Here is a 230,686-nt window from a genome sequence, read left to right on the forward strand (position 1 = left end):
TTTTAATTCTTCTATTCCACAATCAGTAACTGTTGATGTAGGAATAACTGTTTTATATTTAGACTTTAATCCAGTTACTATATCACTATTTGCAACTTCGGCTTTATTAGCTGCTACTATAAATGGAATATTAAATTTTCTAGCTTCTATAACCCATTTTTCAAATGAATCATAATCTGGACTACTTGAATCAATAACAAAAATTCCTACATCAGTCTTTCTTAAAACTTCCATAGTTTTTTTCATTCTAAGCTCTCCAAGTTCTGATTTATCTTCAAGCCCTGCTGTATCAATAAGAAGAACAGGTCCAACTGGTATAAGCTCCATTGCCTTTTGAACAGGATCAGTTGTTGTTCCTTGAACATCTGATACAAGTGACATTTCTTGCCCTAAAATCTTATTCATAAGAGATGACTTACCGCTATTTGTATTACCAAAAATGGCTATATGCTTCCTATTTGAATTAGGGGTATTATTCATAATAAACTCACTCCTTTTTGTCCTATGTTTTTAAAAAAGGCTCCTTCAAATTCATCCTTTGAAGGAGCCTTTATACATATATTATACTATTTTATTTCTTTTTATTAAACTATAGATATAAATCTCTTTTACCATTTAATAAATTATCTATATTTTCTTCTGTTATTTTTCTTGTATTTTCATTTTTTATCTCACTTGCTATTTTTCTTGCAAAATTTATAGCTTTTTCTTTAAATCTTTCATCACCATAATCTATTGCATATTCTACAAGAGTTGTTATAGCATTTGGTTCACAAACTTTTTGAATTTCACCTGATTTTGCAAGACTCATAAATCTGTCTCCAACTCTTCCTTTTCTATAACAAGCTGTACAGAAACTTGGAATATATCCATCATCTATAAGTTGTTCAATAGCTGACATACTATCTGTTTCAACATCAAAAAGCTTAAATTGCTCATCACTATCTTCATTATTTGCTCTTTTTTTGTATCCACCTATAACAGTTGTTGAACCAACAGATATTTGAGATATACCATATGTCATAATTTCTTTTCTAAGTTCAGGAGTTTCTCTTTCTGTAATCATAAGTCCTGTAAATGGAACAGCGATTCTAATTACAGCAACTACTCTTTTAAATGTTTCATCATCAAGTAAGTATGGAAGTTCTTCCATAGCAACCCCAGCAGCTTCTCTAATTCTTGGAACAGATATTGTATGGAATCCTACTCCATATTTTTCTTCTAAATGATCATTGTGCATCATAAGACCTAAAACTTCGAATCTTGGATCAGCTAGTCCAAATAAAACTCCTGCTCCAACATCTTCAATTCCTGCTTCCATAGCTCTATCAAAAGCTGTTAAATGATATTCATAATCGCTCTTTAATGAATTTGGATGTGCTTTTTCATACATTGGTTTATTATAAGTTTCTTGGAATAATACATAAGTTCCTATTCCTTTTTCATATAATTTTCTATAATTTTCAACAGAAGTAGCAGCAATATTTACATTTGTTCTTCTTATTTCTCCATTTCCATTTTGAGTTTTGTACATTGTATCTATGCATTCAAGAACATATTCTATAGGAGCATTTACAGGATCTTCTCCAAGTTCTAAAACAAGTCTCTTATGCCCCATTGCTTCAAGAAGTCTTACTTCTTCTGCCACTTCTTCTTGAGTTAATTTTTTTCTTTCAAATTTATTGTTACATTGGTATCCACAATAAACACATTTGTTAACACAATAGTCACTTACATAAAGAGGAGCAAATATAACTATTCTTTTTCCATATATTTCTTCTTTGATTTCCCCTGCAATTTTAAAAATTTCTTTTTCTACATCTTTTTCTTTTGTAGCTAAAAGTATAGCTATGTCTCTGTAATCTAATTTTTCTCTTTTTCTAGCCTTTTCTATAACTTGTAAAGATTCTTCTCTTGTAGGATTTTTAGTCTCTTCTAAGATGCTGTTAATATAATCATGATTTATAAACATTCAAATTCCTCCTAAAATTACATTTTTTAGTTATTTTTCTTTAGACCAATTTATGTTATCTCCTCTACCTACCTCTACTTCATATCCAAATCTTCTCATTCTACCTTCTATGCACATTCTGCACTCTGCTGCTTCGTCTCCTGTGCAAATTTTTCCATCATAAAGAGCGTATTTATCTCTAACATCTGTTGGTGAAAGATTAGGCATAACAACATTTCCTCCTGCTTTAATACCTTTCTCTCTACCTAGAGGATCAATGCTTCCAAGTGCTGTTGTTGCTGGAAGAAGTACATCTGGTAAAAGAAGTCTTACTAAAGCTAACATTATTACTGTTTTTTGTAGAGTTCCGCCTTTTTCGTTTCCAAGAGGTGTATCCTTTTGAGGAATAAAAGGACCTATTCCACACATTGCTGGTTTAAAAGTCTTTACAAATCTTAAATCTTTTACAAGATCAGAATTTGTTTGGTTTGGAAGTCCAACCATAAATCCTGCTCCTGCTTGATATCCTATTTCCTTAAGGTTTTTCAAACACTCTCTTCTTTCTTCAAAAGATGCACCAGGATGAAGGCTTTCATAAAGTTCTTTACTCGCAGTCTCATGTCTTAAAAGATATCTATCTGCTCCTGCTTCATACATTTTTTTATAAGATTCATAACTTCTTTCACCAAGAGAAAGTGTTATTGCATTTTTAGGATGACGTCTTTTTATCTCTTTTATTATTTCTATCATCTTTTCATCTGTAAAATAATCATCTTCTCCACCTTGAAGCACATAAGTTTTATATCCTAGTTTATCACCTAAATCTACACACTCTATGATTTGATCAAATGTAAGCCTATATCTATCTGCATTTTTATTGCTTCTTCTTATTCCACAATAAGCACAATCTCTTTTACAGAAATTTGTAAATTCAATAAGACCTCTCATATAAACTTTATTATCATAGTTTTCTCTTCTAATAATATCTGCTTTTTCTGATAAATACTCTTGTTCAGTAAAAGTTATATTATCTAAAAGATATAAAAGTTCCTCATCAGTTGCATCATGTTCTTTAAATAACTTATCAATAATGTTTTTTACGTTCATAAGACTTCCTTTCTAGAGTTAAATTTCTTTTTTGCTAATAGCAGTTTTAACTGTAACCCCATTAATATTTCCAAGTTTCCCTGTAAGACTATTTATTTCATTTAACTCTCCCTTAACTACAATAGAAATAACAGAAACCTCTTCTTCTAAAGGAATCCCCATCCTTCCTTTTATATTTCCTCTAAAAGAAGCTAAGGTACTATTAAATTTTTCTTGACATAAAATTGGATTTTCTAATATTGCACTTATAACAGCCACTTTCATTTTTTCTTACCCCATTTCATAAAAAAGACTAATCTTCTCTTAATAATTTAAAAGAAAATTAGTCTTTAACTCTCAACTATTAAATTTAGTATACTTTACTAAAACTATTAACATAGCTTTTAAGCATCTAAAAAATTACTGTTATTATATTAAAAACTGCTCTTTCAAATTAGATCTCTCTTTTTTGTTAGAAATACTTTTAAATTGCCCAAAATCTTAAAGAGTACTCTCTAAAACATGGATACATTTAAATTATATACCTAATTTGACTAAAATGCTATCTATAAGCTGTTTCTTTTTTTCTTCTAAATAACTTCCATAGTAATTTTTTTCTTCATCTCTGTTTTCTATATTTACTAAAAGGAATTTATCAAATTCCCATTTATATCTCTGTTCAATTTCTTCATTTATTTCTCTTAATAATTCAATTGAATTAATTTTTTTAAATTTTCTTATTTTTCCTTCAAGTTCAGTATTATATTTCTTTATTTTTTCTACAATACTTCTAACTGTTTTTATTTTATTTTTTAAGTAATATTTTTCAAATTCAGTCTTTTTTAAAAATAATTCTTCTATTGAGTAATCTTTTCCTAATATCTCAATAGTTGCACTTCCTTTTTCAAAAAGATTTCTTATTATTTGAGAAACTAAAACTTCTCTATCTTCAATTTGAAATTCTCCACCCACAATTTCAATAGCTTTTCCTAAGTGATTTAATGATTCTTCTATTTTCTTGTCATTCAATTCTATTATCATATTGTAACTCCTCTTATTTACTAAAATACATACTTTTTATTATAAATCTTGCTAAAATTCTTGTCTATCTATTTTAATTTATTTTTATTTTCTACATAATGCGACAATATTATTGTATAATTATATTATGTTTAGTTTTTATGACTACATTATAGCGAGGTACACTTATGAATATTTTACAAGATATAGAGGAACAATTTGCTTCATTTAAATTCTTATTCGATGCTATAAGAATTATAGATCCTAAAGATTGTTCTATAATAAAGACTTCTGATTTTCGATTTAGCAATTTTCATTGTTTAGAAGATGAATCTATTAGATGTAAAAATTGTTTAGCTTTAAAAGCTCATAAAGAACAAAGATCTTTTCAAAAATTAGAGATGACAAATAAAAAAGCTTTTTTAATATTTTTATTTCCTGTTAAAATTCAAGAAAAAAGTTATATAGTAGAATTTTTTAAAGATGTAACAGAAACTTTTGTAATAAGTGAATCTACTGAAAAAAAATCTATTGATTTATTTTTTAAAGATGTAACAGAAAACTTAACAAAAGATCACTTAACAGGTGCTTATAATAGATGTTTTCTTAAAGAAAACCTTCTAAAGAAGCTTAATGAAAAATCAACTAATCCAGTTTCAATAATAATGATAGATTTAGACCATTTTAAAAATATAAATGATAAATATGGTCATTTATTTGGAGATAAAATATTAGTAGAATTCTCAAATGTAGTTTTAAGTTTAGTTTCCGAAACAGATTGGTTTTGTAGATATGGTGGAGAAGAATTTTTAATAATTTTAAATAATAAGCCAATATCTAGTGCTTTACTTCTTTCTAAAAAAATAAGAGAAGCGCTAAATAGAAAATTTTTTAGATTTAAAGATGATATAATTCAAATCTATTGCAGTATGGGTATTTTTTCATCTACTTATGATAAAACTTCCTTTAGTGAACTTTTAAGCAAATCTGATGAAAATTTATATATAGCTAAAAAATCCGGTAGAAATACAATTGTATATTAAAAATACTTCACAGAAAAATCTGTGAAGTATTTTTTTATTTTATATTTCTTTTTTCAAAATGCACTTTTAATCTTTCTAATATAATTATTAATGCTCCACCTATAATAAAAAATAATGGACTAAATGTTGAAAGAGTCATAGCTTCTTTTGGTATTTCTAATGAAGTAGGACCCATAATTACTGCATATATTGAACCTACCATAAGTCCTAAAATACAATACGTAGTTGCAGATCTATAATTAGCTAATAAATATTTAACTCCTTTTATTGTAACTGCAATACCTGTAAGAATTCCTATTCCAAATATAAATACAGCTGGTATATATTCAAAATTCATTTTTAATACACCTTTTATTGCTCCTAATATTGGTGCATAAAGCCCAAATATAAGAAGAATTGTTGATCCTGATATTCCTGGAAGAACCATAGCTGAAATAGCAATCATAGCTGATATAAATATATAAATGCCTAAGCCAATGTTTAAATGACTAGCAGAAACATTTACACCTTCTCCACCTTTTACTGGATTAAAGTATGTAATACAAAATACTACTATTATACCAATTATCATAAAAATAATATTTTTATAATTTCCAACTAAACACTCTTTTTCTTCTTTCCATATTATTGGAATTGCAACTACGATAAATCCAATAAATAAAGAACTTATTGCATATATATGATTATTAAAAACAGAAGTTATAAATAAAACTGAAAGAATAAACCCTACTATCCATCCAATGCCTAGTTTTATTAAGAATTTTATAGCTTCTAATCTTTCTTCTTTATTTCCTGTCACTAAATTATTAAGAGAATTTATAAACTTATCATAAAACCCTAATACAAATGCAATTGTACCTCCTGACACTCCTGGAACACTATCTGCAAGTGCCATACAAAAACCTCTAATAAAATTAATTATATACATTTTCCATCTCCTCTTTTTTTATCCAATAATAAGTAATATTAGATATTATTTTATATCTTTTTTCATAAAAAATCTACACTTTATTATTATTTGTAATATTTATTTTGTTTTTATATCTATATTTAGGTAAAAAAAGATTGAACTATATAAAATTTAAAATAGTTCAATCAAATTTTACTATATTATAAATTTAACTATTGTTATTAATATTCCTGATATAACTGCACTTACTGGAATTGTTAAAACCCAAGCCCAAATTATTCCTCTTGCAACTCCCCATTTAACTGATTTTATATTTTTAGATGCACCAACTCCCATAATTGTTGTAGTCATTACTTGAGTTGTACTTACAGGTGCATCAAAAATAGTTGCGCCAAGAATAGATACAGCTGCTCCTATTTGCGAAGCAAATCCTCCAACAGGATTAAGTTTAGTCATTTTATTTCCCATTGTTTTAATTATTTTCTTTCCACCAATTGAAGTTCCAAGAGCCATAGAAAGAGCACAAGCTGCAATTACCCAAGTTGGAACATCAAATGTGCTTATAACTCCTCCGCTTAAAAGTGCCATTGTTATAATCCCCATTGATTTTTGAGCATCATTTGCTCCATGGTTTAATGCCATAAAAGCTGTACCTAAAATCTCCATTTTAAGAAATATCTTGTTTACTATTCCAATTTTACATTTCCTAAATGTCCAATTTAAAATTAGCATTATTATATATCCAAGTATAAAACCAATAGCTGGACCTAAAATTAACCATACTACTACATGATTAAAAACATTTCCCCATTGTATTTTATCTATACTACCATTAAAAGCTATTCCTGCTCCTATTAATGAACCTATAAGAGTATGAGATGAACTACTTGGAATTGCGAAATACCAAGTTATTATATTCCATATAATACATGAAGCTAAAACTCCAACAAGACACCATTGTGGTAAATATTTATGATTTATGATGTCATCTCCAACTGTTTTTGCAACAGCTGTCCCCATAAAAGCTCCAATAAAATTAAAAAATGCACAAAGTAATATAGCTGTTTTTGGTCTTAAAGCTCTAGTAGATATTGTTGTTGCAACAGCTGTTGCTGTATCATGAAATCCATTTATAAAATCAAAGCTTAAAGCTAATACAACTATTATTCCAGTTATAATAAGAGTACTAGGCATGTTTCATTACAACTCCTTCAACTATTGCTGCTATTTGCTCACAACTATCTAATGTATTTTCTAATATTAAATATATATCTTTCCATTTTATGATTTCAATTGGGTCTGTATTTTTAAATAAATTTGTTATAGTTCTTCTATAAAGCTTATCCCCTTTATGCTCTATTGCATTTATTTCTCTTATTTTCTCTACCATAGAGTTTCTTTTCCCTATTTTCTTAAGTTCTTCCATTAATTTTAAAAGTTCTGATGTTATTTCAATTATCATATCACACATTTCTAAAGATTCTTCTGTAACTTCTTTAATATCATACATTATTAATCTATTAGCTGCTGAATCTATATCATCTAATACATTATCCATCTTTTTTATTATTCTAAATATATCTTCTCTATCAATAGGTGTTATAAAAGCATTATTTAACTCTATTATATTATCGTGAACCATTAAGTCCCCTTTATGTTCTAAATCTCCTAACAATTTAGCAATTTCGTTCTTATTATCTAAATTTTCAAATCCTTTCTTTAATAAAATAGCTGACTCGTGAATATTTTTTGCCTCATCTATAAACATAACAAAAAATTTATCTTCTCTAGGATTAAAGTTAAACATATATTTATTCCAACTCCTTAAATTTTAAAATATGCTATTTATTTTCTTACTTTCTTAGTATAATCTTTAATTTTTTATATTTGAATAGGTTCATAATTTATTTAACCTATTGTTCTTATTATTTACTATTTATTTAAAAAATAAATATAATATTTAAAAAAGAGTAAAAATTGCTGGTAACAATTTTCACTCTTTTGATACATTTAATAATATAAATTTTCTGTTGGATACTCTGGATCACAAGTTATATCTATACCTAATTTTCTAAAAGTCTGCTCATTATTATTACTGATTATTGTTGTTGAATGAGCTTGAGCTCCTTTAAGATTTTTAAGTTTACTTAAAGCAACTTGTGCCATAGGATTAGTTGCTGCACAAATACTAAGTGCCATTAAAATCTCTTCGCAGTTTAAAGCTGCCTTTTTATATGCTAAATTTTCTTTTTTAAGACATCTAATAGGCTCTAATATAAGAGGTGATATTAAATGTATTTCATGATCTATATTTGCATAATGCTTTACAGCATTTAATACAACTGCTGAAGTTTCATCCATAATTTCAGTTGCTTTTCCTGTAAATATGTTTCCATCTTCAGTTTCTAAAGCTATTGCTCTAACTGTTTCATTAGTATCTTTTTGTTCTTTTACTTTTTTTGCTTTTTCTCTTGCTTTAACTACAACTTTTCTATCTTCTTCTTTAAGAGATAATTCATTCATTATTAAAGAAACTCTCTCAAATGTTTCTTTATCTACATCTCCCTTTTTATATTCACAAGCTGTTTTAAAGTAACGTCTTATTATTTCTGCTTTTGAAGCTTCTTTTACTACTTCATCATCTATTATTCCAAAACCTACTCTATTTACTCCCATATCAGTTGGAGATTTATATTCTGATTCTTCTCCACTAATTTTTTCAATTATTCTTTTTAGAACTGGAAAACTTTCAATATCTCTATTGTAATTTATAGCGACTTTATTATAATAATCAAAATGGAATGAATCTATCATGTTTACATCTTTTAAATCAGCTGTAGCTGCTTCATATGCAATATTTAAAGGATGTTTTAATGGTACATTCCATACAGGGAAAGTTTCAAATTTTGAATATCCTGCTACTTTACCATTTTTATATTCATGATAAAGCTGACTTAAACATGTTGCAAGCTTTCCACTTCCTGGCCCTGGGGCTGTTACTACAACTATTGGTTTAGTTGTTTCTATGTAAGGATTTTTTCCATATCCTTCATCACTTACGATAGTATCTACATCTGTTGGATAACCTTTTGTTTTACTATGTTTATAGACTTTTATTCCTCTTCTTTCAAGCTTATTTATAAATATGCTTGCAGCTGGCTGTCCACTATATCTTGTTATAACAACAGAATTAACATCTAGATCATAGCTTCTTAAATCATCTATAAGTCTTAAAACATCTATATCATATGTTATTCCAAAATCGCCTCTTATTTTATTTCTTTCTATATCTCCTGCATAGACACAAATTATTATTTCAGCTTTATCTCTTAATTTATGTAATAATTTTATTTTTGCATTTTCATCAAAACCTGGTAAAACTCTTTTTGCATGTAAATCAAAAAGTAATTTTCCTCCAAATTCTAAATATAATTTATCGTAGTTATTCACTCTCTCTAATATATATTTTGATTGTTCTTCTAAATATTTTACATGATCAAATCCTATTTTCATATTCCACTCCTATTTATATATAATTCATTTAAATTAATAAGCTATATTATTACACAATATCTGACCATTGTAAATTCTATTTATTAAACATTATTAATGTAATTCTATCTATATTCTGTATTTAACTTTATTAAATTCCTATTATAAAAGACTTCTAAATATATCTATATTAATTTTTTTTAAATAAATAACCTCTATAATATTTGCATATTATAGAGGCTTACATCATTTTATTTATTTATAAATTCTTTTTCTTCTATATTATCTGATTCTTTTTCTATATTACTTAATGTTTTCTTATAAAATATTACAAAACATATTGCTGTAGTTAAAGCTGATATAACATCTGAAAATGGTTCTGCACATAATGTACCCATTAATTTATTTTCAAATACATTAGGAAGAATAAATGCTAATGGGATTAATAAAATTATTTTTCTTAATAAAGCCAACATAAGTGAGACTTTTGCTTGTCCAAGTGCTAAGAAAGTCTGTTGGCATGCAACTTGCGCTCCAAACATAAAAATTCCTGCAAAGAATATCTTCATACTCCATGAACCAATTTCAACTAACTCTGGATTATTATTAAATAATCTTACAAACATCTCTGGAACTCCCATAAGTAAAATCCACATTCCTATTGTATAAGTTAAACTACAAATAAGTAAAAGCTTAAAAGTCTTTTTTACTCTTTCTATTTTTTTAGCACCAAAATTATAGCTAACTATAGGTTGTGCCCCCTGAGATAACCCAATTATAGGTAAAGTTATGATTTGCATTACACTAGACATAATTGTCATTGCACCTATCGCAAGGTTTCCTCCATATTTTAAAAGCTGATTATTCATTACTATTAAAACTAAACTTTCAGTTGATTGCATTATAAAAGGTGATACTCCAAGTGCTATAACTCCAAGCATTATATTTTTTTCAGGTTTTAAATATTTTTTTCTTATTTTTAAAATACTATTATTCCCAAATAAAAATTTTAAAACCCACATTGCTGATACTAATTGTCCTATTACTGTTGCAAGAGCTGCTCCTTTAACACCTAAATTTAATCCAAAAATAAATATTGGATCTAGAATTATATTTATTATAGCTCCAATCATAACTGTTGCCATTGATATTTTAGCAAATCCTTGAGTAGTAATAAAAGGATTCATTCCAAGTGCTATTTGTACAAAAATTGTTCCAATAAGATATATAGTTAAATAATTCTCAGCATATACTATTGTTTCATTAGTTGCTCCAAAAGCATTTAATATTGGAATTTTAAAAATTAAAAATCCTATTGTTAAAATTATTCCCATCAAGATAAGTGATGAAAAGCTATTACTCATTATTTTTTCAGCACTATCATTATCTTTTTCACCCATTTTTATTGCTGCAAGTGGTGCAGCTCCCATTCCTATTAAAGCACTACAAGCTGATACTATCATAATTATTGGAAATGCAACTCCAACTCCTGCTATTGCAAGTTCTCCTGAAGACATTCTTCCAATAAAAATTCTATCAATAATATTGTATAGTACATTTACTATTTGAGCTATTATTGCTGGCAAGGCTAAACTAAATAAAAGCTTACTTATTTTACCTGTACCTAAATCAGTATTTTTCTCCATCTCTAATCCCTTCTTTCATCTTTTATTAATATTATACATTATTTGTTAACTTTTTCAAAGGTAATAAATATCTCTTGTTAAAATAAAAAGTCTTATAGTATTTAAACTATAAGACTTTTCTATAAAAATTATTTTTTATATTTTTCTATAAATTTCCTAATTCTTCTTATTCCTTCTATTAAATCTTCTGTTGAAGATGCATAGCAAGCTCTTATATATCCTTCTCCACATTCTCCAAAAGCACTTCCTGGAACTGCTAAAACTTTTTCTTCCATTAAAAGTTTTTCACAAAATTCATCTGATGTCATACCAGTAGATTTAATACATGGAAAAACATATAAAGCTCCTAAGGGTTCAAAGCAACTTAATCCCATTTCTCTAAATCCTTCAACAAGAATTCTTCTTCTTCTATTATATTCATTACTCATTTTTCTAACACTTTCATCACCATTTTTAAGTCCTTCAATTGCAGCATATTGGGCTGTTGTTGGTGAACACATTATTCCATATTGATGAATTTTTTTCATAGCTTGTATTATTGCTTTATCTCCACAAGCATATCCAAGTCTCCAACCTGTCATCGCATAAGCTTTTGAAAAACCATTTATAACTATTGTTTTATCTTTAACTTCTTCAAAAGATGCTATAGAAACATGTGGTTTATCATAAGAAAGCTCCGCGTATATTTCATCTGAAAGTATTATTACATTTTTATCTTTTAAGACATCAACTATTTCTTTTAATTCATCTCTTGTCATTATTGCACCAGTTGGATTATTAGGAAATGGTAATATAACAATTTTAGTTTTTTCTGTTATAGCTTCTTCTAATTGTTCTTTAGTAAGCTTAAAATTATTTTCCTCTTTTAAATTTATTATTACTGGAGTTCCTCCAGCAAAAGCTGTACATCCTTTATATGCAACAAAACTTGGTTCAGGGATTATAACTTCATCTCCCTCTTCTACAAGAGCTCTAATTGCTAAATCTATTCCTTCACTTCCACCTACAGTAACTAATATTTCATTATCTGGATTATAAGATATATCAAATTTTCTATATAAATAGTTACTTATTTCATTTCTTAATTCAATAAATCCTGCATTAGATGAGTAATGGGTATGTCCTTTTTCAAGAGAATAAATTCCAGCTTCTGTTATGTTCCAAGGAGTTACAAAATCTGGCTCTCCTACACCTAAAGAAATAACTCCTTCCATTTCATTTACCATATCAAAATATTTTCTAATACCTGATGGAGGCATTTTTTTTACTTTATCAACTATCATATCTTCTAAAATCATATAAATATGACCTCTCTTTCTTTTGATTGTTTATCTTTAAATATTCTTCCGTGATCTTTATATTTTTTAAGAACAAAGTGAGTTGCTGTTCCTTGAACATATTCTTGAACTGCTAATTTTTCTGAAACAAACATAGCAACCTCTTTCATTGTTTTACCTTCTACTATAACTGTTAAATCAAATCCTCCAGAAGACATTAAATAACATGCTTTTACTTGAGAAAATTTATATATTCTTTCAGCTACTTTATCAAAACCTTGACCTCTTTGTGGTGTTATTCTAACTTCTATTAAAGCAGTAACAGTTTCTTTTCCTGTATTTTCCCAATTTATAAGAGTTGTGTATCCTGCAATTATATTTTTTTCTTCATAATCTCTAATAGCTTCTCTTACCTCTTCAACAGTTTTTCCTGCCATTGTGGCAATCTCTTTATCAGTATACCTGCTATTTTTTTCTAATATCTCTAATATTTCTTCCATACTCTAATTCTCCTTCACTACCTATTTTAAATATAAAAAGTCCCTTTCTAATTAAAGAAAGGGACGAATATTTCGTGGTACCACCCTAATTCAGAAGAAAAAAATTTTTCTTCTCTCATTATCCAATATAACGTTTGGAATTCGTTTTTACCTATTTAAGTATTAAAACTTAGTTCTCAGTAAAAAAATTCATAGACTGCCTTCAAAAGATTATCTACTAAGTCCCACCAAACCTTAGCTCTCTAAAAGATAATTTCCTTTTTACTTTTTCTAATCTCTATTTTTTTCCTTTTTATTTTTCTCTATTATATTCTTATATAAATATAAATTCAATAGTTTTTTTTATTAAATTTTGATACCATATATTTATAAATTATTATTTTTTTAAAGGAAGTGTATATATATGTCTATAAAAACTAATTTTCATACTCATACTACAAGATGTCTTCATGCAAGTGGCTCTGATGAAGAATATGTATTAAAAGCAATAGAGCTTGGATATAAGACTTTAGGCTTTAGTGACCATGCACCTTACCCTGATAATAGACTTGGTCTTAGAATGAAATATAATGAATTAGATGAGTATTATTCATCTATTAACAATCTTAAAAAAAAGTATAAAAATGAAATAGAAATTTTAATAGGATTAGAAATAGAATATGATAAATCTGTACATTCATATTATGAAAAACTTTTAGAAAAATTTGATTATCTCCTTTTAGGTCAGCATGTTACCCCTCATAAAGGAAAGCTTATAAATAATTTCGAATTAAATAACACAGATGATTATGTTCTTTACGCTGAATCTATAAGTGAAGCTTTAGAAACAGGATATTTTCCTATTTTAGCTCATCCAGATTTAGTTTTATTAAATCCATTTGCTTGGGATGAAAATTGTAATAAAGCCTGTGATATAATAGTTAATGCTGCAAAAAAAAATAATATTATATTAGAACTTAATGCAAATGGTATAAATAGAGGGCTTAAAGAATATCCTGATGGAATAAGATATCCATATCCTAATAAAAAATTCTTTGAAAAAGTAAGTAAAGAAAATTTACCAGTTATAATTTCTGCTGATGCTCATAATCCAAATAACTTAGGATCAGAATCTTTAAATATAGCATTAAATTTAGCAAGAGAATGGAATTTAAATATTGTAGATGATTTTAGAAATAAATAAAAAATCCCCTGTTAAATAGATTTTAGTGGGATTTTATTTATCTATTTAACAGGGAATTATTTAATTAGAATAGCACTAGTTTAATATTACCAGTTTTTATCTCTGCATCCATTGCAGTTGTCATTCCATTCATAATGATTTTTGCAATCACAATCATCTTTATGCCAATTACAGTCATCTTTGTGCCAGTTGCAATCATCATTCCATTTACAATCATGATCAAAATCGAAGCAATCACAATCATCATCAGAGTCATCTGTACAAGGGCAAATATTTATTGTATTATTTTCTCTATAACATTCAATAGCTTTTATCATGAATGCATTTGCTCTCTTTAATTCTCTTTCTAATCTTTGGCTTAATTCTTTTGCTTCTCTACATAATTCATTAGCTTTAGCATCTATACAATCAGCTTTCTTTCTTAATTCTTGTGCTTTACATCTTAATTTTTTTGATTCTTCTAACTTCTCAGTTATACATACTTGTAATTTCATAGTTCTTGCAGCTAATTCTATAGCACAACGTTCTAATTTAGCACATTTTTTTATATTACAATTAGGTTTAATATTCATACTCATAATCGGTTTCTCCTTTTCCTTGGTAAAATTTTTTTATATCCTTAGTAAAACTTTATTCTATATAATATATGAGTAAATAACCTTTATGTTTCCTAATTGTATTTATTTTATAATTTTTATCTTATTATCTTCTAAGCCTATTATATCTATATTTTTCTTTATACAATCTTTTATTATATTTAATATCTCATTATTTATTATTTCACCAGGACATAATAAAGGAATTCCTGGTGGATAAGGAACTATATGTTCTTTAGAAATTTTTCCAATTAATTTTTCATCTATAGTCATTTCTATAAATTCTTTATCTAAAATTTCATAAGGCTCATATTTCTTTTCTGGTATTTCTTCAATAAATCTACTATTTATAATAGAATCAGATTTTATTTCTTCTAAATTTAAATTCTTTAAAGCTATATATACTTTTTCAAAGTCTTCATCTGTATTAAATGTAGAAAATATTAATACAACTCCTCTACTAAAGCTCATTTCACATTGAATTTTTTCTTTTCTTAAATATTCTAAAAGTTTTTCACCTGAATATTCTTTTTCTAAAATTATTACATATCTTGTCTTATCTATGCTGTATCCTTTATATAAATCCTCTTCTGAATAAATATGTATACCTTCTATTTTTTCTATACACTCTCTCCATTTTTCACATCTTAATATTAATTCTTCATAATCCTTTTCTCCATAAACCTCCATATAATGTCTTCCATAATCTAGAGATGCCATTAAAATATATGAAGGTGATGTTGTTGTAAGAGCGCTAAAATAAAAATCAACTTTTGGATTATCATCATTTACAATTAGATATCCAGCTTGTGTTAAAGAAGGTATTGTCTTATGAGCACTTAATATTACATAATCTGCTATAGAAGTTAAACTTTTAGGTAATTTATTTGTGCAATTATAATGTGCTCCATGAGCTGAATCTATAATAGTTTTTATATTTTTCTTTTTAAGTTCTAATATAAGTTCTTCTATTTCATAACTAACTCCAAAATAATTTGGATATGTTAAAATAACACCTTTTACATTTTTATTTTTCTCTAATGCTATTTCTATATCTTTTATTGTAGGTGGAAGAAAAATATCTCTTTCTTTATCTACTATTCCTTTTATATATGAAACTTTTAATTTCTTTAAAATTAAAGCATTATAAATTGACCTGTGACAATTTCTTTCCACTAATACTTCATCACCTTCATCAAATGCAGAAAATATAGATATTATATTTGCTCCTGTACTACCATTTAAACTAAAATAAGCTTTTTTACAATCATAATATTTTTTTAAAAGCTCAGTAGCTTCTTTTATTATTCCTTCAGGATGATGTAAGTTATCTAATGGTTCTACTTCTGTAATATCTAAACTTCCCATTTTTTCAAAGAATTCTCTTCCAACATAATCTTTTAAAAAGGCTTTACCACATTTATTACCTGGCATAGATAATATTAAGTTTTCTTCTTTATTATATTTTATTATTTCTTCAAGAATTGGAATTCTTCCCTCCATTAATTCTCATCTCCTAATTTTTACTTTGAATTATTTGAATACTTTTTTTACTAAAAAGTTTTGATACTAGTTCTTTTAAATGTTCTTTAGTTATAAAATCTAATAAAACATCTTCATTTAAATATATTTTATAATCACCATGCATAGTATCATAAGTTGACAATTCTTTTGCTAAAATAATACTTTGTTCTTCTCTAAATAGTCTTTTTAACTTAAATCCTTTTATTAAATCATCTATATTTTCTTCTGAAAGATTATCTATTATATCTCCAATTTCATCTATAGCTTCATTTACTATTTCTATAGCTTTATCTATGTTATTATTTGAAGTTCCTAATATTATTTTATAAAGCTTTATACTCTTTTCATTTGATATCTTAGGAATAACATCATATATAAGCCCTCTTTCAGTTCTAAGTTTATTAAATAATACTGAATTTATTCCATTACTAAAAAGCTCATTAAAAACTTTTAAAACTTTTATTTCATCTTCATTTAAATCTTCTATTGGAAAAATAAATTGGATTTTTGCAGAAGATATTCCATCTCTAAAATCTCTATATACGCCTTCTTTAAAAGTTTTGTATTCTGGCTTTTTTAATTTTACATTTTCTCGTCCTTCCCACTCTCTAAAAATTTTCCAAACTTTATATTTTACTTCGTCAAAGTCCATATTACTTACAACCGAAATAGTGGTATTTCCTGGAAAATAAAGTTTATCATAAAAATCTTTTATATCATCTAATGTTATTTTTTCTAAATCTTCCATTCTTCCTATAATAGGATATTTTATTCTTCTTTCCTCAAATGTATTAAGAAATTGTTTATCTTCTACGAATTGTTCTAATTCTTCATCCCATTCTCTTAACTCTTCTTTTATAACGTCCATTTCCTCTTTAAAACCATTTTCAGGAAATACAGGATTTAATAAAATATCTGAGAATATTTTTATTCCTGTTTCAAAGTCTTCTTCTAATAATGTTCCATAATATATTACATAAGGATAGTTTGTCATAGCATTATTAAATCCAAACACCTTACTTAAATCACGATTTATTTCATTTTCTTTTCTATTTTTAGTTTCTTTAAAAATCATATGTTCTGTTGCATGAGCTAATCCATACAATTCTTCTTCCATATCAGCTCCAGCATTTATTGAAATACAAACTGATGTAAGATTTGTTTCTCTTTTTTTATAAACAAGCTTTAACCCATTCGCAAAAATATGTTCTTGCATATATATTTCACCTTTTATCTAAACAATTTTAAATAATCCTTTCCTTAAAATAAAAATAGGTGAAGCAAAAGCTTCACCTAAATTATATACTATATAAAAATTTTTATTCAACAGCCTTTAATGCAATAGCACATTCAATTCTCTTCTTTTGCATTTTACATCCAATTTCATATGGTATTTTTATGTCACCATTAAATGCGAAGTTATTTGATTGACATCCACCACTACAGTAGAATTTTGCCCAACAATCTTTACATTGTGGTTTATTGTATATATGAGCTTTTTTAAATGTTTTACCCATTTCTGCATCATAAGTATCATCAAATATTGATCCTAGTTTAAATTCTTCTTTACCAACAAATTGGTGACATGGATAAACATCTCCTTGAGGAGTTATAGCAACATATTCAAATCCTGCTCCACACCCTGAAATTCTCTTATAGACACATGGTCCACCTTGAAGATCTATGTTGAAGTGATAGAAGTTAAATTCATCTCCTTCTCTCTTTCTTCTAGCCATTTCATCAAAAAGCTTATCATAGTTTTCAAATATTTCTTCTAAATGCTCTTCTTTTAATGCAAGAGGATGTCCCTTTTCAAGAACTACTGGTTCTATTGAAATTTCTTTGAATCCTTGATCTGCCATATACATAGCATCTTTAAAGAAATCTAAGTTTTCTGCAGTAAATGTTCCTCTTACACAGAAATGTTTGCTCTTATCTCTTTTTTCTACCATTTGTTTAATCTTAGGTAGAATTTGATCATGTGAACCCTTACCATCTATTCTTATTCTAACCTTATCATTAACTTCTGGTCTTCCATCTAATGAAAGGATTATATTACCCATTTCTTTATCTATGAAGTCCATTTTTTCTTCATCAAGAAGAGTAGCATTTGTAGTCATTGTAAATCTAATATTCTTATTCCATTTTTCTTCGTTTTCTCTAGCATAAGCTATTATTTCTTTTACAGTATCCCAGATCATAGTTGGTTCTCCACCAAATAAATCTACTTCTACGTTTCTTCTTGGTCCACTTCTTCTAACTACATATTCTAAAGCTTTTTTAGCAGTTTCTAAGTCCATAACTCCTTTATGTCCGTTATATTCTCCTTCATCTGCAAAACAATATTTACATCTTAAGTTACATGAATGAATGATGTTTAAACAAACAGCTTTTATGTAGTCTCTATCATCCATAGAGCTGTGAGCTATATCTTCATACATATCCATTGAATAAAGAACTCCTTCTTTTACAAGTTCTTTTAATTCATCATATGCTTCAGCGATTTCTGCTTCGTCATATTTTCCACTTAATTTTTTTAAAACTTCTTCTTTAGTTTCTAATTTTTTTTCTTCAACAATATCATAAACTAGCTCGTCTACAACGTGAACTGCTCCTGTATTAACATCTAAAACAAAGAATTCGTCTCCTTGTTTAAATTTATGAATTAATGACATTTTTAAACTCCTCCTAATTTATAAAACATTTCAGTATATATTAAAATTTTTCGTAATAGAGTTGACTAATAAAACTTTTAAACAATAAATTTCTTAAAATAAGCAGTAACTTTTTAAAAGTTACTGCTAAATTAATTAAGCTTCACACTCTAAGTTAGCAACTGTGCATGAAGTTTTACAAGCTGATTGACATGAGTTAGCACACTCTTTACAACCTGGCTTCTTTAAGCTGTTCTTTATGTTTGTTTTGTTTATAGTTTTTATGTGTTTCATATAATTAATCCTCCATATATTAAAGAATAACATATACGATTATAACATAAAAATTTTTCTACTTCTATATTATTTTACTTTGCTATACATTTTTAAGTAAAATTTAATGTTATTATATTAATAACCTTTTACTTCATTTATATTATGTTTTATAATCTATCTCTAGCTTTATATTATAATTTCTTAATATCCTGTTTGTTCATATTATATTCATATATATCTGATAGAATCTATCTAAAAGTTGTTTTATAAATAAATTTATACTAAAGAAAACCTTTAGAAAACATACAGTTTATCTATGCTTTCTAAATTTTTTCTGCTTTTAGTTATAAATTCACTAAAAATTATTGTTACTTTTTTATTAAGAAATTATTTTGAAATAATTTTGACTTAAAAAAGTAATAAAATAGTTAAGATAAAAGTCTTTAACTTTAAGGAGGACGTATGGAATTTTCGAATAAAAAATTACAAAAAGCATTTGAATACTATGAACAGGGTAAATATAAAGAAGCATTAAAAATTTGTAGTAAAGTTTTAAATAAAGAATATAACAATGAGGACGCATTAACTTTAGAAGGTGAAGTATTATTTAAATGTGGAAGAATAGATGATGCTATAATAACTTGGAAAATAAATGCGGAATATAATAATAATGAGTTAGCTAAAAAACATTTAGCTAGAATTGATAGCGGAGTTAAAGAAATGGCTTTAAGCTATACAAGCATTTACTCTGAAGATGAAGAATATAAAAGATTAATAATAGATGCATATAGAGAATCTAAAAAAGAAGAAGAAAAAACAGAAAACAAAGAACAAGAACCTATTGAAAATAAAGAAAAAACAGAAAATGAAAGTAACAAAAAAGAAGAAAAAGAAAAAAATAAAAATGATGAAACAGTTAAAGACGAATCAATAAAAGTTACTTCAAGTAATTCTAAATCAGAATCTGTAGAAACTAAAGATTCTTCTAATTCTTCTAAAGAAGATTTATCTAAAAATGAAGTTTCAGAAAAAGATAAAATTATAGAAAAAGAGCCTGAAGTTGAAAAAACAGTAACTCCTTCAGAAAATGTTACTATTAATGAAGTAACTCCTGTTGAAAAAGAATCTGTTGAAGAAAAAGTTCCATCTTTTACAGAAGATGTTAAAAAAGAAGAAGCATCTCCTGTAAAAGAAGAAAAAATTAATAATGATGTTAAAAAAGAAGAAGTTCCAAGTGATTCTGAACCTAAAGTTGATGTCATTAAAAGAGAATCTTCTAATGAATTAAAAAGAACTAGAGTTGAAAAACACTGCAATGCTAAAAATAGTTTTAATAAAAAAATTGTTGCTGTAATTGTAGCTGCTGTTATCGTTATTGGAGGTGGAGTTGCTATTTATAAAAATAGTCCTTCAAAACCAGCTTCTGAAAAACCAAAAGTTGAGGTTCCTAAAATAGATTGGTCAAACTTTAATTCAGATGTACAAACAGCAATAAATAACCAAAACTATCCAAAGCTTTATGCTTTATTAACTCAAGCTCCTGAAAATAAAATCCCTCAAGCTGAACAAGCTTCATATCAAGCTGGTTTAAAAGCTATGGATGAAAATGGTGTACAATACTTCTATGATCAAGGTATGAATTACTATAACCAAAAACAATATCAACAAGCTATAGATTCATTCCAAAAAGGACTTAAATTTGCACAAAATAATTACTTAGCACCTCATTTAACTTACTTTATTGGTGCTTCATATTCTGGCCTTGGTGATCATCAAAAGGCTGTAGAATATTATAAACTTTACTTAAAGAACTTCCCTAATGATGATATTTATAATTCAGGATGTCTTTATGTATTAGCTAAATATTACTATGCTCAAGGATATGTTAAGGAAGCTCAAAACTATGCAAATCAGCTTCAAAATAAATATCCAAATTCACCTTACAATAATACTGATATATCTAATATATTAAATAATAAATAATATCTAAAATTTATAAAAGGTTACTTTAAATACAAAAGTAACCTTTTATATTTTTTCAAATTTTATAATAAAAAAGTAAAAAAAAATTAACACTATTATAAAGCTTTATTTTATCTTATTAAGGAAATATATAGTATAATTGTAATTATGCTTATTAAAAATTTGTTTATATTTGTATAAAAATATAAATTTTTCGGAGGTGCAGAATGGATAGAAATATTCAACGTGAAGAAATTGAGAAAATATACGGTAAAATTAGTCCGTTTGAATTTAAAAACAAATTAATAAGTCTTGCTACTGAAGAAAAAGGAGCTCGTACTTTATTAGATGCTGGTAGAGGTAATCCTAACTGGACTTGTGCTACTCCTCGTCAAGCATTTTTTACATTTGGACAATTCGCAGTTGAAGAAACTCAAAGAACATGGCAAAACTGGGATTTAGCTGGTATGCCTAGCAAATCTGGAATCTATGAAAGATTTTTAAATTATATTAAGGAAAATCCTAATATGCCTGGAATTGAACTTTTAAAAGATATGATTGAATACGGAATAAATAATAAGGGATTCACTCCTGATGATTGGGTTTTTGAATTAGCTGATGGAATTATTGGAGATAACTATCCTTTCCCAGATAGAATGTTAAATCATATAGAACAAATAGTTCATGACTATCTTATTCAAGAAATGAAATATAGAAATGAAAAAGATGATAAATTTAATATTTATGCAGTTGAAGGTGCTACTGCTGCTATGTGCTATCTTTTTGATTCTTTAAAAGTTAACCATCTTTTAAATGAAGGAGATACTATAGCTATTATGACACCTATTTTTACTCCATACTTAGAAATTCCTATTTTACCAAATTACAATTTAAATGTTGTAAAGATCCAAGCTAGTGAAGAAAGTACATCTGGAGTACATACTTGGCAATACCCAAAAGAAGAATTAGATAAACTTAAAGACCCTAATATAAAAGCTTTATTTATAGTTAATCCAAGTAATCCTCCATCAATTGCACTTAGCGATAGATGTAGAAACCATATAGTTTCTATAGTTCAAGAATATAATCCAAATTTAATAATAATTTCTGATGATGTTTATGGAACATTTGTAGAAGGTTTTCGTTCACTTATGAATGATCTTCCATATAATACAATTGGTGTTTATTCATTCTCTAAATATTTTGGTGTTACAGGTTGGAGACTTGGAACAATAGCTTTACACGAAAAAAATATTTTAGATAAATTAATAAGGGAACTTCCTTCAGAGCATAAAGAAACTCTAAACAGAAGATATGGTGATATGTGCAAAGACCCTTCAACAGTTCCATTTATAGATAGAATAGTTGCTGATAGTAGACAGGTAGCATTAAATCATACTGCTGGACTTTCTACTCCACAACAAGTTCAAATGGCATTTTTCTGTATGTTTGCATTACTTGATAAAGCAAATAGATATAAAAATAAAACAATAGATATATGTCATCATAGACAAAAGCTTCTTTTTGAAGGTCTTGATTTAGAATTACCAAAAAATAAATATGATGCAGCATATTATACTCAATTCGATCTTTTAGAATGGGCAAATAAATACTATGGATCAGAATTTGCAGCTTATCTTCAAAAGTATCATAAACCATCTCATATACTTTACAGATTAGCACAAGAATCTTCAATAGTTCTTTTAAGTGGTAGTGGATTCCAAGGTCCTGAATGGTCTATACGAATATCATTAGCAAACTTAAATGATAATGCTTACTCAAAAATAGGTAATGTATTACATAATATTCTTGAAGAATTTGTTAAAGCTTGGGAAGAAACAAAACAACAATAAAAAAATAGGCACTACTTAGTGCCTATTTTTTTATTGTTCTGAATTTGTTTGTTCTTGATTTGTTTGTTCTGGATTTGATATTACTTTAAATGCATATCCTTGATTTTTATAATACTCTATTAATTTTGGTAATGCTTCAACAGTTGTTTTTTTAGCTGCTGCATCGTGCATTAATAAAACAACATGTTCTTTATTTGCAGATTCTTTAATTGCTGTATTTATAAGTCTATTTGGTGCAATTCCATTTCCTGTTGCATCTCCAGTTTCAGCATCCCAATCAATTGAAACTACTCCTGTTTCCTTTAAAGCTTCTTTTAAAGCATTTAAGTTTTTGTCATGATAATAAACTCTTGACATATATCCTCCAGGCATTCTTAAAACTCTTGTATTAAAGTTATCCCCTAAGATATTTCTCATTATTTTATCAGTTTCTGATATTTCTTTCATAAATACATTTACATTTACGTTATTTGATGGATATAATTTATGGAAATTATGTGAGTATGTATGGTTTGCTATAGCATTTCCACTTTCATATATCTCTTTTAAGTATTCTCTATTTTCACTTGAATTTTCTAAATTACTTCCTAAAGCAAAGAATGTTGCATGTACTCCATATTGTTTAAGTATCTTTAATATTTTAGGAGTATTTTGACTTGGTCCATCATCAAATGTTAAAAATACCTCTTTTTCATTATTTACTCTTGCTTTTGAATTTAACATTGTAAATACTTGATTTGCTGGAACTGCATAACTTTTTGCACTTTCTATTATATTTGATCCTTGTTCTGGATATCCATATTTATTTTCAGTAACAACTTCTTTATTTTGTGATTTTTGATCTTGATTTTGAACATTTTGATTATTTTCTAAAGTTTTAGTATTATCTATAGGCTTGTCCTTAGCTTTTGCTTCTACAAAATGCATAACTCCTCCTATTATAACTACTAACGCGATAACTACCCCTATCACTACTACTTTAAAATTTACATTTTTTCTTTTTTTATATCTAGCCACTATTATTCCCCTCCGTCTAGTCTTCCTTATGACATAATTCTACTATTTATACTTATAAAAAAAGTTAAAATTTTAATACATTTAGTCAATATTTAATTAATTTTTTGTAATTTTTATAATATTTTTATACACTTAATTATTCTCCTACATTTTTTTCATATAAATTAGCAACAAAATTAAACTTATATTTATCTTCTACAGCATTATACTCTTCTTTCCCCATATTATTTTTGTATTTTAATATTAAATATTCTCCATTAGAATTTAAAACTCTATAATCATAAGGATCATCATTAAAACTTACTTGTGCTAAAACTTTAATGGTATCATAACTTCTAGTTTCGCTATTATAAAGTCTAGTCATATAATTTGTAAAAAGTATAAAATTATATGTTTTCTTATCACAATCTGTTACTTTTCCTATTTCACTACAAGCCATACAACTTTTAAATGGACATTCAATCATACATTTTAGACATTTACAACTACTACATTTAACTAATTTATTTAAATTCTTTTTATAACTATCTTTATATAACTCTAGTCCATTTATTAAACTTTGAATTTGCTCAGAACTTAATAAGTCTTTTTCTACAAAAAGTACTTTTTTCTTTTTTGAAATCTCTGTTTCAGCATTTTGTACCATAGTCATATATTTATCTAATAACTTAATATTTTTGAAAAAATATCTATTTTCTATATCTGTTCCTTCTTTAAAATCATTAATATCATCTAAAGCAAAAGTTATATCTGAAAAAACTCTACCATATGTTTTCTTTTCTTTTTGTATGTATTCTTTAGCTACTGTACTATTCATAAAATCACCTCTTAAATATTTTATTCTAATTTATTATATTTTTCTACAAGCCAAATTAAATTTTATTTAATTAAATATAATTTAATTTGTATTTTACTTGAAAAAACTTTATCATTAATTTAGTTTAAAAAAATATGGAGGCAAATACATAATGAAGCGCAAAACTAATTTATTTATTAAACTAGCTATCATATTTGTTTTTTGTATAGGAATTTTCTCTTCATTTAAGTGGACAAACACTTATGCTTTTAGTTTTGGTACTAGCTCAAGTTATAGTTCATCTAACTATAGTAATGAAGATGAAGGTTCATCTAGCACAAGCGTAGGATTTCTTTCTTCAAATAGGTCAAATTCTAATTTTAGCACTTCTAATAAGTATAGTTCATCTTATAACAACGAATCTGAAAATTTTAGTGGAAGATCTAACTCTAACTTTAGTACTTCTAATAAATATAGTAATTCTGGACCTAGTGGAAATTCTAACAATTACAATGAATCTAATTATAGTAACAATAGTAGTAGTAATAGTAATAACAACAATAATTCTAGTAGTGGATTTAATATTTTTGGTAATATTAGAAGGCATCACTCAAGTATGCCAATGTTTAATTTTGGAATGCCTGGCTACAGATCACACAGACATTTTACTTTTTTAGGCGGATCACATTTCTTTAAAATAATTTCTGTATTAGCAGTAATTATAATAATAATCTTATTATTTTATTTCTTCTTTCTTTAGTTATTACTAATATGTAAATTATAAATGTATATATAGATTTTTATAAAATTTGTATTATAATCTTATAAAAAGGAGGAATATTAAATGAGTATATTTAATAGAATTTCAAATATGGTAAAAGCTAAGGCTAATTCAGCTCTTGATGAAATGGAGAATCCAATTGAATTATTAGATCAAAAAATCAGAGATATGGAAGAGTCTTTAAATAAAGCTAAAATTTCTTCTGCCCAAATTTTTGGGAACTTAAAAGCAATTGAAAAAGAAATGAATGAGGCTAAAGAAGCTTCTAATGATTATGATAGTAAAGTTAGATTAGCTATGTCTAAAGGAAATGAAGAACTAGCAAAAAAAGCTCTTAAATTAAAATTAGATTCAGATAAAAAATATGAAAGTTTAAAAACTTCTTATGAATCATTAGAAAAGAAAGCTGATACATTAAAACAAAATCTTTCTTCTTTACAAGAGGAACTAGATAAAACTAGAAGCTATAGAGATGAAGCAGTTGCTAGACTTAATACTGCTAATGCTTCAAAGCAAATAAATGAAATCATGGCTAATGTTAAAAGTAAAGATAATTCAATAAATTTAGATGATATTGAAAGAAAAATAGCTAAAAAAGAAAGCTATGCCGAAGGCCTTGAGTCTTTAAAAACTCCATCTCTTGAAGATGAATTTAAAGCACTTGAAGAATCCAGTTTAGAAGAAGAATTAAACAAATATAGATAGTTTATATAACCTTAATGAATTATATAATTCATTAAGGTTATTTTTAATTTAAACACATAATATTTTATGAACTTTTTTTAAATAAATCTATTTTTTATAACTCTGAAAATCAAGATAATTACAAATTATATATAACTGTCAAAATTAAAAATAATTTTCTATTTATTTTAATATAAGAAATAATATATATATATTATTCATATTTAAAGTTAAAAGCTTTATTTTAGTAATTTTATTCATTAAAAATTATCAATTGAATTTTTATTTTTCTAGCTCTATCTAACCCATTGAAAACTCTAACTTTATATACAGAATAAACTTCATATTATATAGTAAATACTAGAATTTCTATGTATTTTAAAGTATTATGCCAATTTTATTGATAAAAATGGATTTAACGACTATTTTTATCTATTTTTTTGTTTTAATTAATCTTTTATATAACGGTATAATCTTTCTGTGATAAGTCAATAATCTTATTATAGATAAAGATAGATTTAAATTTAAACAAGAGGTGAATAAAATGGCAATGGATAAAGCGATTGTAAAAAAATTCTGTAAGAACTTAAGTGATATGCCTTTCACTTTAAAACTTTGGGATGGAGAAGAAATAAATTATGGTGAAGGAGATCCTAAATTCAAAGTTATTATAAATGAATTCCCTTCAAAAAAAGAACTTTTAGCTGATGCAAGTATAGCTCTTGGAGAAGCTTATATGGATGGTAAAATAGAACTTGAAGGAAATTTACAAGAAATTTTTGAAAGTATGATGAGAAGAAGCGAAAGTTTCTTAAATGAAAGTACTCTTTTAAAATTCGTTGGTAAAATAGCTTCAAACTCAAGATCAAAATCAAAATCTGATATAGCTAGCCACTATGATATAGGTAATGATTTCTATAGCATTTGGTTAGACGAAACTTTAAGTTATTCATGTGGATATTTTAAAAATGAAGATGACTCTCTTTATGATGCCCAGATGAATAAAATCCATTACATCCTAAAAAAATTAAATCTTGAAGAAGGTCAAACTCTTCTTGATGTTGGTTGTGGATGGGGATACCTTTTAATAGAAGCTGCTAAACTTTATAAAGTAAAAGGTTTAGGAATAACTTTAAGTGAAGAACAATACAAAAAAGCAAATGAAAGAATAAAAACTTTAGGTCTTGAAGATTTAGTTGAAGTTAAATTAATGGACTACAGAGATCTTAAGAAAAGTGGACTTGAATTTGATAGAATTGTAAGTGTTGGTATGGCTGAACACGTTGGTCATAATAATTTACCACTTTACTTTGAAAATATTCAAGCAGTTCTTAAAAAAGGTGGATTATTCTTACTTCACAACATAACTAATCCTGTTGAAGTTGTAGGAAATGGATGGATAACTAAGTATATCTTCCCAGGTGGATACTTACCAACATTAAGAGAAGAACTTAATATTGCTGCTGAACTTGACTTTAGAACAATAGATATTGAAAGTTTAAGACGTCATTATATGAAAACTCTTATGCATTGGTTAGAAAACTTTGAAAATAACATTGATAAAGTTGAAAAAATGTTTGATCAAAGATTTATAAGAATGTGGAGAGTATATTTAGCTGCATGTGCTGCTGGATTCCACTACTGGACTATAGATATTCACCAAATCTTATTCTCAAAAGGAACTAATAACGATCTTCCAATGACTAGAAAATATCTTTACGAAGATTAATATATAAATACAACCTCTTTACACCAAATACAAGCTTAAAAGCTAGTGATTAAATTTAATCACTAGCTTTTATAATTTTTATTTTTTCCTATATTAACTAAAAATTCAAGATAAAATAATTTATTTTTATAAATTTATTTTTATATAAAGTTTTGATATAAAAAAACGTATTAAAAGCTTAGTTTTTTATACATTTTTCCTTATTTCTCTTTGCATATTTTACTTTTTGGGGTATACTAAATTAGAGAGAAATATATGTAAAAAGCATCTAATTCTCAAATTAAAAACAATTTATAGTATATGGAGGTTTTGTACATGTTAGTTTCAGCAAAAGAAATGTTACAAAAAGCTAGAGAAGGTAAGTATGCTGTTGGTCAATTCAATATCAACAACTTAGAATGGACTAAAGCTATACTTTTAACTGCTCAAGAAAATAACTCACCTGTTATCTTAGGAGTTTCAGAAGGTGCAGGAAAATATATGACAGGATATAAAACAGTTGCCGCTATGGTTTCTGCTATGATAGAAGAATTAAATATAACAGTTCCTGTTGCTTTACACTTAGATCACGGTAGCTACGAAGGAGCTAAAAAAGCTATTGAAGCTGGATTCTCATCAATCATGTTTGATGGATCACATTATGCAATAGAAGAAAACATTGAAAAAACTACTGAATTAATCAACATTACTAATGCTAAAGGATTATCTTTAGAAGCAGAAGTTGGATCAATCGGTGGAGAAGAAGACGGAGTTATCGGTGCTGGAGAAATAGCAGATGCTAACGAATGTAAACAAATAGCTGATTTAGGAGTTTCAATGTTAGCTGCTGGTATTGGAAACATCCATGGACAATACCCTGCAAACTGGGCTGGATTAGATTTCGAAGCATTAGCTAGAATCAACGAAGCTACTGGAAACATGCCTTTAGTTTTACACGGTGGTACTGGAATCCCAGATGATATGATTAAAAAAGCTATATCATTAGGAGTTGCTAAAATCAACGTTAATACTGAATGTCAATTAGTATTCGCTGCTGCAACAAGAAAATACATTGAAGCTGGCAAAGATTTAGAAGGAAAAGGATTCGATCCAAGAAAACTTCTTGCTCCTGGATTTGAAGCTATCAAAGATATCGTTAAAGAAAAAATGGTATTATTCGGATCAGTTAACAGAGCTTAATTTATCCAATTTAAAAAGCACTCAAATTGAGTGCTTTTTTGTATTTATAAATATAATTTTTATTAAAATTTTCTATAATCTTTATTTTCTAACTTCCTAACATAAATTATAATTTCTTAGATAATATACATCTTCTTAATCCACCATATTTTTCTTTTTCTTTTTCAATTTTATATTCTATTTTTATAAAACTATTTAAACTATGAGGATTATCAGGAGATACTGTAGACATAATTAAATTCATATTTTCTTTCTTAGCTAAGTCTTCTATAATTCCACATATTTTTACTTGCAATTTATTTCCTCTATAAGCTTTATGAACTATAGTTGATTCTACTTGAGCTACTTTTAATAAGTCATCTCCACTTATATTTATATCATAACCGTAATTTTCTTTATCTTTTCCTAATTTACAGTATACTCCCATACCTATAAGTTCATTATTTTCATTAAAACATCCAACAATCTCTCCCATTTCTCCTGTGAATCTCATAATTGATTCCCTTGATGTTGGATAATATAAATCTTTATTGGGAAGCCATTCTATAACTTTATCTTGTAAATCCATAACTTTATCTAATTCATCATTTTTTACAAGTCTTATAACTCCATTTTCTAATGTATTTTTTTCTTTATTTTTAAGCTGTACTTTTATATTCAATTTAATCCCTCCATTATCATTTAATTTTTATATTACTAGTTAGTTTTAATATTGCTTCATTAATTCTTTTAATTTTTGTTTTCTTTTTCTTTGCACCTGTTATCCAAAGAAAATATTTTCTTTTATTACTATAAGATAATGTTTCAAAAAATTCTTTTGCCTTTGTCTCTTTTTCTAAAAGTTCTTTAAATTCTTTTGGCATTTCAATTATTCTTTCTTCTTTATCTTCTTCTATTGTCACATCTATAATATCACCAAAAGTTTTATTTAAACTCTTTCTTATAGCTTTCGTTATACCTAAAATGTGGCAGTCTCCTCCCATTTTAACAATTGACCCCTTATATTCTATACCATCAAAAGTTGCTTTTACTTTTACTCTTTTTGCATTATATTTTTCCTCTACATTAAAAGGTATTTTTATATATGATGCATCTTTACCTTCTACTTTCAAAATTTCTGATTTAAACTTTTCCATATTTTTGTTTAATCTCACTTTCATTTATTATCTCTATAAATTCTTTTACTAATTATATCAAAAATAATTCCATAAAATATTACTTTTAAATTTGTTTTATAAAAAAGAGTATATTATCTAAAGATAATATACTCTAATTTCTTTATTTATTTGCTACTATAAGCATTTCTCTTAATACTTTACATGCAACTGCTGTTGAAGTACCTGATGTATCATATTGTGGGGATAATTCGTTTATATCTATTCCAACTATATTATTTAATTTTCTAAATTCAAGTATTCCATTCATAAGTTCCTTAAATGTTATTCCTCCAGCTTCTGGAGTTCCTGTCCCAGGAAATATTGATGGATCAAGAACATCTAAATCTATTGTAATATAAACTGGCTTATCTTTAATTTTTTCTACCACTTTATCTAAATTATCTAGATTGAATTTATTAGTATACATATGATCTTTTGCCCAATAAAATTCATCTCTTTCTCCTGAACGAATACCAAATTGGAATATTCTATTATCTCCTACTAAATCCCATACTCTACGAATAACTGAAGCATGTGATAATTTTTCTCCTAAGTAATCATCTCTTAAGTCTGTATGAGCATCAAAATGTATTACATGTACATCTGGATATTTATTAAATATAGATTTAAATGCACCTAAAGTTACTAAGTGCTCTCCACCTATCATAAGTGGAGTTTTTCCATCATTTAAAACTTTAGCTGTATATTCCTCTATCATATCTAAAGCTTTAGTTGTATTTCCAAATGGTATATCTAAATCTCCTCCATCATATATGGAAAGATCATAAAGATCTACATCTTGATATGGACTATAGCTTTCAAGACCATAAGATTCGCTTCTCATTACTTTACTTGCAAATCTAGTTCCTGGTCTAAAAGAAGTTGTTCCATCAAAAGGTGCTCCAAACACTACTGTAGTTGCTTCGCTATATTCACATTCGCACCCAATGAAAGTTTCTATATTTCTATTCATGTACGCTTTCTAACATTTCTTTAACATAGTTTGGTAGTGCGAAGCATCCTCTGTGTAAATCTGTATTATAATACTTAGTTTTTAATCCTAAATCATTCCATTTTTCCACATCAGCTTTTAAAGGATCATATTTTTTTGAAGCAAATCCAAATAACCAATGTCCTGATGGATAAGTTGGAATATGAGCTTGATATACTCTACAAACTGGGAAGCATTCTTTAATTCTCTTATGTGCTCTCTTCATTGATTTAGCATATGCTTCATAATATGGACTTTCATGTTGGTTAACAAGTATTCCATCTTCTTTTAATGCTTTAAAACAGTTTCCATAAAATTCTCTTGTAAATAATCCTTCTCCTGGTCCAAATGGGTCAGTTGAATCAACTATTATTAAGTCATATTTATTTTCTACTGATCTTACAAATTTTAATCCATCTTCAAAATATAAAGTAACTCTAGGATCATCTAATTTTTCAGCTGTTTGTGGTATGAATTTTTTACATACATCCACAACTAATTTATCTATTTCAACCATATCAATTTTTTCAATTGAACTATATCTAGTAAGTTCTCTTACTGTTCCACCATCTCCAGCTCCTATAACAAGAACATTTTTGATATTTGGATTAGTTGCCATTGGTACGTGTACTATCATATCATGATATATAAATTCATCTTTTTCAGTAACCATCATTAATCCATCAAGAGTAAAGAAAGTTCCAAATTCTTTTGATTTAAATACATCTATTCTTTGAAATTCACTTTTACCACTATATAATTGTTCATCTACCTTTATTGAAAAACGAGCTTCTGGTGTATGCTCTTCTGTGTACCATAATTCCATAATAATTCACTCCTTAAAATTTTATTTTAAAACTTGTATTTCATTTATATCCATATCCTCTGGCCCTGTAATTAGGCTTCCTTTTTCCTTAGAAGCTAATATACATTCTATAGCTTCTTTAGTTATAAGTTCACCAGGTGCAAGTATAGGTATTCCTGGAGGATAGCACATAACAAATTCACCTGTAATTCTTCCTTCACTTTCTGAAATAAGAATACTTTCCTTTTCTGCATAAAATGCTTCTTTAGGTGATTTTTTAACAATAGGATTTATATATTCATGGTCAAATATACCTTTTTTATCCTTTGTATGAATTCTTTTTATTTCACTTAATGCAGATACAAGTCTCTCTATGTTATATCTTGTATCTCCTACTGATATAATAGATAAAATATTTCCTATATCTCCAAGTTCAATTTGAATTCCATAATCATCTCTTAATATATCATAAGCCTCTATTCCTGCAAGTCCTACATCAAGTGTATTTACAGTCAACTTAGTTATATCAAAATCAAATACATTATCTCCATTTACTATTTCCTTTGAAAAAGCATAGTATCCTCCAATTTTATTTATTTCACTTCTTGCATATTCTGCAATAGATACTACTTCTTCAAATATTTCTTCTCCATGAAGTGCTAAATTTCTTCTTGCAATATCAAGTGAAGATAAAAGAAGATAAGAACCACTAGTAGTTTGAGTTAAATTTATTATTGTTCTTACATAGTGTGGATTTATCTTTTCATTTTTCATAAGAAGCATTGAACTTTGAGTAAGAGATCCTCCTGTTTTATGAATACTTACTGCTGCCATATCTGCTCCTGCTTCCATAGCTGATACAGGAAGTCTTTTATCAAAATAAAAATGAGTTCCATGTGCTTCATCTACTAATACATACATTCCATGACTATGTGCAAGTTTAACAATTTCTCTTAAATCTGAACATATTCCATAATAAGTTGGATTATTTACAAAAACTGCTTTTGCATCTGGATGTTCTTTTATTGCCTCTTCTATATCTTTTAAAGACATTCCAAGAGATATTCCAAGCCTCTTATGAATTCCTGGATTTATATATATAGGATTTGCTCCTATTAATATAAGTGAATTTATAGCTGATCTATGAACATTTCTTGGCATAATTATCTTATCCCCTTCTTTACAAACGCTCATAATCATTGCTTGAACTGCAGATGTAGTTCCATTTACCATAAAGAATGCACTATCTGCTCCAAAAGCTTCTGCTGCAAGTTCTTCTGCTTCTTTTATAACACTAGTTGGATGACAAAGATTGTCTAAAGGTTTCATTGAATTTACATCTACTGAAAGACAATCTTCTCCTAAAAATTCTTTTAATTGTTTATTTCCTCTTCCTTGTTTATGTCCTGGAACATCAAAAGGAACTATTCTCTGATTTTTATACCATTTTAGTGCTTCATAAATTGGTGCTTTATTTTGAGGAGATTTATTTTCCATATTTCATTCCTCCTTAATAGATATTTACTCCACCATAAATTTCTATCATTTCTTTTGATAACCTGTCTCTTATTTCTCTTCTTTCATTTGGTGATAACTCAAATTGATCTGAATTAAATAAATAATTATTTAATTTAATTTCATTTACCATCATTTTTGTATGGAACATATTTGCTTGATAAACATTCATATCTATACAATCATAATTTTTAAGTGTATCTTCATCTATATAATCTTGAATTGATCTTATTTCATGATCTATATAATATTTTCTTCCTGCAATATCTCTTGTAAATCCTCTGACTTTATAATCAATTGTTATAACATCTGAATCAAAACTTGATATTAAATAATTTAATGCATTTAAAGGAGATATTTTCCCACAAGTTGAAACATCAATATCTACTCTAAAGGTTGTTATATCATTATTTGGATGACATTCTGGATATGTATGAACTGTTAAGTGACTTTTATCTAAATGTCCCATAACACTATCTCTTAATGCCATATATGAAAATTCTCCTTTATTACATGAAGGATCTATAACCGCTACTGGTAAAGCCTCTTCAGTAATTAGTACATTTACACTAGCCCCTTGAGGCTCATAATCTTGTTTTGAAATATTTAAAACATGGGCTCCTATAATTTCTGTTACATCACATAAAATTTTAGTTAAACGTTCAGAATTATATTGCTCATCAATATATTTTATATAATCTTCTTTTTCTTTTTCAGTTTTGGCATAACAAACATCATAAATATTAAAACTTAAAGTTTTAGTTAGATTGTTAAAACCGTAAAGTGTAATTTTTTCTTTCAAAACTAACCTCAAATCCTTTCATTTTATAATTTTCATAACTTTTTTCACATGCTTAATTGTATTTTTATTAAAAAATTCTTAATATTACTAAACCTATCTAATTAAGTATATAAGCTAAAGTTACTATATTATCCATTTCTCAAACTAGAAATACTAAATATAAAACTTGATATTACTAAACTTTTTACTAAAAAAATTTTTCCAAATATTAATATACTTTTAACTCTTAATTTATTGTTAAATTTTTCAATGTCGATAGTTATTATATCTTAGTAAATTTTATTCGTCAATCTTTCATATTAAAGTTTGTTTTTTATTAAAAACAATAACTATTTAGATATATTTATAACATTTTAGCTATATTATCTATATTTTTTTCAAATTATTAATTTAAGACTCTTCATATTAACACTTTCTATTTTATAGTATATTTCTATATAATAGAAAAGATGAAAAATATATCATAAATATATTTTTCATCTTTAATACTATTTTACTAAATATTATTTTAAAATACAATATGTAGATAAATAGAATAAAAACCATTATATTCTAAAATCTATATTTAGCTTAAAAATTTAATTCTTGCTTTTTGTGCAATTGGTGCTAAAGGAATAGCTATTATTATTCCAACAACAACTTCTGATAAATCTCCTACAAAATGAGATGCTGCATAAAGTATACTTCCAACAAACCCTACTGAAGCTCCTGTAATTATTCCACCCATTATTGCATTTCCTATGAAATAACCAATTAAATTTACTATTGCACCTACTATAAATGCACCTATATATTTTTTAATACTCTTCTTCTCAACTTTTTCTAATATACTTGCTACAGTTAATGCCATAAGACCTTTTATTATAAAAGTAAAAGGTGCCCATATTACATATCCAGCAGCAACATCTACTAAAGCCATTCCAATAGCAGCTGCTATAAATCCTTTTTTCTTTCCTAATAAAACTGCACCTGCTAAAACCATACAATCTCCTGGTTGTATAAAACCATTTAAAGTTGGTATCTTTACTATACTACCAGCAATAAAAATTAATGCTATCATAAGTGCTGTAAATATAAGACCTACTATCTTTTTATGTTCACTACTGCGTTCCATCTCTCTTGCCTCCTAATTTCTTCTAAAATAACTATATATGTATAAATGCTTTTTTTCAATGTCATCAAATATTGGTCATATTTTTTTTACATTTGTAGTTTGTTAAAATAATCTTTTTATATACTAATTCTTCTTAATTCAAGCTATTTTTAAAATTAATTAATAACATTTGCCTTAACTTTTTATTCATATTTATAGTTAAAATTGTACCGGTTCATTTTTTCAAAATCATGTAAAATAAAAAAGTTTTTATTTATACTTTATAAACAAAATTTATCTTTTAATAATAAAAAAGAAGCCAAATAGCTTCTTTTAAATTATTCTACTTATATATTTTTTTATCTCAAAAAAATTTAATTTTAATAAAACTTTTGCTTCATCATCTTTTATTATTTCTTCTTCTCTTTCTGTTAAATAATAGAATAATACTCCTAATTTTCTTTTTATTATTAATATTTCATTATCTTTAATAACTGAAAAATTTTCTTTTATTTTTTCTATTAAAGATATTATCTCTTCAAAATTAAAGCTTCCTGATTCAAGCATATTCTTAAATATAACTATAAATAAAACTTCATCACTATTATATCTTTCTTTTTTACTATATTTATTTTCAAACATTTCTAAAATATATTCTGGAATAATATTTTCCACAATATATTTTCTTGAAATCTCACATTTTTTTATTTCATTTGAAAACATAGCTGAAAGTTCATCTAAAGATACAGTATCCTTTAATCTCAATATCTCTCTTATTCTCTCTAATATTTTTTCCTCTGGGAAGAAAGTTTCTTGCCCTGTACTAACACTTTTTTTTATAAACCATTCTTCTGGTATTATTTTTTTTCTTTTCCATCTATATAGTTGTCCATAGGAAATATCAGTTATTTGAAGTAATTCTTTTTTTGATATTAATTTCTCTTCCATTATTTATACTTTACCTCACTATTCTTATCTATTGTTAACTTTCCACTACATTCTACTCTTTCTATTTTGCATCCTTTTCCTATAACTATATCTTTTCCTCTTACAATTTTACACTCTACATTAGTAAGATTTATGTTATCTCCTTCTATTATATTGCTGTATAACTTATGTTCTCTTCTCATAATAGAATTTATTAAATTTGGTTTTTTTACAGTAATATTCTCGCCTCCTATTTCATTTATAGTACAAGAATTATATAATTCTATATTTAAAACATCACAATTTAATAATCCTTTTATATTAGCCTCTCCCTTACATTTAAAAATTTCTGCTTCACAATTATTATCTACTTTTAAACTTCCATATATATTAGTAGTTTTGACTTTTAAATCATTGCTTATTTTCATATCACCTTTTATTGATATTTCTCCAACCTCTACACTTTTTTTGAATGAAGAATCACCTGAAACACTTAACTTTTCATTTATTTTTATATCGTCTAAAGATTTAAATTCTCCCATAATAGTTAAATTATCTGTTTCTATAAATTCTCTAGCTTCTGCTTCTCCTAAAATTTTTATTTTTTTAGCTTTAATAGCATCTAAAAATTTACCATTTCCCATAATAGTTATATTATTAAATTCACCTTTGCCAATAGTCCCATCACCCATTATTTTTATATTATTCATTTCTATATCTCCAATCTATTTAATTTAACTCTTTTTTCCCACTAAAATTTCTTTTATTAACTTTACTATTATCATTCACTTCTAATGAAACTTCATAATTAACTTCTTCAATATTGCAATTTTTACCTATTACAACAGTTTTTCCTGAAACTTTTTTTGCACTAGTATTTTCTAAATAAACATAATCTCCATCTATAGTTTCAGCAATAAGCCTGTTAGAGAAAAATTTTCCTACAAGTGGTATATTATTTATTTTTTTATCACTTCTTACATCAATATTTTCTCCCCCTATTTCTTTAACATTTGCAGATTTATATATTGTAATATTTATATTATCAGCACTTAATAATCCATCTATATTTATCATTCCATTACATTTAAAATTTGTTCCTTCACAATTTTTTTTACTGCTTATAGATCCACTTATAAATGCATTATTAAACGTAATTCCTTCACAAGCCTTTACACTTCCTGATATAGTAGCTTCATTAAAATACAAATTTTCTTTAATTTTCATATATCCATTTACATTTAAATTTCCATCAGAATGTACTTCACCTTTATAACGCATATAGCCACTTATATCTATATCTTTGCATTTTAAAATTCCTTCTCCTGAACAAGTTCCTGATATAGAAACAGAATTTGCTATCACATTTCCTTTTAACCTTCCAACTCCTGCAATAGATATTTTATTATATTCTCCTTCATTTATAGTTCCAGTTCCATTTATATTCATATCACTTTTCAATTTAGCCAACCTCCGTAACATTGTTACATTGCATTTCAAAAAAAATTAGAATTTATCTAAAGTTTTTCTCCATTAACGTAACATTGTTTTATTAATTTTAATAACATTATATCATTATCACTAAATTTTGCAATAGTAAAAAAATCTTCTTTAGAATTTAATTTCTAAAGAAGATTTAATAAATCATTTATTTATATAACTTTTATACTATTACATATTTGCTAAATCTGCTGATGGTCCAAACATTTCATAATTAATATTTTCATCTGATATTCCCATGCCTTTAAGTGTATTGTATATATGCTTCATAAATCCTAAAGGTCCACAAAAATAGAATTCTCCATCTCTTGGTAATGTTTCTAACCATTCTTTTGACATAAATCCTTCATATTGATAATCTTCACCTAATACATCACTTTCTAATGGTGTTTGATAGAATATTGCACTTTCTACATTTGAATTAGCTTCCTTTATTTCTTCTAATTCTTTTTTGAAAGTATGTGCTGTTGAATTTAATACAGCTTGAGCAAATATAACTTTTCTATTTGAATCTGCTGCTTTATAAAGCATTGACATCATTGGTGTTACACCAATTCCTCCACTTAATAAAACTAATGGTTTATCATTTCCCTCTTTTAAAACAAATTCACCTAGTGGATTAGTTAAATCTACTACATCACCTACGTTTAAGTTCTCATGTATATATCTAGATACTAACCCTTTTTCTTCTCTTTTAACACTTATTCTATAGAAATTAGCTCCTGGCTTCATTGAAAGACTGTATTGTCTTACTTCACTCTTATGTTCACCTTCTTTAATTGGCATTATTGATATGAATTGTCCTGCTTTATGCTCTTTTAATTCTGTTCCATCTTCTCTTTTAAAATAAAAAGAAGTTATTAAATCATTTTCTGCTTCTCTTTTTACAATTTTGAATTTTTTATATGAATAATCATCTTCATTTGGATTGTTATCCTCTCCAAAATATCTATCTAATAATCCTTTGAATGCTCTTCCATGTCTTGCTTCGTCTTTACACATTTCGTGAACTGTATCATGAATTGCATCTAAATTTAATTGTTTAGCTAATGTAGCTAAATCTTTTTTACCTTGACAAGCTCCGAATTCAGCATCTACTCTTGCTTGTAAGTTTGCTTTTGTATCAGCTACAACTACTTCTCCTAAAAGTTCTGCAAATTTAGCAGCATGTTCTGCTTCCTCAAATGCTATTCTTTTATAAGCTTCTGCCACTTCTGGATGTCCTTCTCTATCTGCTTGCCTTGACATTGCTAAATACATTCCAACTTCTGTACATTCTCCAGTGAAATTAGCTCTTAATCCTTCAATTATTTTTTCATCTACACCTTGTGCTACACCAATTTTATGTTCATCTGCCCAATCCATTTCTCCAAGTTGTTCTTTAAATTTATCAGCTCCAACTCCACACACTTGGCATTTTTCTGGTGCTTTTTCTCCTTCATATATATATCCACAAACTGTACAAATAAATTTTTTCATATTTAATTCCTCCCCAATTTTATATAATATGTATTTTATTTAATTTTCCGTTTTTTTATTCTTTATGATATTATATTATACAAATATTTTATATTAGTCAATAATAATTATTAAATAATAATAAAATATTTTACTAAGAACTTTCATTATTTTTTTAAAATGTCAATTTTCTGCAAATGTCTATACATATTAACAATTATTTATTGTATAATGTGTTTATACTTAAATTAAAGGAGTGTTTTTTATTGTTTGGATATGTTACTCCATTAAAATCAGAACTTAAAATACGAGAATTTAATAAATTCAGAGGTTATTATTGTGGCCTTTGTAATTCTATAAAAAAACAATTTGGTAATATACCAAGAATGTCTCTTAATTACGATATGACTTTTTTAGCTCTTTTTCTTCAAGAATTAACTGATGAAAAAGAAAAAGCAGATATGCTTAGATGTTTTGTTCATCCTACAAAGAAAAAACCAACTATAATTAATAGTCTTGCTATAGATTATGCTGCTAATATGAATGTTTCACTTTTTTATTATAAAATGTTAGATGATTTTAATGATGATAGAACTTTAAAAAGTAAGGCTTCACTTATTTTTTTAAATCCTTATCAAAAAAAATTTTCATCTAAAATAAAAGTTATTAATGAAAAAATAGAGAAATCTTTAAAGGATTTATCTATTTTAGAAAAAGAAAAAAATTTTTCTTCTATAGATGATATATGTCATCCTTTTGCTGAAATAGTAGGTAATATTATGATGATGTATCCTAATAAGCTAAAAAATGATTCTTTCGATTTACGAGAAGATTTATATTCTTTTGGATATTCTTTAGGAAAATGGATTTATCTTATAGATGCCCTTGATGATTTAAAAGAAGATATTGAAAAAGGTAAATTTAATCCTCTTAATTATCTTTATAATAAAGATAATATTTCTTATGATGAATTATTAACTAAAATAAAGGACAGATTAGAATTTAATATTTTAAATTGTGCTTATACTTGTAGAGAAATTTTCTATAAGCTACCATTAAATAATAATAATGATATAATTAAAAATATCATTGAATTAGGAATGATGGATAGATATATTAGAATAATAAATAAAAATAATAATACGTGTAATATGAAAGGTAGTGAATTTAATAATGAATCCATATGAGGTTTTAGGTCTTAAAGAGGGAGCTTCTCAAGAAGAAATTAAAAAAGCTTACAGAGCTCTAGTAAAAAAATATCATCCTGATCAATTTACTGATAATCCTCTTAAAGAACTTGCAAATGAAAAATTAACTGAAATAAATAAAGCATATGATATGCTTACTAAAAATGCTACAAACAATAATAATGGTTATAATAATGGAAATTATAATAATTCTGGGTATTCTAATAGTAATGATGCATATGCATTCCAAGAAATTAGAAGACTTATTCAAACTAGAAATATTCAAATGGCTATGGATAGATTAAGTTCTATGGGTAACCATAATGCTGAATGGAATTATCTTATGGGAGTTTGCCAAATTTCATTAGGTAGATATGATTCAGGGCTTAATTATCTTCAAACAGCTGTAAACATGGATCCAAATAATTTTGAGTATAGACAGACTCTTAATAATCTAATGCAAAGACAACGTAATTATAGCAATCCATATTATAATACAAGTGGTGCAAATGGCATGAATATGTGTAATTGTTGTATGGACCTTTGGTGTTTAGACACTATGTGCGAATGTATGGGTGGCGATTTTATAGGTTGCTGTTAATTAATTTGGGGAGTTGATAATTTATGCAAAGTAAAGCATCGAACATTGCTACCGGCGGAATATTAATTGCCTTAACTGTTGTAATACTTTACTTAACACCACTTATTCCTATTAATACATTGGGACTACTTACAATAACATCTCTTTTTGTTCCTATTGGTCTTATGAGATGTAATATGAAAACTTCAATAGCTATTTATATAGGCTCTTCTATTTTAAGTTTTTTACTTGTTCCTTTAAATATATCATTTTTATATTTAATCTTCTTCGGAATATATGGAATAATAAAACACTTGGCTGAAAAAAGAAATAATAGAATAAAAGAATTTATAATAAAACTACTATTTTTTAATATTGGGCTTATAATTTACTATTTTATATTTACAAGCTTTATTGGAGTTTTAAATCTTAAAATATCTATTTATTTATTATATGTTGTAAGCCAAATTGTATTTTTAATATACGATTTTGCTTTAACACTTTTAATAGCCTTTTATTTAGATAAACTTCATAATAGATAAAATACTTTGGATTCTTCAAAATATTGAAGAATCCATTTTTATTTAAAATAAAATTTTCTATTTTAAAGATTACAATTTCTTAAATTTTAATTACATTTTTTTTATATAATCTTAAGAATAAAATAAAGTTTTCTTAAATTCAGTATGGTATAATTAATAAACTTTAGAAATCAAATTTATTTTATTAAATTTAGAGGTGAATAAATAAATGAAAAGTAAAAAAATAATTGCTACATTAGTTTTAGCAGGAACTATTTTCTCTACTATGGGAATATCAGCTTTTGCTGATCAATTTAATGTTATATCAATAGGAGCTAATTTAACTCCTACTCAAAAACAAGAAATGTTAAATTACTTTAATGCACCTAAAGGTAGTTATCAAGAAGTAACTATTAACAATCAACAAGAACAAGAGGAGCTTAGAGGAATATTACCAGAATCTGAAATAGGAACTAGAACAATTTCTTGTGCATATGTTCAACCAACTCAATCTGGAGGAATAAATGTAAAAACTGCAAATCTTACTTATGTTACAGCTAGTATGATTTCAAATGCCTTAACAACTGCTGGTATTTATAATGCCAATGTTGTTGCTGCTGCTCCTTTCCAAGTAAGTGGTACTGGTGCTTTAACTGGAATAATGACAAGCTTTGAAAAAGCAACTGGAGAACAAATAAGCCCTGAAAAAAAAGAACTTGCTAATAAAGAACTTGAAGTAACTTCAAAAATTGCTCAAGATAGCAATACTGGACAAACTAAAGCTTCTGCTGTAGTAAGTGGTGTTAAAGCTAAAGTTATACAAAATGGTGAACATAGCGAAAGTCAAATTGCTCAAACTATAAATAATGTTACTAATAATTATGGTGTTACTCTTACACCTAATCAAGAGGCTGATTTAAACAAATTAATGCAAAGTATTTCTGATCAAAATTATAATAAATCTGAAATGATGAAAACTTTAGATAAACTTCAAGAGGAAGCAAACAAAATTCTTCAAAACCAAGGACAACTTAAAGGATTCCTTAATAATTTACAAGTTCATTTTGACAATTTCGTAAATTGGGTGAAAGGATTATTTACAAACAAAAAAGATGAGGGAGGAATTGTAAACCAAACAAATAATAATTCAACTATCGGAAAAGATGCTGTAACTACTGGTAATACAGATGCTGTTGAAAATACTGCTCCAACAGTTGATCAAAGCAAAAGTGGTGTAAATAATAATGCTATAAATGTTGTTAATTCAAGTGATACTACAATTAACACTAATAAACCAAATGAAAATACTAAAAACTCAAATACTCAAAATACTAATAATCAAACTAGCAATGAAAACCAAACAAATGAAAATACATCAACTTCTGATACTAAAAACTCAAAAGATAATAATAAACAAGATGCTACTACTCAATCTCAAACTTCACAAAGTAGTCAAGCAACACAAAATAATACAAACACACAAAGTGCTCAATAGTAAATTAAAGACTGTAGATATATCTACAGTCTTTTGTATTTTTTGGACTTTTTTAATTTAATTTGATATAATTAGAAAAAGAGATAATTCATTCTATTTAGGAAAACGTTTTCTGCTTTTTGAATAAATATTAAGAGGTGATCATTATGAGTTGTTTTATTGTCTTATTTATATTACTTATAATTGTTTTTGGAATTCTTTTAAATTCTAAAGATAATTTACCCTCTAAATATAAAGGTATAGTTTCTAACATAGAGGAAAAACCTTTATATAATGATTCCCATGACAGAGTTTTAGGAACTTATGGTTTTGTAAAATTCAATTCTGATTTAGATAATGAAACTTTATTTAACTTTTATATTGATGTTATAAAATCTTCAAAATTAGATTTCTTTTTACTTCTTAATAAAGATAATCTAGAATATGGTATGATTATAGTCCCAAGCACAGGATTAGTTACCTATGGTAAATTTAATAAAAAACTTCAATTAGAAGATAAAATTTTAACTGATGTTCTTAAAAGTACAGTAACTAAAGTAAATCCTGTTACTAAAATAGTACTAATTTAATATAAATAAAAATACTAAGATATTTATAATATCTTAGTATTTTTATACTATATAAGAAATCTTAGCATTTTTTAAATATTTCTTTATCAGCTTTATTATTATTTTTTCTGCTTCATTTCTATATAAATATTTATAAGTATATTTACCTTTACTTTTTTCATAAAATTTATTATCTATAAAAAGGTTAACTGAATTTTTCATATTAATCTTATTTATATTTAAATTTTCCATACTATAAGTCATAAATATAACTTCTATAAATAAATTATTTTTTAACTTTTCATCTAATAATTCATAAAGTTTAATAAACATTTTTTCATATATATATTCAAAATTTTTAACTATTATTATTGGTGCAATATTTAGTCCTACTTTATATCCAGCTCTAAACATTTTATTTGCGGCTTCTATTCTTTCTTCTAAATTACATGTATTAAATTCAACTTTTCTTATTATCTCTTCTGGATTTACAGAAATTCTTATTTTTGTATTTCCATTATGATTTATATTTAATAGGTCATCAACCATATTAAACTTTGTAGCAAAAGTTAGTTTTGCATTCTTTAGTAAACTGAATTCTTCAATAGCCCATTTTAAATTCCCAGTAATAGAATTTTCTAAAATCATATCTGAATTACATCCTATTTCATAAACTGCATCTCTATTTATCTTATTTATATTTTTTATTATTTTATTCATCATGTCATCTCTATTAACAAAAATTCTTAAATTTGAATTTAGCTTGAAGTTATGTACAAGATAGCAATATAAGCATCTAGCAGAACATCCAGATGAAGTAAATGGAACTATGAAGTCTGAACTTTTATTATCTTTTCTTAAAATAATACTTTTTCTAACTCCAATAGTTAAAGTTCTTTTTATATTGTTAAACTCACTAATATCTTTATCTATATTAAGTTTATGATGAGCTTCTATTGATTCTTTTTCAATAAAATTATATTTTTTTAAAAGTTCTCTTCCTAATTCATATTTTTTTATAGACTCTTCATAAAATATTTTAGTTGGAATAAACTCCTTCATAATATCCTCTCCTAATTTAGAATTATACCTGCTTATAATTTAGTATTTGTAATTATTACTTAATTTATATAATAAAAAACAGCCTAAAAAGACTGCTTTTTACTAATTTAAATTTGTATTAAATATTATAAAGTTTATAAACTTTATTCCAAGATCAAATATTTGCTTTTTATTTATATTAGAAAAATCATGTCCTCCATTATCAAGAGTTAATAATTCTACGTTATTTCCATCCTTTTTGCTTTTTTCATATAGCTCTAAGGAATCTTTATATGGAACCATTTTATCATTTGTTCCATGAATTATAAGTGTTGGTGGAAGATCAGGTTTTACATAATTTATAGGACTATATTCTTTCATATAATTTTCTATACTTTGTTTTTCTCTTAAGCTATTTTCTCTATTTTTTACAGCTGTCTCAAGCTTACCTGTTGCAATGCTCATATTTAAGCTATTTAAATTTGTAGGACCAAATAAATCTACAACCCATTTAACTTTTGATGAATAATTATCTAAAGCTTTGTCATCTTTAAACTGATTATTTCCAGAATAAGCTGCCAAAAGCGATAAATGAGCTCCTGCTGAAGCACCAACTAATCCTATTTCATTTGTATTAAAATCATATTTATCTTTATTTTTATATACCCATCTTATTGCATCTTTAACATCAGATACTTGTTTATAAAAATCTATTTCATTTGTGGTAAGTCTATAATTTACACTTATTATTGTATATCCTTCATTTCTGAATACATTTAAAAGAGGTTCCATTAATTCTGGAATTTGACTACTACCATAAATCCAAGATCCACCGTGAACATAAAGTATAACAGGAGAACCACCTTTTAATTTCTTTTTAGCTTCATAAATATCTAAAGTTACAGCTTTTCCATTTACTTTTTTATATTCAATATCTTTATAATCCATATCTTTACTCATATTCAAATCTTTAGTTACTTCTACTGATTCTAAATTATTTTTTAAAGCAGAATATTCTTGTGCTGCATTTATATAAAATTTAATTTGACCTCTAAAGTGATATAAAACTATTCCAATTGCTATTAATACTCCAAGTAAAATTATCCCTATTATTTTTAAAACCTTTTTCATCAAACCTCTCCACTTATTTTTTTTATTAATTATGCTCATTAATTAGTTATTTAATCAATAATATAATAAAATTATATCATATTATCAAATAAACTTTTTTTGTAATTATTACAAATTTATTATTTAATTTCTAATAAAAAACACCCTAAAGAACTTATTATTCTTTAGGATGTTTTTTAATTATTTCTCAATTATGTTGACTGTGATTATATTCTTCTTGTTCTTATATAAAATTATTTGAATCACGTTTTAAATCATAAAATGGTTTTAAATTTTCTATATATAAATTTATTATTTCAATAGTTTCTTCTTTATTTAATTCTTCAAACTGTATTCCAATAAACGTTTTATTTTTTCTTGCTAATTTACATTTTATATATAAATCATTTATTTTTATTTTTATTTTATCATTAGGATTTATATTTATATAATCTATCATTTGAAGACCTAATCCTTTATCTGAAATATCGTGCACTTTAATATTATATTCTTTTTCATTAACATATAATTTAGTTATAAAATTATCTCTTATCTCAATTCTTTCACTACTTCTAAACATAGGCTTTTGATACGCTACTTTTATAGCAACGATAATACCAACTGCATTATATATACTCCAAATTATATTTAATATAACATAGCTCGGAAGAAATTTTCCAGTTTTTATAAAATACCCACAAATAAACCAAGATGCAATTGTTCCTATAAGTAAAATTATATGTGGTAATATAACCCTAAGTTGAAAATATGCTTTTTCATTTGTTATATCTTTTGATGTGACTTTAAATCCAACTGATTTTAAAGAGAAAAGTTCTGAAAGAATTGATGCACTTATACTTGGTGCCATAACGGTTTCATAAAAATGTGACCATTTTAAATTTCTTGTTCCTGGTGATAATACTTTAAATACTATCATTTGTGATACTAAAAACGGAATATAATAAGGTAATAATTCCCATAAACTTGCCTTTATTGATAATATACCAAATAAAAGATACGAAATTGGTGCTATTATATAGATAATCTTTTGTAAACTTGAAAACCAATAAATAAGTCCATCTATATATGCAATTTTTTGACTTAATTTTAACCCCTTCATAAACAATGGATTATTTCTTTTAAATACTTGAAGATTTCCTCTAGCCCATCTCTTTCTTTGTTTTATAGTCTCTTCAAGAGTTGTTGCACTTAATCCTAATACTAATGGTTCATTTACTAATATAGAATTATATCCTTTTGACTGAAGCTTCATTCCAAGAGCCATATCTTCAGTTATAGAGAATGTAGGAAATCCTCCTACGGAATCTAAATGTTTTCTTCTAAATATTGCATTAGTTCCAACATGTAACACTGCATTTAATGAAGCTCTCGCTTCTTGAATATCTCTCATAAATAGATCTTGTTCATTTGGAATATTAGTAATCATATTATATTGATACATATCAGCATTATAATAACTTTGAGGAACTTGTACAAATGCTAAATTATCATCATCTAAAAAGTACTGCATTGTCTCTTTTAAAAAATTATGTTTAGCAATCATATCTGCATCTAATATTGAAACAAATTCACTTTTTATATATTTTAGAGCATTATTAATATTTCCAGCTTTTGCTCCTTCATTTGTATCTCTAGTTAAATAATTTATGGAATACTCTTCACATAATTTTTTTACTTCATCTCGTCTTCCATCATCACAAACATATACATTAAGCTTTTCTTTATTATAGTTAAGCTTTATTGCGCCTATAATTGTTTTTTTTAATAAATCTACCGGTTCATTATAAGTACAAATTAATATATCTATAGATGGAACAAACTTAGATGTTGGGTCTATTAATTCTTTTTTTTCTAATTTATATTTCCTTGTAGAAAAATATTCGAAATCAAAAAATTGTATAATTCCAATAAGTTCTGATCCTATTAAAAGAACCCCCATAACTAGCGATAACCCAAAAGTTGGAATTACAGTAAATCTCCAAACAATATATACTAAAGATGAAATTAATCCTAACAATATAATGATAAATCTTACCGATTTAAATTTTAAATATAATAAATAAGACATTAAAATTATTGCTATTGAACTTATTAAATATATTTCCCCTATAGTAGTCATCAACTAATCTCCTTTTTATTTAATAATCATTAAATAAATTATATCACCATCTAAAGTCTCTATTTTTTTAATATTTAATGTATTTATTCATTTTTTCTTATTAAATCTATAAAAAAAATATTTTTTTTAATATTATTTAAGTTTAATTATTATTATATATATTTTAGTCTTTAAATTTAAAATTTATCTTTATTTTATTAAACTAGTATTACTCTTTAATTAACATTAGACTTTTTTATATAAAAATTAGAACTCAAAATAATTATCATATTTTGAGTTCTTTACTTTAATATAAATTATAACTTATACACATCTATTTTAGTTTTAGGAATTCCCTCACTATCTAAATTAATATTTAAAATAATACAATGTCCATTACTATAAGTAATATAACTTGTTGAAGTATCTGAGATTTCCACATTATCAACTAACCTAACTATCTTATCCTCTTCTAATTTTCCAATCATATATTTTCTTTTTACTTTAAATACTATATATCCATCATAAAAATTACTAAGATTATCTATTCCATATCTATTCATATCTGTTGAACTATCTTTAAAAATAGTTTTTAATTCATTCTTTTCTATATTAAATCCAACTAATTTATAATTATTTCTAATATAAATATAATTATCTTTTACTCCTAATAACTTACCATTCTTTAATCCATTTGAAACTTTATCTATTTTAATATTTTCATTTTCTTTATATAGTTTTATTATTTCTCCTTCATTAGTTATACTAAATATATAATTATCGAATTTAAATATATCGTTAATTAAATAATTTGAATAAGTGTCTTCTACATAAAACTTATTATTTTTTGAATCATATATACCTAACTTATTTTCATTATTATAATTCCCTAAAACTACTAAAAATTCTGTTTTATTAGAATACATAATATTTTTAATCTCTTTTATTATATACTCTGAATTTAAGTTATCTTTTAATTTACTAACTTCTTTTTCAATTTTTTCACTTAAATTTTTGTATTCTTCTTCATTTAATATGTTTTTTTCCTTCATAAAATCTTTATTTTCATAAAATTTAATTATCTCATTATTTGAAAAATTATATTTATCATTTTTAACTTCTTCTAAAGAATTATCTTTATTTAATTTTACATTTATCTCTTTAAAATTTAAGTCATCTTTTCTATCATAATTAATACCATAATATTTATTTCCTATTTTTATTGCACGACCATATGTATCTTCATCATTTAAAATAATTTTATCTTTAATATTCATATTTTTAGTAATATCAAAAACTTTTTGAGTAAAATAAAGTTCATTATCTATATAATTAATTTTTTTAATATCACTAAATTCATTTTCTTTATATGAATACACTAATTTTCCACTTGGATTTTTTGGTGAAAAATTTATATTCACAATACTTTTTAAAATATAATTCCCAATAAAAATAAATACAATAATCCCAACTACCCTATAAATATTCTTTTTCATTAATATTCCCCTCTCTAAATAAATCCCCTTCTTTATTTAATAAATACCCTTATTAATTGGATTATATAATAAACAAAAATCATTTACAAATATTCACAAAATCCTTCTTAATAATTATAAAAAAATAAAACATTATAGAATTTAAACCATAATGTTTTATTTTTAATTTTAAAATTTTTATTTTTTAATTCTGATTTTTTTATTATTTTTATTTTTTTTATTAGAAAAATTTCTAATAGCAATTCCTATTCCTGCTCCAATTACTACTCCCAATAGTAATGTTAATACAACAGGTACAAATTCAATAGCAGCCTCCATAATCTCACCCTTACCCTTTTAAATATTATAAATATTGTTAATTTTATTATAAACTATATATTATTTATTTAAAATAATATATTAAACCTTTTTTATATAAATTTTATTATATTTACTATAAAAATAAGACGATAAATTATACCGTCTTATTTAATAAACTACTTATATATATTTTATTATTTAGAATATGTATTTATTCTATAATCTGTATTTATTCATCTTGAAACTTAAAAAGAAATTTAATATTAAAAATATCAATGTAATTATAACTTGAACCAACATAGAAAATTGCATATCAAAGACTATTCTAGAAATAAAACATCCTATTATAGTTAAGATTCCTAAAATAACATTTATAATACAATATCCCTTATATTGTTCCATTGTCATTGGTTTATATCTCACAATAATTCCTCCTAAAATTTACATATAAAATGTAATAATAGCTTTGAATAACTCTAATAAAATTCTATATATTAATAAATAATAATTTTCTATTTATTATAACATATTTATTCTAAAAATTGACTCTATTTATAAGTATTTTGAAATATTTATAGCACTAATAATTTCTTTTTTTTCTTCTTCAGTATAATTTAAATTTACTAATTTTATTTTTCTTAAAAGTTCAATAGAATTATCAAAAATTAAACCTTTGGAATTATCTATATTTACAATATTTTTTTTAAATATTAAATCATCATTATTAAAAAATACTAATCCAATTACATGACATCTTATATTATTCATTTTTAAATATCTATTAAATATATCAGCATGTTTTTGTACTTTCTTATATGGATTATATATATTTCTATAATAATTTAGGCCTGCTATATTTCTCTCAACAATAAGATTATTATCACTTATACTTCCAATAATATTTCCCTTTACATTTTTAATTTCAATTATAAAAACTCCATTATTTCCTACAATTATAGTTCCTAGTTTAGTTCTCTTCCCCTTTATTTCAATAACTATATTATTAAAAACATGATATCCATCATTCAATTGAGAAAATATATCTTTTTCATAATATTCTTTTTTAAAAGAAAACTTCTCTGTTTTTCTTCTCTGAAAATTAAGACTAATCACTAAAAAAATAAAACTACATATTGATAAAGGAATATATATTTCTAAAAATATTATAGTAACTACAAATAATATAAAATTTTTTAAATATAATCCTTTTAAGTCTTTTTCTAAAGTAACCTCTCTCTTCTCTATTATAGCCATATAGCTTCTCCTTTTATTTCTTAAACACTCTTGTTTTAAAAGTATTCCCATAGAAAAATAAAAGTATTCTAATTAAATATGTATATATTAGTTATAACTATGTTCTTGTGCATCTTTCTCTGTTGGATAAAGAGTTGCACTTTTCTGTGCCGGAGTTTGATTATTTTGATTTATATTCTTAGTTTTTTTAGCAATTATAATTTTAGCAGATATTAATAATATAAGAGCTACTATTATTAACATAAATTTTTTATCAATTTTCATGTCATTCTTTCCTTTGTTTTTTATATTATTTTATCACAAAAAATTAAAACCTTATTAGTAATTTCTAATAAGTCTCTAATTTTATCTTTTTTCTATTAATTTATATAAATTATCTTCTAGTAAAACGCCTTCTTTAGTATCATAATTAAAACTACTGCTATATTTTATAGTTTCATATAAAAAGTCCATTGCAATTTTTACACTTTCATAAATGTTTTTTCCTTTTAAAACTTCTCCAGAAACTATTGCTGTAAATATATCTCCTGTTCCTGGATAAGATTTTTCTACTTTATCTGAATAGACTGTATAAAGTTTTCCTTCCTCAAATATACAAACTCCAACTTTATCTTTTTTAGTAGTAACTGATGTTATTATAATATTCTTTGCTCCAAGCTCTCTTAAATCTATACAAATATCTCTAATTAAATCATCATTCATATTTTCAGCCAAACTTACATCTCTGCCTGTTAAATACAATGCCTCTGTAAGATTTGGAGTTATAAGAAAACAGCCTTTAATTAAATCTCTCATATTCTTTACATGCTCTTCTGAGAACCCTTTATATAATTTATTGTTATCTCCTAAAATAGGGTCTAACACTATTTTTTCTTTTTCAAAATTTTTTCTTATATAATTTTTTATAAACTCTAAATTTTTAATATCTCCTAAATATCCTATAAGAGCTAAATCCATATTTATATCATTATGTTCTATGCTGTTTATACTTTTTTCTATAAATGAACCTGTTTCAACTTTTTCTATTTCTTTAAATCCTCCAGTATGGCTTGAAAGAATAGTTGATGGAATTGGACATCCTTCTACTCCTAAAATACTAAGTACTGGAAGTATATTAGTTAAAGATGCCTTTCCTACTGCACAAAGACTATGTATTATAAGTGCTCTTTTAACTGGTTTTTTCAAAATTTATCACTCCTTTTTACATATATTTGATTATATCATTTTATATAAAAAGGCACTTTAAAATCAAAGTGCCTTTTATTTTAATTATAAGTTGATATTGCTGCTCCAATAACTAAACATGTTATATAAACTAATACATCTAAAAATATATGAGTTTTTATAAATAACCCAATTATACAATAAATAACTAATATTAAACAAAAAAACTTAAATTTATTATAAAATTTTTTAGCTATGCGTTTTCTTTCTTCTTTACTCATATTTTTTACATTCTCATAAGTATACTTATTTATCCAATACAATCTTTCCTTTTTATAAATTATATTAGATATTATTAATAGCGAATTTGTAATTATCAAAAACATTATTTTTATAGCTATATATTCTTCTATTTCTAAATTTCTTATTATAAATATAGCTCCTATAGCCACTATAAAAGTTAAAACTAATATTAGTATAAAACTTTTATATGTTTTTTCTTCATAATACATATTCTCCCCCATAATTTTCATTATTAATTATAATATTTTCAAATTTTAATTTTGTTATCTAGCCCTTTTATGTATTTATTTTACTATAAATTTTTTATAATTACAGTTAAGAAATTTTAATAAAAAAACTCTTTCTTAAAATAAAAAAGACAGATTTTAAAATCTGTCTTTTTAACTTTATTTTATTCCATCATTTTTGAAATTTTATTACTTAGAAGAAGTAATACTCCTCCTAAAACTATACATACTATTGAAATCATTAAGAATATATCTTTTGCTCCAAATGATTCTAAGTTAGATGCTATAAATCCACCTAGTATATTAGCAACTCCTGTACTTGCAAGCCAAATTCCCATTAAAAGTGATGCAAGTTTTGCTGGAGCTATTTTTGTTACCATTGATAATCCAATTGGTGAAAGACAAAGTTCTCCAGTAGTATTAAAGAAATAAGTTATTACAAGCCACCACATACTAGCTTTAGCTACTGGATTTTCTGTATTTCCAACTGAAATTGTAGCAAATACCATTACTAAGAATCCAATACCTAATACTATCATACCTATTGCCATTTTTACTGGAACTTTTAAATCACCTTTTTCTCTATTTGCAAGCTTAAACCAAATTTTCGCAAATATTGGTGAAAGTATAAGTACAAATACTGGGTTAAGTGATTGTAACCATGAAACTGGAATTGTCATTCCTAATACATTTCTATTAGTTAATTTTTCAGCAAACATTGTAAGTGAACTTCCTGCTTGTTCAAATCCAGCCCAGAAGAATATAACAAATGCTGCAAGTATAAATATTGAAATTGTTCTTCTTTTCTCTTGTTTTGTTAAAGGTTTCTTCTCTACTACTTTTTCTTTCTTTTCTACTTTTTTATTTTCTATATGTCCTAAATATTTAGGTGAGAAAATTACAAAGATAATTTGTCCAAGTATCATTCCTATAGCAGCAGCTAAGAATCCATATTTAAATCCATATTGAACTATTGCGCCATTTACTTTCTCTGCAAAAATATTTTCAGCTAATAATCCACAAATAATTGGAGCTATTAAAGAACCTACATTGATACCCATATAGAAGATTGTAAAAGCTGAATCTTTTCTTTTATCTCCTTCAGGATAAAGTTGTCCAACAACTGTTGATATATTTGGTTTAAAGAATCCATTTCCTATTATTAAAAGTGCTAGACCTAAGAATAATCCAATGTGTCCAGGAATTCCAAATAAAACTAAATTTCCAACAACCATTATTGCTCCACCAACTACTATTGCTAGCTTTTGCCCTAAAAATCTATCTGCTAAGAATCCTCCAATTATTGGAGTAAAATATGTGAATCCTGTATATAATCCATATATCATAGCTCCTGTGCTGACAGAAAACCCAAGTCCACCTTGCACAAAGCTAGTTGTCAAATATAAAATCAATAAAGATCTCATTCCATAATAACTAAATCTTTCCCACATTTCTGTAAAAAATAAAAGATATAGCCCCGGCGGATGTTTCATTTTTGTATTATTTCTAATAACATCTGTTTTTTCCATGTATACTCCCCCTAAAATTCTTTCGTCATTTGTTCATTTTATTTAACATTTTTAAATTTTTCTTTGTTTTTGTTTAATACTTTAATAAAATTATAACATAGTTCAAAAATTTATTCAAATTGACCTAAAAAAATTATGTATTTTGAAATTTAACTAACCTTTTATTCACAATTCAATATTATATTTTGTTTTTTATACAATTTTTTTAACAATATCTTTCAATCATTTTAATTTTCAGAATATTCTTTGTTTTTAAATTTAGTTTAATTAATTAAAATACTTTTTGCTCCACTTTATCTAAGGTGTTTTTTATTAAAAATATAAAAATGTAAAAGTAAATAAGAAAAAATAGATAAAAATTTAATATTAATTGTATAACATTCTAAAACTTGTCAATACTCCTTAATGAGAACAGCATTAAGGAGTTGATTTTTTGAATAAAGTTATATTAACAGGTCGTTTAACAAATGATTTAGAATTAAAATACTCTAAAGAAAAAGGTACCCCTTATACAAAAGGTACATTAGCAGTAAATGATAGAATCAAAGATACAACTTACTTTATTCCTTTTGTTATTTTCAACAAAAATGCAGAAGCTATATGTGAATTCACTAAAAAAGGAAGTAACATAGGTATATTTGGAAAACTTGAACGTAACCCATATGTAAATGAACAAAAAAATATTACAGAATATAACACAACTGTTCTCGCAGAAGGCTTTGAATTTATTAATTCTTCAAGAAGAAAAAATAATGATGAAGTCATATTAAAACGTGATGAAGATTTAGAACTTATTTCAAGTGATAATCTACCATTTTAATATTGCTATATTTGACTGAATCCCCCCATAGTTATATCCCCTTATAACATATCCACATTCAGTCAATTATATAAAAAGGAATTGTCTTTATCTTAAAAGACAATTCCTTTCTTTATTATTATTTTTTATTTTTTTCCTTAATTAACTCTTCTAATCTATCAAGTTTTATATTAATTTCTTGAAAATGTAAAATCATTTTATCTTCAATTTTTCTTTGTTTTTCAGGAATAAGATAACATATATTATATAAAATCCATCCTATAAAAGCTACACCTACTAAATATCCTAATGCTTCTCCTAGATACACTATTGACCACTCCCCCTATAAATTTATATTTTATTCAATAACTATATTTTAACATTTATTGTATTATTTAAATAATTATTTCTAAAATATTTTAACAAATAAATTATGCATTTATTACTCTTTTAGACTTTTATCTACTCAAATTAAAAAAGATAGACTTTTGTCTATCTTTAAAGCTTTATGCTAAATTTAATATTCTTATTAAACATATCCACTATATTTAATAACGCTTTATTTTCTTCAATACTTTTTATCATAATATTTTTTGATATATCATATTTATTAAAAATATCTTTAGCATTATTATAATTATTAAATACCTTCCAATATCCACACATTAAACATTTTTTATCTGAACATCCCATAAAGTCTATAACATCTTCTATAGGAATTCCTAAAAATACTCCTAATTCATGTGGACAATGATATTTTTCATATCTATAAACTAAAATATCTAAATTTTCCTCTAAAGTTAACGTTAAATCATATCCTAATTTATTAAGAAATTCTCTATTATCTTTTTTATTTATACAGTTTAATAAATTTTCTTCATTATATATTAGAATTATTTCTGCTTTTGTCCCTTTTCTAAGTACAATCTCTTTTAACTTTAATATTTCTAAAAATTCTTTTTTATAGTTACTCCATATAGAATACTCTTTTTTATCATAAGAAAGAGTTATTGTTGAGGATGGTTTTAACCCACCTATCACTGGTGATAATGTAAACAACAAATATTTTTCTAAGCTCTCTTTTGTATCCATCCCACCTATTTTTTTATAAAAATCTAATATTTTTTTACTCATCAATAACTCCTCCTAACAATTTATTTAACTACACTTTTTCCTATTTCAATTAACTTTTCTCTTTCTTCTCCCTCTGGGAATTCATTTGTTATAACACCATTTTTAACCAAATTAGCTCCATAGCCTTCCATTCTTTCTTCCCAAAGTTCCATCCATTCTCCAGTTCCCCAACCATAAGAGCCAAAAAGAATCATATCTTTTCCACTAACTACTTCTTTTATTTCTTCAACAAAAGGTTCCATTTCCATTTCTTCTATAACCTCTGATCCCATTGCTGGTGAACCAAGCATTACTAAATCACAATTTGTTATATCTTCTTTTGAACTTTCTCCTACAGTTTTTATTGTTAATTCTGCTCCTGCTTCTTTTACTCCTTTAGCTAAAAGATTTGCCATTTCTTCTGTATTACCTGTTCCTGTCCAATAAATTATATTTACTTTCATAATTCCATCTCCTTATTGATATTGATTATCATTTATATTTCTAATATATTATTTTTCTTTTCTGCTGTCAATATTTTTTTATTCTTAATTTTTAAATAAAAAAATAAGAGTTATTTAAGGCTTATCTTCCTTAAATAACTCTTATCTTCATTTTAAACTCTTTGAAAATAAAATTATGTACATAGCTATTGGTAAAATTCTCATTATTTTGCTACATTAAAATTTTTTGAATTTTCCAAGTTAATTTCTTTTGTTACTGCTTCAATAGTTTTTTTGGAGCTTACGCTATTATTGTTTTGATACGCTTTATATTTATCATCATTGATTGTTTTATAAGTAATACTTCCTACAACTATAAATAAAATTAAAATTATTAATACTATTAACTTTTTACTCACAGCCACTGCCCCCAATCAATTACTATTTTATGACTTTAAACCTTTTATTTCAACTTTTATTCTTTTTATTAACTAAATATTAATAAAAAACCTTAGTTTATTTACATAAACTAAGATTTTTTTTAGAATTAACACTTTAATTAATATTTATAATTTTTATGAATTATTTATTAAAAATGTACTATACCATGCTATTCTACATATATAATTGTATATTTCCTCTCTCTTATTTAACACAAATGAAATTTTAGTATTTTTATTCCTCTTTCAATCTTTCAACTACAGATTCTTTATCTTTAATTCCTTTTAATAAGATTCTAGGTAGTACCATAGTTAAAAGAATTATTATAAAAATGACTATTAAAACTGAAATCAAATATGCTAATAAATTAAATCCTCCATAAATAGGAATAAATTTAGGTGCTATTAATGAAGCTATTAATCCTAAAGGAATTATAAGAATAAAACTAAATAATACATAATATGCTCCTTCATATGTTAAAAGTTTCTTTTGATTTTTAAATTGCATTCCAATTGCTTCAAGCATAGCAAATTCTCTTTTTCTAGTTAATAAATCACTTGTTATTATATTTAGTATATTAAGTATAGCTATTACACCAAATATTAAAGCACCTATTGAAACTCCACTTATTATACCTGTTTTTAATGAACTTACTCCATCTTTAAAGCTTTCCTTGCTTTTTATATTTAAATCTTGCCTATTTAATATACTTTTCACTTCTTCTTCAACACTTCTTATTTTAGTTTTATCTGTAAATATATCTATACTTGATATTACGGCCTTATCTTTAAAAATTTCTTTTACTCTTTCTTTTTCTAAAGTTAATATTCCAAAATTAGTTTTTATATAATTTTCATCATAATCTTTTATTATTGTCATTATTTCAAATTCTTCTTTTTTATTATTAATTTCAATAGTTATTTTATCTCCTGCTTTTAATCCATTTGTAACCTCTGACATTCCTCTATTTAATATAAGATATTGTCCACTTTTAAATTTTTCTTTATCAAATTTACCGTCTACTATTTTTACTCTTTTAAGTTGTTTTTCTATTTCTTCTTCATTAAATCCTTTAACTGAAGCTTCTATAGCTTTATTCTTAATATCTTTTCTCATATCATATGATTCTATATAATTTTCAAATTCCTTTATAGCTTCTTCTGATAATTTTAAAGTAGGATAAGTACTAAAAGGCATCCCTGATTTCATTTCAGTTCCTTCATATACACTTTCAACTTGTTTAACTCCGTTTAAATTTTCTATCTCTTTTATTTTTTCTTCATCTATTTTGTTTTCTAATGTAGATAATTCAGCACTTACACTTACATCTCCAATATTATATCTTTTGCTATGCTCATCAACATCTAATCCCAGGCCTGAAACTAAAGCAAAAATAAATAATGTTGAACTTAATGCTATTGAAACAACAGACAATGCTACCTTTTTTTTATTTTTAACTATGTTGGCATATGCCATATTTTTTATTTTTCCGCCTTTAGTTCCTTTTCTAGTTTTCTTTTTATTATTAAAAGATATTATATCTGTTGAATTATATTTTATTGCTTCTATTGGAGATATTTCTGAAGCTAATTTAACTGGTTTTTTAATACTCCTATAAAGAGTTAAATAAGTAAATAAAATTGATATAATAGCTGGAATTAAGTAATTATTTAAATTTATATATTCACCTATTATCGTTTCTTTTAATATCATATTTCCAATTAATCTTCCTAACACAAGTCCTAATATAACTCCTATAGGAATACCAATTAAAGAAATCTTTATAACTATAAAACTTATAATTTTTTCTATTTGCTTTTTTGTACAACCTATAGTTTTTAATTGTCCATAAAATCTAATATCTTTAACTATAGAAATATAAAAAATATTATAAATTATAAGGTATCCACTAAACATTACTATAAAAATTAAAAATGCAAAACTATACATTTCTAATATTGAAAAGCTCCTAGCTTTATCAACTTTTATTAATGCTTTACTTCCTTCATAAAAAACTACTCCTATATAACTTACAATAGAAAGTAATATACTTGTTAATGCTATAGATATTACAGTATATAAATTTCTTTTTTTATCACTATTCATTATTTTTTTAGTTAATACTTTAATTCCATTATTATTATTTAAAAGCATTTTAATTTCCTCCAACTATTTTTCCATCTTCAATTCTTATAACTCTATCTGCCATTTGAGCAATCTTTTCATTATGAGTAATCATTATTATAGTTTGAGAAAATTTCTTACTAGTTAATTTTAAAAGTCCTAAAACTTCATTTTCTGTCTTACTATCTAAATTTCCTGTTGGTTCATCAGCAAGAATTATAGAAGGCTTTGATGCTAAAGCTCTTCCTATAGCAACTCTCTGTCTTTGTCCCCCTGAAAGACTATCTGGTAATCTATCTTTCTTATCTTTAAGCCCTAATGTATCTAAAATCAAGTTTATATAATTTTCATCTATTCTTTCTCCATCTAATTCTAAAGGTAAAACTATATTTTCATATACATTCAATATTTGAATTAGGTTATAACTTTGAAAAATAAATCCAATATTTCTTCTTCTAAAAATAGTTTTTTTGTTATCTTCCATTTTAGAAATATTTTTTCCTTCTATTATAACTTCTCCATCTGTTTCTTTATCTAATCCTCCTATAAGATTTAAAAGAGTACTTTTTCCTGAACCTGAAGTTCCTACTATTGCTAAAAATTCTCCTTTATTAACTTCTAAATTTACATTATCTAAAGCTTTTACTAAACTTTCATCTTTTCCATAATATTTTTTTAACCCATTTACTTTTAATATCATTTTAACAACTCCTCATAAATTCTTTCTATACTTTAATTTTACAGTCCTTTTTTATAAAAGGACTCACAGAACTGTTATATTCATCTCTTTTTTTATCACAGTTTTGTTATATTTAAAGAATTTAAAAGGAAAATTGAAAAAGTAGAACCTTTTCCTTTTACTGATTGGACTTTTATAAATCCATTAACCTTTTCAATAATTTCTCTTGAAAGATACAGTCCAATTCCAACTCCGCTTATGTTATAAACTTCTTCTTCTCTGTAAAATCTTTTAAAAATATTATTTATATTTTTTGATTCTATTCCTCTTCCTTCATCTTTTATAATTATCTCAGTAAATATTTCATTTTTTATAACTTTAATTTCTATACTTTTATTATTTTCACTATATTTTATTCCATTGTCTAATATATTAAAAATCCCCTCCACAAGCCATTTATTATCACCATAAACCTTTATATTTTCACTACATTCTAAATTTATATTTATATTTTTTGACTTTCTAAAGCTATCTACGTCTTTTAAAGCTTTTTCTAATATCTCTTTTAAATTAACCTCCTCTTTTTTTATTTCTATAATTCCATTTTCAAGTCTTGATGACTTTACAAGTGAATCCATAAGCCAATCTAATTTTTCAATATTATCAATAGCTCGTCTTAAAAATTCATCTCTCTTATCTTTTTCTAAATCTCTATAAAGAACTGTTTCTGTATAAAGTTTCATATTAGCTAATGGAGTTTTTATTTGATGAGATATATCCCCTATTAATTTCTGTACATTATCTCTTTCTTTTTTTATTTCATCATTTTTTAAATTTACTGAATCTTGTAATAACTTAATTTTACTTTCTAATTTAGATAGAACAGTTTCTTCATTTAAATTAAAATCAACATATTCTTCTTCTAGTACTTTATCTAAAACAAATCCCATCCTATCAGTAAATAAACATATTTCTTTTCTTATTTTAATATAAAAAATAATATTAAAACCTATTAATATAACTCCTATAATAAAGATAATAAATTCTCTACTCATCTTCTTCACCAACCCATACATATCCAACTTTATATACAGTTTTTATATGCTTAGGATTCTTTTTATCCTTTTCTATTTTCCCTCTTAATCTATTTATATTAACTGTTAATGTATGTTCTTCTACAAATCCTAAATCATCATTCCATAACTCTTTTAAAAGTTCATCTCTTTTTAGATTCTTTTTTTCGGATTCCATAAATTTCTTCATTATCTTAAATTCAATTTGTGAAAGAGGTATTTCAATATCTTCTTTATAAAATGAAAGATTTCTTAAATCTAATGAAAACTTTCCACTCCTTAACATTTCATCCTTTTTATCTTCTACTCTTCTTCTAAAAATTGCTTTTATTCTTTCAACTAAAAGCATTATACTAAAAGGCTTAGTTATATAATCATCTCCACCAATTTTAAAGCCTATAACTTGGTCAACTTCTAAATTATTTGCAGTTAAAAATATTATTGGAACATTACTTTTCTCTCTAATTTTTTTACAAAAATCAAATCCATTTCCATCAGGCAGATTTACATCTAAAATTATTAAATCTATATTTTCTTTATTTAATATTTCTTCTCCAGCTTTTAAATTAAAACTTTGAAAAACCTTAAAATTTTCTAATTCTAAATTAAAACATATCCCATTATTTATTCCTTTATTATCTTCAATTATTAATATTTTTCTCATACTCATTTCTCCATTTATTAAACCTTAATCTCTCTATTCGCCATAATTATAATTTTCCCTTTTTCAACAAATAAAAAAGACTTTTTCTTTTTCTGAAAAAGTCTTTTTATTATTTTAAATTTTATCGTATTTATTTTTTACAATCAGCTTTATTTTCTTTTAAAAGGTCTGCAATTGCAGCTATACTTCCTAATGATGAAACAGTTTCTGTTGGTAAAATAAGCTTATTAGCTGGTCCATTAGCCATTTCTTTTAAAGCTTCAACTTGTTTTAATGCAATTACTCTTTCATCTGTTCCAGATTCTATAATAGCTTGGTTTACTTTTCTTATAGCTTCTGATTCTGCTTCTGCTATTGCTTCAATTGCTTTTGCTTTACCTTCTGCTTCTAAAAGTTGTGATTCTCTTAAACCTTCTGCTCTTCTAATTTGAGCTTCTTTTTGAGCTTCAGCTTCTAAAATTCTAGCTCTCTTTTCCCCTTCTGCTTTTTCAATTTGAGATTGTCTTTGTCCTTCAGCTTGAAGAATCATAGCTCTCTTATCCCTTTCTGCTTTCATTTGTTTTTCCATTGATTGCTGAATTTCTGCTGGTGGAATTATATTTTTTATTTCTACAGAAAGTATTTTTATTCCATATGCATCTGTTATTTCATCTATTATTGTTAAAAGATCTTGGTTTATTTTATCTCTTCCTGAAAGAACTTCATCTAAAGTCATATTACCAATTAAATTTCTTATATTTGTTGTAGCTGAATATACTATACCTGCTTTAAAATCTTCTATATTATATACTGCATCTTTTGCATTTAATAATTTATAGAATATAACATTATCTACTGAAATCTTAACATTATCTTTTGTAATAACTGTTTGAGGTTGTACATCTAAAATTTGTTGTTTTGTAGAAACTTTTTTTCTAACAAAATCTGCAAAAGGTATTGTAAAATGCCATCCTGGTTCTAAAACTCTATGAAATTGTCCAAATCTTTCTACTACATAAAGATAACCTGTATTTACTATTTTTATTGATGATAATACTGCTACCAAAATAATAAGAGCAATAACTATTGGTACTATTAATCCTAACATTAATATTCACTCCCCTAAAATATTATTTTTTCTTAATTTCTAATTTACTTCCTTTTATACCTGTTACTATAAATTCTTCACCTTTGTTTATTTTTCCCCCAGTATTTATTCCTGTCCAATAAGTGCCAGAAATTTTTATACGCCCTTCTGAATTTTTATTTATTTCTTCTTCTGCAAAGTACGTTTTGCCTATATAGTTTTCTTCCATGGTTTTAAAAGGTATTGTACTTTCCTTTATTTTTCTTTTTACAATTGGATAACAGATTATTGCTAATACTGCACTGACTATAAAGAATACTAACACTTGTACTCCTAAGCTCATTCCAAGTAAATTACAAATTAATGCCGCTAAAGCCCCTGCTGCAAACCAACAGAATAAAAATGCGCTTGTAAAGATGTCTATTGCAAGTGCGATTACTCCAATAATTATCCAAATTATCATCTTTTAACTCTCCTTTCTCTTTATATTTTTCTTAATTTCATTATATTCCTTTATTTGTTATTTATCAATTTATTAAAAACCCCCTTAAATAATATTAGATACCATTTAAAATAATTTCTCTTACCCAATCTTCTCTTTTCATTGATTTTCTAATATTTTCATTTTATTATTGTTATATATAATGGGAATACTAAATAAAAAGTATATCTTGATTTAGGAGATGATTTTAAAAATGGATTTTATAAAAGTTAGTTCAGCATGCCCTAAAACTAGAGTTTGCGACATAGATTATAATCTTACTAATATATTAAGCTGTATTAACGATGCTGTTAATAATAATTCTAAATTTATAGTTTTTCCTGAGCTTTGTATTACATCTTATACTTGTGCTGACCTTTTTCTTCAAAGCACACTTATAAATAAAGCTTATTCTGGAATAGAAAATTTATTAGAAAAAACTAAGGATTTAGATATTTTAATTGCAGTTGGAGCACCTCTTTTAGAAGGTAATGCCTTATATAATTGTGCTTACGTTTTATTTAAAGGAAAAGTTTTAGGTATTATGCCAAAGTCATATTTACCTAATTACAGTGAATTCTATGAAAAACGTTGGTTTACTGAAGGATTAAACATTATTGATAAAATAATAGATTTACCTTTCCAAGAAAATGTTCCTTTTGGAACAAATCTTATTTTCTCAGCTGGAAATGCTAAATTTTCTTTTGAAATATGTGAAGATCTTTGGGTGACTATTCCTCCAAGTTCATATCTTTCTCTTATGGGAGCCAATATAATAGGAAATTTATCTGCATCTAATGAATTAGTATCTAAAAGTAATTACAGAAAAAATTTAATTTCTAATCAAAGTGCTAGATGTATGTCCTCTTATATTTATTCTTCTGCTGGAGTACATGAATCTACAACTGATGTTCTTTTTAGTGGGCATTTACTTATTTCAGAAAATGGTTCTATTTTAAAAGAAAATAATAGATTTAATCGTGAAAATGAAGTTATTTATTCTATTATAGATCTTTTTAGATTAAATTCTGAAAGAATGAAAAATCTTAGCTTTAGAGATGCTATAAAATATCTTAAAGTAAAACCTAATATAATTAAATTTAAATTTGATAATACAGAAATTAAAAACTTTGATAGATATATAGATAAACATCCTTTTGTTCCTTCAAATATTCGTGAGAGAAATGAAAGATGTATGGAAATATTTAATATACAAGCATCAAGCTTAGCAAAAAGATTAGAATATACTGGACTTAATAAAGCAGTAGTTGGAATTTCTGGTGGACTTGATTCAACCTTAGCTCTTCTTGTTATATGTAAAACATTTAAACTTTTAGGATATCCTATGAAAAATATAATTACTATAACAATGCCAGGGTTTGGAACAACAGATAGAACTTATACTAATGCACTTACTCTTTGTAAAGAACTTGGTTGTGATTTAAGAGAAATAAATATAGTTGAAGCTGCTCTATTACATTTTAAAGATATTGGTCATGATAAAGATATTCATGATGTTACTTATGAAAATGTTCAAGCAAGAGAAAGAACTCAAATTCTTATGGATTTAGCTAATAAAGAAGGTGGACTTTTAATTGGAACTGGAGACCTTTCAGAACTTGCTCTTGGATGGTGTACATATAATGGAGATCATATGTCTATGTATTCTGTTAACCCATCAATTCCAAAAACTCTTGTTAGATATCTTGTTAGATATGTAGCTGAAAATGAATCTACAGAAAAAGTATCTGAAACTTTACTAGACATTTTAGATACACCAGTAAGTCCAGAGCTATTACCTTCTGATTCTAAAGGTAATATAGTTCAAAAAACAGAAGATATAGTTGGTCCTTATGAACTTCATGATTTCTTCTTATATCACTTTATGAAAAATGGTTCTTCAAAAGAAAGAATACTTTTCTTAGCTAAAGAAGCTTTTAAAGATGATTATGACCAAGAGACTATTTTAAAATGGTTAGATAAGTTTATTTGGAGATTCTTCTCACAACAATTTAAAAGAAGTGCTCTTCCTGATGGACCTAAAGTTGGTTCAATCTCTCTTAGTCCTAGAGGAGATTTAAAAATGCCATCAGATGCATCACCAAATTCTTTTTTATAATTAAATAGAAAATCGTTTTTTAATTAGACAATAAAAAAAGATAGGAAAAAATTTTTCCTATCTTTTTAAATATCAACTCCTGATTGAATAATATATTTTCCATCATTTTTTAGAACTAATAAATTAAGTCCTTCATGCTCATTATTATTCCTCTCTTTAAAGCTAACTCTAAATTTAAAAACATTATCGCCAATAGCTTCTACATTATATATTTTATAGTCTTCTATTAAATTTCCTTCTTCACTTAAGATTTCTTCTAAAAAAGTTCTATGTTCCTCATCACTTTCTACTCTAGAGTCATTAGATAGCTGTAGCATTTTTTGTATATCACTGTTTTTTGCTGCTTCAAAATAATCTATAACACTTTGCTTTGCTTTTGATTCTTCATTTCCCCCTGCATCTACAATTTTAAATGAAATAACTAATCCTAATGCTATTAATACTCCTATTATAATTTTATTTTTCATAAACTCTCCCCTCAACATTATTTTACCATTTATTTTTATTTAAGGAAATATTTATTATATTGTGAAAATTGTCTATTGCCTTATCACTTCATAGTAACAGATTTTACAGTTCATATCTCATAAACTATTGAATTTTCATATATATTAAAAAGCTATTTCTTTATAAATAGAAATAGCTTTTTAATTTATCTTACTTCATTTAATTTTTCTTCTACTAATCTTATAAGTTCTTTTTTATCTTCATCATTATTAACGACATCCATTTTATCCATATCAATTATTAAAACTTCTGATGCATTATAATAATTCATAACCCAATCATCATAATCTTTCCATAAAAACTCATAATATTCTTTTAAATCTTCATTTAATTCAAATTCTCTTCCTCTAAGTTTTATTCTATTTAAAACTGTTTGGAAAGATCCTTTTAAATATATCATTATATCTGGTGCCTTTTTAGGAAGCTCTTTTAATTCTTCCATCATATTATTTAATAGGTCTTCATAAATTTTCATTTCCAATTCAGATATTCTGTTAAGCTCCATATTTTTCTTTGCAAAATACCAATCTTCATATATAGATCTATCTAAAACATTATTATCTTCAACTAAGGCTTCTTTTATACTTTTAAATCTAGTATTTAAAAAATATAATTGTAATAAAAATGGGTATCTATTTTTTTGTATCTCTTCTTCTGTTTCAGAATAAAATAAAGGTAATATAGGATTATCATCTACACTTTCATAGAATACATCTGAATTAAAATGTTCTCCTAAAATCTTCGCTACTGAACTTTTTCCAAGACCAATCATACCGCCAACAACGATCACCATACCTCACCTGTCCTTTTCATACAAAATTGTCTTCTATAAGAATACAAATTTTAATCTTTTTCGTCAACTAATATAATTTATTTTTTATTTGTAATAAAATTTAAATCTTCTTCCTAACTATGTATTTTTAAGGCTTTTAATGTTTTGGAAAATTTTATTTTCATTTGCTTCCTTTACAATCTACACTTATATAAGATATACTTAATAAGTTGAGAAAAAAAAGATTAATAATTTTGATATTAATAATTTTATATAAAATACATATAAACGAAGGGAAATTTACATGGAAAATTTAAAATTTGAAAATTTAGGCCTTAAACAATCATTATTGCAAGCTATTAATGATTTAGGATATGAAGAGCCATCACAAATCCAAGCTAAATCAATACCATTAGCTTCTGAAGGTTTTGATCTTATAGGTCAAGCGCAAACTGGTACTGGTAAAACAGCAGCATTTGGATTATCTATATTAAACAACTTAGAAAAAACTAATGGAATCGCATCTATAATTCTTACACCAACAAGAGAACTTGCTATACAAGTTTTTGAAGAACTAAAAAAACTTTCTAAATATGAAAAAGTTAATGTTCTTCCTGTATATGGTGGAGATTCAATCCAAAAACAAATAAGAGCTCTTAAGAGCCATGTTGATATAGTAGTAGGAACCCCTGGTAGAGTTCTTGATCTTATAAAAAGACGTGTACTTCATCTTGATAAAGTACAATTTTTAGTATTAGATGAAGCTGATGAAATGTTAAATATGGGATTCATTGATGATATTGAAAGTGTTATAAAAGAACTTCCTGAGGAAAGACAAACACTTCTTTTCTCTGCTACAATGCCACCACAAATAAAGAAGCTTGCTAATAAATACATGAAAAAAGATTCAAAGCATGTTGAAATAAAGAAAGTTGCTATGACAGTTTCAAAAATAAAGCAAGTTGCTTTCTTTGTAAATCATAAAAATAAATTTGAAGCACTTTGTAGAGTTTTAGATTTTGATTCACCAGAAATAGCAATCATATTCTGTAAAACTAAAAGAGGTGTCGATGAACTAGTTCAAAACATGCAAGAAAAAAATTATGTTGTTGAAGGTATGCATGGAGATATGTCACAAATGCATAGAACTAAAACATTAAAGAGATTTAAAGAAGGTGCATTAAACTTCTTAGTTGCAACTGATGTTGCTGCTAGAGGAATTGACGTAGATGGTGTTACACACGTTATAAACTATGACCTTACTCAAGATGTTGAATCATATGTTCATAGAATTGGTAGAACAGGTAGAGCTAACAGAGAAGGAACTGCTTACTCATTTGTTACTCCAAGAGAAAATTCAATGCTTAGAGATATAAAAAGAGTTACTAAAGCTGAAATAATAAAAGGTGAATTACCAACTGTTAAAGAAATCCTTAATAAAAAGCTTGATGATAAGTTCTTCCAAATCCAAGAAACATTAAACAAAAAGGATTATAAAAAATACTTACCACTTGCTATAAATATTTTAGATAATTTTGAACCAGTTGAAGCAATTTCTGCTTTATTAAAAATGGAATTTGATAAAGAAATGTCATTTGAATATACTAATGATTCATTAAAATCAGCTTCTGCTGAAGATGGTGATATAAGATTATTCTTCTCAATAGGTAAAAGAGATAACCTTACTAAAAAGCTATTAATAAACTTTATAGCTGATAGAGCTAGAGTTAAAGGATCTAAAGTTAATAAAATAGATATACTTGAAAACTTCTCATTTGTATCTGTTGAAAAAGATATTCATAAAAAAGTTATTGATAAATGTTCTGGTATTAAATTAAATGGTAGAAGAGTTAATATAGAAGTAGCTACAAAAAAAAGAAAATAATTTTAAAAAAGAGTTGTTATTTTTAGCAGCTCTTTTTATTTTCATAAATTAAAAGGAGTATTACTAATTCCAGTAAATACTCCTTTTAATACTTCTCTTCTTTCATTATTATATCCTTTATGCTTCTGGGTTTAATTTATCTAGTAGTGCTTTTAATTGTTGAAAATTTAAATCTGAAAGTTCAGCTCTTTTTTTATTAGATACTTTAACTATCTTATTTATTATTATTTCTCTGTGATCTGTCATTTTTTTCCTCTCCTTTGTACATTGTAGCTTTTATTATACTCTCTATTATACACTTGTCAATAAAAAAAGTGCCAGAAATTTCTGACACATTTTTTAGAAATCTTTTTCAGCTAAATAATTTACTGCACTTAAAGCAGCTATATTTCCTTCACCAGCAGATTTAATATATTGATATGGTTTCCCTACACAATCTCCTGCAGCAAAACATCCTTTTATATTTGTTCTCATTAATCTATCTACTTTTATATGACCATCTTCTATTTCTAATCCTGGTACAAGTTGAGTAGGTGGAACTGCATTTTTTAATAAAAACACTCCATCAGCTTTTAATTCATTTCCTGATTTTAATACTACCTTTTCAACTTTTGTTTCACCACAAATTTCCTTTGGTTTATCTTCTATAAGGTTTATACTATCATTTAATTTAAACTCTCCTCTATACATAGGAATGTAGTTTACGTTATTAGCAAGCTCACTTACATAGTTTGCTTCCTCTTCACCTTCTTTAGAATATGAAACTATAGTAACTTCTTTTCCTCTATAAAGAGGTGCATCACAAGTAGCACAATATCCTACGCCTTTACCTAAGAATTTTTCTTCTCCTTCTAAAGGTTTAGTATATTCTATACCTGTTGCTAGTATAACTGTTCTAGCTTCATACATTTTTTGATTAACCATCAAAGTAAAATAATCTCCCATTGAATAAACATTGTTTATTCTCTCTTCAACTATTTCTATATCCATTTCTTTCATATGATTTTGGAAATTTTTAAGTAAATCTTTTCCTTTTATTGCACTAAAACCTAAGTAATTATTTATATGTGGTGCTAAAGCTAATTTATTGCTTATTTGTTTGCTTCCAAATATAATGAAGGATTTATTTCTTATTTTTGCATTTAAAGCAGCAGATATTCCAGCAGGACCACTTCCTATAATTGCAATATCATATCTTTCCATTTATATCATATCCTTTAATTATCTATTGCTATCTATCATTGAAATAATTTGATCTTTTGGTAAAAATCCTACTAATGTTTGCATATCTTGCCCATCTTTAAATAATTTCATTGTTGGTATGCTTTGAATTCCATATTTAGTTGATACTTCCGGACTTTCATCAACATCAACTTTAACTATTTTAACATCTTTTAATTCTCCATCTAACTCTTCTAAAATTGGAGCTAACATTTTACAAGGACCACACCATGTAGCAAAGAAATCTACTAAAACTATTCCTTTTTCTTCTAAAACTTCTTTATTAAAATTTGTATCATTTATATGCATTGTCATATTAATCTCCTCCTACCATACCCCTTAGGGGTATATCTTTTTTATTAATTTTAATCCTTTTTATATTTTTAGTCAACCTTTTATTATATTTTACCTTTTTTTTATATATTTTATGCTAGTCCCCTGTTATATAATTTATTTCTTTTATACCAATTTTGATAATATTTTATATAAATTTTAAATTCCTAAAATACTATGAAAATTTCTTCTATTTAATTAAATAAATTAAATTTATTAATATTAGCATTAAAAACTATTTATTAATAGCTTGTCCTTAATGCTTTTTTAATTATAAGTTTTTATCTATATATATCAACGACAAGACCTTGAATTTCATCTATAGTAGATGCAATATTTATATTTTCCATTTCATTGTCTAAAAGATTGTTTGTAAGCTCTTCTAATTTATTATCAATAGTTTCTACAGTTATAAAATATTGAGTTTGCCAAAAGCTTATATCTTTCTTGTTTTCATACATATATTGTAAAACTGATTCTAAATATTCTTTTATCATTCTTTTATAAACTCTAACATCTGCATAAGTTTTTGTTATAACTAATCTATTTCCTTTTTTCTTTATATCACTAATCATTTTTTTTAGCTGTTCTCCAGATTTTCTATCTCTTGCTTGATTAAAACTTTGTGAAAAATCTTTTTTATTTGAAATCTTATTTTTTTCTCTACCTATAGTTCCGTTTCTAACTCTACCTATCTCCATAATATTCCTCCATAATTCTCTTTAAAAATAGCTGCTTCAATTATTTATTTTTGAAACAGCTATTTTAAATTATTTTATTTAATTAATTTTGTTCCTTCTGGTCCTTGCTCTATTCTTCCTTCTTTCATAAGTCCACCAAGAGCCATTTTAAAGTAGTTTTTACTTGTTTTAAATTCTCTTTTTATATCCTCTGGATTTGATTTATCATTAAATTCCATAAAGCCATTATTTTTCTTTAAATATGAAAGTATTTTTTCTTTTATTTCTTCTCTTGCATCTAATCTTTTCTTTCTAGTAGAAAGCCCTATAACACCATCTTCATATATTCTTTTAACTCTAGCTTCTACAGTATCTCCTGGATATATAACTTCATCATGTTCATTACCTAAAATTATACCTCTATACTTTCCATCTATAGCAACTTTTAAAGTTTCTCCACCACTTCTAGCATAAGTTATACAACTAACAACATCATCAACTTTAAAGCTTCCTTCTTCAGCTACATCTAAATATCCATCAACTTCAGTTGTTCCTGCTATTCTTCCAGTTTTATCTATATATGCATGAATTAAATATTTCTTTCCATCTAAAAGCTTAAATCTCTGCTCTCTAATAGGAACAAAAAGGTCTTTTTCTAATCCATTGTTACAAAATGCTCCAAAAGAACTTTGTGAAACAACCTCTAAATATCCAACCTCTCCTACTGTTATTATAGGTTTTTTCATAGTTGCTACTCTTCTATCACTTGAATCTAAGTAAACAAATACCTCCACTTCATCATCTAAATTTATAGTGTTTCCATCTAATAATGATTTTGGAAGTAATACTTCTTCTCCTCTTTCATCCTTTAAAAAGAATCCAAAATCTCTTTCTTTGCTTACTACTAATTTATTATACTTTCCTACTTCTATCATTTTTCCTCCTAATGGTTTGTCTATTTATATTTTTTGCTTAATTCTAAATAATGTTTTGAGGATTCATTTATTCTTTCAATCTCATCTTCTCTAAGTTTTCTAACAGCTCTTGCTGGGCTTCCTATAATTAAAACACCCTCTTCAAATTCTTTATTTTCTGTAACTAATGCACCTGCTCCAACTATAGAATTTTTACTTATTTTTGCTCCATTTAATATTATTGATCCCATTCCAATTAAAACATTGTCATCTATATGGCATCCATGAACAATAGCTCCATGACCAATAGTTACATTTTTTCCTATTTTCACATCAAAATCAGTATCTACATGAATTGAAGCATTTTCTTGAACATTTGAATTTTCTAAAATAGTTATTTTATTCATATCGCCTCTTAATCTAGCTCCAAACCATATACTACAGCCTTTATTTATCTTTACATCTCCTATTATGTCTGTACTTTCTGAAATATATGTATCTTCATCTACATTTGGAATTTTATTTTCAAATTTGAGAATCATAAAATCACCTCTCTATTTTTATAATTTTATTTTATCATTTCTAGCTTTTATTGTCATTATTTTAAAGTGCTATGAACTATATATAAATATATAGAAATAAAAATGGAGGTATTATGCCAAGTAAAGTTTCAAATAAAAATTTAACAGATTCCATTATAAGTAATTGTAAATTTTTCTACGGTGGATTCCATGGCCATAGTTCTCTTTCAATTGGTGAAGGTTCTCCAATTGATTGTTATAATTATGCTTATAGAAACAACTTAGACTTTTTAATATTAGCTGACCACAGTAGCTTTTTTCTAAATAAAGAACATAAGTGGAATTTTGGATTAGAGCAATGCCATAAATTCAATAAAAAACGAGAAGGCTTTACTTCTTTTTATGGATTTGAAGGTAAATCAGAGTTTTTAGGAGATTTAAATATTATTAATTCAAAAAATTATTTTATTGGAAATGTATCTAACCCTTTAGTACTTATGATTTGGATGCTTAATAATCCAAATGCTTTTATAATAATAAGTAATCCTCTTAAAACTATTTGCTTAAGGGAATATGATTTTAATTTAAATAAAATAATTTCCTGTGTAGAAGTTACTAGCGGAAACAGTGAAAGATATTTAAGACGAGAAAAATATTTTTTTAAACTTCTTGATAAAGGTTGGAAACTGGGCTGTGTAAATGGAATTAATGAAACAAAACTTAATTTTGGAGACACAGAAAATTTAACATGTATTATAAGCCCAAAAGGCTCAAAAGAAAATCTTATACAAAATATAAGATCACGCCACACCTACTCTACTGAATCAAAAACATTAAAATTATTATTTTTTATAAACAATACATTTATGGGTGGAATATTAGATGATTTTGAAGAATTGCGTTTTACAATAGTTATAGAAGATAAAAACTATGCTATAAATAAAATTGAAATAATTTCAAATGAAGGTGTTGTAGTTCATCAAATTCAAAATATAGGCTTAAAGAAAATAAAATATATCTATAATCATATCCCTAATATTAAAGAAACTTGGTATGTAATAAAGGTTTATGAAGAAACAAATAAAATAGCCTTAAGTTCACCAATCTTTTTAAAATAAATAATAAACCTTTATAAAACATTATTTACTGTTATAAATAAATGTTAAATAAAAAACCAAAGGCTATTACGCCTTTGGATTTCCTTTATCTTTCATATGCTTAACTCTATTTGGCTTAGCTTTTGGTTTCATTTTTATTTGCTTTTCTTTAGCTTTTGGCCCACCTGTTTGTAATATATCTAGGAACCAGAAAACTGATACTAAAATTATTATGGTAAATACTATTCCTATCCAAGTATTTGTAACTTTTCCTGTAAATTGTATAACAAGTAATATAATAGCTACTGCTAATGGAATAAATTTATTTACTCTAACTTTTGGAAATACATACATTTTTCCTAAAAATATTAGTCCTACTGAAACTGCCAAAAGTACAATATAACTTATTACTGTTGTAATTATGCTCACCATATAAAATATGCCCTCCTAAAACCGCTTTATATTATATATAGTAATTTAAATTGGACATTTTTTCAATACATTCTATATTTATTTTACATATATATTCCTTTTGATTTCTTATACTGTAAATTTTTATCAAAATAATAATATTTAATAAATTTTTTGAACATTTTACATTCTTCACTTTATTAAATTAATTTTTTTTGTTAAAATAATATACGATTTATATATTTATCAGATTATTGAGGTGATAATATGGCTAACAATAATAATTTACAATTAGACGAGCTAGATCTTCAAATATTAGATTTACTTATTAAAGATTGTAGAACTCCATACTTAGAAATAGCTAGAATTTGCCACGTTAGTGGTGGAACAATTCATGTACGTATGAAGAAAATGGAAGATATGGGGATAATAAAAGGTACTAGAATAATTCTAAACTTACCTAAACTTGGATATGATGTATGCTGTTTTGTTGGAATTTTCGTAGACAAAACTTCTTCATTTAATTATGTTTTTGATGAAATGCAAAAAATTAAGGAAGTTGTTGAACTTCACATAACAACTGGAGCTTACTCCATTTTTGCAAAAGTTATTTGTAAGAATATAAGTGATCTTCAAGAGCTTCTAATGCATAAAATTAATACTATTGATGGAATTCAAAGAACTGATACATTTATTTCTTTAAATCAACCCATTGATAGAAACATTACTTTATAAATATAATTTTAAAATTAGAATAATACTTTTTAATAATGGTAAAAATGAATTTACTGGACATTATTAAAAAGTATTTATTTTTTTATTTTAAATACATTTATTCTTTATTTTTTATTAAGTTTTATTTAAGGTTCAGAATTTATAATTATAGTATAGAAATATATTAGGAGGAATTTATGGATATTAATACTATAGTTTTAGCATTCTTCATTTATTCTTTTTTAGGATGGTGTACAGAAGTAGTTTATCAATACTTTAAACATAAAGTTTTTATAAATAGAGGATTTTTAAACGGACCTTTTTGTCCTATATATGGATTTTGCGCATTGCTAATAATTACATGTCTTTCAGACGTACATTTAAACTTCATATGGTTATTTATTCTTACTTCAGTACTAACATCTGTAGTTGAATATGCAACAAGCTTTTTCCTTGAAAAATTTTTCGCTTTAAAATGGTGGGATTATACTGAAGATCCTTTTAATCTTCACGGACGTATATGCTTCCACTTCTCATTAGCTTGGGGATTAGCTTCAGTTTTCCTTGTTAAAGTGTTAAATCCTTTTATAATATCATCTATAGGAGATATAACATCTAACGTTTTAGGATTTCTTGCAATTATAGTTGTTACTTATCTTTCTTTAGATTTTTGTGTTACACTTTATACTTTAATAATGGAAAAAATCAATGGAAGAAGAAAAGCTTTTTTAGGAAATACTGACGATTTTGATTATACAAATAAATAGAAAAATAAAGAAAGTGCTTTCTAAAAAGATAGTACTTTTTTATTTTTATAAATTAAATGATATATATATAATAAAAAGGCAAGTATTTAAAATACTCGCCTTTTTAATTTAAAACATAAAATATAAAACTTTATATATTTTTTCTCTGTTCTCTATTTTTTTAGTATAGAATTTTTCTGCATAATCTTTCATATCAATTTTTGAATCTTTTTCTACTCCATTTCTAATTGACCAATTTCCAACTAAATATCTTAAACTTTTTCCATTACTCTTTGATAGATAATATGTTCCTAACTGAATATTTTTATCATTATTAACTATTTCTTCAGGCTTAAAATTTTTATCTCCAATTTCTTTTGCTAATTCTGCTCCTGTTTTAGCAGTTAATTTCATAAGCCCACAAGCTTTTCCTTTATTATATGGTATCTGATTAAAGTCTGTTTCAAAATGTATAATAGAAGCAATAAGTTCTGGTTTAACATTATATTCTTTTGCATATTTTTCTATTATTTTTTTATCTTTAATAGGAAAAATTACTTCTCTTACAAATATTCCACATCCCACTAATAGAATAAGTATAATAATTATTATGTTTATAGTTTTTTTCATCTATTTCCCCCCTATTTTCTAATATTATCAATATTTATTTTCCTGTACATTCTTTTTATTTCTAAATTTAATTCAATCTTTTTATAATAACTCCTTACTTGAACTTAATTTATATTGAGTAATTTCAATAGAATTAAATTGATAACTAAATTATAAGTTAAAGTACTAAATCTTCATATTTAACTTCATTACATTATACTTTCATTTATGTAAGATAAAAAAAGAGACATACTAAAAAGTATGTCTTTTAATAATTATTTACTTAATTTTTCTCCCATCATAACACCCATTGCTGATGCCATCATAAGCCCTCTTGTCCATCCACTTGAATCACCTAAACAGTGAAGACCTTTTATGTTTGTCTCAAAATTATTATCTATTATTACTTTATTACTGTAAAATTTTATTTCTGGTCCATAAAGTAAAGTTTCGTCACTTGCAAAACCTGGAACAACTTTATTCATTGCTTCTATAAAATTAATTATATTAGTCATTGTTCTATAAGGTATAGCTGAAGTTAAATCTCCTGCTACTGCGTCTGGAAGTGTATATCTTACATTTGATCTATCTAATTCTTTTTGCCAAGTTCTTTTTCCGCTTAAAATATCGCCATATCTTTGAACTAAAATACTTCCATTTCCAAGCATATTAACAAGCTCTGCAACTTTCTTACCATATTCAATTGGTTTATTAAAAGGTTCCTCAAAATTATGTGAACTTAATATTGCAAGGTTTGTATTTTGAGATTTTAATTCTTTGTAAGAATGTCCATTAACAATTGCTAAGTTATTATCATAATTTTCTTGAGATACAAATCCACCTGGATTTTGACAGAAAGTTCTAACCTTATCTTTAAAAGGTGCTGGATATCCAATAAGTTTTGATTCATATAAAACATTATTTACACTTTCCATTATCTCATTTCTTACTTCAACTCTAACTCCAATGTCTACAGTTCCAGCTCTATGTTCTATATTATGAGTAACACACATATCTTTAAGCCAGTCAGCACCTTTTCTTCCTGTTGCAACAACTACAGAATTTGAAAATATTTCTCTTTCATTATCTTTCTTAGCTGAATCTACAACTTTAACACCCTTAACTTGTCCACTTTCTATTATTAAATCTTTAACTGTTGTATCAAATTCTATATGAACATTATTTTCTAAAAGATAATTTTGTAATTTTAAATATATCTCTTGAGCTTTTTCTGTTCCTAAATGTCTTATAGGGCAATCAACAAGTTTTAAATTTCCTTCTATTGCTTTTCTTCTTATTTCTTTTACTGCTTCTGGATTATCAATTCCTTCAACTCTTTCATCTGCACCGAATTCTAAATATATTTTATCTGTATAATCTATATAATCTTGTACTAGTTTTCCTCCAATAAGTTCTGGTAAATCTCCTCCTACTTCATAATTTAATGAAAGTTTTCCATCTGAAAAAGCTCCAGCTCCAGAAAAACCAGTAGTTATATGACAGTATGGTTTACAACTTACACATTTATTAGTTTTTATCTTTGGACAACTTCTCTTATCTATACTTCTTCCTTCTTCTATAAGTAAAATCTTTTTATCTTTATTTCTTCTTCTAAGCTCTAAAGCTGTAAAAATTCCTCCTGGCCCTGCTCCAACTATAATTACATCATAATTCATAAAACATATCTCCTTTTTTATAAATTCAATATTAACCTATAGTAGAGCTTTTTAAGGTGCTCCGTAGAAACATTTCTCCATATTAGAAACTTATACAGGTATAATTCGGATTTTTATTTATTACTCTTCCTATATTTACATAATACTTTAATAAAAAAGTTTTTTCAAGAATTTTTACGTATAATTTCTCCATTTTTATTTTTTTTATACGTATTATTAAAGGTTTAATAACCTTATATCGTAAATTACTATCGATTTTTTATAAACCTTATTTATAATTTTTATTATGATTTTTATATAATTCTACTTCTAATAATGATTTTATAGTTGATGGGTATGCAAGAGCTGTATACTCAAGTCTAAGAGAAGTATTGCTACAGCAAGCTATTCCTGCATTTTTCATTCCTAAGGTATCTGCTATAAGCTGTGCTCTATAAAGATGAAAATCATTTGTTACTATAAGAATTTTTTCATTTCCTGCTCCTAATTTATCTAGAATTCTTTTAGAAAATTCTATATTTTGAGCAGTATCTTTAGATTTATTTTCTTGAATTATTCTGTCTTTAGATATTCCATTAGAAATAAGATAATTTTCCATTGCTTCTGACTCTGGAATTAATTCATTTGCTCCTTTTCCGCCAGATACTATAACTTTTGTTTTTGGATGTTCTTCTAAATAATCAATGCCTAAATCTAATCTTTTTTGAAGTAAAGATCCTGGTTTATAACCATTTAATCCTCCACCTAATATAATTTCATAATTATAATTTCCAACGTTATTTAATGTTTTATATGTATCCATCTTATAAATATAAAATCCTTCAAATAAAACATATGATATAAGAAATATAAATGTAATAAATCCTAATATATAACCTAAAATTTTAAATTTCTTTTTATTTTCCCTTTTTCCCTTCTTTACCAAACGAATTGGAATTATTATAAAAAATATTAAGAATACAATGAAAACAAAAAAAGCCAAAAAAATGATATAAGAATTTCTTATCATTTAATTCACCTCTAATTTTAGGTTATCATATTTATAAATTCACTATTTGACAATAAAATTACAATATTATTTCTTAATAAAAATTAAATAGAATTTTTAAATATTATATATTTATTTTTTTAATTTTATTTTCATAATTTAAAATCATTTTATTTAATTATTTTATATTTTTATTATAAATTTTAATAAAAAAACATCTTAAAATTTCTTTTAAGATGTCTTTCTTTTATATATTATAATTTTTTAATTTCTTCAAATAATTCTAATGCAGCTTTTCTTGGTCCTGTTTTTTCTTGTCCTTTTACGCCTAAACAAGTTTTTATTTGACCAACTTTAACTTTTCCTTTAAACATTGCATTAAAGTACTTATCTAATAATATATCTGTTTCTTTCTCTTTTTGTGCTGGTCCAAATGGATTTGCAAAATAACTTTCAACTAATCCTTTTTCACTTGTAGTTCCTTTAGCCATTCTTGCTCCTGCTCTAAATACTTTTATAGCTTCTTGTGGAGTATTAAAATAATCAATTGAAGGCTCCCCTTCTTCTACTTTTGTATAGTTATTTGCATAGTAGAAAAGATCTACTTCATATCCTTTAATAATCTCTTTATACGGTGCAACTGGCATAACAAGTCTTGCATTAACTTTATCTGGATTCATAAATATACTTCTATCTATTTCTTTAAATGCATATCCTTGATCTAGGTCATCAAGCCTTACAAATGCTCCTATTTCAGTTCCGTATCCTTTAATTTTTCCATCTTCTAATTTGAAAGTTCCCATATCATCAAAAAGAATTGTCATATCTGAAATATAGTCTTCACTTAAAGTTCTAAGAGCTTCTAAACTTTCTGATTTACCTGCTCCACTATCTCCCATTATTACAACATTTGCTGTTTTTCCATTCTTTAATGTTATATTAACCATTGCTCCGTGTATTGGTAAATTTCCATTTTTAATCATCTTTAAGTTATGAAGAGTTAATGTCATTTTCTTTAAATATCCAAAATAATCTACATCTTCTGTGTAATTAACATATCCTAGCATAATGTCATTTTTCTCATCATTATAGAATACAGTTTTGGCATCTCCTTCGCTGTCTTTAGCTCCATAAATATAAATTAAATCTGGTTTTTTACCTCTACATTCATCTTTTCTCGCCATTTCAAAAAGGTTTGACATAGTTATTCCATGTGCCATAAAATCTCTATGGAAATAAACATAAGCTAAAAGTTCCCCAACCTTTGCAGGATAGCAATACCAGTGGTCTCTATCTAATTTTGTATATTTTAATGGGTTTTCATCTATTTCTGAAAACATTCCTGTTCTTGTATTTCTTTTAGGATATGTTATAAATGGAGTTTCTAAAAGTATACTATCTATAAATGGTATTCTCTCTAATTTTTCATATCCATTTGGAACTGGCCATAAAACTTCATTTATCATGATACATGAGTTTCCACCTGCTGGTATTTGTCTAAATACTTTTGGCTCTTTTCCTAATATATTTTTTTCTATTTTTCTATAAAACTTTAATATAAGCTTTGATAATCCATCATTTGCTTCAGTAAAACTCATAGCAGCTAAACCTGAAGATTTTTTTCCACCATGTATTAAAGTATATCTTTCAAGTCTTCTCCAGAATAAATATAATTCTTCAATTAATAAAATTGCTTTATCTTTATCTTCTAAAAAATTTCCATATTTATTATTTAACTCTTTAATATCTTTTAAATCAAGAACAGTTAAATACTTAAATATTTTTAATAAATCTCTTCTAAGTTCTACAGCATCATTTGTTTCTAAAGCTGTTGTTAAATATCTATAACTCAAAGTATTTTTCTTTTCTATTTTTTTTATAAAAGCATCTACTACTCTTCTAAATCCTTCACTCTCTAAAAGTGATTCAAAATTAGAGCAGTATTTAGTTGTAAAATTTATTATTACTTTATCATTACTCATTGAAAAATCTCGTTGCATTCGTATGCCCCCTTTTTGAAATTTTAATATATTTAAAATTGCATTTTTCTTTTATTTTCTTCGATTTATTGTAATTATATCACAACTTATGAAAGTTTGTGAATATATTTTTTGCATTTTTCTAACATTAAAGCTTTACACCACAACATTTGACATTTTAACCTAAACTAATTTTTTTTATGTACTCTTTTTTAAATAATATTTTCAAAATTTCATATTTTTATTTTTCTTTACATAAACAAAAAAGCAGATTTGTATATACAAATCTGCTTTAACAATCTATATTATTTTTTTATTTCTATAGTTTCTTTATCTGTTTTACCAGCTTCAGCATTTTCTATAGCTTTTTTGAATAATTGCTTAGCTTGAGCTGTTGAACCAGTTGCTCCAGTTACTCCATCAATTTCATGATTTTGAGCTGATACTACTTGATTTTCAAATTCAACTTCAAAAGTTTCTGGACTAGTTTTAGCTACTTCTTTCATTTGAGCATTATATTCTTTATTTTCCCTCTTATTACCTTCTTTAGTAAATTCGTTATATTTAGCTTCAGTTATTTTCCCATCTTTAACTGTTATTGAAACTTTTGCTCCACCATCTTTATCGTCTTTAGTGTCTACTTCATAAGTTCCATCTTTCATAGTTTGTTTTGTAGCTTCTTGCGGTTTTTCTTCTGGCTTATCTGAACCTCCACAAGCTACTAGTGACATAGCCATCATTGCTGAGCATAATACTAATACTAATTTCTTTTTCATTTTTTCTCCCCCTATGTATACTATACTTACACTAAGGATTATACCTCAATTCTTATCCCTTATATTAATATATATTTTCTATGCTATATAGCTTTTTTCTATTACCACACACTGCTATTTATATTATAAAATTTAATTATATTAATATTATTAGGAGAAAGTCATTGAAAAGCCTTAAATTGTTAAAAAAATTCGATATTATTATTATTATTTGTTTAATTATACTATCTTTTTCTCCTCTGTTTATCTTTAATATTGCATATTCAAAGGAGAATAAAGCTAAATACATAAATATTTCTGTTGATGGAAAAATAATCGAAACATTAGATATAACTAAAAACGGAGAACATATTATAAATACGCCTTCTGGGAATAATACTATATCAATTAAAGATGGTGTTGTTTCTATGATAGAGGCTGACTGTAAGGATGATGTTTGCGTTAAAACTCCAGCAATATCAAAGTCATTCCAAAGTATAATTTGTCTTCCACATAAATTAATAGTAGAAATTAGAGGAAAGGAAGAAAATCATTCAGATGATGATATGATTTTTTCATATTAAATTATGTTTAAAAGAAAAACTTCAAAAATGGTTTATATGTCACTTTTAATTTCACTTGCATTAATACTTTTTACAGTTGAAAGATCAATTCCTACTCCATTTTTAACTCCTGGAGCTAAGCTTGGACTTGCTAATCTTATAATAATGATAAGTATATATACACTAGACAGTTATAAAGAAGCTTTTATAGTTTTAGTTCTTAGGATAATATTATCAACTATGTTTGGTGGAGGATTGTCTACACTTTTATATAGTATTTCCGGTGGAATTTTAAGCTTTACAGTAGCCATAATATTAAAAGAGTTATTTAAAGATAAAGTATCAATAATTGGAGTTAGCGCAGCTGCTGCTTTCTTCCATAATGTTGGACAACTTATAGTTGCTTCATTAATTTTAGAAAATATAGGAGTATTTTTATATCTTCCTGTTTTATCTTTTATTGGAATAATAACAGGAATCTTTATAGGAATATGTTCAAATTATTGTTTAGTACATTTAAAAAAACTTAGACTTGCATAATGCTTGTCTAAGTTTTTTTGTTTTCAATAGAATTATAAAGTAATATTATTTTCTAATTATATTTTTATATAATATTTTTATTAAATCTATAAATTATATTTTTACTTAATTAACTAAAATCATAAATTAATTTGTCTTTTTATTAACTCTATATCTTAAAACTGTCTTTAGTTTTTCTGCTGATACTTTTCTTGCATCTGAAAGATAAATTTCTCTATGCACTAGTGAAGCTATTTCTAAATTATTTTCTTCAATAAATTTTTTCATTTCTTTAAATGTCCTTTCTTCATTATTAAATGTCCTTTCTTCATTATCATAAGAACCTAAATGCAACATTTGTACTGATAATCCATCTTTAATTTCTTCAAAATTTACATTATCTACTGCTAAATTTGGTTTCTTTTTTCTAACCTGTTCTTTTGCAAGCTCTAATACCTCTTCTGTTACGAAATCTGGTTGTCTAATCATAATTTTATATACTAAACAATCCTTATTTAATTCTTTTAATTTTTTCCTTCATCAGTTAAGTCCCATAATCCTTCTAATGGATAAACTGTATATTCAAAATATCCATCTGGTATATATCCCTTTTTAGGCATCATTTTAATTTCATAAGCTAATGAATATAGTACTTCTACCTTCTTTGCAAATTCATCTTCATTTGGATTTCCTTTTCCCGTTATAGTAATATACTTAAAATTTTGTACATCTATAATTTCAGGTTTCTTTTTTGGAACATATATATCTTTTTCATGTTTTCTCCACTCGTGTTTCATTTTCTCTATTACCTCTCACTATAATTTTCTTTTAATATTATAAATAATTATATAATATTTTTTACTAAATAAAATAGAGATAGCCTTTTGGCAATCTCTACTTTACCTTATAATATTTCAGGAGACTTATTATAATAAGCATTTCTATACTTATTTTTTATCTCTCCAGTTTTAATCATCCATTCTTGACAAAGATTATAATCTTCTTCTCTAACTTGTCCTTCTTTTTCGAATTTAAAATTTAAAGCAATTTCTATATGTTCTTCATCATAATTCATATGCTCTTTTAAAAATTTTCTTTTTTCTTCTTCTAGCATATTATTATAAATATTATTTGCTTCTCTTAAAACTTTATGAAATATTTTAACCTCTTCTTTGTTTTTTTCATAGTGTTCCCTTTTAAAGCACCACATAACTAAGTTCTTATCTGAATTTTTTAAACTCCAAACTCTTTTGCCTAAATCTCTATTTTCAATTTCATCTATAAATGGCTCTATTGCTATTAGTCCATCTATCTTTTTTTTCTTTAAAGCTTCTATCCTTTCATAAGTATTATTTATCCATACTATTTCTGGATTTTTAAGCTTATCTTTTAAATCATTTTCCATAAATAATCTAAAAAGTCCTGTTCTATTTACTCCTATTTTTAAATTTTCATCTTTAAATGATTTATCTTTTCTTAAAAGTAAATGAATAGTTCTACTTAAATTTGATGTTATTACTGAATCTATTCCCTTCTCTAAAGCATAAAAGAAAAATGTTAAATCTCCCATCATGCAATCAGATTCACCTGTAGTATAAGGATTTTTTCCTTTAAATAAAAAATCCTCTTCGTAATTTATAGAAACATTTATTTTGTTTTCTTTATAAAGCCCTAAAACTTCTGAAAGAACTACTGGTATTGTTAAAGGATTCTTTTTTATTATAAAAACTTTCATTATATTAATCCTCCTATTAAAAAGATTACAAATCCTAATGACATTAAAAGGTTAAAGCTGTATATAAGAAGTAGTGGTCTTGGTCCCCATTCTTTAGCCATTTCTTTATAGGGTGCTTTTATCTTTTTATAATCTTTATACCATTTTACATATCCAAAATAATACATACAAAAAGTCCCTATAAGAAATAGTGCTATATTTATATATCCTAATACTGTAAGTGATACTAAAGAAAAAAACATTAATATTCCTTCTGGTAATATTATTTTTATTGAATTTTCAAATCCTATAACATGAGGAAGAGTTACTCTATGTACTTTATCTTTGTTATAATCTGATGTATTATTTGCAGCCATTAAAAATATAGTCATAAACACTCCTATTACAGCATATAAAATTACTCCTAAATTTAACTCTCCTAATTGTATATAAGCTGATACAAGGCTACTAACGCCGCCAACAAATATTCCTGATACAAGTTCTCCCACTGGATAAACTATATAAGGCTTAGGTCCTAAAGAATAGCAAATTGCAGCTAAAGCACTTAAAATACCTATTAAAAGTATAAGCAAATCTTTTGTTATAAAAACTATTAAAAGCCCTGAGGCTCCTCCTAATATAAAGAAAATTAAAAGTGCAATTATTGCATCAATAAGCTTTGCATCCCCTCTTGAAAGTCCTTCACTTCCTTTATGTCCTGTCATAGTTTCATCTGTTTCTTCATTTTTTAAATAACCTCTAATTTCATTTGCAACATTTGCAACTATATTAAAACTAAATCCAGATATAAACATTAAAACTAATAAAGGTATATTTAAATCACCTTTTAAATAAGCTCCAAAAAGCCCTGCACTTAAGACTGGAAGTCCTGTTGCAAAACCTGTTCTCATTTCTATAACTGTATATACTCTCTTAAAAAAATCTTTCATTTACCCTTTCACACTTCCTTCCATTATCCCATTGTATATTCTTTTTTGTAAAAATATAAAAAATATAATCATTGGGATAATACTTAAAACAATTCCGGCACATATTACATTCCATTCTATTTTACTTGTTGACATAAATCTAAATACAGTTGTTGAAACAGTATTTAATCCTTCTTTTGGCATATATAAAAATGGAATATAAAAATCATTATAAATACTTATTGTCTTTAAAAGGCATACAGTAAATGTTGCTGGTCTTACTATAGGAAAAATTACTTTTCTATATAGATAAAACATACTTCCACCTTCTAATATGACTGCTTTATCAATATCCTTTGGAACTTTCTCTAACATTTGCATATAAATATAAAGTGTAAGCATATCAGCTCCTATATAAAGTAAAATTGGAGCAATACGCGTGTTATAAAGTCCCATTCCATTTATTATCTTAAAAGTTGCAACTTGTGAAACTTCTATTGGAACTATTGATACTAAAAGAAATATTCCTAAAATCAATTTTTTATATTTAAAGTTAAATCTATTTAATGCAAAAGCTAATATAGAACCTATAAATACGCTTCCGCAAACTCCAAAAACAACAAGTATAAATGTATTAAAAAATCCACTTAAAAGCTTTCCTTCTATTAAAACTCGTTTATAATTATCAAAAGATAAGCTACTTGGAGGAGCTATTCCATTTGTGCTATTAAATTCACTATAAGATTTAAAAGAACCAAACATTACAGTTATTAAAGGAAATAATATAACTAATGTCCATAAAATCAATATTCCATATTTAAATAAATTAGAAATTACTTTTTTACTTTTCATTTTTATCTCCTTTAACAACAGTTTTTCTTATAATCATTATTGAAATTAATATTAAACTTAAAATAACTGCCATAGCTGAAGCCATACCAAACTCTTTATCTTCGAAAGCTACTTTCATTGTTTTAAGTAAAAAAGTGCTTGTACCATTTGAACCATCTGTCATAATCATAGGAATATCAAATACAGAAACTACTCCTATGAAAAGCATTATAAAATTTATTTTTATAGAGGTTTTTATGTTTGGAATTATTACATGAAAAACTTTTTGTATAAGCCCTCCTCCTTCTATTTCTAATACTTTAAATTGTTCTATTGGTATAGATTGCATTGCACAAAAATACAGTATAAAACTCATTCCTGTATATCTCCAAAGCGAAATAAATGAAAGAGTCCAATTCACTATTTTAGGATCTCCTAACCAATATCTTATATTTTCTTCAAGTCCTATTAATGTTAAAACTCCATCTAAAGTTCCATTAGGAGCAAAGAACACTCTAAATATCATTGATATAGCAACTCCGCTTATAAGTACTGGAAATAAAAATATACCTTTAAAAAATCCTTTAAATTTAGTTTTTGAATAAAGAATAAGAGCTAAAATAAATCCAATTATTATCTGTAATAACCCAGATACTAAATAATAAAAACAATTTTTAAAAACTTCTAAATATTTTTCACTTGTTAGAATTTTTATATAATTATCAAAATAAACTATTTCTTTTGTCTGAGATATTCCATTCCATTCTGTAAAGCTATAATAAATTAAGCATATTATAGGTATTAATCCAAATAAAATTACTAATATTAAAGGCAAAGAAAGAAAAGCAATCAATGCTTTTCTTTCTCCATTTAATTTATTTTTCATTATTTTTTACAGCCTTTTCCCACTTAACTTCTGAACTTTTTACAAATTCATCATAGCTTTCATTATCATTTGGATATAATCCTATATTTATAGTTTTTTGAAGTACTCCATTTAATCTTGCTACATCCGCTTCTTTAGCTATTTTTGTATATTTCATATCAACTTCTGGATCAACTTGTGGAGCTGTCAACACTACATTATTATTTTTTAATGCAGTTAATTGCTCTTTATCTAATGAATCAATTTTTGGAGAAAGTCCTGCTAAATTTTCTGCATATCCACTTTCACTTGAAGATATAAATTCTAGAAATGCTTTTGCAGTTTCTTTATTTTCACTATTTTTATTTATTCCTACAACTTCTGGTGCTCCAAAAGCAATAGTTGTTTCCCCATTAAATTTAACTGGGAATGGAGCTATTTTTATGCTTTCTTTATTTTTAGCCATTTCTCTTATTTCAACAAGCTCTTGTGAACCCATCATAAACATTGCAACTTTGCCATCTGCAAGCATTTGTTGAGATTTTCCGTAATCACCTGTAATAGGATCTTCTTCAGTAAGCCCTTTACTAGTTAAAGCGTAGAATAAATCCATTACTTGTCTTATAGGTTGTCCACTTTCAAAAGCTGTTCCTTTATCTAAAGTATCTTTTCTATAATCTTCTCCTCCATATGAAGTTAAAGCACCACCCCATACTCCAAGAGTATTATTATAATTTGTATAGAATGGAATCGCATCTGTATTTTTCTTTATCTTTTCACATACTTCTACCATTTCTTCTAATGAAGTAGGCATTTTCTCTACTCCAGCTTCTTTTAAAACATCTTCATTATAAATAATTCCAAGTGAATTTAAAGCAGTTGGAATTCCATAAGCTATTCCATCATAATCTGCTTCAGTAACATCTATATATTCTTTTTCTAACTCTTCTACTTTTCCAAGAGGTTCAAAGAAATCTGCATATTCTTTTGGATTTGCATTCATACTAAATGGAATAAATAATACATCTCCATAATCCTTAGTATTCATTCTAGTTCTTATATGATTGTCATAATCGCTTGATGATTCAAAAACTACATCTTCTACTTCAGGATATTTTTCTTTAAATTTCTTTTCTACCTCCTCAAAAACTTTTTCTCCATCAACTCTGTTTGTAACTACTGTGATTTTCCCTTTTACTTTAACCTTTTCTTCTTTATCATTTTCTTTAGCACCACATCCAGCTAAAACTCCTGTAAAAACCATAGTTGATAATAATAATCCAGTTATTAACCTTTTTTTCATTCCCCTAATCTCTCCTTAAATTCTCATTAGTATTTTGGTCAAAAATATTTATTTTATCTAAGTTGAAACTTATACCAACAGTTCCACCTAGCTTATAACTTAAATCTTTATTTGTTTTAACTTTCAATATTTTATTTTTTAATTCTATCTCTGTTATATATTCTCCACCTAAATAAACAGAACCTACAACATTTCCTTTTATGTTTGAATCATTTTTTAATTCTATGTCTTCTGATCTAATTCCTAAAATATAATTTCCATCTTTTATATATGAAAATTTATCTGTTTCTATAGTTCCTATTTCTTCTAGAAAAAATTTATTACTTTCTTTTTTTATATCTAAAAAATTCATTTTTGTTTTCCCTATAAATTCTGCTACAAATTTATTTTTTGGTTTATCATAAATTTCTTTACCTGTACCTATTTGCATAATTACCCCCTTATTTAAGATAACTAATCTATCTGATATAAGAATTGCTTCTTCTTGATCATGGGTAACATAAAGAGTAGTTCCCTTTATTTCTCTATTTAGATTTACAATTTCTGAGCAGGTTTCCATCCTAAGTTTATAATCAAGATTTGATAAAGGTTCATCCATTAAAAAAAGCTTTGGATTTCTAACTATTCCTCTACCAATAGCTACTCTTTGTCTTTGTCCTCCAGAAAGTTCTTTAGGCTTTTTATAAAGCACATCTTCTAATTGAAGAATCTTCGCTGCCCAAAGAGTTTTTTCCTTTATATCTTTCTTTTTTTCTTTTCTTATTTTCATTCCAAATGAAATATTTTCATAAACATTTAAATGTGGCATAAGAGCATAATTTTGAAATATCATTGATATGTCCCTATCTTTTGGTTCTTTACCTTCTAAATTTTCACTATCAATAATTATTTCTCCACTATCAGGTTTTTCAAAACCACATATGAGTTCTAAAAGTGTAGATTTTCCACTTCCACTTGGACCTAATACTGAAACTATCTCACCTTTTTTAATTACAAAACTAATATTCTTTAAAGCTTCTGTTTCTTTATATTTTTTACTTATATTTTTAAAAACAATATAATTATTCAAAACTTTTACCTATTATTGTTCTCTACTAAGCATATTCTTAGTTATTTCCATCAATATGTCTCTATATTCATTTTCAGGTAAACTAAGTATATTTTTAAAAGCTTTATTAGAATACTTATTTGCTATTTCCATAGATTTTTCTATTCCACCATTTTCTTTTATTAAATCTATTATTTCTAAAATTTCTTCTTTAGAATACTCTTCTTCTTTAAGAACCTTATCAAAGGCTTCCTTATTATTTCTTAATGCTATAAGAAGTGGAAGAGTATACACTCCCTCCAGTAGGTCATTTCCTACAGCTTTTCCTGTTTTATTTGAATCTCCAGTTAAATCTAAAATATCATCAATTATTTGAAATGCCATTCCTATGTTATGACCAATCTCCCAAAATAGTCTTGAAGTTTTTTTATCACATCCACTTTCAATTGCTCCTATATAAAGACTTAGAGAAAATAACTCCGCTGTTTTTCCTGATATTCTCTTTAAATAATCTTTTATAGTTATGTCCTTTTTATACCTTGAATTTAATTGTTCAACTTCTCCTAAACAAATTCTAGACATAACTTTTGTATCTATTTGAATATCTCTTTTAAGGGAAGATGTACTCCCAAGTGTTTTAAAGCAAAGACAAAATAAATAATCACCTATGTATACTGCATAATTTTTACCATATTTAGACTGTATTGTTCTTTTTCCTCGTCTAAGTTCTGCATCATCTATAACATCATCATGTACAAGTGTAGCCATATGAAACATCTCAACTACTGAACCAAGTGCTATTGCTCTTTCTTCTTCATATTCTCCAAATTTTGAGGCTAAAACTGTAAAGCCTGGTCTTAACATTTTTCCACCAGATTCAACTAGTTCTACTATACTATTTTCAATAACTTTATCCTTACATTTTGCATTTTTTATTATATTTTTTTTTATTTTCTCTACTTCTCTACCTATTTCAGGATAATTATTCCAAAAGCTTTTCATCTCTTCCCCCTCGTTTTATTTTAAGAGCTTTAAGTTTATTAAACCTAAAGCTCTATTTTTATTTTTTTATTTATTATTAGATGTTTCCATAGTTTCTATTTCATATGCTGAAACTTCACTTAATCCATGTCCATGTATATCATAGATTGGCTCTCTTTTCCCCATCCAGAAGTTACCCACGAGTTTATTTATCCAAGGCATTACATAATAATCAAGCCCAAAAGTTCTTCCTGCTCCACACATTAATGCAACGCTTCCAAAAGTAAACCAAAGAATATCAAATCCAGCCATAGCTGAGAATATAAAGTTTACTGTCATAAACGCTGAAGCTGCACTTGCTAAGAAAGTAAATAATCCAGCAATTAAACAAAGACCTATTCCAATTTCAAGTAAAACAACTACTCTTTGAGCCCAAACTGCAATTTCTGCATTTGGCATAAATATTTGCATAATTGATTCATAGAATTTTGGCATAGTTTCAAAAATTGGTTTTGGCATATTTGCTGCAGCATCTGTAGTTGCTGATGCTCCTGAAACTGTATCTTGAAGCCATTCAAATGGCATTTTCACATTCCCCATTTTCATCCAACTATCCCAACCAATAGTTAAATTATCACTTAAAGAATTTGCATAAACACTAACACTATCAATTAATCCATTTGTTGAATTTGCTGCACTTTGAGCTGTATCAAAAGCTTTTGTCCAAGTTTCTTCACCAATTAACTTTTTAAGCCCTTCAAATAACCAAAGGAATCCTATATATACTCTTAAAGGTACAAGCCATAATCTATTTCCTTTTGATGATAAATGCCCTCGCATTATACATCTTCTTTCTTTCATTGAGAAAAATTCATGTTGAAGATAATTATAAACAGCATGTACATTATTTACACTAAATAAATAAACCATATTTATAAGATGTTTCATAACCATTGCAAAGAACCCTGAAAGTTTTATTCCCATTAGGTTTGCAACTCCATATCTTCCACCAATAGATACCATAAATCCATGATAATTTGGCTTGAATTCTACTTTTTCTTTATTTTCTATTGAAGCAATTATATTTTTTGCAGCTGTAACTGCTGTTTGTTCTGCTGCTTCAACTATTTGAGGATTTCCTTTTCCTTCTTTATCTTCAATGTAAGCTAAATCTCCAACTACATAAACACCATCTTTTCCTTCTGCTTCCATGTAGCTATTTGTTTTATATCTTCCAGCTCTAGCTTTTTCCATTTCTAACTCTGATAAATCATTGTTAGCTTGCACACCACAAGTCCATATTAAAGTTTCAGTAGGAAGAATCTTTCCATCCTTAAGCTTTATTGTATTTTTAGTAACTTCTACTATAGGAGAATTTTTTAAGACTTCTACTCCATGCTTAACCATATATTTTTCAGCTTTATCAGCTTGTTTTCTATCAAGCATATTTAGTATAGTTCCCATAGCTTCAACAACTAATAATTTGATTTCTTTTACATCAACTCTATACTTTTTAGCTAAAGTATCTTTCCATTCTAAAAGCTCTCCAGCCATTTCTATTCCAGTAAATCCTGAACCTGCTACTACGAAAGTAAGCATCCTTCTTCTTTTTTCCACATTTCTTTCAAATGAAGCTTCTTTAACTCTATCTTCTATATGACTTTTTATTCTTAAAGCATCATCTAGTGACCATAAAGTAAATCCATTTTCCTTAACTCCAGGAACTCCAAAGAAAGCTGGCTCACTTCCCATTCCTATCATTAAGTAATCATAGTCAAACTCGCCATTTTTAGTTTTAATTTTCTTTTTATCTGTATCTACATTTTCTATTAAATCTACAACTACATTAACTTTAGTTCTATGGAATATTCTAGAAAGTTCAACCTTAACTGATTCTTCTGGAACTCTTCCTCCTGCTACTTCATGTAATTCTGTCATTAATGTATGATATGGATTTTTATCAATTAAAGTAATTTCCACATCATTTTTCTTTTTATACTTTTTGGCTAATTTTTTAGCTGCATGGACACCTGCATATCCAGCTCCTAAAATAACTATTTTAGTTGACATACTCTTTCTTCAATCCCTTCTAAATAAAAGTCTTGTGTTTTCACATGGATTAATTCTATATATATTAAAACCTATTGTCTACTACATAAAATACCTATTTTTTTTATGTATTAATTACTATCCTTTTACGTGAAGCCCCTAATCTATTGACTTTTATCCCCATATATTTTTATTTACCCCCTTTTTCGCTATAAAAATCTTTCATTATATATAACTTTTTTATATGACCCCCTTTCATATTTAAAGTGATATTATTTTAATATTTTAAATAATTTTTCTTTTAATAATCTAATCTTTGCTCTTAATTTATCATCTATATCTTTTCTATAAGAAATATAAAGATTATAGTCTATTTCATATTCATAAAAATTTTGAACTATAAGCTCTCCCTTTAAAACTCTTTCTCTAACATCTGAATAAGGAACTAGTGCATATGTATTATCACTTTCTAAAAAAGCTAATATTGTACTTAAAGAATTACTTTTTAAACCTACCTCTACTTTTTCATCTTTTAATTTTTTTTCAACTTCTTTAGTAAATTTATCATCTAAAAGTCCAATTTTGCTTTCCTTTAATTCTTCTTTAGTCATATTTTTTCTACTAATTAATACTAGCTTGTCTGACCCTATATATTCAGATTTTATATTTTTATCTTCTAATTTTTCATTTCCAATTATTATATCTGATTTTTTATTTATTAATAGTCCCTCTCCATTTATAAATTCCATATTCATATTCACATTGTAATTGTTAAATATACTTCCAAATTGTCCTGCAATAGCTAAAAATATACTATTAGAATAAATACTTGTATTAGTTATTTCTAATTTATTTTTATTTACTCCTTCATTGTTAACCTCTTCATATAAAAGGTCATATAATTCTAGTATCTTTTTAGCATATTCATATACCACTTCTCCTTTTTGTGTTATCTCTACCCCTTTATTACTTCTTTCTAAAAGCTTTCCATTAAATTCCCTTTCTAATTTAAAAAGCTGATGACTAAGTGCTGGTTGAGATATATGAGAATTTTTTGCAACTTTTGATATACTTTTAAACTCTACAACATCATAAAAGTATCTTAAACTTTCTATATTCATAAATTTCCCTCTTATTTTTCTTTAAAATCTTTGTTTATAAGCTCAAATTTATCCTCTATACCATCTGTTAAATAAATGTTCTTGTTAACATCAACAAATATTGCATCTACCCCTTCTAAATTATTTATAAATTTCATCCCCTCATTTATCCCTTTTGTAAATACCAAAGTTGAAAGCGCATCTCCGTCTATAGATTTATCAGAAACTATAGTTACACCTGCTATTTCACTTTCATATGGATATCCTGTCTTAGGATTTAATATATGATGATATTTTTTATCCCCTTTTTCTAAAAATCTCTCATATATTCCTGTTGTAACAATAGATTTATCTTTTACATAAATTGCTCCTACAACATCTCCTCTATCTGAAAATGGATTTTGTACTCCTATTTTCCATGGCTTGTCCTTTTCTTTTTCTCCTAAAACATAAACATTACCACCTAAATCAACTACTGCCTTTTTTACCCCTTCTTCTTTTAAAATCTTTACAATTTCATCTGCAGTATATCCTTTTGCTATACTCCCTAAATCTAATATCATCCCCTTTTTCTTTAAGAAAATTTCTTTTGTTTCCTCATTTATCTCTACATCTTTATAATTTATTTTTGTAAGCTTTTCTTTTATCTCATCTTCACTTGGAACTTTAGCCTCTGGAAGTCCTATACTCCAAAGCTTTACTAAAGGTCCTATACTTATGTCATATCCCCCATTTGAAAGTTTCGAATACTCAATACCCTTTTTTATTATGTAAAAGCTATCATCACTTAGTTTTACACTTTGAATTCCTGCATTTTCATTTAGCTTATCCAACTCTGTTCCAACTTTATTTATACTAACTAAATCTTCAATTTCTTTTACTCTATTAAAAGCTTTATCTAAAACGTATTCATCTCCATCAAATATTTTTATATTTACAACAGTTCCCATAAATAACTCTGTCTTTGACTTAGCTTCTTCTTTTTCTTTACTGCCACACGCGACTAAACCTAAAGAAAAAATTAAAATGCTAACTACTAAAAATAACTTTTTCATATCTCCCCCTATTAATTTTTCTTTAACTTTATTCTACGTTAATATTTTATATCTTTTGTAAACTTTTTGCAACATTTTTATATATTTTATTTAATTTTATAATATTATTTTTCGAAATATCTTTTTAATATAAATTATTTTATAGAAATAAATAAAATTCTATATTATATTGTTCTAAATTAAAAATTATCTCTTTATTAATTTTTAATTTAATAAAAAAGGCTTTTTCATTTTGAAAAAGCCTTTTACATAATATAAATAATAATAATATTTATTTCTAATTTACTTTTATTAAATTTTCTTTTACTCTTTCTTCTAAATATGCTGAAAGATTTTTTTCTTCTTCTTTACTTATCTCATTAGTATAAACAGGTTTTCCAAATACAATAGTAACTTTTCCTTCTCTAAAGCTTCTATTATCTTCAAAACATTTTGATGTTCCATCTATTGAAAATGGAACAACTGGTGCTTTTGCTTTTGTTGCAAGCTTTGCACTTCCTTTTTTAAATTCATGAACTTGTCCATCTTTAGATCTAGTTCCCTCAGGAAATATAACCATATTATATCCATCTTTTATGTATTGTGCTCCTTTTGATATAACCTTTATTGCTTCTCTAGGATTATCTCTATCTAATGGAACACAGTTTGTATTCTTTATCCAAAAACCTAAAATAGGATATTCTAATGCTTCTTTTTTAGCTATAAAACCAATAGTCTTATCATGAAGAGCAGTTTTTAAAACTGGTATGTCTAAGATACTTTGATGATTTCCAACAAAAGCACATGTTTCATTTGGAATATTTTCTTTTCCATGAATTTCTACTTCTATTCCTATTATTTTTAATGTATCTTCACTCCATTTTAAAAATACTTTTTGTGCATATTTAAAAGCTTCTTCTTCTCCAAATTTCTTTTTTATTTTATTAAATTTAAAGCTTTTTGCCCAAAGGCTTATCATACAAAAACCATATCTTATAAATTTTATTACTCTCATATCTTCACCTCATAATTTTTATTTAATTATAATATGTAAATAAAATTAACTCAAATTTAATATTTTGGACATAATTATAATATAATAAAAAATTAGGAGAAATTTATGAAATCAAAACTTAAATTACTATACTTTATTTTTCCATTATTATTTGCACTCTTATTTTTTTCATGTTCAAATAATATTCCTTTAAATAATGATGATTACTTAGTAGTTCATTATTTTGATGTAGGTCAAGGAGATTCTACTTTAATTCAAGTAAATGGGAAAAATATGATTATAGATTCTGGCTCTAGAACAGCTGAAAATAAAATTATTAAATACTTAAATAACTTAAATATAAAGAAAATAGATTATTTAATTTCAACTCATCCCCATGAAGATCATATTGGAAATATGGATGAAATAATTGATTTATTTGAAATTGAAAAATTTTATGCACCTAAAGTAACAACAAATACTACTTCATTTGAAAAAATGATTAAAGCCTTAAAAAGAAAAAATTTAAAAATAAACATTCTTAAAGATGGTACTTCCTCAATAGATTTAGGAAAAAATACTAAAGTATATGTTTTTTCTCCTAAAGAAAATTTAAAAGATGACAATTTAAATAATTACTCTCCTATAATTAAAATACAATTTAAAGATACTTCATTTTTATTTACTGGAGATGCAGAAAAAGAAAATATAAATTATGTATTAAGTAAAAACTATCCAATAGATTCAGATGTATTAAAGCTTGGTCACCATGGCTCCAAAACATCTACAACAAAAGAATTTTTAGAAAAAGTTACTCCTTATATAACCATTGCTTCTTTAGGAGAAAATAATTCTTATGGTCATCCTCATAAAAAAGTACTAGATTTATTAAATTCTTATAATATAAAACTATTCAGAACAGATAAAGATTCTACTATAACTTTAATAAGCAATGGAATTGAAATTAAAAAACTTAAGTAAATTAAAAGAGTGCTAAATATTTTAGCACTCTCTTAATCTAACTATTTTTAACTTTCTAATTCTTTTTAGTCTTCCTCTTTATCTTCTTTTGTTATATATTTTTTCCAATTTAAAAAGATATAATAAAGATTAACAACATCTTGCTCATTGTATAATAGAATTTTTTCTATTTTTTCATAAGGCATTCTTTTTATATAGTCTGAATCTTTTAAGACTTTATAAAAAGTTTTGGCTAAGTTAGAACCACTAATAACTTCACCTTGCCTATGAATATTAAATATTTTCTCCAGATTTTTAAGTCCTATTGATGTTCCCATTTCTCTTTCATAGTACTTCTGTAAATCTATTGAATTAAATTCATCTTCAAAATCAAATTCTATCTTATACTTATTAAATAAATAGTTGATTACTGTAAAATCGTTATTTCCAGAAAAAGTTGATATAGCCCTCTTTCCTTTTTCTTTCATATCCTTGAAATATTTCAAAGCTAATTTTAAGAGATCTTTTATCTCTCTTTTATTTTCAATCATATATTGAGTAGTTAAAAGAGTTCTACTTTCTTTTTCATATACACATGCACCAAAAACACCAATACATTTTGGTTTTTTATATACATAATGCTCTAAATCAAAAAATATAACATCTTCAACTCCTATATTCTCATCACTTTCTAACATAAACTCTTGGCTAACATCATCTATCTCTATCCGATTCTCTTTTATTATCACAGTATCACTCTTTTCTAATTAAATTGAATATCATCTACCTTTAACTTATACGTTACATCTTTTCTCTCAACTATAACATTTATTTTTTCTTTTAACTCTTCATCTTCTAAAACTTTTTTTAATAATTCTTTAGTTGGATTCATGCAAAATGGATTTTCAACCTTTTTAAACATAGTATAATCACCAGCTGTATCTCCATATGCATAACTTTTAGAAAGGTCTATATTATATTTTTCTACTAGTTCATTTATAGCTTTTTCTTTGCTTTCGCTATCCCACATTGGTATAACATCACCAGTATATTTATTTTCTCCATCCACAATATATACAGCACCTTTATAGTCATCAAAACCATATTTATTTGCCATTTCACGAACAAGTTCACTTGGTGAGCCTGAAATAGTTATTAAAATATGATTTTGCTCCTTATGCCATTTTATTCTATCTCTAGTAAAAGTATACACTCTATCACCTTTTTGTTCAATAACTCTATTTGCTATGAATTCTATTTGGTCTTTTGTAAGACCTTTTATAGCTTCTATATATATTTCAATCATTTTTAAAAGATAATTATCATAATCACCTTGTCTCTTATCCCATTTAGTATACTCAGGTTTTACGTCATTAAACCATCTTTCTTGCTCTATAATTTCATATCTTATCATTTTTTTGAATACTTCTGTTATTAAACCTTCTCTATATAAAGTCCCATCTATATCAAAAAATGCTGCTATCCTTTTTTCCATATTTATTTCCTCCTTAGTATATAAATTTTTTATAAGATTTTATTGTTTATATTATCTCATAAACTTAATAAAAAATATTCTTCTTTCTTTAACTATTTATTATTTTCTCATTTTATTTTTTTTATTCATCTTTCAGAAACTTTTTATTGACAATTGTTATCATTTGGCGTATATTGAAATTAAGAAATATGATAGTGATTTTCATTGTGAGGTGCATAATATGAGTTTAAGCGATTTACAAATTGGACAATCTGGAGTAATACAATCTATTAGTGGAAATGAAAAACTAGCTAAAAGACTTTTAGCTCTTGGTTGCTTAGAAGGAACAGAAGTTAAATTAAAAGCTCGTTCTCCTTTTAAAGACCCATTAATAATTACATTTAGAGGATTCGATTTAGCTATAAGAAAAAATGATGCAAAAAATATAATTTTAGCTTAAAAATAAATATATTAATATAAATTTAGTTTTAAATTTTAAAATAATATTATTCAAAATATATTTTTTATGAAACGGCAATTTTTACAAAAGATATTGGAGGAGATTTAATAATGACTACAGTTGCTTTACTGGGTAACCCTAATGTAGGGAAAACTACCCTTTTTAATGCTTTGACTGGTTCTAATCAATATGTTGGGAACTGGCCCGGTGTTACAGTTGAAAAAAAAGAAGGATATTTTAAGGATATAAAGATAGTAGACTTGCCTGGTATCTACGCTATGGATACTTTCTCTAACGAAGAAATAGTATCTAAAGAATTTCTTTTAAGAGATGATGTAGATGTTATATTAAATATAGTTGATGGTTCAAAATTAGACAGAAACCTTTATTTAACAACTCAATTAAAGAAATTTAATAAGCCAATAATATTAGCTGTTAACATGATAGATGTTTTAGAAAGCAATGGCTTCGAAATTGATTTTGAAAAACTTTCATCTGAAATGGATGTTACGGTAGTACCTATATCTGCTGCTAAAAAAAGTGGATTAAAAGAGCTTACAGACATTATAGAGAATAAAAAATGGAAAAGCTCTATTTCAAATGAAAGATTCGATTTTAAATCTGAAAAAGAAGCTTATAAATTTATAGAAAATACTTTAAAAAAATCAATTAATAAATCTGCTTCTATAAAAAAACCAATTTCTGAAAAGTTAGATAAGTTTATTTTACATCCTATCTTAGCTTTTCCTATATTTATAGTAGCTATAGCCCTTATGTTCCAGCTTACTTTTGCTTGGGTTGGACAACCAATTTCTGATTGGTTAGATGGACTTTTAAATGATAGTTTAATTCCTTACCTAAGCCATTTACTTTCAGGAACTTCACCTTGGTTTAGTTCTTTATTAGTTGATGGTATAGTAGCTGGTGTTGGTAGTATCATAGTTTTATTACCAGTTATTCTTACTCTTTTTGCTTGTATAACTTTCTTAGAAGAAAGTGGTTACATGGCTAGAGTGGCTTTTTTAATGGATAAGATAATGAGAAGAATGGGACTTTCAGGAAAAGCATTTATTCCTTTAATAATTGGGTTTGGATGTAATGTTCCTGCAATAATGTCTGCAAGAACTCTTGAAAGTGAAAAAGATAGAAAATTAACAGCACTTTTAGTTCCATTAATGTCTTGTAATGCAAGACTTGCAATTTATTCAGTGTTTGTTTCTATATTCTTTAAAGAACATCAAGGATTAATAGTTGCATCACTTTACTTCTTAAGTGTATTTATTGCTTTTATACTTGGTGTAATATTTAAGAAAACACTTTTCAAAAAACAAGAAGAACCTTTTATAATTGAGCTTCCTTCATATAGTATGCCTCAATTAAGTTCAATTGCTTTACAAGTTTGGGAAAAATGTAAGTCTTTCTTAAAAAAAGCAGGAACACTTATATTTGCAATGAGCGTTTTAATATGGTTCTTATCAAACTTTAATGTAAGTGGTATGGCTTCTGATGTAAATAGTAGCTTCTTAGCTCAAATTGGACAATTTATATCACCAATATTTGCTCCACTTGGATTTGGAAACTGGCAATCAGCTGTTTCACTTCTTTCTGGTTTACTTGCAAAGGAATCAGTAATATCTACAATGCAAATAGTTTATGCTGGAGATTTAAACACAGTATTACCAACATTCTTTACTGCAGTTTCAGCTTATTCATTCCTTGTATTTGTATTACTTTATGTTCCTTGTATTTCAACTATTGGAGCAATGAAAAAAGAATATGGCGCAAAACTTACTACTTTCTCATTCGTATTCCAAACTACATTAGCTTGGGTAGTTGCATTTTTAGTATTCGGAATAGGTTCACTTATAGTGTAGAAAGAAGGTTTTAATTATGGTAGTTCAAATAATTATTGCAGCTTTAATAGTTGCATTCTCAATTTTCATAATATATAAAAACATAAAGAAATCAGCTAAAGGTGGTTGTAATTGTGGAGGCTGTTCAAAATCTAATTGTGCTTCTAGAAATATGACTAACGGAAGCTGTAATATCACCTTAACTAAAAATGATAAATAAAAAAAGTGTCTCAAAATATTTTGAGACACTTTTTCTTTGTAAATTAAAAATAATTTAATACTAAAAAGATTCATAAATAAAAACACTCAGAAAAGTATACTTTTCTGAGTATTTTTTTATTCTTATAATTTACTTACAAACTCTTTATGCTCTGATGTATACTTGTACATTTTTCTATCATAATAAACTTTTAATGTAGCAATTGTTGGTGATGCTAAAAGCATTCCTACTGGTCCAAAGAATCCTCCTCCAATTGTTACTCCAAGTATTATAAAAAATGGTCTAACTCCAACTTTTCCACCTATTAGCTTTGGATCTAAATACCATGCATCGAATTGTTGTACTGCTAAAAGGAATATAAATACTGCTAAAGCTTCCCAAGGTGAAACAAATATACATACTCCTGCTGCTACGATTTCTCCTATAAACGGCCCAAAGTATGGAATCATATTTGTAAATCCAACTATTAAAGCAAGTAAAATTGCATATGGAGCTTTTAAAATAATAAGCCCAATTAAAGCAATTATTGCTATTATAAGAGAATCTAATGCTTTTGTTCCAACATAAAGCCCTATCATTTTATGATAAAGTCTTAAACCTTCTAAAACTTTAAGTGAATACTTTTCTCCAATTATTAAGCTTAAAAGTAGTTTAGCATTGTATATAAGCCTCTCTTTATCTAAAAGAACATAAATAGAAACTAAAAATCCAAAACCAACCATAACTATATTTGCTGTTATATTTAATAGTGATGTTGCTGAACCTTCTAATATATTTACAATAATTACTCCTATTTTACTAGACAAACTTGTTATAGTTTGAAGTACACCTGCATCATTTACAAGAGTAAACAACATTTCATCTTTAAGAGCTGTATTTATCCATCCTTGTACTGTATCCACATAATTTGGAACTTCTTTTGCTATAGAGACAATACTATCTATTAAAGTTGGTATTACAAAAAGCCCTATTATAAATAAAATACCTACAAAAAGTAAATATGTTAATCCTACTGCTAGTCCTCTTTTTAGTTTTAATCGTTTTTCAAAGAGCTTCATTATTGGATTTAATATATATGCTATTATAATGGCATATATAAATGGACTTACAATAGTTATTAACTTTTTAAAGAAAGATAAATATACATTATAATTATCTACTATTTTGTATCCAATAACCGCAACAATTACTAAAATTAGAATATCTAAATATCTAATATTTTTTCTTAACATTACCCCACCCTTTCTTAATTTTCTTTATCTAAGTATAACATATTTTGCCTTAAATATTTACTCACCTTTTATTAATTATTAATTAAATTTATTCATATTTTATATACTATTTTATTTTATCTAAATTATTGACTTTAATTAAATTTTTTAACCTAAATTATAGTGTTTTTTTATTTAAAATATGTATATATATCACTAAAGTTTCTCTTATTATATTTAGTCAAAGTTTTTATAAAAATAAAAAGCTGTAGTAAAATCCTACAGCTTAAAAATATTATATTTTATCTTTTAAAACTTTTCTCTTCTTATTTTCTATTAAAAATAAGAACTTAAATCAGTTTTTTATTATTTATCTTCTACAGCGAATATATAATCATCTACATATTCACCTATAAAATCTTTTAATAAGTTTAATGCTTTTGGTTTTAACTCTCCATCTCTAACTTTTTTATATTGATTATGCATATATTGACTTATAAGAGCTATTGGAATTTCTTCTTTATCTAAATTATTAATCATCTTATTAAAAGAATATTCTACTTCTTCATTTGGCATATAGTATCTACATCTATCTGAAAGACTATACATTCTTGAAAATCTAATATTTTCAGAAGTTCCTGAATAATGCTTAATCCAATTTTCAGGATGTTTAACCATATTATAATCTAAAGTTTGAATAAACCTTGATTCTTCTATATCTGGTCTAAATCTAAACATTTCTTCTTCTATCTTATTTAATGCAAAAGCTGCCTCTCTAAATCCAAAAGTTAAGGCTGGTCCAACTTTTAAAATATTAAAACCATCTACTACCATTTCTCTTAATGATTTTGGAGATTGATAATCTGTTGAATGAGCTTCAAATACTAAATTATCATATTCCTTTAATGCCTTTGATAAATCTTTTGCTTTTTCTCTTTCATATTTCCAAACAGTATCACTTGAAAACTCAACTCCAGGTTGTACAACAACTCCTACAACATAATTAAAAGCTTCTTCTATTCCATGTTCTTTAAACTTCTTCTTAAAAACTTCTACTGTATTTTTGAAATCTTCTACTCTTGTAACCTTTATTCCATTTTCTATCTCTTCTTCAGCCTCTTCTGCCTGTACTCCTCCTGGAACTGGAACCTCACTTCCTACAACATAAATTGGATGTATTACATCTTCATTTATTTTTAAAAGCTCTTTATAGGACAGTTCTGCCACATTACAAAGAATTGCTGCTCTTTCAGCTATTAAATCATCTCCAAATACACCTTTATCTAAATCATCATATATAGGCATACTTGTATCTATATGAATTTTAGTAAATCCAGCTAATACATAATCTCTTATTAAAACTTTAGCTTTCTCCATTGCTTCTTCTTGAGTGAGTTTAGTCCATGTTAATGGCCCTAAATGGTCTCCACCTAATATTATTCTATCTTTAGGAAAATTCACTTTATCTGCAATTTTATAAACATAATTTACAAAATCTTTTGGTTTCATTCCAGTATATCCACCATCTTGATTTACTTGATTTGCAGTAGATTCAATTAATAAATCTAAATCTTTATCTATAACTCTTTCCATAGCTCCTTCTATAACATATTCATTTGAAGTACAAACTGAAAAAATTCCTACATTTTCTCCTGTTTTGTATCTATTAACTAAATTTTTTATTGGATGCTCTTTAACTTTCAATAACATAAACTAAATCACTCCTCATATAAATTCTCAAATTTTTAAAACATTAATATAACCTATTATTTTATTTGTATAGAAATGCTTATTACCTAAGCTATTTGATATGCTTAGCAATATCTCTAATAAACATACCAACTTATTTTTATTTCTTTATAATTAATTTAATTATTTATGCCATTAAATTTTTTATTTAAATTTATATATAATCTTTTTTATATTAATTTTTATTAATAACTTTCTCTAATCTAATTAAAGCTTCTAAAAGAATTTTCTTAGGTGTTCCTATATTTAATCTAACCCATCCTAACCCATCTTGAACAAAATAACTTCCAACTACCATTGAAACATTTGCCTTATCAAAAAACTCTTTTAATTCTTTTTCATCTTTAAATACTTCCTCAATGTTTATCCAAGCTAAAAAGCTAGAATCAGATTTCATAACTTTTGCTTTTGGCATATGTTTTTCAAACCATTTATATAAAATTTCAAAGTTTTCTTCTATATATTTAGTTGCTTCATCTAGCCATTCTTCACTTTCATTATAAGCTGCAATAATTGCTGGAACTGCAAAAACATGTGGGCTTGTTACATAAACCTTTTTAAGATAATTAAGCATCTTTTCTCTTATCTCTTCGTTTCTTATAACTAAATATGAAGATTTAAGTCCCCCTAAATTAAATCCTTTATTTGGTGAAATACACATTATACTATTTTTCCATATATCATCATTAGCATTCCAAAGTGTTGTAAAATCTTCTCTTTTAAATACTATATCCCTATGAATTTCATCACAAACTAAAAGTACATTATGCTTAATGCAAATTTTACTTAACTTATCTAATTCTTCTTTTGTCCAAACTCTTCCACTAGGATTTTGTGGGCTACAGAAAATAAATAATTTAACTTTATTTTCTATTATTTGTTTTTCCATCTCTTCAAAGTCTAAATAATATCTCATATCCTTAATCTTTAATGTATTACAAATAAGCTTTGCATCTCCCATTTTTACAGCTTCTGCAAAAGGATCATAAGCTGGAGTATTTATCATTACAGCCTCTCCTTTTTCACAAAAGCATTGAACTATATGATGTAATGCACTACAAGTTCCGAAAACTAATTTAATCCAATCCTTTTCTATATGAGCATTAAATCTTCTCTTATTCCAATTTATAACTGCATCATAATACTCATCATAAGTGTAAGTATATCCATACTCTCCTAAGCTAGCTCTATCTACTATTGCTTTTGTTATATAAGGTGAACAAGGAAAATCTAATTCTGCAATATCCATAGGTATTGCATCTTCTGCTAATCCAAACTTTTCTTCTAAAATTTTATTATCCCATTTACGGCATTTACTAAGCTTTCTATTTATAACTTTATCAAAATCATATTTCATTTTATTTTGCCTCCAAAATAATTAATTTTTTAGTTGTTTTATTTAAAGGAACCCCTACTCCATTTATTATTGCTACATCATCTTCAATTCTTACTCCACCTAAAGAAGGAATATATATTCCTGGCTCACAACTCATTATCATTCCTTCTTCTAAGATTGTTTCACTTCTCTTATTAAGAATAGGGAACTCTCCACCACCTATTCCTATTCCATGTCCTAATCCATGAGTAAAATATTCTCCATAACCATAATCCTCAATTATTTTTCTAACATAATTATCTACTTCTTTTCCTTTTAAGCCTTTTTTTATAAATTGAACTCCTTTTTCTTGAGCTTCTAAAACTATGTTGTATATTTTTCTAAGCTCTTCACTTGGCTCTCCAATACAAATAGTTCTAGTCATATCAGATTGATATCCTTTATAAACAACTCCAAAATCAATAGTTATAAACTCTCCCTTTTTAAATTCTTTTTCAGTTGGTCTTCCATGAGGCATTGCTCCTCTAAAACCACTTGCAACTATTGTGTCAAAAGCCATACTTGAAGCTCCATTTTTTAATGATAAATATTGAATAAGAGCTGATAATTCTATTTCTTTCATTCCAACTTTTATTTCTTTTAAACATTCTTCAAATACTTTATCTGTTATTTCACATGCTTTTTTTACTAAATCTATTTCTTTTTCATCTTTGCATCTTCTTTCAAATTCAAGCTCATCCTCTAATAAATCTATATTAAATCCTTCTTTTTTTAGCTTTAAATATTCTTTTGCTAATGTATTAGAAGATTCTATACAAAGTTCTTTTTTATCTCCTAATATCTCTTTTACTACCTCTATATAATTTTTATCTTGACTATGAGTTACTATATTAAACCCTTTTGTATTTTCTTTTGCTTCATTTGTATATCTTCCATCCATTATTTGATATATATCATCTTTAGCTATAAGAACTTTAACTCCACTTCCAGTTAATGCTCCTATATATTTTTTATTTTCTTTTCCTTTTATTAAAATTCCATCTTTATTTTTTTCTAATAAAATTTTTCTAAATTTCTCTCTTCTCTCTTTCATATTTAACCTCTCATTTATAAAGAAAGAGCAATATAAAACTTAGTTGTTAAATATTGCTCTTATTAAAACTTTTTTATTTTAAATATTTAGAAATCTAAATCCTCTAGTAAAGCTTCATCTTCACTTGTGAATATATCAGCTTTCTTAGAAGCTAATCTTTCTAACTCTTCTTTTTCTTCTTGCTTTTCCATTATTTTAAAGAATGGCCAGTATAGAGCAACTGCTAAAACTAATTGTAATCCATTAGCTATAAGTATTCTCCAATCTCCATTTGTTAAAAATGCTTCTAAGAATACTCCAACATAAGGAGGATCAAAGAAAGGCTTATCTAAAAGTCCCCAATGCATCATAAACATTGGTAAAGTTCCTATTATAGCTCCTCCAAATACAAATGGTATAAACATTATTGGATTTAATATGATAGGTGCTCCAAATAATATTGGTTCATTTATTCCAAAAAGAGATGGGAATAAAGATATTTTACCTATCTTTTTGTATCTACTAGATTTTGAAAGTAAACATGCTACAACACATCCAATTGTTATTCCACATCCAGTAAATCCAAAGAATGCACTTGAAGTTCCTGCTGTATAGAAGTGAGGCAATTCTTGTCCTGCTTGCATCGCTTGAATGTTTTCTGCAATAAAAGTAGCCATTATTGGTCTTGTAATAGGTCCAAATACTGATGAATGAATTCCAAAGAAGAATATTACACAAATACAGAAGTTTAAAGCTAATACTGACCATGGATTATCCATTGAACCTACTAATGGCTCAAGGAAAGTTGTTAATATTTGTGGTGGTAATGTATCAAATATTTGTAATGATAACCATCTAATAATTATAAATGTTCCTGCAACTATTATTGTTGTTGGAATTAATTCAAATGATTTTGATACGAAATCTGGTACCCCTTCTGGCATACGAATTGTAAGATTCTTTTCTTTACAGAATCTATATAATTCAACTGTTATAAGCCCAACCAACATTGCACAGAATAACCCTTTTGAACCAAAATTCTTTAATGAAAGATTTCCATCAACCATTTCTGTTGCTACAAATAAAAATCCAAAAGTAGCTAAACTAATACAACCTGGTATATAAAGCTTATAATGATTACCCAAATTATAGGATATACACATAACAACATATATACTCATAAATCCTATAGATAACGTAACTGGTAAATCAAGTAATTCTGCATTATCTAAAATAAATTTACTAACAACATTATTTTCACCAATCATATTTGGAAGTGCTGGTATTATAGCAAAGAAACTTCCAAGTATAGTAAAGGGTGTCATAGCTACCATTGCGGCTTTTATTGAGCTTAAATGCTTTTGCTTGTCTACTTTATGAGCAAGCGGCATCATATACTTATTCATTAACGCTTCAAATTTTGCAAACATATTTCCCCTCTCCTCTCAATAACTCCTTCTTATTTTTTCTCTAATTGATGCTTTCTATAGGTAAGGATAGCTAACTTTAATACTGTTGCTCCATCCATTTGACCATATACATCTTTATCAATTACTGAATATGGTATATCTCTTGGTTTACAAATATTTTCTATAAAATCTACTTTGTGTGAAACTTGTGGTCCTATCATTACAACATCCCAATTATCTATTTCACTTTCTAAAGTATCTGCTGGAATTGCTGTAAATTTAAAATCCTCTTCTTTTAACTTAGCACTTTCCTTTACTACCTTTTTCATATTTTGCATTAACATATTTGTTGAAAATCCACCTGCACAACATAATAAAATTCTCATTATTTATTTCCTCCTTGTACTTCAAATACTTCTATTAATGTTTCAATTAAATCTCTTGCTAATTGACTTGACATATAATGATCTTGAGCATGAACCATAAGTAATGAAACTGTTTGACTTTCTTTCTCTGGATCTAATTCATCTGTTATTAATTTTGTTTGAATTTTATGAGCATCTAAATCTAATTGTCTTGATTCTTCTAATAATTTTTTTGCCCCTTTAAAATCCATAGTTTTTACTTTTTTTAATGCTTCAAAAGCCTTTCCTTTACTATCTCCTGCTATAGAGATAAGATTCATAATATCTAATTCTACTTGACTCATTTTTTATACCCCTTCCAAAAACCCAATACTTTGTTTATATTTTTCAATGTCAAAATTTTTAATTATTTCAACATATATATCAATCATATCTTGAATATCCTTATTATTTCCTATTGAATAACCGCAATGACCATATCTAACAGGTAAACAAGTTACAACTGTTGGTTTACCTTCAAATACTTTGTGAGCTTCGCCTCCATCTGTTCCTCCTGTAGAAAACATATCTAATTGAATAGGCTTATTTAACTTTTTAGCTGAATCTTTAACTAATTCAATTAAATTTCTATTTGGAACTAAAGTTCTATCAAAATGAGTTAACATCATCCCTTTTGAAATTTGTCTTTTATTTCTATGATCTCTTACAAATTCATTTGAGAAACATGCAACATCTATAACAAAAACTACATCTGGATTTATTTTATAAGCAGCTGTTTTGGCTCCTCTTATACCAACTTCTTCACTACTTGTACAAGCTCCATAAACTATATTGGGATGTTTTTCATTTTTTAATCTCTTTAGTACTTCTCCAATTACAAAGCAACCAAGTCTATCATCAAATGCCTTACCTACTATAGTATCTTTTACTTCAAACTCTTCAAATTCTGTTGTAAAAGTAACCATGTCCCCAATTTCTATTCCAAGTCTATTTACTTCCTCTTCTGTTTCTGCTCCTATATCTACATAAGAATTTATTCCCTTATCATTTTCATAAGTAGCATTTAGTATTCCACTTATTTTTTTTCCTTCTTTTGTTGTTATTCTTACTTTTTGCATGAATTTTGATAGTTGTTTAACTCCACCAACTTCCATAAGCATTATTTGTCCTTGCTTTGTTATGCTTCTGACCATAAAGCCAACTTCATCCATATGAGCACAAATCATTATTTTAGGTCCATCAGCTTGTCCAGTCTTCTTAAAAATTATGCTTCCTAAATTATCAGTTAAAACTTCATCAGAAAAGTCTTTTAACTCTCTATGCATAATATTTCTTACTTCGCCTTCATTAGATGCAATTGCATCTGCATTGCTTAAGTTTTTAAGAAATTCTTTGTTCATCTCTTTCTCCTATCATATTTTAAATGCTTTTATAAACTCTTCACTACTTTGACATTTGCTAATTTCATTTCTTTCTTCTTCATCGTTAATTAATCTAAATAATTTATTAGCTATTACTCTGTGTAAATTCAAACTTCCCTTTTTCATTCCTATAAGAATTACTATAGTTATCTTTTTATCTCCCCATTCAATTGGATTATCAAAAACAGTTACACTTAACACATTTTTTTTAGCATTCATTTCAATTCCATGTGGAGCAGCTATATTATTTTTATAAGCTGTACTAAGCTTTTCTTCTCTTAACAATACAAGCTCTTCAAAATCTTCTAGAACAATATCCTTTTTAATAAGCATTTTTGCTTCTTCTCTTAAAAAGTTTTTATAATTAATGTCTTTTCCACCTTTTCTTCTTTTAAAAAGAACATCATCTAATTTTTCTTCTATTTCTCCTTTTTGAACACTTATATCTTTTTCAATCTTACCAACTAAATCCTCTAATTCATTTTCATCAAATAAATTATTTATTTTAAAGATAGGATATTTTAAATCTAAATTTAAATCTAAATTTGTTATTAGAAAATCATATTTATTTTCTATTATTCCTTCTAAATTAAAAGGAGTATAATTATCAATAACTGTATTTCCAAAAACCTCCTCTAGTCTTATTTTTAAGAAATATTCTATCCCTCCGTCACTAGGACATACTATTGCAATTTTCTTTATATTTTTAAGTGCTTTTAGCCTTGCTTTTTCAAAATGAGTTGCAAAATGTATTGCTATAAAAGCTATTTCATCTTTTAAGAGATTCATATTCCATCTCTTACAAAATTCATCTGTAAAATTAACTACTATAGACACTATTGCTGAATACCTTGTATTAACCTCATCAAAATAAGGATTTTTTAATTGTGTATTAGTCCTAGCTCTATCAATTAATGCACATAAATGAATTAATAAATTATTTTGAAGTTCAATATCATTTGAAAAATTAGTATAACTAACTTTATCAATATTTTCTAAAATCTCTTCTATGTCTCGTTTTGCCTTCATTTTTATTTCATCATTTTGTGAAACAACTTTAGATTTATAATATATTTGTGAAGCTAAATAACTTACTTCTGATTTTGGAACTTCTATATTAAAATCAGATCCTATGCTATTACAAATTTTTAAAGCTATTTCTTCAAATCTATAATCTAAACATTTTTCATATTCATTTAATTCTATAAAATTTTTATTGTTAAATCTTAATGTTAAAATTTTTAAATGGCAAAAAATATTTTCAATTGCTAAATTACTAATTTTAATTTTGTTTTTAACAATTTCTTCTATGAAAATCTTTTTTATTTTGCCAAAGGTTTGTAAGTTTCTTTCATTTTCAATTAACAAATCTCTATTGTTACTATATAAATAAGTAGATAAAGATTTTCTTATTGTTATTTCATCATTTATAATCTTTAACCCAAAATTAGATTTTCTTTTTAAATCTAATCCTAAGAATTTTAATTTTTTCTCTACTGCTTCTAAATCTTTTATTATCGTACTTCTACTGTATCCTATTACTTCTGATATATAATCAATAGTTATATAATCATTTCTTATCAATAGTATTTCTAATATTTTATTTGTTCTTTCTTCTAATCCAAAATTAATATCTGACTCAAAAAAACTATTAATTTTTTTAATATATTTATTAAATTTCTCATCGTTATTAATTTTTAGATTATACCCTTTTCCCCTAATGTTGATTACCTTAAATCCATTAATTTCTCCTGATTTATTTAGTAAGCTTATTTCTGTTCTAACAGTTCTATCAGAAACATTTAGCATTGAAGCCATACTTTTTACGGAAACGTTTTCTTTAGACTTAAGCATATCTAATATTAGTTTTTCTCTCACCCTTACTCACCTTCTATTATGGATTTTGATAACTTGTTTTTTCTATTACCAAATCCTTGTCTTTATTATAGCTTTCTTAATTATATAAGAACAGTTTATCTTTTTCCACTTAATTTGGAAAAAAAGTAATGAATTGTATTAAAGGCTGCCTAATATAATAGACAGCCTTCTTATTTTATTTATCATATTTAATTATATTAATTAAAAGATTTATAAAAACTTCCTTTTTTATTTATTATATTATCTATTTTAGAAAATGGTATTTTAAAAGTTATAAATCCAGCTGAATATGGACCTATTTCATATGGTGAAAAATAAATGTATAAATTTTCTTTATCTATATAAAAGCCTTGATCAAATCTTACTGTTTTAAACGTATCTTTAAAAACATCTGAATACTTTTCATCATCATTTATCATTTTATTAATTATTTTATTTATATCTGAAATCCAATATATACTTGGAATAAAAAGATCTGATAAATTATAGAATTCTCCTGTAATTAAATTTATACTTGGAGTTTTTAAAAGAGGCATTCCATGAGCTGCTCCTAAAGGATAATAATATCCTGTAAGATTTAAAACAAGTAAATCTTTATTAAAATATTTTATAGAAAAATCTCCAAAATAATCATAATTTAATACATCTTCTTTATTTATAGTTAACTCCTTTGTTTGTTTTTCATCACTAATCGGAATAAATAGAGACATCTCTTTTAATTTTTTATTTATGTTATTTTGTACTTCTTTATTTTTTACTCCTTTTATTACTGGGACATAAATTAAGTAATTAATATTTTGCTTATATTTAAATTTAAGAACACTATATTGTTTATCAAGTTCTATTAAATCATTTGGTTTATAAACAATTTTTTTATTTTTATCTAAATAATATGGAGAATAATCTATATCACCATAAATAAGATTATCTTTTATAATTAATTGTCCACTTCCACTAACTACAGGAAATCTTATATCCTTTTCACCTAAAGAATTTATAAAAAAAGTATTTTCTTCATCTGATGCATATGCTAATCCATCTTTGTAATTTCCTACATCTAAATATAAAAAATCAGTTAATTTATTTCCTTTTGTATCTCCAATAGCATAAATACTTCTTTTTATATCTGGATCTTTTCCTATTCCCATGCCTAATGCTACTCTTTCTTCTCCTAACTGTCTTATATCACTAAAAATAGGTTTATAAACATATTTTCCTCTCTTATTTATTGCACCAAATGGTCCATTAAACTCTCCTTCCTCACTAACTACAGCTATTCCATCTACAAAACCATTTGCATTTTTATAAATAGGTTTTATTACTTCATTTCCATCTTTATCAATAAATCCATATAATCCATCTTTATTTTTAAATACCATTAATCCTTCTCCATAACCATAAATATAATCATATTTATAATTATTAATAATATTTCCCTCTTTATCTATTAAGCTGTATTCATCTTCATTAAACTTAACAATAGCTACTCCTTCATTAAAATCATTAGCTAAAATAAGTTCTATCTTTACTCTTTCATTTCCATCAGCATCTATATAGCCATATTTAGAATCACCATTTTTTGTTGGTAACCCAACAACTGCTCTACCTTCATTAAAATTCCCAACAAAATTATAATTTCTTTTAGTTATTATATCTCCTTTTTCATCTATAGCTCCCATAATCTCTCCTTTATTAAAAGAGGCAGTCTTTTCTATAAAATCACTTATATAATCATATATAGGCATAATCTTATATTCACCTTTAGTATTTATAATACCCCATTTATTATTTTCTTCAATTACTGCAAATCCCCAATTATTAAAATCATATGCAGTAGTAAACTTAGGCTCTATAACCACCTTTCCTGTTTCATCTATATATCCATAAAGGTTTCCTTCTTTAGTATTTTTAAGTGCTGGATAAAGTTTTGGTGTTTTATCTATTGTCATATTTCTTAAATATCTTTTAAATTTATTTTTAATAGCTCTCATATTTTTCTCCATTAAAATATTAACACTAATTAATATATGCAGAAAAAAGTCCTAAGCTACATCAAAGTGTATCCTAGGATTTCTTTACATCATTCTAAATTCTTCTAACTTTAAATCTTCCCCAAAAGTAGTTATATAATTTACTTCCTTATTTTTATGTTTTATTTTATTTATTACAATTGCATATCCATTTTTTTCTTGAAAATTTATTTCTTTAAACTCTTCAAACTCACCATAATTTTCAATAATAAGCTCATGACCTTTTTTTAAATCTTCTATAGAGGCTTCTTTTTTAAGAAAATCACTTCCTTTTTCAAATGCAACTTCATACTCTTTTTTATTTATAAGAGTTACTATTTCTTTAGAAAGTTTTTCTAATTCATCTTTATCATATTTTTCACTTAAATTTTCTGCACCACATCCTAATAAAATCGATAAAAATAAAATAACTAAAATCCCCTTTAAAATTCGCTTCATTTTTAAATTCCTCTTTTAAATAACTATATTCACTTTAAAATGATTTTCTGTAAAATTAATTTTCAATGTTCCATCATATTTTTCAATTGCCATTTTTACATTTTGAAGCCCTAAACCAGTATGGTTTTTCTTAATAGTTTTAAATCCTTCTTTATCTTTTACTGGTTTACTTTTCAATTCATTTGTCACATTTATAACTGTAAAATCATTAAATCTTTCTACCTTTAAATAAATTATTTTATCTTTTTCAAATTCCTTTACTTCATCTATTGAATTATCTAAAAGATTTAAAAATATTGTAGTTAAATCTATATCTCTAATTTTTTCTAAATTTATATCTCCAATTTTACAATCTATTTCTATCCCAAACTTTTTTCCTTTTTCAACTTTATCGTTTATTATAATATTTAAAACCTTATTTTCTGTATAATATCTTTGTTCTAAAGATCTAAACATCTCATTTAAATCTTCTTTATATATCTTTGCATTATTATTCCAATCTTCTTTATATAACCTTTCAATAGTATTAATATGATTTTTTATATCATGAATTATTTTTCTTGAATTTTTATATTTTTCTTCTAAAGAATTATAATAATTATAATTAATAGTTGCTTGTTGCTCATAAAGAGACAGTTTATTTTTCATTTCATTATTTCTTGAAATTGATTGAAAAATATTGGTTATGAATATATTAAGAAAAACTATAGAAATAATATTAACCATTATAAATAATGTATCTTTTAAAGACACAAATAGATTTGTATACATAAGCAAAGTCATTATATACATAATACTAAAAATAGGTAAAATCAAAAAATTGAAAAATTGTATTTTGTTTAAGTTTTCTATATTTTTGTTTTTAAAATAACTTGTAAATAACCTTGAAGCACTTAATGTAGCTAATTGATTTATTATTCCATTAGCTAATATAGCGATATCTAAACTATAAAAATTTATTATTTTATTTGAGAAAAATAAATTAAATATCCATCCAATTACTACTTGAAAAACTAAAACAAATATTATAAAAATTCCATAATATAAAATATAAATTTTATTATCATTATAAAGAAAATGCCCTATAAGAATTGCCCCTATAAGAGTTATAAAAATATTTAAAAAATCATTTCTAAAAATACTATAACTTATTAATAATATTCCAGTGTAAGCTATATAGCTTATTATATAAAAATACTTTTTTCTATAAATCTTTCTTTCAAACTTACTCATAAAATCAAATACTATAAATGTTGAAAAAAGAGAAATTGAATAGCTTACTACTAAAAACATTATATCTCCAAAGCTTAACATATTAATTTCCACCCTTTAATTAAATATATGCTCTTCTAAAAATTTATTAAATTCATTTCTAAATTCAGATGATTTCTTTTGAGATAAAGGAACAATACTATCATTAGTCATAAAAATATCATATCCTTTTATACATTTCACATGAAATAAATTTACAGTAAAACTTTTATGAGGCATAACAAAACCATATTTTTTCATATCTTCAGCTATTTTTGTTATTTTAGCTTTTAATATATATTTTTTATCTGATGTTTCTAACATAACTTTTCTATTTATGTATTCAAAATAAAATATATCTTCTGGAAATAATCTAACTACTCCTTCTAAAGTTAAAAATTCTAATTTTTCTTTCTTTTTTTCTTTTGAATATCTTAATACTTCTTTTATTTGTTTATGGATTTCTTCTTTATTTACTGGTTTATTTAAATACCCAAAAGCATGTACACTAAATGCTAAGTTTAAATAATCAGTATAACTAGTAACATAAATTATCTTTACTTCTTTATCAAATTCTCTTATTTTTTTAGCTGTTTCAATTCCATTTATTCCTGTCATATCAATATCCAAAAATATAACATCAACTTTTTTAAAAGAATTTAAAAGCTCTTCCCCACTTTCATAAGTAAAAATCTCATACTTAATCCCTTCATAAAATTCTATACATTGTTTTATTTCTTCTATAACCTTTTTATCATCATCACAAATACTAACCTTTATCATACAAAACTCCAATAATCTCTTTAATCCTTTTTTAAAGAATATTGTATAATACCTTTCATGTTTTGACAATATTTTCTATCTCAACCCTTTTGCTTTACTTTCATATACAATACTTGAAATTAATATTATAAATAATATAAAAATATAGCTTGTTCCTATAGTTTCTACTCCATTTATTGCTGCTTTTGTAATTTCATATTGAAAATATGAAAAAATAACTATTATTTCTAATCCTAAAATTCTCATAAATTTTGAAAATAAATGATATTGTTTTTCTTTATTATTTTCATTTATTTTTGAATCACTTAAAAATTTATTTGGATATATAGCTGCAACATTACAAAAAATACTCATTATTATCCCAATTCCTATATATATAAGTATTGACTCACTTCCCTTCATATATCCATCTATAACTCCATCAAACCCAAAATGACTTGGAACTATCTCAGGTAAGTTTTTTAAATTTAATATTGTATAAGTTAATATTGCCACACTTATTATAATTGAGCTTATTTGCAAAACCTTATTTAATCTTTTTTCCTCTTTCTTTATTTTCATTTCAATCTCTCCTTAAATTCTCTAATTATTTAATATTTTTATTTTGTTCCCTAGGTTGATTTTATTATATATCCCTATTTTTCCCTCTTCAATATTATCTACCTAAGGTATAGTTTTTTGTACATAAAAGACAATTAATAAATATTTTTTATATAAAAAATAAGAAATACATCCTAAAATTTAAGATGTATTTCTCATATGATTTATATATTTAAGTGTTAAAATAGGCTACTAAAAAAATTTTTAATTTTATTTATTTTAGAAATTATCCAATTTAAGAAACCACTTTGTGTACTATTACTTGAAGTATTATTATTTTCTACTTTATTAGATTTATTCCATTCCTTTTGGTTACCTTCAGTTTGCTTTATTTCTTTTTTCGTATTATCAGCTGATTTCACTTCTGGTTTTATATCCTTTGGTGTATTATCAGTTATTTTTGATTCTATTTTAGTTCCATTTTGTATATTTTCAGTTGCTTTTGATGCTGTTTTAGTTCCATTTTGCGTACTTTCAGTTGCTTTTGAATCTTTTGATGTATTTTCTATTGTTTTAGCCTCTGATTTAGATACTGCTTTATTTTTTTCTATATTATTGTCTGTATTAGCTTTAGTAGAATCTCCTTTAGGGCTTTGTGTATTTATAACTTCATTTTTAGGTTCTACTTTAGGATTAACTTCAGTTCCTACCATATTTATTTCTGCTATTGTTGCTAATCCTCTTACCCCTTTAACAATTTCTAATTTAACATATCTACATTTTACATTATCTAAATTTATAGTTTGAACACTTCTATCTCCATTTTTATAATCAAAAGTTCCACTTGAAGCTTCTGTAAAGTTTTTACCATCTAAACTTGTATAAAGTTTATATTCTTGAATATTTCCATTTGTATTTCCTGTTTGTCTTGGAAGATATAAAATTTGTTGTAAGCTATATTCTTTATCTAATTTTATTTCTACATAAGGATGTTTATCAGAACCATTCCAAATATTTTGCCAAGTAGTATCTGGATTTCCATCTAATATATTATTTATTGAATATGTTGTATCATTTTGTTCTGTTGAATATCCTGCTATAGACATATTTTTTTGTGAAATAACATTTTTTATTAAACCAAAGTTTTCTAAATTATTTAATAAATTTTTTGCTGTTTCTTTTTGGTCAGGGCTTTCATTTATAGAAAGAGCATTTTTTATATTGTCTATAAAATCATTATATTGATTTTGACTACCATAATTTAATATTTCATTTTTTATTTGTAAAAGTAAATCTGTCATTGGCATTGGATAATATTTTAAAGCATTAATTATTCCATTGCTAACATTTATATAATCTTCTACATTTGTATTTTTTTCTGATTTTAATAAATTTATTTTATCTAACCATGCACGAACATTTAAAGGCTGAACTTCTATTGCCTTATTTATTAATATCATTTTGTTTTCATTTGAGCTTTGTGAATTTGCCATCCATAAATATTCATTTGATTTTCTTAAATTACTGTCATCTGCTTTTTCATATAATAAATCATAATTTACTACATTTCCACTAGTTGCTATTCCTTTTGACCAACCACTAATATCTGATCCAGTACTTTGTGACCATCCAAATATATTGTTTCCAATAGTCCAAACTTTATTATCATTATAATAAATAAATGCAGCATGTCCTGGTTGTCCAACTAATCTAGCTGGTAATCCAAATACTTGACATGCAATGCTTCCTAATTCTGAAGTTGAACCACAAACTCCACCATTGCGCCAAACATTTAGTATAGTTGGATTTTTCCCATAGAATCCACTTTGGAATACACTTTTTCCATCATAAGTTATATTGTAATGTATTGTATATGCAATATCATTTATATCTTTTATATTTATAAACGCATTATGATTTTGCATTATTATTGCTCTTGCAGTTGCTATTTGTGAATTAGGTAATCTAGTGTCAACAATATAAGTTAAGTGTGAAACATCTAATGTTTTAAAAATTGGTAACATTCCACCTTCTGAATTTAATTTTTCAAATATATTATATCTTTCTACTGGACTTCCAACTGAGCCACTACATGGCCAAGCCGGAATTGGTGTTGCATTTGATAAAGCTACTGCTATTGCAAGTTTTAAATTAAATCCACTTCTTGAATTTGTGTATGTGTTCCATATATTTGACCAAACTTGTAGAGCATCTAAATCTGTTCCTCTTTGCTGTCCTGGCTCTAGATTTGTTCCATCTGGACTTGGTCCATTTAAATATTCTGTTAAAGCTGTATTATTATTTAATAACCAATTTATAAAATCCTTATTACTTTCACTCTTATTAAAGAAATCTTGAAGGTTTTGAACACCTACTCTATCAATTAATTCTTTTTGAAGTAAAGAACTTTGAACTTTTCCAGTTATTAAATCATTTATATTATCTGAATTTATATTTTTTACATTTAAATTATTGTTTAATCCATTTACATAAGAACTTATTTCATTTGAATTAGTTAAATTTACTCCATTTGCTCTTGTATTTTCTTTTACTAAACTTAAATTATTTTCATTGTTAGCACTTACTACATAATCTCCATTACTTTCTGTATTTGAGCTAACTTTAATATTAAATTCTTGTCCGTTTATCTCTAATGAAATAGTATAGTTTTCTCCTTCTTTTATTCCATTTAAAAAGTCAGAGTTTATTATTCCTTGTAATTCATTTTGTCCATTTTCTTTTAAGCTTTGTGTTTCTTTTGAATAAACAACTTTTCCACTTGAGTCTTTTACTATAATTTTTTTATTTCCATCTAATATATCTTTTGATTGTCCTTTAGCTAAAACAGAGTTTACTACTAAATTTCCGTTATCCCAATAAACATTTGTAGTATTTGCTTGTTTTCCAAAATTAACTTTAACTAATCCATCTTTAGTTATTTGGAAGTATTCCCATTCTCCAGATATATTTCCTAAAGCCTGAGTTCCATTTAAAATTACTGGTTTAGAAATTTTATTATTATAGGAAATTCCAATTATATCTCCATAATTAAAGCTTTTACCACCTAAAGCTTCTTGCAAAATGCTTGTACTTCCATTATTTATTTCTGATGATAAAAGTTCTTCTCCATTAGAATTATATAATTTTATATTTAAATAATTTTCTTGTCCATTTCCAAAACTATTTGTATAATTGTTAACTTCTATTCTCATTGTATATGGATTAAATATTATATTAGATTGTATTTTTCCGTACCAACCATCATTGTTATAAAGATTTATAGAGCTTTTTTGTAAATTTATATCTTTTTCTAATTTTGGTTTAACTATTGTATTTATATATCCTTTTGCTGAAACAATTATTTTTGTATCTTGATTAAATCCGTTACTACATTCTATTTTTATATTAAAGTTTCCATTTGCATCTGCTTTTCCACTAAAAACTTTTTTATCCACTGTTACATTAACATCTTCATTAGGGCTAACCTTCCCTATAATACTTGTACTTGTTACTTTTTCTCCACCTAAAATATCTAATCCATTAACATTTATAAATTTATCTTGTATACTTTCTAACCCTTTGTTTGTAATAACAAAATCTTCCCTTTGTCCTGTTGTATTCCCTATTTGTTTATTATCATTAAAAACATTTGCTTTTATTAATCCTTCAGTATAAGAAATTTGAACTATATCTCCCATATTAAATGTTTTTCCATTTATACTATTTATAAATCCATCTAAATCATCAATTTTATTTGATGTGAAATTATAAATAACATCACCATTATTAGGATTAATTATTTTTATATCTAAATCATTTCCATAAAAAGTTCCTGTATATGTTTTATCAAGAGGTTCCTTTGTTGCTGAAATAGTTTTTTGTAATGGATCAAATGTAATATTACACATTGGTATATTTGTATCATTTACTACTTCAATTCTATTTTTTACAATGTTATAAATATTAGTATCATATTGAACCTTAACTGGCATTGCATTATCTTTATTTACATATACTCTTATAACTGAACCAACTGTAATATCACTTGTTGGTATTGTTGTAGTAAAATCACCATTTTCATTTGATTGAACTATTTGATTTTTATTATTAAACCAAATATTAACTTTAGTGTTTGGCGTAGTCTTACCACTTACTTGTGTATTGCTTTGTCCTGTATATAAAATAGGATTTACTTTTAAATCTTTATTTTGTATCTCTTCTAAACCTGATTTAGTTATTTGAAAATATTCTGTGTTTCCAACACAATTTGTTTTAAGAGCTCCATTTGCATTTTGCACACTTGGCTCTCCTATGGAAAGTCCAACTTCTTGATTAACTGAAATAGCGATTATATCTCCATAATCAAACCTTGTATTATTAATTTCTTTTACAAAATTATCAGTTTTTCCTTCTTGAACATTTATATCCTTTAAAGCTTGTCCATCTTTATTTCCAATTAATTTTATATTGAAATAATTTAATGTGCTTGTACCAAATATGCTATTTTCAGCATTTGCATTTATTTTCATATTTATAGGATTAAAAGTAAGCTTTACTGCATTTCTCTTATTTGCATTTTTAAAAATTATTGAGCTTTTTGATATTTGAAGTCCTGTACTTATTCCTGGTGTAATTTCAACTGGAATATGGTTTTCTTCTGAAACAATAATTTTTGTATTAATATTAAAGCCTTCTGAATCATTTATTTTTATATTATAGTTTCCATTAGCATCAGCTTGTCCAAAAAATTCTTTATTATTAACAGTTACTTTTAGCTTTGCATTAGGATTAGCTTTACCTGTAACATTTGTTTCTGTTATTTTATTTGAAGTTAAAATATTTAATGGATTTACAGTTATATCTCCATTTACTTTTTCTAATCCATCTTGTGTTATTTTAAAATATTCTTCATTTCCAGTTGAATTTCCTATATTATTATTGTTATTTAATACATCAACTCTTGTTTGTGATTTATCAAAACTAATTCCTATAACATCTCCATAATTAAAGCTTTGATTGTTTAACATAGCATCTAAAGTTTTTGTTGTATCATTTCCTTTTATAACTTCTGATTTTATTATTGATGAATTTTTTAAATTATAAAGAGAAATTTTCATACATTGTGTTTCTATATGACCTAAATATGGATTATATCCAGAAACACTCATCTCTTTAGTTAGAGGATTAAAGCTTACGATTCCTGATAATGTTCCCCACCAATTATAAATATTCAACTTACTATTAGCTAATTTATAATCATTAGTATTTATTGTAGACTTAATTGTTTCTTCCATAGCACCTTCTGGTTGAACACCTATATCAGAACCACATTTTATACTGCTAGGCAAATCATATGAGAATTCTCCATTACTATTTGAAGTTGTATTATAACTCTTTCCATCTGCTACAATATAAACTTTTTTATTTGCTTCTGTATTTCCTGTAACTACTGTTTTGTCTATTCCATATAGAGCTTTCAAATTTTTAGTTTCATTAGTTACTTTCTTTAATCCATCTTTATTTATTTGAACATATATTGTATCTTTTGATTTTTCTTGCCCATTTAAGCTCATAAATAAACCATTGGATTGTATTTTTAAATAATCTCCATATTTAAATGTTAAGCCTTTAATATAACTATTAAATTGGTTATTAGTATTTGCACCTTTAAATATTTTTGTGCTTTCTACTGTTCCATCATTATTATATAAAGTTACTGTATAAACATCTGCCCAAGTTGCACCACAAAAATATATTGGATTACTACTTGTTGTTGAAGTAAATTTCATTTCATTAGTGTCAAATCCTAAAGTTAAAACTTTATATATTCCTCCCCAATTTCCATAAAGAGTTATATTAGAATCATTTAATGAAATAGCCTTACTACCATTTTCTTTAGTATTGGTAGTTTTGCTAGCTTTTGCATTAACAGTTTTACTAGCTTCTACTTGAACTGGTTTGTTATTTAAAGTAGTTGCATAGCTACTTAGTGAAGGTGCTACTGAATAACTTGTTACTGCAGCTATACATATGACAGACATTATTTTTTTCTTATTCATTTTTTCATCTCCTTAAAATAAAAATTCTAAATATAAAAATTTATTCCCCTAAAGATTCCAATCCATTTTGGCAAAAAAATAAGACTAGTCCCGAAAGATAGTCTACTAATCAAAAAGATTAAAACTTTTCGGCAACTGGCTGACATAGTTTAAAACTTTAGTCCCTTTAGCTTTGCGTCCCAAGGTTTCCCAAGGTTTGCCTATTAAATTTATAAAAAGATATTACCATATACTTATGTATAATTTTTTAATATAAATATAAATTTACTTCACAAATATTATAAATTTTTACTATAAAAAAATACCCATTGTCTATTATATCCAAAGGGTATTTTAATGTTATTACGTAAATTATAGTTTTATTTTTTTGTTCATTTAATATATGTTTAGATATAGATTGTTAATAATAATTATAATTAAATTGAACTTTCTCCCCAATATAAATTATCTTCTTCAATAATATTTGCAACTATTTTATAATGCTCTCCTATGCCTTTGTAATCAGATGCCAAGCTCATTACTAATATCGCATTATTTAATATAAACGGTCTCGGAGAAGATTTTAAAACTTTTTCATGATATTTTTGTGTTAAACTATGATCTGTTATTTTTATAAAGCTATATTCATGTCCATTATGAAAAAAATTTGCAGTAATTCTATGTGGCTTAAACCTATCTATCCATAATTTTAGTTCACAAACTTTAAACATTATTAATGAATATTTTTTTAATTGTTTTTCAATCTCTTCTATGTGTACAAAATTAGACGCATTATAAAAAATATAATCTTGATTCATTAAATAATTGCTTATCTCTTTCTTAGTTGCAGTCCCAACCTTCTCAATATAATAATTATCATCAATTATATAATTTTCTGGTTGATATCCGCAATTTTGTTTCCCTTTTAATTGAACTCTAATTATATCCATTATCTCTACTTGATTTTCTTCGCCCTCATATATTAAATCGTTATCATTCAATGCAAAATTGGAATCTTTATCTTCTGATACTAATCTAATAAATTTACCATTTTCTTTATCTATACCAGCCACACAATAGCCACCATTTTTATCTGATTTAGTTAAAATTATAACCTCTTTCTCCATAATTATCCCCCTTTATATATGAATTATATTAATTTTTTCATTCTTTAATGTATTTCTCACATATTCTGCAACTAATCTTCTATGACAATGTTCTGCACTATCCTCACTACATAAAAAACAAATTTTATTCAATTTATTTTTTAAATTTACTTTAATATAATTATCTATATTTCTTTCAACAAGTAACTTATTAAACTCTTCTTCATATTTTTCCCAATCTATTTTCTTCTTTTTATAATTATCTAAAATCTCTTTTGTTGGACTAAAATTAGTATCATGAATATATTTAACTGATAAAATCTTTCTTAAAAAATACTCTAAATCTCTTCCTTTTGAAAATCCAGCTAACTGTGTTGAATTATTTAATCTAACATCAAAAATTGTTTGTACATCATTTTTTTCTAATAAATCAAAAAATTTTTCAGCAGATTTTTTAGTAAATCCAATTGTATAAATAGTTATCATTATTCCTCACCTCCTATCGGATATCCTATTTCCTTATTTCTTATCCTATATGCTTCTTCTATCATTTCTTCTTCAGTTAAATTTTTATTTATATCAAATGATAATTGTAATCTATTAGGGTAATATTTATTTAAAAGTCTTTCCTCTATTTTTTTTTGACTTTGAATTTCTGCATTAGGTAAAATATGTTTTATGTTAAATCCATTATCCTTTAACCCTTTACTTACCAATATTGTTCTATGACAATCAATAGGATCCCTTTCTGTGCACATCAAAGTTATATTAAACCCTTTATTACACCCTTGCTTTATTCTTTCAATCCCTTTTAAAAAATCTTTATCCTTTCTAGTTTTTTCAAAATCTAAATATCCATCTACTGTATATAATTTTTTATTTTTTCTTCTAGCACCAAATTCATTTCCCATTTTTATGTAATAAATTCCTCGCTTATTCAATTCTAATTTTAAATTATTTTCATTGAATTGAGGGGTATATTTTGAAAAAGGAGTTGATCTAACATCTACTACACAATTTATATTAAACTTTCTTATTAAATCAATAAATTTATCTATTGAATAATTTGTATGACCAATTGTAAATACTTCCATATATTCCTCCAAACTTAATATCAGTTATTATTTTACCATATTTTTTCAATTTATTATATAATATCTTTGTTATTTATATTCATTGTTTTAATTTCTATTATTTTATCAATAATTCTTAAATTTAATTAGAAATCAATATTTATATAAAATTTCAATATATAATCTTTAATTAATTTAAGAAATATTCTATTTTCCAATATAAATTCAAGGCTATAATATATTATTATTTAGGAATAGATAAATTTAATTTTGCTAACAATAACTAAAACATTCAAATTGGAGTGAAGTTTACTTATGAATATAAATAGTGTCATGGACAAAATAATATTTATAATGAATTGTATAGCAATTATTATCCTTATTTTCGGTGTAATTTTAGCTGCATATTATTTTATTAAAAAGAGTTTAACATCTAAAAATTTAAATTTACTTTCTCAAAATAATAAAACTTTGCGTAATCAACTTGCTTCATACATTTTATTATCTTTTGAAATTTTAATAGCTAGTGATATAATTCAATCCATTATAAAACCTGATATAAAAGATATTCTTGTTTTAGGTGCATTAGTTATTATAAGAACACTAATTTCTTATTTCTTAGATAAAGAAGTTAAGCAGTCTAAATAATTATATAGATATGGTAAAGCATTTTTATTTTTTACTCTATGGTATATAATATTAAAAGAATATATTAGCTGGGAGGATTTTTTATGAATAACACATTAACTGAAGAAAATATAAAAAAATTAAGAGAAGAATTAGAATATAGAATGACTGTAAAAAGAGCTGAAATAGCAAAGGAAAAATTAGTAGCAGCAGCTCATGGAGATAGATCAGAAAATGCTGAATACAAAGAAGCTTGTGCTAACTATAGAGAAAATGATAATAGAATACAATATCTTTTAACTATGATTTCAACTGCAACTGTAATTGATGATAGCACATTAGATAAATCTGTTCTTGGAATAAACAGCAAAGCAAGAATTAAATTTGTTGAAGATGATGATGAAGTTGTAGTAACTTTAGTAACAACTCTTGACTTAGACCCTGAAAACATGCTTATTAGTATTGAATCTGATTTAGGTAAAGCTTTATCAGGTAAAAAGGTAGGAGATGTAGTTAAAGTAGAAGCTCCTGGTGAAGATTATACAGTTGAAGTTTTAGAAATCTTATAAAGAAAACCACGATATTTATTTTATCGTGGTTTTTTCTTAATTAAAAATTCTTCTATTTTATCTATGGCTTTTGTTCTACTAAATAAATCTAAATGAGTTGATACTTTAACTCTTTCTAATTGTGCTTTTTCAATATTATTTTTAAAGCTTTCAATATGATCTTTTAAGATTATTTCTATTCCTGCATAAATCAATAAAGTATCACATTTTATTTTTCTTAAATCTTCTTCTTCAGTATGCTCGTCTCTCGTTATTAATAATACTCTGTATTTTACATCTCTCACAAACTTTATAAAACTAAAGATTGTTAATACAAAAGATGCTATACCAAGCCACATCATAAAAAACTTATTCATTCCTTTAGGACTATAGTTAGGTGATAATAATATAATCTTGCTAATTCTATCTTGCATTCTTATTGCAACACGATAAGCTATATTTCCTCCATCACTATAACCAATTATATTTACATTATTCAAATTTAATTTTTCTATAAATTCTACAGTATCATTAGTCATATCTTCTAAAGTATATTCTTTTCCTTCATACTTAGTTAATCCATGTCCCCTACTATCTATAGCATAAATTTCAAACCTATCTTTAAATCTATTTATGATTTTTTTCATATTACTACTATTTTGACTGTTCCCATGTAAAACTATAAGTGGTTCCCCTTGTCCTATTTTATAATATGTCATATTTATTCCATTAACATATATTTCTCTTTTGTAATCCGATATCTTAATGGTGTCCACCTTCTTAAACTAAAATTATTCTTTCCATTCATCCATATCAAAGTAGAATTTAACACTATTTACTCCACTTTCAACACCAAAATTACTATTATGAATTTCTAAAATTCTTTTTACTATTGAAAGCCCAAGCCCTGTTCCACCAAACTTTTTATTTCTTGATTTTTCTTTTCTATAAAATGAATCCCAAATCCTTGCAAGTTCATCTTCATTTAAAGAAACTCCAAAATTCTCTATACTAAATATATATTTTTCATTTTCTTTTATTATATCTATATTTATCTTTTCATTTTCTGGAGTATATTTTATAGAATTAGTTAAAAAATTCTGCACAACTTGAGTTATTCTTTTTTCGTCCCCTATTATTACTAATTCATCATAATTATTATGATTTATAGTTAATGATTTTTCTTTTGCAATACCTTTTAATTTATCTATTTCTTTTAATACAACTGCACCTAAATCAAAAGGTTCTTTATTAAGCTTAAATGTTGGTGATTCTAGTTTAGAAACTTCTAACATTTCCATAACTAATTCATTTAATCTGTTTGTTTCCTCCAAAATATCATTATATACATTTTCAGAATACATTCCACTTTTTATTCCATTTATATTTCCTTGAATTATAGTTATAGGTGTTTTTAGCTCATGAGAAATACTACTTATAAGCTCTTTTCTTTTTTCTTCTTGAATTCTTTGTATTTCCATTTCATTTTTTAACTGCTTATTTGCATTTTTTAAATCATTTAAACTTTCCTCTAAGTTGCTAGATATTAAGTTTAATGCACCTCCTAACTCTCCTAATTCATCTTCACTTTTAACTTTATATTTATCTGTAAAATTACATTTAGATATTTTTTTTGCTATTGAACTCATTTCAATTAAAGGCTTTGTTAAAATTTTTGAATATATAAATGAAATTACTACAACTACCAATAAAGCTACTAAGAATACTATTAAATAATAATTGTTCATAACTCCTAAAACGGCATTAACCTCTGCTAAAGGCGATACTGCTATTATATATCCATTATTTATTTTTTTGCTTCCAAGTAAGAATTCATTTATACTATTAGGTATTTTTATTTTGCCTATATATTCATTATTTAAGTATATATTCCTCTTGTCAACATTATCTAAATACATTCCTAAATTGCTAATAGTAAAGTATCCAGGACTTTCATCTATTTTACTTTCTACAGTTCCACTTATCTCTACATTATTTCTTGTATCCATTAACGAAGTTTTATCAATAAATATTTCTGGAATAAATTCATAGCTTAAATTCAAATCTTCTCCATTTATATAAATTTTAGTTGGAATTATATATCCATACTTATCTAAAATCCCATTAACAATTATTTTATCATTTTTCTTTACTTGTATATTGGAAAACTGCCCTAATAACACTTTATAAATTTTCCCTGTTGATATTCCCTTTATCTCAATATATGAACCTCCCATATAGGATTCCATTCCCACTTCTGTTTTAAAGTTTGAATTCATCAATGAAATATCTACATTTTCTTTTCTCTTTATATTTTGTATATAATCCATTATTTCTCTTGGATTATTATTTGTTTCTAAAAATTTATTGAAATTACTTATTTCATTTTCTAAAATTTTCTTTTCCTCATTATAATAATATTTTTCAAAATATAATGCTTGAAATATAAGCTGACTTACTATTATGCAAATTAAAACAAATAAGTTCATTAAGAAAATTTTAGATGATATACTTTTTTTTATAAATTTATTCAACTTCAAATTTATACCCCACACCAAAAACAGTTTTTACACAATATGATTTATGTTTTAAGCTTTTCCTTAATTTTTTTATTTGAGCATCTACAACTCTCGTATTTCCAAAATAATCATATCCCCATTTTTCCTCTAATAGCTTTTCTCTTGATATAACTATATTTTTATTTTCCATTAAATACTCTAAAACTTCAAATTGCTTTAGCTCACATTCTACCTCTTCATCATCTATATAAACTTTTACTTTAAGCTTATCTATTTTAACTCCATTGTATTCTATAATATCCTTCTTTTCTTTTACTTCATGTAACATAAAATCAATTCTATCTAAAAGGACTTTTACTTTTGCAAGTAAAATTTCTAAACTAAATGGTTTACTAATATAATCATCAACCTTTAGCTCATATCCCATTAAAACATCTTCTTCACAACTTCTAGCTGTAACCATTATTACTGGAATATTAGATTTTTTTCTTATCTTTCTAAGAACAGTAAATCCATCTATCCCTGGAAGCATAACATCTAAAATAATAAGATCAATGCTATCATTAAACTTTTCTATTGCTTCTAATCCATCCATAGCTTTAATAACATTAAATCCATTAAACTGAAAATAATCACAAATCATTTTATTTATTTTTACTTCATCTTCAACAACTAAAATAGTTTTATTTTTCATGCTTTTCCTCCATTATTATCATATTTTAATAACATAATAACTTAAAAAAATTCTTATTTAAATACATTAAAACTAAATTTAACCATTAAAATAATATTTTTCTTTTTAGTATTAGTAATATAATTATAGCTTCATATAACAGTAAAATTGTGATTATAGAGTATAAAAGTTATGACTTATTTGTGACTTATAAAAAAGCACATATAGATAAATTAATATCTACATGTGCTTTAAATTATTTTGTATATTTTAAAATTATATCTCTTAATAAACAAACAACTTCTTTTCCTACTTTATCATTATAATATTTAGAGAATCTTTCATCCATAACATACATTTCTGCAAGCCCTCTATGATCCTCTTTTTTGTAAGTTGGCCATGAAAAACTTAACCATTTTTTATGATTTTCATAAACATTTTTTGCTTCCTTTGAATCTAAATCTCTATTTTCATATACTTTTAATAAGTTTTTAAACATCTCATTTTCTGTTTCATTCATTAGTTTAAATTCTTCTTCTGTAAGATTTAAAAACTTCTTATTAGATTCATCTACAACCTTATCTCCATATTTTTCTCTTATTTCTTTTCCATACTTTTGTTCATTAATATTAACTTTTTCTTTTTTAAAGCCTTCAAACTTTTCTTTATCTGTCATATCTATTTCTCCTTTATTATAAGCAATTGTCTTTTCAATATTTTCTATAAGTTTATCTAATTCATCTCTCTTAGAAATTAAGATTCTTTGTTGTTCTCTAAGAGATTTTTCTATATCAAAATTAGGATTTTGGATTATTTCTTGTATCTTTTCTAGTTTCATATCCATAGCTTTATAAAACATAATTCTTTGTAATAAATTAACTTCTTTTTCTCCATAAATTCTATATCCAGAAGAATTTATTCTACAAGGTTTTAATAATCCAATGTGGTCATAATACCTTAGTGTCCTAGTACTTACACCTGCTATTTCTCCTAATTTCTTTATTGTATATTCCACTTTTAGCACCTCCTATAAATCTTATAATAAAGGATTACGTAATGATAAGGTCAATAGTTATTTTATCTATCTTTAAATAATTTCTTCTATTTATATAGAGTTTTAATTCTATAATTATAAAAATCTTCTTTTATAAATTATAAAAAAATTCTACTAATATACAAATTTTATTGTCTATAAGACCACTTATAAGTTCCTCTATATTGATTTCTATTTTGAGAATTTTTAAAATATCTTTCTAAGTATTCTTCTATATCACTATTTGGACTACTATATTCTCCATAGCTTGGGGCATTATATTGACCTCCATAACTTGGAACACTATAATCACCACTTTCTCCACTATTTGAATAATTTTCAGTTGAATTTGATTTATTTTCTACTTTATAATTTTCAATATTATTTATCATTTCTCTAACTTTTGCTATTTTAATTGAAAATCCCATTCCTTCAATATTTTCTCCACTTTTCTTTGCTGTGTTTACTCCTATTATTTCTCCTTTTAAATTTATTAAAGGACCTCCACTATTACCAGGATTTATTGCAGCATCTATTTGAATAAACTCTTTTTGTTCTCCATTCATTGAAACAGTTCTACTTGTTGAACTTATTATTCCCTTTGTTACAGTTCCTGAAAATTCTTTTCCTAAAGGATTTCCTATTGTTATAATTTCTTGTCCTGCATTTAAATTATCATTTTCTGCTAGCTTAGCTATTCCTGGCATTTCTACACTATCATCTACATCTAATATAGCTAAATCATCTTTTTCATTAACTGCTATTACTTTTGCACTAACTTCTTTTCCATTACTAAATATAACAGATACTTTACTAGCTCCTTCTATAACATGATAATTTGTAACTATATTTCCATCCTTTGAAACTATAAAGCCAGTTCCTACTCCTTGCTGAACACTATTGTAACTATTAGTTCCTCCTGTAGTAACTTGAACTGTAACTACAGCTGGAGAAACTTTCTTTACAATTTCTTCTGTACTTAAATTTCCACTTGAACTATTTGAATTATTCTCGCTTGAGTTATTATTTGTATTATTTTCATTATTTACATTACTATTGCTTTCTTTTGAATTTTCTTCTTCATTTTTAGAAGTATTTTCTTTTTCCTCACTGTCCTTATTAAAATCTTTTGCTTGTGATGAATACTTCATACTTGTAATATCTTTTTCTTCTTTTTTATTTAAATATTGATTTCCTAAAAATCCACCACAAAATGAAAGAGCTGAAGCTCCAATAACTATACACATAACCATTTTATTTCTTTTACTCATAATAACAATTCCCTCTTTTTTTCTATGATGTTATTATAAAAATCTTCTATGAATTTAAAATGCTTATGTTATGACTTTTAAATGACTTATTAAAAAAGACTAATTAGGAAATCCTAATTAGTCTTTTCTTTTATTAATCAAACATTATTTAACTTTCTTATAAGTTTTGTTAGTAAAAACAAATATTTTATAAATTAAAACTTATTTTATTAAATATTGATTTTTTAAATATATTTTATTCTTCTTCAAGATATAACTCTTCTGCATCATGGTCATAATAGAATAGTTCAGCATATCTTCCCCAGTCTATTACTATATCCATCATTTTTTCTATTTCATCTGCACTGAAATATTTTTTAAATAATTCTTTGAAGAATTCTTCTTTCATTTTATGATTTGCTTTGTTATTTAAAACATTTAATATAAGCTTAAATGTTGATATTTGCTCAACTCTCTCTTTAAATAAATCTTTACTTTCATCTTTATCTAGCTCAACAAACTCTTTTCCTAAAGGAGTTATAAATATATCCCCTTCTTTAACTTCCGCAAATCCTAGCATAGATATTCCTTCTATATTAGGGAATAAATCATCTATCTCCATTAAAAGGTCTCCCCCTAATTGATAGATATCCATTTTTCCACCATTATCATCTATAAGCTCTAAAAGCCCTTCCATAACTCCAACATGTGAATAAGGTATTGCAACTGGCTTTTCTGAAACTTGCTTTTTGCCTCTAACTTCTGAAGTTACAACTTGTTCCTCTTCATCATTATTTTCAAGCTTACCTTCGATCATTAGCTTATAAACTTTATCTACTAATTTTTCAAATTCAGGTGATTTTCTGTTTCTTGGATGAGGAAGATCTATTTTTATTTCTCCTGCAACATGTGTTGGCTTTTTGCTAAGCATTATAATTTTATCAGCCATAAGAACAGCTTCTTCTATACCATGAGTAATCATTATTATACTCTTAATTGGCATTCTTTTTTCTTGCCAAAGGTCAACTAATTCAGTTCTTAAGTTTTCTGCTGTTAAATAATCAAGAGCTGAGAAAGGTTCATCTAAACATAAAAGTTTAGGTTGTACAGCTAATGCCCTTGCAAATCCAACCCTTTGTCTCATACCACCTGAAAGCTCTTTTGGATAAGCTTCTTCAAATCCATCAAGCCCTATAAGACTTATAAGTTCTTCTGCTTTTTCTCTTGTATACTCTTTTGGGAATCCTTTTACCTTTAATCCTATTTCAACATTTTCACGAACTGTCATCCAAGGATATAAAGCAAATGTTTGGAATACTATTGCAGCTGATGAACTTACATCAGTAACTTTTTTCCCATCTAATATAACTTCTCCTTCATCTGGCTTTATAAGACCTGTAGTTATTCTAAGAAGTGTGGATTTTCCTGAACCTGAAGGACCTAGAATAGCTACAAATTCTCCTTCATTTATTGTTAGATTTACATTATCTAAAGTTGGTTTTTCTGAATCTCCAAAATATTTAACTATATTATTAACTTTAATAAATTCTTTTGCGTTCTTCATAATTACACACCTCTTTCTTATAATTCCATTTTAAATTTTTCTTCTGCTAGTCTATATAATCTGTTCCATACTATTTTATTAAATGCAACAACTACAATTGCCATTGTAAGAGTTGATAATAATAGCATTGCAAAATTTCCTGATGCTGTTGATTCTGAAATTAAAGCTCCAAGACCAACTGTAGTAACTGTTTTTCCACCAAAAGTAACATATTCAGCTACTATACTTGCATTCCAACATCCACCAGCTGCTGTTATCATTCCTGTTACTAAGTAAGGGAATATTGCTGGTAAAATTAAAACTTTCCATTTCTTTATTCCTGTTATACCAAAAGTTTTTGCTGCTGCTTTTAAATCTTCTGGTATAGCCATAGCTCCTGCTATAACATTAAATAAAATATACCATTGAGTTCCCATAAGCATAAGTATTACAGCTGCTATATTTAATCCACCAATTTTATTTATTAAGAATAGTAATAATACTGGGAATAATGCTGTTGCTGGAACTGATGCTGCTATTTGAACTATTGGTTGTAATATTCTTGCTAATTTTTTATTTAATCCAATTGCAACTCCAACAGGGACTGTCCAAATTATAGCAATAATTTGTGCTGCTAAAACTCTTAAAAGAGTAGCTCCAACTGCTGGGAATATTTCTAATATCTCATCCATTGATAATTTCATAATAAGCTTGCTTGCATTAATTGCTGCATATAAGAATACAATTATTGCAACTATTCTAATAATCCATTTAATAACAACTCCAGATTTGTTATTTACTTTTTCTTTTTTCTTAACATTTCTCTTATTTATTGTTTGATCTAGCTTTTCTCCAAATATTGAAGCTATAGGTTTAAATATTTTTTCAACTAAAAATCCTATAATAGCAGATCTTCTTAAAAGAGTTAATAATGCTGAATGAGGAACTTCTGTTTGAGTAAGCTCCATTTTGAATTTATCTGCCCAAACATTTAAAGGCTTCCAAATTAATTGGTCTAATAATATTATTACTATAATTAATGATATAATTCCCCAAAATAAAGCTTTCATATTTCCTTCATTTGCTGCAACTTGAAGATATGAACCTATTCCAGGAAGTGCATAAGTTTTTCCGTTCATTGTAAACATTTCACATGTCATTAGGAAGAACCATCCTCCTGCCCATGACATCATACTGTTCCAAACTAATCCCATCATTGAGAAAGGCACTTCAAGTTTTCTGAATTTTTGCCATTTATTTAATCTAAAAACATCTGATGCTTCGTCTAGGTCTTTAGGTATTAATTTTATTGAGTTATAAAAACTAAAAGTCATGTTCCAAGCTTGGCTTGTAAATATAAGAATTATGCTCGCAAGTTCAACTCCTATATTGTATTTTGGGAATAATGCCATAAGTCCTAATAAAACAGCAGGTAAAAACGATAATACAGGTATTGATTGAAGTATATCGAGTATTGGAATCATTATCCTCTCTGCTTTTTTATTATGAGCTGCAATATGCCCGTATATTAATGTAAATATTAAAGATAATACATATGCTGCTGCCATTCTTCCAACAGATTTTAGCATATAAAATGGTATAGCACTTATATTTGTAGATATACTACTTCCAACATCAGTTGGTTTTATATCTCCATTTATAGCTGGTGTTAAAGCTATATATAATAGAACTGCAATACCTAAGAAAATAAGTACATCAATTACTCCAAATTTTCTATTAATCCTTGATTTTTCCATATTCATAATAAATCATTCTCCTTTACTTTTCTTCTTTCAGCTACTACCACCTTCTTCTGCGTCCATAACTCATTCCTCCTAACATATATCTTTTCCTAGTAATAGTTTTTTATAATTTAAAACAAAATTAAAGGGTTTTTAGAAATAGTCTAAAAACCCAAAACAAACATAATAAAATCTTGTAATATGGTTTTAGCACTATATAGCTTTGAGCTTAACTCAGCTACGTTAAGTAAAGCCTTAACTCGGCAATACCTGTTGACTCATTGGCATCTTTCGATGTTTCTGAGCAGTAGCATTTATCTGATATAGGAGCCTCCCCTAAAATATTAACTTTTCCAATTGAATGTTTTTGAAAGTGATTTAAATCAAACTTTCATATTGATTATAGTTTGTGAAAATTCCAATGTCAATGTATTATTTTATCATTCAATTATATAATTTAAGCTTATTTGATTTAATTTAGTAATTATTTTATTGAATTTTTATCAACAAAAAACACTTTTTACTAAATTAATTGCTAATTTATAAGTTTATTTTTAAAAATTTTAACATTTAGATTTTGTTTTGAAACATTATTTACTATAAATATAAATATTGAAATCAATATAAAATTTTTATTGACTAATTTGAACTTTATATTAAATTTTATTAAATCACATAATAATTCCTAAAATATCATTTGATAACTAACATATTTCTTATATAGAATCAAAACACTTCTTAATTTATATAATAAACTTTACTAAAAATAAAACACTTATATATCCTCAAATACTTTAATATATAAAATATTTATCCTCCAATTAATTTCCTCACAAATTCTGTTTTAGGATTTTCCTTTATTTCTTTTGGAGTTCCACTTTGTACTATTTCCCCATTATCCATTACTATTACCCTTGTTCCAAGCTTTAATGCTTCTCTAATATCATGAGTAATAAATACTATTGTTACATTGTACTCTTTATATATTTTGTATATTTCGTCTTGAAGTAATTTTCTTGTTATTTCATCTACTGCTCCAAAAGGTTCATCCATGAGTATTATGTCTGGTTCTCCAACTAATGCTCTTGCAATTCCTACTCTTTGACGTTGTCCTCCTGAAAGTTCATTTGGATACCTATTTATAATCTCTTCATCTAATCCAACGATTTTTACTAACTTTTTTACTTTATTAAAAATTTCTTCTTTATTTTCTTTTTTTTCTAGATTTAAAGTGTAAGAAATATTATTTTTTATTTTCATATGAGGAAATAATCCAACATCTTGAACTACATAACCTATTTTTCTTCTCATCTGGATTAAATTTATTTTTGAAATATCTTTTCCATCAACAAAAACATTTCCTTTGTTTGGTTTTATAAGTCCATTAATCATTTTTAATATAGTTGTTTTTCCACAGCCTGAACTTCCTATTATAGTTAAGAATTCACCTTTTTTTATATTTAAACTAAAATCTTTTAGTATATTTTTTTCTCCATAACTTTTAGTAATATTTTTAAAAACTATAGCATCATTTTTCATAAATATTTCTCCTTAAAAAAGCTTTATTTTATTATATTTTTTTCTTTTAAGAAATCTCCTGCCACCTTTACTTCATCTAATCCTTCTGATTCAACTTTATAATTTAATTTTGCCATCTCTTCTTCTGTTATTATATTTTCCATTTTCATTAATGCCTTTTCTAATTCAGAATATTTTTCTAAAATATCTTTTCTTACAACTGTTCCACAATAGTATGTGTTATAGAAATTTTTATCATCTTTAAGTAGTATTACATCAGAGGTTGAAAGTTGTCCATCTGTTGTAAATACATTCATTACATCTATTTCTTTATTGTTTATAGCTTTATGTTTAAGTCCTATATCTAAATCAACTGATTTTTTAAATTTAAATCCATAAGCTTTACATAAAGCGTCAAATCCATCTTCTCTTTCATAAAAATCATATTCTGCTCCAAAAGTTAATTCATTTGCATATTTAGCTAAATCTGAATATGTTTTTATATTATATTTTTCTCCTATATCTTTTCTTACAACTAATCCAAATGTATTATTAAATCCATATAATCCTACCCATTTTAAATCATATTCTTTTTCATATTTTTCAGTAAGTTCTTTATATAATGTCTTATCATCTGGAATATTTTTTTCTTTTAAAACAAAGCTCCAGCCTGTCCCAGTATATTCTGGATACATATCAAAATCTCCTTTTACTAAAGCTGGATGAATATTGCTTGTTCCTCCACCAATTCCTTTTGTTATCTTAACTTCTAAATCTGTATCTTCTTCAATAATTTGTTTTAGCATTTCGCTTAATATAAACTGTTCGGTCATTGGTTTGGTTGCTATATTTATAACTTCCTTTTCTTTTTTGTCAAAACATCCTCCTAAAGAAGCTATAAGTATAACTCCTAACACCCCACTTATTAATTTTATAAACTTTTTCATTAACCTAGCCTCCATTTTCTTTTAATGAATTTCTCAATACTTCCTATAATAAAATCAAAAATTACTGCTAATAAAGCTATTAATAAACTTCCTGCTATAGTCATTACTCCATTGTTAGTTGTTATCCCTCTATAAATTGCTACTCCAAGTCCTCCTGCTCCAATAAAAGAAGCAATTCCTGCAAGAGCTATAGTCATTACAACCATATTTCTAAAACCTGCTAAAATTACTACTGATGCTAATGGAAGCTTTACTTTATATAAAATTTGAAACTTTGTACTTCCCATTCCTTTTGCAACTTCTATTATCTCTGGACTTATATTATTTATTCCTGTATAAGTATTTCTTATCATTGGTAGTAAAGCATATAAAGAGAGAGCAATTATAGCTGTTGTATTGCCTATGCCTGAAAATGGAATTAAAAAACCTAAAAGAGATATTGATGGAATTGTATAAATAAAATTTGTAATTCCAAGAATAAATGGCGAAGTTTTTTTATATTCACTTATAAAAATACCTATTAATCCCCCCAAAATAGTTCCTATTATAATTGCCATGCCTGATATTTTTAAATGTTCTATAATTAGCTGAAAAAAGAAATCAGACCTATTTATATAAAGTTCTATTAATTCTTTAACCACAATTTTCTCCCCCTTATTTTTAATTATTCTTTATCATATTTATTCTTTTATATAAAAAAAAATTCTCTAAATTTAATTAGAGAATTCTTCTTTGTTATCAAAAGCTTTCTTTCTTAAAACTATAAAAATAAAAGTTACTAAAAGAGACATACAAAGTAAACCTATAAATAACATTTCTTTATTAAATTCATATATATAAGCTGCAATTATTGGACTTATAGCATAACCTGCTGATTCTGATGCTCCAACAAATCCAAAAACAATTCCTTTTATTTTTTCATTTTCACCAAATTCTAATAAAGAATTTTGCAGAGCTGCATTTAAAAAAGTAGCTCCTAAAAAATAAAGTATTATTACGCCTGTAAATAATATTTTTCCTCTAATCATAGATAAAGCTAAAAGAGAAATATTCATAACCATAAAAGATAAAAATAATTGTTTTTTAACTCCTATTTTATCACTGGACAATCCTCCAACTGGTGCAAACAAACCAAAAACAAAAAGATAAATTGATATTATACATGAAGTATAAAAGTCTGTTCCATGTAAAACTTCTTGCCCATAAAAAGGAAATATTGAAACGACGCATCCGTAAATAAAATCTCCTAATAAGGCTATAGATCCTAATAAAATTATTCTAGGAAAAAGCTTATGTTTTTTTATTTCATTAAATATTACACTGACCTACAAGAAACTTTTTTCTCTTCCTTTTTACACTCTTTCATAAATCTTTCTGGTTTTCTTATTTTAAATATTAAGAATATTAGTGATAAGAATATACCAGCAGATGATAAAGCGAAAACAGTGTTATAGCTATTTAATTTATAAGCTACAAAGCCTCCTATAATAGCTCCAATTCCCCCTCCAAGAGTAAAAACTGCTGAAGCATATCCTGTACATTCTCCTCTTTTGCTCGGTTCTAAAGACCTTGATAAAATAGAAAATGTTGCAGGTGCTGCAATTCCAAGCACTGCTCCTTGTACAATATAATTTCCCTCTGCCAAAATATTATTACTAGTGATTATGTACACAATTGGGACAAAAGCCATAAGCCCTAAGGCAATAATTAATAATAGCTTATCCCCAATCCAATCTGAAACAACTCCAAAAGGAATTTGTATAAGTGCTTTTCCAACTCCATATAAAGACATAACAGTTCCTATAATCAATGTGCTTATCCCTATAGACGAAAAATATAAAGGAATTATTGGAATCATAAAACTGTAGCTTATTCCAAAAATAAATCTTAAAGTACAAAAGTTAAATAATTCTTTTTTTTTAAATAGGATATTATTTTTTATATTCATAATAACCTCCTAAATATATTCTTTTCTTTAGTATTATTTAACTCATCTTTTATTATACAATTTATAATCTTATCTTTTTTATAAAAATAATGTATAAGAAAGTTACAATACTAGAAACTGCTAATAGTCCTGGAAATAAAAAAGATTTATTTATGTCATATAAAAATGCAGAAATTAATGGTCCTAAAGCAAAGCCTAAGGATTCTAAAGCTCCTACAAATCCAAATACAAAACCTTTTATTTTGTATTCATTACCAAACTCTGAAAGAGAACTTTGAAAAACTGCATTAAGAAATGTTGAACCTATAAAATAAACAATAATAAATACTGTGAAAAGTTTAATATCTCTAGTTATTACTAATACAATCAATGATAAATTCATTATTATAAATGATAATAATATTTGTTTTTTATTTCCTATCTTGTCACTTATCCACCCTGCAACTGGTGCCCCGAGTCCAAAAACAATAAGATATATAGATATAATAGATGAAGTATATGCTGTTGATGCTCCTAATACATCTTTTCCATAAAAATGAAATAAAGTTATAATACATCCATAAATATAATCTCCTAAAAAAGCAATTCCAGATATAACAATAATTTTATATGTTAATCTTTTTCTTTTTATTTCTCTAAATATATCTATTAGAGTATCATCTTCACCTCTAACCATTTTTCTAGGCTTATCTCTTTTTATTTTAAGCATAACATATACTAAAGTTATAGATATTCCAATTGAAGATAAATAAAATACTAAATTATAACTATTTAATTTAGAAACAATAAAACCTGCTATTGCTGCTCCTACTCCTCCTCCAAAAGTAAAAACTGCTGAAGCAAATCCTGTGCATTGTCCTCTTCTTCTTTCATCAACAGACCTTGCTAATATAGAAAAAGTTGCAGGTGCTACCATTCCAAAAATTCCACCTTGTATTACATATAAACTTCCCGCTAAAAATCCATTATTTATAAAAGTATAGCCAAGAGGAATAAACATAATTATTGCAATGGCAATCTTTAAAGCTAATGTATCTCCTATACTTTCAGAAAGTATTCCAAAAGGAATTTGTGTAAGCATTTCACTTATTCCATAAAGAGAAACTATAGTTCCTATAACTACAGTTGATATTCCAAGAGAATCAAAAAATAATGGCATAACTGGTACCATTAAGCTATAACTAATTCCAAAAAGTAATCTATAAGTACAAAAATTCTTTAGCTCATCTTTTTTCAACATAATATTTTTTCTATTTCCCATACACCCCTCCATACAATAAAGTCCTATAAATTAATTGTATTCTTATGGTCTCTAGAATATTAATACATATTTGTATTTATGTTCTCTTTAATTTTTATCTTCTATATACATATTTAGTTATTATATATATTAAAATTAATTATTTTACTTAGATTAAATAAAATAATATAATTAATTTGCAGAAATAATTCAATCATAATTTGAAAACTTCAAAGATAATATATTAAATCATTAAAATATATTTTATTCATAATTACGCCGAATACATTCAAAGTTTAGATTAACGATTACGTTATATCTTTGTTGTTTTTAATATATAGCCTAAACACATAACCCCATCTTAAGCTTTAAGATGGGGTTAATTATTTAATCACATTTAGTTAAAATATTATATCTGTCTTGTCTCATATTTATATTATTTATCTTTCTTTTTGAAATAATTACTTTATTATCTACAACTGCATTTGCTCCAATTTCTCTATCTGTTTCTTTTTTACTTTTTTCTTCTTCATTTTCCCAAACAAAAGCTGATTTAGAAATTAATCCACAGGACAATCTAACTAAATTAACTTTATAATTAAGATTTTCTTTTTCTTTTTTTACTTTATATAATTCTTTTTTTAATTCTTCAATTTTTTCTTCATCTTTTAAGTTTTTAAAGTTACTATAAAAATCTAAAGCATCATCACATTCTTTTTTCTTAGGAAACTTTTCTATTTTCCACTCTAAAACTTTTGCCTCATAAACCTCAAACTTTTCATCTACCAATTCTGTTCCTAAAGGTTTATAAAGTCCTGTTTCATCTATTCTATAATTTTCTCTAATTTGCTCTGTTAAAGTAAGCTCTTCTTCTTTATCTTTAGTTAAGTTTTCAAGTATTTTATTTATTGCCCAAACTTTGCACTTTAATTGCTCAATTTTATAAAGATATTCACTAATTGTTTTCATATCTAAAGATTTAAATATTCTTTTATTTGTAGTTTTTAATTTTCTTAAATCTAAAGTTATTATCTCTTCTCTACCATATTTATTAATTCCACTTACTATCTTTTCTTTCATAAACTTTTCTTTAAGTTCATCAGATAATACACAAGGAATAAATTCAGTATTTATATTTCCATTTAAGATTAAATTGAAATGTCTAAATACATGCCCATCTATCTTTAAATTAGTTTCTTTATCTAAAATTTGTCCATCTACTTTAACTCGAACTCCTACGTTAAGTTTTTTTCGTCCTATTAAAACATCAACTACTTTTCCATATCCTACTTTAGGTTTTATAAACTCATATTTGTCCTCAACTAATTTTGTCTTTCTACCAATTCTTTTATATCTATAACTATAATCCCAAAGAAGTCTTGATTCCTCATCAAGCATAATATCCTCTAGAATTTCTAAAAGACATATTCTTTCTTCTCTTAAAGTATTTACTTCTATATCCTTTTTTCCTTTTTTAAATCTTTCTTCTCTATTATTAAGATAAAGTTTTAAATTTGATATAGCTCTTCCCTTTTCTAAAAAAGAATAACAGTTATCTAAACTTTCATAAGCCTCTACATCTCCTGTTTGAGCTATTGCTATTTGAGCACTTTCTATATCTTCATTTATTATATGATTTATTGCCAATGAATAAAGAAAATCTTCTTTTACGCTTGGAAGCTTTTCTCTCATCTTTTTATTATTTAAAATATTATTTCCTATATCTATCTCTTCATCAAAAGTACAAATTATAGTTTCTTCTCCATCTACAATTGTTCTTATTTTTCCTTCTCTACCTTTACTATAAGTATCTAGAATAAAATATTCTTTATTTTTTATATCTAAATCAAAAATATTTCTTCTATTTATTTCACTCGTTAATTCTAAAATATTCTTATAATAATCTTTTATCTTTTCTATATGATTAAAACTTCCTGTACCAACTTCTTCAACTATTTTCTTTAAAAATTTTCTGTCATAATACTTTCCAAAACCTAATCCATTAAAAAATATTCCTTTTTCACTGCATATCCTTGCTAAGTTTAATATTTTTTCTTTTTCTTCTTCCATTTCCCACTTATCAGTAACTAAAAATCCATCTGTAAAAAGAGCAATATGATGTTTATTGCAAATATTACTAAGATTCTTAACTATGTCTATAGCCATTTCTAAAGGTTCTGAAATAACAGTAACTCCTCTTGCATATAATTCTTTATCAATTATTCCATAAGCATCTGCCATTTTATATGAAATATCATCACATTTTACTCCATTTAAAATTCTAATTGCTTCATCATGGCCTGAATAGATAATTGCAGAAACATAATTATTTTTTTCTTCTTTTAAAGCTTCTAAAGTCTTTTTTACACTTTCTTTAAGCCCTTCTATTTCATTTACCATACTAAAAGAAACATCTAAAAGTAAAATATGATGATTTATATTTTTTCCTTTTTCTTTTACAGTTTTTATAGAATAAAAATTACACTTTTTTCTTTCTTCTTCAGAAACTTGGATTTCTTCACCGCCTAAATAGTAAACCTTAAAGTTACTCTTATCCAATACTATCACCTACTTAAATTAATAATTTAAAATATATTTCTAGACAAAGGATTTTATAAATTTCTATTATTTATACTTTCTCCTAATAATTCTCAAATTATTAATTTTATTTCTATTATTTATGTCATAATTATTGCTATAATATTTAGAATATGGAACTAAATAAAATTTTATTTATAATTTTGAAAGGAGAAATATATGAAAACACAACTCAATAAGCAACAGCTAACATTTATAATTATATTAGCTGTTGCTTTAGGAATTAGAAGTCTTGGAATGAGCATTGTTGCACCTTTTATTTCAAACTTTACTCTAAGTCTTAAATTTGGAACTATAGCTTTAAGCGGTATTGCTTTAGGAGGTTTTAGTTTTACTCAGGCTTTTTTTCAAATTCCTTTTGGAAACTGGTGTGATAAATTTGGTAATAAAAAAATGATATTAATAGGCTTGCTTCTATTAATTTTAGGACTTGCTCTTTCTACAGTATCAACTAATGCCTATATTTTTATAATCTCTAGATTTTTACAAGGAACTGGTGCTATAACTTCTGGAGTTTTCTCTTGGATTTCAAGTGAAGTTGGAGAAGAAAAACGTGCAGATGCTATAGGTCTTACTTCTATAATAGTATCAGCTTTTTCCGCTATAGCTTTAGCAGGAGGTCCTCTTCTTATACTTATTTGGAATGTACAAGAACTTTATGGAATTGCAACCTTTTTAGTTATTTGCGTATTTTTAATAATTCTTTTCGCACTTAAAGATAATAGCAGTAATTCTATGAAAGAAATTTCTAAAGAATTTAGAGAAAAAAAATCTAAAGAAACTTCAAAATACATATGGTCATTTTTGAAAGATATTAAATTTTTAGGATTTTGCTTTGTAGGATTTTTTTCAATATTTATGTTTATGGCAGATTTCGTATTAGTTCCAGAATATGCTGACAAATTAGTTGGTGAAGTTAATCTTTGGATGATTTTTACTCCATCTATGCTAATTGGTCTTATAGCTATGAAAATTTCTGTTATTTTTATAAAAAAATCTTATACAAAGGAACTTGCAGTCTTTTCAGGCATTTTATTTGTAGTAGGAAATGCTATGCTAATTTACTCTAAAAATTCATTATTTTTACTTATAATATCAAGTGTATTTACTTTTACAGGTTACTTTATTCTTGTTAACTTAGTACCTACAATTACAAATCAAATTGCAAAACCAGAATTTAGAGGTTCATTAAATGGTGTTGTAAATGCGTTTATGTATATTGGTGGATTTGTTGGAAGTGCTTTAATAGGTTTACTATGGGGAATAAATGAAAATTTTGCTATTTATACAGTTATATTTTTATCTATATTTGTAACAATAATAGGCTTCTTATCAGTACCTAAAATAGGTTTTCATGAGGAGGAAGTAACTAGCTTTAACGTAAAAAGAAATACTAGAATTATTTCTGAACAATAATTTATTAAAAAATAAGCCTTAAAATATATCTTAAAAAAATTTTTAGATATACTTTAAGGCTATATTTTTTTCTAAAGGATTTTATAATTTTTTCTAGAAATAAATATATGTTACAAATTTTAATTTTGCTAATATTAAAACAAATAAATTTAAAGTTTATAAATTCTTATAAAAAAGGAGATTATTTTTATGTACAATAATTATATTTTTGATTTATATGGAACATTAGTAGATATAAATACTGATGAAGATAATCCTATGCTTTGGGATAAATTATCAATGTTCTATTCATTTAAAGGAGCAAAATATTCAAAAGAAGAATTAAAAAAATCTTATCAAAACAAAGTAAAAAAAGAACTTTCCCTAATAAAGAATACAAATTTTCCTGACTTTCCATTAGATAAAGTTTTTCTTTCTTTATATGAAGAAAAAGGAGTAAAGGTTTCTAAAGATACAGTTTTAGATACTGCTCATATGTTTAGAATTTTATCAATAAAATATTTGAGGCTTTATGATGGAGTTATAGAATTTTTAGAAGAATTAAAAAGAAAAAACAAAAAAATATATCTTTTATCTAATGCTCAATCACTCTTTACAGCTTATGAAATGAAAGTTTTAGATATAGAAAAATATTTTGATGGAATAATTTTTTCAGCAGACCTTGGAATATGTAAACCTGATGGACAATTTTATAATGCAATACTTCATAAATTTAATTTAAATAAAAAAAATTCTATCATGATTGGAAACGATTCTCTTTGTGATATTGAGGGAGCTTTCAATTGTGGACTAGATTCCCTTTATATTCATTCAAACCTTTCTCCAGATGTTAATAGCGAACTTAAAAGCACTTATTCTATATTAGATGGAGATTTTAAAAAAGTTTCTTCTATGATTTTGAAATAAAAGAGGTATACTTTATGGGAGTTTATTTTAATAAGATAACTAGTCTTTTAGATATGGCTGGATGTCCTAATAGATGTAAGCATTGCTGGATTGGACATTCTCCAAATGGGAATTTATCTATAAATGATTTAAAATATATGGCAGATTCTTTTAGTCCTTATACAGATAATCTTGAAATTTATAGCTGGTTTAGAGAACCTGATTTTAAAGATAACTACAAAGAACTTCTGGATTTAGAAAATAAATTAAGCAAAAATGCGAAACCTAAAAGATTTGAATTGTTAAGCTTTTGGAGAATAAATCGAGATTTAGAATATGTTAAATGGGCATATAATATTGGAGTTAAGAAATGTCAATTAACATTCTTTGGTCTTGAAGAAAAAACTGATTATTACATTGGAAGAAAAGGAGCTTTTAGAGAGTTACTTAAAGCAACTGAAATTCTATTAGAAAATAATATTTCTCCTAGATGGCAAATTTTCATAAATAAAGATAACATAGATGAAATATCAGAAGTTATAAAATTAAGTGAAAAAATGAAACTTAAAGAAAGATGCCTGAAAATAAATAATTCATTTGAACTTTTTATACACCAAGGAAGCTGTGATGGTGAAAATGAAAAACTTTATGATATAAGAATTACTTCTGATGATTTATATAAAATACCTGAAGAGTTTCACCATTTATTAGGAGTAGAAGAAAAAATTTTATTTAATGAACTTTTAAATGATAGCTCAACCATTGATTTAAGAGAAGAAGAACCAGTATTTTATGTAACAAAAGATTTTGATGTATATCCTAATATTACTTCAATTAACCCTTGGTTGTATTTAGGTAATTTAAAAACAGATGGAGTAAAAAAGGTTTTATTTAATTATAAAAACAATAATTCATTAGCTCAAAAAATTAGCTTTGAAGTTCCACTATGTAAATTGGCTGAAAAATGTGGAAATCCTAATAGCACAAAATTATTTAGTAAGGATGATTATCTTATTTATTTATTAAATCAATATTGTAAAAATTTATAATTTTATTCTATAGTATTATAAATCTTAGTAATAAAAATAGATTATTATCTTAATTTATACTCTTACAACATACAATCCTCCATTTAATGGTAAAAAAATGTTTTTTGTGTATATACTATATATATATCACTGTAATGGAGGTGTTTTTATATGAAAAAAACAAACATCTATACAATATTCGGAGTATTATTTAATATTATTTTCTTATTCGGAAATTGTACTAATTTACTTCCAGAGTTCATGAAAGGATTATGTGTTGGATTAGGCTTTACATTAATTTTCTTTGGAATATATTCTGAAAATCATAGTATATCCCAATTAAGAAATTATAAAAAAATGTTGTTTAATAAAATACTACCGAAATAGCTTATAAAATTATTTAAGAGAGGTAAATACCTCTCTTTTTATATCTTTTAACTATGATTTAATTAATACTATTAAACTTTATTTTAGTTTTTACTAAAGCTATTTTCATATATATCTATAAATGAAGATATAAATTTAGCCTGTTCTATTTCTTCTTTTGAACCAGTAGTAACTTGCCACCCATAAGTTCCATATGACTTATAATTCAACTGATTTATTGGTAATAAATTAAATTCTTTTCCAATAATTCTCAACCCATCTTTATAATCAGCTTTTAATTTTTTAAATGCTTCTTTTGGATTTTTTAATACTGCACATCCATATTTATTTGCCCCTATTTCAAATTCTTTTCCTCTGTCTAAAAAATAGTCTATATCAACACTTCCTTTTATATTATTTTGTCCAACAACATACTCCTTAGAATATTTCAAATCAGAAGTTTGATAATAAACTTTAAAATATACTAATGCTCCAATTACTATTAATATAGAAAATAATATTATAATAATTTTATGTTTATTTACTTTTATGAAAATCTCCCCTCTACCCTTTTATATGCATATTATAATCTTTCTTTACTGTATACCCATATTATACCAATAAAAAGATTAAGCTCAACAAAAATAATTATTTAATATAAAAAGAAAATATCATTACGATACCTTCTTTTAAGCCTTTATTATATTCTAATTGGATTAATTAAGCTTCTCTTATATTTTGTGCTCCTAGTACTTCATTTAATGATTCTGCCATAGTTGGGTGAGCATATATTTTATCTCTTAAATATGTGTATTCAACCTCCATATCCATAGCAATACTTATTAAATGAATAAGTTCGCTTGATTCTTCGCATATCATAGTTGCACCTAATATTTTTTTACTATCTTTATCTATGATTATTTTTATAAACCCATCTGTCTTTCCTATTTGTTTTGCTCTTGGAATAAACTTAGTTTCCATCTTAGCAACTAATACATTATATCCTTTTTCTTTTGCTTCTTTTAAGTTTAATCCTACTCTAGAAAATGCAGGGTCTATAAATAATGCACTTGAAACATTTTTTCTATCTATAGTTCTTCTTTTTTTCTTTCCATATAAATTATCTATTACTACACGATAATCATCTAAAGATATATAAGTAAATTGTGGACCACCATTTACATCTCCTAATGCCCATATATTCTTAACATTAGTTTCTAATTTATCATTTACTTTTATAAATCCTCTAGAATCTAATTCTATATTAGTATTTTCTAAATGTAATCCATCTGTGTTTGCGCTTCTACCAGTTGCAACTAATATTATATCACTAACAACTTCCTCTTCTTTATCACCTTTTTTATAGATTATCTTAGCTAATCCATCTTCTTCTTTTATTTCTTCAATTGAAATTTCATTTAAGAATTTAACATTTCTATTTTCTAATATCCTAACTATTTCTTCTACATCATCTTTATCTTCTTTAGGTAGTATTTCCTTAAAATTATTTATAACAGTTACTTCACTTCCAAACGAACTGTATATTCCTGCAAATTCTAATCCTATAAATCCAGCTCCTATTATAGTTAATTTTTTAGGTAATTCTTTTAAATTCATTAAGCTCTCATTTGTATAAACTATATTTGTATTTTCTATTCCTTTTATATTAGGAATAAAAGCTTTTGAACCTGTATTTATAAATATTTTCTTTCCTTCTAATACAATAGTTTCACCATTTTTCATTTTTACTTTTATAGTATTTTCATTTTCAAATGAACCTTCCCCTGTAAAAATGCTAACATTCTCATTATTATTTAATTTATTATAATTTGCTTCTCTTAAAGCTTTTGTTAATTTATTTTTTCCTTCTATTGCTTCTTTATATTTTAATTCTCTTTCACTATAATTAGAAATCTCTTCTCTTCTTACAATGCTAGATTTATTTTCTAAAAATTTTGTTGGTATACATGCTTTATTTATGCATGTCCCTCCATACATTTCTTCCCACTTTTCTATTAAGGCTACTTTTTCTCCTCTATTTCCTAAATCTCCTGCTAAAGTTTTTCCTGCTTTTCCAAATCCTATTATTATAGAATCAAATTTGTTTATCATATTAATCAATTCCTCTCTTTAATTTATTCGTTAATCTTTATAAACAATATAACAGGGAAAAAACACTTGCTCAATTAGGCACTTTTTTGTAACCACTATTTATCACAAGAAATATTACTATTACTCCAACATATCATTTTCTCCATAACTTCAAGAAGTGAAAGTCCTGATTCAGTTAAATAATAAGTTGATTCTACAGAGTTATTTATAGTTTTTTTATCATTAGTTATTATATTATTTTCTATTAATAAATCTAATTGCTGAGATAACATCTTTTTACTACAACCTTTTACTGCTCTTTGTAATTCACCAAATCTCATTTTTTTATCTTGTAATTCCCATAATATTACTCCAACCCACTTTTTTCCTAAAAGACTTGATAAGGCCTCTACTGGGCAATCATATATTATATTATCCATGTTATACATATCTAATCTCCCCTATATTCTAATATTTATTAATTAAAATTTCTTTATCTAATTTTAGTAATATTTTTAATTTATATAGATTTTCATATATAAATAAATTTTATCACATATACTTTTTATAAAATATTATTTATAACACTATTCTCCATACTTTTTATTATATTTAACCTCAACCTTTATATTTGGATACTTTTCACAAAATTGACTAATTACAAAATAACAACTTGGACAAGGCTCCCACTTCGTATATAAAGTAAGATTTCCCCTATCTTTTAAAATTTTCTGTTTTATTTTTTCATGGATTTCTTCTAATATTTTTTTCTCACTATCATTAATTCTATTATAACCAATACCTAATTCACCAAGTTTATTAACCTTTCTGCTTTTAAATCTACTTTTTTCTATAGGTATTACTTTACAATAATCTTCAATATCATTTTTTCCACTTATAGCTTTAAACTCTTTATTATCAAAGGTTGCTAAAGCAATATTTATAGAGTCTTGAAGAGCTAAGCTTTGATTTATATTAAAAATATCATCTTTATAATGTTCTATGTACTTATCTATACTTTTTATTAAACGATTCATTCTATTTATGTTGTTATTTAAATATTGATGATACTCCACAGAACCTTCTTTCGCTTTAATGTAGCTATAATTTATCTCTTTTGGTATTTTCATTTTTAATGTTTTTATTTTAGTTTTTTCATTATAACTTTCAATTACATTTTTACAATTGCCTAAAATCATTTTCTTTAAAAATTCTATATCTTTTGCAAAAAGGTATTTATCTTCTAATTCTTCTTCTAAAATTTCAAGTCTTTCTAATTCTTCTAAAGAAATTTTTCTTGAAACATTTTCTTTAGTTTTTTCTATAACTTCTATTATATGCTCTACATTATCTCTAGTACTTTTTTCTCTTTCATACTCTTCCCTATTTATATAAAGTTTTTTTATTCTCTTTAATTTTTCACATATAATTTCATGTTTATCTTCAAAAATCATTATCTTTTTTATATAATCAATAAAATCTTCTACATTATCAACTTTATAGGTTATATCTCTATTTAAGCATTTATCTAATCTTTCAAAAATATCATCATTAATATTAAAAACTTTTTTTACTTCGTCTTTAAATTTTTCTTTATCATTAGCTTTTATATTATAATTTTCATTTTTCAAAGCATTTTTTAAATCTTTTAAGTTACTAATTTTTATTCTATCTCTCTTACTAATCTTTAGTGCTGGATTTTCTATCATAAATACCTCTTTTTATAACTTAATTTACTATTTTCATATTATATCATATATAAATTAAATCAAAGGCATATACAAAAAGATGCCTAAAAGCAATTATTACTTTTAGACACCTTTTAAATTAATTATTTAAGTGCATTTTTTATATCTTCAACTATTAACTCTTCTGTTAAATGGTAACGTTCATATAATTCTTTTAATGGAACACTATTTGTAAATTCTTTTGTTGCTCCAAAGTTTAATACTTTCATATCTTTAGCACCATAGAATCTTGAAATCTTTTCTCCAAATCCACCATCAAGAAGTCCATCTTCTAAAGTTATTACTAAATCGTGATTTTCTGATAATTCATTTAGTAATTCTTCATCTATTCCACTTATAAATCTAGGATTTATTAATGTTGCATCAATTCCTAATTCTTCTTTTACTTTATTATAAACTTTTTCTCCAAGTCCATAGAAGCTTCCAAGTCCTATAATAGCAACTTTACTTCCTTCTTTAACTTTAACGAATTTATTTAAGTTAGAGAAATCAGCTTCAACTTTAACTCCAGTTGATACTACTGCTGTATTAGGAACACGTATTACTACTGGATGCTTATCTTGTTCTATTCCCCAATCTAACATAGCTAAATATTCTTCTTTGTTAGTTGGTGCAAGGTAAACTATATTAGGAATGTTTGATATTAATGGAATATCAAATAATCCATGGTGAGTTACATCTGCTCCTGTTATTCCTCCACCATAAACTAAAATTACTGCTGGATTATTATTTATAGCAAGGTCATGTGATAATTGGTCATATGATCTTTGTAAGAATGTACTGAAGAATGCAGCTACTGGTTTAGCTCCTTGTGAAGCCATTGCTGAAGCAAATGCTACTGCATGTTCTTCTGCTATACCAACATCTACATATTGGTCTTTAAGTTCTTCTCTAAAAGGAATAAATCCTAATGGAGCAGGAGTAGCAGCTGTTATTGCTACAATCTTTTTATCTTTTTTTGCTTTCTCTAATAAAAATTTACTTGCTGCACTTGCATAAGTTTCATTTGTATTCATAGCTCTTGGTTTATTAGTTTTTGGATCAAATGGCATTATATAATGGAAAGGTTCTTTATCTTTTTCTGCCTCTTCATGTCCTTTACCTTTTACAGTGTACATGTGAACAAGTACAGGATGGTCTGCATCTTTAACCTTTTTAAAAGTTTCGATTAAATCTTGAATATTATGTCCATCTTTAACAAAATGATATTCAAATCCTAAAGCTTTAAAAAAGTTATTTTCAGCTTTTCCTTCTGTTTCTCTAAGCTCTTTTAAGTTTTGATAAAGTCCACCATAGTTTGGTGCAATAGACATATCATTATCATTTACAACTACTATTATATTATTTCCTGATTCAACAGCATTGTTTAATCCTTCATAAGCTTCTCCACCACTTAAAGAACCATCACCTATAACTGCTATAATATTTTCATTTCCACCTTTTACATCTCTAGCTTTAGCTAATCCACAAGCTAAACTAACTGAAGTTGAAGTGTGACCTATTGTAAAGAAGTCATGTGGACTTTCATGTTGTGAAGTATATCCTGTAATAGATTTATATTCTTCTGGATTTATAAAAGCATTTTTTCTTCCAGTTAACATTTTGTGTATATAAGATTGATGAGATACATCATATACTATTTTATCTATTGGTGAGTTAAATACATAGTGCATAGCTATAGTAGCTTCTACCATACCTAAGTTTGGTCCAAAGTGTCCACCTGTTGTAGTTACTTTTTTTATTAAAACTTCTCTTATTTCACTTGCTAATGTATTTAATTCTTCATTACTAAGTTCTCTTAAATCTTTTGGTTCATTTACTTTATTTAGTACGTTTAATGTCATATAATTTCCTCCTATACTATTTCTAAAGTTATCTTTCTGTAACTTAGTATACTCCTTGGAGCTAACTCTAAGTCAATAATTATTATTTTAATATTTTAAAAACTCAGTTCTTAATTTATACAAATATATAAATATAAAATTTACCTCATAGAAATGTCTTTAGTATAATTTCATTTATAAATTCTTTATGGAAAATTATATTATTCTTTTTAAATCACTTTAATTTACATATTAATAATTAATTCAATTTTAAAAGAAATTTTTCTTATTAATACTAATATATCTAAATAATAAAAAAAGAGAGAGCAAACTTCCCTCTTCATTTATGCTCTAATAATTAAACACCTTTTTCAAACTTAATAAATTCAGTTCCTTTAAAACTTAATTTCCCCTTAGTTCCTTTATTTAATCTCTTAAACTCTTCTTTTCCCACAGAAAACTCTTGTTGTCTACCATTTGCATCTTCAAAAACTATATAATATTCATTTTCTAATATTTCTTTATTATCATTAGATTTTTTAGAACTATTACTTTCTTTCCTTTTAGAAATTACCTTTGCTTTTGTAGAAATATCAGTCTTTTTATACTTATAAGAATCTTTAACACTTATGACCATTAATATCATGAGAAATATTAATGTTATAACTAACAAAATTTGAATAACAATTACCCCCTCATAAACAAATTCTTAATCCCTTTTGATAGTATTTCCAGATTATTCTACCACTTTAAAATATGTTATTCAATCTACTTTTATTTAGTAACCTTAGAAAATAAATATATAAATAATAAAAAGTGCCTAAAATTTTAGACACTTTCAATTTATTATTTTACAAATCTATCAGAAACATATCCTATATTTCCATCACTAGCTTTTACTTTATAATAAGCTCCTGACATACCTAGGATTTCAACTCTTTCACCATTATTTAAATGTTCTATATCACCTGAATGACTATTTGCATCTATATGCAATATAGCTTTTTTCGTACTACTATTAAAACTTATAAATCCGTATTTACCTGTTTGCTCCTTTTGAACATTTTCTTTATGCTCTGGTTCCTTTGGTTTATGCTCTTGAACTCTTTCTGCATTATTTTGATTATTTGTTTTGTGTTCTACTTTAGAAGCATTATTATTTGTTTTATGTTCTACATTAGTAGCCTTTTTAGGTTCATTATTTTTTACATCGTTATTAACTTTAGTAGTAGTAGAATTATCTATATTTTCATTACTCTTTGAGCTATCACTATTTGTATTAGCATTTGTATTATTATCAGCAGTTTTAGTGCTATCATTTGCAGTATTATCAACATTTTTATTAGTATCATTTGAGTTATTAGCTACATTATAATTTTCATCTACCTTTGTATTAACAGTAGCTTTTCCACTATCAACTGTACTTTGTTGATTAGACGAACCTGCTATATATCCCCAAAACATTATAAATATTAAGAAACTTATAATTCCTAATAATACCTTAGATTTCTTTTTATACTTTGACTTTATAATAAAGAAAATTCCTATAGGCCAAAATATAATAAAGCATATTATTTTTATTAATTTTTTTAGTTTATTCATATTTCCCCCCAAATATATAAATTTTATTGTAATCCCCAATGTATCTTATCACAATATATAAATTTGTAAATTTTAAATATTAAACAAATTTTTAGAACATAATTTAATTTATTAATTGTTTTATATTTGAAGGAAAATTTTTCTGAAAATATATAAGTCTATATCTTTTTTATTTTAAAACCTCTTAATTTATCAACTTATTTTTATATTATTAAATATTTATTTATAACTTTCAATATTTAGAAATTTATTCTATAATTAAGGTAATAAAAAAAAGGTATAAAAGGGGAAGATTATGAATTATCAAGAAGAAAACAGAGTATCAATGTTATTCCCATTAATTGCTTTTGTTCCTAATTTAATTATCAACATGCTAGCTATTTTTTGGAGAATGAACTTATCAAGATTACTATTAAACATTCATAATATAGTTAGTTTTACATTATTTACTTGTATCATATTAACTTTTATGATTTTTGCAAATCCGCTTAATATATTTAACTTTGATGAGATAGAATATTCAAAAGAAAAAACTTTACCTTATAGAGTATTTCTTATAATTTTAGTTTTATATACACTTTCAACATTTGTTATATTTGCTAATATGAGAATTATAAGTATCTCTTCTGGCATAATGACATATTCTTTTTATACAATTTTGCATTTAAAAAGACTTGAATTTGCTAAGGCTAAAAGAGATGAATATAAAACTAGATTTCAAAAAAAGATGTCTGGACTTTCTGAAGAATCAGGAGATAGAAATATTTTTTGGAGATATAAACTTTGGTTTTCTCCAAGAGTAAAACTTCCTATGAATAGAAGATTGCCTCCAAATATCTTTGGTTTTATATTAATTATTTTTTTCTTTTTCAGAAATGAAGCTAGAACTATAACTATAATAGGAATTATTTATTCAGTTTATTTTATAATAACTATAATTGAATATTTGACCAGTCTTTATACAGAAACAAAAGGTTATTGCACTGAAATTTATAGCTTTAATAAAAGAGGTTTAGAGTACTGGACAATTACAGTAATTGATTATAAAAATAAAAGAGAATTACATTTTACAACTTCTCATAGACCTTATTTTGAAGCTGGTGATTATGTAAGAGTTGTATCTACTATGTTTACTAAAAGAATAGTAACTTTTTCTAGTACATCTGAAAAAACTTATTAAATTATATATTTTTATTTATAAACTTTACTTGTTTTTATTTTTAAATATAATCACTTTTTAATAAGAATATTTCAAGAAGATTTAATTTATAAAATTAATTAAAAAGGCTGTCCATAAGACAGCCTTTTTTAATATCTAATTATCCTATAGATTATAATACTCTTCTAGCATTTGTGTATGGATATAATGGCATTGTAGTTACATAAGCTCCTGTGTGAGGTGCTGCTATTATTTCTCCATTACCAATGTACATAGCAACATGGTAAGCTGGATCTCCCCAGAATACTAAGTCTCCTGGTTGTAAATCTCCTTTTGCAACTGGTGTTCCACATTCTTGTTGTTCAGCAGCAGTTCTTGGTAAACTTACTCCTTCAGCTCCAAATACATATTGCATTAATCCTGAACAGTCAAATCCACTTGGGCTTTCTCCTCCCCAAACATATGGAACTCCTATGAACTGTTCTGCTTCTGAAATTACAGCTTGTGCACTTGCACTTGCTTTTGCTCCATTTGGTACATATTGAGTGTTTCCAGCTGTGCTCTTAACAACATTTCCACTAGCTGTTGAAACTATCATTGTTGAACCTTGTTTTGAATTTGAACTATTTGAGTTTGAACTACTTGAATTTGAGTTTGAACTTGAGCTTGATTTTGCACTTGAGCTTGATTTTGAGCTATTTGAGCTTGATTTTTGTGCTGAACTATTTTCTTTAGCTTGTTTTTCAGCATCAGCTTTTAAAGCAGCTTGTACTTGTTGTTTTTGTAAAGCTATTTCTTGTGCTGAATCTTTAGCTATTGTATCTTTTATTGAACTTAATAGTCCTTGTTCTTGATTTTTAGCACTTTGTTCTGCAGCTAAGTTACTTGCTATTTTATTTTTTGAAGCTTGTAAAGTGTTTACGTTGTTTTGTAAACTATCTTTTTCGCTTTGTAATTGACTTTCTTGGCTTTGGATTTGTTTTAAAATCTTTTGGTTACTTTGATTTATGCTATATATATCTTGTAAATTTGTTACTATTTGTGAGAAACTTTTTCCTGAGAAAAGAACGTTTAAGTATGCTAATAAACCATTGTTTGCATATCCTTGTTCATAAAGTCCCTTTATTTCTTGATTCATTTTTTCTTTATTTGCATTTAATTGTGCTTGTGTATTTGAAATTTGTGTTTGAAGTGATGCAATATTATTGTTAGCTTCTGCAATTTTATTATTAAGGCTTTGTGATTCCATCATACTATTTTGAATTTGGTTATCTAACTTTTCAATTTGTTCTTGAGTCTCTATAGCCTTTTGTTGTTGTTGTGCTTTATCTTCACTAATAGCTTGTACAGTATTTGGTGTATCTGCAAATGCAGTAGTAATTCCTGAGAACATTGATGCAGACATAGTAATTGCAAATATTAACGCTACTAATAATTTTTTCTTCATAATTTAAAAACTCCCTTATCTTATCTATCGTTTAATTCATACGAAATCAATTTCATTTCAAAAAAATTTATGTCAATTTGTTATCATTTTAATCTCAAATAACTTTTCATATGACACTAATTTTTCAATTTTTTTCATTTATTCTTCATTTGTTTTTTTATACGTTCATTACGCATATATTTATAATACAACTTTCTAAAAAGAATTTCTTTTGTTTTTTAATATTTTTATTAAAACCTAAACTTATGTTAACATTGTTAACTTTTTATCTTTATTTTGTAAGTTTTTTGTAATAAAATCTTAATTTTCTACTTTTTTCACCTAAAATTTTGAAGTTTTCATTAACAAAAAAAGTCAGGTAAATCCTGACTTTTATTTAATATTTTATATAGCTTATATATTTAAAAATTGGATGTTTTTCACTAAATCTTTATAAACTATTTTATCATTGATTCTATATTTTCAGTTTTTCTGATTTTACCCATTCTAGGGAATATATTTTTAGTTACAAAATCATGTTCTTCTTTTGATAATGCTGTCATTGCATCTTCAACAAAAATTTGGTTATATCCTCTTTGATATGCTTCTCTTGCAGTAGTATCTACTCCAATTCCAGTTGAAATACCACAAAGAATTATGTTTTCAATTCCACGTCTTCTTAATTGTAAATCTAAATCTGTTCCATAAAATGCTCCCCATTGTCTTTTTGTAATGTAATGAGCTTTATCTATTCCTTTTAATTCAGGAATATATTCATCCCATCCTTCAGGACGAACAAAATTATTTCCACTTAAATCTGTTTTTGGATTTGGCATATCTTTACCATCTGTAGTTGAAACTCTTACAAGAACTACAAATCCACCTTTTTCTTTTACTACATCTATTAATTTATTAGTATTTGAAACAACTTCTTTACCTGTATAAGGATTTAAATCTCTATTTACAATTCCATCTTGTAAATCTATAACTACGAGTGCGGTTTTTTCTCCTTTAATAAAATCTTTTTCATTAGTTAAGTTTGTTTCAGCCATCTTAAACTCTCCTTTTCTTTTGTTTATATTTTTATAAAACTCTAAAATTTTATAATAAAATTTATTTTGACGATCCTTTATTAATTTTTTTATAAACTTTAAAATAAACCCAAAGTGCATTTAAAAATAACAATGTGCTTGTAACAAAGAATACATATCTTATTCCTAAAAACGATGATATTTGTCCCCCTAAAACTGATCCACCAAATGTTCCTAAATATTGAGCTGAAATACTAAATCCAAATACTCTACCTGTAAGTTCATTTGGTGTAATTCTTTTAATTAAAGTATTTACAGCTGGAGTTAATCCTCCAAAAGCTAGTCCTAATAAAAATCTTAGCCCCATAAGCTGCCAAGGATTTTTTACAAATGCTTGAGGAATATAAATTATTCCCGCTATAATTAATGAAATTAGTATTACTTTTTCTACTCCAACTTTGTTTGATAACTTTCCAAGTCTTGGCGCTGAAATTATATTCGCTAAACCTGAAGCAGAAAAAACAACACCTGCTATTACTGCAACATCTTTAATATGATTACATAATTCTGACACATAAACTGTTATAATTGGTTCTATGGAATATAGTGATAATGATAATACAAATGCTGTTAAAAGCATTGTAAGAGTTAAACCTCTCTGTGGAAGAGTATTCCACAATTCTTTTGTACTAAATTCCATTTTTTCGTTGCGTACAAAATCTTCTTTTATAAATAATAAAGTTGTTATAAATGCAATAAATAATAATCCACCAGTTATAAAAAATACATTTCTAAAACCAAAAGTATCTCCTATAAATCCTCCAAAAGTTGGTCCAAGTAAAGAACCTGCAATATTTGCTGTTGAAAGAATTCCTAAAGCCCATCCAGCTTCTTCATTAGTAGTTTGAGTTGCAATTAAAGTAGTACAAGCTGTACTAAATCCTGTTATAACCCCTTGAAGTAATCTAAGTCCTATAAGTTCATATACATTACTAACAAACCCCATAGAACCGACTATTATTGACATTCCAAGACTTGCTCTTAAAAGCATTGGTTTTCTACCAATTTTATCAGCTGCTTTCCCCCATATTGGTGAAAATATAGCTGAAACTACAAAGGTTATTCCAAAAGCTAATCCAGAAAGTTGTTCAATTAATCCTGTATTATGTACTCCAAGCTTATTTATGTAAATAGGTAATATAGGTGCAATTTGACTCATTCCAATTCCTGTTACAAACATTCCAAACCAACAGAACCATAAGTTTCTTCTCCACATTTTCATAAATAAAACTCCTTTCTACTCAAAAAATTATAAACTATGTTTTGTAGTTTGTAAACTATACTTTATAGTTTATAAGTTATATTTTATAGTTTGTTTAATATTATATATTATGCTAAAATATTTTATAAAGTTAGTACTACTCTATTTTAGATAGCAATAGGAGTGATAAAATGTCACAAAAAAATATTTTAACTAAACAAAAAAGAAATTTAACTAAACAAAAGATTATTGAAGTTACTTTTGAATTAGCTGATGAAATAGGTTTAAATAAAGTAACTTTTCAAAAAATAGCAGAAAAATTAGGAATAAAATATCCTTCTTTATATAATCATTTTAAAAATATGGAGAATCTTAAATTAGAAATGACAATCTCTAGTTTAAATAGATTAAATAGTATCCTAACTCAAGGTTTAATTGGGAAAAGTGGCGAAGATGCAATAAAAGAATTTTCTAAACTATATAAAGAATTTGCTTTTGAAAATAGAACAGCATATGAGCTTTTTATAAGCACAAGAACTACAGGAAATGAAGAGTTTTTTAATTTAGCAAGAGAAACTTTTACTATAATCTTTCAAATTTTAGGTTACTATACTAATGACAGAGTATATCTTACACATAAAAGCAGAGCATTAAGAAGTATGCTGCATGGATTTATTTCTTTATATTTCTTTGGATACTTCAAAAATGATATTGATTTAGAAGAAAGTTTTGAATTTTTAGTGGAAGATTTTATTTATTCTTTACCTAGAATTTCTGAAAAAAATTAGCAATATATAAAGTAAAGAGCATTAAGATAAAATATCTTAATGCTCTTTTTAATATTTTAATTGTTGTTGAATCTAGCTTTTATTTATAACTCTTCCCCATTTGTTTCTATAACTTTCTTATACCAATAGAAACTCTTCTTTTTACTTCTATTTAATGTTCCTTTTCCTTCATTGTCTTTATCTACATAGATAAATCCATATCTTTTTTTCATTTCTCCAGTTCCTGCACTGATTAAATCAATACATCCCCATGGAGTATATCCCATTAAGTCAACACCATCAATTTCTACTGCTTTTTTCATTTCTTTTATATGTTGTCTTAAATATTCTATTCTATAATCATCATTAATACTTCCATCTTCTTCAACCTTATCTACTGCTCCTAATCCATTTTCAACACAGAATAGTGGAATTTGATAACGGTCATAAAGGTTATTTAATGAAATTCTAAATCCTTTAGCATCTATTTGCCATCCCCATTCTGAGGCTTCTAAATAAGGATTTTTAACTCCACCTAACATATTTCCTTTAATTTCATCTTGGTCATTTTTATCTGATGATTGAACTAAAGTCATATAATAACTAAATCCTATGAAATCTACTTTTCCTTCTCTTAAAATTTCTTCGTCTCCTTCTTCCATTTTAAGTTTTACATTATTTCTTTCTAAGAATTTTTTAGCTTTATTTGAATAATATCCTCTTGCATGAACATCTGAGAAATAATATGTGTTATCCATAAATTCATTTGAAAGTTGTACATCATCTGGATTACAAGTTTTTGCATAAGATTGTGGATAAAGAATCATACATCCAATTTTAAAATCTTTATTTATTTCATGTCCTAATTTAACTGCTTTTGCACTTGCTATTAATTGATGATGAGCTGCTTGATAGCAAACTTGCATTTTATTTTCGCCTTCTTTAAATTTTATTCCTGCTGGAATAAATGGATGTAATGCTACTACGTTTATTTCATTAAATGTCATCCAATACTTAACTTTATCTTTATATCTATTAAAAATAACTTTGCAATAATTTAAATAGAAATCTACTAATTTTCTATCTCTCCATGAACCATACTTTGTTACTAAACCATATGGCATTTCATAATGTGAAATAGTAACTACAGGCTCTATTCCATATTTTAAACATTCATCAAAAAGATTATCATAGAATTTTAATCCTTCTTCATTTGGATCTTGTTCATCTCCATTCGGAAAAATTCTTGTCCAGTTTATTGATGTTCTAAAACATTTAAATCCCATTTCAGAAAATAATTTTATATCTTCTTTATATCTATGATAAAAATCTATAGCTTCATGTGATGGATAATATTCTCCTTCTATTATTCCATCAGTATATCTTCTTGCCTTTGTATAAGAACCTGCTGTTGCAACATCTGCTGTGCTAAGCCCTTTACCATCTACATTATAAGCTCCTTCACATTGGTTAGCAGCTACTGCTCCACCCCATAAAAATCCTTCCTTAAAACTCATCTTATAACACCTCTTCTTTCTAATAGAAAAATACCTTAATAGTTAAATTTCATTATAAACTCTCTCCATTTGTAATTATAACATTTTTATACCAATCAAAGGATTTCTTTTTGCTACGTTTTAAAGTTCCATTTCCTTCATTATCCTTATCAACATAAATAAATCCATATCTTTTTTTCATTTCTCCAGTACTTGCACTTACAAGGTCAATACATCCCCAAGGAGTATATCCTAAAAGTTCTATTCCTTCTTCAACCGCAATTTTCATTTCTTTTATATGCTCTCTTAAATAATCAATTCTGTAATCATCATTAATGCTTCCATCTTCTTCAACCTTATCAACTGCTCCTAGTCCATTTTCAACTATCATTAATGGAATTTGATAACGGTCATATAAATCTCTCATTGTAACACGTAATCCTATAGCATCAATTTGCCATCCCCATTCTGAAGCTTTTAAATATGGATTTTTTAGAGAATCAAATATATTAGCTTTACAATTTCCTAATACCTCTGGATCTGTACTTGTACATCTAGAAGAATAATAAGAGAATGCATAATAATCTACTGGATATTTTTTAATTATTTCCTCATCTCCTTCTTCCATTTTTATATCAATTCCTTTTTTCTTAAAATAAGCTTTTATATAACTTGGATATTCTCCTCTTACATGTACATCTCCATAAAAATAAGCTGCTCTATTATCATCTTGTGCTTTTATAATATCTTCTGGCTTACATGAATATGGATAAACACTACCTGATGCTATCATACAACCAATTTTATTTTCTTTATCTACTTCATGACCAATTTTAGTTGCTAAACTACTTGCAACAAATAAATTATGAGAAGCTCTATAAATTATTTCTTCTTTATTTTCTCCTTCTTCTATAATCAATCCTCCACCTAAAAATGGAATATGTTGTATCATATTTATTTCATTGAAAGTTAGCCAATACTTAACTTTTCCTTTATATCTATTGAAAAGAACTGTTGCATAATTTACAAAAAAGTCTATACACTTACGATTTTTCCATCCACCATAATTAGTAGCTAAATATAATGGTGTATCAAAATGACATATTGTAACTATTGGTTCTATTTTATATTTTAATAATTCATCAAAAATATCATCATAGAATTTTAATCCTTCTTCATTTGGCTCTTTTTCATCTCCATTTGGAAAAATTCTTGGCCATGAAATTGACATACGGAAACTCTTAAATCCCATTTCAGCAAATAACTTAATATCCTCTTTATAATGATGATAAAAATCTATTGATTCATGACTTGGATAAAAACCATAATCTGTTTCTAAAGCTTTCTTTGGATTAAAAAAAGCCTCAAAACGTTCCTTTCCTGCTGGAATTATATCAACTAAAGACATACCTTTTCCATCTTCTTTATAAGCACCTTCACATTGGTTTGCAGCTACTGCTCCACCCCATAAAAAACCTTCTTTAAAACTCATATCTATTCCTCCCTTTTTTATAAAGGAGATTTAACTCTCCCTTATTTTTTTATTTATATTTTAATATTAAATCATTCAATCTAGTTAATTTATTAAATTACAACATTTAATAAAGCTTCTTCAAAAGCTATATCTTCTGACTTAGATTCAATCACTTCTAAATAGTTTTGTGAATTTGTTACAATAACCGGTGTTATAACTTCAAAGCCTTCATTTTTTATAGCTTCAACATCAAATTCTAATAATAATTGTCCTTTTTTAATTTTTTCCCCTTGCTTAACTTTTGCATTAAAATGCTTTCCTTCTAATTGAACTGTGTCCATACCAATATGAATTAATATTTCTGCTCCTGAATCTGAAGTAATTCCTATTGCATGTCCTGTTGGAAATAAAGTTGTTAAAACACCATCTACAGGTGAAACTACTTTTCCTTCATAAGGTAATACTGCTACCCCTTTTCCTAAAGCTCCTCCTGCAAAAGCTTCATCTTTTACTTCTGATAGAGGAACTAATTTTCCAACTAAAGGACTTCCTATAACTTCTTTAGCTAGTAATTCATTTTCTACCTTTTTATCTTCTTTAACTTCTTCTACTTCCAATGTTTCTTTATATAAAATCATTGTTAATATAAAACTAACTACCATTCCTACTGCTGTTGCTATAATTGCACTTATAACTTTGCTTGCATCTCCATTTGCAGGATTTATAAAGTTAAAGAAACCAAATACTCCAAGGCCTCCCATTATATATCCTTTTATTTGGAATAATCCGATTAAAGCTCCTCCAATAGCTCCTCCAATACAGCTTATTATAAATGTTTTTATTCTTGGAAGAGTTATTCCATATATAGCAGGTTCAGTTACTCCAAAGAATCCTGAAATTATTGATGGTATTGCTAATGTTTTTAACTTCTTATCTTTTGTTTTAATAAATATAGCCATAACTACTGCTGTTTGAGCAAATGATGCTACAAAAGATAAAGCTAAAATTGTATCAAAGCCTTGAGTTGATAAATTTAAAATTCCAATTGGAATAAGTCCCCAATGTAATCCAAATATAACTAATGCTTGCCATAAACCTCCAAGTAATAATCCTGCAACAATTGGTGAGAACTCATAAACTGCAAGTGTTCCTGCTCCTATAAGCTGACTTGCCCAAGTAGTAATAGGTCCAATAACTATAAATGTTAATGGTACAATAACTATTAAAGTACATAATGGAACTAAGAAAGTTTTAACTACATCTGGAATTATTTTTTTGAATAAATTTTCAACTTTTCCTCCAAAATAAGTTGCAACTATAACAGGAATAACACTTGATGTATAATTCATTAAAATAACTGGTATTCCTAAAAACGTCATATGAACTGGTGACTCTATAAGAGTTCCTTGGAATAATGTATATAAAGGCTGTCCACTTATAGCTGATACCATAGTTGGATATACTAAAGCAGCTCCTATACTCATACCTAAGAATTGATTTGTTTTAAATTTCTTAGATGCAGTGTACCCTAAAAATATTGGGAAGAAATAAAACAATGAATCTCCAATAGCTTGTAACATTTGATAAGTTCCTGATTCAGGAGTAAGCCATCCTAATGCTAAGAATAACGCATTAAATCCTTTTAACATTCCTGTTGCTGCAAGGAATCCTAAAGTTGGAGCAAATATTCCTGAAATAACATCTATAAGCTTATTAAATGGATTCATCTTTTTTTCTTCTACATTGTCATTTTGAGAAAAATTAAAGTTTCCAACTTCCATAACTGCATTAAAAACATCTGGAACATGATTTCCTATAACAACTTGATACTGTCCACCACTTTGAATTACAGTAACAACTCCATCCATTTTCTTTAATACATCTGTATTTGCCTTGCTTTCATCTTTTAGCTTAAAACGTAAACGAGTAATACAATGAGTTAAACTACTAACATTCTCTTTTCCACCTACATTTTTAATTATGTCTTTTGACAATTTTTCATATTTCATAATACACCTCTCTAAATTTATTTTTTTATATAAAAAAGCGAGCCCAAAAAGATAGAATATAAATTTTATTCCATCTCCTTTGGTCTCGCCTGCTTTACCAGTAACAATCCTTTTTTATTAAATTCTTAATCAGTAATACGTTGTATGTGAAGTATTAAATATAATTGCTCTTCTTCAGTTAATTTTTCATTTAAATATTTTTCTATTTTTAACATACATTCATATGCTTTTTTATATTTTTCTTTAACTTGCTTTAATAAAAACTCTTCTTTCTTTTCTTCATTTTCTTTTCTGTTTTTTAATCTCTTAAAGAAGAATCTTAAGTGAGTTACAAACCTTTCATAACTTAAAGACTTTTCATCTAACACAATTCCATAAGAATATTTAACAAGATTCAGTATATCCTGTATCATTTTTGTTTGATTTGCTATATCTGAAACATTTTCAAATGAATTATTTACTTGAGCATTTATTAAATGAAGAGCAATATTACCTGCTTCTTCTTCTGATAAGTAAACTCTCAATTCATCATTAATTGCTTGGACAGCTTTAAGTCCTACACTATATTCTTTAGGATAAAACTTTTTAATTTCCCAAATTAACGCATTTGGTCTTGTTATTCCCTCTTTATAGAGTTTTATTGTGTTACTTACATGGTCTGTAAGAGTAACATATATATAATCATTTAATTCAACTTTAAGTGTATTTTTTGCATATTCAACAATATCATAACAAATTGATATATGTTCTGATGGAATATGTTCTAATAATAATTTAAATCTTTCAGAAGCTTCTTTTTCTTTAAGTATAAAAGTTTTTTCTACTTCTTTCTCTTCTAGCTCCTGACCAACACTTTTTTTAAATGCTATTCCACATCCCATAGCTACAATTTCACGATTAGATAAGTCTTTAGCTAATACAGCATTATTATTAAATATCTTTTTTATTATCATTATATCCCCCCTTTATAAATTTCCTATATAGAAGATTGTCCAATTATAATTCAAAATATATCTATATAAAATAAAAAACCTCAAGTAATCAAAAGAAATTTATAAAATATCTTTTCATTATTTAAGGTCTCGCCTGATCGAATCAGTAACAATCGCATATAAATTTGTAAACGTTAACTCACTATTATAATAACTTGTCTATTTATATTTGTCAATAATTTTTTAACATTTTTTCCAAAAATATTTATACAAATAATTTCATTAATATAAGAGAGTCTATATTATATTTATAGTATAGACTCTCAAGTTTTAATAATTTTTATAAAGCTTATTATTAACAATCTGAACCTTGCATAATGAATTATGAAATTTTATTTAACCTCAAATTACTTCTTTTATATAAAGCACTTTCTAATAATTTTTATTTTTATATTTCTAAAGCTATTTTTACTTACTATATTTCAAAATAAATTTCCCCATTTCAATTGCACAATCTTCACTTTGTGGATAAACTCCCACATTATCTCCATAAGCATGTCCAAAACCTTTATATAATATAATTTCAGTTTGGATACCTGCTTTAGTAAGCTTACTTGCATAAGCTAAACATTCTGGTTTTAAAAAGTCATGCTCTCCAACTGTAATAAAAGTTGGTGGAAGTCCTTTAGGATTCATAATGTATGGACTTAAATATTTGTTTTTAATATCTGAAGTTCCTAAGACAGCTCCTAAAGTATTTGATAATCCTTTAAAAGACTCTAGCATAAGATTTATTCCAAGTTTATATTTATCTGCAATTTCATAATCATCTATACTCCATTTAAAGAATTCATCTTCAACATTTGCCATATTTAAAGTTGGATAAAGTAAAAGTTGTCCTTTTACCATTCCTCCTCCATTTTCCACATCTTTTGTAGTACAATATTGAGCTAAATTTCCACCAGCACTATCACCAGATACAAAAATATTGTTTTTATCTCCTCCAAATTTTTCTGCATTTTCATAAACCCATTTTAATACAGAATAACAATCCTCGTGTCCTGTTGGATAAGGATTTTCTGGACATAATCTATAATCTACTGATACAGCTAATATATCTGTATTTTCAACAATTAGCTTTACTAATTCTTCAACAACATCTGGTGAACCTGCAAAAAATCCTCCTCCATGAATGTAATAAAGAACTTGAGCATTTTCTTTTAAAGTTTCTGATTTATAAATACGTATAGGAATTTCATATCCATCATTTGCCTTTACTTTTTCATTAATTATTTCTATATTTTTTTCAACCATTGGATGGCTCTTAATTCCATTAAATAAAGCTCTCATTTCAGTAACTGACTTCTCTTCTTCTTCAAACTTTCCATTTTCTTTATACATTTTTTCCATCATTTCAATTTGAGATTTCATATCATTATAAAGACGAAGGTCCATTCCACCTTTTTCATCACTATCAGGTAAATTCTTAACTAAAACCTCTACCCCATTAATGATAACCTTTTCTTGTTTTTCAATAATCTTGTCCAATAATTCTTTAGAATACTTTCTAGCCATTTCTAAATTCCCCTTTATTCTCTAAATTAATATTATATTTTTTTAAAACCTAAATTCTAATATTTAAAATCTAAAATAGACTCTATAATTAAATAACTACAACTTTAGAGTTATTTAACTTAAAATATTATCTAATCTTCAGAAAATTGAAGATAATAATTATATAAAGCTCCAATTAAATTAGAGTCATTATAATGCTTACAAGTGTCCACTACTGCATGTGGAATATCAAATGGAATCTTCTCATATATTTTCTCTAAATTTTCTTTAATCTTTTCTAATAAAATTGGTTGTTTTGAAATTCCCCCACCAATTAGAATTTTTTCTGGGTCTAAAATACATTGAAGATTATATATTTGCATTGCTATATTAGTAGTAAACTTTTCAAGTATCTCTAATACATCAGAATCCCTTTCTTCAATCATTGAAAAAACTTTATATCCATTTAAAGATTTAATATCTATATTCTTTTTCTTAGAAACTTCATTTATAAGTGCAGAAGTACTTCCTGTAAGTGCAAATACACTACTAAAATCTAAATGTTTTGTATCTTGCATTATAAAAGAAAATTCACCAGCAAAAAAATTATTTCCTTTATGGATTTTTCTATCCTTTATTATTCCTCCACCAATTCCAGTTCCTAAAATCATAACAACTCCATCTTTACAGTTTTTTAGATTTCCCATCCAAACTTCTGCTAATGCAGCACTTTTCCCATCATTTTCAACAGAAACTGGTACATCTATATGCTCATGAATTTTATCTATTATATTAACATTTGCATTATAGTCTAAAGCTCCTGGTGAATAAATTTGTCCTATTTTTGTATCAATATTTCCTGGCATACTTATAGCAATACCATTAACCTCATCTTTAAGCGAATTGTATAATTCAGTTATTTTTTTCATTAAACTTTCTATACTATCTAAAGGTGTAGAAAATTCTCCCCTTTGAAAAATTTTTGCCTCTTTGTCCATAACAGCATACTTTATTAAAGTACCACCAATATCTAAAACTAATTTTTTCATTAGCCTATCTCTCCTCTCAAATATAAAAATTAAACGCACACTTTAAAAATAAGTATGCGTTTTTACCTTAGTTAAAGGTTATCATTTTTTATTTAATTATTGTTGTTATTTTTTGTCTTCTTTAATGTCATTTTTTAATTCTTTTATATATTTCCTATATTTACTCGGTGTCATTCCATACTTTTCTTTAAAAATATTTATAAAGGATTTTACATTTGAAAAGCCATGAATAGCTGAAATATCTTTAATATTTTCATCAGTTTTTATTATGTTTTCATAAGCTTTGTTAAGTCTATAATTACTTAAATAAACTTTATATGTAACTCCAAACCATTGATGAAACTTTCTAGAAAAATACTCTTTGCTCATATAAAACTTTTTAGCCATATAATCTAAAGACAAGCCCTCTTTATAATTTTCATTTATATAAGTTAAAATTTCCTTTTGCCTTTCCCTATACTTAAATCTCTCATCTTGAATAGTAACTTCTTCACTTATACAGTTAGAAAATAAAATATATAAAATTTCATAAAGATAAGAGTTTATCTTTAAATAATCTAATTCCTTTGGATTTAAAAAATATTCTTTTATATCCAAAAATATTTCAATTAGCCTGTCCTTTTTTAAACCTACTTTCTTAATATCTAATCTTACATTATCAAAATTAGGATAAACATTTTTTATAAAATCATAAGACATAATCAAGATTACTCCACTACTTATTTTGCCTTTATCTTTTTCAAACTCATGCACATCTCCACTATTTACAAAAACAAATTCATTTTTTTTAACGGAAATAGGCGTGCCATTTATTCTTCCATTGATTTCACCTTCAGTAACTAGAGTTAGCTCCATACTTCTATGCCAATGAGGTGATATATAGGAATAATAATCTATATTATAGCTTTCATTATCAATGTACCATATAAATGCAGGTATATTTTCATTTAAATTTATTTTTTCGTATTCTGCTTTGCTCATAATAATCTCCAATTACAATTTATTATATGCCCTTATCTAACTTTACTAAGTTTTGTCTAAACAATATCTATTTAATCTTTTTAAACGCTACTATCATTACAACTATTTATTCCACTATATTAAATAATTCATAAAAATAGCTAATATTATTTTCAAACTCTTCTTCTATTTCTTTTTCTTTAAGATATACTTCTTTATCATATACACATAAAGCATGCTTTTTAGTAAATTCCTCATTTAACTCAACTTTATAACATGTTATTACACCCTTAACATGCTTCTTATATTTTGAAATTACTACTCTATATGTAATGCTATTATAATTTTTTTCATAATAATAAGTTTTACTATTTCTTGAATATTTATATACATAATCTGGGTCCTCTAATATTTCTCTTATATACTTTAAACTAACATCAGGATGACTAATTTTTATATGTTTTCTATAATTACGATTATATAATATTACCTTCTCATGTAATTTACTCTTCAATTTAAAAATTAAAAATCTATCTTCATAATAAAAATCCATCTATATCCCTTCTTTATCTCTGGTATCTAATTTAATTTCCTAATTTAAAACTTTATATTCAAATTTTAGCATATTATAAAAATAGATACAAAATTTCTTATTATCTACATAAAATAAAAAAGCATAGTAATAATACTATGCTTTTTTAGCTAAATAATATTTTTATTCAACTTTATCTTCTTTGGAATAATATTGGATTTTGATTATGCTAACTTTAAATAAAAAGATATTAGTCTAGGCTCTCTTTAATCTTATTTATTTTTTAATATAAAAGGGATTAGTTTTCTAAAGTTCTCTCCATTATCGCTATATTAAGTTATTTTTCAATCTTTCTTTATCTCACAATAAATCAAATTATAATTATTAATAATATTACAATGACTATCTAAATTTTAAGCATTATATTCATTATTTTTATTTGATTTAATATGTTCTAAACTTCATATAAACCTTAAATTAAAACAGAGAAAACTTTTAACCACCAATCTATTTAAATCTATTCTTCCAAATTGTCTCTTTAAATTAAAACAAGAAAACTTTTACCCCCTCACTTAATAGATATACACAAATTCTAATTTTTGAGAAAAAATCTTTTTAAATCTCAAAAAAAATCTTTTTTTTATATATTTTTTTTATTTATTATTTTTTATTATTATTATTTGTCCCGATTTCCTAACCAAGCAGGGCACGTTTTAAAACAATACCCAAGAAAGCTTTTGAAACGCCTCACAATAAATTTTTAATTGCAGCAAAAATAAGCCGTTAAGTATTTAAGTTAAAGCTTAATAAAAGCTTTTTAGTACTAAACAGCTTATTTTTATAGTTTTTATAAAAATTGAGTTTGGGTTTAAAAGATTTTGTATTTTAAGGTTTTCTCAATTAATAAATATGTAAAAAAACTATTTTGGGATAAAATTTTAAATATAATTTATATTTTTTATTTAGTACTTGCCATAAATATATTATTTATGTCTCATTCTATTTATCTATATAATAATTTATTTTTATCTATATTTATCATGTTATACTAAAATTAACCACTTTAGTATAACAATTTAAGGAGATGTCTATGAAAATGTTGACCGATATAAAAACTATAGATAAAAATTTATCTGATACTATAACTAATAAAGAGATTATTGAAGAAGTTTCTATTGATTCTGAAATTATTGAAGCCAATAATACTGGTTTTATAAATAGATTTAATAATTCTAATTTATCATATGTCCCTAAACTTTTAGTTAATGATTATTCTAAAGGCAATAAAGTATTGAGTGACATTGTCTCAGAACTTAATAAATGTGAAGAATTTTATATCTCTGTTGCTTTTATTACAAGTAGCGGGATTACGCCTTTATTAGAAACTCTTAACACTTTAAAAAATAAAAATATAAAAGGCAAAATCCTAACTACTAATTATTTAAACTTTAGTGAACCTAAAGCCTTAAAAAAACTTTTAAACTTCCCTAATATTGAGCTTAAAGTATATACAAAAGAAAATTTTCATACTAAAGGATATATTTTTAAACATTCAGATCATTATAAACTTATAATTGGAAGTTCAAATCTTACGCAATCTGCTTTAACTAAAAATAAAGAATGGAATATTAAAGTTTCTTCTCTTGAAGAAGGTTACTTAACTAATAACGTTATAGAAGAATTTAAATCTCTATGGAATGATGCAGAAAATTTAACTTTAGACTGGATTAAAACTTATCAGGATATTTATAAAAATCAACGTGAATATTCTAAAGCTACAAAAGTCCCAACTTTAAAACAGTACAAGCTTTCACCTAACAAAATGCAAATTTCTGCTATACAAAATTTAAATAAACTTAGAAAAGAAGGAGCAAATAAAGCATTACTTATTTCTGCTACAGGTACAGGAAAAACTTATCTTTCTGCATTCGAACTTAGAAATTATAATCCTAAAAAAGCTTTATTTGTAGTTCATAGAGAACAAATAGCTAAACAAGCATTAGAAAGTTATAAAAATGTTTTTGGTGATTCAAAAACTATGGGAATTCTTTCAGGTACAAAAAAAGAAACTGACAAAGATTTAATATTCTGTACTATTCAAACTTTATCTAAGGATAATATTTTAAAAAGTTTTTCTAAAAATGAATTTGATTATATAGTAATTGATGAAGTTCATAAAGCTGGAGCTGTAAGCTATAGAAAAATAGTTGATTATTTTGCTCCTAAATTTTTATTAGGTATGACAGCTACTCCAGAAAGAAGTGATGATTTTGATATTTTTAAAATGTTTGATTATAAGATAGCTTATGAAATAAGATTACAACAAGCACTTGAAGAAGATTTACTTTGCCCATTTCATTATTTTGGTGTATCTGATTTTATAAATGAAGATAATGAAATAATAGATAATATTGATATAAATGCTTTAACATCTGAAGATAGAGTTAAGCATATAATAGACAAAATAACATTTTACGGCTATTCAGGTGATAGAGTTAAAGGACTTGTTTTCTGTAGCAATAAAGAGGAAGCTAAACTATTATCTGAAATGTTTAATGCTAGAGGCTATAGCACTCTTGCTCTAACAGGAGAAAACTCTCAAATTGAAAGAGATACAGCTATAGAACGTTTAGAAAGCAATATTTTAGAAAATTCTTTAGATTATATATTTACAGTTGATATTTTTAATGAAGGCGTAGATATTCCTTCTGTAAATCAAGTTGTAATGCTTAGACCTACTCAATCTTCAATTGTATTCATTCAACAATTAGGAAGAGGTCTTAGAAAATATAAATCTAAAGAATATGTTGTAATAATAGATTTCATAGGAAATTATAAAAATAATTTCTTAATCCCTATAGCTTTATCTGGAGATAGAACTTTTAATAAAGATAATCTTAGAAAAAATGTTATGGAAAGTACTAGAACTATTCCTGGTTGTTCAACTATAAATTTTGATGAAATATCAAAAAAGAAAATATTTGAAGCTATAGATAAAGTTAAATTTAATAATATAAATTTATTAAAAGAAAACTATTTTAACCTAAAGAAAAAAATAGGTCATATTCCTAGCTTATTAGATTTTGACTATTATGAATCTATTGATCCTTTAAGATTTTTTGATAATAAATCTCTTAGATCCTATTATAAATTTCTTAAAAAATATGAACAGGAATATACTATTGAGTTGGATTCTGAAAAAGAATTGTTTATAGAATTTATTTCTAAAAAATTAGCTTCTGGAAAAAGGATTCATGAACTTTTAGTTCTTAAGTATATATTAGAAAATTGTACAAATTTAATGGAAAAACTAGAGAATACCTTAACTATAGAATATAATATAGGATTTAATGATTTAACTAAAACTAATTTAGTTAATGTTCTAACTAATAAATTTCCTACTGGAATTAATAAAGACACTTATAATAAATGTATTTTTATAGAAAGCTTTAATAATGATTATAAATGTTCTACTAATTTTGAACATCATTTAAAAGATGCAAATTTTAAAAATTTAGTTAAAGAACTTATAGACTTTGGTCTTAATAGATATAAAAAAATTTATAAAAATCGTTATAAAAATACTAACTTTTCATTATACGAAAAATATACTTATGAAGATGTTTGTAGATTATTAGAATGGGAAAAAAGTGAAGTTGCTTTAAATATAGGCGGATATAAATTTGATAAAAAAACTAATACTTATCCAGTCTTTATAAATTACCATAAGTCTGAAGATATAGCAGATACGATTAATTATGAGGATAGATTTATCTCTCCTTCAAATATAATAGCAATATCAAAATCCAGAACGACAAGTTCTTCAGAAGATATTGTAACTGCCTACAATGCAAAAAAACTTGGTATAAATATGTATCTTTTTGTTAGAAAAAATAAAGATGATAAGGATTCAAAAGAATTTTATTTTCTAGGAAAAATAAATACAATTGGCAAACCTAAGGATATTAAGATGAAATCTTCAAATGTAAAAGCTGTAGAAATAACTTACCAACTAGAAACACCCGTAAGAGATGATATTTATGATTATATAACTACTTAAAAATTAAAGCTTGTTAATCTTGACTATAAAATAGAAGTTTAATTTATTCTTCTATATTAACTATATCTGATTAACAAGCTTTTTTAATTTAAAACTTTAAATTTTAATTACATATTAAATTATTAGTTAAAAATATTTTTTTAATTCATCAACAACTAACACATCAGCAGGAACCCACTTTTGATTATCTAAGTCATCATATAATACCCATTTTACATCATTATGAGCATTTAATTTTAACTCTCCTCCTATAACTTCACATAAAAAACAATGCATAATAAGATGGAAATTTGGATAGTCATATTCTATAGTTGTTACTAAATCTTTTACTTCTATTTTAAGCTCTAATTCTTCATCTATTTCACGTATAAGAGCCTCTTCTCTAAGTTCACCTTTTTCAATTTTCCCACCTGGGAATTCCCACATATCTATAAACTCTCCATACCCTCTACGAGTAATAAAAATTTTATCATCTTTCTTAATAATTGCTGCTACAACTTCTATATTTTTCATAAGCTATCTCCAATCTGAATAGAATATATATTTAATTATAGCTTATATAAAAAAAAAGAGTAGGTTTGACTTAATATTTATTTTTCTTATCTTTCCTACTCTAGTGTTATAATTACTTATGAGGTGATACAAATGAATAAATCCAAAGTAGAAAAAGTTAATTTTTATAGCAATTCACTTCAAAAAGAAATGTCAATATTAGTATATTTACCTGAATGCTATAATAGTTTAGCTCCTCTACCAGTATTATATTTTTTACATGGGAGAAGTGGAGATGGAAACATATTATTTGAATCTGATTTAAATATAAAAGCTGATTTGATGATAAAAAATAAAGAAATTTCTCCTATGATAATTGTATGTCCAAGCTTTGAAAACAGTCGTGGATTAAATTCCTCTTTAACTTGTAAAGAAGTATGTAATCCTGAAGATAATAGAATTATAAACTTAGGAATGTACGAAGATTATTTTATTAAAGAAATAATTCCTTTAATAGATAAAAAATTTAATACTATAAAAGATAGAAAAGGAAGATATATAGGTGGTGCATCTGCTGGTGGTTACATAGCACTTCACAATGCTTTTAGACATCAAGATATGTTTTCAAAAGTAGGTGGACACATGCCTGCATTAGAACTTAATCTTGAAGATGATGATAAATTATATTTTGAAGACTTAGCTTCTTGGGATGAATATGATCCCATATATATTGCAAAAAACAATAATATTCTTTCTGATATTAAAATTTTTCTTGATGCTGGAAACAAAGATGAAGGAAAATTTTATGAAGGTTGCTTAGTTTTATATAGAATATTAAAAGAAAAAAGAATAAGTTCTGAAAATAATATTTTTAAAGGTCATCACAATATAGAATATATAAAATCAAATATTGAAAAATATCTGAAATTTTATGGATGTTAATATATAAATCTAAATTATTATACTTAAATAATCTATTTTTAATTTAATATAATTTATATTTAAAGAGGATTTAATCTTATATTAGACTAAGTCCTCTTTAAATTTTATATTTTTAATTCTATAATAATTTATTTTTCTAACTATTAATTAATTTATGCACCAGTTGCATATCCAGTATACATATCTACATATATAGGTGTACTTTTTTTATTATATGGCTCAGTATAAACTTCATACCATGGATTTGAATACACTATTTTTGCTATTTTATCTTTTCCATATTCTTGTTCCATTAAATTAGCTAATACTTGTTTAATTTGAGATTTTGTAAAAGGAATTGGCTGACTTTCAACAATATTATTCAACTTCATTACTGCATTATTAAATTCATTTGCTGTTATATCTTTTTTAAGAGCTTCTTCCCCATTAGCTTGAATAAAAGCTGTTATAAGATCTGAAGATGAAACTTCATTTATCCATGCTTTTCCCCAAAGAGTATCCTCATAAGAATAAACTCCTAAACAATTTAATTGTCCTACTGACATCCAATATCTCATATAATTACTTAATTTATTGTATGGAATTTTTCTTCCAGTAGTATTTTTTACAATGACAGTTTTTAAATTTTTTCCATTTTGATTCTCATTAACTAATTCAATAACTCCAGTTGTATTTTCTGTTTGATTATATGTAGAATTATTATTTATTTCATTTGAACTTTCACTATTTCCTTCATTTAAATTGCTTGTATTTGAATTATTTAGATTAGATTTGTTACCTGTATTTAAATTAATATTATCAATTTTATTGCTAGCTACCATCTTATAATTAGTATTTAATATATATATATATCTTATATAAAGACCACCTATACATAATATTAATACAGCTAGAATTCCTATTATAATTTTCTTCATATCCCTACCTTCCTTTCTAAATATTTTAATTATTATACAAAATAAATACTTCCAAAAAATTAATATAATAAAAACAAATTTAATTTTAAGAAATTTATAACAATTATAACTGTTTTTATATTTTCAATAATATAAATTTTTCTAATACATACTTTATTAACCTTTATTTCATTGACTTTTAAACGTCCTTAAACTAGTATAAGTTTAAATTAAACTATGAAAGGGAGATTTACTATGAATAATCATAAATTTGATGTTAAAAAACTAGAAAAATTAAATAACCCTAAAAGATTAGAATCTTTAAACTTAGACCTTTTAATAAAAGAATTAAACCTACCTTCTAATAGCACTTTAGTTGATATTGGTACAGGTACTGGATTCTTTGCTGAAGCTATTTTAAGAAAAATTCCAGATGCAACTTGCTTTGGATTTGATATTTCAGAGGAAATGATAAACTGGACTACTGAAAATAGGGTTCCATCACTTAACTCTAGATTTTCAGTTAAATTAATGACTGAAAATGAAATTCCAGTAAAAGAAAACTTTGCTGACCTTGTATTTATTATTGCAGTTTATCATGAATTAGATAATCCTATGCTTTTATTAAAAGAAGTAAAAAGAATTTTAAAACCACATGGAAAACTTTTAATTTGTGATTGGAAAGAAGGAGCTCATCACCACTTTGTAAAAAAAGAAAATATATTAAACCACTTAACTAAGAGCAACTTTAAAAACATAAAAGAACTAGATGCATCAGAACCTTTCTTGTGCTTAATTTCTTCTCTTTAAAATTAAAAGACTAAGAACATATAGCTCTTAGTCTTTTTTATATAAAAATTATAATTTATAGAGGTAACTATTCAACTATTCCTTTAACTTCATCTTTTTTTATAGTTTTTATTTTAAAAGTGAAGTAATAGAATTTTACAATTATAAGTAATATTAAAAATATCCTTAAATGAAGGCTGTTTATAAGAATTAATGGAAAAGCTATCATAAAATCTGCAAATGCTAATATAAGTATTTTTTGCTTTAATGTCATAGCTTTTTCATTAACAAAGCTTTCTAAATGTTTTTTATAAATTTTTGTGTTTAAAAACCAATTATTAAATCTTTTTGAGCCTTTAGCAAAACAATATGCTGATAACAATAGAAATGGTGTTGTAGGAAGCACAGGAAGTATTACTCCTATTGCTCCTAACACAAATGATATAAGCCCAATTCCTACATATATATAATTCTTAATCTTATTCATATATCTCTACTCCTATTTATTCAAGGCATGTCTTATTAATTCCATTGGATTATAAATTAATAATCTCATTCCTGAAAATTTCATTACTTTTTTTATTTTTACTTTCATATCTTTTTTGTAGCAATGTATAGGACATCTAGAACAAGTTGATTTATTATCTCCAAACTTACAAAAACTAAGTCTTTTATGAGCATATTCTAATAATTCTCTGCATTCTTCACACAAATCACCTTTTTCTCTATTGTGATTTTTCATGCAATATATTTCTATCATTAATTTAATAGTCTTTTTTTCTCTTTCTATTCTTCCCATACCTTGCCTCCTTTTATATACATCAATAATCATTATCATTAATTATTTAAAAAAATTTATCTTTAAAAGTAATCTATTAAGTTTTAAACTATCTTTTTATTTTCTAATCTTAAAACTTTATCACAAACAGTAGTTGTTGATTTTCTATGTGATATAAGAATTATTGTTTTATCATTACAATTTTCTTTAATTGATTTTAATATTGCACCTTCATTTAATGTATCTAAATTACTTGTTGGCTCATCTAAAATTAAAATTTCTCCATCTCTTAAAAATGCTCTTGCAAGACCTATTCTTTGCTTTTCTCCTGAAGATAATCTTCCTCCAAGCTCTCCTACTTTTGTTTCATATCCATTAGGTAATGTTTCTATAAAGTTATGAATTGAAGCTTTTTTAGCTGCTTTTATAACTTCTTCTTTTGAAGCATTAAGATTACCAACCTTTATATTTTCTAAAATAGATTCATTAAATAAATAAGTCTCTTGTGAAACTAATGTCTGACTTTTTCTAATAGATTTAGTTTTGATATTTTTTATATCTTTATTATCTATAGTAATTTTTCCTTTATCTACATCCCAAAACCTCATAATAAGCTTTATAAATGTACTTTTACCAATTCCACTTTTACCTATTAAAGCTATTTTTTCACCTTTATTAATTGTAATAGATGTATCTTCAAATATTTTTTCTTTTCTACCAGGATATGCGAAAGAAACATTTTCATATTCTACAACTTCTTTATTTATTTCTTCTCCAAGCTTAACTTCTAAAACCTTTGGCTCTTCATCTAATAAAGAGAATAATCTTTCTGCACAAGCAAATGTTTGAAGAAGTGTATTAGATAAATTGCTTAAAGCAACTACTGGCCCAAATGAAGATGAAATAATAAGTATTCCTAAAATCATTCCAGTAAAAGATAAGCTTCCAACTGAAACTTCATAAAAACCTACTGCAACAAAAGTTAAAATAGCAAGCATAATTACAAGGTCTGTTGTGGCTTTTATTATTCCTTCATGCTTTTTTATCCCATCTAAATGCTTATTAATTCTTTCTGATTTTGAATTTATTTCATTTAATCTTTCTTCGCCATTATTAAAAAGAAGTACCTCTTTTAATCCTCTTAAAGAATCTAAAATATAGTTGTTACATTCTGAAAACATGTTTCTATATTCCATTCCAGCTTCTTTCCCTAATGAAGAAGATAAATAAGGAATTACAAATCCTACTATAAGGAAAAATACTAAGCCTAATAATCCAAACAAAGGATTTATTAAATATAAAACTATTGTAATTATAGAATTTGTAATTATTGCAATTGAAATAGGTGCTATAGTATGAGCATAAAAAACTTCTAAAAGCTCTATGTCTGAAGTAATTAAAGAAATTAAATTTCCTTTTTCAGCTCCCTCAAGTTTTGCTGGAGCTAATTCTCTAAGTTTACTAAACACTTTATCTCTTAAAATATATAAAATCTTAAAAGCAATATAATGTCCTGACAATTGCTCACCATATCTTAAAAATCCTCTTAAAACTGCACTTAATATCATAACGAGTATTGCACCTTTAAAGGTTATAGAAGTTATCTCTCCAATTAATATTCCTATTGCTACTCCAGCAAAAGAAACTATAGAAATTGAAGCTAAAAATCCAATTACACCAAGAGTTATAGTTATTCCCATAATTGGAGCTAATGGCTTTAACTCAACAATTAGCCTTTTCATTATTTGGAAGCCTGACCTTCTTTCCATAATTAACAAACCTCCCTTATTTTCTCTAATTCATTTTGACTGTTTACCATGTTATAATAAATTCCCTTTTTATTTAGTAAATCTTTATGTCTTCCGCTTTCTTCTAACTTTCCTTTATTTAAAACATAAATTTTTTCTGCATCTTTTACATTTAAAAGTCTATGAGAAATAACTAAAATTGTTTTAGATTTTGAAAGCTCATAAATAGCCTCCCAAATGCTTTCTTCACTTTCAACATCTATATTAGAAGTAGCCTCATCAAATATAATCATTTGTCTATCTGCTAAAATGGCTCTAGCTAAAGCTAATCTTTGCTTTTGTCCTCCTGAAAGTGAACTACCAGCTTGTCCAACATCCGTTAATAAACCATCTTTTAATCCAGATACAAAGTCATATAATCTTCCAAGCTTTAATGCATTTTCAATTTCTTTATCTGTTGCATCTTTTTTACCAATTAACAAATTATCTAAAATTGTTCCATTAAAAATATGACTATTAGTAGAAACTAAAGCTAAATTTTTATAAATAGAATCTCTATTTACCGTTTCTATATTTGTATCATTTATAAGAATTTCTCCACTAGAAACTTTATGTTCATTTAATATAAGAGAAGCTATTGTACTTTTTCCAGAACCACTTTCTCCAACTATTGCAACTACTCCACCTTTAGAAATATCCATGTTTATATTATTTAATACATTTCTTTTTCCATCATAACTAAAACTAACATCTCTTAATTTGATATTTATATCTTTAAATACTTTATTTTCTTTTATGATATTTTTATTTAATTTCATTTCAGATATAACGTCATCACTTTTCTCTTTAAATGTAATATCATGCCCATTTGCTTTAGATACAACTTCATTTTCTTCTGACTCAGTAATATCATCTACTTTAGCATCTAAAATTTTAAACATTCTATCACTAGCTGCCATTCCATTCATAGCTATATGGAAGTATGAACCAAGTAATCTTAATGGAATAAAAAATTCTGAAGAAAGAATTGCTATTATAATTAAACTTCCAATTTGTATTTCTCCATTTCTAAATTGGAAAAGTGCTACTATTATTCCTAAAGCTGCTCCGCAAAAAGCAACTAAGTCCATAATAGTTATAGAATTTAACTGCATACTTAAAACTTTCATAGTTATTTTTCTAAAGTTTTCAGCTTCATTATTCATTTTTTCATGTCTTTCTTCATCAATATTAAAAACCTTTAAAGTAGTTAATCCTTGAAGATTCTCTAAAAATGTTCCACCTAAATCAGAATAAGACTTCCAATAATCTTTTAAAATTCTCTTTGCAATTTTCATAATAGCTATAATTGAAATTGGAATAAGTGGAACTGAAAGTATAAATACTACTGAAGCTTTAATAGATATAAAGCTCATAAAGAAAAATAAAGTTACTGGAACTAAAAGTGCATAGAAAAATTGAGGTAAATATCTTCCAAAATAAATTTCTAATTGCTCCACACCTTCAACTGATACTTGTACTACTGAAGAAGTACTTTCAACAGAAGTATAAGAAGTCCCAAGCTCTAAAAGCTTTTTATAAATTAATTCTCTTAAAGTAACTCTAGCCTTTGAAGAAGCCATACAAGAGAATTTAGTATATAGAATATTAGAAATATATCTTAGAACTAAAAGACCTGCTACTATGATTATAGAAGTTGTTAAAGAAATATTTTTAAACACCTCAAAATTAGATAAAAAATCCATAAAATTTTCATTTTTTAAATTTAGATTTTTATATAAAAATAATTTATTTATAAACTGTCCTATAAAAATTACAGTTATTATATTGCATAAAGTAGCAATCCAGTTAGTTAAAACAGTAAGAGCTATATATTTTTTAGACTCATTACAGATATTTATTAACCTTTTATTTATCATCATAATTTCTTCCCCCTATTTTGTTGAAATATTTCTCACTTAGCTTATTATAAATTAGATGATAATGATTTTCAATATATTTTAAAAATAAATTTTTATATTTTGAAACAATCTTTTTAAATTAGAAATAATTAAATTTAGAATATAACAAAATTAAATTTCATATTTATATTAATATTTACTTCTAGGAGATTAAAATGAAAAAATTAAATATAAACTATATAAATTTAAGTTTAATTATACTTTTCACAACAATATTACTTAGAAAATTTATTGAACTACCTGATTTTATTTATGGTTTAGGTATTGGAATAAGTATTGCACTTTCACTAGTTTCGCTTTATGAATTTAAGAAAAAAACAAATTAAAACTAAAAAATAGATTCGTAAATTTTCTAAAAAATAAATGTATAAAAATCTACGCCCTCTATTAATCCATAATTTACAAAAATAATCCTTACTTACTTAGTAAATACTATGTTTAGAATTATCTTTAAAATTCATATTTATAAATAAAAGTTATAGGAGGATTATTTTATGACTAACAAACATACCTTTCCAACACAAATTCCAGCTCAACATCAAAATAGACAACCAGGATTTGAAAGCGAAATGAATCCACAACCTATCTTTGAATTACCTGAATACATTAATGATGGAAAAAGATTAAAAGATAAGGTTGCAATAATAACAGGTGGTGACAGTGGAATTGGTAAAGCTGTATCTTTAGCTTATGCTAGAGAAGGAGCAAAAGTTGTTATTGTTTATCTTAATGAACATGATGATGCTAATAAAACTAAAGAACTTATAGAAAAAAATAATGGTGAATGTTTACTTTTATCTGGTAATATAAGTGACCCAACTTTTTGTGATACAGTTATCCAAAAGACAATAGAAAAATTCTCTAAAATAGATATTCTTATTAATAATGCAGCAATGCAATTTGTTAATACTAATATAGAAGATATTACAGATGAACAATTTGAAAATACATTTAAAAACAATATGTTTAGTGCATTTTATTTAACTAAAAGAGCTCTTAAACATATGGAATGTGGCTCTTCTATAATAAACACAACTTCTATAGTTGCTTACCATGGAGATGAAAAATTAATAGACTACTCTTGTTCAAAAGGTGCTTTAGTAACATTTACAAGATCTCTTGCTAAATCTTTAGCTGGACGTGGAATCAGAGTAAATGCAGTTGCTCCAGGGCCAATTTGGACTCCTCTTATTCCTTCATCATTTAGTGGAACAGATGTATCTACCTTTGGTCAAAATACCCCACTAAAAAGAGCAGGTCAACCAGTAGAACTTGCAGAAGCTTATGTTTTTCTAGCTTCAACTGGAGCATCTTACATAACAGGAGAAACAATTCATGTTAATGGTGGGAAATTTATAAATTGTTAGATTGTGAAAGTTTTTCAAAGTAATTATATAAAAATTAAAAGGTGTAGTTTTGTAGCTACACCTTTTATATAATCATACAAATTCAATTAATCCACTTTTAAACCTATTCATCTCGTTTCTTATTTTTACGATTTACTACTCCAATAACAAGTGCTGTCCCAATACAAAAAACTAAGGTGAAAACTTGCCAGGAAGACCATCCTCCAAAATTCATAAATTCCCTCCTAAAATACCATTTTTATTATTTAATATAACTCTCACCTTTTATTATTAAATCTTATTACTATATGGCTATATTAATTAGTTTTATCTAATTTATTAACCATACCAAATTATAATTCTTTTTTAATATACTCATGAACCTCTTCCCAACTAGGAATTGACTCTAAAGCTCCTACTTTAGTTGTTGTTATTCCTCCAACTAAATTTGCCATATTAACTACTTCTTCCATATCCTTTTCTTTATCATTTAAAACTTGTACAAGAACTGCTCCAATAAAAGCATCTCCTGCTCCTGTAGCATCTTTCATTTTAAGTTCTTTAGTTTTAATTAATACTTGCTTTTCCTTTGTAGTTAATAAAGCTCCTTTTTTTCCTAAAGTTATTATAAGAAACTTACAACCAAGAGCTATAATTTTCTTAGCAGCTTTTTCTACATCCTCTTCCCCACTTATTAAAAAAGCTTCTTCATCACTTAATTTAACTATATGACTATCTTTTATAAAGTCTTTAGAGCAATTTATAAATAACTCTTTTTTATCTCCAAAAAGACTATCTCTATAATTTGCATCAAAAGAAATTAATTTATGGTTTTTCAAAGCATATTCCTTTGCTTTATAATATGTTTCCTTTAATTCTCCACCTAAAAATGCTGTAGCACTACCAAAATGGAATAAATCAAACCTCTCTAAATTATCTTTTATCATATCAAAAGATAAACATTCATCTGCACTTCTTGAAAATTCAAAATCCCTTTCTCCATTTTCCATTAAAGATACAAAAGCAAAAGTTGTATTTTTATCTTTTAACTTAAACATATATTCAGTATTTATATTATTATTTTTAAAAGTATTTTCTAAAAATAATCCAAAAGCATCATCTCCAACAGTCCCACAAAAATAAGCTTCAGCACCTAATTTTGATATTGCAGCTGCAACATTAGCTGGTGCTCCACCTGCTTTTTTCATAAATCCAGAAGTTTCAATTAAGGATTTTCCTTTATCTATTGATATAAAATCTATTAAAGCTTCTCCTATACAAATTATCTTTTTCATATACAACTTCCTTTCCTAATAAATAATATTTTATATTAATCTTACTTTTAATTATAAATAAATTTAATGTAACTTTCATCTCCGATAAAAATAAAAAAAGGTTGTCCAACAAGACCCCCTTTTTAACTATTCTAAATATTTTTCTAATATCCAGAATCATCAATTTTCCAATCTTTTTCTTTTCCATCTCTTATTAATATCCACTTATAATTTGTATAACTAGAATTTGGATTTAAAACAGTATTTTCACCAGAGTCACCAACATCAAAGTTAGATAATAAAACAATTGCATTTTTAGCATCTACTCCATTTACAGACCCATTTCCTGCTTCTAAATATCCCTCAATAAAAGAATTTGATTTATTTTCATCATACCATAAATCTGTTAAAGTAGAGTCTGGAAATTTAAAATTCTCTTTAACACAATCTACAGCTTCATTTATTTCCTCTTTAGTAAATTTAGTAGATTCACCTACACTAACATTAATACCACTAGATACATTTTCTTTATTACAAGCGACTAATGAAAACATTGATAAAATTACACAAAAAGATAAAATAAATTTTCTCATATATAGTTCTCTCTTTATTAAAATATTATTTAACAACAAATATTATATTTATTGTTACACATATTATATCCATATTTGTTATTTTTTTCAATCAATCCTGATATTTTAGATTTATTTTATCTATATAATTTAGCTTTTACATAAATAAGTTACTCTATAATATTAATAATTATCTTCATAAGCTTTTCAACATTCTTAATATTTTTAAATTCAAATATCTACACTTTAATTATTTTCACTCATAAAATTTTCTATTTATTATTTCTTTAATATCTATTCTGAAAATCTATAAATTAAATTTTTAAAATATACTTTTTGCACTAAATTTGTATTATAATGTATTTACATTTTATATTATGAAAGGGTATTTTTTATGAAAAGTTTAAGTGATGAAAATAGCTCATGTGTTATTTCCTTTGTTGCTTTTATTCCAAATTTCTTTGTTAATCTATACCACATACTTAATACTTTAGGATATGAAACACCTATAATTGATACAAAAAACATAATCGAATTTACTTTATTTATTGCATTTACCTCAACAACATTTATTCCTTTTTCATCACTAAAAAAATTTAATGAAACATGCATAGCTTATGCTAAAGAAAAAGTGTTACCATATAGAATAATTACAATTTTCTTATTTACATATTCAGTTATTACTATATTCCTTTTCAAAAATATAGAAATAACTATTTCAGCTTTAATAATGGCTCATTCATTTTTTATTATTACTTATTTCAAAAAACTTGGATTTGCTAAAAGATATAGTGATGACTATAAAATTCGTTGGCAAAAAAAGAATTCAGGTGTAAATGAAGATTCAAAAGATCCTAATATATTTTGGTATTATAAAGTTTGGTTTTCTCCTATAGTAACTATACCTAAAAATTTAAGACCTTTACCTAATAAAATAATTATATTTTTAGCATTTGTAATTATTTCAGTTACTAACAAATCACTAATTGTTATTTTACTGATTTCATGTTACTTTTTACTACTTTTTATAGAATATTTCTTTAGTCTATATGTAGAAACATATGGATTTTGTACAAAAGTTAGATATTATAGAAATAGAGGTAGCGATTGTTGGGAAATAACAATTGTAGACTACAAACACAAAAGAAAAATAGTATTTGATTCTCCAGAGCCACCTCACTTTAATACTGGAGATTATGTTCGCGTAATTATTGGTATGTTTTCAAGAGAATTAGCTACATGTTCACTTTCAATTAGAAACACATATTAAAAATTCATATCTATCAAAATAAACAATACTTTTTTTAAAAGTATGAATAATTATAAAAATAAGACTACTGTGCAAAACAGTAGTCTTAAAATACAAATAAATTTCCCTATAAACTAATTATATCCCTCTCATATAAGCTGAAGGTAAATAATCTAACTCTACATTTCTATTCTTAGCTTCATTTAAAACCCAATAAGGATCTCTTAATAAAACTCTACCTAAAAATACTAAATCAGCTCTATTATTTTCTATTATTTCAGTTCCTTGAGCTGTTGTTGTAATTAACCCACCTGCCATAACTGGAATATTACATTTTTCTTTTATATATTCAGCATCTGGAACTTGATATCCTGGATAAGCATTTATAACAGCATCTGAAACGACTCCTCCAGTACTTACATTAATTAAATCTACGCCTTCTTTTTTAACTATATTAACTATTTCAGCCATTTCAACTTTAGTATTTCCACCTTCTACATAGTCTTTTGATGAAACTCTAAGTAAAAGTGCTTTATCTTCTGGCCAAACCTTTTTAATTTCTCTTATTACTTCAACTAAAAATCTAGCTCTATTTTCTACACTTCCACCATATTCATCTTCTCTTTTATTAGCTAAAGGTGATAAAAACTCTGAAAGTAAATATCCATGTGCCCCATGAATTTCTATAAAATCAAATCCAGCTTCTAAAGCTCTTCTTGCTCCTTCTCTAAAAGCAATTTTAACTTCTTCAATTTCAGTCTTACTCATTTCTATAGGAGTTTTATATTCTGAACTAAAAGGGATAGCTGATGGTGCTATTATCTCTTCACTTTTCACCTCACATTTTCTACCAGCATGGCCTAATTGAATACCTGCATATGCTCCATATTTTTTAATGCCTTCTGCTAATTTCTTTAATCCATCAATATGTTTATCATCCCAAATCCCTAAATCTCTATCACTTATTCTTCCTCTCGCTTCAACAGCAGTTGCTTCAAGGATTATAGCAGATACTCCACCTATAGCTCTATTTAAATAATGAACATAATGAAAGTCATTAACCATTCCATCATTTTCAGCCATATACATACACATAGGTGCCATAACTACTCTATTCCTTAAATTTAAATTCTTTAAAGAAAACTCTTTAAAAATACCTTTTTTCATGTGTAAATTCCTCCATTCAATTTATTTTTATAATCATATTATATCACTTTTATTTTTATCTAATCTAAAGACTATCTTGTATAACACTTTGAATATTAATAATTTATTTTAAAAATTTTTAGTTATTTCTTAATTCATTCTATCCTTTAAATTCCTAAATAATTTTATTAAAATAATAAAGATAGGCTAAAACCCTACCTTTAAACTCATATTTATTTAATTTTATAGCTACTTTCTATTATTTTAATCATATATACTACTAGTCATAATAAAAATTTTACTAGTGTAATATTAACTATATAAAATATCAAAACTTAAATTATTTTTAAAGATTTTCTTTATAAAAAGCTTCTAATTTTTCAACTTGGCTTTTTCTATCTTATTAAAACTTCTATATATTGATATATATTTAAAAATTATATATAAGTAATAAATAAAAAAACTGTATAGTTAAATATATTTTAAAACATATCTTAACTATACAGTTTAATTATTGTATTTTATTTAATTCTGTATTTTTCTCATTTATCTTTAATACAAAATTTAAATAAAATACTTTTTACTCTTTTATCTACCCTTTATTAGATTTTATTACTTTTAATTAATTTTTATATTATTTGCTTACATATCTAAATTCTATACTAGATAAAAATAATGCACCAGCATAGTCATTAATTACTGAAGTACGAGCAATACTTAATAGAGCAAAATCTTCAGCTCTAATAATATCATCTAAATCAAACTCTAATACATAATGATTATATTGGAAATTACCTGGTGAGTTTTGAATTGAAATATTTCCACTATTATATACATTTATATTAGCTATATTTACTACACCATTAGATCTAGCAAATAAAGATGAAAGTCTAATTGCAAACCTATTTCCAGTTGGAGTATTTGAGTTATCAGTTAATAAATGAACAAATACTTTAGCTCTTTGATTTCTATTAACTGCATCCTTTGGAACATTAAATGTTAATGAATATTCATCAGTATCTCCTTGAGGTAAAAGCCATCCTAAAATTCTAATATTAGAATCAGCAGAACCTAATGGAATAGTATCTGGTTCAGTTTCAGTACCATCATTTATATTTCCTCCATTAAAAACTAATGAATTATATTCTTTTGCTCTTTCTTCTTCATAACAATAATTTGACATATTGAAATTCCTCCTGTGTTATTAAATTTTCTTTATAGTATAATATATTACATTTTATGAATTATGTTACTAAATAAATTTAATTGTTATGTTTTAGTGTGAATCAATTAAAAAATATAGATTTTAAGCTAAATAAAACTTCAAAAATTTTTATAATTCTTTATGATTTAAGTTTTACATATTTAATTATATTGATTTAAAAATTTTATATTAATATACTTAAACAAATAAAAAGAGATGTAGATAAGTTTTTAAACTCTACATCTCTTTATTTTAATTTTTTAGTTTGCTTTTGCTCTATTTACCTCTAATTGTTTATTTACTTCTTCTAATCTTTTCTTTGATAAGTTAAAAATAAATACTAAAGCTAATAATGATAATCCTAAACCAACAAAGTTAGCTCCACAGATAATATTTTTTATTCCTATTCCAACAGCTTCTACTTGTTCTGCTGCCCCACCTTGATATCCAAGCATTCCAAGAGCAAATGCTCCAACTCCTCCTGAAATAGCTTGAGCTAATTTTCTAAATAATGAATAAGCTGAATATACTGTTCCTTCATTTCTTTCTCCGCTAATGTATTCTTGGTAATCTATTGCATCTGCAATTAATGCCCATGTAACTGCATTAACTGTTCCAGTTCCAAGACCAGCAACCATAGTTAATCCTATATATACATATGGATTTGATATTGGCATTACAAATAATATTCCGTAAACACCCATAGCTAAAGCTGTTCCTGCTACAGAAACTTCTTTTTTACCAAAACGTTTTACTAAGATTCCAATGAAAGGAAGAACTAAAATCATTGGTAACATTCCTGCTAATCCTGCTACACCTATAAGATTTGCACTTTTGAAGTACTCTTTAAATAAATATGCATTTAATGAAGTTCCTATAAACATACTAGTTATCATTGCAAATGAAGCTAAAGTTATACCAATAAAAGCTCTGTTTTTAAATAAAGTTTTTACTGTTGAACCAATTCCTGCTTTCTTTTTGCTTGAAGTATTATATGAAACTCTTTCTGTAGTTAATTTAAAAGTTAACACGAAACATATTGAACAAATTATTGCAAATATAATTGCACATTTTAAGAATCCATTTGCTGTTACTGCATTTTCACTATTGAATATTAGTTTTGGAACTAATACCATTACTATAACTCCTGAAATAACTGAACCTATATTTCTGAAAGTAGAAAGTGAAGTTCTTTGAACTGGATCTGTTGTCATAACTGATGATAATGAACCATAAGGTATATTTACTGCTGTATATAACATTCCAAATAAAATATAAGTAACATAAGCATAAGGTAATTTCATACCTTCAGATAATCCTGGAATTTTTGTAAATGCTAATATTCCAACTAAAGTCATTGGTATACCAAATAAAATTATATATGGTCTAAATCTACCATGTGCAGTATGCTTATTTCTATCAACTATAATCCCCATAATAGGGTCATTTATAGCATCCCAAACTCTTGCTACTATAAATAAAGTTCCAACAGCTACTGCACTAATTCCTAAGACATCAGTATAAAATAGCATTAAATATGTTGCAACAAACTGGAAGAATGCTCCACAACCAACATCTCCTAAAGCATATCCAATTTTGTCACCCATTCCAAATTCTTTTACTTTATCTTTCTTTTTCTCAATAACGTTTAATAATTCCATAGTTATCCCCCTCTTAATTTTAGAATTATTTACTTAAAAAATAATTTTTAGAATTTTTATAACAAATACTCTCTATTATTTCTCCTAATATTTCTTCATCGTATGGATATTGCCCTGTTTCTACTAAATTGCCTATATAGTTACAAAGTATTCTTCTAAAGTATTCATGTCTTGTATATGATAAAAAGCTTCTTGAATCTGTTACCATTCCAACAAATTGACTAATTAATCCCAATTGAGACAATGCCATCATTTGTCTTTCCATTCCATCTTTTTGGTCATTAAACCACCATCCAGAACCAAATTGAATTTTTCCACGAGTTTTTCCATCTTGGAAATTTCCAATCATTGTTCCTATTACTTCATTGTCCTTAGGATTTAAACAATATAAAATTGTTTTTGGTAATTCTTCATTTTTATCTAACTCATTTAATATTCTTGAAAGTGAATATGCAATTTCACCATCATCTATACTATCAAAACCTGCATCAGCTCCAACTTTTTCAAACATTCTTGAATTATTATTTCTTAATGCTCCTATATGAAGCTGCATTACCATTTGTCTTTTACTATACATTTTTCCTAAATCTATTAATAAAGAAGTAGAATATTTAATTCCTTCTTCTTCAGTTAAACTTTCTCCATTTAAACCTTTACAAAAAATAAAGTTAACTTCCTCTTCTGTAACTTCAAAGAATTTTATTCTCTCTAAGCTATGATCTGTTATAGTACATCCTATTTCACAGAAATAATCTAATCTTTTTTCTAGTGCAGCTTTTAAATCATTATAGCTAGTTATCTTCATATCACAAACTTCTGATAATTTAGATATATATTCTTTAAATCCTTCATTTAAGATTTTCATTGCTTTTTCTGGTCTAAACGAAGGTTTAACTAAGCAATTAAACTCTTTATCTAAACTTATTTGTTTATGATATTCTAAACTATCTATTGGATCATCAGTAGTTCCTATATATTCTACATTAGCCATTTTAATTAGTTTTTTAGCACTTAAAACGTTTTCTTCAATGACAGCATTGCATTTATCCCAGATAATTTTTGCAGTTTTTTCACTTAATGTCTCCTCAATATTAAAGAATCTTTTTAATTCTAAATGTGACCAATGATAAAGTGGATTCCCTATTAAATAAGGCATCATTTTAGCAAATTCATAAAATTTTTCGTAGTCACTTGCATCACCAGTTATATACTTCTCATCTATTCCAAAGCTTCTCATAGCTCTCCATTTATAATGATCATGATATAGCCACATTTCAGCTATATTTTTAAATTCATAATCATTTGCTATTTCACTAGGAACAAGGTGACAGTGATAGTCAAACACTGGCACCTTTGAAGCATAATTATGATACAATACTTTTGCTACTTCACTTTCTAACAAAAAGTCCTTGTCCATAAATTTCTTCATAATAAATCTCCTATCTTTTATTTTTCTTAATTGCCTCTATTAGACCATTTATATAAACAGCTCCTAATGCTCTGTCATATAATCCATAACCAGGTCTTCCAGTTTCTCCCCAAATCATTCTTCCATGGTCTGGTCTATATGGTCCATCAAAATCATAATCACAGTAAGCTTTTACTATTTCATAGAAATCTAAAGAACCTGATTCTGATAAGTGTGCAACCTCATTGAAGCTACTATCTCCAGTGATTTTTACATTTCTAAGATGTGCGAAATGTATTCTATTTTTTTCTTTTCCAAAATAATTTATCATTTCTACCATATCATTTACCTTTGTACATCCTAAAGAACCTGTACATAAAGTAATTCCATGATATTCACTATCATATAATTCAATAAATCTTTTTAAATTGTCAAAGTTAGTTATTATTCTTGGTAATCCAAATATTCCCCATGGTGGATCATCCGGATGTATAGCCATTTTAATTTTAACTTCCTCTGCAACTTTCATTATTCTTTGAATGAAATAATTTAAGTTGTTCCATAAAGCTTCTTCATCAATATCTTTATATTGCTCTAATAAAGCTTTTAAGCCACCTTCACCATATGATGTATCCCATCCTGGTAATTCTAATTCACCTAAAGCTGGATCCATTTTTTTAACTTGATCTTCATCATATATTAAACAAGTTGAACCATCTTCTAATTCATAATTAAGGTCTGATCTTGTCCAATCAAATACTGGCATGAAATTGTAGCAAATAGTATCTACTCCTGCCTCTGCTAAATTTCTTATAGTTTGAATGTAATTATCTATATATTTATCTCTAGTTGGAAGTCCTAATTTAATATCTTCATGAACTGGAACACTTTCTATTACTGAAAGCTCTAATCCATGCTTTTCAACTTCCCTTTTTAATTCTAAAATTCTTTCTAATGGCCAAACCTCTCCAACTGGAATATCATAAATTGCAGTTACAATTCCTTTCATACCGGGAATTTGTTTTATATATTCAATTTTTACTGGATCATCTTGTCCATACCATCTGAATGTCATTTTCATAAATTCATACCCCCTATTTTCTAATGTTCTCTATCTTCTCAACAAACCTTTTTGCTGTTGCTTCGATTTCCTCTGCTGTTCCTTTTATTAATGAACTTCCTGCGCCAACACAAGCTACTCCATTTTTAAACCATTCTTCAATATTATCTACTGTTACTCCTCCAGTTGGCATTATCTCAACATTTGGAATTGGAGCTTTTATAGCTTTAACATATTTAGGTCCAAATAAGTCTCCTGGGAATAATTTAATCATTTTATTTCCAGAATCCATAGCTTTCATTATTTCTGACACTGTCATACATCCTGGTAAATATAAAATATTTTCTCTTTTACAAACCTCATTTACAGCTTCATTATATCCTGGACTTACAACGTATTTAGCTCCTGCTTCTATTGCATCTATTGCCATTTTTTCATTTAATACACTTCCAACACCAATTAAAGCATCTTCTCTTAAACTATACGATCTTATAAGTTCTACTACATTTGGTATTGTATAAGTAAGCTCTAGTGCTTTTACTCCACCTCTTAGGCAAGCTTCCATATAATCAATTGCTTCTTCGTGATTTTTTCCTCTCACTACAGCAACTATTCCATAATTCTTTAACTCTTCTAAAACCACTTTTATATTCTCCTTTATCTAAACTCCAGAATAAGCTGAGAATGCTCCATCTACTGGAATTACTACTCCATTTACAAATCCTGAAGCCTCATTAGATACTAAGTATAATAAAGTTCCAAGTAATTCATCAGCTTCTCCAAATCTTCTCATTGGTGTACTATTTAATATTTTTTCAGTTCTTGCAGTTGGTGTTCCATCTTCATTAAATAATAACTTTCTATTTTGATCTGTTACGAAGAATCCTGGTGCTATTGCATTTACTCTAACTCCAACCTTTGACATATGAACTGCTAACCATTGAGTAAAGTTACTTACTGCTGCTTTAGCTCCTGAATATGCAGGTATTTTTGTAAGAGGAGTAAACGCATTCATTGATGAAATATTAATGATTGTTGCATCCTTCTTATTTATCATATCTTTACTAAATTCTTGTGATGGAAGTAATGTTCCTAAGAAATTAAGATTGAAAACAAATTCTACTCCTTTTGGATCTAAATCAAAGAATGTAGTTAATTCTTCATTTTCTAAATCTTCAACTTCTAAATATTCTTTAGTTGTTGTTCCTTTTGGATGATTTCCTCCAGCTCCATTTATTAAAATATCTACTGGTCCAAACTTTTCAAGTATTATTTCATGTGCATTTTTTAAACTTTCTTTATCTAAAACGTTAGCTTCTATTCCTATTGCTATTCCGCCTTTTTCATTTATTGATTGTGCTTTTTGTTCACAAGCTTCTTGTCCTAATGCTAATATAGCAACTTTTGCTCCACATTCTGCTAAAGCATCTGCCATAGCCCCACATAAAATTCCTGTTCCTCCTGTTACAACGCAAACCTTATCTTTTAAATCTACATTAAATGGTAATTTCATGTTTTATCCTCCTTCACATCTGTTATACTTGTATACTAGCATATTAGAATTCATTTTGCAACAATTTTTTAACATTTTTTTCACAAATGCAAAAAATCATCCATAATTTTGTTATGGATGATTTTAATTTACTTATAATTTTTTATATATTTTTCTACGGATTCATTTTCATCTATCAAAGAAATCCATTCTTGAACGGGTGATTTTATATGCTTTGATACTGTTTCCTTAATTATATCTTTTTTGTTTTCTTTTATAATATCTAAATACGTTACATGTTGATCAACTATAAAATCTTTTTTTATATATATCTCTGCTAAAAGTCTCATTCTATTATAATGAGTACTTATATTAGAAATAGCTTCCCAAATATCACTTTTATCTGTTCCCTCAAATAATAATTCATGGAACTTATTATCTAAGTTATGAAACTCTAATAAATTATTTTGCTTATTTGCAATAAGATTTTGAGCAAATATACATTTTTCCATTTCCATTAAAGCATCTTCTGAAAATTTATCACATGCTTCTTCTAAAACTTTTTTTTCTAAATTGTATCTCATAAATATAGCTTGCTCTATAAGCTTCCAATCTATTAATGATACATATGTTCCAGTCTGTGGTTTAACCTCTATAAGCTTCTCACTTTTCAGTTTTATAAGCACTTCTCTTATAGGTGTTCTTGATACTTGCAGCTTTTGTGCTAAATCAAGTTCACTTAACAATTCTCCAGGTCTTAATTCTAAGCTCATTATATTGTCTTTTAATACTCTATATGCATAGTCTTTACCTGTTTCATTACCCTTTTTTTCGTAAAGAATCACTGAATCTCCTCCTAACAGCAATTTAACTATTTTTAATTTCTACTACTTGATAATTTACAATATAAAAATTATACCATAAAAATATTTCTTATTACAAAAGACTATAGCCTTTTTGCTATAGTCTTTGTAAATTGACCCATTTATTTTTTATATCCAAATTCAGGAATATTAGTCCATCTTTCTCTTAATGAATGAGCAATCATTTTAGGTTTTCTATCTCTTGTAAAAATACCTTTTTTATTTCCCTGAACTCTTATTATACCTTGGCTTGTTGCAAAGTCAGCAAAATTCCATACTTGCTCTCCAACGAAGTTTTTAAATTCATCTACAACTTCATGGTTTGCCTTATAATATTCAACTTGATATTCTTCTGTAAACATAACAGGAACTGTGTCATGCATTCCTGCAACTGTATCTGCTCCATACTCAGTAAACATAATTGGTTTATTTGGACATCTCTTATTCCATCCTTCTAATTCTTCTCTTAGCATGTTTTTAGCTTCTTCTAAATCTCCACCTGCAACATACCATCCATAGTATCTATTTAAGCATAATACATCCACTATATCTCCAACTTTACACTTATCTGGAGTTGACATTAAATAAGTTACTACTGTAACAGGTCTATTTTGAGGATCTAATTCTTTTGTTAAGTTTATTAATGGCTCAAAATATTCTTTTGCTCCTTCTGAATCTGAATCTGGCTCATTTGCAACTGACCACATTACAACTGAAGGATGATTTTTATCTCTATTTACTAATTCTCTTATAACTTGCTCGTGAGCTTCTTTAGTTTGGATTTCTTTCCAAGTATCTCTCTTAACACCTGAACCAAATAAACCTGTAGCCATAAAGTTTAAGTGTAATCCAACTGCTGGAGTTTCATCAATTATTACTATACCTTCTCTATCTGCAAGTCTCATTATTTCTTCTGAATAAGGATAATGTGCTGTTCTAAAAGAGTTCGCACCTATCCACTTCATTAAATTAAAGTCTTTAATGTTAATAGCTTCATTTATTCCTCTACCATTTACATGTGAATCTTCATGCTTACCAAAACCTTTGAAGTAAAATGGTTTATTATTGATTAAGAATTTTCCATCCTTAACTTCAACAGTTCTAACACCAAATTCTTCTGTATAAGTATCAATTAATCCATTTTCATCACTTAAATCTATCTTTAATTTATAAAGATATGCATTCATAGGCTCCCAAAGCTTTACATCTTTTATTTCTAATGTTCCAACTTCACCTTCACCAGTTGCTACAACATTATCATTTTCATCAATTACTGAAACATTAACTTTTGCATCACCTTTTACTTTAAGTTCATATGATATATTTCCTGTAGTTTCTTTAAAATCTGTTACTATAGTAACATCTTCTACATATGTTTTTGGAGTTGTATATATTTTTACTGGTCTATGAATTCCTGCATAGTTAAAGAAGTCAAAGTTAACTAAGTTTTTAACTATATTTCCTTCTTTATCTTCTTTTACAAGACCTACTGGAAGTGAAGTTTCATCAATAATATTGTTAACTGCTACAGTTAATATATTTTCTCCACTTATTAAAAATTCATTTATTTCAGCTTCAAAAGGAGTAAATCCACCTTTGTGCTCCATTAATAATTTTCCATTTAAATAAACTTTTGCAATGTGAGTTGCAGAACCAAATCTTAAAACTATTCTTTCATTTAAAAGACTTCTATGAATACTAAAGCTTCTTTGATACCAAACCCATCCCACATGATCTCTTACTTCTTGAAGTTCAACTAAATCATTATAAGATGATGGTACTGCCATTTGTATAGTTTCACTTAATTTTCCTTCAAACCATTTATCTGAAAAACCATTACCTTTATCTAATTTAAAATCCCAAATTCCATTTAAATTTATAATATTTCTTGTTTCTGTCATTATTGGATATAACATCTTAAAATCCTCCCTAATATATCTTTATAATTTATAACTGTTTATATTCTATAATCTTGTTTCCCATCTTCCACAGAATACAGTTTCATTGTATTCTCCTTCAAACTTTTCTTCACCTGTAATTTTCTTAATAGTTTCTTTTATTACTGGTCTAGTTGATCCATAAGCATTTATGAAAGTTTTCATCATAGGTAAATCAAATAGATTTGTAGTTTGGCTTAATGAAACACAAATAGTTGGTAATTCTCTTACATACCATGGAGTTTCACTTCCATGACCTATTGACCATTGAACTCTAACTACATTTTCTTGACAATAACCTTTCATATTTACAAACATGATAATAGCATCATATTTTTCTTTAAACTTCTCAACACTTTCACTAAAAGTTGATTTCATCATATTTTCAAAGCTATTTCCACTCTTAGCTACTAAATCATGATAGTTTTCATGCATGTCCACTTCAAACCCAGCTGCTTCTAATTCTTCTTTTATTGAATCTTTAACAGATGTATTTCCAAAGATTACATCTAAAGGTTGTGGATTAGTTACATAGTAAACCTTTAAACGTTTATGAGTTTTTGGATTTAGTGGTAAATTATTTTCTGTATCCTTAACTAAAGTTATACTTCTCTTTGCTGCATCAACTGCTAATTCTTTATGCTCTTCACATCCTAAAATACTTAATCCATCTTTATTAGGCGTTAAAGTTCCTTCTTCAACTGCTTTGTGTAATCCAATTGAAGCTTTTAATCCTAAGATTCTTCTTAAAGCATCTTCTAATCTTTCTTCTGTAATTATTCCTTCTTTATATCCATCCATCATATATTTAAAGTCTTCTTCTGCATGGTGGAAGAATAAGAACATATCACATCCTGCTGCTATAGCTGTTGGAACTTGTTTATGTCTAGGCATAGCACTTGTCATTCCTAACATGTGTGATGCATCTGTAACTAATAATCCATTGAATCCTAATTCTTCTCTTAATAAGTTTTGTAATATTTCAGGTGCTAAAGTTGCTGGTAATATTTCTTTATTAGTTATTTCAGGATTATATTTTCTTGAATAAGCTGGTAATGCAATATGACCTACCATCATACTCTTAAGACCTGAATCTATTAATCCTTTATAAACTTTTCCAAAAGTTTTATCCCATTCTTCACAACTTAAATCATTTATTCCCATTAATAAATGTTGGTCTCTTTCTTCTACACCATCTCCTGGGAAATGTTTTGTACAAGCAATCATCTTGCTTTCTTCTAAACCTTTTATATAAGCTTTACAATATTCTAAAACTCTATTAGGATCATCACTATAACATCTTGTATTTACTATAGTGTTTCTCCAATTTAAGAAAATATCAGATACTGGTCCAAAAGCCCAATTACATCCAATAGCCTCTGATTCTCTTCCTGAAACATAACCTACATTATATGCAACTTTATCATCTACTACTGCTCCAGCAGCTGCTTGTGTAGCAATATATGTTCCACCACCTGCTGCTCCATCTCCACCTGATTCACAGTTACATGCAACTAGCATTGGAATTTTAGATGCTTCTTGATATTTTTTTATTTGCTCATATACATCTGGTGCTTTTCCACCCATATATCTTGCTGCACCTGGTTTATATTTTTTTATTAATTCAGCTGTTGTTTTACCTCCATCTGAAGCTTTATCCATAATAACAAATAATTGACCTATTTTTTCTTCTATTGTCATATTACTTATAGTTTCTTCTACCCATTTAATCTCCTCATCTGATAAATAAAATGGTTTAGCTTTTAAATCTACTTTTTTCATCCTACATTCCCCTTCACACTTATCTTTTTATATTACATAATCCACTATCTATTAGCGAATTTATTGTTTCTTCATTAACTAAATTTACATCACCTATAATTGAATGTTTTAAAACACTTGCACATGTTCCAAATTCAACTGTTCTTCTTTCATCTGTACCTTTTAATATTCCATTTAGTATTCCAGCTGTGAAGGCATCTCCTCCTCCAACTCTATCTAAAATATCAAAAGTATATTCATTAGAATTTATTAGATTTTCTCCATTAAATAAATAACCTTTTAAAGTGTTATTATTTATTGAATTTACTTTTCTAGTAGTACATGCTGCATACTTTAAATTTGGATATTTAAAGAATAATTTTTTATATAAACTTTCTAATTTTTTATCAAATTTATCTTCTATATCTTCAAATTTTAAAATATTAATCATATCTAAATAACCTAAAAATGCAAAATCTACATAAGGTAATATTTTTTCTAAAAACCCTCTAGCTTCTTCTATTGTCCATAATTTAGCTCTATAATTTGAATCATAAGAAATAAGAATTCCTCTCTTCTTACATTCTTTAATAAGATCTAGAAGAAATTCATATAACTCATTACTTAAAGCTGGAGTTATTCCTGATAAATGAATTAATCCTACAGAATCTAATATTTTTTCCATATCAAACTCTTCTTTTTTAGCCATAGAAATTGCAGAATATTTTCTATCATAAATAACTTCTGTACTTCTAAAACCATGCCCAATTTCAGAATAATAAATTCCTAATCTTCCTTCTCCTAAAATTACATCATTTACATCAACATTGTATCCTCTAAACTTATTTAATACTCTGTCACCTAAATAATTTTCAGGAAGCTTAGTTACAAACTTTGTATCATGTCCAAACATAGCTAAACTTGCTATTACATTTCCTTCTCCACCAGAATAAACAGCATCAAAGGAATTAGCTTGTATTATTTTTTGGTTGTTTGGAGGTGTAAGCCTAAGCATTATCTCTCCAAAACCTAATATTTTTTTACCACTCATTTTAAAATTCTTCACTTTAATCCCTCTTTACTTAAGAATTACTTTTAGATAAATTTTCTATAAACATCTTAACTAATTTATCTTGATATTCACCCTTATAAGATTTAGTTTTAAACTTTTCAACTGCTTCTTTTGAAAAATCTTTCCAACATTTATTTTCTTTTCTTACTCTGATTGGATAATAAAGTACATCATTTTTTTTAGCTGCTTCATAATCCCCTAAAGCATCTCCAACCATTAAAACTTCTTCATATCCTTTTTCTTTAAGCTTTTCTATACAGAAAGCCTTAGAACCAATATTTTGAGTTAAAACTATGTCTACACTTTCTAATAATCCATTGTCTTCCCATTCTTCTAAAACAGCCTTTTCATTTGCTGAAGAAACAATTGCAATATCAGCTATCCCTTTAGCTTTTTCTATTCCTTCTTTAACACCATCAAAAGGCTTCTTATCAGACTTATGTAAACTATCTATTCTTTTATTTACTTCAATTGACCAATCCAATGCTTTTTTTATACAAGTAATATCTCCTGTATTATTTTTAATTTCTCTTTCTAAAGATTCATTAGATAATTCCTTAGTTTCCTCAGTCCATTTTACAAATTCATTTAAACCTTCTATCTTTTTATATTTTTCATTTATTTCAACAAGAGCTTTAGAAAGACCTTTAAATCTATTTATTCCTCTAGTTAAAGTATATAAGTTAACCTCATTCCATCTCTCTAAAATTTCATTTTCCCATTTTGAAACTTCCCATTCCTCAATCATTACAGGTCCAAAACATTTTATATGCTTAATATCCATTGTATCAATGGCACATCCATCAGAATCTATACAAATCAAAAGATTTTTCTTTGGCTTATAACGCTCTAAAATATTCATCATTTCTTCCCCCTTTGTTAACAAAAAATTAATCTTATACTAGTATACTAGCATATCAAAATGAAAAGTTCAACTATTTTGTATTCCTTTTCATTTTTTATAATAGAAAATAAATATTAGTAATTTTAAATGATTTATCTTTTTAATTTATTTTTTTATTTAAAATTATATAAAATTTTATATATAATAATAAAAGCATATATAAACTTGCATATCAATAATCTCTACTATACTTAAATTATTACAATAAATTAAGATAATTATAGGTAAAATAATAAAAAAAGAACCAACCCTATATAATAAAATATTAGGTATTAGCTCTTATAGATGTAACTATATTTAATAATTATTAAAGACTTAGAATTAGTTTTATGAAGAGTTTATTGAAATATAAAATCTTTTAAATGAATTGAATTTATAAAAATAAAAATTTCATATATTTAAAATACTTTCTAAAACTATTTTTATATTCTACTTATTAAAAAATTAACTATTCATATAAAGCAAATAAAAACCATAATATATTCCATAATTATTTGCATATTAGTAAAAGCAAATCATCATATTTATACTACTAATATAAAAATTTTAAAGTTCTAAATATATATATCTTCATAAAAATTACTTACTCTACCTCTTTATATATATTGTAGTTCAAAATGTCTTTTTGTCTCTCATATGCCTCATCTACATATTTATCTATATTTTGTATAAAATCACACCATTTAACTGCTTTTATATAACTACACTTTCCATGCCATATTGTATCTTTATTATCGCATTCATTTATATTAGGATTTTTATAATTAAATTTATTCTTTCTAAGAATATCAAAAAGTTTATTAGTATGATGCATTATACATTTTGACGTACAACAACTTTTTTCTTCTAAATAATATGAATATGAATTATTAATATTAGGTAAAACAACTGCAATCATTGCATTTGTTTTACTAGTTATGGAATCACCCTTTTTATTTCTTCTGCTAACTTCTTTTAATGAATAAGATATTTCCCATGGAATCCATTGTCTTTTATCTGTCTCCCCTGAAACCTTCATATTTGGTGAAATAAATACTATAGTTAATGAACTATCATATATTCTATCTTTTAACTTTTCCCAAATTACATCTTCACTTAATTGTGACAAATCTTCTCCATCTGATTCTCCTTTATATATATCATCAGTTTCATCTAATTTAGCTTCAAATTCATCTACATAATCTCGTACTGTAGAATTTGAATTATATTTTAAATTATATACGCTATCATCTGCATATTTATATGATACAAAAATTTTATGTCCCATATCCTATATCCACCTATTAATTTAAATTAAGCTTTTTACTTTCATTAACAAAATTTATAATAACATCAATTAATTTTTCACTATCTTTTTCATTATTAAGATCTTCAAAAAGTTCTTTTAATTTACTATTAGCTTTAGGATAAAATTCATCAAATTTATCTTTAACTTCTTTCCAAATCTTTTTTGCAACATTTCCAGTTGAACCTACTGGAATAATTATATTGTCTTTAGCTTTAGCTATTTCAAATTCTAAATATACACCATTAGCATCAATTATATTTCCTTCTTTATTGATCTTATTTCCAAAAATAAATATTGATATTCCAGCTAATGAAATCATATCATTTCTATATTTGTCCCACAATTCTTCAATTTTCTGATTAGGTAAGGCTTTTTGTGGAAATGGTCGTAAAATCAATTGATTATTATTAATTTTTTCTTGCTTCATATACATCTGTTCTAAAGCTCCTGTTATAATAAAACTTCCTACACCTAGTCCAAAACCGGATATTACTTTTTTATTATCTGCTATTAACCTTTTACTTAAATTGTTTATAAATTTTTGCGCTTCTTTTTCATCCCATGGATTATAACTATGAGCACTACCCGAAATAAAAATACTATCTTCATTTATACTTTTTTCTATCATTTTCAAAATATTCGTTATTTGTGAATACTCATCTATTATTAAAGCCTCAATATTATATCTTTTTAGATCATTTATAAATAATTGTTGTTTACGATCTAAATATTCGAAGTCAGCATCTGAATCACATTCTTCTCTTTTTATTTTCTTTACAAAAGAATAATGAGTTTTCTGATTTTCTCCATAATTTACCCTTACCCTACTTAAAATATAATCAAGATTAGGATCAGTAAAACTAAATCCAATAAATAAAAATGTCTTTGAAATTAAATCTCCACTTAATGCCGTAATAAATGGTGCATATTTTGTATTATACAGTTCATAGTCTTCTTTAATAATAATAGCTTTTGATGAATGCTCCTTATCTCCATGCATTTTATATATAACTGCATCTCTATTAGGTTTAGTATTTGTTAGTTGCTCTACAGTATATTTTACATCTACTATTTTTCCCGATATTTTCAACGCATCTTCAATCAAAGAATCATAATTTGTTGTCCAATAAGTCCTTATTGGTAGTCTTGATAAAATTAAATGATTTTCATCTGGTTCTGCTTCTTTTGAAAATTCCTCAATAATTCTTTTACTGATTTCAGTTCTATTGCTTTTTTCATTTTTATAATATTGTGCTAAAGATACTAAATCTGACTCTTTAGAAATATCAATTCCTATTTCCTCTGCTAAAGGTTCTAGTAATTTACTCCAATTTACATAACCTGCTTCCATTGAAAAACCTGCTCCAGCAAATATAGCTGCGTTTTGTTCTCTAATTTCTTTTGAAAATTTTTTTATAAAGCTTTTAATTTGCATTTTCATTTCTTCTTACCTACCTTTTCTTTTAATTTTAATCTATTTATAATACTTAAAATATAAACAATAATAAAGAATCTGGTATCATAATCTATTATTAGAGATATTTTCGTATTGTTACTAAAAAGCAAAATTTATACTAATTCAAAAAAATATTATGATTAAATTTTAAATAAACAAATATTTTTATAGTTTTCATCTAAAAACCATTTTTCATGAATTAGATAATAACTAAAATTTCCATTCAAAATATTTGCTTTATCAATTACGTATATTCTTTTATTCAATGAATTAAAATAATTTAATTCATATTTTACCCAATTAGATTGCTCTGAATTTTCCGATCTAACAAATAACAAATTTTTTGATTGCTCTAATCTTTTTTCAATAATAGCCTTTGTTGCATCTCCAACCAAATTTCTTTTAAGATAATCTGTATCATTAATCCAATCACAATATATATTTTTGCTATTTTTATTTAATTCTTTTATTAAAATTTGTATTGCTTTATGATCTAAACTGCTATGTGAAATAAAAAAATCATATTCTTTCAATTTTTGTTCTTTTGAATTTTTAATTCTATATTCAAGCTCTTCTGGTATTTTTTTAATGTTATACTTTTGTTTAGCATATACTTCCTTCAAATATTTTCTTCTTCTTTTATTTTTGCTTGGAATTCTCATATATTTTTGCTTTCTTAAAATTACATAATGTTTAAATTCTTGTAAGTGATAAAAAGCCATTTCTCGTAATTGTATGTTATATTCTGAGTTTGCCTTCTTCTTAAAAAAAGAAATAACTTTAGGGCAATAATATTTCTTCAATTCTAACATAATATAAACTCTATCTTTTTGTGATGTCTTCTTTTTATCATATAATCCTATTAAAGCATCTAAATAAAAAGGTTCCACTTGTTGTGTCTTTAATTTTGCTTTATCTATTTTATCCTTAATATGTTTTATTTTAGGTAATCTCTTATTTTGAAAGATTTCTATATTTTTTAATTGAATATATTCATCATATTGTAACTTATAACTATTTCTATATGATTCAGACATTATTTTTGTAGTTATTTTTAAATTTTGAATGATTTTTATAGGTTCTCTCATTGAATATCTAATTTTTTGTCCAACAGATTTTAATTTCTTGTCCTTTTTACAATAATATTCATACTTTTCATTTAAAATTTGCCATTCATAAGGATAGTATTCAATTAATAAAGATATTATTGTATTTATATCATAATCTTTAGGCAATATACTTAGCAAAGTTTTTATATATTTACTAAATTCAACTTTTATTTGATGTATATCCATTTCGTACATATGCTTTGTATATCCTGACATTAACTCACCTTTTTTCTTTTTACTTTTCTAATATCAATTTCTCAAACAAATCTTTATATTTTATAACTTCCTCATTTTTAAAGTATATCAATAGATAATTCTCTTTTTTGAAGTTTAAAATTCTAATTCATAATATTTATTCAATTATTTTTATAGCTTTTTCTTAATTATTATTACGTTGTATTTATCTTGTATTTTAAAGTTTCACTTTTAATAATCCTAAATTTTATTTATAATATATTTTTAATTAGTATTTTATAAAAATAACTAAATTACCATTAAATATATTATAAAGGATATTATTCCTTAATAAAAGTTTATCTTACATAATTTTATATTCTATCTAATCATAATAAATCCAAATATGTAAAATATTTCACATATTATTGTACACCCAATTACTAATGTTCATACTAAATCTCATTTAGTCACTATTTATAACTAAATTTAAATTAATCAAATCATAATTTTCATTATGAATAAATACAAAAAACCACGATATTATCTATCGTGGTTTTTCTAATTTGGTTGAGATGAAGCTTAACCTTTGAAACCCACCAGTTGAATTACTCTAAAACATATCCTTTTTGCTTTACTTATGATAATTCAATCATAACAACTACATAAATATCCATTTATAAATAATAATACTTTTAAATTGTTGAGTACAATCAACAATTTTTCTTACTATTAATCTTGTTTATAAATCTAGATTTATATGTATTAGAGATAATACAATTTATCTCTCTTAAAATTCATTCTTATATATTATTCCATATCAATTAATTCATCATATAAAAAAACTCTATATGAGAAAATACTATTTATTAATTTAATCTCTTTTCTAAACCGTTGTTCTATCTCTTCAATATAATCCATATTATCTAAAACAATTACTGCTTCAAAATAGATTTTGCTATATATATCTTTTGATGAGAAATACATATAATAATCAAGACACTTAGATTTATATTTATTAATTATACTTTCAATAAAATAATTTGAATAACTAGTATTTATATAATTAACATCAATACAAAACACCTCATTATACTTATTAAATGCAATAGCATCGAAGTGTAAATTATTAGAAACTTTATATTCAATCTGAAATTTTAAGTTTAATTTAGAATTTAAAATATCAACTACTTTAACTAATAACTTTTTATTCGTCTCTAAATACTTTCTTTTCTCTAGTTCACTTACATCCTCAATAGTCTTTATTATAACATCACCATTAAAATAATCTATTTTTTTACTTTCATCAACTATATAACCACACTTTTCAGCCAATATAGAATAATTTATAGTTAATGCTTCTCCTAGCTTTTTTAACGTTTCAGGATTTGGTGATTTTCTTATTCCACCTTCAATTTTTGATATTTCAGAATTGCTTACTCCTGAAATTTTAGCTAATTGCCTTTGAGACATATTATTTTCTTTTCTTTTTTTCTTTAAATATTCAGATAAAATAAAACTCATCCCCTCATTTAAAATATATATGTAATTATAATTGTTTTTTTTATTTCTAACAACGTTTCCTTTCGTATACACTTTATAATTAAGTGTTGACAATAGGAAATGTTTTTATTATATTTATATTACAGAATAAATTAAATTTGTGAGGTTTATTTATGACTTTTAATGATACAGATTATGAACTTTTTTGTTATATGTTTACTCATGGATATACAAAAGCAGAATTAATTACTATTTTTAAAATTACTGAAGCTGAATGCAATTTACTAATAAATAAATTTAATCTAAAATCACCTAATCGTCAAAAAAAATTAGGCGATTTATATTTCTGTCCACTTTGCAAAGAATATAAATCAAAAAATGATTTTTACAAATCAAAAAATAGTAATCATGGAATATTCACTTATTGTATTCCTTGTCATAAAACTTATTACAAAAAAAGAAAATTACAGCCTAAAAACCGTATTATTTCAAAAGCAGAAATTGCAAAAATAAAATATCAAACTTGCTCAAGCTGTAATATTACTAAACCCATTGAAGAATTTAATTGGGGAAAAAAATATATATATGTAAGCACTCGTTGTAAAGAATGTGATAAAAAATCAAGTAAAAAATCCTATTATAATCTTTTAGAAAAGAGAGGCTATTAAAATGAGTAATGAAATATACGATAGACCAGAAATCAAATATACAAAACAAACAATTACAACAAATTTACAAATATACTTGGAAATAGAAACTTAAAAGAGAGAAATTACAAAAAGCTCCTTAACTCTATGGAAGAAAAGCAACTAGTAATACCTATTCTTGTAAATGAACGATTTGAAATCATTGACGGTATGCATCGTTATGAAAGTATCAAATATTTAAAACTACCTTTATACTACTATATCGTTCAAGGCTATAATATAGAGGATGTTAAAAAAGCTAATTTAGTTAGTTGCAATTGGAATATAGATGATTATCTTAATATGTTCACTAAACTTGGTAAATCAGAATATAAGAAATTCAAAGATATAAAGGACAAATATGAAATTAGTACGACTCAAATATTAGATGTAATTTCAACAATAGAAAGAAAACCAAACAAAGAGCTGAAATTTTCTTTTCAAGATGGAACTTTTCAATTTAATAATTATTTAGAAGTAATTAATTTTTTTGATTCATTATGTGATTTTAAAGAATTTGATCATTACAGAACAAGACAATTCATTAAAGCGTTTTTAAAACTATATACGTATGAAGAATATTCGCATAAATTAATGCATGAAAAACTAAATAGACTTTTTAGTAAGTTAAAACGTCAACATACATACTCTGATTATATATCATTGTTAGTCACTGATATTTATCATTATGGTACAGCTAAACAAAAGTTTGGTTATGATTCTCAAAATAATTATTTTTATAAGCAAAACTAACACTTAGATGTTAATATTATAAAATTTACATAAATCACCAGTGTTTTTATAAGTTTTATATAAAAATTAAAATATTCAAAAACAATTATATTATTTGAGCTAATTAACTTTTTATTGATTTTTAAAATTATTATTTATATCAAATGGGTTATTAATCATATTTCTTATAAATTTCTATGTTCTTACATTTTTTGATATACTCATTAATTATTTATAAAAATTTCAATGGTAACGCTACTCGAAGCAATAAAAACCCACGATTATTTGTAATCATCTGTTTAAGGCACATTACAAGTAGTCGTGGTTTTATGTTGAAGGACGACATCTCAAATCCACTAAAGTATTACTATATAACATATTTTGATAATTTCAAAGATAGTTAAAGAATGCATAGCCTTCTTTAACTATCCATCTTCTCTATTTTAGCTTACTTCTCTAGCAACAGTATCTCCTGCGTCCATTTCATATACTGTTCCATAATCATCAACATATAATTCCATTTCACCAGGTTCTTTCGCAATATAACACCATATATTCTTGCCAACTCCTGGAATCTCTGTAACTCATATTCTATTCCTATTTTATTTTCATATGCTCTTGCTATTTTTACAGTTCTTCTGCTATCTTCACTTCTTAAATCTGAATTTTTAGTACCACACATTTTTCCACTACCTTCATTTTGTTCTGTGCTTTGATTAGACTCATTACCAATATTTTCTTTTATATTTTGATTAGATTCTTTTCTTTGTTCTTCTTGTTCATCTAATTCTGAATCAACCCTCTCTTTTAAATCCGACACTTGTTTACTTTGAATATCACTTAATTTCTCTTTTTCTAATTTATCTATTATATTTTTAGCATCATTATACTCTTCTTCTTTTATTAAATATCTTACTTTAGTTATATTATTATCTATTTCTTTATTTTTTTAATATTTGAGTTAATCTAATTCTTTAATTTACTTACATCTGCTTTAAATTCTTTATAATTTGAATCTTCCTTATCTAATTCATCTATTAATTCATTGGCTTTTTCTGAATCACCATTATTAAAACATTTCTTTGCTTCTATATGCTTATTTACCATATTTCTTAATTGTAATGCTTCTTTATCATCTAATTTTTCATTTAATACTAAATCAAATGTTGTTATTGCTTTTTCATATTCTTTGTTATTTAGATATTCTACTCCCTTATCTACCATCTTTTGAATTTTGTATTCTTTATATTCAAAGAATGCAAAAACACCACCATAAATAATTAATATTAATATAATACTAATTATCATAAACTTTTTATTTTTCTTCATCTGTATTCACTTCTAAAATTTTCCTTTAAAAATAAATTATATACTTCATCTTCTTTTATTAAAAACTCTTTAATTAATTTTTAACAAATAACTTATATAATTATATTTTTGTTTAATCAAGTAAATTATTAACCCTTTATATAATTGCTACTAAAATTTAAGTACTATATAGCTATACCATGTTTTAATGCTTATAAAGACTAATTTATGAAATTTTTATATAAAAACTTTCACTATACCTTTCAAATAACTCATATCTTTTCACTTTACTTACCAATTCTATACCTTTATTATCTTTTAACAAAGAAAAAAACACATTGAAAATTACTTCAATTTGAAAATTACTTCAATGTGTTCTTTATAAACTATAACTTCTTTTACAAAATCTTGTATAAACGTTTTATATTCTGGAATATTTCTACTTGTTACATATCTACTAAAATCTTTTAATAGATTCCTTACACTCTCTTCTGTTACTATTTGAGTTAATTCATTAGATTTAAATTTAACTAATTCATATTCTAAATCTAAATTTCTTCCTTTTAATTCATCCATTTTTATCTTAAATTCTTCTTGCATGAAACCATTCGCTATTGCTGTTACTATATTACCTATTTATCTATTTCTTTAAGTTTTTTCACAACAACTTCTTTCTTCTCATTATCAATTTATTTTGTTTTTGAATATTCTTATTAATTCCTTAAACTAAATGTAAAATTGCTTCATCACTAAATATTTTTCTTTCTAGTTCTGATAACATATACTCTTCAATATACTCTTTTCTTATCTCTTTATTGTCATATGCCTTAGAACTAATAATTTTTCTATGTGAATATCTATAAGAAACATATATAGATTTATTAGCTCCATGTACTCTTTTTCTTGATTTTAATATCTCTTGTGCATTTAAAAATGTTTCCTTAGAAATATTTATAGCATTCCATCTTCTATTTTGATAATTTCACTTTCATCTTTATATTAATAACTATTTCTTCTACCAAAAACATCTTTTTTATTACTTTTGTTGTAAAACTATAGTCCTGTATACTTTTCATTAGTATGAATATTATTAGATTTAAACATTAATCTAACTTTAGTCTTAACATCTCTTGCATTAAACTCATTTGCCATTTCACCTTAAGTATATCTTGAACTAGATATATCAAAAATTAGCTTTACTATAATATTTTTTAAATATAATAATACCCTCAAACAATATCATGTCGAGGGTTTCATGGTGGAGATGACGGGTGTCGAACCCGTGTCCGAAAGTAGATCCGTCTAGCTTTCTACGAGCGTAGTCTATAATTTAAGTTTCGCTCATGGTGACATGTATAGACACACATACCACTCGCTAGCTTCATAAATTCCGTTCTTAGCTCAAAGCTTTGCTAAGCTCGGTTCCCCACTTTAAAATGACACCAGGATCTTAGACCGTGGGCAATCTAAGGCTGATGAGCAGCGTTTATTAAGCTGCTAATGCAAAATTATTGTCTTCTGCGTTTATCTTTAATGCATACTTTATTAACGAGGCACCATGCTTCCCTCGGCCCGCTTACCAAACCTCACTTACCCCCGTCGAAGCCAAAACATCCCCAAGTTATAAGTTTAGTTTATAAACGCTATTCAATTTTGTATTCTAAGTATATAATATGTTTTTCCTATTGTCAACTTATCTAATTGATTGTATTAACTCATTTCTTACCTATTTACTTCCTTTTTTAAGTTTTTCTTGATATAAAGCTTCATAGTAATACCCTAAGCATCCACATAGTGGTATAAAAACCACAAGATTATTAAATGTAAATCCAAGCATTATTCCTGCTACGAATCCAAATACAACATAATTTTTAAAGAATACTCTTATTAATCTTTTTATTTCATTTATCCAAACTCCCATATTTAATCCTATTCCCCCATTTTATAATTTATATTATTAAGATATATAAATTACACAATTTTTTTCTTTATATCATAATCTTTATTTTTATAATATTACAAAACTTTTTAGATTTAATTATAAACTCTATACTTTATTATATAATCTATTTTTTATTATATGAATTAAGATTAATTATTTATCTTTAACTATGTTTTTATTTTAAATTAAGCCCTTAGAAATTTTAAGTATTTTAAACTTTTAATTCTAAGGGCATTCATATTTTTAGAAACTTACATATTGAGCACTTACATATCCATAACCATATCCATATTCTATTTTATGCCATCCATTTGATGTTCCTAAAACTTTTACTTTAGAACCTTTCTTAAAAGCACCTATAGCTAATGAATTTGTTGTTGCTCTTTCTCTTACATTTAGAGAACCTGCTGTTACTGTTCCTGTTCTAACTAAACTTGTACTTGAATTTGAAGAACTTCCACTAGAAATTTTAACAAAATCAGCACTTATATATCCATATCTATTTCCATGCTTTATCTTATGCCATCCATTTGATGTGCTTATTATTTCAACTGAAGCTCCATTTCTAAGACTTCCTATTATACTATGTCCTGTTCCAGCTCCACTTCTTATATTTAATGAAGTTGCTGTTACTATTCCTTTCTTAGTTGAAGTACTTGGAGTTTCTGGTGTAGATGGCTTATTTGGATTTTCTGGCTTTGATGGTGTTGTTTGCGAATCTACTTTTACATAATCAGAACTTACATAACCATATCCACTTCCATTTTTTATTTTATGCCATCCATTTGATGTACTTACTATTTGTACTTTAGCACCTCTTTTTAAACTTCCTATTACACTATGCCCTGTTCCTGCTCCACTTCTTATATTTAATGAATCAGCTGTTACTGTTCCACTTTTAATTGAATTATTTGGAGTTTCTGGTGTACTTGGAGGAGTTGGATTTGAAGGCTGTGATGATTGTGAATCTACTTTTACATAATCAGCACTTACATAACCATAACCATTTCCATATTTTATTTTATGCCATCCATTTGATGTACTTACTATTTCAACTGAAGCTCCATTTCTAAGACTTCCTATAGTTGAATAACTAGTTCCAGCTCCACTTCTTACATTTAATGAAGTTGCATTTACAGTTCCTTTTTTAGTTGAAGTATTTGGTGTATCTGTTGATGGAGGGGTTTGGTTTCCAGAATTTGAATTTATTTTAATATAGTCAGAGCTTACATAACCATAACCATTTCCATATTTTATTTTATGCCAAGAACCTTGTGTACTAACTATTTGAACAGATTGTCCATTTTTAAGACTTCCTATTGTAGAATAACTTGTCCCTGCTCCACTTCTTACATTTAATGAACTTGCTGTAACTATTCCTATCTTAGCTTCTCCTTCTGGAGTACTCGGTGTTTCAGGAACTATAGGTTTATCCCCACTTCCACTTAATTTTATATTATCTTTTAAATATTTTTCTATTCCATCTGCTAATGCTTTTGCTAATTTATTTTGATATTCTGAATTGCCAAGCTTTGATGCTTCTTCTGGATTACTTATAAATCCTGCTTCAAAAAGTGATGATGGCATTGAACTTTCTCTTATAACTGCAAAATTAGCTGACTTTACTCCTCTATTTACTGCTCCTGTTTCTTTGATAGCATTTTCTTGAATATTGCTACTTAAAGGTCTTTCAGAAGATTTATTTAAATGATAATATGTTTCTATCCCTTTTGCACTTGCACCATTAAAAGAATTTATGTGAGGAGACACAAACACATCAGCTCCATAAGCATTTCCCATATTTGTTCTTTCTCCAAGAGAAACATAAACATCTGATTCTCTACTCATCTTAACTTCTATTCCTCTTGATTGTAGAATATTTTTTAATTTCAATGAAATTTGTAATGTTAATTCATCTTCAAGTAATCCATTTCCACTAGCTCCATTATCTGCTCCTCCGTGTCCCGGATCTATAAAAACTTTATAATAATTTCTATCTACTGAATTGCTTCTAGATGTTCTATAAAAAGCACTATTACTAGGAACATAAACTTCTACTATGTGAACTTTATTTCCAATTTTATTACTTAAATAAACAGTTCCTGTTTCTTTTGGTGTAGCAATACCATTTTCATTTATCTCTATAACATTATTGTTTGACATTTCCCATCCTTTATGTTTTGAAAGGTCTAAAGTTTCACCTTTTCTTAAGGATATTCCATTTTCAACAACTACTTCATCATTACTATATTTACTAACAACTGAAACAAATTCTTTTTCTAAATTTGAATCAGCAAATGCATCTATATTTCCACTAAAAGCTGTACCCACTGAAACTGCAATAAAAAACATTGTAGCTTTAATAATATTATTTAACCTTTTTCTATTCATAAATAACTTCCCCCATTGACCAAGTCATTAACCATTTTGTAATATTTTATTAATATTTTAATTATAATTTAGTTCGACGGCATTTTCAATAAATTTTGTAAATTAAGTTGTTTTTATCCACAAATTAAAAGATTAAGCACTATAATTTTAACTTTTAAATTTAGACAAAGAGAGTATTAGAATTTATCTAATACTCTCTAAAATACTTTATTCTCTATATCATTGCTCTTTTTATAGAGGTTTGCACTATTTTAAATAAAATAATTCCAGCAACTAAATTTATAAATACAGCTGGTATAACTACGGTATTAAATAATGCCATAAATGGAGCAGGTAATCCTACTATTAAATTTGCAGAATATATAAATGTTAATCCACTAATTAAAGTTCCTATTCCTAAAATTATCCCACACATTATAGTCATTCTCTTTTTTTCTTCTAAACTTTTCATTATTTTAAGTTTATTTAATCCATAAATTATAAATACTACAACATGGACTGTTATTATTTTATCTATCATATTTGGAACTTGCCCACCTGGAAATTTTGTTGTTAATGCTGTAAATATTCCTGTTATTATTCCACATACTAAAGATGTTTTATAATCTCCATTATTTAAAATTATTATTATAAATAACATTGCTAAAGCAAAATCCGGCTGCATTGGAAGCCCAAGTGCTGGTGTTATTTGATGAAGGATAGCTCCTATCCCAAGCATTAATGCATTTATTATCATTTTTTTTGTTTTTAAATCTCTCATATTTTATTACGCTCCTTTTAATTAAAATTATTTTTATTGATTTATTTAGGTTTGTCCTTCACTTCATCAAAATCACCTCCTTAAAATAAAAAACGCCCTATGTAATAAAACATAGGACGAAAGTTCCGCGTTGCCACCTAAATTGTGTTTTTATGTATAAGAAAAACACCTCTCTTTTCAAGTACTATCATACTCTAACCTCTATAATGGGAGGTTCCCAATAATTTTTACTTTCTATTTCTAGATTTCCTATTATTCCTCAAAGGCCCATTCAATAAAATCCTTCTTGCTTAGATCTCACCATCCTAAACTCTCTTTATTAAAGCTTATTTTATTTACTATTCCTTCTCTTTGGACTTTCTTTATTATTTTATTTATACTACATTATATTAAATTTATAACTTTTTGCAACAACTTTTTATTATTTTTATAAAAATTAAAGCTCTATAATTCTTAAATTAAAGATTATAGAGCCTTTTATCTATTGTTCAAGTGATATTTGTAAATTTAATTTTTCAATTCTTCTGTTCATATTAGATATTTCTTCACTACTTGCACCAGACTCTACAAGTAATAAAACTTCTAAATAAAGATTTTCCCTTTCCTCAATAAGACTTTCTAATTTTCTACTCACAAAAATCATCTCCATTATTTTATGTAATCCTTTACTTTAATTATATTACAATTTGTCCATAATTTTCTGAAAAATGAATTTTATTTACAAATTGTTAACAAATTAAAAAGACCACTAAATTAAATTTAGCAGTCTTAGTATATGAAGTTTTTAGTAATTGTGAGCTTTTTAATTTACTCATATTATTGTTAAGAAGAAATTTTATTATCTATCTATTTAAAAATCTACTTCTGTTCCATAATATGCGCAAGTAAATAATTTTTCCATTGTCTTATCATCTATTTCTCTTGGATTTGAACCTGTACATGCATCTAATACTGCATTTTTAGAAATAAATTCCAAGTTATCTTTAAAGTCTTCCTCTTCTACTCCATATTCTTTCATAGTATGAGGAATTTCTAAATTTGTATTCATTTCATTTATTAAATTAATTAGTGAATCTGTTAATTCACTATCTGTGTTACCTTCTAATTTTAGCATTCTAGCTATATCAGCATATCTATCTTCACAATTTTTTCTATTATATTTTATAACATATGGTAAGAATATTGCATTTGCACATCCATGAGGAATATGGAATACTGCACCTGTCTTATGTGCCATTGAATGAACAATTCCTAAAAGTGCATTTGAAAATGCCATTCCAACTAAACATTGAGCATCATGCATTTCTTCTCTAGCTTTTTCACCTCCCTCAAAAGATTTTAAAAGATTTTCTACTACCATTTTTATTCCTTTAGCTGCAAGCGGATCTGAAAAATTAGATCTAAGACTTGCTGTATACGCTTCTATTCCATGTGTTAACGCATCCATTCCAGTATGTGCAACCAATTTCTTTGGCATTGTTTGCGCTAAATCTGGATCTACTATAGCTATATCTGGAGTTAAATTAAAATCAGCTAACGGATATTTAATTTTTTCAGTGTAATTTGTTATTACTGAAAAAGCTGTTACTTCTGTTGCTGTTCCACTTGTAGATGGAATAGCTATAAATTTAGCTTTTTGTCTAAGCTCTGGCAATCCAAAAGGAACTACTGCCTTTTCAAAAGTAAAATCTGGATACTCATAAAAAATCCACATTGCTTTTGCTGCATCTATTGGAGAACCTCCTCCCATTGCAACTATCCAGTCAGGCTGAAACTTTCTCATAGCTTCTGCACCTTTCATAACAGTTTCAACAGATGGGTCTGGTTCAACACCTTCAAAAATTTCTACTTCAATACCTGCTTCTTTTAGGTAAGATTCTACTTTGTCTAAGAATCCAAATCTTTTCATTGAACCCCCACCAACAACTACAAATGCCTTCTTACCTTTTATACTTTTCAAAACCTCTAATGATCCTTTTCCGTGGTATAAATCTCTTGGTAAAGTAAAACGTGCCATAAGCTAACTCCCTTCAAATTAAAGTTTAATTTCCTTATATAGTTTGTGTAATTTTTATTTACTTATTATCTTTACTCCACTTTTTAATCACTCATTTTTGTAATTTATTAACTTTATTTCTATTTTATTGTATCACATTTATTATTTATTGTATATGTTTTCAAAAAATTTTTTATTTTAATTTTTTATACTAAAATATTATTTATTACTATTAATTAAGAATATAATTTTCTATTTATTATGAATATTAATCATAAAAAATATATAATAAAAAAATCCTTAGATGTTTCCACCTAAAGATTTTAATCTTAATATCTATTTTTATTTTTCATTTCTCTTTCAATGTCTCTCTTATGAGCTTTTTCAAGCATTGAATCTCTCTTATCATAATTTTTCTTACCCTTACAAACTCCAAGTGCAACCTTTACTTTCCCCTCTTTTAAATAAAGAGAAAGTGGTATAAGTGTAAGACCTTCTCTTGATACAAGTCCTGCAAGCCTTCCAATCTCTTGTTTATGAAGAAGTAATTTTCTATCTCTAAGAGGATCAACATTAAATATATTTCCTTGCTCATATGGACTTACATGCATTCCTCTTATGAAAACTTCTCCATCTCTAATATCTGCATAACAATCTTTAAGATTCGCTCTACCATTTCTTATTGATTTAACTTCTGTACCAACTAAAGCAAGCCCTGCCTCTATTGTTTCTTCTATAAAATAATCATGTCTAGCTTTCCTATTTTCTGCTAATGAATTTGAATTCTTTTTTCTAGCCATTTAATTCACCTACTTATCTCTGCTCTTTTAACTTATCTAAAATTATAATATATGTTACTGATATTTACAACAATTTGCCTATTTTAATCATTTACGCTAAACTATTTAGTTTATTATTCCAATCAACAAAAATAGAAAATCTATTATTTCTAATATAAGCTTTATATAGATTCTTGATACTCTTTTCATTTATATTTTCATTGCCATAATAAGAATCCATTTCTAAAATTAAATTATTATATCTTTCAATTATAGAGTTTATTCCTTCTTTAACTTCTACTTTTTGTTCATCTGTAAAATCTACATTATACAAATTTAGGTATGTATCTTTTATAGTTTCAGGCAAATTAATATAATAAGCAGATATCTCCATAAATTCACTATAAAATTTAGTTAGTTGGTCATTTTTATTATGAGAATATATATAAGGATTAAAATTTGAAATCTTTTGCCTAAGCCCTTTTTCATATCCATAATAATCAGCTACTTTTTGACTATTACTATCATTATTTTGAGCTTCTTTATTTATATCATAAAGTATAGAATTAACTTCTATTATGCTTCTATATAAAGTATTTACATTTTTATCTTTAGAATAAACAATATTTTCTCTTTCAACTTTATTTAAATTATATGGCGCATTCCATATAATTTAAATAATTCCTAATATAAAAATACCTAATATAAATATTTTTGGCTTATTTTTTATTTTCATAATTTTATCCCCCCAATAAATTTATATTATCACAAAATTTCCTTTCCTCTTACGCCCAAGCACTTATTTAATTTCAAATTAACCATTTATTAAATTTAAATAAATCATTTTTCATATATTTTTAGTTTTATCCTTAGCTTATTTTCTTTTAATATAATTTAAAAGCTGTCTCAAAAACAGTTAAACACCACTTTGAGACAGCTTCTATTTTATTCTTCTGTTTTATCTAATTCTTTAGATTCTTCTATTTCTTTATCTAATCCTTTAAACTCTTGTTTAACATCTAAGATTCTATCTATAAGCTCTTTTGCAGTTTCTTCTACAGCTTCTTCTTCATTTTCATCTGTAGCAAGTTCAAAATAAATTTCTCTGTTATCTATATCAACTCTACTACATTTTACTTTTACACTATCTCCAAGTCTATAAATTCTTTTTGTTCTTTCTCCAATAAGTGAAAGATGATCTTCATCATATACATAGTAATCATCTTCAAGAGATGTAATATGAACAAGACCTTCTATAGTGCTTGGTAATTCTACAAACATACCAAATGAAGTTACTGATGAAACTATCCCTTCAAATTCTTCACCTATTCTATCTAACATATATTCTGCTTTCTTTAAATCATCAACTTCTCTTTCTGCTTCTACTGCTAATTTTTCTCTATCTGATGATTGTTTAGAAGCATATTCAACAATCCCTTTAAGCTTAGAAATTCTCTTACCTTCTAATTTTCCATTTAAATTTTCTTTTATAATTCTGTGTATTTGAAGGTCAGGATATCTTCTAATTGGTGATGTAAAGTGACAATAATATTTAGCTGCAAGTCCAAAGTGTCCTACACATTCAGGTGAATATTTAGCTTTCATCATACTTCTAAGCATAAGAGTACTTACTACAGTTTCTTCACTCTTACCTTTAACTTTTTCTAATATTTCTTGCATCATTTTTGGATGTATTTCAGCGTTAGTTCTCATTGGATAACCTAAGTTATATACAAACTCTTTAAATCTTGATAATTTTTCTTCATCTGGATCTTCGTGAATTCTATATACAAAAGGTAGGTTTTGCCAATACATATCTTCAGCTATCGTTTCATTACATACAAGCATAAATTCTTCTATCATTCTATTTGATATTTCTCTTGGATAAGGTTTTACATCAATTGGTTTACCCATTTTATCAAGAGTTATCTTAGCTTCTGGGAATTCAAAATCTATTGAACCTCTTTTCATTCTTCTCTTATTTAATATAAGTGCAAGTTCTTCCATTGCTAAGAAATCATCATAAAGATAATCATATTTTTTAATTAACTCTTCATCTTTATCTTTAAGAATTTTAGTTACATCTGTATATGTCATTCTTTCATTTGTTCTTATTATACTTTCATGTATTTCATGTGCAATAACTTTTCCTTTTTTATCTATAGTCATAACACAACTTAATGTAAGTCTATCTACTTTTGGATTAAGTGAACAAATTCCATTTGAAAGCTTTTTAGGAAGCATTGGTATAACTCTATCTATTAAATAAACTGATGTAGCTCTATTTAAAGCCTCTTTATCTAAAGGATTTTTTTCTCTTACATAATGAGAAACATCTGCAATATGAACTCCTAATTTAAACTTTCCATCTTCTAGTCTTTCAATAGATACAGCATCATCTAAGTCTTTAGCATCCTCTCCATCTATTGTAACCATATTCCAATCTCTAAAATCAGTTCTTCTCTTATATTCTTTTTCATCTATTTCTTCTGGGATACTATCTGCAAAGCTTAAAACTTTTTGTGGAAACTCTTCTGGTAATCCATGTTTTTTAATTATAGTAAGAATATCAAGACCTTTGTCACCTTTCTTACCTAAAACTTCTGAAATATATCCTTCTGGACTTCTTCTTCCTTCTGGCCATTTAGTTACTTCTACAATTACAATATCTCCAGATTTTGCACCATTTCTATCTTTTTTTGAAATAAATATGTCTTGAGTAAGTCTTGTATCTTCTGGAACTACAAAACCAAAATTTCTACTATCTTCATATTCACCAATTATTCTAGTGTTTACTCTTTCTATTATAGAAACTACTTCTCCTTCTCTTTTTCTTATTCCACCTCTATCTTCTTTAGTAACCTGTACAATTACTTTATCTCCATTCATAGCTCCATTTAAAAGAGAACCAGCTATAAAAACATCTTTTTCTCCTTCTCTTTCTGGAATAAGAAAACCAAAGCCTTTAGCGTGTGCTTGTATTTTTCCTCTTACATATCCGAACTTTTCTGGAAGTGCAAACTTGTCTTTATCATTTTTCATAACAAGTCCTTCACTTTCCATATCTCTTAAAACATTTTTAAAAGCTTTAAACTCTTCTTTTTTTATATCAAATATTCTTGATAAAGAGCTAATATCCATTGGTCTATATGCATCTTCACCCATAAAGGCTAATAATGTATCTTTAATCCCCATACTTGTTCCTCCATACTTTTGTCTATATTATTAGTATATTCTTATTAATTTCTTTTACTATTATAATTGACAAACTTCCATTAATTTATTCTTTATTGTATTATAGCATAATATCCCTATTTTTTTACCATAGTTATCCTAAACACTTTTTTTATTTATAAAAAAGACTATGTGCTAGTTAACTATAAGTTAATAGCACATAGTCTTTGCATAAAATAATTCTTTATAATACCCTTTATACCATAGTTTATTGATTGATCACCCACCGACGATTAAAATAGATTAATACCCCTATACCTCTATTTTAATTATGAAATTTACTCGCTATCAGTAAATTTCTTTGTAAAGTTCACTTTTTTACCTCTTAAACTATTTTATCTAAATGATTTATCTATTCTAACAGTATTTCTAACTTATAAAAGTTAGTTGAGCCACCATTTATATAAACTAAATCATAGATGTCCACTAAAAAAACACATTTTCCTTATTAATTAGATTATTTCTTTTATAAAATATGTTGAAAATCATTATATATTTTAATTAATACTTTATTTCGTGATTTTCTTTCATCAACAATATTATATTAACACAAAATTCATATTTTGTTTATAGTTTTTGCGAAATTTATGAAATTTGTATATAAAAAGTTAATTTAATAAAAATATGCTAATTAAATTTAATTTAATTAGCATATCTTTAAGTAATTTGTTTTTTGGAGTGTATAAATAAATTTTAGATATAGCTTATTTAAACAAAATTCCACCAAATTGTACTATTAAAGGTGCAAAAACTAGTGATACTATTGTCATTAATTTTATTAATATATTCATTGATGGTCCTGATGTATCTTTAAATGGATCTCCAACAGTATCTCCAACAACACAAGCTTTATGTGCATCACTTCCTTTTCCACCATATACTCCACTTTCAATATATTTTTTAGCATTATCCCAAGCTCCACCTGAGTTTGACATCATAATTGCAAGCATAACTCCAGTTACAACTCCACCAGCTATAAGTCCTGCTAAAGCCTCAGCTCCTAAAAGTATTCCAACTATTATAGGTGCTAAAACTGCTATTACTCCTGGAAGTATCATTTCTTTTAATGCTGCTCTTGTTGATATTTCAACACATCTTGCATAATCAGGTTTTTCTTCTCCTTCTAATATCCCTGGTTTTTCTCTAAATTGTTTTCTTACCTCTTCTACCATCTCTCCTGCTGCTTTTCCTACTGATTCCATAGTTAAAGCTCCAAATAAAAATGGTAACATTCCTCCAATTAAAACTCCTACAAGAGTTAGTGGATTTAAAAGATTTATACTTTCAAGGTTTACTGCTTGAGTATATGATGCAAAAAGTGCAAGAGCTGTAAGTGCAGCTGATCCAATTGCAAAGCCTTTTCCAATTGCTGCTGTAGTATTTCCTACTGAATCTAATTTATCTGTAATTTCTCTAACTTCTTTTGGAAGTTCACTCATTTCTGCTATTCCTCCAGCATTATCTGCTACAGGTCCATAAGCATCAACAGCTATTGTTATAGCAGTTGTAGATAACATTCCAACTGCTGATAAAGCTATACTATAAAGTCCTATCATGCTATCTTTCATTCCTCCACAGCCTATATAAGAAATTATTATTCCTATAACTATCAATATAATTGGTACAACTGTAGATTTCATTCCAACTGCTAATCCCTCAATAATATTAGTTGCAGCTCCTGTTTCACATTCTTTCGCAATTTTTTTTACAAATTTATAATCTGAAGATGTATATATTTCTGTTATTTTTCCTATAGCTATTCCTACTATAACTCCTACAACTACTGGTATAAAAAGAGTTAAACTATCAAATAAATATTTACAAGCTCCACTAGATAATATAAGAGCTAAAAATCCTGCAACTGTAGTTCCATTATTAAGAGCTTTTTGAGGTTTTTCCCCTTTATATGCTTTAACAATTAAAATTCCAATTAAAGATGAAATTATTCCAAGTGCTGAAAGTATTAGTGGATATATAAGTGCATTATTTCCTATTGAAACTGCTACAAAACTTCCAAGAGTTATAGCTGATATAATTGAACCAACATAAGATTCAAAAAGGTCTGCTCCCATTCCAGCTACATCTCCTACATTATCCCCTACATTATCTGCAATAACTGCTGGGTTTCTTGGATCATCTTCTGGTATTCCTGCTTCAACTTTTCCAACAAGATCTGCTCCAACATCAGCAGCTTTAGTATAAATTCCTCCACCTACTCTTGCAAAAAGTGCAATAGATGAAGCTCCAAGACCAAATCCTGTAATATATTCAATATTAAAATTAAAAATATAAACTAAAATTGTAATTCCTATTATTCCAAGACCAACTACACATAATCCCATTACAGACCCACCAGAAAAAGCAATTCCTAATGCTTCTTTTATTCCAGTTTTCGCTGCATTAGCTGTTCTTACATTTGCTTTTACAGCTGTTTTCATACCAACATAACCAGATGCCATAGAAAATAAAGCACCAACTAAAAATGCGCATGCTGCTTGAATACTTAAAAAAATTCCCATAAATATAAATAACACAATAATAAATACTGAAAGATATTTATATTCTTTTTTTAAAAATGCCATAGCTCCTTCTGAAATAGCAGTTGCTATTTCCTTCATTTTTTCATTTCCAACTTTCTCTTTTGTTATATTTTTAGCTAATATGCTTAGAAAGATAAGCGAAATAATACCACAAATTAATGGTAAAATTAAAAGTTCCATTTTGTCACCTCATTTTATCCTATATACTTATCTTTACTCTATACTTACTATAACTGTGATAATTTTATACCTTGTTTTGATATATAAATAAAAAAACTACATTAAATTTAATTAATGTAGTTTACAAATAGTATGTGGTGATATCCCACGCTTATAATAGATGTAATCCTAATACTGATAATGCAAATATTATCATAGCTATCATTGTTATTCTAGCTAATATAACTTCTTTAGTTCTTGCTTTATTCTTTGAAAAGAAAGTATCATTATTACTTCCTTGAATAAGACCACTTAATGCATCTGATTTACTTGGTTGCATTAAAACAGTAACAATAACTATTATTCCAGTTAAAACTACTAGAATCGTTAATAAAGTTTGCATGGGAACACCTCCTATATTAAATCCTCTGTTTTTTCATATTGTTAACCTATTTAGTATATCACACCTTTTTATTTTTTTCCATATTTCATAATTTTATTTATATCCATTTATTTTTAATTATTCTTTATTTTAGAATTTTTTCTAAAAAACAAATACCTCATAAAAGAAATTATATTATAAATTCTTTATGAGGCATTTATTTATATATTACATTTTATATTATTCATTTTAAAGTATATTTTTATTTGAGTTTCCCAATACTTAGCTTTCTTCTTATTTATTTTTCTTATATGCTTTAAAAATGTTCCTAACACATTCAATCTATTTAACTTTTTCATTAAATGCCTTGGAAAATCTACTTTTCTTGTATAACATCCTTTAGGATCAATCATTCTTAACTCTAATTTATCATTTACATATATATCCCTACATCTAGTATCTAATTTTTTAAACTTTAATTTTCTAAATTCCTCTAATAGTAAATATATTTTTTTAGACATCTCCTCATCTAATCCGTTTCTTTTTATGTATTTATCTAATCGTTCACCTTCGACTTTTTCTCTTATTATATAAAGGTTACCATGAAAATATATTTTAGGAAAATATTTAGATTTCTTAGTTTTCTTTAATGTATTAGCTTCCATGTCACATATTTTTTTATCAACAAATATTTTTATTATCTTATTTCCTGGTAGTTCATATACAATTCCATTGTTACCTTGTCCTAAATAAACACTATTTTTAAACAGTTCCTCTGTCTTTTTATCAAAATTCACAGAGTAATCATAATTTTTTTTCATACTACCACCTTATTTATTTTTCTTTTAATATTATATTATTAAGATTTTATTATAATGTGAATATATTTCATTTTACCTATATAATTTTAATTTTATATGATATAATGGTAATGTAAATGATTACTTTTTTTTGATACAGCATTATTTATAATAAGAGAGGTAATACATATGAGTTTTAAATTAAAGTTTAATTTCAAAATTTATAATGAAACAAATAGTTATTTAAAAGATTTAAAAATAGTAGACGAAGAGGGATTATTACATAATCCTACATTAAATAAACTAGATAAAAAAAATTTTAATAATTTACAAGAAGTATATATGCATCTATACAAGCCTGAAAAAATATACTTAAAATTTTCAGACGAACATGGAGTTGAAAGAAAACTTCTTATTTTTAAAAACATAAAGGAAATATTAAAATTAAACTATGAAATAATAATTGAAAAAGATGAAAAAGAAAATTATAATGCAAAAGTAGCATAAGTATAAAAACGATTAAATTTTATTTAATCGTTTTCTTTTATATTTAAATATGTTAACTTTATATTTTCACTACAATTTATAATCTATATTATATTTAATAATATTCTATATAAAATAATTTTATAACATTGTTATTAATTTATTATGTAATAAATAATATATCTAGATATCATATAATTATTTCCGAGGAAATTTTTACAAATTTTAAGCTATATTAATCTATAAAACCATATAAAAATAAAAGTGTACCTTAAAATTTAAAGTACACTTTTATTAATTATTTAGTTAAACATTCTCCAGTCATTTCTGCTGGTGCTTCAAGTCCCATTTCATTTAACATAGTTGGAGCTATATCAGCAAGTTTACCATTCTTTAAAGTTTTTCCTTTAGCATCATTTGATACCCATACAAATGGAACTGGATCTGTTGTATGAGCTGTAAATGGTGTTCCAGTTGAGAAGTCTATCATAGTTTCTGCATTTCCGTGGTCAGCAGTTATGAATAATGAACCATCTTTTTCTAAGATTTTATCTGCTACTCTTCCAAGACAAGTATCTACAGTTTCGATTGCTTTTATAGCAGCCGGAATTACTCCTGTGTGTCCTACCATATCTGGGTTAGCATAGTTTAATATAACCATATCATATTTATCGCTATCTAATCTCTTAATTAATTCATCAGTAACTTCAACAGCACTCATTTCTGGTTGTAAATCATAAGTTGCAACTTTTGGTGATGCTATTAATGCTCTATCTTCATTTTCATTAGGTTGTTCTACTCCACCATTAAAGAAGAATGTAACGTGAGCATATTTTTCAGTTTCTGCAATTCTTAATTGTTTTAATCCTTTATTAGCTACAAATTCACCTAATGTGTTAGTAAGTGTTTGTGGTTTAAATGCAACTTCAACCCCTTCTAAAGTTTTATCATATTGAGTCATTGTTACAAATGTAAGATTTAAAGTTTCTCTCTTAAATCCATCAAATACTTTATCATTTATAGCTCTAGTTAATTCTCTAGCTCTATCAGGTCTAAAGTTAAAGAATACTACTGAATCTCCACTTTTAACTTTAGCAACTGGTGCTCCATCTTTTTCAATAACACATGGAACTACAAATTCATCAGTCTTATTATCATGATATGAATTTTCTATAGCTTCTACAGCACTTCCTGCTTTAGCTCCTTCTCCAAGAACTATTGCATTGTATGCAAGTTCAACTCTTTCCCATCTGTTATCTCTATCCATAGCGTAGTATCTACCACTTATTGTAGCAATTTCACCTACTCCTACTTCTTTCATCATAGCTTCAGCTTTTTCTATGAATTCTTTACCTGATGATGGTGCAACATCTCTTCCATCCATAAATGCATGAACATAAACCTTTTGAAGTCCTTCTTTTTTAGCAAAAGCTAAAAGTCCTTTTAAGTGATCTATATGTGAGTGAACTCCACCATCTGATAATAGTCCCATTAAGTGTAATGCAGTATTGTTTTCTTTAGCATTTTTCATTGCTTTTAAAAGTGCTTCATTTTCGAAAACTTCTCCATCTTCCATAGCTTTTGTTATTCTTGTAAGCTCTTGGTATACTATTCTTCCTGCACCTATATTTAAGTGTCCAACTTCTGAATTACCCATTTGTCCATCTGGTAATCCAACAGCCATTCCTGAAGCTTGAAGTTCACTTGTTGGGAATTCCTTAACTAATCTATCGAAATTTGGTTTTTTAGCTAATGAAACTGCATTTCCTTCAGATGCTTCTGCAATTCCAAAACCGTCTAATATCATTAACATTACTGGTCTTTTTGACATAATTCTCTGCCTCCATTTATCTATAAATATATATTCTTATATACAGTTTTAAAAAAATCATTTATATTAATTTCTTTATATAATTATACTATAATTAATCTCTTATAACAATAAAAGCAATAAGTATGAAAGAAGTTAAATTCAGTCATTCCTATTGCTTTTTGGTAATTTCTTAAAATATTAGTACATTACTATTTTAGAGAAATCTTCAGCTACTAAGCTAGCTCCTCCAACTAATGCTCCATCAATGTCTGATTTAGCCATTTGATCTTTTATAGTTCCTGGTTTAACTGATCCACCGTATTGGATTCTTACTTTATCAGCAACTTCTTTTCCAAACATTTCAGCTACAACATTTCTTATAGCAGCTATAGTTTCATTAGCTTGGTCTGAAGTAGCAGTTTTTCCTGTTCCAATAGCCCAGATTGGTTCATAAGCTATAACAACTTTTTCAGCTTGTTCATTAGTTAATCCAGCCATATCAGCTTTAATTTGCCCAGCTAAAACTTCAACATATTTTCCTGATTCTCTTTGCTCTAAAGTTTCTCCACAGCAAAGCATTGGAATTAAGTTATGTTCGAAAGCTTTTTTAACTTTTTTATTACAAGTTTCATCAGTTTCATTGAAGTATTCTCTTCTTTCACTGTGTCCAATTACTACGTATTCAACTCCCATAGCTTCTAACATTCCTGGAGCAACTTCTCCTGTAAATGCTCCACTTTCTTCAAAGTGCATATTTTGAGCACCTATTTTAATGTTTGAACCTTTAGCAGCTTTAACAGCAGCATCTAAACATACAAAAGTTGGGCAGATAACTACATCACAAGTAGCATCCTTAACTAATGGTTTTAATTCATTTATCATTTCAACAGCTTCAGCTGGTGTTTTGTGCATTTTCCAGTTTCCTGCAATTATTGCTTTTCTCATTTAGAATCACCTCATAATATTTTTACAAATTAAATTGTATTAGCCACTCTAAATTTTCCGCTTACAGAGTGGCTAAATTTATATTTTAAAACTTTTTAAATTAGCTATTTAAAGCATCTATTCCTGGTAATACTTTACCTTCTAAGAATTCTAGTGAAGCTCCTCCACCTGTTGAGATGTGAGTCATTTTATCACCAAATCCTAATATATTTACAGCTGCAGCTGAATCTCCACCACCAATTATAGTAGTAGCATCTGAATCTGCCATAGCTTTAGCTACTGCAATAGTACCTTTGTTGAAGTTTTCGAATTCGAATACTCCCATAGGTCCATTCCAGATAACTGTTTTAGCTTCTTTAACTGCTTCAGCATATATAGCTTCTGTTTTTGGTCCAATATCTAATCCCATATTTCCTGCTGGAATATTTTGATCTTCAGTTATTGTAGCTTCAACATCTTTAAATTCTGTAGCAACTCTGTGGTCAACTGGTAATAAGAATTTAACTCCTTTTGCAGCTGCTTTTTCAATCATTTCTTTAGCATACTCAATTCTGTCTTCTTCAACTAATGAAGTTCCAATTTCATATCCTTGAGCTTTTAAGAATGTATAAGCCATTCCTCCACCGATTATTAGAGTATCAACTTTTTCTAAAAGATTGTTTATAACAGCAATCTTATCTGAAACTTTAGCTCCTCCTAAGATAGCAACAAATGGTCTAACTGGAGTTTCAACAGCTTCTCCTAAGAATTTTAATTCTTTTTGGATTAAGTATCCACATACAGCTGTATCTATAAATTCAGTTACTCCAACTGTTGAACAGTGAGCTCTGTGAGCAGTTCCGAATGCATCATTAACGAATACTTCTGCAAGTGAAGCTAATTCTTTTGAGAATTCTTCTCCATTTTTAGTTTCTTCTTTTCTGTATCTTGTGTTTTCTAATAAAACAACATCTCCATCTTTCATGTTAGCAACAGCAGCTTTAGCATTTTCTCCAACAACATTGTTGTCAGCAGCAAATACTACTTCTTTTCCTAACATTTCGCTTAATCTTTTAGCAACTGGAGCTAATGATAATTCTGGCTTTGGTTCTCCCTTTGGTTTACCCATGTGTGAGCAAAGGATAACTTTTGCACCATTATCTACTAAATATTTTATAGTTGGCATAGCACCTACTAATCTATTTTCATCAGTTATAACTCCATCTTTTAATGGTACGTTAAAGTCACATCTTACTAAAACTTTTTTACCTTTTACTTGGATGTCTTCTACAGTTTTTTTGTTGAAGTTCATTCTCTTTCACCTCTTAAATATTTCAATATTTTAAAATAGTCTGGCCTTATAGCCTTATACTACAAAACCAGACTTATAATACTTTTTTATACTATCTAATTAATTTAGATTACTTTAAGTTAGCGAAGTATCCTAAAGTTCTGATTAATTGGTTAGTGTATGACATTTCGTTGTCGTACCATGAAGCAACTTTAACTAATTGTTGTCCGTCAACTTCCATGATTTTAGTTTGAGTTGCATCGAATAATGATCCGAAGCTGATTCCGATTACGTCTGATGATACTATTGGATCTTCAGTGTATCCGAATGAATCGTTAGCAGCAGCTTTCATAGCAGCGTTAACTTCTTCTACAGTTACTTTTTTGTCTAAAGTACAAACTAATTCAGTTAATGAACCAGTGATTGTTGGAACTCTTTGAGCGTTTCCGTCTAATTTACCAGCTAATTCTGGAATAACTAATCCGATAGCTTTAGCAGCACCAGTTGAGTTAGGGATTATTGAAGCAGCAGCAGCTCTAGCTCTTCTGAAATCACCTTTTCTGTGTGGAGCATCTAATGTATTTTGGTCATTAGTGTAAGCGTGGATTGTAGTCATGAATCCTTTTTGTAATCCAAATGAATCATTTAATACTTTAGCCATTGGAGCTAAACAGTTAGTAGTACATGAAGCACCTGAAATAACTGTATCTTCTGCTTTTAATATTTCATTGTTTGTATTGAATACAACTGTTGGAAGGTCGTTTCCAGCTGGAGCTGAAATAACAACTTTCTTAGCACCAGCAGCTATGTGAGCTGAAGCTTTTTCTTTTGAAGCGAAGAATCCAGTACATTCTAAAACGATGTCTACGTTTAATTCTCCCCATGGTAATTCAGCTGGGTTAGCATTTGCAGTTACTTTAATTTCTTTTCCATTAACTACGAAAGCATCTTCTTTAACTTCGATTTCTCCATCGAATCTTCCTTGTGCTGAATCATATTTGAATAAGTGTGCTAACATTTTAGCATCTGTTAAGTCGTTGATTGCAACCACGTTGAATTCTGGGTTGTTGATCATTAATCTTAACGCTAATCTTCCTATTCTTCCGAAACCATTAATTGCTACATTTACCATTGTAAATACCTCCTAAAATAGCTTTAAAATAGCTTTTATAAAAAATTTTTTATAAACTTTTTTGTCGAGACATTAGAATTTTTAAAATTTTTCTTCCTGCTGCCTCATCAGTTACTAACACAGCATGTGTGTTATTTAGTTGAGTGGCTATAATAGACTCAACTTTATTTGCACCACCAGCCACAGCAATATGTGTATTGATTTGGCTCGCGTTGCTTATATTTATTCCAATAGCAGTCGTTTCTGAAACTACTTTAGAATCTTTATTAAAGTAACACCCAAATGCTTCTCCTACGGCCTCTAGTTCATTTAATCTAGAGATTTTGTCTTCAGATATTCCACGCTTTTGTGCCATTTCCATAGCATTCCCAATACCATATATAAGTATATCTGCATTGTGTATACTTTGGACTATATCTTTGATTTCTTTTTCTTCTTTTAAAGAATTAATAATCTCTGGGCTAACGTTCTCTGGAATGTGTAACAGCTTGTAATTTCCATTTAGCTTTTTAGCTAAAGAGCCGGCTAAAGTATTAGCTTGAGTTTCAACATTTCTACCCATACCGCCTCTTGCAGGAACTACAAGAACATTTGAATATTTATTTATTTTAGGGAATGCTTCTATAACTTCTTTAACAGAACTTCCTCCTGTTAAAGCAATTATTGAATTATCCTTAATAACTGTTTTTAAATATTTTGATGCAGCCTTACCGATATCTTTTAATATACCTTGGTTATTTTCTACATCACCTGGAACTATTATAACTTTTTTTATTGAAAGAGCTTCTTTAATCTTATCTTCTAAGTCATTTAATCCTTTAAGTTCATGGATAAATCCATTTAACTTATCAACTATTTCTTCTCCACTTTCAGTTACTGTCATACCAGGAGTATTAATTTCTATAAGACCTTGCCCCTTAAGAAAACTTATTTCTGTTCTAACTATTCTTTCACTTAAATTAAGTTCATTAGATAAAACACGCCTTCCTACTGGTTGATTAAAAAATATAGTTCTAAGAATATTGTACCTTTTTTCTAATACTTCCACTAATTCTGGAACTATTTTGTTTTGTAATTCTATTAATTCTTGCAACCTAAACACTCCTTTGGTCACATAGTGTCCCGCTCTTACTTTTTACGTCCCACAAGACTATTATAGAATAAATTGTACAAATTTTAAAGAGTAATTTTAAATTTTTTTATTTTATTTATTTTACTTCTTTATTTTTAGCATATATTTTTTATATCAAAGATCTTTTTAGTATTATTTAAGCTTAAAGTCTTTTTCTCTTACTTGAAGATTTTATACCTAACTCTTCTCTATATTTCGCAACTGTTCTTCTCTTTATTTCCATATTTTCTTCTGTAAGCTTATCTGAAATATATTGATCTGAAAAAGGCTTCTTCTTATTTTCACCTTCTATTATTTCTTTTATTCTATTTTTTATTTTTACTACTCCTAAATCTTCACTATTTTTTATAGCAGTAGTAAAAAGATCTTTTATTTTTACAGTTCCCCTATCTGTTAATATATATTTATCTTTTATTGCCCTACTAACAGTAGATTCATGAATATTTAAAGCCTCAGATATTTCTTTTAAAGTCATTGGCTTTAGATAGTTATATCCCTTTTTAAAATATTCTTCCTGTCTTTTAATTATCTCTTCTAGTACATTATATAACGTACTTCTTCTTTGCTCTATACTTTTTATTAAAAACATAGCTTTATTAAGCTTGTCTTTTACATATTCAGTAGCATTCTTATCCCCTTCTTCATTAATTACTTTTTTATATCCACTATTTATAGATAATCTTGGGAGAATGCTATCATTCATTATTATTATTAATTGGTCATCTATTTCTCTTATAGCCGCATCTGGTATTATAAATTTAACTTCTTCTCCAGTATAGAAGCCACTAGAAGGCTTAGGTTCTAACTTTTTTATAACATCACCATACCTTTGGGCTTCTCTTGGAGAAATATTTAAGCTTTTTCCGATTAAAGAATATTTATTATTTGCTATATCTTCTAAATGATTGTTAACGATTGTAATCATTTTTTCATCATCTAATGCCAACTTATCAAGTTGAATAAGAAGGCATTCTTTAATATCTCTTGCTCCTATTCCGTAAGGTTCTAAATCTTGAACTATAAGAAGCGCTTTTTCCCCTAGTTCTTTTGATATTTTTAATTCTTTACATATTATTTCTAAATCACATTCTAAATATCCTCTATGATCTAAATTATCAATTATATAATTGCAAATAACTCTTGTATATTTATCTATGTTAAGTTCCATTAACTGCTCATAAAGATATTCTTTAAGTGATTTTTTTTCTGATATAAAATTAAAAGGTGAAACCTCATCTTCATATATTCCTTTACTTTGTGCTCCATAATTATCAAATTCAAAATACTTTATCATTTCTTTATAATTATATTTATCCATAAATTTCTCTTCAGATATTGAAGATTTTTCTTGGTTATTATCATTCATATCTAATATTGGATTTTCAGCAAATTCTTTATCAATATATTCTCTTAAATCTGTTACCGACATTTGTAACATTTTTATAGATAATTGCATCTCTTGAGTCATATGTAATTTTTGTTCTTGAGTCAATTTCATAGAATATTCCATCTTCAATGTAATCACCTACTCTCTTAACTATTACTTTATATTCCTATAATGTAATAATTAT

216 protein-coding genes, 1 other RNA gene, 1 pseudogene, 3 riboswitches and 2 other annotated features (1 of these 223 cut by a window edge) are annotated in these 230,686 nt (G+C 25.9%); of the genes and pseudogenes, 42 read left to right on the forward strand and 176 right to left on the reverse strand.

The features are described from left to right. From hydF to HMPREF1092_RS07780, 5 genes are all read right to left on the reverse strand, one after another. Positions 1–480, reverse strand: the 5' end (the start) of a protein-coding gene (gene hydF / locus HMPREF1092_RS07760) for a [FeFe] hydrogenase H-cluster maturation GTPase HydF (RefSeq protein ID WP_002598100.1). 714 nt of this gene lie to the left of the window's left edge; the window shows 480 of its 1,194 coding nt (coding positions 1–480); the start codon lies at positions 478–480; its stop codon lies beyond the left edge, outside the window. A 109-nt stretch (positions 481–589) separates the two neighbouring features. Next, complete coding sequence (gene hydG / locus HMPREF1092_RS07765) at positions 590–1,972, reverse strand: [FeFe] hydrogenase H-cluster radical SAM maturase HydG (protein WP_002598101.1); 1,383 nt, start codon at positions 1,970–1,972, stop codon at positions 590–592. 30 nt (positions 1,973–2,002) lie between these two features. Continuing rightward, complete coding sequence (gene hydE / locus HMPREF1092_RS07770) at positions 2,003–3,058, reverse strand: [FeFe] hydrogenase H-cluster radical SAM maturase HydE (protein ID WP_002598102.1); 1,056 nt, start codon at positions 3,056–3,058, stop codon at positions 2,003–2,005. A gap of 18 nt (positions 3,059–3,076) precedes the next feature. Continuing rightward, positions 3,077–3,322 (reverse strand): TM1266 family iron-only hydrogenase system putative regulator, encoded by a 246-nt coding sequence (locus tag HMPREF1092_RS07775; protein WP_002598103.1) that lies wholly within the window; start codon positions 3,320–3,322, stop codon positions 3,077–3,079. Positions 3,323–3,574: 252 nt separating this feature from the next. Then, positions 3,575–4,078: a hypothetical protein gene (locus HMPREF1092_RS07780; protein WP_002598104.1), complete on the reverse strand. Its 504-nt coding sequence runs from the start codon at positions 4,076–4,078 to the stop codon at positions 3,575–3,577. A 167-nt stretch (positions 4,079–4,245) separates the two neighbouring features. Here HMPREF1092_RS07780 and HMPREF1092_RS07785 point away from each other — a divergent pair, with 167 nt between their 5' ends. Then, complete coding sequence (locus tag HMPREF1092_RS07785; RefSeq protein WP_002598105.1) at positions 4,246–5,100, forward strand: GGDEF domain-containing protein; 855 nt, start codon at positions 4,246–4,248, stop codon at positions 5,098–5,100. Between the two features lie 34 nt (positions 5,101–5,134). Here the strand turns inward: HMPREF1092_RS07785 and HMPREF1092_RS07790 are convergent, their stop codons facing one another. From HMPREF1092_RS07790 to HMPREF1092_RS07820, 7 genes are all read right to left on the reverse strand, one after another. Further along, positions 5,135–6,028 carry a DUF368 domain-containing protein gene (locus HMPREF1092_RS07790; RefSeq protein WP_002598106.1) on the reverse strand — a complete coding sequence of 298 codons (894 nt, stop codon included), beginning with the start codon at positions 6,026–6,028 and terminating at the stop codon, positions 5,135–5,137. 177 nt (positions 6,029–6,205) lie between these two features. Then, positions 6,206–7,204, reverse strand: a complete 999-nt coding sequence (locus HMPREF1092_RS07795; RefSeq protein ID WP_002598107.1) for an inorganic phosphate transporter — start codon at positions 7,202–7,204, stop codon at positions 6,206–6,208. Beyond that, a complete protein-coding gene (locus HMPREF1092_RS07800; protein WP_002598108.1) occupies positions 7,197–7,817 on the reverse strand; it encodes a DUF47 domain-containing protein in 621 nt (206 codons plus the stop codon). The genes HMPREF1092_RS07795 and HMPREF1092_RS07800 overlap by 8 nt, the downstream gene beginning before the upstream one ends. Before the next feature lie 203 nt (positions 7,818–8,020). Continuing rightward, complete coding sequence (locus HMPREF1092_RS07805) at positions 8,021–9,523, reverse strand: DUF1846 domain-containing protein (RefSeq protein WP_002598109.1); 1,503 nt, start codon at positions 9,521–9,523, stop codon at positions 8,021–8,023. 230 nt (positions 9,524–9,753) lie between these two features. Then, positions 9,754–11,148, reverse strand: coding sequence for an MATE family efflux transporter (locus tag HMPREF1092_RS07810; protein ID WP_002598110.1), 1,395 nt, complete (start codon positions 11,146–11,148; stop codon positions 9,754–9,756). A gap of 128 nt (positions 11,149–11,276) precedes the next feature. Further along, the gene (locus HMPREF1092_RS07815; protein ID WP_002598111.1) at positions 11,277–12,446 is read right to left on the reverse strand and encodes an aminotransferase class I/II-fold pyridoxal phosphate-dependent enzyme; all 1,170 of its coding nucleotides are present in this window, start codon (positions 12,444–12,446) and stop codon (positions 11,277–11,279) included. After that, on the reverse strand, positions 12,443–12,925 hold the full coding sequence (locus HMPREF1092_RS07820) for an Lrp/AsnC family transcriptional regulator (RefSeq protein WP_002598112.1): 483 nt from the start codon (positions 12,923–12,925) through the stop codon (positions 12,443–12,445). Before HMPREF1092_RS07820 ends, HMPREF1092_RS07815 begins: the two co-directional genes overlap by 4 nt. Before the next feature lie 56 nt (positions 12,926–12,981). Next, positions 12,982–13,212, reverse strand: a binding site (T-box leader). Positions 13,213–13,328: 116 nt separating this feature from the next. On the opposite strand from HMPREF1092_RS07820, the gene HMPREF1092_RS07825 reads away from it, so the two are divergent. Then, positions 13,329–14,108 (forward strand): histidinol-phosphatase, encoded by a 780-nt coding sequence (locus HMPREF1092_RS07825; RefSeq protein ID WP_002598113.1) that lies wholly within the window; start codon positions 13,329–13,331, stop codon positions 14,106–14,108. Positions 14,109–14,194: 86 nt separating this feature from the next. On the opposite strand, the gene HMPREF1092_RS07830 is transcribed toward HMPREF1092_RS07825, so the two are convergent. The 5 genes from HMPREF1092_RS07830 to scfA form a co-directional block, all read right to left on the reverse strand. After that, positions 14,195–14,686, reverse strand: a complete 492-nt coding sequence (locus tag HMPREF1092_RS07830) for a hypothetical protein (protein WP_002598114.1) — start codon at positions 14,684–14,686, stop codon at positions 14,195–14,197. A gap of 102 nt (positions 14,687–14,788) precedes the next feature. Beyond that, positions 14,789–16,207, reverse strand: a complete 1,419-nt coding sequence (locus HMPREF1092_RS07835) for an aminotransferase class I/II-fold pyridoxal phosphate-dependent enzyme (protein WP_002598115.1) — start codon at positions 16,205–16,207, stop codon at positions 14,789–14,791. A gap of 13 nt (positions 16,208–16,220) precedes the next feature. Beyond that, positions 16,221–17,444, reverse strand: a complete 1,224-nt coding sequence (locus HMPREF1092_RS07840; protein WP_002598116.1) for a M16 family metallopeptidase — start codon at positions 17,442–17,444, stop codon at positions 16,221–16,223. Between the two features lie 103 nt (positions 17,445–17,547). Further along, a complete protein-coding gene (gene scfB, locus HMPREF1092_RS07845) occupies positions 17,548–18,903 on the reverse strand; it encodes a thioether cross-link-forming SCIFF peptide maturase (RefSeq protein ID WP_002598117.1) in 1,356 nt (451 codons plus the stop codon). A 135-nt stretch (positions 18,904–19,038) separates the two neighbouring features. Next, entirely contained in the window at positions 19,039–19,176 is a 138-nt protein-coding gene (gene scfA / locus HMPREF1092_RS07850) for a six-cysteine ranthipeptide SCIFF (RefSeq protein WP_002598118.1), read from the reverse strand. A gap of 444 nt (positions 19,177–19,620) precedes the next feature. Between scfA and HMPREF1092_RS07855 the strand changes: the two genes are divergently transcribed. After that, complete coding sequence (locus HMPREF1092_RS07855) at positions 19,621–21,141, forward strand: tetratricopeptide repeat protein (RefSeq protein ID WP_002598119.1); 1,521 nt, start codon at positions 19,621–19,623, stop codon at positions 21,139–21,141. Positions 21,142–21,347: 206 nt separating this feature from the next. Continuing rightward, positions 21,348–22,973, forward strand: coding sequence for an aspartate 4-decarboxylase (gene aspD / locus HMPREF1092_RS07860; protein ID WP_002598120.1), 1,626 nt, complete (start codon positions 21,348–21,350; stop codon positions 22,971–22,973). 30 nt (positions 22,974–23,003) lie between these two features. On the opposite strand, the gene HMPREF1092_RS07865 is transcribed toward aspD, so the two are convergent. Together HMPREF1092_RS07865 and HMPREF1092_RS07870 are read right to left on the reverse strand one after the other, a co-directional pair. Continuing rightward, positions 23,004–23,990 (reverse strand): polysaccharide deacetylase family protein, encoded by a 987-nt coding sequence (locus tag HMPREF1092_RS07865; RefSeq protein WP_002598121.1) that lies wholly within the window; start codon positions 23,988–23,990, stop codon positions 23,004–23,006. A 136-nt stretch (positions 23,991–24,126) separates the two neighbouring features. Beyond that, positions 24,127–24,807 (reverse strand): hypothetical protein, encoded by a 681-nt coding sequence (locus tag HMPREF1092_RS07870; RefSeq protein ID WP_002598122.1) that lies wholly within the window; start codon positions 24,805–24,807, stop codon positions 24,127–24,129. A gap of 151 nt (positions 24,808–24,958) precedes the next feature. On the opposite strand from HMPREF1092_RS07870, the gene HMPREF1092_RS16470 reads away from it, so the two are divergent. The 4 genes from HMPREF1092_RS16470 to fba all read left to right on the forward strand — a co-directional run bounded on the left by HMPREF1092_RS16470 (position 24,959) and on the right by fba (position 29,159). Further along, positions 24,959–25,546 (forward strand): hypothetical protein, encoded by a 588-nt coding sequence (locus HMPREF1092_RS16470; protein ID WP_002598123.1) that lies wholly within the window; start codon positions 24,959–24,961, stop codon positions 25,544–25,546. An 84-nt stretch (positions 25,547–25,630) separates the two neighbouring features. Further along, positions 25,631–26,272 (forward strand): PspA/IM30 family protein, encoded by a 642-nt coding sequence (locus tag HMPREF1092_RS07880; RefSeq protein WP_002598124.1) that lies wholly within the window; start codon positions 25,631–25,633, stop codon positions 26,270–26,272. A gap of 523 nt (positions 26,273–26,795) precedes the next feature. Next, positions 26,796–27,980, forward strand: a complete 1,185-nt coding sequence (locus tag HMPREF1092_RS07885) for an SAM-dependent methyltransferase (RefSeq protein WP_002598125.1) — start codon at positions 26,796–26,798, stop codon at positions 27,978–27,980. A 315-nt stretch (positions 27,981–28,295) separates the two neighbouring features. Next, on the forward strand, positions 28,296–29,159 hold the full coding sequence (fba, locus tag HMPREF1092_RS07890) for a class II fructose-1,6-bisphosphate aldolase (protein ID WP_002598126.1): 864 nt from the start codon (positions 28,296–28,298) through the stop codon (positions 29,157–29,159). Positions 29,160–29,265: 106 nt separating this feature from the next. Here fba and HMPREF1092_RS07895 read toward each other — a convergent pair whose 3' ends face one another. The 12 genes and pseudogenes from HMPREF1092_RS07895 to HMPREF1092_RS17500 form a co-directional block, all read right to left on the reverse strand. Further along, positions 29,266–29,820, reverse strand: coding sequence for a GNAT family N-acetyltransferase (locus HMPREF1092_RS07895; RefSeq protein WP_002598127.1), 555 nt, complete (start codon positions 29,818–29,820; stop codon positions 29,266–29,268). 16 nt (positions 29,821–29,836) lie between these two features. Next, entirely contained in the window at positions 29,837–30,319 is a 483-nt protein-coding gene (locus HMPREF1092_RS07900) for a YdeI/OmpD-associated family protein (RefSeq protein WP_002598128.1), read from the reverse strand. 118 nt (positions 30,320–30,437) lie between these two features. Next, on the reverse strand, positions 30,438–31,289 hold the full coding sequence (gene speB / locus HMPREF1092_RS07905; protein ID WP_002598129.1) for an agmatinase: 852 nt from the start codon (positions 31,287–31,289) through the stop codon (positions 30,438–30,440). After that, positions 31,282–32,133 (reverse strand): polyamine aminopropyltransferase, encoded by an 852-nt coding sequence (gene speE, locus HMPREF1092_RS07910; RefSeq protein ID WP_002598130.1) that lies wholly within the window; start codon positions 32,131–32,133, stop codon positions 31,282–31,284. Before speE ends, speB begins: the two co-directional genes overlap by 8 nt. A gap of 21 nt (positions 32,134–32,154) precedes the next feature. Next, a complete protein-coding gene (locus HMPREF1092_RS07915) occupies positions 32,155–33,609 on the reverse strand; it encodes an aminotransferase class I/II-fold pyridoxal phosphate-dependent enzyme (RefSeq protein WP_002598131.1) in 1,455 nt (484 codons plus the stop codon). Between the two features lie 13 nt (positions 33,610–33,622). After that, complete coding sequence (gene speD / locus HMPREF1092_RS07920) at positions 33,623–34,441, reverse strand: adenosylmethionine decarboxylase (protein WP_186003710.1); 819 nt, start codon at positions 34,439–34,441, stop codon at positions 33,623–33,625. A gap of 553 nt (positions 34,442–34,994) precedes the next feature. Then, complete coding sequence (locus HMPREF1092_RS07925) at positions 34,995–35,543, reverse strand: ECF transporter S component (RefSeq protein WP_002598133.1); 549 nt, start codon at positions 35,541–35,543, stop codon at positions 34,995–34,997. 312 nt (positions 35,544–35,855) lie between these two features. Beyond that, positions 35,856–36,470, reverse strand: a complete 615-nt coding sequence (locus tag HMPREF1092_RS07930; RefSeq protein WP_002598134.1) for a DUF4004 family protein — start codon at positions 36,468–36,470, stop codon at positions 35,856–35,858. After that, on the reverse strand, positions 36,470–37,159 hold the full coding sequence (locus HMPREF1092_RS07935) for a hypothetical protein (protein WP_002598135.1): 690 nt from the start codon (positions 37,157–37,159) through the stop codon (positions 36,470–36,472). The genes HMPREF1092_RS07930 and HMPREF1092_RS07935 overlap by 1 nt, the downstream gene beginning before the upstream one ends. Before the next feature lie 19 nt (positions 37,160–37,178). Next, entirely contained in the window at positions 37,179–37,910 is a 732-nt protein-coding gene (locus HMPREF1092_RS07940; protein ID WP_002598136.1) for a hypothetical protein, read from the reverse strand. A gap of 210 nt (positions 37,911–38,120) precedes the next feature. Further along, positions 38,121–38,840 carry an FAD-binding oxidoreductase gene (locus HMPREF1092_RS17495; RefSeq protein WP_242830415.1) on the reverse strand — a complete coding sequence of 240 codons (720 nt, stop codon included), beginning with the start codon at positions 38,838–38,840 and terminating at the stop codon, positions 38,121–38,123. A 51-nt stretch (positions 38,841–38,891) separates the two neighbouring features. Beyond that, positions 38,892–39,428 (reverse strand): annotated as a pseudogene (locus HMPREF1092_RS17500) (NADH peroxidase); the annotation flags it as partial. Positions 39,429–39,673: 245 nt separating this feature from the next. Between HMPREF1092_RS17500 and HMPREF1092_RS07950 the strand changes: the two are divergent. The 5 genes from HMPREF1092_RS07950 to HMPREF1092_RS07970 all read left to right on the forward strand — a co-directional run bounded on the left by HMPREF1092_RS07950 (position 39,674) and on the right by HMPREF1092_RS07970 (position 43,759). After that, the gene (locus HMPREF1092_RS07950; protein WP_002598138.1) at positions 39,674–40,594 is read left to right on the forward strand and encodes a DUF5685 family protein; all 921 of its coding nucleotides are present in this window, start codon (positions 39,674–39,676) and stop codon (positions 40,592–40,594) included. Beyond that, positions 40,581–41,195 carry a J domain-containing protein gene (locus tag HMPREF1092_RS07955; RefSeq protein ID WP_002598139.1) on the forward strand — a complete coding sequence of 205 codons (615 nt, stop codon included), beginning with the start codon at positions 40,581–40,583 and terminating at the stop codon, positions 41,193–41,195. The genes HMPREF1092_RS07950 and HMPREF1092_RS07955 overlap by 14 nt, the downstream gene beginning before the upstream one ends. A 23-nt stretch (positions 41,196–41,218) precedes the next feature. Continuing rightward, positions 41,219–41,716, forward strand: a complete 498-nt coding sequence (locus HMPREF1092_RS07960) for a hypothetical protein (protein ID WP_002598140.1) — start codon at positions 41,219–41,221, stop codon at positions 41,714–41,716. Between the two features lie 208 nt (positions 41,717–41,924). Beyond that, on the forward strand, positions 41,925–43,190 hold the full coding sequence (locus HMPREF1092_RS07965) for a DUF1002 domain-containing protein (RefSeq protein WP_002598141.1): 1,266 nt from the start codon (positions 41,925–41,927) through the stop codon (positions 43,188–43,190). Positions 43,191–43,336: 146 nt separating this feature from the next. Then, positions 43,337–43,759, forward strand: coding sequence for a hypothetical protein (locus tag HMPREF1092_RS07970; protein WP_002598142.1), 423 nt, complete (start codon positions 43,337–43,339; stop codon positions 43,757–43,759). Between the two features lie 42 nt (positions 43,760–43,801). On the opposite strand, the gene HMPREF1092_RS07975 is transcribed toward HMPREF1092_RS07970, so the two are convergent. The 11 genes from HMPREF1092_RS07975 to HMPREF1092_RS08015 all read right to left on the reverse strand — a co-directional run bounded on the left by HMPREF1092_RS07975 (position 43,802) and on the right by HMPREF1092_RS08015 (position 54,281). Beyond that, positions 43,802–44,800, reverse strand: a complete 999-nt coding sequence (locus HMPREF1092_RS07975; RefSeq protein WP_002598143.1) for an SPL family radical SAM protein — start codon at positions 44,798–44,800, stop codon at positions 43,802–43,804. A 102-nt stretch (positions 44,801–44,902) separates the two neighbouring features. Further along, positions 44,903–45,910 carry an alpha/beta hydrolase gene (locus HMPREF1092_RS07980; protein WP_002598144.1) on the reverse strand — a complete coding sequence of 336 codons (1,008 nt, stop codon included), beginning with the start codon at positions 45,908–45,910 and terminating at the stop codon, positions 44,903–44,905. Between the two features lie 223 nt (positions 45,911–46,133). Continuing rightward, positions 46,134–48,029 carry a glycosyltransferase family 2 protein gene (locus HMPREF1092_RS07985; protein ID WP_002598145.1) on the reverse strand — a complete coding sequence of 632 codons (1,896 nt, stop codon included), beginning with the start codon at positions 48,027–48,029 and terminating at the stop codon, positions 46,134–46,136. 296 nt (positions 48,030–48,325) lie between these two features. Next, positions 48,326–49,504, reverse strand: a complete 1,179-nt coding sequence (locus HMPREF1092_RS07990) for a hypothetical protein (RefSeq protein WP_002598146.1) — start codon at positions 49,502–49,504, stop codon at positions 48,326–48,328. Positions 49,505–49,681: 177 nt separating this feature from the next. Then, entirely contained in the window at positions 49,682–49,822 is a 141-nt protein-coding gene (locus tag HMPREF1092_RS17170; RefSeq protein ID WP_002598147.1) for a hypothetical protein, read from the reverse strand. 198 nt (positions 49,823–50,020) lie between these two features. Beyond that, positions 50,021–50,227: a hypothetical protein gene (locus HMPREF1092_RS07995; protein ID WP_002598148.1), complete on the reverse strand. Its 207-nt coding sequence runs from the start codon at positions 50,225–50,227 to the stop codon at positions 50,021–50,023. Between the two features lie 129 nt (positions 50,228–50,356). Next, complete coding sequence (locus HMPREF1092_RS08000) at positions 50,357–51,058, reverse strand: nuclease-related domain-containing protein (protein ID WP_002598149.1); 702 nt, start codon at positions 51,056–51,058, stop codon at positions 50,357–50,359. An 87-nt stretch (positions 51,059–51,145) separates the two neighbouring features. After that, positions 51,146–51,322, reverse strand: coding sequence for a hypothetical protein (locus HMPREF1092_RS17175; protein ID WP_002598150.1), 177 nt, complete (start codon positions 51,320–51,322; stop codon positions 51,146–51,148). 81 nt (positions 51,323–51,403) lie between these two features. Beyond that, a complete protein-coding gene (locus tag HMPREF1092_RS08005; protein ID WP_002598151.1) occupies positions 51,404–52,243 on the reverse strand; it encodes a pyridoxamine kinase in 840 nt (279 codons plus the stop codon). An 80-nt stretch (positions 52,244–52,323) separates the two neighbouring features. Continuing rightward, positions 52,324–52,734 (reverse strand): hypothetical protein, encoded by a 411-nt coding sequence (locus tag HMPREF1092_RS08010; RefSeq protein WP_002598152.1) that lies wholly within the window; start codon positions 52,732–52,734, stop codon positions 52,324–52,326. A 182-nt stretch (positions 52,735–52,916) separates the two neighbouring features. Beyond that, entirely contained in the window at positions 52,917–54,281 is a 1,365-nt protein-coding gene (locus tag HMPREF1092_RS08015) for a peptide MFS transporter (protein WP_002598153.1), read from the reverse strand. Between the two features lie 433 nt (positions 54,282–54,714). On the opposite strand from HMPREF1092_RS08015, the gene HMPREF1092_RS08020 reads away from it, so the two are divergent. Then, a complete protein-coding gene (locus HMPREF1092_RS08020) occupies positions 54,715–55,101 on the forward strand; it encodes a single-stranded DNA-binding protein (RefSeq protein WP_002598154.1) in 387 nt (128 codons plus the stop codon). Positions 55,102–55,219: 118 nt separating this feature from the next. Here the strand turns inward: HMPREF1092_RS08020 and HMPREF1092_RS08025 are convergent, their stop codons facing one another. The 10 genes from HMPREF1092_RS08025 to HMPREF1092_RS08070 all read right to left on the reverse strand — a co-directional run bounded on the left by HMPREF1092_RS08025 (position 55,220) and on the right by HMPREF1092_RS08070 (position 63,146). Continuing rightward, the gene (locus HMPREF1092_RS08025) at positions 55,220–55,408 is read right to left on the reverse strand and encodes a hypothetical protein (RefSeq protein ID WP_002598155.1); all 189 of its coding nucleotides are present in this window, start codon (positions 55,406–55,408) and stop codon (positions 55,220–55,222) included. A 170-nt stretch (positions 55,409–55,578) separates the two neighbouring features. Continuing rightward, positions 55,579–56,214 carry a DUF3793 family protein gene (locus tag HMPREF1092_RS08030; RefSeq protein ID WP_002598156.1) on the reverse strand — a complete coding sequence of 212 codons (636 nt, stop codon included), beginning with the start codon at positions 56,212–56,214 and terminating at the stop codon, positions 55,579–55,581. 20 nt (positions 56,215–56,234) lie between these two features. Beyond that, positions 56,235–56,660, reverse strand: a complete 426-nt coding sequence (locus HMPREF1092_RS08035; protein ID WP_040413654.1) for a flavodoxin — start codon at positions 56,658–56,660, stop codon at positions 56,235–56,237. A 200-nt stretch (positions 56,661–56,860) separates the two neighbouring features. Beyond that, positions 56,861–57,055 (reverse strand): hypothetical protein, encoded by a 195-nt coding sequence (locus HMPREF1092_RS08040; RefSeq protein ID WP_002598158.1) that lies wholly within the window; start codon positions 57,053–57,055, stop codon positions 56,861–56,863. Between the two features lie 256 nt (positions 57,056–57,311). Next, the gene (locus HMPREF1092_RS08045) at positions 57,312–59,231 is read right to left on the reverse strand and encodes an ABC transporter permease (RefSeq protein WP_002598159.1); all 1,920 of its coding nucleotides are present in this window, start codon (positions 59,229–59,231) and stop codon (positions 57,312–57,314) included. A gap of 1 nt (position 59,232) precedes the next feature. Next, the gene (locus HMPREF1092_RS08050; RefSeq protein WP_002598160.1) at positions 59,233–59,901 is read right to left on the reverse strand and encodes an ABC transporter ATP-binding protein; all 669 of its coding nucleotides are present in this window, start codon (positions 59,899–59,901) and stop codon (positions 59,233–59,235) included. 95 nt (positions 59,902–59,996) lie between these two features. Then, on the reverse strand, positions 59,997–60,935 hold the full coding sequence (locus HMPREF1092_RS08055) for a sensor histidine kinase (protein ID WP_040413656.1): 939 nt from the start codon (positions 60,933–60,935) through the stop codon (positions 59,997–59,999). Further along, positions 60,928–61,617, reverse strand: coding sequence for a response regulator transcription factor (locus tag HMPREF1092_RS08060; protein ID WP_002598162.1), 690 nt, complete (start codon positions 61,615–61,617; stop codon positions 60,928–60,930). Before HMPREF1092_RS08060 ends, HMPREF1092_RS08055 begins: the two co-directional genes overlap by 8 nt. Before the next feature lie 130 nt (positions 61,618–61,747). Then, positions 61,748–62,704 (reverse strand): SPFH domain-containing protein, encoded by a 957-nt coding sequence (locus tag HMPREF1092_RS08065; protein WP_002598163.1) that lies wholly within the window; start codon positions 62,702–62,704, stop codon positions 61,748–61,750. A 22-nt stretch (positions 62,705–62,726) separates the two neighbouring features. After that, positions 62,727–63,146 carry an NfeD family protein gene (locus HMPREF1092_RS08070; RefSeq protein WP_002598164.1) on the reverse strand — a complete coding sequence of 140 codons (420 nt, stop codon included), beginning with the start codon at positions 63,144–63,146 and terminating at the stop codon, positions 62,727–62,729. A gap of 232 nt (positions 63,147–63,378) precedes the next feature. Here HMPREF1092_RS08070 and HMPREF1092_RS08075 point away from each other — a divergent pair, with 232 nt between their 5' ends. After that, complete coding sequence (locus HMPREF1092_RS08075) at positions 63,379–65,283, forward strand: NAD(+) synthase (protein WP_002598165.1); 1,905 nt, start codon at positions 63,379–63,381, stop codon at positions 65,281–65,283. Positions 65,284–65,348: 65 nt separating this feature from the next. On the opposite strand, the gene HMPREF1092_RS08080 is transcribed toward HMPREF1092_RS08075, so the two are convergent. Continuing rightward, positions 65,349–65,750 (reverse strand): DUF4878 domain-containing protein, encoded by a 402-nt coding sequence (locus HMPREF1092_RS08080; RefSeq protein WP_002598166.1) that lies wholly within the window; start codon positions 65,748–65,750, stop codon positions 65,349–65,351. A gap of 185 nt (positions 65,751–65,935) precedes the next feature. Then, positions 65,936–66,583, reverse strand: a complete 648-nt coding sequence (locus HMPREF1092_RS08085) for a deoxynucleoside kinase (RefSeq protein WP_002598167.1) — start codon at positions 66,581–66,583, stop codon at positions 65,936–65,938. Between the two features lie 283 nt (positions 66,584–66,866). Between HMPREF1092_RS08085 and HMPREF1092_RS08090 the strand changes: the two genes are divergently transcribed. Further along, positions 66,867–68,447 carry a DEAD/DEAH box helicase gene (locus HMPREF1092_RS08090; protein WP_002598168.1) on the forward strand — a complete coding sequence of 527 codons (1,581 nt, stop codon included), beginning with the start codon at positions 66,867–66,869 and terminating at the stop codon, positions 68,445–68,447. A 117-nt stretch (positions 68,448–68,564) separates the two neighbouring features. On the opposite strand, the gene HMPREF1092_RS17670 is transcribed toward HMPREF1092_RS08090, so the two are convergent. The 6 genes from HMPREF1092_RS17670 to HMPREF1092_RS08115 form a co-directional block, all read right to left on the reverse strand. Continuing rightward, positions 68,565–68,693, reverse strand: a complete 129-nt coding sequence (locus tag HMPREF1092_RS17670) for a hypothetical protein (RefSeq protein ID WP_002598169.1) — start codon at positions 68,691–68,693, stop codon at positions 68,565–68,567. Positions 68,694–68,786: 93 nt separating this feature from the next. Further along, positions 68,787–69,650 carry an NAD(P)/FAD-dependent oxidoreductase gene (locus HMPREF1092_RS08095; protein ID WP_002598170.1) on the reverse strand — a complete coding sequence of 288 codons (864 nt, stop codon included), beginning with the start codon at positions 69,648–69,650 and terminating at the stop codon, positions 68,787–68,789. 18 nt (positions 69,651–69,668) lie between these two features. After that, on the reverse strand, positions 69,669–69,983 hold the full coding sequence (trxA, locus tag HMPREF1092_RS08100; RefSeq protein ID WP_002598171.1) for a thioredoxin: 315 nt from the start codon (positions 69,981–69,983) through the stop codon (positions 69,669–69,671). Between the two features lie 299 nt (positions 69,984–70,282). After that, a complete protein-coding gene (locus tag HMPREF1092_RS08105) occupies positions 70,283–70,702 on the reverse strand; it encodes a YaaR family protein (RefSeq protein WP_002598172.1) in 420 nt (139 codons plus the stop codon). 74 nt (positions 70,703–70,776) lie between these two features. Continuing rightward, positions 70,777–71,616, reverse strand: a complete 840-nt coding sequence (locus HMPREF1092_RS08110; protein ID WP_002598173.1) for a CvfB family protein — start codon at positions 71,614–71,616, stop codon at positions 70,777–70,779. A 20-nt stretch (positions 71,617–71,636) separates the two neighbouring features. Further along, on the reverse strand, positions 71,637–72,137 hold the full coding sequence (locus HMPREF1092_RS08115; protein ID WP_002598174.1) for a gamma carbonic anhydrase family protein: 501 nt from the start codon (positions 72,135–72,137) through the stop codon (positions 71,637–71,639). 113 nt (positions 72,138–72,250) lie between these two features. On the opposite strand from HMPREF1092_RS08115, the gene HMPREF1092_RS08120 reads away from it, so the two are divergent. Then, positions 72,251–73,234, forward strand: a complete 984-nt coding sequence (locus HMPREF1092_RS08120) for a hypothetical protein (protein ID WP_002598175.1) — start codon at positions 72,251–72,253, stop codon at positions 73,232–73,234. 66 nt (positions 73,235–73,300) lie between these two features. On the opposite strand, the gene HMPREF1092_RS08125 is transcribed toward HMPREF1092_RS08120, so the two are convergent. Then, entirely contained in the window at positions 73,301–73,645 is a 345-nt protein-coding gene (locus tag HMPREF1092_RS08125) for a hypothetical protein (RefSeq protein ID WP_002598176.1), read from the reverse strand. A 246-nt stretch (positions 73,646–73,891) separates the two neighbouring features. Between HMPREF1092_RS08125 and HMPREF1092_RS08130 the strand changes: the two genes are divergently transcribed. Together HMPREF1092_RS08130 and HMPREF1092_RS08135 are read left to right on the forward strand one after the other, a co-directional pair. Then, positions 73,892–74,359 (forward strand): Lrp/AsnC ligand binding domain-containing protein, encoded by a 468-nt coding sequence (locus HMPREF1092_RS08130; protein ID WP_002598177.1) that lies wholly within the window; start codon positions 73,892–73,894, stop codon positions 74,357–74,359. A 176-nt stretch (positions 74,360–74,535) separates the two neighbouring features. Next, entirely contained in the window at positions 74,536–75,105 is a 570-nt protein-coding gene (locus HMPREF1092_RS08135) for a putative ABC transporter permease (RefSeq protein WP_002598178.1), read from the forward strand. A 108-nt stretch (positions 75,106–75,213) separates the two neighbouring features. Here HMPREF1092_RS08135 and HMPREF1092_RS08140 read toward each other — a convergent pair whose 3' ends face one another. From HMPREF1092_RS08140 to HMPREF1092_RS08160, 5 genes are all read right to left on the reverse strand, one after another. After that, complete coding sequence (locus HMPREF1092_RS08140) at positions 75,214–75,714, reverse strand: transglycosylase SLT domain-containing protein (protein WP_002598179.1); 501 nt, start codon at positions 75,712–75,714, stop codon at positions 75,214–75,216. A 254-nt stretch (positions 75,715–75,968) separates the two neighbouring features. Beyond that, the gene (locus HMPREF1092_RS08145) at positions 75,969–77,369 is read right to left on the reverse strand and encodes an NAD(P)/FAD-dependent oxidoreductase (RefSeq protein WP_002598180.1); all 1,401 of its coding nucleotides are present in this window, start codon (positions 77,367–77,369) and stop codon (positions 75,969–75,971) included. A gap of 19 nt (positions 77,370–77,388) precedes the next feature. Beyond that, a riboswitch (purine riboswitch) is annotated at positions 77,389–77,487 on the reverse strand. A gap of 150 nt (positions 77,488–77,637) precedes the next feature. Next, positions 77,638–78,351: a YdcF family protein gene (locus tag HMPREF1092_RS08150; RefSeq protein ID WP_242830403.1), complete on the reverse strand. Its 714-nt coding sequence runs from the start codon at positions 78,349–78,351 to the stop codon at positions 77,638–77,640. 260 nt (positions 78,352–78,611) lie between these two features. Then, on the reverse strand, positions 78,612–80,357 hold the full coding sequence (locus tag HMPREF1092_RS08155) for a phosphoenolpyruvate carboxykinase (ATP) (protein ID WP_002598182.1): 1,746 nt from the start codon (positions 80,355–80,357) through the stop codon (positions 78,612–78,614). Positions 80,358–80,641: 284 nt separating this feature from the next. After that, positions 80,642–81,112 (reverse strand): FMN-binding protein, encoded by a 471-nt coding sequence (locus HMPREF1092_RS08160; RefSeq protein ID WP_002598183.1) that lies wholly within the window; start codon positions 81,110–81,112, stop codon positions 80,642–80,644. A 164-nt stretch (positions 81,113–81,276) separates the two neighbouring features. Between HMPREF1092_RS08160 and HMPREF1092_RS08165 the strand changes: the two genes are divergently transcribed. Next, a complete protein-coding gene (locus tag HMPREF1092_RS08165) occupies positions 81,277–81,675 on the forward strand; it encodes a NusG domain II-containing protein (protein ID WP_002598184.1) in 399 nt (132 codons plus the stop codon). Between the two features lie 3 nt (positions 81,676–81,678). Next, entirely contained in the window at positions 81,679–82,194 is a 516-nt protein-coding gene (locus HMPREF1092_RS08170) for a Gx transporter family protein (RefSeq protein ID WP_002598185.1), read from the forward strand. Between the two features lie 126 nt (positions 82,195–82,320). On the opposite strand, the gene HMPREF1092_RS17750 is transcribed toward HMPREF1092_RS08170, so the two are convergent. The 13 genes from HMPREF1092_RS17750 to HMPREF1092_RS08230 all read right to left on the reverse strand — a co-directional run bounded on the left by HMPREF1092_RS17750 (position 82,321) and on the right by HMPREF1092_RS08230 (position 95,042). Then, positions 82,321–82,662 carry a GyrI-like domain-containing protein gene (locus tag HMPREF1092_RS17750; RefSeq protein ID WP_002598186.1) on the reverse strand — a complete coding sequence of 114 codons (342 nt, stop codon included), beginning with the start codon at positions 82,660–82,662 and terminating at the stop codon, positions 82,321–82,323. Between the two features lie 35 nt (positions 82,663–82,697). Then, the gene (locus HMPREF1092_RS17755) at positions 82,698–82,970 is read right to left on the reverse strand and encodes a GyrI-like domain-containing protein (RefSeq protein ID WP_002598187.1); all 273 of its coding nucleotides are present in this window, start codon (positions 82,968–82,970) and stop codon (positions 82,698–82,700) included. Between the two features lie 107 nt (positions 82,971–83,077). Next, positions 83,078–83,908, reverse strand: a complete 831-nt coding sequence (locus tag HMPREF1092_RS08180; protein WP_002598188.1) for an ABC transporter substrate-binding protein — start codon at positions 83,906–83,908, stop codon at positions 83,078–83,080. Continuing rightward, positions 83,908–84,837, reverse strand: a complete 930-nt coding sequence (locus HMPREF1092_RS16960; RefSeq protein ID WP_002598189.1) for a prenyltransferase — start codon at positions 84,835–84,837, stop codon at positions 83,908–83,910. The genes HMPREF1092_RS08180 and HMPREF1092_RS16960 overlap by 1 nt, the downstream gene beginning before the upstream one ends. Next, complete coding sequence (locus tag HMPREF1092_RS16965; protein WP_002598190.1) at positions 84,838–85,668, reverse strand: carbohydrate ABC transporter permease; 831 nt, start codon at positions 85,666–85,668, stop codon at positions 84,838–84,840. After that, positions 85,658–86,533 carry a carbohydrate ABC transporter permease gene (locus tag HMPREF1092_RS08195; RefSeq protein ID WP_002598191.1) on the reverse strand — a complete coding sequence of 292 codons (876 nt, stop codon included), beginning with the start codon at positions 86,531–86,533 and terminating at the stop codon, positions 85,658–85,660. Before HMPREF1092_RS08195 ends, HMPREF1092_RS16965 begins: the two co-directional genes overlap by 11 nt. Continuing rightward, positions 86,523–87,815, reverse strand: a complete 1,293-nt coding sequence (locus HMPREF1092_RS08200) for an ABC transporter substrate-binding protein (protein ID WP_002598192.1) — start codon at positions 87,813–87,815, stop codon at positions 86,523–86,525. Before HMPREF1092_RS08200 ends, HMPREF1092_RS08195 begins: the two co-directional genes overlap by 11 nt. Before the next feature lie 4 nt (positions 87,816–87,819). Further along, positions 87,820–88,884 (reverse strand): ABC transporter ATP-binding protein, encoded by a 1,065-nt coding sequence (locus HMPREF1092_RS08205; RefSeq protein WP_002598193.1) that lies wholly within the window; start codon positions 88,882–88,884, stop codon positions 87,820–87,822. A gap of 12 nt (positions 88,885–88,896) precedes the next feature. Continuing rightward, complete coding sequence (locus tag HMPREF1092_RS08210; RefSeq protein ID WP_002598194.1) at positions 88,897–89,865, reverse strand: polyprenyl synthetase family protein; 969 nt, start codon at positions 89,863–89,865, stop codon at positions 88,897–88,899. Positions 89,866–89,931: 66 nt separating this feature from the next. Next, complete coding sequence (locus HMPREF1092_RS08215; protein ID WP_002598195.1) at positions 89,932–91,914, reverse strand: FAD-dependent oxidoreductase; 1,983 nt, start codon at positions 91,912–91,914, stop codon at positions 89,932–89,934. A 251-nt stretch (positions 91,915–92,165) separates the two neighbouring features. Continuing rightward, complete coding sequence (locus tag HMPREF1092_RS16475; RefSeq protein WP_002598196.1) at positions 92,166–93,014, reverse strand: LysR family transcriptional regulator; 849 nt, start codon at positions 93,012–93,014, stop codon at positions 92,166–92,168. An 11-nt stretch (positions 93,015–93,025) separates the two neighbouring features. Further along, positions 93,026–94,048, reverse strand: a complete 1,023-nt coding sequence (locus HMPREF1092_RS08225) for an FAD:protein FMN transferase (protein ID WP_002598197.1) — start codon at positions 94,046–94,048, stop codon at positions 93,026–93,028. A gap of 277 nt (positions 94,049–94,325) precedes the next feature. Next, positions 94,326–95,042, reverse strand: coding sequence for a lysophospholipid acyltransferase family protein (locus HMPREF1092_RS08230; RefSeq protein ID WP_002598198.1), 717 nt, complete (start codon positions 95,040–95,042; stop codon positions 94,326–94,328). Positions 95,043–95,147: 105 nt separating this feature from the next. On the opposite strand from HMPREF1092_RS08230, the gene HMPREF1092_RS08235 reads away from it, so the two are divergent. After that, on the forward strand, positions 95,148–96,002 hold the full coding sequence (locus HMPREF1092_RS08235) for a ComEC/Rec2 family competence protein (RefSeq protein WP_002598199.1): 855 nt from the start codon (positions 95,148–95,150) through the stop codon (positions 96,000–96,002). Between the two features lie 65 nt (positions 96,003–96,067). Here HMPREF1092_RS08235 and HMPREF1092_RS08240 read toward each other — a convergent pair whose 3' ends face one another. Together HMPREF1092_RS08240 and HMPREF1092_RS08245 are read right to left on the reverse strand one after the other, a co-directional pair. Next, a complete protein-coding gene (locus tag HMPREF1092_RS08240) occupies positions 96,068–96,730 on the reverse strand; it encodes a ribonuclease H-like domain-containing protein (protein WP_002598200.1) in 663 nt (220 codons plus the stop codon). 14 nt (positions 96,731–96,744) lie between these two features. Further along, entirely contained in the window at positions 96,745–97,476 is a 732-nt protein-coding gene (locus tag HMPREF1092_RS08245; protein WP_002598201.1) for an HAD-IB family hydrolase, read from the reverse strand. Between the two features lie 220 nt (positions 97,477–97,696). Here HMPREF1092_RS08245 and HMPREF1092_RS08250 point away from each other — a divergent pair, with 220 nt between their 5' ends. From HMPREF1092_RS08250 to HMPREF1092_RS08260, 3 genes are all read left to right on the forward strand, one after another. Beyond that, positions 97,697–97,915, forward strand: a complete 219-nt coding sequence (locus tag HMPREF1092_RS08250) for a FeoA family protein (RefSeq protein ID WP_002598202.1) — start codon at positions 97,697–97,699, stop codon at positions 97,913–97,915. A gap of 110 nt (positions 97,916–98,025) precedes the next feature. Beyond that, positions 98,026–99,789: a ferrous iron transport protein B gene (gene feoB, locus HMPREF1092_RS08255; protein ID WP_002598203.1), complete on the forward strand. Its 1,764-nt coding sequence runs from the start codon at positions 98,026–98,028 to the stop codon at positions 99,787–99,789. Positions 99,790–99,805: 16 nt separating this feature from the next. Further along, the gene (locus HMPREF1092_RS08260) at positions 99,806–99,988 is read left to right on the forward strand and encodes a FeoB-associated Cys-rich membrane protein (RefSeq protein WP_002598204.1); all 183 of its coding nucleotides are present in this window, start codon (positions 99,806–99,808) and stop codon (positions 99,986–99,988) included. A gap of 122 nt (positions 99,989–100,110) precedes the next feature. On the opposite strand, the gene HMPREF1092_RS08265 is transcribed toward HMPREF1092_RS08260, so the two are convergent. The 18 genes from HMPREF1092_RS08265 to HMPREF1092_RS08350 all read right to left on the reverse strand — a co-directional run bounded on the left by HMPREF1092_RS08265 (position 100,111) and on the right by HMPREF1092_RS08350 (position 123,709). Further along, entirely contained in the window at positions 100,111–101,220 is a 1,110-nt protein-coding gene (locus HMPREF1092_RS08265) for an AI-2E family transporter (RefSeq protein WP_002598205.1), read from the reverse strand. 345 nt (positions 101,221–101,565) lie between these two features. After that, positions 101,566–102,909 carry a class II D-tagatose-bisphosphate aldolase, non-catalytic subunit gene (locus tag HMPREF1092_RS08270; protein ID WP_002598206.1) on the reverse strand — a complete coding sequence of 448 codons (1,344 nt, stop codon included), beginning with the start codon at positions 102,907–102,909 and terminating at the stop codon, positions 101,566–101,568. A 214-nt stretch (positions 102,910–103,123) separates the two neighbouring features. Next, a complete protein-coding gene (locus HMPREF1092_RS08275; RefSeq protein ID WP_002598207.1) occupies positions 103,124–104,305 on the reverse strand; it encodes a MalY/PatB family protein in 1,182 nt (393 codons plus the stop codon). A gap of 1 nt (position 104,306) precedes the next feature. Continuing rightward, positions 104,307–105,377, reverse strand: coding sequence for an aminopeptidase P family protein (locus HMPREF1092_RS08280; protein ID WP_002598208.1), 1,071 nt, complete (start codon positions 105,375–105,377; stop codon positions 104,307–104,309). Positions 105,378–105,463: 86 nt separating this feature from the next. Further along, complete coding sequence (locus HMPREF1092_RS08285; RefSeq protein ID WP_002598209.1) at positions 105,464–106,786, reverse strand: PTS sugar transporter subunit IIC; 1,323 nt, start codon at positions 106,784–106,786, stop codon at positions 105,464–105,466. A gap of 29 nt (positions 106,787–106,815) precedes the next feature. Continuing rightward, positions 106,816–107,151, reverse strand: a complete 336-nt coding sequence (locus HMPREF1092_RS08290; protein WP_002598210.1) for a PTS sugar transporter subunit IIB — start codon at positions 107,149–107,151, stop codon at positions 106,816–106,818. Further along, complete coding sequence (locus HMPREF1092_RS08295) at positions 107,151–107,474, reverse strand: PTS sugar transporter subunit IIA (RefSeq protein WP_002598211.1); 324 nt, start codon at positions 107,472–107,474, stop codon at positions 107,151–107,153. Before HMPREF1092_RS08295 ends, HMPREF1092_RS08290 begins: the two co-directional genes overlap by 1 nt. A gap of 3 nt (positions 107,475–107,477) precedes the next feature. After that, on the reverse strand, positions 107,478–108,530 hold the full coding sequence (ypdE, locus tag HMPREF1092_RS08300) for an aminopeptidase (RefSeq protein WP_002598212.1): 1,053 nt from the start codon (positions 108,528–108,530) through the stop codon (positions 107,478–107,480). A 12-nt stretch (positions 108,531–108,542) separates the two neighbouring features. Continuing rightward, complete coding sequence (locus tag HMPREF1092_RS08305) at positions 108,543–110,429, reverse strand: BglG family transcription antiterminator (protein WP_002598213.1); 1,887 nt, start codon at positions 110,427–110,429, stop codon at positions 108,543–108,545. Between the two features lie 197 nt (positions 110,430–110,626). Continuing rightward, positions 110,627–112,420: a WG repeat-containing protein gene (locus tag HMPREF1092_RS08310; RefSeq protein WP_002598214.1), complete on the reverse strand. Its 1,794-nt coding sequence runs from the start codon at positions 112,418–112,420 to the stop codon at positions 110,627–110,629. Between the two features lie 84 nt (positions 112,421–112,504). Beyond that, complete coding sequence (locus HMPREF1092_RS08315) at positions 112,505–112,897, reverse strand: DUF3887 domain-containing protein (protein WP_002598215.1); 393 nt, start codon at positions 112,895–112,897, stop codon at positions 112,505–112,507. Positions 112,898–112,912: 15 nt separating this feature from the next. Further along, positions 112,913–114,211: a sensor histidine kinase gene (locus HMPREF1092_RS08320; RefSeq protein WP_002598216.1), complete on the reverse strand. Its 1,299-nt coding sequence runs from the start codon at positions 114,209–114,211 to the stop codon at positions 112,913–112,915. A gap of 15 nt (positions 114,212–114,226) precedes the next feature. Further along, the gene (locus HMPREF1092_RS08325; protein WP_002598217.1) at positions 114,227–114,931 is read right to left on the reverse strand and encodes a LytR/AlgR family response regulator transcription factor; all 705 of its coding nucleotides are present in this window, start codon (positions 114,929–114,931) and stop codon (positions 114,227–114,229) included. A 75-nt stretch (positions 114,932–115,006) separates the two neighbouring features. Further along, complete coding sequence (locus HMPREF1092_RS08330; protein ID WP_002598218.1) at positions 115,007–115,492, reverse strand: DUF1648 domain-containing protein; 486 nt, start codon at positions 115,490–115,492, stop codon at positions 115,007–115,009. Between the two features lie 218 nt (positions 115,493–115,710). Next, on the reverse strand, positions 115,711–121,530 hold the full coding sequence (locus HMPREF1092_RS08335; protein WP_002598219.1) for a discoidin domain-containing protein: 5,820 nt from the start codon (positions 121,528–121,530) through the stop codon (positions 115,711–115,713). Positions 121,531–121,657: 127 nt separating this feature from the next. After that, a riboswitch (cyclic di-GMP riboswitch) is annotated at positions 121,658–121,741 on the reverse strand. Between the two features lie 205 nt (positions 121,742–121,946). Then, a complete protein-coding gene (locus HMPREF1092_RS08340; RefSeq protein WP_002598220.1) occupies positions 121,947–122,636 on the reverse strand; it encodes a dual OB domain-containing protein in 690 nt (229 codons plus the stop codon). Positions 122,637–122,648: 12 nt separating this feature from the next. Continuing rightward, the gene (locus HMPREF1092_RS08345; RefSeq protein WP_002598221.1) at positions 122,649–123,101 is read right to left on the reverse strand and encodes a DUF488 domain-containing protein; all 453 of its coding nucleotides are present in this window, start codon (positions 123,099–123,101) and stop codon (positions 122,649–122,651) included. Beyond that, a complete protein-coding gene (locus HMPREF1092_RS08350) occupies positions 123,101–123,709 on the reverse strand; it encodes a DUF488 domain-containing protein (RefSeq protein WP_002598222.1) in 609 nt (202 codons plus the stop codon). Before HMPREF1092_RS08350 ends, HMPREF1092_RS08345 begins: the two co-directional genes overlap by 1 nt. Positions 123,710–124,003: 294 nt before the next feature. On the opposite strand from HMPREF1092_RS08350, the gene HMPREF1092_RS08355 reads away from it, so the two are divergent. Beyond that, entirely contained in the window at positions 124,004–124,336 is a 333-nt protein-coding gene (locus HMPREF1092_RS08355) for a DUF1622 domain-containing protein (protein ID WP_002598223.1), read from the forward strand. 83 nt (positions 124,337–124,419) lie between these two features. Next, positions 124,420–124,884, forward strand: coding sequence for a GreA/GreB family elongation factor (locus tag HMPREF1092_RS08360; RefSeq protein ID WP_002598224.1), 465 nt, complete (start codon positions 124,420–124,422; stop codon positions 124,882–124,884). Positions 124,885–124,904: 20 nt separating this feature from the next. Here HMPREF1092_RS08360 and HMPREF1092_RS08365 read toward each other — a convergent pair whose 3' ends face one another. The 14 genes from HMPREF1092_RS08365 to HMPREF1092_RS08425 form a co-directional block, all read right to left on the reverse strand. After that, the gene (locus HMPREF1092_RS08365; RefSeq protein ID WP_002598225.1) at positions 124,905–125,582 is read right to left on the reverse strand and encodes an alpha/beta fold hydrolase; all 678 of its coding nucleotides are present in this window, start codon (positions 125,580–125,582) and stop codon (positions 124,905–124,907) included. 72 nt (positions 125,583–125,654) lie between these two features. Further along, entirely contained in the window at positions 125,655–127,403 is a 1,749-nt protein-coding gene (locus HMPREF1092_RS16480; protein ID WP_051070319.1) for a sensor histidine kinase, read from the reverse strand. Continuing rightward, positions 127,390–128,076 (reverse strand): response regulator transcription factor, encoded by a 687-nt coding sequence (locus HMPREF1092_RS08375; RefSeq protein ID WP_002598227.1) that lies wholly within the window; start codon positions 128,074–128,076, stop codon positions 127,390–127,392. Before HMPREF1092_RS08375 ends, HMPREF1092_RS16480 begins: the two co-directional genes overlap by 14 nt. Before the next feature lie 235 nt (positions 128,077–128,311). Next, positions 128,312–129,070, reverse strand: a complete 759-nt coding sequence (locus tag HMPREF1092_RS08380; protein WP_002598228.1) for a MerR family transcriptional regulator — start codon at positions 129,068–129,070, stop codon at positions 128,312–128,314. Positions 129,071–129,237: 167 nt separating this feature from the next. Beyond that, positions 129,238–130,359: a S1C family serine protease gene (locus HMPREF1092_RS16485; RefSeq protein WP_002598229.1), complete on the reverse strand. Its 1,122-nt coding sequence runs from the start codon at positions 130,357–130,359 to the stop codon at positions 129,238–129,240. A gap of 235 nt (positions 130,360–130,594) precedes the next feature. Next, positions 130,595–131,902, reverse strand: coding sequence for an ABC transporter ATP-binding protein (locus HMPREF1092_RS08390; protein ID WP_002598230.1), 1,308 nt, complete (start codon positions 131,900–131,902; stop codon positions 130,595–130,597). A 17-nt stretch (positions 131,903–131,919) separates the two neighbouring features. Next, complete coding sequence (locus HMPREF1092_RS08395) at positions 131,920–133,644, reverse strand: ABC transporter permease (protein WP_002598231.1); 1,725 nt, start codon at positions 133,642–133,644, stop codon at positions 131,920–131,922. A gap of 164 nt (positions 133,645–133,808) precedes the next feature. Next, a riboswitch (M-box (ykoK) riboswitch) is annotated at positions 133,809–133,974 on the reverse strand. Between the two features lie 459 nt (positions 133,975–134,433). Beyond that, positions 134,434–135,162, reverse strand: a complete 729-nt coding sequence (locus HMPREF1092_RS08400) for an ATP-binding cassette domain-containing protein (RefSeq protein WP_002598232.1) — start codon at positions 135,160–135,162, stop codon at positions 134,434–134,436. A 23-nt stretch (positions 135,163–135,185) separates the two neighbouring features. Continuing rightward, positions 135,186–136,088, reverse strand: coding sequence for a glycine betaine ABC transporter substrate-binding protein (locus HMPREF1092_RS17505; RefSeq protein WP_002598233.1), 903 nt, complete (start codon positions 136,086–136,088; stop codon positions 135,186–135,188). Next, complete coding sequence (locus HMPREF1092_RS17510; protein WP_002598234.1) at positions 136,088–136,729, reverse strand: ABC transporter permease; 642 nt, start codon at positions 136,727–136,729, stop codon at positions 136,088–136,090. The genes HMPREF1092_RS17505 and HMPREF1092_RS17510 overlap by 1 nt, the downstream gene beginning before the upstream one ends. 72 nt (positions 136,730–136,801) lie before the next feature. Then, complete coding sequence (locus tag HMPREF1092_RS17515) at positions 136,802–137,404, reverse strand: MFS transporter (protein ID WP_341349168.1); 603 nt, start codon at positions 137,402–137,404, stop codon at positions 136,802–136,804. Beyond that, positions 137,404–138,036 (reverse strand): MFS transporter, encoded by a 633-nt coding sequence (locus HMPREF1092_RS17520; protein ID WP_002598236.1) that lies wholly within the window; start codon positions 138,034–138,036, stop codon positions 137,404–137,406. Before HMPREF1092_RS17520 ends, HMPREF1092_RS17515 begins: the two co-directional genes overlap by 1 nt. A gap of 61 nt (positions 138,037–138,097) precedes the next feature. Continuing rightward, on the reverse strand, positions 138,098–139,297 hold the full coding sequence (locus HMPREF1092_RS08420; RefSeq protein WP_002598237.1) for an MFS transporter: 1,200 nt from the start codon (positions 139,295–139,297) through the stop codon (positions 138,098–138,100). Positions 139,298–139,663: 366 nt separating this feature from the next. After that, on the reverse strand, positions 139,664–141,835 hold the full coding sequence (locus tag HMPREF1092_RS08425; protein WP_002598238.1) for a vWA domain-containing protein: 2,172 nt from the start codon (positions 141,833–141,835) through the stop codon (positions 139,664–139,666). Positions 141,836–142,033: 198 nt separating this feature from the next. Here HMPREF1092_RS08425 and HMPREF1092_RS08430 point away from each other — a divergent pair, with 198 nt between their 5' ends. The 4 genes from HMPREF1092_RS08430 to HMPREF1092_RS08445 all read left to right on the forward strand — a co-directional run bounded on the left by HMPREF1092_RS08430 (position 142,034) and on the right by HMPREF1092_RS08445 (position 145,590). Then, positions 142,034–143,290: an MFS transporter gene (locus HMPREF1092_RS08430; protein ID WP_002598239.1), complete on the forward strand. Its 1,257-nt coding sequence runs from the start codon at positions 142,034–142,036 to the stop codon at positions 143,288–143,290. Positions 143,291–143,479: 189 nt separating this feature from the next. Continuing rightward, on the forward strand, positions 143,480–144,196 hold the full coding sequence (locus HMPREF1092_RS08435) for an HAD family hydrolase (RefSeq protein WP_002598240.1): 717 nt from the start codon (positions 143,480–143,482) through the stop codon (positions 144,194–144,196). Positions 144,197–144,210: 14 nt separating this feature from the next. After that, on the forward strand, positions 144,211–145,224 hold the full coding sequence (locus HMPREF1092_RS08440; protein ID WP_002598241.1) for a radical SAM family protein: 1,014 nt from the start codon (positions 144,211–144,213) through the stop codon (positions 145,222–145,224). A 150-nt stretch (positions 145,225–145,374) separates the two neighbouring features. After that, positions 145,375–145,590, forward strand: coding sequence for a hypothetical protein (locus HMPREF1092_RS08445; RefSeq protein WP_002598242.1), 216 nt, complete (start codon positions 145,375–145,377; stop codon positions 145,588–145,590). An 83-nt stretch (positions 145,591–145,673) separates the two neighbouring features. Here HMPREF1092_RS08445 and HMPREF1092_RS08450 read toward each other — a convergent pair whose 3' ends face one another. The 7 genes from HMPREF1092_RS08450 to HMPREF1092_RS08480 form a co-directional block, all read right to left on the reverse strand. After that, on the reverse strand, positions 145,674–146,021 hold the full coding sequence (locus HMPREF1092_RS08450) for a hypothetical protein (protein ID WP_002598243.1): 348 nt from the start codon (positions 146,019–146,021) through the stop codon (positions 145,674–145,676). A 268-nt stretch (positions 146,022–146,289) separates the two neighbouring features. Beyond that, the gene (locus tag HMPREF1092_RS08455) at positions 146,290–147,681 is read right to left on the reverse strand and encodes a dihydrolipoyl dehydrogenase family protein (RefSeq protein ID WP_002598244.1); all 1,392 of its coding nucleotides are present in this window, start codon (positions 147,679–147,681) and stop codon (positions 146,290–146,292) included. 95 nt (positions 147,682–147,776) lie between these two features. Further along, a complete protein-coding gene (locus tag HMPREF1092_RS08460; RefSeq protein ID WP_002598245.1) occupies positions 147,777–148,109 on the reverse strand; it encodes a winged helix-turn-helix transcriptional regulator in 333 nt (110 codons plus the stop codon). Between the two features lie 138 nt (positions 148,110–148,247). Further along, complete coding sequence (locus HMPREF1092_RS08465; RefSeq protein WP_002598246.1) at positions 148,248–149,369, reverse strand: deaminase domain-containing protein; 1,122 nt, start codon at positions 149,367–149,369, stop codon at positions 148,248–148,250. Positions 149,370–149,491: 122 nt separating this feature from the next. Continuing rightward, positions 149,492–151,252 carry a 1-deoxy-D-xylulose-5-phosphate synthase gene (locus HMPREF1092_RS08470; RefSeq protein ID WP_002598247.1) on the reverse strand — a complete coding sequence of 587 codons (1,761 nt, stop codon included), beginning with the start codon at positions 151,250–151,252 and terminating at the stop codon, positions 149,492–149,494. A 337-nt stretch (positions 151,253–151,589) separates the two neighbouring features. After that, a complete protein-coding gene (locus HMPREF1092_RS08475; RefSeq protein ID WP_040413666.1) occupies positions 151,590–151,904 on the reverse strand; it encodes a DUF2500 domain-containing protein in 315 nt (104 codons plus the stop codon). Between the two features lie 173 nt (positions 151,905–152,077). Then, positions 152,078–152,833 (reverse strand): SH3 domain-containing protein, encoded by a 756-nt coding sequence (locus HMPREF1092_RS08480; protein ID WP_002598249.1) that lies wholly within the window; start codon positions 152,831–152,833, stop codon positions 152,078–152,080. Positions 152,834–153,128: 295 nt separating this feature from the next. Between HMPREF1092_RS08480 and HMPREF1092_RS08485 the strand changes: the two genes are divergently transcribed. Beyond that, positions 153,129–154,013: a hypothetical protein gene (locus tag HMPREF1092_RS08485; RefSeq protein WP_002598250.1), complete on the forward strand. Its 885-nt coding sequence runs from the start codon at positions 153,129–153,131 to the stop codon at positions 154,011–154,013. 151 nt (positions 154,014–154,164) lie between these two features. Here HMPREF1092_RS08485 and HMPREF1092_RS08490 read toward each other — a convergent pair whose 3' ends face one another. The 3 genes from HMPREF1092_RS08490 to HMPREF1092_RS08500 all read right to left on the reverse strand — a co-directional run bounded on the left by HMPREF1092_RS08490 (position 154,165) and on the right by HMPREF1092_RS08500 (position 157,731). Next, entirely contained in the window at positions 154,165–155,439 is a 1,275-nt protein-coding gene (locus tag HMPREF1092_RS08490) for a C40 family peptidase (protein ID WP_002598251.1), read from the reverse strand. Between the two features lie 437 nt (positions 155,440–155,876). Continuing rightward, positions 155,877–156,470, reverse strand: coding sequence for an isochorismatase family protein (locus HMPREF1092_RS08495; RefSeq protein ID WP_002598252.1), 594 nt, complete (start codon positions 156,468–156,470; stop codon positions 155,877–155,879). 61 nt (positions 156,471–156,531) lie between these two features. Beyond that, the gene (locus tag HMPREF1092_RS08500) at positions 156,532–157,731 is read right to left on the reverse strand and encodes a multidrug efflux MFS transporter (protein ID WP_002598253.1); all 1,200 of its coding nucleotides are present in this window, start codon (positions 157,729–157,731) and stop codon (positions 156,532–156,534) included. Between the two features lie 170 nt (positions 157,732–157,901). Here HMPREF1092_RS08500 and HMPREF1092_RS08505 point away from each other — a divergent pair, with 170 nt between their 5' ends. Further along, positions 157,902–158,498 carry a TetR/AcrR family transcriptional regulator gene (locus HMPREF1092_RS08505; RefSeq protein WP_002598254.1) on the forward strand — a complete coding sequence of 199 codons (597 nt, stop codon included), beginning with the start codon at positions 157,902–157,904 and terminating at the stop codon, positions 158,496–158,498. Between the two features lie 83 nt (positions 158,499–158,581). Here the strand turns inward: HMPREF1092_RS08505 and HMPREF1092_RS08510 are convergent, their stop codons facing one another. From HMPREF1092_RS08510 to HMPREF1092_RS08545, 8 genes are all read right to left on the reverse strand, one after another. Continuing rightward, complete coding sequence (locus tag HMPREF1092_RS08510; protein WP_002598255.1) at positions 158,582–159,994, reverse strand: 6-phospho-beta-glucosidase; 1,413 nt, start codon at positions 159,992–159,994, stop codon at positions 158,582–158,584. Between the two features lie 52 nt (positions 159,995–160,046). Continuing rightward, a complete protein-coding gene (locus tag HMPREF1092_RS08515; protein WP_002598256.1) occupies positions 160,047–161,465 on the reverse strand; it encodes a 6-phospho-beta-glucosidase in 1,419 nt (472 codons plus the stop codon). 92 nt (positions 161,466–161,557) lie between these two features. After that, the gene (locus tag HMPREF1092_RS08520) at positions 161,558–163,456 is read right to left on the reverse strand and encodes a beta-glucoside-specific PTS transporter subunit IIABC (protein WP_002598257.1); all 1,899 of its coding nucleotides are present in this window, start codon (positions 163,454–163,456) and stop codon (positions 161,558–161,560) included. A gap of 125 nt (positions 163,457–163,581) precedes the next feature. After that, positions 163,582–164,409 carry a BglG family transcription antiterminator LicT gene (gene licT / locus HMPREF1092_RS08525; RefSeq protein ID WP_002598258.1) on the reverse strand — a complete coding sequence of 276 codons (828 nt, stop codon included), beginning with the start codon at positions 164,407–164,409 and terminating at the stop codon, positions 163,582–163,584. Between the two features lie 447 nt (positions 164,410–164,856). Beyond that, the gene (locus tag HMPREF1092_RS08530) at positions 164,857–165,963 is read right to left on the reverse strand and encodes an alpha/beta hydrolase (RefSeq protein ID WP_002598259.1); all 1,107 of its coding nucleotides are present in this window, start codon (positions 165,961–165,963) and stop codon (positions 164,857–164,859) included. Between the two features lie 131 nt (positions 165,964–166,094). Next, positions 166,095–166,991: an ROK family protein gene (locus tag HMPREF1092_RS08535; protein ID WP_002598260.1), complete on the reverse strand. Its 897-nt coding sequence runs from the start codon at positions 166,989–166,991 to the stop codon at positions 166,095–166,097. Positions 166,992–167,096: 105 nt separating this feature from the next. After that, entirely contained in the window at positions 167,097–167,972 is an 876-nt protein-coding gene (locus tag HMPREF1092_RS08540) for a helix-turn-helix domain-containing protein (protein WP_002598261.1), read from the reverse strand. A 106-nt stretch (positions 167,973–168,078) separates the two neighbouring features. After that, positions 168,079–168,504 carry a hypothetical protein gene (locus HMPREF1092_RS08545; protein ID WP_002598262.1) on the reverse strand — a complete coding sequence of 142 codons (426 nt, stop codon included), beginning with the start codon at positions 168,502–168,504 and terminating at the stop codon, positions 168,079–168,081. 1,069 nt (positions 168,505–169,573) lie between these two features. Here HMPREF1092_RS08545 and HMPREF1092_RS08550 point away from each other — a divergent pair. Continuing rightward, a complete protein-coding gene (locus HMPREF1092_RS08550; protein WP_002598263.1) occupies positions 169,574–172,543 on the forward strand; it encodes a DEAD/DEAH box helicase in 2,970 nt (989 codons plus the stop codon). A 126-nt stretch (positions 172,544–172,669) separates the two neighbouring features. On the opposite strand, the gene HMPREF1092_RS08555 is transcribed toward HMPREF1092_RS08550, so the two are convergent. Further along, a complete protein-coding gene (locus tag HMPREF1092_RS08555; protein WP_002598264.1) occupies positions 172,670–173,056 on the reverse strand; it encodes a (deoxy)nucleoside triphosphate pyrophosphohydrolase in 387 nt (128 codons plus the stop codon). Between the two features lie 132 nt (positions 173,057–173,188). On the opposite strand from HMPREF1092_RS08555, the gene HMPREF1092_RS08560 reads away from it, so the two are divergent. After that, positions 173,189–173,977: an alpha/beta hydrolase gene (locus HMPREF1092_RS08560; protein ID WP_002598265.1), complete on the forward strand. Its 789-nt coding sequence runs from the start codon at positions 173,189–173,191 to the stop codon at positions 173,975–173,977. 152 nt (positions 173,978–174,129) lie between these two features. On the opposite strand, the gene HMPREF1092_RS08565 is transcribed toward HMPREF1092_RS08560, so the two are convergent. Further along, complete coding sequence (locus tag HMPREF1092_RS08565) at positions 174,130–174,894, reverse strand: hypothetical protein (RefSeq protein WP_002598266.1); 765 nt, start codon at positions 174,892–174,894, stop codon at positions 174,130–174,132. A 234-nt stretch (positions 174,895–175,128) separates the two neighbouring features. Between HMPREF1092_RS08565 and HMPREF1092_RS08570 the strand changes: the two genes are divergently transcribed. After that, entirely contained in the window at positions 175,129–175,683 is a 555-nt protein-coding gene (locus HMPREF1092_RS08570; protein ID WP_002598267.1) for a class I SAM-dependent methyltransferase, read from the forward strand. A gap of 67 nt (positions 175,684–175,750) precedes the next feature. On the opposite strand, the gene HMPREF1092_RS08575 is transcribed toward HMPREF1092_RS08570, so the two are convergent. The 4 genes from HMPREF1092_RS08575 to HMPREF1092_RS08590 form a co-directional block, all read right to left on the reverse strand. Continuing rightward, the gene (locus HMPREF1092_RS08575) at positions 175,751–176,149 is read right to left on the reverse strand and encodes a YbaN family protein (RefSeq protein ID WP_002598268.1); all 399 of its coding nucleotides are present in this window, start codon (positions 176,147–176,149) and stop codon (positions 175,751–175,753) included. 12 nt (positions 176,150–176,161) lie between these two features. Next, complete coding sequence (locus HMPREF1092_RS08580; protein ID WP_002598269.1) at positions 176,162–176,461, reverse strand: nitrous oxide-stimulated promoter family protein; 300 nt, start codon at positions 176,459–176,461, stop codon at positions 176,162–176,164. Between the two features lie 83 nt (positions 176,462–176,544). After that, the gene (locus tag HMPREF1092_RS08585; RefSeq protein ID WP_002598270.1) at positions 176,545–178,209 is read right to left on the reverse strand and encodes an amino acid ABC transporter ATP-binding/permease protein; all 1,665 of its coding nucleotides are present in this window, start codon (positions 178,207–178,209) and stop codon (positions 176,545–176,547) included. Positions 178,210–178,211: 2 nt separating this feature from the next. Next, positions 178,212–180,110, reverse strand: coding sequence for an ABC transporter ATP-binding protein/permease (locus tag HMPREF1092_RS08590; protein ID WP_002598271.1), 1,899 nt, complete (start codon positions 180,108–180,110; stop codon positions 178,212–178,214). 194 nt (positions 180,111–180,304) lie between these two features. Here HMPREF1092_RS08590 and HMPREF1092_RS17185 point away from each other — a divergent pair, with 194 nt between their 5' ends. Then, complete coding sequence (locus HMPREF1092_RS17185; protein ID WP_002598272.1) at positions 180,305–180,475, forward strand: hypothetical protein; 171 nt, start codon at positions 180,305–180,307, stop codon at positions 180,473–180,475. A gap of 168 nt (positions 180,476–180,643) precedes the next feature. Next, positions 180,644–181,516: an SDR family oxidoreductase gene (locus HMPREF1092_RS08595; protein WP_002598273.1), complete on the forward strand. Its 873-nt coding sequence runs from the start codon at positions 180,644–180,646 to the stop codon at positions 181,514–181,516. A 332-nt stretch (positions 181,517–181,848) separates the two neighbouring features. Here HMPREF1092_RS08595 and HMPREF1092_RS08600 read toward each other — a convergent pair whose 3' ends face one another. Both HMPREF1092_RS08600 and HMPREF1092_RS17525 read right to left on the reverse strand, forming a co-directional pair. Beyond that, the gene (locus tag HMPREF1092_RS08600) at positions 181,849–182,790 is read right to left on the reverse strand and encodes a carbohydrate kinase family protein (RefSeq protein ID WP_002598275.1); all 942 of its coding nucleotides are present in this window, start codon (positions 182,788–182,790) and stop codon (positions 181,849–181,851) included. Positions 182,791–182,933: 143 nt separating this feature from the next. Continuing rightward, positions 182,934–183,362, reverse strand: a complete 429-nt coding sequence (locus tag HMPREF1092_RS17525) for a hypothetical protein (protein WP_002598276.1) — start codon at positions 183,360–183,362, stop codon at positions 182,934–182,936. 373 nt (positions 183,363–183,735) lie between these two features. Here HMPREF1092_RS17525 and HMPREF1092_RS08610 point away from each other — a divergent pair, with 373 nt between their 5' ends. After that, positions 183,736–184,611 (forward strand): hypothetical protein, encoded by an 876-nt coding sequence (locus tag HMPREF1092_RS08610; protein ID WP_002598277.1) that lies wholly within the window; start codon positions 183,736–183,738, stop codon positions 184,609–184,611. 117 nt (positions 184,612–184,728) lie between these two features. On the opposite strand, the gene namA is transcribed toward HMPREF1092_RS08610, so the two are convergent. The 16 genes from namA to HMPREF1092_RS16490 all read right to left on the reverse strand — a co-directional run bounded on the left by namA (position 184,729) and on the right by HMPREF1092_RS16490 (position 204,649). Beyond that, positions 184,729–185,757, reverse strand: coding sequence for an NADPH dehydrogenase NamA (gene namA / locus HMPREF1092_RS08615; RefSeq protein ID WP_002598278.1), 1,029 nt, complete (start codon positions 185,755–185,757; stop codon positions 184,729–184,731). A 613-nt stretch (positions 185,758–186,370) separates the two neighbouring features. Then, complete coding sequence (locus HMPREF1092_RS08620) at positions 186,371–186,919, reverse strand: hypothetical protein (RefSeq protein WP_002598279.1); 549 nt, start codon at positions 186,917–186,919, stop codon at positions 186,371–186,373. A 281-nt stretch (positions 186,920–187,200) separates the two neighbouring features. Next, positions 187,201–188,601 (reverse strand): MFS transporter, encoded by a 1,401-nt coding sequence (locus HMPREF1092_RS08625; RefSeq protein ID WP_002598280.1) that lies wholly within the window; start codon positions 188,599–188,601, stop codon positions 187,201–187,203. A gap of 25 nt (positions 188,602–188,626) precedes the next feature. Then, the gene (gene uxaC / locus HMPREF1092_RS08630; protein ID WP_002598281.1) at positions 188,627–190,030 is read right to left on the reverse strand and encodes a glucuronate isomerase; all 1,404 of its coding nucleotides are present in this window, start codon (positions 190,028–190,030) and stop codon (positions 188,627–188,629) included. Positions 190,031–190,040: 10 nt separating this feature from the next. Beyond that, complete coding sequence (uxuA, locus tag HMPREF1092_RS08635) at positions 190,041–191,090, reverse strand: mannonate dehydratase (protein ID WP_002598282.1); 1,050 nt, start codon at positions 191,088–191,090, stop codon at positions 190,041–190,043. Between the two features lie 13 nt (positions 191,091–191,103). Then, on the reverse strand, positions 191,104–191,712 hold the full coding sequence (locus HMPREF1092_RS08640; protein WP_002598283.1) for a bifunctional 4-hydroxy-2-oxoglutarate aldolase/2-dehydro-3-deoxy-phosphogluconate aldolase: 609 nt from the start codon (positions 191,710–191,712) through the stop codon (positions 191,104–191,106). Positions 191,713–191,730: 18 nt separating this feature from the next. Next, on the reverse strand, positions 191,731–192,582 hold the full coding sequence (locus HMPREF1092_RS08645) for an SDR family oxidoreductase (protein WP_002598284.1): 852 nt from the start codon (positions 192,580–192,582) through the stop codon (positions 191,731–191,733). A 128-nt stretch (positions 192,583–192,710) separates the two neighbouring features. Further along, on the reverse strand, positions 192,711–193,406 hold the full coding sequence (locus HMPREF1092_RS08650) for a GntR family transcriptional regulator (RefSeq protein ID WP_002598285.1): 696 nt from the start codon (positions 193,404–193,406) through the stop codon (positions 192,711–192,713). A gap of 140 nt (positions 193,407–193,546) precedes the next feature. Beyond that, positions 193,547–195,340 carry a beta-glucuronidase gene (uidA, locus tag HMPREF1092_RS08655; protein WP_002598286.1) on the reverse strand — a complete coding sequence of 598 codons (1,794 nt, stop codon included), beginning with the start codon at positions 195,338–195,340 and terminating at the stop codon, positions 193,547–193,549. A gap of 48 nt (positions 195,341–195,388) precedes the next feature. Further along, positions 195,389–197,143: a glycoside hydrolase family 3 protein gene (locus HMPREF1092_RS08660; RefSeq protein WP_002598287.1), complete on the reverse strand. Its 1,755-nt coding sequence runs from the start codon at positions 197,141–197,143 to the stop codon at positions 195,389–195,391. A gap of 19 nt (positions 197,144–197,162) precedes the next feature. Next, positions 197,163–198,173 carry a PfkB family carbohydrate kinase gene (locus HMPREF1092_RS08665; RefSeq protein WP_040414106.1) on the reverse strand — a complete coding sequence of 337 codons (1,011 nt, stop codon included), beginning with the start codon at positions 198,171–198,173 and terminating at the stop codon, positions 197,163–197,165. Positions 198,174–198,204: 31 nt separating this feature from the next. Then, positions 198,205–199,059 carry an HAD family hydrolase gene (locus tag HMPREF1092_RS08670; protein WP_002598289.1) on the reverse strand — a complete coding sequence of 285 codons (855 nt, stop codon included), beginning with the start codon at positions 199,057–199,059 and terminating at the stop codon, positions 198,205–198,207. Between the two features lie 622 nt (positions 199,060–199,681). After that, a complete protein-coding gene (locus HMPREF1092_RS08675; protein ID WP_002598290.1) occupies positions 199,682–200,365 on the reverse strand; it encodes a TIR domain-containing protein in 684 nt (227 codons plus the stop codon). A 16-nt stretch (positions 200,366–200,381) separates the two neighbouring features. Further along, on the reverse strand, positions 200,382–201,827 hold the full coding sequence (locus HMPREF1092_RS08680) for an SIR2 family protein (RefSeq protein WP_002598291.1): 1,446 nt from the start codon (positions 201,825–201,827) through the stop codon (positions 200,382–200,384). Positions 201,828–201,982: 155 nt separating this feature from the next. Then, positions 201,983–203,167: a toll/interleukin-1 receptor domain-containing protein gene (locus HMPREF1092_RS08685; RefSeq protein WP_002598292.1), complete on the reverse strand. Its 1,185-nt coding sequence runs from the start codon at positions 203,165–203,167 to the stop codon at positions 201,983–201,985. 768 nt (positions 203,168–203,935) lie between these two features. Beyond that, on the reverse strand, positions 203,936–204,649 hold the full coding sequence (locus HMPREF1092_RS16490; RefSeq protein ID WP_051070321.1) for a helix-turn-helix domain-containing protein: 714 nt from the start codon (positions 204,647–204,649) through the stop codon (positions 203,936–203,938). A gap of 152 nt (positions 204,650–204,801) precedes the next feature. On the opposite strand from HMPREF1092_RS16490, the gene HMPREF1092_RS08695 reads away from it, so the two are divergent. Both HMPREF1092_RS08695 and HMPREF1092_RS08700 read left to right on the forward strand, forming a co-directional pair. Further along, a complete protein-coding gene (locus HMPREF1092_RS08695; RefSeq protein ID WP_002598294.1) occupies positions 204,802–205,296 on the forward strand; it encodes a hypothetical protein in 495 nt (164 codons plus the stop codon). A gap of 126 nt (positions 205,297–205,422) precedes the next feature. Next, positions 205,423–206,067, forward strand: coding sequence for a ParB/RepB/Spo0J family partition protein (locus tag HMPREF1092_RS08700; protein WP_002598296.1), 645 nt, complete (start codon positions 205,423–205,425; stop codon positions 206,065–206,067). A gap of 427 nt (positions 206,068–206,494) precedes the next feature. Here the strand turns inward: HMPREF1092_RS08700 and HMPREF1092_RS08705 are convergent, their stop codons facing one another. The 15 genes from HMPREF1092_RS08705 to HMPREF1092_RS08765 form a co-directional block, all read right to left on the reverse strand. Then, complete coding sequence (locus HMPREF1092_RS08705) at positions 206,495–206,866, reverse strand: hypothetical protein (RefSeq protein WP_002598297.1); 372 nt, start codon at positions 206,864–206,866, stop codon at positions 206,495–206,497. Positions 206,867–207,012: 146 nt separating this feature from the next. After that, positions 207,013–207,375 (reverse strand): hypothetical protein, encoded by a 363-nt coding sequence (locus HMPREF1092_RS08710; protein WP_002598298.1) that lies wholly within the window; start codon positions 207,373–207,375, stop codon positions 207,013–207,015. Positions 207,376–207,699: 324 nt separating this feature from the next. Beyond that, entirely contained in the window at positions 207,700–207,954 is a 255-nt protein-coding gene (locus HMPREF1092_RS17530) for a hypothetical protein (protein WP_002598299.1), read from the reverse strand. A 656-nt stretch (positions 207,955–208,610) separates the two neighbouring features. Continuing rightward, positions 208,611–208,972, reverse strand: a transfer-messenger RNA (tmRNA) gene (gene ssrA / locus HMPREF1092_RS16785). Positions 208,973–209,080: 108 nt separating this feature from the next. After that, the gene (locus tag HMPREF1092_RS08720; protein WP_002598300.1) at positions 209,081–209,275 is read right to left on the reverse strand and encodes a hypothetical protein; all 195 of its coding nucleotides are present in this window, start codon (positions 209,273–209,275) and stop codon (positions 209,081–209,083) included. A gap of 264 nt (positions 209,276–209,539) precedes the next feature. Further along, on the reverse strand, positions 209,540–211,687 hold the full coding sequence (locus tag HMPREF1092_RS16495; protein ID WP_002598301.1) for an N-acetylmuramoyl-L-alanine amidase: 2,148 nt from the start codon (positions 211,685–211,687) through the stop codon (positions 209,540–209,542). A 214-nt stretch (positions 211,688–211,901) separates the two neighbouring features. Next, positions 211,902–212,447, reverse strand: coding sequence for a tryptophan transporter (locus HMPREF1092_RS08730; protein WP_002598302.1), 546 nt, complete (start codon positions 212,445–212,447; stop codon positions 211,902–211,904). Positions 212,448–212,556: 109 nt separating this feature from the next. Then, positions 212,557–212,808, reverse strand: a binding site (T-box leader). A gap of 120 nt (positions 212,809–212,928) precedes the next feature. Continuing rightward, a complete protein-coding gene (locus tag HMPREF1092_RS17190) occupies positions 212,929–213,081 on the reverse strand; it encodes a hypothetical protein (protein ID WP_186003711.1) in 153 nt (50 codons plus the stop codon). Between the two features lie 216 nt (positions 213,082–213,297). Beyond that, positions 213,298–214,464, reverse strand: a complete 1,167-nt coding sequence (locus HMPREF1092_RS08735) for an iron-containing alcohol dehydrogenase (protein ID WP_002598304.1) — start codon at positions 214,462–214,464, stop codon at positions 213,298–213,300. Between the two features lie 308 nt (positions 214,465–214,772). After that, positions 214,773–215,243 carry an SsrA-binding protein SmpB gene (smpB, locus tag HMPREF1092_RS08740; RefSeq protein ID WP_002598305.1) on the reverse strand — a complete coding sequence of 157 codons (471 nt, stop codon included), beginning with the start codon at positions 215,241–215,243 and terminating at the stop codon, positions 214,773–214,775. Positions 215,244–215,334: 91 nt separating this feature from the next. Further along, positions 215,335–215,616, reverse strand: coding sequence for a hypothetical protein (locus tag HMPREF1092_RS08745; RefSeq protein ID WP_002598306.1), 282 nt, complete (start codon positions 215,614–215,616; stop codon positions 215,335–215,337). Between the two features lie 551 nt (positions 215,617–216,167). Then, on the reverse strand, positions 216,168–218,417 hold the full coding sequence (gene rnr, locus HMPREF1092_RS08750; RefSeq protein WP_002598307.1) for a ribonuclease R: 2,250 nt from the start codon (positions 218,415–218,417) through the stop codon (positions 216,168–216,170). 743 nt (positions 218,418–219,160) lie between these two features. Beyond that, entirely contained in the window at positions 219,161–221,176 is a 2,016-nt protein-coding gene (locus tag HMPREF1092_RS08755) for a sodium-translocating pyrophosphatase (RefSeq protein ID WP_002598308.1), read from the reverse strand. A gap of 151 nt (positions 221,177–221,327) precedes the next feature. After that, a complete protein-coding gene (gene secG, locus HMPREF1092_RS08760) occupies positions 221,328–221,558 on the reverse strand; it encodes a preprotein translocase subunit SecG (protein ID WP_002598309.1) in 231 nt (76 codons plus the stop codon). Between the two features lie 200 nt (positions 221,559–221,758). Then, positions 221,759–222,358 carry a hypothetical protein gene (locus HMPREF1092_RS08765; protein ID WP_002598310.1) on the reverse strand — a complete coding sequence of 200 codons (600 nt, stop codon included), beginning with the start codon at positions 222,356–222,358 and terminating at the stop codon, positions 221,759–221,761. A gap of 168 nt (positions 222,359–222,526) precedes the next feature. On the opposite strand from HMPREF1092_RS08765, the gene HMPREF1092_RS08770 reads away from it, so the two are divergent. Continuing rightward, complete coding sequence (locus HMPREF1092_RS08770; RefSeq protein ID WP_002598311.1) at positions 222,527–222,844, forward strand: hypothetical protein; 318 nt, start codon at positions 222,527–222,529, stop codon at positions 222,842–222,844. 277 nt (positions 222,845–223,121) lie between these two features. Here the strand turns inward: HMPREF1092_RS08770 and gpmI are convergent, their stop codons facing one another. The 6 genes from gpmI to rpoN form a co-directional block, all read right to left on the reverse strand. Beyond that, positions 223,122–224,654 carry a 2,3-bisphosphoglycerate-independent phosphoglycerate mutase gene (gene gpmI, locus HMPREF1092_RS08775; RefSeq protein ID WP_002598312.1) on the reverse strand — a complete coding sequence of 511 codons (1,533 nt, stop codon included), beginning with the start codon at positions 224,652–224,654 and terminating at the stop codon, positions 223,122–223,124. A 180-nt stretch (positions 224,655–224,834) separates the two neighbouring features. Next, entirely contained in the window at positions 224,835–225,581 is a 747-nt protein-coding gene (gene tpiA / locus HMPREF1092_RS08780; RefSeq protein ID WP_002598313.1) for a triose-phosphate isomerase, read from the reverse strand. A gap of 100 nt (positions 225,582–225,681) precedes the next feature. Beyond that, positions 225,682–226,872 carry a phosphoglycerate kinase gene (locus HMPREF1092_RS08785; protein WP_002598314.1) on the reverse strand — a complete coding sequence of 397 codons (1,191 nt, stop codon included), beginning with the start codon at positions 226,870–226,872 and terminating at the stop codon, positions 225,682–225,684. Positions 226,873–226,981: 109 nt separating this feature from the next. Continuing rightward, on the reverse strand, positions 226,982–227,983 hold the full coding sequence (gene gap, locus HMPREF1092_RS08790; protein ID WP_002598315.1) for a type I glyceraldehyde-3-phosphate dehydrogenase: 1,002 nt from the start codon (positions 227,981–227,983) through the stop codon (positions 226,982–226,984). Between the two features lie 49 nt (positions 227,984–228,032). Further along, on the reverse strand, positions 228,033–229,076 hold the full coding sequence (locus tag HMPREF1092_RS08795; RefSeq protein WP_002598316.1) for a sugar-binding transcriptional regulator: 1,044 nt from the start codon (positions 229,074–229,076) through the stop codon (positions 228,033–228,035). A gap of 181 nt (positions 229,077–229,257) precedes the next feature. Then, positions 229,258–230,631: an RNA polymerase factor sigma-54 gene (gene rpoN / locus HMPREF1092_RS08800; RefSeq protein ID WP_002598317.1), complete on the reverse strand. Its 1,374-nt coding sequence runs from the start codon at positions 230,629–230,631 to the stop codon at positions 229,258–229,260. Positions 230,632–230,686 lie beyond the last annotated feature (55 nt).

The organism is Clostridium thermobutyricum (genome assembly GCF_000371465.1).
In the GTDB taxonomy this organism is placed as follows: Bacteria; Bacillota; Clostridia; order Clostridiales; family Clostridiaceae; genus Clostridium; species Clostridium thermobutyricum.

What these genes read in the sequence shown, in the direction of transcription:
- hydG (WP_002598101.1), bottom strand. Translation starts at nt 1,972, where the DNA reads ATGTTTATAAATCATGATTATATTAACAGCATCTTAGAAGAGACTAAA.
- hydE (WP_002598102.1), bottom strand. Translation starts at nt 3,058, where the DNA reads ATGAACGTAAAAAACATTATTGATAAGTTATTTAAAGAACATGATGCA.
- HMPREF1092_RS07775 (WP_002598103.1), bottom strand. Translation starts at nt 3,322, where the DNA reads ATGAAAGTGGCTGTTATAAGTGCAATATTAGAAAATCCAATTTTATGT.
- HMPREF1092_RS07780 (WP_002598104.1), bottom strand. Translation starts at nt 4,078, where the DNA reads ATGATAATAGAATTGAATGACAAGAAAATAGAAGAATCATTAAATCAC.
- HMPREF1092_RS07785 (WP_002598105.1), top strand. Translation starts at nt 4,246, where the DNA reads ATGAATATTTTACAAGATATAGAGGAACAATTTGCTTCATTTAAATTC.
- HMPREF1092_RS07790 (WP_002598106.1), bottom strand. Translation starts at nt 6,028, where the DNA reads ATGTATATAATTAATTTTATTAGAGGTTTTTGTATGGCACTTGCAGAT.
- HMPREF1092_RS07795 (WP_002598107.1), bottom strand. Translation starts at nt 7,204, where the DNA reads ATGCCTAGTACTCTTATTATAACTGGAATAATAGTTGTATTAGCTTTA.
- HMPREF1092_RS07800 (WP_002598108.1), bottom strand. Translation starts at nt 7,817, where the DNA reads ATGTTTAACTTTAATCCTAGAGAAGATAAATTTTTTGTTATGTTTATA.
- HMPREF1092_RS07805 (WP_002598109.1), bottom strand. Translation starts at nt 9,523, where the DNA reads ATGAAAATAGGATTTGATCATGTAAAATATTTAGAAGAACAATCAAAA.
- HMPREF1092_RS07810 (WP_002598110.1), bottom strand. Translation starts at nt 11,148, where the DNA reads ATGGAGAAAAATACTGATTTAGGTACAGGTAAAATAAGTAAGCTTTTA.
- HMPREF1092_RS07815 (WP_002598111.1), bottom strand. Translation starts at nt 12,446, where the DNA reads ATGATTTTAGAAGATATGATAGTTGATAAAGTAAAAAAAATGCCTCCA.
- HMPREF1092_RS07820 (WP_002598112.1), bottom strand. Translation starts at nt 12,925, where the DNA reads ATGGAAGAAATATTAGAGATATTAGAAAAAAATAGCAGGTATACTGAT.
- HMPREF1092_RS07825 (WP_002598113.1), top strand. Translation starts at nt 13,329, where the DNA reads ATGTCTATAAAAACTAATTTTCATACTCATACTACAAGATGTCTTCAT.
- HMPREF1092_RS07830 (WP_002598114.1), bottom strand. Translation starts at nt 14,686, where the DNA reads ATGAGTATGAATATTAAACCTAATTGTAATATAAAAAAATGTGCTAAA.
- HMPREF1092_RS07835 (WP_002598115.1), bottom strand. Translation starts at nt 16,207, where the DNA reads ATGGAGGGAAGAATTCCAATTCTTGAAGAAATAATAAAATATAATAAA.
- HMPREF1092_RS07840 (WP_002598116.1), bottom strand. Translation starts at nt 17,444, where the DNA reads ATGCAAGAACATATTTTTGCGAATGGGTTAAAGCTTGTTTATAAAAAA.
- scfB (WP_002598117.1), bottom strand. Translation starts at nt 18,903, where the DNA reads ATGTCATTAATTCATAAATTTAAACAAGGAGACGAATTCTTTGTTTTA.
- scfA (WP_002598118.1), bottom strand. Translation starts at nt 19,176, where the DNA reads ATGAAACACATAAAAACTATAAACAAAACAAACATAAAGAACAGCTTA.
- HMPREF1092_RS07855 (WP_002598119.1), top strand. Translation starts at nt 19,621, where the DNA reads ATGGAATTTTCGAATAAAAAATTACAAAAAGCATTTGAATACTATGAA.
- aspD (WP_002598120.1), top strand. Translation starts at nt 21,348, where the DNA reads ATGGATAGAAATATTCAACGTGAAGAAATTGAGAAAATATACGGTAAA.
- HMPREF1092_RS07870 (WP_002598122.1), bottom strand. Translation starts at nt 24,807, where the DNA reads ATGAATAGTACAGTAGCTAAAGAATACATACAAAAAGAAAAGAAAACA.
- HMPREF1092_RS16470 (WP_002598123.1), top strand. Translation starts at nt 24,959, where the DNA reads ATGAAGCGCAAAACTAATTTATTTATTAAACTAGCTATCATATTTGTT.
- HMPREF1092_RS07880 (WP_002598124.1), top strand. Translation starts at nt 25,631, where the DNA reads ATGAGTATATTTAATAGAATTTCAAATATGGTAAAAGCTAAGGCTAAT.
- HMPREF1092_RS07885 (WP_002598125.1), top strand. Translation starts at nt 26,796, where the DNA reads ATGGCAATGGATAAAGCGATTGTAAAAAAATTCTGTAAGAACTTAAGT.
- fba (WP_002598126.1), top strand. Translation starts at nt 28,296, where the DNA reads ATGTTAGTTTCAGCAAAAGAAATGTTACAAAAAGCTAGAGAAGGTAAG.
- HMPREF1092_RS07900 (WP_002598128.1), bottom strand. Translation starts at nt 30,319, where the DNA reads ATGAAAGTGAGATTAAACAAAAATATGGAAAAGTTTAAATCAGAAATT.
- speB (WP_002598129.1), bottom strand. Translation starts at nt 31,289, where the DNA reads ATGAATAGAAATATAGAAACTTTCATTGGGTGCGAATGTGAATATAGC.
- speE (WP_002598130.1), bottom strand. Translation starts at nt 32,133, where the DNA reads ATGGAATTATGGTACACAGAAGAGCATACACCAGAAGCTCGTTTTTCA.
- HMPREF1092_RS07915 (WP_002598131.1), bottom strand. Translation starts at nt 33,609, where the DNA reads ATGGAAAATAAATCTCCTCAAAATAAAGCACCAATTTATGAAGCACTA.
- HMPREF1092_RS07925 (WP_002598133.1), bottom strand. Translation starts at nt 35,543, where the DNA reads ATGGAACGCAGTAGTGAACATAAAAAGATAGTAGGTCTTATATTTACA.
- HMPREF1092_RS07930 (WP_002598134.1), bottom strand. Translation starts at nt 36,470, where the DNA reads ATGGAAGAGAAATTAATATCAAAAAAAGAATTACTTCAAATAACTGAT.
- HMPREF1092_RS07935 (WP_002598135.1), bottom strand. Translation starts at nt 37,159, where the DNA reads ATGAATAATATAAAAATAATGGGTGATGGGACTATTGGCAAAGGTGAA.
- HMPREF1092_RS07955 (WP_002598139.1), top strand. Translation starts at nt 40,581, where the DNA reads ATGAATCCATATGAGGTTTTAGGTCTTAAAGAGGGAGCTTCTCAAGAA.
- HMPREF1092_RS07960 (WP_002598140.1), top strand. Translation starts at nt 41,219, where the DNA reads ATGCAAAGTAAAGCATCGAACATTGCTACCGGCGGAATATTAATTGCC.
- HMPREF1092_RS07965 (WP_002598141.1), top strand. Translation starts at nt 41,925, where the DNA reads ATGAAAAGTAAAAAAATAATTGCTACATTAGTTTTAGCAGGAACTATT.
- HMPREF1092_RS07970 (WP_002598142.1), top strand. Translation starts at nt 43,337, where the DNA reads ATGAGTTGTTTTATTGTCTTATTTATATTACTTATAATTGTTTTTGGA.
- HMPREF1092_RS07975 (WP_002598143.1), bottom strand. Translation starts at nt 44,800, where the DNA reads ATGAAGGAGTTTATTCCAACTAAAATATTTTATGAAGAGTCTATAAAA.
- HMPREF1092_RS07980 (WP_002598144.1), bottom strand. Translation starts at nt 45,910, where the DNA reads ATGAAAAAGGTTTTAAAAATAATAGGGATAATTTTACTTGGAGTATTA.
- HMPREF1092_RS07985 (WP_002598145.1), bottom strand. Translation starts at nt 48,029, where the DNA reads ATGACTACTATAGGGGAAATATATTTAATAAGTTCAATAGCAATAATT.
- HMPREF1092_RS07990 (WP_002598146.1), bottom strand. Translation starts at nt 49,504, where the DNA reads ATGAAAAAGAATATTTATAGGGTAGTTGGGATTATTGTATTTATTTTT.
- HMPREF1092_RS17170 (WP_002598147.1), bottom strand. Translation starts at nt 49,822, where the DNA reads ATGGAGGCTGCTATTGAATTTGTACCTGTTGTATTAACATTACTATTG.
- HMPREF1092_RS08000 (WP_002598149.1), bottom strand. Translation starts at nt 51,058, where the DNA reads ATGGCTATAATAGAGAAGAGAGAGGTTACTTTAGAAAAAGACTTAAAA.
- HMPREF1092_RS17175 (WP_002598150.1), bottom strand. Translation starts at nt 51,322, where the DNA reads ATGAAAATTGATAAAAAATTTATGTTAATAATAGTAGCTCTTATATTA.
- HMPREF1092_RS08010 (WP_002598152.1), bottom strand. Translation starts at nt 52,734, where the DNA reads ATGTATTATGAAGAAAAAACATATAAAAGTTTTATACTAATATTAGTT.
- HMPREF1092_RS08015 (WP_002598153.1), bottom strand. Translation starts at nt 54,281, where the DNA reads ATGGAAAAAACAGATGTTATTAGAAATAATACAAAAATGAAACATCCG.
- HMPREF1092_RS08030 (WP_002598156.1), bottom strand. Translation starts at nt 56,214, where the DNA reads ATGAGTAAAAAAATATTAGATTTTTATAAAAAAATAGGTGGGATGGAT.
- HMPREF1092_RS08045 (WP_002598159.1), bottom strand. Translation starts at nt 59,231, where the DNA reads ATGCTTTTAAATAATAATAATGGAATTAAAGTATTAACTAAAAAAATA.
- HMPREF1092_RS08050 (WP_002598160.1), bottom strand. Translation starts at nt 59,901, where the DNA reads ATGATATTAAAAGTAAATGGGTTAAAAAAATATTATGGAAAAGATGAA.
- HMPREF1092_RS08055 (WP_040413656.1), bottom strand. Translation starts at nt 60,935, where the DNA reads ATGAGTAGAGAATTTATTATCTTTATTATAGGAGTTATATTAATAGGT.
- HMPREF1092_RS08060 (WP_002598162.1), bottom strand. Translation starts at nt 61,617, where the DNA reads ATGAGAAAAATATTAATAATTGAAGATAATAAAGGAATAAATAATGGG.
- HMPREF1092_RS08065 (WP_002598163.1), bottom strand. Translation starts at nt 62,704, where the DNA reads ATGTTAGGATTAATAGTACCAATAGTTATTGCTCTTATTATTTTGGTA.
- HMPREF1092_RS08070 (WP_002598164.1), bottom strand. Translation starts at nt 63,146, where the DNA reads ATGATAATTTGGATAATTATTGGAGTAATCGCACTTGCAATAGACATC.
- HMPREF1092_RS08075 (WP_002598165.1), top strand. Translation starts at nt 63,379, where the DNA reads ATGGATTTTATAAAAGTTAGTTCAGCATGCCCTAAAACTAGAGTTTGC.
- HMPREF1092_RS08080 (WP_002598166.1), bottom strand. Translation starts at nt 65,750, where the DNA reads ATGAAAAATAAAATTATAATAGGAGTATTAATAGCATTAGGATTAGTT.
- HMPREF1092_RS08085 (WP_002598167.1), bottom strand. Translation starts at nt 66,583, where the DNA reads ATGGTGATCGTTGTTGGCGGTATGATTGGTCTTGGAAAAAGTTCAGTA.
- HMPREF1092_RS08090 (WP_002598168.1), top strand. Translation starts at nt 66,867, where the DNA reads ATGGAAAATTTAAAATTTGAAAATTTAGGCCTTAAACAATCATTATTG.
- HMPREF1092_RS17670 (WP_002598169.1), bottom strand. Translation starts at nt 68,693, where the DNA reads ATGACAGATCACAGAGAAATAATAATAAATAAGATAGTTAAAGTATCT.
- HMPREF1092_RS08095 (WP_002598170.1), bottom strand. Translation starts at nt 69,650, where the DNA reads ATGGAAAGATATGATATTGCAATTATAGGAAGTGGTCCTGCTGGAATA.
- trxA (WP_002598171.1), bottom strand. Translation starts at nt 69,983, where the DNA reads ATGACAATGCATATAAATGATACAAATTTTAATAAAGAAGTTTTAGAA.
- HMPREF1092_RS08105 (WP_002598172.1), bottom strand. Translation starts at nt 70,702, where the DNA reads ATGGAGATAGGTAGAGTTAGAAACGGAACTATAGGTAGAGAAAAAAAT.
- HMPREF1092_RS08110 (WP_002598173.1), bottom strand. Translation starts at nt 71,616, where the DNA reads ATGATAGAAGTAGGAAAGTATAATAAATTAGTAGTAAGCAAAGAAAGA.
- HMPREF1092_RS08115 (WP_002598174.1), bottom strand. Translation starts at nt 72,137, where the DNA reads ATGATTCTCAAATTTGAAAATAAAATTCCAAATGTAGATGAAGATACA.
- HMPREF1092_RS08120 (WP_002598175.1), top strand. Translation starts at nt 72,251, where the DNA reads ATGCCAAGTAAAGTTTCAAATAAAAATTTAACAGATTCCATTATAAGT.
- HMPREF1092_RS08125 (WP_002598176.1), bottom strand. Translation starts at nt 73,645, where the DNA reads ATGGTGAGCATAATTACAACAGTAATAAGTTATATTGTACTTTTGGCA.
- HMPREF1092_RS08130 (WP_002598177.1), top strand. Translation starts at nt 73,892, where the DNA reads ATGGCTAACAATAATAATTTACAATTAGACGAGCTAGATCTTCAAATA.
- HMPREF1092_RS08135 (WP_002598178.1), top strand. Translation starts at nt 74,536, where the DNA reads ATGGATATTAATACTATAGTTTTAGCATTCTTCATTTATTCTTTTTTA.
- HMPREF1092_RS08140 (WP_002598179.1), bottom strand. Translation starts at nt 75,714, where the DNA reads ATGAAAAAAACTATAAACATAATAATTATTATACTTATTCTATTAGTG.
- HMPREF1092_RS08145 (WP_002598180.1), bottom strand. Translation starts at nt 77,369, where the DNA reads ATGAATTATGATGTAATTATAGTTGGAGCAGGGCCAGGAGGAATTTTT.
- HMPREF1092_RS08155 (WP_002598182.1), bottom strand. Translation starts at nt 80,357, where the DNA reads ATGCAACGAGATTTTTCAATGAGTAATGATAAAGTAATAATAAATTTT.
- HMPREF1092_RS08160 (WP_002598183.1), bottom strand. Translation starts at nt 81,112, where the DNA reads ATGAAAAAGAAATTAGTATTAGTATTATGCTCAGCAATGATGGCTATG.
- HMPREF1092_RS08170 (WP_002598185.1), top strand. Translation starts at nt 81,679, where the DNA reads ATGTTTAAAAGAAAAACTTCAAAAATGGTTTATATGTCACTTTTAATT.
- HMPREF1092_RS17750 (WP_002598186.1), bottom strand. Translation starts at nt 82,662, where the DNA reads ATGATTAGACAACCAGATTTCGTAACAGAAGAGGTATTAGAGCTTGCA.
- HMPREF1092_RS17755 (WP_002598187.1), bottom strand. Translation starts at nt 82,970, where the DNA reads ATGAAACACGAGTGGAGAAAACATGAAAAAGATATATATGTTCCAAAA.
- HMPREF1092_RS08180 (WP_002598188.1), bottom strand. Translation starts at nt 83,908, where the DNA reads ATGAAAGTTTTTATAATAAAAAAGAATCCTTTAACAATACCAGTAGTT.
- HMPREF1092_RS16960 (WP_002598189.1), bottom strand. Translation starts at nt 84,837, where the DNA reads ATGAAAGATTTTTTTAAGAGAGTATATACAGTTATAGAAATGAGAACA.
- HMPREF1092_RS16965 (WP_002598190.1), bottom strand. Translation starts at nt 85,668, where the DNA reads ATGAAAAGTAAAAAAGTAATTTCTAATTTATTTAAATATGGAATATTG.
- HMPREF1092_RS08195 (WP_002598191.1), bottom strand. Translation starts at nt 86,533, where the DNA reads ATGAAAAATAAATTAAATGGAGAAAGAAAAGCATTGATTGCTTTTCTT.
- HMPREF1092_RS08200 (WP_002598192.1), bottom strand. Translation starts at nt 87,815, where the DNA reads ATGAAAAAAAGGTTAATAACTGGATTATTATTATCAACTATGGTTTTT.
- HMPREF1092_RS08210 (WP_002598194.1), bottom strand. Translation starts at nt 89,865, where the DNA reads ATGAAAAGCTTTTGGAATAATTATCCTGAAATAGGTAGAGAAGTAGAG.
- HMPREF1092_RS08215 (WP_002598195.1), bottom strand. Translation starts at nt 91,914, where the DNA reads ATGTCAACTAAAATAGTTATTTTAGGAGCTGGATATGCAGGTGTCCAT.
- HMPREF1092_RS16475 (WP_002598196.1), bottom strand. Translation starts at nt 93,014, where the DNA reads ATGAATATAGAAAGTTTAAGATACTTTTATGATGTTGTAGAGTTTAAA.
- HMPREF1092_RS08225 (WP_002598197.1), bottom strand. Translation starts at nt 94,048, where the DNA reads ATGAAAAAGTTATTTTTAGTAGTTAGCATTTTAATTTTTTCTTTAGGT.
- HMPREF1092_RS08230 (WP_002598198.1), bottom strand. Translation starts at nt 95,042, where the DNA reads ATGAGAGTAATAAAATTTATAAGATATGGTTTTTGTATGATAAGCCTT.
- HMPREF1092_RS08235 (WP_002598199.1), top strand. Translation starts at nt 95,148, where the DNA reads ATGAAATCAAAACTTAAATTACTATACTTTATTTTTCCATTATTATTT.
- HMPREF1092_RS08245 (WP_002598201.1), bottom strand. Translation starts at nt 97,476, where the DNA reads ATGGAAAAAAGGATAGCAGCATTTTTTGATATAGATGGGACTTTATAT.
- HMPREF1092_RS08250 (WP_002598202.1), top strand. Translation starts at nt 97,697, where the DNA reads ATGAGTTTAAGCGATTTACAAATTGGACAATCTGGAGTAATACAATCT.
- feoB (WP_002598203.1), top strand. Translation starts at nt 98,026, where the DNA reads ATGACTACAGTTGCTTTACTGGGTAACCCTAATGTAGGGAAAACTACC.
- HMPREF1092_RS08260 (WP_002598204.1), top strand. Translation starts at nt 99,806, where the DNA reads ATGGTAGTTCAAATAATTATTGCAGCTTTAATAGTTGCATTCTCAATT.
- HMPREF1092_RS08265 (WP_002598205.1), bottom strand. Translation starts at nt 101,220, where the DNA reads ATGTTAAGAAAAAATATTAGATATTTAGATATTCTAATTTTAGTAATT.
- HMPREF1092_RS08270 (WP_002598206.1), bottom strand. Translation starts at nt 102,909, where the DNA reads ATGTTATTGAAAGTTAAAGAGCATCCAATAAAAAATTTAGTTAATAGA.
- HMPREF1092_RS08275 (WP_002598207.1), bottom strand. Translation starts at nt 104,305, where the DNA reads ATGAAATATGATTTTGATAAAGTTATAAATAGAAAGCTTAGTAAATGC.
- HMPREF1092_RS08280 (WP_002598208.1), bottom strand. Translation starts at nt 105,377, where the DNA reads ATGAAAGAGAGAAGAGAGAAATTTAGAAAAATTTTATTAGAAAAAAAT.
- HMPREF1092_RS08285 (WP_002598209.1), bottom strand. Translation starts at nt 106,786, where the DNA reads ATGTTTGCAAAATTTGAAGCGTTAATGAATAAGTATATGATGCCGCTT.
- HMPREF1092_RS08290 (WP_002598210.1), bottom strand. Translation starts at nt 107,151, where the DNA reads ATGAGAATTTTATTATGTTGTGCAGGTGGATTTTCAACAAATATGTTA.
- HMPREF1092_RS08295 (WP_002598211.1), bottom strand. Translation starts at nt 107,474, where the DNA reads ATGAGTCAAGTAGAATTAGATATTATGAATCTTATCTCTATAGCAGGA.
- ypdE (WP_002598212.1), bottom strand. Translation starts at nt 108,530, where the DNA reads ATGAACAAAGAATTTCTTAAAAACTTAAGCAATGCAGATGCAATTGCA.
- HMPREF1092_RS08310 (WP_002598214.1), bottom strand. Translation starts at nt 112,420, where the DNA reads ATGAGAGCTATTAAAAATAAATTTAAAAGATATTTAAGAAATATGACA.
- HMPREF1092_RS08315 (WP_002598215.1), bottom strand. Translation starts at nt 112,897, where the DNA reads ATGAAGCGAATTTTAAAGGGGATTTTAGTTATTTTATTTTTATCGATT.
- HMPREF1092_RS08320 (WP_002598216.1), bottom strand. Translation starts at nt 114,211, where the DNA reads ATGTTAAGCTTTGGAGATATAATGTTTTTAGTAGTAAGCTATTCAATT.
- HMPREF1092_RS08325 (WP_002598217.1), bottom strand. Translation starts at nt 114,931, where the DNA reads ATGATAAAGGTTAGTATTTGTGATGATGATAAAAAGGTTATAGAAGAA.
- HMPREF1092_RS08330 (WP_002598218.1), bottom strand. Translation starts at nt 115,492, where the DNA reads ATGAAAATAAAGAAAGAGGAAAAAAGATTAAATAAGGTTTTGCAAATA.
- HMPREF1092_RS08335 (WP_002598219.1), bottom strand. Translation starts at nt 121,530, where the DNA reads ATGAATAAGAAAAAAATAATGTCTGTCATATGTATAGCTGCAGTAACA.
- HMPREF1092_RS08340 (WP_002598220.1), bottom strand. Translation starts at nt 122,636, where the DNA reads ATGGAGAAAGAGGTTATAATTTTAACTAAATCAGATAAAAATGGTGGC.
- HMPREF1092_RS08345 (WP_002598221.1), bottom strand. Translation starts at nt 123,101, where the DNA reads ATGATAACTATTTATACAATTGGATTTACTAAAAAATCTGCTGAAAAA.
- HMPREF1092_RS08350 (WP_002598222.1), bottom strand. Translation starts at nt 123,709, where the DNA reads ATGGAAGTATTTACAATTGGTCATACAAATTATTCAATAGATAAATTT.
- HMPREF1092_RS08355 (WP_002598223.1), top strand. Translation starts at nt 124,004, where the DNA reads ATGAATATAAATAGTGTCATGGACAAAATAATATTTATAATGAATTGT.
- HMPREF1092_RS08360 (WP_002598224.1), top strand. Translation starts at nt 124,420, where the DNA reads ATGAATAACACATTAACTGAAGAAAATATAAAAAAATTAAGAGAAGAA.
- HMPREF1092_RS08365 (WP_002598225.1), bottom strand. Translation starts at nt 125,582, where the DNA reads ATGACATATTATAAAATAGGACAAGGGGAACCACTTATAGTTTTACAT.
- HMPREF1092_RS08375 (WP_002598227.1), bottom strand. Translation starts at nt 128,076, where the DNA reads ATGAAAAATAAAACTATTTTAGTTGTTGAAGATGAAGTAAAAATAAAT.
- HMPREF1092_RS16485 (WP_002598229.1), bottom strand. Translation starts at nt 130,359, where the DNA reads ATGAGTAAAAGAAATAAAATGGTTATGTGTATAGTTATTGGAGCTTCA.
- HMPREF1092_RS08390 (WP_002598230.1), bottom strand. Translation starts at nt 131,902, where the DNA reads ATGAAGAACGCAAAAGAATTTATTAAAGTTAATAATATAGTTAAATAT.
- HMPREF1092_RS08395 (WP_002598231.1), bottom strand. Translation starts at nt 133,644, where the DNA reads ATGAATATGGAAAAATCAAGGATTAATAGAAAATTTGGAGTAATTGAT.
- HMPREF1092_RS08400 (WP_002598232.1), bottom strand. Translation starts at nt 135,162, where the DNA reads ATGAAAAATGATGCTATAGTTTTTAAAAATATTACTAAAAGTTATGGA.
- HMPREF1092_RS17505 (WP_002598233.1), bottom strand. Translation starts at nt 136,088, where the DNA reads ATGAAAAAGTTTATAAAATTAATAAGTGGGGTGTTAGGAGTTATACTT.
- HMPREF1092_RS17520 (WP_002598236.1), bottom strand. Translation starts at nt 138,036, where the DNA reads ATGAATATAAAAAATAATATCCTATTTAAAAAAAAAGAATTATTTAAC.
- HMPREF1092_RS08420 (WP_002598237.1), bottom strand. Translation starts at nt 139,297, where the DNA reads ATGGGAAATAGAAAAAATATTATGTTGAAAAAAGATGAGCTAAAGAAT.
- HMPREF1092_RS08430 (WP_002598239.1), top strand. Translation starts at nt 142,034, where the DNA reads ATGAAAACACAACTCAATAAGCAACAGCTAACATTTATAATTATATTA.
- HMPREF1092_RS08435 (WP_002598240.1), top strand. Translation starts at nt 143,480, where the DNA reads ATGTACAATAATTATATTTTTGATTTATATGGAACATTAGTAGATATA.
- HMPREF1092_RS08440 (WP_002598241.1), top strand. Translation starts at nt 144,211, where the DNA reads ATGGGAGTTTATTTTAATAAGATAACTAGTCTTTTAGATATGGCTGGA.
- HMPREF1092_RS08445 (WP_002598242.1), top strand. Translation starts at nt 145,375, where the DNA reads ATGAAAAAAACAAACATCTATACAATATTCGGAGTATTATTTAATATT.
- HMPREF1092_RS08455 (WP_002598244.1), bottom strand. Translation starts at nt 147,681, where the DNA reads ATGATAAACAAATTTGATTCTATAATAATAGGATTTGGAAAAGCAGGA.
- HMPREF1092_RS08460 (WP_002598245.1), bottom strand. Translation starts at nt 148,109, where the DNA reads ATGTATAACATGGATAATATAATATATGATTGCCCAGTAGAGGCCTTA.
- HMPREF1092_RS08465 (WP_002598246.1), bottom strand. Translation starts at nt 149,369, where the DNA reads ATGATAGAAAATCCAGCACTAAAGATTAGTAAGAGAGATAGAATAAAA.
- HMPREF1092_RS08470 (WP_002598247.1), bottom strand. Translation starts at nt 151,252, where the DNA reads ATGACATTAAACGTACTAAATAAAGTAAATGAACCAAAAGATTTAAGA.
- HMPREF1092_RS08480 (WP_002598249.1), bottom strand. Translation starts at nt 152,833, where the DNA reads ATGAATAAACTAAAAAAATTAATAAAAATAATATGCTTTATTATATTT.
- HMPREF1092_RS08485 (WP_002598250.1), top strand. Translation starts at nt 153,129, where the DNA reads ATGAATTATCAAGAAGAAAACAGAGTATCAATGTTATTCCCATTAATT.
- HMPREF1092_RS08490 (WP_002598251.1), bottom strand. Translation starts at nt 155,439, where the DNA reads ATGAAGAAAAAATTATTAGTAGCGTTAATATTTGCAATTACTATGTCT.
- HMPREF1092_RS08495 (WP_002598252.1), bottom strand. Translation starts at nt 156,470, where the DNA reads ATGGCTGAAACAAACTTAACTAATGAAAAAGATTTTATTAAAGGAGAA.
- HMPREF1092_RS08500 (WP_002598253.1), bottom strand. Translation starts at nt 157,731, where the DNA reads ATGAAAATGTGGAGAAGAAACTTATGGTTCTGTTGGTTTGGAATGTTT.
- HMPREF1092_RS08505 (WP_002598254.1), top strand. Translation starts at nt 157,902, where the DNA reads ATGTCACAAAAAAATATTTTAACTAAACAAAAAAGAAATTTAACTAAA.
- HMPREF1092_RS08510 (WP_002598255.1), bottom strand. Translation starts at nt 159,994, where the DNA reads ATGAGTTTTAAGGAAGGATTTTTATGGGGTGGAGCAGTAGCTGCTAAC.
- HMPREF1092_RS08515 (WP_002598256.1), bottom strand. Translation starts at nt 161,465, where the DNA reads ATGAGTTTTAAAGAAGGTTTTTTATGGGGTGGAGCAGTAGCTGCAAAC.
- HMPREF1092_RS08520 (WP_002598257.1), bottom strand. Translation starts at nt 163,456, where the DNA reads ATGAAATATGAAAAATTGTCAAAAGACATAATTAAAAATGTAGGTGGA.
- licT (WP_002598258.1), bottom strand. Translation starts at nt 164,409, where the DNA reads ATGATAATAAAAAAGATATTTAATAATAATGCTGTATTAGCTAAAGAC.
- HMPREF1092_RS08530 (WP_002598259.1), bottom strand. Translation starts at nt 165,963, where the DNA reads ATGGCTAGAAAGTATTCTAAAGAATTATTGGACAAGATTATTGAAAAA.
- HMPREF1092_RS08535 (WP_002598260.1), bottom strand. Translation starts at nt 166,991, where the DNA reads ATGAAAAAATTAGTTTTAGATATTGGTGGTACTTTAATAAAGTATGCT.
- HMPREF1092_RS08540 (WP_002598261.1), bottom strand. Translation starts at nt 167,972, where the DNA reads ATGAGCAAAGCAGAATACGAAAAAATAAATTTAAATGAAAATATACCT.
- HMPREF1092_RS08545 (WP_002598262.1), bottom strand. Translation starts at nt 168,504, where the DNA reads ATGGATTTTTATTATGAAGATAGATTTTTAATTTTTAAATTGAAGAGT.
- HMPREF1092_RS08550 (WP_002598263.1), top strand. Translation starts at nt 169,574, where the DNA reads ATGAAAATGTTGACCGATATAAAAACTATAGATAAAAATTTATCTGAT.
- HMPREF1092_RS08555 (WP_002598264.1), bottom strand. Translation starts at nt 173,056, where the DNA reads ATGAAAAATATAGAAGTTGTAGCAGCAATTATTAAGAAAGATGATAAA.
- HMPREF1092_RS08560 (WP_002598265.1), top strand. Translation starts at nt 173,189, where the DNA reads ATGAATAAATCCAAAGTAGAAAAAGTTAATTTTTATAGCAATTCACTT.
- HMPREF1092_RS08565 (WP_002598266.1), bottom strand. Translation starts at nt 174,894, where the DNA reads ATGAAGAAAATTATAATAGGAATTCTAGCTGTATTAATATTATGTATA.
- HMPREF1092_RS08570 (WP_002598267.1), top strand. Translation starts at nt 175,129, where the DNA reads ATGAATAATCATAAATTTGATGTTAAAAAACTAGAAAAATTAAATAAC.
- HMPREF1092_RS08575 (WP_002598268.1), bottom strand. Translation starts at nt 176,149, where the DNA reads ATGAATAAGATTAAGAATTATATATATGTAGGAATTGGGCTTATATCA.
- HMPREF1092_RS08580 (WP_002598269.1), bottom strand. Translation starts at nt 176,461, where the DNA reads ATGGGAAGAATAGAAAGAGAAAAAAAGACTATTAAATTAATGATAGAA.
- HMPREF1092_RS08585 (WP_002598270.1), bottom strand. Translation starts at nt 178,209, where the DNA reads ATGGAAAGAAGGTCAGGCTTCCAAATAATGAAAAGGCTAATTGTTGAG.
- HMPREF1092_RS08590 (WP_002598271.1), bottom strand. Translation starts at nt 180,110, where the DNA reads ATGATGATAAATAAAAGGTTAATAAATATCTGTAATGAGTCTAAAAAA.
- HMPREF1092_RS17185 (WP_002598272.1), top strand. Translation starts at nt 180,305, where the DNA reads ATGAAAAAATTAAATATAAACTATATAAATTTAAGTTTAATTATACTT.
- HMPREF1092_RS08595 (WP_002598273.1), top strand. Translation starts at nt 180,644, where the DNA reads ATGACTAACAAACATACCTTTCCAACACAAATTCCAGCTCAACATCAA.
- HMPREF1092_RS08600 (WP_002598275.1), bottom strand. Translation starts at nt 182,790, where the DNA reads ATGAAAAAGATAATTTGTATAGGAGAAGCTTTAATAGATTTTATATCA.
- HMPREF1092_RS17525 (WP_002598276.1), bottom strand. Translation starts at nt 183,362, where the DNA reads ATGAGAAAATTTATTTTATCTTTTTGTGTAATTTTATCAATGTTTTCA.
- HMPREF1092_RS08610 (WP_002598277.1), top strand. Translation starts at nt 183,736, where the DNA reads ATGAAAAGTTTAAGTGATGAAAATAGCTCATGTGTTATTTCCTTTGTT.
- namA (WP_002598278.1), bottom strand. Translation starts at nt 185,757, where the DNA reads ATGAAAAAAGGTATTTTTAAAGAGTTTTCTTTAAAGAATTTAAATTTA.
- HMPREF1092_RS08620 (WP_002598279.1), bottom strand. Translation starts at nt 186,919, where the DNA reads ATGTCAAATTATTGTTATGAAGAAGAAAGAGCAAAAGAATATAATTCA.
- HMPREF1092_RS08625 (WP_002598280.1), bottom strand. Translation starts at nt 188,601, where the DNA reads ATGGAATTATTAAACGTTATTGAGAAAAAGAAAGATAAAGTAAAAGAA.
- uxaC (WP_002598281.1), bottom strand. Translation starts at nt 190,030, where the DNA reads ATGAAGAAATTTATGGACAAGGACTTTTTGTTAGAAAGTGAAGTAGCA.
- uxuA (WP_002598282.1), bottom strand. Translation starts at nt 191,090, where the DNA reads ATGAAAATGACATTCAGATGGTATGGACAAGATGATCCAGTAAAAATT.
- HMPREF1092_RS08645 (WP_002598284.1), bottom strand. Translation starts at nt 192,582, where the DNA reads ATGAAATTACCATTTAATGTAGATTTAAAAGATAAGGTTTGCGTTGTA.
- uidA (WP_002598286.1), bottom strand. Translation starts at nt 195,340, where the DNA reads ATGTTATATCCAATAATGACAGAAACAAGAAATATTATAAATTTAAAT.
- HMPREF1092_RS08660 (WP_002598287.1), bottom strand. Translation starts at nt 197,143, where the DNA reads ATGAAAAAAGTAGATTTAAAAGCTAAACCATTTTATTTATCAGATGAG.
- HMPREF1092_RS08665 (WP_040414106.1), bottom strand. Translation starts at nt 198,173, where the DNA reads ATGAGTGGTAAAAAAATATTAGGTTTTGGAGAGATAATGCTTAGGCTT.
- HMPREF1092_RS08670 (WP_002598289.1), bottom strand. Translation starts at nt 199,059, where the DNA reads ATGATGAATATTTTAGAGCGTTATAAGCCAAAGAAAAATCTTTTGATT.
- HMPREF1092_RS08675 (WP_002598290.1), bottom strand. Translation starts at nt 200,365, where the DNA reads ATGGGACATAAAATTTTTGTATCATATAAATATGCAGATGATAGCGTA.
- HMPREF1092_RS08680 (WP_002598291.1), bottom strand. Translation starts at nt 201,827, where the DNA reads ATGAAAATGCAAATTAAAAGCTTTATAAAAAAATTTTCAAAAGAAATT.
- HMPREF1092_RS08685 (WP_002598292.1), bottom strand. Translation starts at nt 203,167, where the DNA reads ATGTCAGGATATACAAAGCATATGTACGAAATGGATATACATCAAATA.
- HMPREF1092_RS16490 (WP_051070321.1), bottom strand. Translation starts at nt 204,649, where the DNA reads ATGAGTTTTATTTTATCTGAATATTTAAAGAAAAAAAGAAAAGAAAAT.
- HMPREF1092_RS08695 (WP_002598294.1), top strand. Translation starts at nt 204,802, where the DNA reads ATGACTTTTAATGATACAGATTATGAACTTTTTTGTTATATGTTTACT.
- HMPREF1092_RS08700 (WP_002598296.1), top strand. Translation starts at nt 205,423, where the DNA reads ATGGAAGAAAAGCAACTAGTAATACCTATTCTTGTAAATGAACGATTT.
- HMPREF1092_RS08710 (WP_002598298.1), bottom strand. Translation starts at nt 207,375, where the DNA reads ATGAAGAAAAATAAAAAGTTTATGATAATTAGTATTATATTAATATTA.
- HMPREF1092_RS17530 (WP_002598299.1), bottom strand. Translation starts at nt 207,954, where the DNA reads ATGCAAGAAGAATTTAAGATAAAAATGGATGAATTAAAAGGAAGAAAT.
- HMPREF1092_RS08720 (WP_002598300.1), bottom strand. Translation starts at nt 209,275, where the DNA reads ATGGGAGTTTGGATAAATGAAATAAAAAGATTAATAAGAGTATTCTTT.
- HMPREF1092_RS16495 (WP_002598301.1), bottom strand. Translation starts at nt 211,687, where the DNA reads ATGAATAGAAAAAGGTTAAATAATATTATTAAAGCTACAATGTTTTTT.
- HMPREF1092_RS08730 (WP_002598302.1), bottom strand. Translation starts at nt 212,447, where the DNA reads ATGAGAGATTTAAAAACAAAAAAAATGATAATAAATGCATTAATGCTT.
- HMPREF1092_RS08735 (WP_002598304.1), bottom strand. Translation starts at nt 214,464, where the DNA reads ATGGCACGTTTTACTTTACCAAGAGATTTATACCACGGAAAAGGATCA.
- smpB (WP_002598305.1), bottom strand. Translation starts at nt 215,243, where the DNA reads ATGGCTAGAAAAAAGAATTCAAATTCATTAGCAGAAAATAGGAAAGCT.
- HMPREF1092_RS08745 (WP_002598306.1), bottom strand. Translation starts at nt 215,616, where the DNA reads ATGGAGATATCTGCTTATTATATTAATTTGCCTGAAACTATAAAAGAT.
- rnr (WP_002598307.1), bottom strand. Translation starts at nt 218,417, where the DNA reads ATGGGGATTAAAGATACATTATTAGCCTTTATGGGTGAAGATGCATAT.
- HMPREF1092_RS08755 (WP_002598308.1), bottom strand. Translation starts at nt 221,176, where the DNA reads ATGGAACTTTTAATTTTACCATTAATTTGTGGTATTATTTCGCTTATC.
- secG (WP_002598309.1), bottom strand. Translation starts at nt 221,558, where the DNA reads ATGCAAACTTTATTAACGATTCTAGTAGTTTTAACTGGAATAATAGTT.
- HMPREF1092_RS08765 (WP_002598310.1), bottom strand. Translation starts at nt 222,358, where the DNA reads ATGAAAAAAAATTATGATTACTCTGTGAATTTTGATAAAAAGACAGAG.
- HMPREF1092_RS08770 (WP_002598311.1), top strand. Translation starts at nt 222,527, where the DNA reads ATGAGTTTTAAATTAAAGTTTAATTTCAAAATTTATAATGAAACAAAT.
- gpmI (WP_002598312.1), bottom strand. Translation starts at nt 224,654, where the DNA reads ATGTCAAAAAGACCAGTAATGTTAATGATATTAGACGGTTTTGGAATT.
- tpiA (WP_002598313.1), bottom strand. Translation starts at nt 225,581, where the DNA reads ATGAGAAAAGCAATAATTGCAGGAAACTGGAAAATGCACAAAACACCA.
- HMPREF1092_RS08785 (WP_002598314.1), bottom strand. Translation starts at nt 226,872, where the DNA reads ATGAACTTCAACAAAAAAACTGTAGAAGACATCCAAGTAAAAGGTAAA.
- gap (WP_002598315.1), bottom strand. Translation starts at nt 227,983, where the DNA reads ATGGTAAATGTAGCAATTAATGGTTTCGGAAGAATAGGAAGATTAGCG.